The sequence below is a fragment of the Marinitoga sp. 1137 genome (assembly GCF_001941525.1).
Taxonomy (GTDB): Bacteria; Thermotogota; Thermotogae; order Petrotogales; family Petrotogaceae; genus Marinitoga; species Marinitoga piezophila.
The window spans coordinates 1,094,370-1,325,055 of the sequence record NZ_CP009471.1 but is presented as its reverse complement, the minus strand read 5'-3'; the positions used below and the strand labels follow the sequence as shown (position 1 = coordinate 1,325,055).

The 230,686-nt window shown below is 29.0% G+C and carries 192 protein-coding genes, 1 tRNA gene and 2 riboswitches (2 of these 195 only partly in view); of the genes, 105 read left to right on the top strand and 88 right to left on the bottom strand.

The genetic code is table 11. The features are described 5' to 3' along the window. The 42 genes from LN42_RS06365 to LN42_RS06165 all read left to right on the top strand — a co-directional run. Window positions 1-1,124, top strand: the 3' portion of a protein-coding gene (locus LN42_RS06365) for a SpoIIE family protein phosphatase (protein ID WP_075780565.1). 31 nt of this gene lie to the left of the window's left edge; 1,124 of the gene's 1,155 nt are visible here — the last part of the coding sequence; its start codon lies beyond the left edge, outside the window; the stop codon is at window positions 1,122-1,124. A 15-nt stretch (window positions 1,125-1,139) separates the two neighbouring features. Next, a complete protein-coding gene (locus tag LN42_RS06360; RefSeq protein WP_075780564.1) occupies window positions 1,140-1,388 on the top strand; it encodes a DUF4351 domain-containing protein in 249 nt (82 codons plus the stop codon). A 471-nt stretch (window positions 1,389-1,859) separates the two neighbouring features. After that, window positions 1,860-3,320 (top strand): glutamate--tRNA ligase, encoded by a 1,461-nt coding sequence (gene gltX, locus LN42_RS06355; RefSeq protein WP_075780563.1) that lies wholly within the window; start codon window positions 1,860-1,862, stop codon window positions 3,318-3,320. A gap of 5 nt (window positions 3,321-3,325) precedes the next feature. Continuing rightward, a complete protein-coding gene (cysS, locus tag LN42_RS06350) occupies window positions 3,326-4,717 on the top strand; it encodes a cysteine--tRNA ligase (RefSeq protein WP_075780812.1) in 1,392 nt (463 codons plus the stop codon). A 250-nt stretch (window positions 4,718-4,967) separates the two neighbouring features. Further along, window positions 4,968-6,290: a sugar transferase gene (locus LN42_RS06345; RefSeq protein WP_075780562.1), complete on the top strand. Its 1,323-nt coding sequence runs from the start codon at window positions 4,968-4,970 to the stop codon at window positions 6,288-6,290. After that, the gene (locus tag LN42_RS06340) at window positions 6,290-7,366 is read left to right on the top strand and encodes a glycosyltransferase family 4 protein (RefSeq protein WP_075780561.1); all 1,077 of its coding nucleotides are present in this window, start codon (window positions 6,290-6,292) and stop codon (window positions 7,364-7,366) included. Before LN42_RS06345 ends, LN42_RS06340 begins: the two co-directional genes overlap by 1 nt. Window positions 7,367-7,392: 26 nt before the next feature. Beyond that, complete coding sequence (locus LN42_RS06335; RefSeq protein WP_075780560.1) at window positions 7,393-8,415, top strand: GHMP kinase; 1,023 nt, start codon at window positions 7,393-7,395, stop codon at window positions 8,413-8,415. Window positions 8,416-8,424: 9 nt separating this feature from the next. Continuing rightward, complete coding sequence (gmhA, locus tag LN42_RS06330) at window positions 8,425-9,009, top strand: D-sedoheptulose 7-phosphate isomerase (protein ID WP_075780559.1); 585 nt, start codon at window positions 8,425-8,427, stop codon at window positions 9,007-9,009. Further along, entirely contained in the window at window positions 9,009-10,187 is a 1,179-nt protein-coding gene (locus tag LN42_RS06325) for an HAD-IIIA family hydrolase (protein ID WP_075780558.1), read from the top strand. Before gmhA ends, LN42_RS06325 begins: the two co-directional genes overlap by 1 nt. Window positions 10,188-10,206: 19 nt before the next feature. Next, a complete protein-coding gene (locus LN42_RS06320) occupies window positions 10,207-11,382 on the top strand; it encodes a glycosyltransferase (RefSeq protein WP_156865404.1) in 1,176 nt (391 codons plus the stop codon). A gap of 45 nt (window positions 11,383-11,427) precedes the next feature. After that, window positions 11,428-12,786, top strand: coding sequence for a hypothetical protein (locus tag LN42_RS06315; RefSeq protein WP_075780556.1), 1,359 nt, complete (start codon window positions 11,428-11,430; stop codon window positions 12,784-12,786). A 330-nt stretch (window positions 12,787-13,116) separates the two neighbouring features. Then, on the top strand, window positions 13,117-14,289 hold the full coding sequence (locus LN42_RS06310) for a hypothetical protein (RefSeq protein ID WP_075780555.1): 1,173 nt from the start codon (window positions 13,117-13,119) through the stop codon (window positions 14,287-14,289). A 250-nt stretch (window positions 14,290-14,539) separates the two neighbouring features. Continuing rightward, window positions 14,540-15,520: a glycosyltransferase gene (locus tag LN42_RS06305; RefSeq protein WP_232223931.1), complete on the top strand. Its 981-nt coding sequence runs from the start codon at window positions 14,540-14,542 to the stop codon at window positions 15,518-15,520. Between the two features lie 46 nt (window positions 15,521-15,566). Then, window positions 15,567-16,868 carry a UDP-glucose/GDP-mannose dehydrogenase family protein gene (locus LN42_RS06300; protein ID WP_075780553.1) on the top strand — a complete coding sequence of 434 codons (1,302 nt, stop codon included), beginning with the start codon at window positions 15,567-15,569 and terminating at the stop codon, window positions 16,866-16,868. A 25-nt stretch (window positions 16,869-16,893) separates the two neighbouring features. Continuing rightward, window positions 16,894-17,769, top strand: a complete 876-nt coding sequence (locus tag LN42_RS06295) for a glycosyltransferase (RefSeq protein WP_075780552.1) — start codon at window positions 16,894-16,896, stop codon at window positions 17,767-17,769. Continuing rightward, window positions 17,766-18,641 (top strand): glucose-1-phosphate thymidylyltransferase RfbA, encoded by an 876-nt coding sequence (rfbA, locus tag LN42_RS06290; protein WP_075780551.1) that lies wholly within the window; start codon window positions 17,766-17,768, stop codon window positions 18,639-18,641. Before LN42_RS06295 ends, rfbA begins: the two co-directional genes overlap by 4 nt. Then, on the top strand, window positions 18,638-19,210 hold the full coding sequence (rfbC, locus tag LN42_RS06285) for a dTDP-4-dehydrorhamnose 3,5-epimerase (RefSeq protein ID WP_075780550.1): 573 nt from the start codon (window positions 18,638-18,640) through the stop codon (window positions 19,208-19,210). The genes rfbA and rfbC overlap by 4 nt, the downstream gene beginning before the upstream one ends. Before the next feature lie 8 nt (window positions 19,211-19,218). Then, a complete protein-coding gene (rfbD, locus tag LN42_RS06280; protein ID WP_075780549.1) occupies window positions 19,219-20,076 on the top strand; it encodes a dTDP-4-dehydrorhamnose reductase in 858 nt (285 codons plus the stop codon). A gap of 2 nt (window positions 20,077-20,078) precedes the next feature. Then, window positions 20,079-21,143 carry a dTDP-glucose 4,6-dehydratase gene (rfbB, locus tag LN42_RS06275; RefSeq protein WP_075780548.1) on the top strand — a complete coding sequence of 355 codons (1,065 nt, stop codon included), beginning with the start codon at window positions 20,079-20,081 and terminating at the stop codon, window positions 21,141-21,143. Next, window positions 21,143-22,150 carry a hypothetical protein gene (locus LN42_RS06270; RefSeq protein WP_075780547.1) on the top strand — a complete coding sequence of 336 codons (1,008 nt, stop codon included), beginning with the start codon at window positions 21,143-21,145 and terminating at the stop codon, window positions 22,148-22,150. The genes rfbB and LN42_RS06270 overlap by 1 nt, the downstream gene beginning before the upstream one ends. Continuing rightward, a complete protein-coding gene (glf, locus tag LN42_RS06265; RefSeq protein ID WP_075780546.1) occupies window positions 22,147-23,253 on the top strand; it encodes a UDP-galactopyranose mutase in 1,107 nt (368 codons plus the stop codon). The genes LN42_RS06270 and glf overlap by 4 nt, the downstream gene beginning before the upstream one ends. Next, complete coding sequence (locus tag LN42_RS06260; protein ID WP_075780545.1) at window positions 23,254-24,693, top strand: flippase; 1,440 nt, start codon at window positions 23,254-23,256, stop codon at window positions 24,691-24,693. Window positions 24,694-25,242: 549 nt separating this feature from the next. Continuing rightward, complete coding sequence (locus LN42_RS06255) at window positions 25,243-28,461, top strand: P-loop NTPase fold protein (protein WP_075780544.1); 3,219 nt, start codon at window positions 25,243-25,245, stop codon at window positions 28,459-28,461. A 141-nt stretch (window positions 28,462-28,602) separates the two neighbouring features. Beyond that, on the top strand, window positions 28,603-29,643 hold the full coding sequence (locus tag LN42_RS06250) for a hypothetical protein (protein ID WP_075780543.1): 1,041 nt from the start codon (window positions 28,603-28,605) through the stop codon (window positions 29,641-29,643). Between the two features lie 125 nt (window positions 29,644-29,768). Beyond that, window positions 29,769-30,332, top strand: a complete 564-nt coding sequence (locus LN42_RS06245; protein ID WP_075780542.1) for an ImmA/IrrE family metallo-endopeptidase — start codon at window positions 29,769-29,771, stop codon at window positions 30,330-30,332. 4 nt (window positions 30,333-30,336) lie between these two features. Further along, window positions 30,337-31,737 carry a hypothetical protein gene (locus LN42_RS06240; RefSeq protein ID WP_075780541.1) on the top strand — a complete coding sequence of 467 codons (1,401 nt, stop codon included), beginning with the start codon at window positions 30,337-30,339 and terminating at the stop codon, window positions 31,735-31,737. Between the two features lie 471 nt (window positions 31,738-32,208). Next, the gene (locus LN42_RS06235) at window positions 32,209-33,438 is read left to right on the top strand and encodes an SIR2 family protein (protein ID WP_075780540.1); all 1,230 of its coding nucleotides are present in this window, start codon (window positions 32,209-32,211) and stop codon (window positions 33,436-33,438) included. Further along, window positions 33,431-35,173 carry an ATP-binding protein gene (locus tag LN42_RS06230; RefSeq protein ID WP_075780539.1) on the top strand — a complete coding sequence of 581 codons (1,743 nt, stop codon included), beginning with the start codon at window positions 33,431-33,433 and terminating at the stop codon, window positions 35,171-35,173. Before LN42_RS06235 ends, LN42_RS06230 begins: the two co-directional genes overlap by 8 nt. Window positions 35,174-35,564: 391 nt before the next feature. After that, window positions 35,565-37,037 carry a VPA1262 family N-terminal domain-containing protein gene (locus tag LN42_RS06225; RefSeq protein WP_075780538.1) on the top strand — a complete coding sequence of 491 codons (1,473 nt, stop codon included), beginning with the start codon at window positions 35,565-35,567 and terminating at the stop codon, window positions 37,035-37,037. A gap of 2 nt (window positions 37,038-37,039) precedes the next feature. Further along, window positions 37,040-37,570, top strand: a complete 531-nt coding sequence (locus LN42_RS06220; protein ID WP_075780537.1) for a hypothetical protein — start codon at window positions 37,040-37,042, stop codon at window positions 37,568-37,570. A gap of 1 nt (window position 37,571) precedes the next feature. After that, entirely contained in the window at window positions 37,572-38,798 is a 1,227-nt protein-coding gene (locus LN42_RS06215) for a hypothetical protein (protein ID WP_075780536.1), read from the top strand. Between the two features lie 280 nt (window positions 38,799-39,078). Continuing rightward, entirely contained in the window at window positions 39,079-41,787 is a 2,709-nt protein-coding gene (locus LN42_RS06210) for an ATP-dependent RecD-like DNA helicase (RefSeq protein ID WP_075780535.1), read from the top strand. Between the two features lie 399 nt (window positions 41,788-42,186). Further along, window positions 42,187-42,354 (top strand): hypothetical protein, encoded by a 168-nt coding sequence (locus LN42_RS10965; RefSeq protein ID WP_156865402.1) that lies wholly within the window; start codon window positions 42,187-42,189, stop codon window positions 42,352-42,354. Continuing rightward, window positions 42,347-44,515, top strand: a complete 2,169-nt coding sequence (locus LN42_RS06200; protein ID WP_075780533.1) for a hypothetical protein — start codon at window positions 42,347-42,349, stop codon at window positions 44,513-44,515. Before LN42_RS10965 ends, LN42_RS06200 begins: the two co-directional genes overlap by 8 nt. Before the next feature lie 213 nt (window positions 44,516-44,728). Then, complete coding sequence (locus LN42_RS06195) at window positions 44,729-46,252, top strand: AAA-like domain-containing protein (protein ID WP_075780532.1); 1,524 nt, start codon at window positions 44,729-44,731, stop codon at window positions 46,250-46,252. A 444-nt stretch (window positions 46,253-46,696) separates the two neighbouring features. Next, window positions 46,697-46,768 carry an SEC-C metal-binding domain-containing protein gene (locus tag LN42_RS11225; protein WP_148265197.1) on the top strand — a complete coding sequence of 24 codons (72 nt, stop codon included), beginning with the start codon at window positions 46,697-46,699 and terminating at the stop codon, window positions 46,766-46,768. Between the two features lie 31 nt (window positions 46,769-46,799). Beyond that, window positions 46,800-48,131: a hypothetical protein gene (locus tag LN42_RS06190; RefSeq protein WP_014296648.1), complete on the top strand. Its 1,332-nt coding sequence runs from the start codon at window positions 46,800-46,802 to the stop codon at window positions 48,129-48,131. Window positions 48,132-48,242: 111 nt separating this feature from the next. Next, the gene (locus LN42_RS06185) at window positions 48,243-49,784 is read left to right on the top strand and encodes an ATP-binding protein (protein WP_014296647.1); all 1,542 of its coding nucleotides are present in this window, start codon (window positions 48,243-48,245) and stop codon (window positions 49,782-49,784) included. Window positions 49,785-50,367: 583 nt separating this feature from the next. Next, window positions 50,368-51,609 (top strand): ATP/GTP-binding protein, encoded by a 1,242-nt coding sequence (locus LN42_RS06180; protein ID WP_075780531.1) that lies wholly within the window; start codon window positions 50,368-50,370, stop codon window positions 51,607-51,609. After that, window positions 51,606-52,205, top strand: coding sequence for an RloB family protein (locus tag LN42_RS06175; RefSeq protein ID WP_075780530.1), 600 nt, complete (start codon window positions 51,606-51,608; stop codon window positions 52,203-52,205). The genes LN42_RS06180 and LN42_RS06175 overlap by 4 nt, the downstream gene beginning before the upstream one ends. A gap of 259 nt (window positions 52,206-52,464) precedes the next feature. Beyond that, window positions 52,465-52,908 (top strand): type II toxin-antitoxin system antitoxin SocA domain-containing protein, encoded by a 444-nt coding sequence (locus tag LN42_RS06170; RefSeq protein WP_014296644.1) that lies wholly within the window; start codon window positions 52,465-52,467, stop codon window positions 52,906-52,908. Between the two features lie 277 nt (window positions 52,909-53,185). Continuing rightward, window positions 53,186-54,721, top strand: a complete 1,536-nt coding sequence (locus LN42_RS06165; protein WP_075780529.1) for an ATP-binding protein — start codon at window positions 53,186-53,188, stop codon at window positions 54,719-54,721. A gap of 177 nt (window positions 54,722-54,898) precedes the next feature. Here the strand turns inward: LN42_RS06165 and LN42_RS06160 are convergent, their stop codons facing one another. Then, on the bottom strand, window positions 54,899-56,239 hold the full coding sequence (locus LN42_RS06160; RefSeq protein WP_014296642.1) for an FAD-dependent oxidoreductase: 1,341 nt from the start codon (window positions 56,237-56,239) through the stop codon (window positions 54,899-54,901). 180 nt (window positions 56,240-56,419) lie between these two features. Next, window positions 56,420-57,631 carry an MFS transporter gene (locus LN42_RS06155; protein ID WP_014296641.1) on the bottom strand — a complete coding sequence of 404 codons (1,212 nt, stop codon included), beginning with the start codon at window positions 57,629-57,631 and terminating at the stop codon, window positions 56,420-56,422. 216 nt (window positions 57,632-57,847) lie between these two features. On the opposite strand from LN42_RS06155, the gene smc reads away from it, so the two are divergent. After that, entirely contained in the window at window positions 57,848-61,387 is a 3,540-nt protein-coding gene (gene smc / locus LN42_RS06150; RefSeq protein WP_075780528.1) for a chromosome segregation protein SMC, read from the top strand. Between the two features lie 27 nt (window positions 61,388-61,414). On the opposite strand, the gene LN42_RS11055 is transcribed toward smc, so the two are convergent. From LN42_RS11055 to LN42_RS06130, 5 genes are all read right to left on the bottom strand, one after another. Next, the gene (locus LN42_RS11055; RefSeq protein ID WP_175421234.1) at window positions 61,415-61,585 is read right to left on the bottom strand and encodes a hypothetical protein; all 171 of its coding nucleotides are present in this window, start codon (window positions 61,583-61,585) and stop codon (window positions 61,415-61,417) included. Window positions 61,586-61,707: 122 nt separating this feature from the next. Beyond that, the gene (locus LN42_RS06145; RefSeq protein ID WP_075780527.1) at window positions 61,708-63,882 is read right to left on the bottom strand and encodes a TIM-barrel domain-containing protein; all 2,175 of its coding nucleotides are present in this window, start codon (window positions 63,880-63,882) and stop codon (window positions 61,708-61,710) included. A 63-nt stretch (window positions 63,883-63,945) separates the two neighbouring features. Next, complete coding sequence (locus LN42_RS06140) at window positions 63,946-64,746, bottom strand: RMD1 family protein (protein ID WP_014296636.1); 801 nt, start codon at window positions 64,744-64,746, stop codon at window positions 63,946-63,948. A 1-nt stretch (window position 64,747) separates the two neighbouring features. Next, on the bottom strand, window positions 64,748-66,034 hold the full coding sequence (locus LN42_RS06135; RefSeq protein ID WP_075780526.1) for a DUF5693 family protein: 1,287 nt from the start codon (window positions 66,032-66,034) through the stop codon (window positions 64,748-64,750). A 4-nt stretch (window positions 66,035-66,038) separates the two neighbouring features. Further along, complete coding sequence (locus LN42_RS06130) at window positions 66,039-66,926, bottom strand: RluA family pseudouridine synthase (RefSeq protein ID WP_075780525.1); 888 nt, start codon at window positions 66,924-66,926, stop codon at window positions 66,039-66,041. 63 nt (window positions 66,927-66,989) lie between these two features. Here LN42_RS06130 and LN42_RS06125 point away from each other — a divergent pair, with 63 nt between their 5' ends. Continuing rightward, complete coding sequence (locus LN42_RS06125; protein ID WP_041638529.1) at window positions 66,990-67,709, top strand: hypothetical protein; 720 nt, start codon at window positions 66,990-66,992, stop codon at window positions 67,707-67,709. Window positions 67,710-67,759: 50 nt separating this feature from the next. Here the strand turns inward: LN42_RS06125 and LN42_RS06120 are convergent, their stop codons facing one another. Further along, entirely contained in the window at window positions 67,760-68,134 is a 375-nt protein-coding gene (locus LN42_RS06120; RefSeq protein ID WP_014296632.1) for a Rid family detoxifying hydrolase, read from the bottom strand. 174 nt (window positions 68,135-68,308) lie between these two features. Here LN42_RS06120 and LN42_RS06115 point away from each other — a divergent pair, with 174 nt between their 5' ends. Further along, window positions 68,309-69,481: an MFS transporter gene (locus tag LN42_RS06115; protein ID WP_075780524.1), complete on the top strand. Its 1,173-nt coding sequence runs from the start codon at window positions 68,309-68,311 to the stop codon at window positions 69,479-69,481. Window positions 69,482-69,525: 44 nt separating this feature from the next. Here the strand turns inward: LN42_RS06115 and LN42_RS06110 are convergent, their stop codons facing one another. From LN42_RS06110 to thrC, 6 genes are read right to left on the bottom strand one after another with little or no spacing between them, the layout of a single operon-like run. Further along, the gene (locus LN42_RS06110; RefSeq protein ID WP_075780523.1) at window positions 69,526-71,826 is read right to left on the bottom strand and encodes a xanthine dehydrogenase family protein molybdopterin-binding subunit; all 2,301 of its coding nucleotides are present in this window, start codon (window positions 71,824-71,826) and stop codon (window positions 69,526-69,528) included. Then, window positions 71,823-72,281 (bottom strand): (2Fe-2S)-binding protein, encoded by a 459-nt coding sequence (locus LN42_RS06105; RefSeq protein WP_075780522.1) that lies wholly within the window; start codon window positions 72,279-72,281, stop codon window positions 71,823-71,825. The genes LN42_RS06110 and LN42_RS06105 overlap by 4 nt, the downstream gene beginning before the upstream one ends. Continuing rightward, window positions 72,278-73,069: a xanthine dehydrogenase family protein subunit M gene (locus LN42_RS06100; protein ID WP_075780521.1), complete on the bottom strand. Its 792-nt coding sequence runs from the start codon at window positions 73,067-73,069 to the stop codon at window positions 72,278-72,280. The genes LN42_RS06105 and LN42_RS06100 overlap by 4 nt, the downstream gene beginning before the upstream one ends. 27 nt (window positions 73,070-73,096) lie before the next feature. Then, window positions 73,097-73,933, bottom strand: coding sequence for a xanthine dehydrogenase family protein subunit M (locus LN42_RS06095; RefSeq protein ID WP_075780520.1), 837 nt, complete (start codon window positions 73,931-73,933; stop codon window positions 73,097-73,099). After that, a complete protein-coding gene (locus LN42_RS06090) occupies window positions 73,930-74,397 on the bottom strand; it encodes a (2Fe-2S)-binding protein (protein ID WP_014296627.1) in 468 nt (155 codons plus the stop codon). The genes LN42_RS06095 and LN42_RS06090 overlap by 4 nt, the downstream gene beginning before the upstream one ends. After that, window positions 74,381-75,613, bottom strand: coding sequence for a threonine synthase (gene thrC, locus LN42_RS06085; RefSeq protein ID WP_075780519.1), 1,233 nt, complete (start codon window positions 75,611-75,613; stop codon window positions 74,381-74,383). Before thrC ends, LN42_RS06090 begins: the two co-directional genes overlap by 17 nt. An 827-nt stretch (window positions 75,614-76,440) precedes the next feature. Here thrC and LN42_RS06080 point away from each other — a divergent pair. Next, a complete protein-coding gene (locus LN42_RS06080) occupies window positions 76,441-78,351 on the top strand; it encodes a molybdopterin biosynthesis protein (RefSeq protein ID WP_075780518.1) in 1,911 nt (636 codons plus the stop codon). Window positions 78,352-78,354: 3 nt separating this feature from the next. Here LN42_RS06080 and LN42_RS06075 read toward each other — a convergent pair whose 3' ends face one another. Together LN42_RS06075 and LN42_RS06070 are read right to left on the bottom strand one after the other, a co-directional pair. Beyond that, entirely contained in the window at window positions 78,355-78,636 is a 282-nt protein-coding gene (locus LN42_RS06075; protein WP_075780517.1) for a MoaD family protein, read from the bottom strand. After that, entirely contained in the window at window positions 78,633-80,432 is a 1,800-nt protein-coding gene (locus tag LN42_RS06070) for an aldehyde ferredoxin oxidoreductase family protein (protein WP_014296623.1), read from the bottom strand. Before LN42_RS06070 ends, LN42_RS06075 begins: the two co-directional genes overlap by 4 nt. A 9-nt stretch (window positions 80,433-80,441) precedes the next feature. Further along, a riboswitch (molybdenum cofactor riboswitch) is annotated at window positions 80,442-80,564 on the bottom strand. A 273-nt stretch (window positions 80,565-80,837) separates the two neighbouring features. On the opposite strand from LN42_RS06070, the gene LN42_RS06065 reads away from it, so the two are divergent. Further along, window positions 80,838-82,496, top strand: a complete 1,659-nt coding sequence (locus LN42_RS06065; RefSeq protein ID WP_075780516.1) for a methyl-accepting chemotaxis protein — start codon at window positions 80,838-80,840, stop codon at window positions 82,494-82,496. Window positions 82,497-82,541: 45 nt separating this feature from the next. On the opposite strand, the gene LN42_RS06060 is transcribed toward LN42_RS06065, so the two are convergent. Then, the gene (locus tag LN42_RS06060) at window positions 82,542-83,291 is read right to left on the bottom strand and encodes a DapH/DapD/GlmU-related protein (RefSeq protein WP_075780515.1); all 750 of its coding nucleotides are present in this window, start codon (window positions 83,289-83,291) and stop codon (window positions 82,542-82,544) included. 171 nt (window positions 83,292-83,462) lie between these two features. Here LN42_RS06060 and murD point away from each other — a divergent pair, with 171 nt between their 5' ends. The 4 genes from murD to murC are packed head-to-tail and all read left to right on the top strand — an operon-like array spanning window position 83,463 to window position 88,318. Beyond that, window positions 83,463-84,761 (top strand): UDP-N-acetylmuramoyl-L-alanine--D-glutamate ligase, encoded by a 1,299-nt coding sequence (gene murD, locus LN42_RS06055; RefSeq protein ID WP_075780514.1) that lies wholly within the window; start codon window positions 83,463-83,465, stop codon window positions 84,759-84,761. A 4-nt stretch (window positions 84,762-84,765) separates the two neighbouring features. Beyond that, window positions 84,766-85,932, top strand: a complete 1,167-nt coding sequence (locus LN42_RS06050; protein ID WP_014296619.1) for an FtsW/RodA/SpoVE family cell cycle protein — start codon at window positions 84,766-84,768, stop codon at window positions 85,930-85,932. Next, window positions 85,922-86,959, top strand: a complete 1,038-nt coding sequence (locus tag LN42_RS06045; protein ID WP_014296618.1) for a glycosyltransferase — start codon at window positions 85,922-85,924, stop codon at window positions 86,957-86,959. Before LN42_RS06050 ends, LN42_RS06045 begins: the two co-directional genes overlap by 11 nt. A 12-nt stretch (window positions 86,960-86,971) precedes the next feature. After that, window positions 86,972-88,318 (top strand): UDP-N-acetylmuramate--L-alanine ligase, encoded by a 1,347-nt coding sequence (murC, locus tag LN42_RS06040; RefSeq protein WP_014296617.1) that lies wholly within the window; start codon window positions 86,972-86,974, stop codon window positions 88,316-88,318. Between the two features lie 39 nt (window positions 88,319-88,357). Here murC and LN42_RS06035 read toward each other — a convergent pair whose 3' ends face one another. Both LN42_RS06035 and LN42_RS06030 read right to left on the bottom strand, forming a co-directional pair. Continuing rightward, window positions 88,358-89,155: a hypothetical protein gene (locus tag LN42_RS06035; RefSeq protein WP_014296616.1), complete on the bottom strand. Its 798-nt coding sequence runs from the start codon at window positions 89,153-89,155 to the stop codon at window positions 88,358-88,360. A gap of 19 nt (window positions 89,156-89,174) precedes the next feature. Next, a complete protein-coding gene (locus LN42_RS06030) occupies window positions 89,175-90,992 on the bottom strand; it encodes a heme NO-binding domain-containing protein (protein WP_014296615.1) in 1,818 nt (605 codons plus the stop codon). Window positions 90,993-91,102: 110 nt separating this feature from the next. Between LN42_RS06030 and LN42_RS06025 the strand changes: the two genes are divergently transcribed. After that, window positions 91,103-91,178, top strand: a tRNA-Pro gene (locus tag LN42_RS06025). A 31-nt stretch (window positions 91,179-91,209) separates the two neighbouring features. Here LN42_RS06025 and LN42_RS06020 read toward each other — a convergent pair. The 6 genes from LN42_RS06020 to LN42_RS05990 form a co-directional block, all read right to left on the bottom strand. Then, entirely contained in the window at window positions 91,210-91,701 is a 492-nt protein-coding gene (locus LN42_RS06020; protein ID WP_014296614.1) for an adenosine-specific kinase, read from the bottom strand. Next, window positions 91,698-93,905 (bottom strand): HD domain-containing phosphohydrolase, encoded by a 2,208-nt coding sequence (locus LN42_RS10865; protein WP_083635663.1) that lies wholly within the window; start codon window positions 93,903-93,905, stop codon window positions 91,698-91,700. Before LN42_RS10865 ends, LN42_RS06020 begins: the two co-directional genes overlap by 4 nt. Window positions 93,906-94,022: 117 nt before the next feature. Next, window positions 94,023-94,664, bottom strand: a complete 642-nt coding sequence (locus LN42_RS06005) for a peroxiredoxin (protein ID WP_014296612.1) — start codon at window positions 94,662-94,664, stop codon at window positions 94,023-94,025. Between the two features lie 151 nt (window positions 94,665-94,815). After that, window positions 94,816-95,679, bottom strand: coding sequence for an L-serine ammonia-lyase, iron-sulfur-dependent, subunit alpha (gene sdaAA, locus LN42_RS06000; RefSeq protein ID WP_014296611.1), 864 nt, complete (start codon window positions 95,677-95,679; stop codon window positions 94,816-94,818). After that, complete coding sequence (gene sdaAB, locus LN42_RS05995) at window positions 95,676-96,326, bottom strand: L-serine ammonia-lyase, iron-sulfur-dependent subunit beta (RefSeq protein WP_014296610.1); 651 nt, start codon at window positions 96,324-96,326, stop codon at window positions 95,676-95,678. Before sdaAB ends, sdaAA begins: the two co-directional genes overlap by 4 nt. An 88-nt stretch (window positions 96,327-96,414) precedes the next feature. After that, window positions 96,415-97,110, bottom strand: a complete 696-nt coding sequence (locus tag LN42_RS05990; protein ID WP_075780513.1) for a zinc metallopeptidase — start codon at window positions 97,108-97,110, stop codon at window positions 96,415-96,417. Window positions 97,111-97,249: 139 nt separating this feature from the next. On the opposite strand from LN42_RS05990, the gene LN42_RS05985 reads away from it, so the two are divergent. From LN42_RS05985 to LN42_RS05960, 6 genes are all read left to right on the top strand, one after another. Beyond that, on the top strand, window positions 97,250-98,023 hold the full coding sequence (locus LN42_RS05985; RefSeq protein WP_014296608.1) for a ZIP family metal transporter: 774 nt from the start codon (window positions 97,250-97,252) through the stop codon (window positions 98,021-98,023). A gap of 15 nt (window positions 98,024-98,038) precedes the next feature. Continuing rightward, window positions 98,039-98,878, top strand: a complete 840-nt coding sequence (locus tag LN42_RS05980) for an EamA family transporter (RefSeq protein WP_075780512.1) — start codon at window positions 98,039-98,041, stop codon at window positions 98,876-98,878. Window positions 98,879-99,444: 566 nt separating this feature from the next. After that, window positions 99,445-100,614: an ATP-binding protein gene (locus LN42_RS05970; RefSeq protein WP_075780510.1), complete on the top strand. Its 1,170-nt coding sequence runs from the start codon at window positions 99,445-99,447 to the stop codon at window positions 100,612-100,614. A gap of 44 nt (window positions 100,615-100,658) precedes the next feature. After that, a complete protein-coding gene (locus LN42_RS05965; protein WP_083635662.1) occupies window positions 100,659-101,447 on the top strand; it encodes a patatin-like phospholipase family protein in 789 nt (262 codons plus the stop codon). 125 nt (window positions 101,448-101,572) lie between these two features. Continuing rightward, window positions 101,573-101,749 carry a hypothetical protein gene (locus tag LN42_RS11050; RefSeq protein ID WP_014296604.1) on the top strand — a complete coding sequence of 59 codons (177 nt, stop codon included), beginning with the start codon at window positions 101,573-101,575 and terminating at the stop codon, window positions 101,747-101,749. 116 nt (window positions 101,750-101,865) lie between these two features. Then, window positions 101,866-102,657 carry an energy-coupling factor transporter transmembrane protein EcfT gene (locus LN42_RS05960; protein ID WP_075780509.1) on the top strand — a complete coding sequence of 264 codons (792 nt, stop codon included), beginning with the start codon at window positions 101,866-101,868 and terminating at the stop codon, window positions 102,655-102,657. Between the two features lie 55 nt (window positions 102,658-102,712). Here the strand turns inward: LN42_RS05960 and LN42_RS05955 are convergent, their stop codons facing one another. The 9 genes from LN42_RS05955 to LN42_RS05915 all read right to left on the bottom strand — a co-directional run bounded on the left by LN42_RS05955 (window position 102,713) and on the right by LN42_RS05915 (window position 116,734). Continuing rightward, window positions 102,713-105,709 (bottom strand): glycoside hydrolase family 38 C-terminal domain-containing protein, encoded by a 2,997-nt coding sequence (locus tag LN42_RS05955; protein WP_075780508.1) that lies wholly within the window; start codon window positions 105,707-105,709, stop codon window positions 102,713-102,715. Then, window positions 105,702-106,727, bottom strand: a complete 1,026-nt coding sequence (locus LN42_RS05950; RefSeq protein ID WP_075780507.1) for a GntR family transcriptional regulator — start codon at window positions 106,725-106,727, stop codon at window positions 105,702-105,704. The genes LN42_RS05955 and LN42_RS05950 overlap by 8 nt, the downstream gene beginning before the upstream one ends. A 16-nt stretch (window positions 106,728-106,743) precedes the next feature. Further along, entirely contained in the window at window positions 106,744-107,682 is a 939-nt protein-coding gene (locus LN42_RS05945) for a glycoside hydrolase family 130 protein (protein ID WP_083635661.1), read from the bottom strand. Between the two features lie 17 nt (window positions 107,683-107,699). After that, window positions 107,700-108,527, bottom strand: a complete 828-nt coding sequence (locus tag LN42_RS05940; protein ID WP_075780505.1) for a carbohydrate ABC transporter permease — start codon at window positions 108,525-108,527, stop codon at window positions 107,700-107,702. Window positions 108,528-108,536: 9 nt separating this feature from the next. Next, on the bottom strand, window positions 108,537-109,415 hold the full coding sequence (locus tag LN42_RS05935) for a carbohydrate ABC transporter permease (protein ID WP_075780504.1): 879 nt from the start codon (window positions 109,413-109,415) through the stop codon (window positions 108,537-108,539). A 44-nt stretch (window positions 109,416-109,459) separates the two neighbouring features. Then, window positions 109,460-112,120, bottom strand: coding sequence for a discoidin domain-containing protein (locus LN42_RS05930; RefSeq protein WP_075780503.1), 2,661 nt, complete (start codon window positions 112,118-112,120; stop codon window positions 109,460-109,462). A gap of 11 nt (window positions 112,121-112,131) precedes the next feature. Then, on the bottom strand, window positions 112,132-113,388 hold the full coding sequence (locus LN42_RS05925) for an ABC transporter substrate-binding protein (RefSeq protein ID WP_075780502.1): 1,257 nt from the start codon (window positions 113,386-113,388) through the stop codon (window positions 112,132-112,134). Between the two features lie 207 nt (window positions 113,389-113,595). Then, window positions 113,596-115,281, bottom strand: coding sequence for a Na+/H+ antiporter NhaC family protein (locus LN42_RS05920; protein ID WP_014296602.1), 1,686 nt, complete (start codon window positions 115,279-115,281; stop codon window positions 113,596-113,598). Between the two features lie 361 nt (window positions 115,282-115,642). Next, the gene (locus LN42_RS05915) at window positions 115,643-116,734 is read right to left on the bottom strand and encodes a 4Fe-4S binding protein (RefSeq protein WP_075780501.1); all 1,092 of its coding nucleotides are present in this window, start codon (window positions 116,732-116,734) and stop codon (window positions 115,643-115,645) included. A 162-nt stretch (window positions 116,735-116,896) separates the two neighbouring features. On the opposite strand from LN42_RS05915, the gene LN42_RS05910 reads away from it, so the two are divergent. The 12 genes from LN42_RS05910 to LN42_RS05855 all read left to right on the top strand — a co-directional run bounded on the left by LN42_RS05910 (window position 116,897) and on the right by LN42_RS05855 (window position 129,171). Continuing rightward, entirely contained in the window at window positions 116,897-117,133 is a 237-nt protein-coding gene (locus LN42_RS05910; RefSeq protein ID WP_014296600.1) for a helix-turn-helix transcriptional regulator, read from the top strand. 1 nt (window position 117,134) lies between these two features. Next, window positions 117,135-117,782, top strand: a complete 648-nt coding sequence (locus LN42_RS05905) for a hypothetical protein (protein WP_014296599.1) — start codon at window positions 117,135-117,137, stop codon at window positions 117,780-117,782. Window position 117,783: 1 nt separating this feature from the next. After that, complete coding sequence (locus LN42_RS05900) at window positions 117,784-118,260, top strand: hypothetical protein (RefSeq protein ID WP_075780500.1); 477 nt, start codon at window positions 117,784-117,786, stop codon at window positions 118,258-118,260. Between the two features lie 70 nt (window positions 118,261-118,330). Continuing rightward, window positions 118,331-118,861: a folate family ECF transporter S component gene (locus LN42_RS05895; RefSeq protein WP_014296597.1), complete on the top strand. Its 531-nt coding sequence runs from the start codon at window positions 118,331-118,333 to the stop codon at window positions 118,859-118,861. A 98-nt stretch (window positions 118,862-118,959) separates the two neighbouring features. Continuing rightward, window positions 118,960-119,997 carry a DUF362 domain-containing protein gene (locus tag LN42_RS05890; protein WP_075780499.1) on the top strand — a complete coding sequence of 346 codons (1,038 nt, stop codon included), beginning with the start codon at window positions 118,960-118,962 and terminating at the stop codon, window positions 119,995-119,997. Window positions 119,998-120,176: 179 nt separating this feature from the next. Next, window positions 120,177-121,514, top strand: coding sequence for an FAD-dependent oxidoreductase (locus tag LN42_RS05885; RefSeq protein ID WP_014296595.1), 1,338 nt, complete (start codon window positions 120,177-120,179; stop codon window positions 121,512-121,514). A gap of 110 nt (window positions 121,515-121,624) precedes the next feature. Beyond that, window positions 121,625-122,800, top strand: coding sequence for a PLP-dependent cysteine synthase family protein (locus LN42_RS05880; protein WP_075780498.1), 1,176 nt, complete (start codon window positions 121,625-121,627; stop codon window positions 122,798-122,800). A 73-nt stretch (window positions 122,801-122,873) separates the two neighbouring features. Then, window positions 122,874-124,469 carry an NAD(P)/FAD-dependent oxidoreductase gene (locus LN42_RS05875; RefSeq protein WP_014296593.1) on the top strand — a complete coding sequence of 532 codons (1,596 nt, stop codon included), beginning with the start codon at window positions 122,874-122,876 and terminating at the stop codon, window positions 124,467-124,469. A 25-nt stretch (window positions 124,470-124,494) separates the two neighbouring features. Further along, the gene (locus tag LN42_RS05870; RefSeq protein ID WP_014296592.1) at window positions 124,495-125,817 is read left to right on the top strand and encodes an NYN domain-containing protein; all 1,323 of its coding nucleotides are present in this window, start codon (window positions 124,495-124,497) and stop codon (window positions 125,815-125,817) included. 243 nt (window positions 125,818-126,060) lie between these two features. Continuing rightward, on the top strand, window positions 126,061-127,374 hold the full coding sequence (locus tag LN42_RS05865; RefSeq protein WP_014296591.1) for an ABC transporter substrate-binding protein: 1,314 nt from the start codon (window positions 126,061-126,063) through the stop codon (window positions 127,372-127,374). Between the two features lie 65 nt (window positions 127,375-127,439). Further along, window positions 127,440-128,315 (top strand): carbohydrate ABC transporter permease, encoded by an 876-nt coding sequence (locus LN42_RS05860; RefSeq protein WP_014296590.1) that lies wholly within the window; start codon window positions 127,440-127,442, stop codon window positions 128,313-128,315. A gap of 10 nt (window positions 128,316-128,325) precedes the next feature. Further along, window positions 128,326-129,171, top strand: coding sequence for a carbohydrate ABC transporter permease (locus LN42_RS05855; RefSeq protein ID WP_014296589.1), 846 nt, complete (start codon window positions 128,326-128,328; stop codon window positions 129,169-129,171). Window positions 129,172-129,213: 42 nt separating this feature from the next. On the opposite strand, the gene LN42_RS05850 is transcribed toward LN42_RS05855, so the two are convergent. After that, window positions 129,214-130,035 carry an ATP-dependent Clp protease proteolytic subunit gene (locus tag LN42_RS05850; protein WP_014296588.1) on the bottom strand — a complete coding sequence of 274 codons (822 nt, stop codon included), beginning with the start codon at window positions 130,033-130,035 and terminating at the stop codon, window positions 129,214-129,216. 170 nt (window positions 130,036-130,205) lie between these two features. On the opposite strand from LN42_RS05850, the gene LN42_RS05845 reads away from it, so the two are divergent. The 8 genes from LN42_RS05845 (at window position 130,206) to LN42_RS05810 (ending at window position 136,186) form a co-directional block, all read left to right on the top strand. Beyond that, window positions 130,206-130,664 carry a methylated-DNA--[protein]-cysteine S-methyltransferase gene (locus LN42_RS05845; protein WP_014296587.1) on the top strand — a complete coding sequence of 153 codons (459 nt, stop codon included), beginning with the start codon at window positions 130,206-130,208 and terminating at the stop codon, window positions 130,662-130,664. Window positions 130,665-130,731: 67 nt separating this feature from the next. Next, window positions 130,732-132,027 carry a nicotinate phosphoribosyltransferase gene (locus LN42_RS05840; RefSeq protein WP_075780497.1) on the top strand — a complete coding sequence of 432 codons (1,296 nt, stop codon included), beginning with the start codon at window positions 130,732-130,734 and terminating at the stop codon, window positions 132,025-132,027. Window positions 132,028-132,067: 40 nt separating this feature from the next. Further along, window positions 132,068-132,943 (top strand): pyridoxal 5'-phosphate synthase lyase subunit PdxS, encoded by an 876-nt coding sequence (gene pdxS, locus LN42_RS05835; RefSeq protein ID WP_014296585.1) that lies wholly within the window; start codon window positions 132,068-132,070, stop codon window positions 132,941-132,943. A gap of 1 nt (window position 132,944) precedes the next feature. Beyond that, complete coding sequence (pdxT, locus tag LN42_RS05830; RefSeq protein ID WP_014296584.1) at window positions 132,945-133,517, top strand: pyridoxal 5'-phosphate synthase glutaminase subunit PdxT; 573 nt, start codon at window positions 132,945-132,947, stop codon at window positions 133,515-133,517. 18 nt (window positions 133,518-133,535) lie between these two features. Then, the gene (locus tag LN42_RS05825) at window positions 133,536-134,156 is read left to right on the top strand and encodes a hypothetical protein (RefSeq protein ID WP_014296583.1); all 621 of its coding nucleotides are present in this window, start codon (window positions 133,536-133,538) and stop codon (window positions 134,154-134,156) included. Next, window positions 134,157-134,810, top strand: coding sequence for a metallophosphoesterase family protein (locus LN42_RS05820; RefSeq protein ID WP_014296582.1), 654 nt, complete (start codon window positions 134,157-134,159; stop codon window positions 134,808-134,810). 29 nt (window positions 134,811-134,839) lie between these two features. Beyond that, window positions 134,840-135,169: a DUF1292 domain-containing protein gene (locus tag LN42_RS05815; protein WP_014296581.1), complete on the top strand. Its 330-nt coding sequence runs from the start codon at window positions 134,840-134,842 to the stop codon at window positions 135,167-135,169. 21 nt (window positions 135,170-135,190) lie between these two features. Then, window positions 135,191-136,186 (top strand): bifunctional 5,10-methylenetetrahydrofolate dehydrogenase/5,10-methenyltetrahydrofolate cyclohydrolase, encoded by a 996-nt coding sequence (locus tag LN42_RS05810; protein WP_075780496.1) that lies wholly within the window; start codon window positions 135,191-135,193, stop codon window positions 136,184-136,186. Between the two features lie 38 nt (window positions 136,187-136,224). Here LN42_RS05810 and rpsT read toward each other — a convergent pair whose 3' ends face one another. From rpsT to LN42_RS05710, 20 genes are all read right to left on the bottom strand, one after another. Then, window positions 136,225-136,503 carry a 30S ribosomal protein S20 gene (rpsT, locus tag LN42_RS05805; RefSeq protein WP_014296579.1) on the bottom strand — a complete coding sequence of 93 codons (279 nt, stop codon included), beginning with the start codon at window positions 136,501-136,503 and terminating at the stop codon, window positions 136,225-136,227. Between the two features lie 33 nt (window positions 136,504-136,536). Continuing rightward, window positions 136,537-137,733 carry a methionine adenosyltransferase gene (gene metK, locus LN42_RS05800; protein ID WP_014296578.1) on the bottom strand — a complete coding sequence of 399 codons (1,197 nt, stop codon included), beginning with the start codon at window positions 137,731-137,733 and terminating at the stop codon, window positions 136,537-136,539. A 114-nt stretch (window positions 137,734-137,847) separates the two neighbouring features. Beyond that, window positions 137,848-138,840 (bottom strand): M23 family metallopeptidase, encoded by a 993-nt coding sequence (locus tag LN42_RS05795; RefSeq protein WP_014296577.1) that lies wholly within the window; start codon window positions 138,838-138,840, stop codon window positions 137,848-137,850. After that, a complete protein-coding gene (gene hflX / locus LN42_RS05790; RefSeq protein ID WP_014296576.1) occupies window positions 138,837-140,048 on the bottom strand; it encodes a GTPase HflX in 1,212 nt (403 codons plus the stop codon). Before hflX ends, LN42_RS05795 begins: the two co-directional genes overlap by 4 nt. After that, complete coding sequence (gene hfq, locus LN42_RS05785; protein ID WP_014296575.1) at window positions 140,038-140,298, bottom strand: RNA chaperone Hfq; 261 nt, start codon at window positions 140,296-140,298, stop codon at window positions 140,038-140,040. Before hfq ends, hflX begins: the two co-directional genes overlap by 11 nt. 47 nt (window positions 140,299-140,345) lie before the next feature. Then, the gene (gene miaA, locus LN42_RS05780; RefSeq protein ID WP_014296574.1) at window positions 140,346-141,254 is read right to left on the bottom strand and encodes a tRNA (adenosine(37)-N6)-dimethylallyltransferase MiaA; all 909 of its coding nucleotides are present in this window, start codon (window positions 141,252-141,254) and stop codon (window positions 140,346-140,348) included. Next, a complete protein-coding gene (locus LN42_RS05775; protein WP_014296573.1) occupies window positions 141,251-142,012 on the bottom strand; it encodes a class I SAM-dependent methyltransferase in 762 nt (253 codons plus the stop codon). Before LN42_RS05775 ends, miaA begins: the two co-directional genes overlap by 4 nt. Next, window positions 141,939-142,286, bottom strand: coding sequence for a hypothetical protein (locus tag LN42_RS05770; protein ID WP_041638518.1), 348 nt, complete (start codon window positions 142,284-142,286; stop codon window positions 141,939-141,941). Before LN42_RS05770 ends, LN42_RS05775 begins: the two co-directional genes overlap by 74 nt. Before the next feature lie 2 nt (window positions 142,287-142,288). Then, window positions 142,289-144,514 (bottom strand): carbohydrate ABC transporter permease, encoded by a 2,226-nt coding sequence (locus LN42_RS05765; protein ID WP_014296572.1) that lies wholly within the window; start codon window positions 144,512-144,514, stop codon window positions 142,289-142,291. A gap of 18 nt (window positions 144,515-144,532) precedes the next feature. Further along, entirely contained in the window at window positions 144,533-145,834 is a 1,302-nt protein-coding gene (locus LN42_RS05760) for a carbohydrate ABC transporter permease (protein ID WP_050899179.1), read from the bottom strand. A gap of 88 nt (window positions 145,835-145,922) precedes the next feature. Beyond that, the gene (gene fliI / locus LN42_RS05755) at window positions 145,923-147,245 is read right to left on the bottom strand and encodes a flagellar protein export ATPase FliI (RefSeq protein WP_014296570.1); all 1,323 of its coding nucleotides are present in this window, start codon (window positions 147,243-147,245) and stop codon (window positions 145,923-145,925) included. Then, window positions 147,232-147,915: a hypothetical protein gene (locus LN42_RS05750; protein WP_075780495.1), complete on the bottom strand. Its 684-nt coding sequence runs from the start codon at window positions 147,913-147,915 to the stop codon at window positions 147,232-147,234. The genes fliI and LN42_RS05750 overlap by 14 nt, the downstream gene beginning before the upstream one ends. Beyond that, window positions 147,908-148,918, bottom strand: a complete 1,011-nt coding sequence (gene fliG, locus LN42_RS05745; protein ID WP_014296568.1) for a flagellar motor switch protein FliG — start codon at window positions 148,916-148,918, stop codon at window positions 147,908-147,910. Before fliG ends, LN42_RS05750 begins: the two co-directional genes overlap by 8 nt. An 11-nt stretch (window positions 148,919-148,929) precedes the next feature. Beyond that, a complete protein-coding gene (fliF, locus tag LN42_RS05740) occupies window positions 148,930-150,480 on the bottom strand; it encodes a flagellar basal-body MS-ring/collar protein FliF (RefSeq protein WP_075780494.1) in 1,551 nt (516 codons plus the stop codon). 9 nt (window positions 150,481-150,489) lie between these two features. Further along, window positions 150,490-151,491 carry a lytic transglycosylase domain-containing protein gene (locus LN42_RS05735; RefSeq protein WP_171814210.1) on the bottom strand — a complete coding sequence of 334 codons (1,002 nt, stop codon included), beginning with the start codon at window positions 151,489-151,491 and terminating at the stop codon, window positions 150,490-150,492. A 1-nt stretch (window position 151,492) separates the two neighbouring features. Beyond that, window positions 151,493-152,326 carry a purine-nucleoside phosphorylase gene (locus LN42_RS05730; protein WP_075780493.1) on the bottom strand — a complete coding sequence of 278 codons (834 nt, stop codon included), beginning with the start codon at window positions 152,324-152,326 and terminating at the stop codon, window positions 151,493-151,495. Between the two features lie 54 nt (window positions 152,327-152,380). Further along, window positions 152,381-152,911 carry a hypoxanthine phosphoribosyltransferase gene (gene hpt, locus LN42_RS05725; protein WP_014296564.1) on the bottom strand — a complete coding sequence of 177 codons (531 nt, stop codon included), beginning with the start codon at window positions 152,909-152,911 and terminating at the stop codon, window positions 152,381-152,383. Next, the gene (locus LN42_RS05720; protein WP_255370596.1) at window positions 152,908-153,636 is read right to left on the bottom strand and encodes a biotin--[acetyl-CoA-carboxylase] ligase; all 729 of its coding nucleotides are present in this window, start codon (window positions 153,634-153,636) and stop codon (window positions 152,908-152,910) included. The genes hpt and LN42_RS05720 overlap by 4 nt, the downstream gene beginning before the upstream one ends. Window positions 153,637-153,647: 11 nt before the next feature. Beyond that, a complete protein-coding gene (panB, locus tag LN42_RS05715; RefSeq protein ID WP_075780492.1) occupies window positions 153,648-154,463 on the bottom strand; it encodes a 3-methyl-2-oxobutanoate hydroxymethyltransferase in 816 nt (271 codons plus the stop codon). Between the two features lies 1 nt (window position 154,464). Continuing rightward, entirely contained in the window at window positions 154,465-155,190 is a 726-nt protein-coding gene (locus tag LN42_RS05710) for a DUF2520 domain-containing protein (protein WP_075780491.1), read from the bottom strand. Window positions 155,191-155,355: 165 nt separating this feature from the next. On the opposite strand from LN42_RS05710, the gene LN42_RS05705 reads away from it, so the two are divergent. From LN42_RS05705 to LN42_RS05685, 5 genes are read left to right on the top strand one after another with little or no spacing between them, the layout of a single operon-like run. After that, on the top strand, window positions 155,356-156,066 hold the full coding sequence (locus LN42_RS05705; protein WP_014296560.1) for an ABC transporter substrate-binding protein: 711 nt from the start codon (window positions 155,356-155,358) through the stop codon (window positions 156,064-156,066). Then, window positions 156,056-158,140 (top strand): HD domain-containing phosphohydrolase, encoded by a 2,085-nt coding sequence (locus LN42_RS05700; RefSeq protein ID WP_075780490.1) that lies wholly within the window; start codon window positions 156,056-156,058, stop codon window positions 158,138-158,140. Before LN42_RS05705 ends, LN42_RS05700 begins: the two co-directional genes overlap by 11 nt. Next, window positions 158,127-159,284: an FtsW/RodA/SpoVE family cell cycle protein gene (locus tag LN42_RS05695; protein ID WP_014296558.1), complete on the top strand. Its 1,158-nt coding sequence runs from the start codon at window positions 158,127-158,129 to the stop codon at window positions 159,282-159,284. The genes LN42_RS05700 and LN42_RS05695 overlap by 14 nt, the downstream gene beginning before the upstream one ends. Before the next feature lies 1 nt (window position 159,285). Then, on the top strand, window positions 159,286-159,750 hold the full coding sequence (locus LN42_RS05690) for a 23S rRNA (pseudouridine(1915)-N(3))-methyltransferase RlmH (RefSeq protein WP_075780489.1): 465 nt from the start codon (window positions 159,286-159,288) through the stop codon (window positions 159,748-159,750). 12 nt (window positions 159,751-159,762) lie between these two features. Beyond that, a complete protein-coding gene (locus tag LN42_RS05685; RefSeq protein ID WP_014296556.1) occupies window positions 159,763-160,086 on the top strand; it encodes a hypothetical protein in 324 nt (107 codons plus the stop codon). A gap of 36 nt (window positions 160,087-160,122) precedes the next feature. On the opposite strand, the gene LN42_RS05680 is transcribed toward LN42_RS05685, so the two are convergent. From LN42_RS05680 to LN42_RS05670, 3 genes are all read right to left on the bottom strand, one after another. Continuing rightward, entirely contained in the window at window positions 160,123-161,274 is a 1,152-nt protein-coding gene (locus LN42_RS05680; RefSeq protein ID WP_014296555.1) for a membrane protein, read from the bottom strand. A 76-nt stretch (window positions 161,275-161,350) separates the two neighbouring features. Further along, window positions 161,351-162,187 (bottom strand): CoA-binding protein, encoded by an 837-nt coding sequence (locus LN42_RS05675; protein ID WP_075780488.1) that lies wholly within the window; start codon window positions 162,185-162,187, stop codon window positions 161,351-161,353. Further along, window positions 162,184-163,206, bottom strand: coding sequence for an ATP-grasp domain-containing protein (locus LN42_RS05670; RefSeq protein ID WP_075780487.1), 1,023 nt, complete (start codon window positions 163,204-163,206; stop codon window positions 162,184-162,186). Before LN42_RS05670 ends, LN42_RS05675 begins: the two co-directional genes overlap by 4 nt. Window positions 163,207-163,258: 52 nt before the next feature. Next, window positions 163,259-163,437: riboswitch (cobalamin riboswitch) on the bottom strand. 234 nt (window positions 163,438-163,671) lie between these two features. Here LN42_RS05670 and LN42_RS05665 point away from each other — a divergent pair. Then, window positions 163,672-164,244, top strand: coding sequence for a hypothetical protein (locus LN42_RS05665; RefSeq protein ID WP_075780486.1), 573 nt, complete (start codon window positions 163,672-163,674; stop codon window positions 164,242-164,244). Window positions 164,245-164,406: 162 nt separating this feature from the next. On the opposite strand, the gene LN42_RS05660 is transcribed toward LN42_RS05665, so the two are convergent. The 10 genes from LN42_RS05660 to LN42_RS05615 form a co-directional block, all read right to left on the bottom strand. Further along, window positions 164,407-166,077 carry a peptidylprolyl isomerase gene (locus LN42_RS05660; protein WP_014296551.1) on the bottom strand — a complete coding sequence of 557 codons (1,671 nt, stop codon included), beginning with the start codon at window positions 166,075-166,077 and terminating at the stop codon, window positions 164,407-164,409. Window positions 166,078-166,090: 13 nt separating this feature from the next. Beyond that, window positions 166,091-166,807, bottom strand: coding sequence for a 2-phosphosulfolactate phosphatase (locus LN42_RS05655; protein ID WP_075780485.1), 717 nt, complete (start codon window positions 166,805-166,807; stop codon window positions 166,091-166,093). After that, on the bottom strand, window positions 166,804-167,445 hold the full coding sequence (locus tag LN42_RS05650) for a histidine phosphatase family protein (protein ID WP_014296549.1): 642 nt from the start codon (window positions 167,443-167,445) through the stop codon (window positions 166,804-166,806). Before LN42_RS05650 ends, LN42_RS05655 begins: the two co-directional genes overlap by 4 nt. 25 nt (window positions 167,446-167,470) lie before the next feature. Further along, complete coding sequence (locus LN42_RS05645; protein WP_014296548.1) at window positions 167,471-168,565, bottom strand: iron-containing alcohol dehydrogenase family protein; 1,095 nt, start codon at window positions 168,563-168,565, stop codon at window positions 167,471-167,473. A gap of 106 nt (window positions 168,566-168,671) precedes the next feature. Further along, window positions 168,672-169,685, bottom strand: coding sequence for an elongator complex protein 3 (locus tag LN42_RS05640; RefSeq protein WP_075780484.1), 1,014 nt, complete (start codon window positions 169,683-169,685; stop codon window positions 168,672-168,674). A gap of 60 nt (window positions 169,686-169,745) precedes the next feature. Beyond that, window positions 169,746-170,645 (bottom strand): D-alanine--D-alanine ligase, encoded by a 900-nt coding sequence (locus LN42_RS05635; protein WP_075780483.1) that lies wholly within the window; start codon window positions 170,643-170,645, stop codon window positions 169,746-169,748. Next, a complete protein-coding gene (topA, locus tag LN42_RS05630; RefSeq protein WP_014296545.1) occupies window positions 170,635-172,878 on the bottom strand; it encodes a type I DNA topoisomerase in 2,244 nt (747 codons plus the stop codon). The genes LN42_RS05635 and topA overlap by 11 nt, the downstream gene beginning before the upstream one ends. Further along, window positions 172,879-173,919: a 3'-5' exoribonuclease YhaM family protein gene (locus LN42_RS05625; RefSeq protein ID WP_083635659.1), complete on the bottom strand. Its 1,041-nt coding sequence runs from the start codon at window positions 173,917-173,919 to the stop codon at window positions 172,879-172,881. 10 nt (window positions 173,920-173,929) lie between these two features. After that, window positions 173,930-175,030 (bottom strand): alanine racemase, encoded by a 1,101-nt coding sequence (gene alr / locus LN42_RS05620; RefSeq protein WP_075780482.1) that lies wholly within the window; start codon window positions 175,028-175,030, stop codon window positions 173,930-173,932. A 64-nt stretch (window positions 175,031-175,094) separates the two neighbouring features. Then, window positions 175,095-175,712, bottom strand: coding sequence for a YigZ family protein (locus tag LN42_RS05615; RefSeq protein ID WP_083635658.1), 618 nt, complete (start codon window positions 175,710-175,712; stop codon window positions 175,095-175,097). Between the two features lie 116 nt (window positions 175,713-175,828). On the opposite strand from LN42_RS05615, the gene LN42_RS05610 reads away from it, so the two are divergent. Further along, window positions 175,829-176,326 carry a tellurite resistance protein TehB gene (locus LN42_RS05610; protein WP_014296541.1) on the top strand — a complete coding sequence of 166 codons (498 nt, stop codon included), beginning with the start codon at window positions 175,829-175,831 and terminating at the stop codon, window positions 176,324-176,326. Window positions 176,327-176,358: 32 nt separating this feature from the next. Here the strand turns inward: LN42_RS05610 and LN42_RS05605 are convergent, their stop codons facing one another. Further along, a complete protein-coding gene (locus LN42_RS05605) occupies window positions 176,359-177,015 on the bottom strand; it encodes an HAD family phosphatase (protein WP_014296540.1) in 657 nt (218 codons plus the stop codon). Window positions 177,016-177,246: 231 nt separating this feature from the next. On the opposite strand from LN42_RS05605, the gene LN42_RS05600 reads away from it, so the two are divergent. The 5 genes from LN42_RS05600 (at window position 177,247) to LN42_RS10860 (ending at window position 186,771) form a co-directional block, all read left to right on the top strand. Beyond that, window positions 177,247-179,364: a hypothetical protein gene (locus LN42_RS05600; protein ID WP_075780481.1), complete on the top strand. Its 2,118-nt coding sequence runs from the start codon at window positions 177,247-177,249 to the stop codon at window positions 179,362-179,364. A gap of 54 nt (window positions 179,365-179,418) precedes the next feature. Continuing rightward, a complete protein-coding gene (locus LN42_RS05595; protein ID WP_014296538.1) occupies window positions 179,419-182,097 on the top strand; it encodes a hypothetical protein in 2,679 nt (892 codons plus the stop codon). Continuing rightward, window positions 182,094-183,104 carry a mannose-1-phosphate guanylyltransferase gene (locus LN42_RS05590; RefSeq protein ID WP_014296537.1) on the top strand — a complete coding sequence of 337 codons (1,011 nt, stop codon included), beginning with the start codon at window positions 182,094-182,096 and terminating at the stop codon, window positions 183,102-183,104. Before LN42_RS05595 ends, LN42_RS05590 begins: the two co-directional genes overlap by 4 nt. A gap of 77 nt (window positions 183,105-183,181) precedes the next feature. Further along, on the top strand, window positions 183,182-184,831 hold the full coding sequence (locus LN42_RS05585; RefSeq protein WP_014296536.1) for a methyl-accepting chemotaxis protein: 1,650 nt from the start codon (window positions 183,182-183,184) through the stop codon (window positions 184,829-184,831). A gap of 29 nt (window positions 184,832-184,860) precedes the next feature. Beyond that, window positions 184,861-186,771 (top strand): HD domain-containing phosphohydrolase, encoded by a 1,911-nt coding sequence (locus tag LN42_RS10860; protein ID WP_083635657.1) that lies wholly within the window; start codon window positions 184,861-184,863, stop codon window positions 186,769-186,771. Here LN42_RS10860 and LN42_RS05570 read toward each other — a convergent pair whose 3' ends face one another. Both LN42_RS05570 and LN42_RS05565 read right to left on the bottom strand, forming a co-directional pair. Then, window positions 186,772-187,701 carry a tyrosine-type recombinase/integrase gene (locus LN42_RS05570; RefSeq protein ID WP_014296534.1) on the bottom strand — a complete coding sequence of 310 codons (930 nt, stop codon included), beginning with the start codon at window positions 187,699-187,701 and terminating at the stop codon, window positions 186,772-186,774. It lies immediately after the preceding gene. Further along, on the bottom strand, window positions 187,689-190,067 hold the full coding sequence (locus tag LN42_RS05565; protein ID WP_075780480.1) for a Lon protease family protein: 2,379 nt from the start codon (window positions 190,065-190,067) through the stop codon (window positions 187,689-187,691). The genes LN42_RS05570 and LN42_RS05565 overlap by 13 nt, the downstream gene beginning before the upstream one ends. Window positions 190,068-190,281: 214 nt before the next feature. Between LN42_RS05565 and LN42_RS05560 the strand changes: the two genes are divergently transcribed. From LN42_RS05560 to LN42_RS05530, 7 genes are all read left to right on the top strand, one after another. Next, complete coding sequence (locus LN42_RS05560) at window positions 190,282-191,967, top strand: ABC transporter substrate-binding protein (protein WP_075780479.1); 1,686 nt, start codon at window positions 190,282-190,284, stop codon at window positions 191,965-191,967. Between the two features lie 67 nt (window positions 191,968-192,034). Next, window positions 192,035-193,024 (top strand): ABC transporter permease, encoded by a 990-nt coding sequence (locus LN42_RS05555; protein WP_075780478.1) that lies wholly within the window; start codon window positions 192,035-192,037, stop codon window positions 193,022-193,024. 1 nt (window position 193,025) lies between these two features. Continuing rightward, window positions 193,026-193,889 carry an ABC transporter permease gene (locus tag LN42_RS05550; RefSeq protein ID WP_014296530.1) on the top strand — a complete coding sequence of 288 codons (864 nt, stop codon included), beginning with the start codon at window positions 193,026-193,028 and terminating at the stop codon, window positions 193,887-193,889. 5 nt (window positions 193,890-193,894) lie between these two features. Next, entirely contained in the window at window positions 193,895-194,881 is a 987-nt protein-coding gene (locus LN42_RS05545; protein ID WP_014296529.1) for an ABC transporter ATP-binding protein, read from the top strand. Then, a complete protein-coding gene (locus LN42_RS05540) occupies window positions 194,874-195,788 on the top strand; it encodes an ABC transporter ATP-binding protein (RefSeq protein WP_014296528.1) in 915 nt (304 codons plus the stop codon). Before LN42_RS05545 ends, LN42_RS05540 begins: the two co-directional genes overlap by 8 nt. Window positions 195,789-195,803: 15 nt before the next feature. Beyond that, window positions 195,804-197,276 (top strand): beta-galactosidase BgaS, encoded by a 1,473-nt coding sequence (gene bgaS, locus LN42_RS05535; RefSeq protein WP_075780477.1) that lies wholly within the window; start codon window positions 195,804-195,806, stop codon window positions 197,274-197,276. An 18-nt stretch (window positions 197,277-197,294) separates the two neighbouring features. Next, window positions 197,295-198,281, top strand: coding sequence for a LacI family DNA-binding transcriptional regulator (locus tag LN42_RS05530; RefSeq protein ID WP_075780476.1), 987 nt, complete (start codon window positions 197,295-197,297; stop codon window positions 198,279-198,281). Window positions 198,282-198,313: 32 nt separating this feature from the next. Here the strand turns inward: LN42_RS05530 and LN42_RS05525 are convergent, their stop codons facing one another. The 7 genes from LN42_RS05525 to LN42_RS05495 all read right to left on the bottom strand — a co-directional run bounded on the left by LN42_RS05525 (window position 198,314) and on the right by LN42_RS05495 (window position 208,659). Then, a complete protein-coding gene (locus LN42_RS05525; RefSeq protein ID WP_083635655.1) occupies window positions 198,314-198,955 on the bottom strand; it encodes an HAD family hydrolase in 642 nt (213 codons plus the stop codon). 47 nt (window positions 198,956-199,002) lie between these two features. Beyond that, window positions 199,003-200,268 carry an AAA family ATPase gene (locus tag LN42_RS05520; protein WP_075780474.1) on the bottom strand — a complete coding sequence of 422 codons (1,266 nt, stop codon included), beginning with the start codon at window positions 200,266-200,268 and terminating at the stop codon, window positions 199,003-199,005. A gap of 278 nt (window positions 200,269-200,546) precedes the next feature. Next, complete coding sequence (locus LN42_RS05515; RefSeq protein WP_075780473.1) at window positions 200,547-201,851, bottom strand: UDP-glucose/GDP-mannose dehydrogenase family protein; 1,305 nt, start codon at window positions 201,849-201,851, stop codon at window positions 200,547-200,549. A gap of 35 nt (window positions 201,852-201,886) precedes the next feature. Further along, window positions 201,887-203,752, bottom strand: a complete 1,866-nt coding sequence (gene asnB, locus LN42_RS05510; RefSeq protein WP_075780472.1) for an asparagine synthase (glutamine-hydrolyzing) — start codon at window positions 203,750-203,752, stop codon at window positions 201,887-201,889. A 30-nt stretch (window positions 203,753-203,782) separates the two neighbouring features. Next, on the bottom strand, window positions 203,783-204,889 hold the full coding sequence (locus LN42_RS05505; protein WP_075780471.1) for a DUF354 domain-containing protein: 1,107 nt from the start codon (window positions 204,887-204,889) through the stop codon (window positions 203,783-203,785). 20 nt (window positions 204,890-204,909) lie between these two features. After that, complete coding sequence (locus LN42_RS05500) at window positions 204,910-205,890, bottom strand: radical SAM protein (protein ID WP_075780470.1); 981 nt, start codon at window positions 205,888-205,890, stop codon at window positions 204,910-204,912. A 30-nt stretch (window positions 205,891-205,920) separates the two neighbouring features. Continuing rightward, entirely contained in the window at window positions 205,921-208,659 is a 2,739-nt protein-coding gene (locus LN42_RS05495; RefSeq protein WP_075780469.1) for a glycosyltransferase, read from the bottom strand. A gap of 131 nt (window positions 208,660-208,790) precedes the next feature. On the opposite strand from LN42_RS05495, the gene nth reads away from it, so the two are divergent. The 3 genes from nth (at window position 208,791) to LN42_RS05480 (ending at window position 212,202) form a co-directional block, all read left to right on the top strand. After that, complete coding sequence (gene nth / locus LN42_RS05490) at window positions 208,791-209,423, top strand: endonuclease III (RefSeq protein WP_075780468.1); 633 nt, start codon at window positions 208,791-208,793, stop codon at window positions 209,421-209,423. 74 nt (window positions 209,424-209,497) lie between these two features. After that, window positions 209,498-210,889 (top strand): TldD/PmbA family protein, encoded by a 1,392-nt coding sequence (locus LN42_RS05485; protein ID WP_217671661.1) that lies wholly within the window; start codon window positions 209,498-209,500, stop codon window positions 210,887-210,889. Next, window positions 210,886-212,202, top strand: a complete 1,317-nt coding sequence (locus tag LN42_RS05480; RefSeq protein ID WP_075780467.1) for a TldD/PmbA family protein — start codon at window positions 210,886-210,888, stop codon at window positions 212,200-212,202. The genes LN42_RS05485 and LN42_RS05480 overlap by 4 nt, the downstream gene beginning before the upstream one ends. A 51-nt stretch (window positions 212,203-212,253) precedes the next feature. Here LN42_RS05480 and LN42_RS05475 read toward each other — a convergent pair whose 3' ends face one another. From LN42_RS05475 to LN42_RS05435, 9 genes are all read right to left on the bottom strand, one after another. Further along, window positions 212,254-212,931, bottom strand: coding sequence for a hypothetical protein (locus LN42_RS05475; RefSeq protein WP_075780466.1), 678 nt, complete (start codon window positions 212,929-212,931; stop codon window positions 212,254-212,256). Between the two features lie 23 nt (window positions 212,932-212,954). After that, the gene (locus LN42_RS05470; RefSeq protein WP_014296516.1) at window positions 212,955-213,815 is read right to left on the bottom strand and encodes a DegV family protein; all 861 of its coding nucleotides are present in this window, start codon (window positions 213,813-213,815) and stop codon (window positions 212,955-212,957) included. A 4-nt stretch (window positions 213,816-213,819) separates the two neighbouring features. Further along, the gene (locus LN42_RS05465; RefSeq protein ID WP_014296515.1) at window positions 213,820-214,818 is read right to left on the bottom strand and encodes a LacI family DNA-binding transcriptional regulator; all 999 of its coding nucleotides are present in this window, start codon (window positions 214,816-214,818) and stop codon (window positions 213,820-213,822) included. A 23-nt stretch (window positions 214,819-214,841) separates the two neighbouring features. Beyond that, the gene (gene bgaS, locus LN42_RS05460; protein WP_075780465.1) at window positions 214,842-216,290 is read right to left on the bottom strand and encodes a beta-galactosidase BgaS; all 1,449 of its coding nucleotides are present in this window, start codon (window positions 216,288-216,290) and stop codon (window positions 214,842-214,844) included. 11 nt (window positions 216,291-216,301) lie between these two features. Beyond that, window positions 216,302-217,246 (bottom strand): ABC transporter ATP-binding protein, encoded by a 945-nt coding sequence (locus LN42_RS05455; RefSeq protein WP_014296513.1) that lies wholly within the window; start codon window positions 217,244-217,246, stop codon window positions 216,302-216,304. Beyond that, a complete protein-coding gene (locus LN42_RS05450) occupies window positions 217,239-218,207 on the bottom strand; it encodes an ABC transporter ATP-binding protein (protein ID WP_014296512.1) in 969 nt (322 codons plus the stop codon). Before LN42_RS05450 ends, LN42_RS05455 begins: the two co-directional genes overlap by 8 nt. A 9-nt stretch (window positions 218,208-218,216) precedes the next feature. Beyond that, on the bottom strand, window positions 218,217-219,074 hold the full coding sequence (locus tag LN42_RS05445) for an ABC transporter permease (RefSeq protein WP_014296511.1): 858 nt from the start codon (window positions 219,072-219,074) through the stop codon (window positions 218,217-218,219). Window positions 219,075-219,078: 4 nt separating this feature from the next. After that, a complete protein-coding gene (locus LN42_RS05440) occupies window positions 219,079-220,068 on the bottom strand; it encodes an ABC transporter permease (RefSeq protein WP_014296510.1) in 990 nt (329 codons plus the stop codon). A gap of 105 nt (window positions 220,069-220,173) precedes the next feature. After that, complete coding sequence (locus tag LN42_RS05435; protein WP_075780464.1) at window positions 220,174-221,850, bottom strand: ABC transporter substrate-binding protein; 1,677 nt, start codon at window positions 221,848-221,850, stop codon at window positions 220,174-220,176. A gap of 219 nt (window positions 221,851-222,069) precedes the next feature. Between LN42_RS05435 and LN42_RS05430 the strand changes: the two genes are divergently transcribed. Both LN42_RS05430 and LN42_RS05425 read left to right on the top strand, forming a co-directional pair. Continuing rightward, window positions 222,070-223,590, top strand: coding sequence for an AAA-like domain-containing protein (locus tag LN42_RS05430; RefSeq protein ID WP_075780463.1), 1,521 nt, complete (start codon window positions 222,070-222,072; stop codon window positions 223,588-223,590). A 29-nt stretch (window positions 223,591-223,619) separates the two neighbouring features. Continuing rightward, the gene (locus LN42_RS05425; protein WP_075780462.1) at window positions 223,620-226,136 is read left to right on the top strand and encodes a hypothetical protein; all 2,517 of its coding nucleotides are present in this window, start codon (window positions 223,620-223,622) and stop codon (window positions 226,134-226,136) included. Window positions 226,137-226,460: 324 nt separating this feature from the next. Here the strand turns inward: LN42_RS05425 and LN42_RS05420 are convergent, their stop codons facing one another. Beyond that, window positions 226,461-227,537 (bottom strand): hypothetical protein, encoded by a 1,077-nt coding sequence (locus tag LN42_RS05420; protein WP_014296507.1) that lies wholly within the window; start codon window positions 227,535-227,537, stop codon window positions 226,461-226,463. A gap of 264 nt (window positions 227,538-227,801) precedes the next feature. Between LN42_RS05420 and LN42_RS05415 the strand changes: the two genes are divergently transcribed. The 3 genes in view from LN42_RS05415 to LN42_RS05405 are tightly spaced (at most 30 nt apart) and all read left to right on the top strand, a layout consistent with a single transcriptional unit that may run on beyond the window. Continuing rightward, window positions 227,802-228,902: an ROK family transcriptional regulator gene (locus LN42_RS05415; protein ID WP_014296506.1), complete on the top strand. Its 1,101-nt coding sequence runs from the start codon at window positions 227,802-227,804 to the stop codon at window positions 228,900-228,902. A 2-nt stretch (window positions 228,903-228,904) separates the two neighbouring features. Next, window positions 228,905-230,320: a glycoside hydrolase family 3 protein gene (locus tag LN42_RS05410; RefSeq protein ID WP_075780461.1), complete on the top strand. Its 1,416-nt coding sequence runs from the start codon at window positions 228,905-228,907 to the stop codon at window positions 230,318-230,320. A 30-nt stretch (window positions 230,321-230,350) separates the two neighbouring features. Continuing rightward, a protein-coding gene (locus LN42_RS05405) for an extracellular solute-binding protein (protein WP_014296504.1) crosses the window boundary here: on the top strand, window positions 230,351-230,686 show its 5' end (the start). It continues 873 nt past the right edge of the window; the window shows 336 of its 1,209 coding nt (coding positions 1-336); the start codon lies at window positions 230,351-230,353; its stop codon lies beyond the right edge, outside the window.

The following is a 230,686-nucleotide window of genomic DNA, read 5'->3' as shown; positions in this document are numbered from 1 at the left end:
AGGATCATGTATATTTCTTAAAACAAATATTCACAGAAAAAAGAAACATAATAAAAAAATTAAAATTCGATGAACCGTTTAAAATATACAAAGCTTCAACTGGTATCGAAGGAATAAAAATGGCTCAGTTACATGAGCCAGATGTTGTTATTTTAGAACAAAAATTAAAGGGAATGTCAGGACTTGAAATATGTAAAGCATTTAAAGCTTTAAAAGGACTTGAAAAAATCCCAATAATATTTCACACAGCAATACAGGATCCAGAACAAAAAGAAAAAGCATTTCAAATGGGGGCATCAGATTATCTGGAAAAACCTGTTCAACCATATGAATTACTAATGAAAATAAAAAGACACATAGAACTATATCATCTGCAATTAGAATTGCAAAGAACCTTTGAAATTCACGAAAAAGACCTGAACCTGGCAAGAAATCTACAAAAACGATTATTACCAACACCTGCACAATACAAAAACATAAAATTCGATTATCTATATATCCCATCCCATAGCACATCAGGTGACATGGCGGGAATAATCCCATTATCAGATAATGAAAACTTCGTATATATATACGACATCTCAGGCCACGGACTAACCTCATCATTACTATCAATAATAGTAAAAGAAGAACTTGAAAAAATAGTAGTAGAAAAAAAAGAAAAAAATCTAAAAAAAGTAATATTAGCCTTAGAAAAATCAGTAACAAATTACTTTGGTGACGATATGTATTTCACAGGCATATTTGCAATATTATCAAAAGAAAAAATCCAATATGCCAACTTTGCACATAGAGAAATAATATTTATAACAAACAATGAAATAACAACAGACGAATTCACCAACTTCCCATTGGGAATTGGACTGGTTACATCGCCAGAACAGATAACATTAAAAGAACAAAAAATCACTCCAGACACAAAAATAGCATTATACACAGACGGGCTGGTGGAATTCAGCGAAAAATTCACAACAGAAAAACTATACAAAATAATAACCCAAAACCTAAAAACACCGGAACAAATAATACCGGAAATAGAAAACGCAATAAAAACCAACCTCACTCCCCCCCGCCCCCCAGACGACATCACATTTCTAATACTATCCTGGAAACAATCCAGCTGAAAAGAGGTGCGCCTAATGTTTGAAAGATTTGCAAAAGCCTTAGATGAAAACATGAGAGAAAATTACGAAAAAGGGTTGTACGAAGGAGAAAAAAAAGTATTAAAAAATTTATTACTAAAAAAATTTGGAAAAAAAATAACGCCATATATAGATAAAATAGATAGTCTCAACATAGAAACAATAGAATACATAACAGAAAACATATTTGGAATTAATTACGAAGAAACAGTGGAAATATTAAACAGAAAGAAAAAAGAAAAATAATATGAGCGAAAACTAAGAATTTCCCGCAGCAGGGATTACAGGATAGTTGGAAAAAATAAAAGTGAGTGAAGGCTCGAAAAGTGTCCGAGGTAAAGTTACAAACGATTGAAAAAATAAGATTTGAAATTAAGAATAAAAAACACGAGTAAAAAGGTGAATGAAGGCTTGAAATTTCCCGAACGGAGATATTGCGTGAGCCGTAAAAATCACATGGATGTGATTTTTAGCGAAGCAGCGCAGGAGGCGATGTCTGAGCGGCGGCGGCAAGCAATATTGGAGTGAGGAATAAGAAATTTCACCCGCCTGAATGAACCTTTTTAGGAGTGTTTTTTACGAAGCAAAAACTTTTATTTTTTCCAATCATCCACCACCACTTTTATTCCCTTTTATCACTCAGCAGAGGAATATCTTCAGAATATTCCTCTGCTGAGTGATAAAGCAATAACAAACAACAATAAGGAGGTAACTACAATGAGTGTTAGAGTAAGATTCGCCCCAAGCCCCACAGGCTTCCTCCACGTAGGTGGAGCAAGAACAGCATTATACAACTACCTATACGCCAAAAAACACAATGGTGTATTCGTATTAAGAATAGAAGACACAGACGTGGAACGTTCCACAAAAGAATCAGAAAATCAGCTCATCGAAGCATTAACATGGTTAGGATTAGACTGGGACGAAGGCCCAGACGTAAAAGGTGAATACGGACCTTACAGACAAAGCGAAAGAACACACATCTACAAACAAATGGCAGAACAATTAATCAACGAAGGAAAAGCATATTACTCCTACGTATATCCAGAAGAAATGGAAGAAATCAAAGAAAAACTCGCAAAAGAAGGAAAACCACCACACTACTCATATGAACTCTTAGAACCATATAACACAGAAGAAAGAAAAAAAGAATTTCAAGAAAAAGGATTAAAACCAGTAGTATTCTTCAAAATGCCAAGAAAACCATTCTCAATAAACGACTTAATCAAAGGACCAGTAACCTTTGGCGAAGGAGCAATTGGTGACTTCATTATAATGAGAAGCAACGGTTTACCAACATACAACTTCGCAGTTGTAGTAGATGACATCACAATGGAAATAACACACGTAATCAGAGGAGACGATCACCTCTCAAACACATTAAGACAGGTAGCATTATACGAAGCATTCAACGCACCAATGCCACAATTTGCCCACGTATCAATGATACTTGGACCTGATGGCAAAAAACTCTCAAAAAGACACGGTGCAACATCGGTAGAAGAATTCAGAAACAAGGGTTACTTACCAGAAGCATTGGTAAACTACCTTGCATTACTTGGCTGGTCACATCCAGACGGAAAAGAAATAATCCCATTAAAAGAAATGATAGAAACATTTGACTTAAACAGAGTAAACTCAAGCCCTGCAATATTCGACAACGAAAAACTCAAATGGATGAATGGTGTTTACATTAGAGAAGCAAATCTCGACAGAATAGTAAAACTCTCAAAACCATTTATCCTCGAAGCAGGATTGCTTACAGAAGAACAATTTGAAAACAACAAAAAATGGGTAACAGAAGCAGTAGATATAGTAAGGGAATCAGTTGACGACCTATCACAGGTTCCAGAAAAACTCGAAATCTTCCTCAAAGAATTTGAGCTCGACGAAGCAGATGAAGAACTCAAAGAATTCTTAGAAGCAAAAGGCGTAAAAGAAACAATAAAAATAATACACGAAAAAATACTCAACGATCCAGACTGGAAAGTTGAAACAATACTCAAAAACATAAAAGAAGCAATGAAAGAAGCAAAACCAGCAAAAAAACCATTCTATATGTCATTAAGAAAAATACTCACAAACTCCTTTGAAGGACCAGACCTTGTAAAAACAATACACTTAATTGGAAGAACAAGAGTCCTTCAAAGATTGGAAAGAGTGGTGGCACAATGGTAAAAAAAATAAAAATCTTTGACACATTAAAAGGCGAATTAGTTGATTTTGAACCTATAGAAAAAAATCATGTAAGAATGTATGTCTGTGGTCCAACAATATACAATCTTATCCACATTGGTAACGCAAGACCAATGATTGTATTCGATGCATTCAGAAGATTCCTCGAATACATTGGATACAAAGTAACAATGGTACAAAACTTCACAGACATAGACGACAAAATCATCAACAAAGCAAATGAAGAAGGCGTTCCTTTTAAAGAAATAGCAGAAAGATATATAGTAGAATACTGGAAAGATTCATACAATCTCAGAATCAGAGCAGCAAACTTCCATCCAAAAACATCAAATTACGTTGATGAAATAATAGAATTCATTCAGGATTTAATAGACAAAGGCTTTGCATACGAATCAGACGGAGATGTATATTTCAACGTATCAAAATTCGAAAAATACGGCGAACTCTCACACAGAAACCCAGAAGATATGATTGCAGGATCAAGAATAGAAATCTCAGACAAAAAGCAAAATCCTCTGGATTTCACTCTCTGGAAAAAAGCAAAAGAAGGAGAACCATATTGGGAAAGCCCATGGGGAAAAGGAAGACCAGGATGGCACATTGAATGTTCAGTAATGTCAAACTGCCTCCTTGGAGAATCATTTGACATTCATGCTGGAGGAAACGATTTAATCTTCCCACATCACGAAAATGAAAAAGCACAATCAGAAGCAAGACACGGAAAAACATTTGCAAAATACTGGATGCACAACGGAATGATAAAATTCTCAGGCGAAAAAATGTCAAAATCTATTGGAAACATCTGGTTAGTAAGAGAACTTGTAAAAGCATATGATCCAGATACCATAAAAACATTTATACTCTCAAAACATTACAGAACACCATTAGACTTCACAGAAGAAGGATTAAACGCTCAGAAGAAATCAACAAAAAGAGTAAACGAAGCATTAAAAGCTGTAGAAGAAAAATACGAAGGCAATGTTCCATATATTCCAAAATCAGAATACATGAAAGAAAAAATAAATGAATTCATTGATTACCTCTCAACAGATTTCAACACACCAAAAGCAATAGCTTTAATCTTTGAAATAACCAACGAACTCAACAAAGCATTAACAGAAAACAACGAACAAAAAATCCTTGAAAACTATCATCTAATCAGAAACGAATTTGGTCCAGTACTTGGAATCTTTGAACTTCCAACAAAAGAAGAAAAATCAGCAAAAGCAGAAGAATTAATAAACGTCTTAATAGATGTAAGAAACATGCTCAGAAAAGAAAAAAACTTCCAGCTCAGCGATTATATCAGAGATACACTCAAAAACATTGGCATTACACTAAAAGACACACCAAATGGCACAACATTCACAATCGATTAAAATTAATCTATCACCTGATATATTAATAAGATATTAAAAAACAAAGAAAACCTTCTTCCAACTATTGAAAACTCAATAAATTAATGATAAAATAAAACACGGAGCAAAAAACTCCGTGTTTTATTTTAATATCCTCGTAAATCTTCACAAAGTCACCTTTGTGAATTTTTCTTTTACTGACTACTGAATATTCACTCAAATAAAAAAATATGATATAATATAAATAGACCTGAGTAAAGGTGGTTAATTCATGAGAAAATTACCTAAAATCATAGATATAATAATCATATTCGCAATAAATTTGCTATTGTTCAAATACAACTGGTATATATCTTCATTAATATCAATATCTCTCTTTCTTGGTTTCTATGCATTTAGAACCTACGATCTTGATACAATGAACTCACTCAATGAATCAGTTATAAGAATATTTGCAGGATTTATGCTGGGTTCTATAATCCTTCTTATGTTCTATCCTCTAATAGAAAAAGACATAAGCAGATACACATTTATCCATAATATGGCAATAGCTATAATAATCTTTCCTTTAATACATAAAACAGAATACAAACTTTTTGAAAAACATGCTCAGCCAAAAAGATATCTTGTTATCGGAAGAAAAAACGAAATAGGCCACATCTTAGACGAAATTCAACAAAAAACATTAAACAAATTACAGTTTGTAGATTATATAAATCCATCACCAATAAGACTTGAAGAATTGGTAAAAGATGGATTCTCAGAAAAAGAAAAAAACAGAATAAACAAAATAATAAACTTCACCTATAAACAAAACACATCAAAATACGATGCAATTCTCGTAACCGACCCAAAACTCGAAGAAATAGTGAAAGATAAATTAGAAGAATACAAAACTCTTGGAATTCCTATAGAACATTTGCCAAACATAGCAGAAAAATATTTGAAAAGAATTCCTTTGGAAGTGATAGAAAAGTTCAAAGAATATTATTCTATAATCTTTGAAAACGATCATGAATCGCCAGCTAAAAGAATCTTGGATATTATCGGTTCATCAATAGCTTTAATCATTTTTTCACCGTTCATGTTGTTGACTACAATATTAATATATCTAGAAGATGGGAAACCTATAGTTTTTAAACAGGAAAGAGTTGGAAAAAATGAACAACCGTTTACAATGCATAAATTTAGAAGTATGAAAAACGTAAAAACAGATGGTCCTAAATTTGCAGATGATGAGAAAGATAGAATATTAAAAGTAGGAAAAATAATAAGACCAATAAGAATTGATGAAACATTGCAATTCTTAAATATCTTAAAAGGTGATATGTCAATAGTCGGCCCAAGACCAGAACAAATCCCTTTTGTAAAACAATTTAACAAACAAATTCCTTATTATTATGCAAGACATAAAGTAAAACCAGGTCTCACAGGTTGGGCACAGATAATGTATAAATACGCTTCAACAGAAGAGGAAATTAGAAAAAAACTTAGTTATGATCTTTATTACGTAAAAAACAGATCAACACTTTTCGATTTAAGAATAATACTTCAAACAATTGAGACAGTATTATGGAAGAGGGGAGCTATGTAGTGAAGAAAATATGTATTATAAGTTTTTCAACAAAATATGGATTGCAAAAATATATGTATTCTTTATATGATGTCTTAAAATCAAATTCAAAAAATGTAAGTTTATTTACTTTCGGGAGTTCCGATATATCTTTTAAAAGAGTTTTAGATAAAAATAATTTAATTTTTGAAACTCCTGATACACCTGGATTTGAATTTAAAACTTTTAATATTATTGAAATAAAAAAAATTCTTTCTCAGTTAAAAAAAATAAAATGTGAATATATATATTTTTACTCTTCTCATGTTTGGAATATTCCTATTATCATGAAATTTAAGGGGAAAATTAAAATTTTGCATTCTATACATGATCCTTTTCCTCATGAAAATGAGAAAAATACTAGAAATGTTAGTTTTTATAATAAATTTATTTCTAAAAATGTTGATTATGTTATATTGCATAATGAAAAATTTAAAGATAAATTTTCTAAAAAGTATAATATAGACAAATCAAAAGTTCTTGTTTTAAAATTATGGCATGAATGGTTGCCATATAAAAGAGTTAAAAGTACAAATAAAGTTCTTTTTTTTGGGAGAATTCAGCCTTACAAAGGTATAGAGAAAGTTATAAAACTTGCAGAATTAAATCCTAATATAATTTTTAATATTGTTGGAAAAGTCTCTGAAGAAATGGAGTTCATAAAAAAACATATAAAAGAATGCAAAAATATAAATTTAATTGATAAATATGTCGATGAAGATGAAATGCATCAATTTTTTTATGAAAGTGAGATAGTTATTTTACCATATAATTCAGCAACGCAATCAGGAGTACTTTTAGAAGCATATAGACATTCGAGACCTATAATAGCTTTTGATGTTGGAGCTTTATCAGAACAGATGCCAGAACATTTAAAAAGTGAATTTCTTATAAAAAAAGATGATTTGAACGATTTTAATCGGGTTTTAAATAAATATTTGAAAAAAAATTTAGAAGAAAAAAATAAAATCTGTAAAGAATTTTATAATTATGGTTTTAGTAATTTTTCTGCTGAGAAAATAGGAGAGAAGTTTTTGGCTATGTACAGCAATATATAATTACAAAAATGAAGGGAGAATTAATAATGCAAATCCGATCCCGAGTACCATTAAGAATAAGTTTTGGTGGGGGTGGAACAGATGTTTCACCATATTGTGATAAATATGGAGGATATGTAATTAATACCACAATAAATAGATATGCAACAGTAACCTTAAAACCAACTGAAAATAAAGATATAATCATAAAAAGTATTGATTATGATAAAACAATAAAATTTGATATAGACCAATTTTTAGCATATGATGGTCAATTGGATTTAATAAAAGGTGTAATCAATTATATGAAAGAAAATTATAACATAAATCAAGGATTTGAATTATATATTCAAAATGATGCACCTCCAGGTTCTGGATTAGGATCATCATCAGCAATATGTGTTGCATTAATAGGCGCATTTCAAAAATGGTTGAATTTGCCATTAACTCCATATGATATAGCAGAATTAGCCTTTAAAATAGAAAGAATAGATTTAAAAATAAAAGGTGGAAGACAGGATCAATATGCAGCGGCATTTGGTGGATTTAATTTCATGGAATTTTATGATTCAAAAACAATAGTAAATCCATTAAAATTAAGAGAAGAAATAATAAATGAATTAAATCATAGTTTAGTAATTGCATATGTAGGTGGAAGTCATAATTCATCAGAAATACTCGAAAAACAAATAAAAAATGTAAAAAATAAAAATGAAAAATCAGTTGAAGCAATGCATGAAATAAAAGAAATAGCTGTTGAAATGAAAAATGCTTTGGTAATAGGAAAATTAGGTAAATTTGGATTATTAATGGACAAAGCATGGAATTATAAAAAGCAAATGGCAGATGGAATAACAAATGAAAAAATTGACAGAATATATGAAGAAGCAAAAAAATCCGGAGCATTAGGCGGAAAAATATCTGGAGCAGGCGGAGGAGGATTTATGTTCTTCTTTGCAGATATAGATAAAAGATATGAAGTAATAAAAGCATTAAAAAATGAAGGAGCAGAAATAATAAACTATACCTTTGAAGATAAAGGGTTACACACCTGGAAAGTAGAAAGGTAGGAAATAAAAATGGAAAATCTAATAAAAGAAAGAATCAAACAATCAGTAGAAATAAAAAATAAAATATTGGAAAATGAAAAATTATTAAAAAAAATAGAATCAGCAAGTAAAATAATAATAGATGCAATAAAAAAAGGAAACAAAGTAATTTTTTGCGGAAATGGCGGAAGTGCAGCAGATGCTCAGCATTTAGCAGCAGAATTAATGGGGAAATTTTATCTAAATAGAAAACCAATGCCAGCGATATCTTTAACAGTTAATACTTCAGTATTAACCGCAATCGGAAATGATTTTGGATATGATGAAGTATTTGTTAGACAGTTAGAGGGGATTGCAAAAAATGGTGATATAATAGTTGGAATAAGCACAAGTGGAAATTCAAAAAATATAATAAAAGCATTTAAATATGCAAAAGAAAATAATATAAAAATAATAGCCTTTACAGGAGAAACTGGTGGAAAAATAAAAGAATATGCAGATATACTAATAAATATTCCATCAAATGATACACCAAGAATACAAGAATCACATATAACAATAGGTCATATAATCTGTGAAATAGTAGAAAAAGAAATATTCGGAGAGGAAAAATAATGATAAAACAAGCTGTGATATTAGCTGGAGGATTAGGAACAAGATTAAAAAGTGTTGTAAGAGATATTCCTAAACCAATGGCATTAATTGGAGATAAACCTTTTTTAGAACATCAAGTAAACATATTAAAAGAAAATGGATTTGAGAAAGTATTATTACTAACAGGATATAAAAGTGAAATAATAGAAGATTATTTCAAAGATGGAAAAGAATTTGGAATAAAAATAGAATATTCAAAGGAACAAGAACCTTTAGGAACAGGTGGAGCGGTATTTAATGCGTGGAAAAAATTAGATGAAAAATTTATTTTATTAAATGGTGATACATTTTTCGATATACAATATGAAATTGTATTTGACTTCATAAATGAAAAAAAAGCAAATGCATTAATAGTTTTGAGATTTAGTGAAGATATATCAAGATATGGATTTGTTGAAATAGATGAAAACTATAAAATAACGAAGTTTATTGAAAAAGGTAAATTACCAGAAAATAGAATAGATGGATATATAAATGGAGGAATATATTATTTCAAAAAAGATATTTTAAAGAAATATTATGAACAATATAAAAATCAGAAAATCTCAATAGAAACCGATATATTTCCAAAATTAATAGAAGAAAATAAATTGTATGGATTACCAACAGGTGGAAAATTTATAGATATAGGAATACCAGAAGATTATCAAAAAGCACAAAAAATAATTCCAGAATGGATAAAAAAAGAAAGAAAACCAGGATTATTTATAGATAGAGATGGAACAATTATAGAGGATTCGGGATATGTTCACGGAACAAATCTAAAATTTATAGACAAAACATTTGACATAATAAAAAAAGCAAAAGAAGAAGGAAAATACGTAATAATAATAACAAATCAAGCTGGTATAGCTAAAGGAAAATTTACAGAAGAAGAATCAATAAAAACAACAGAATATATAATAGAATATTACAGAAAAAAAGGGATAACAATAGATAATTATTATTATTGTCCATATCATCCAGAAGGAACTATAGAAAAATACAAAAAATATTCATTAGCAAGAAAACCCAATTCTGGAATGATATTAAAAGCTTGTGAAGATTATAGGATTGATTTAAAGAATTCTATGATGGTTGGGGATAATGAGAAAGTTGATAATATAAAAATATATAATTTAACTTTTGTATTATTTTGAAGAGGTGAAAAATACAATAATGCGAAAAAATATGGTTATAGTATCAGATTATAAATATTACAGATATAAAGATGACTATTATTCAGAAATACCTTGGGACATTGATTTCTTTAGTCTATATTCTAAAAAAATTAATAAAATTTATTTATTAGGAAAGACAATAGAAGTAGATGAAATAGATGAAAATAAATTTAGAATTAATAATAAATATTATGAAGTTATTCCATCTGGAAATTATTCAAATTTCGTTGAGTTTTTGTTTTATTTAGGTAAAATCAATAAAATTTTAAAAAAACATAAATCAAAAATAGATTTATATTTTTTTAAGATGTTTTATCTAAATTCTATTTATGTTTATTTTATGAATAAAGTTTTCTATAAAAAAAAATTTGTTGTACAATTAGTTGGTGATTCTGAGGAAGCTTTTTATAAAAGAGAAGATATAGTTAAAAATAAGAGTTTAAAAAGATTTTTTGGTTATATTATTCGTAAAATAAATTCAAAACTTCTTAATGATGCCGATATTGCTTCAACAGTATCGTATGATTTGAAAATGAAATATATCCCTCAACGTAATGATATTGTAATATCAAACGAATCGTGGTTAAAAGAATGGATGTATTATAAAAAAGAAATTTCAGATGAATTTGAACCTAAAAATTTATTATTTGTAGGTAGATTAGTTAGCTCGAAAGGAATTAAAGAATTAATTAAAGTTTTTAAAAATTTGATATATGAAGGTTATGACTTACATCTAGACATTGTTGGAGATGGTCCATTAAAAAACGAATTGATGGAATATTCTGTTAAAAATAATCTAAATAAAAAAATAAAATTTTATGGTTGGATTAAGTTGGGGAGTAAAGAGCTTTTTGAGATCTATAGAAAAAATGATATACTGTGCTTACCTTCGTATGCTGAAGGATTACCTTTAGTATTGTTAGAAGGTATGGCTAATAGCAATGCCATAATCGCTTCAAATGTAAATGGAATACCAGAAATTGTTAAAAATGGTAAAAATGGTTTATTAATAAATGCTGGAAATGAAACACAACTAAAAAACGCAATTTTAAGTTTAATTAAAAACCCAGATATGTATCAAAATTTCATAAAAAATGGATATGAAACAGCTTTAAAAAATTCTTTTTTAAATCAAAGAGGAAAATTAGCTAAAGCAATTATAGAAAAAATATGAAAAGGTATAGATGTTTTAAAAAATATTTATTTTATGGAGGATGTTATGAAAAAATTTTTGGTTTTTTTATTTGTATTTTATTCAATTATGGTATTGTCTGCAAAATTTAATTTTGGAATAGATTTAGAATTTAATAATATAAAAGAATATCAAAAAGTTATATTTGAATTTGTTCATGATTATGAAGGTTTTAATTTTATAATAGAATTAAATGCTTTGAATGATGGAAAATATAAACCTTCGCAGCCAGATGTATATTATAAAGGTTTTTATTTTTATATGAAAAATGGTGGAGTATTAATTAATAAAAACAATTATGAGATTTCTTTTGGAAGATTACAACATTCGGATATTGTAGATTCACCATATTCTCTTTTTATTTCTTCTAAGAAGAATAGCGCTATTATTTTGGATTTTGAGTATGAAGATAAAAGTTTTTTTTATGAATCGAGATATATAGAATTGAATAGAGAATCAACTATAGGTTATCCTGATAGAGGAGCAAATTTTAAAAATTATGGTATTAAAATTGGAAATTTTAGATTAGGTTATGAAGAATCTATTGTATATGTGGGAACTTCTTTTGATATAGAATATTTTGTTAATCCAATACCAAATTTTTTTATTCAATATATAAATATATCTTCTGGAAAACCCTGGACTCATGGATATAATGCTAACAGTATACTTGGTTTTATGGTGGATTATTTAGACAAGAATAAATATTTGTATGGTCAAATCCTTGTTGATGATATAAATACAAATAGGATATTTGCACCTAATAGTTATCAAAATCCTGATAAAATTGCTTGGAGTTTAGGTGGAAAGATAAGTACTAAGTTTGGAAAGTTAGGTATTTATAATGCTGGTGCAACAAAATATACATTTGAACCATATGGAAATGAAAATACAAATACAAAATATGGTTATACTTATTATCCGGATGTTATATATAAATATGGTGGAGAAAAAACAATTCCTTTAGAAGAAAATTATATAGGTTATATAAATGGTGAAAATAATTTATCTTTTATGATTACTTATGAAAATATAATTAATAATATTAATCTGAAAAGTAATTTTGAATATAGTATTTCTGGAAGCAAATCTCCTGCAAATCCATGGCATGAATTACTTAATTGGGATGAGCTTGGGAAAAAGAGTGGAACAAAATTTTTAGATGGTGAAAGATTGGAACACAAATGTACGTTTAATCTTTTTGCCGATTATGAATTTTTAGGTATAAAATTTATGAATGAATTAACTTTAAAATATACGAAAAATAAACTTAAATTAGTTTCTCCAGAAAATTTAGTTGAATATAATGAGATAAAATATTTTGTTCCATCAGATAATTCTGAGATATCTTGGAATTTATTATTAGGATTTGAAGTTAGTTTTTAAAGTTATATTATCATATAAATTCGATTGAGAAAATGGATTTAATCACAAAAAGATAGTACTAAAAAGTTAACAAACATAATGTCACTTTTAAAAGTGAATAATTATAGACTTTTCGAAGAAATAAAAATCTTTAGATATATAAAATCATTCTATGTCGAAAAAATAAATAAACCAATAAAAGTGTTAGAAAAGAGTAGCAATATTCGGAAGACTACTTTTAGTTAAATTCAAACTGTCTTCTACTGATTTGAGGTAAGGGCAACTAATTTTTGGTGGGAAATAAAAATATGAAAATTGAAAATAATATAATAATATATGGAGAGAATGAATATGAAAATAAAAAAAATAATTATATGGATTATATATATTTTTATTATGGTTAATACACCATTATTAAAAATTATGCATTTAGGAAAGATTGCGTTTTCAAGTACTTTTCTTATTCAGTGGATACTTATCATATCTTTATTTGATCTATATTATATATTACCATTATTTTTCTTATTAATTGTACCTGATTTTTCATATTATTCATATAATCTTATCGCTGTAATTCTTTCTATAAACTTATTTAATATCGGATTAAGAAAGGGATTAAATATCATTCCGGAAAAATTATTATATTTTAACAAATATTTTTTTTTAATAACGATTTTATTAGGGTTTAGTCAATGGTTTTTAAGAGATATTTGGAATAATATAATTCCATTCCAAATAATTCCATATTTTCGTGGTTCAGCGTTTCAAATAGAACCATCATTTCTAGCTTTCCCGTTGTTAATTTATATATCATTCCAATTAGTTTTATTTGAAAAAAACAAAAAAAATAAACTGATTTATGAAACAATTATAGTAAGTATGTTAACAATAATTATGACAAAAAGTATAAGTGTTTTTTTAATATCAATATTCAGTTTTTCTCTTATAAAAAAGTTATCATTAAAACAATTTTTTATAATAATGTTTTTTATTGTTATTGTTTTTATAATTTTAACAATTAATTTTTATCCTAGGTTAGAAAAAATATTTGATATATTTCCAAATTTAAAGTCTTATAAATTTATAGAAATTTTACTTCTAATTTCTAAGTATACAAATTCTTGGAGAAATGTTCCTGATATAATAATTTTTTCCAATGCTAAATATTTTTTATTTCCAGGAAGTCCATATAATATAAGATATAAAATATCAGTATTAGGGGAAGAATATGGATATGGTTGGTTAGAAGCAACATTTAATATTTTTTCGAGTGCGATAATAATTTTTGGATTTTTGGGAATAATGTATATTTTTTTCTTTTTAATTTTGATGAATTATCGAATTTTTGATAAAATCATAATAAATAATAGATTATTTTTTATTATATATGGTATTTTAATTGTAACTTTTTACATTCCAAAAGGAGCTGTTTTTTCATGGTTTTTATTAGGAGGGATATTTAAAACTAATAGGTTAAAAAATTTTTCTAATGAAAAAATAAAATTGATCATAAAAAATGTATGACGAAAAATTAAGAAAGAAATACTATAATAAATTGTATTTGACTACAAGAATAAAAACGGAAAAAGAAGATGAAGCTCTAAAATTGCTAGGAAAAAGTAACATTGTTTAGAATGTTATTTTTTAGTTAAAATTAGGCTGTCCCCTACTTTGGGGTAAGTGCAATATTTAGTTTTTTCATAATAGCAGAGGGTGTTTTATCTAAGATTTTTTTATTTTAAATTAATAAAAATTATGGTGGTGAAAGTTGAAAATGAAAAGTAATGTTGATATAAGTGTTGTTACATGTGTTTATAATGAAAAAGAAAAACATTTACGCGAGGCCATAGAATCGATTTTAAATCAAACATATAAAAATTTTGAATTTATTATTATACTGGATAATCCAGATAATGAAGTTTTAAAAAATATAATTAATGAATATAAAAGTATGGATAATAGAATAATTTTTTTAATCAATGAAAAAAATATAGGTGCAGCTGAAAGTGCTAATAAAGGATTGAAAATAGCAAAAGGAAAATATATTGCCCGAATGGATGGAGATGATGTTTCCTTTCCTAAACGTTTAGAGAAACAAAAAGAATTTTTAGATAAAAATCCTGAATGTATTCTTGTATCAGGACTTACTGTTACAATTGATGAAAATAGTAATATATTATCATATCAAAAAAGGTATTTTAATACAAAAATTATATCAAAAGTTTTACCTTATAATAATCCAATTACACATTCTACTATTATGTTTCGAAAAGAGGCTGTTGATATTTTAAATGGATATCGGAATTTTGAAGCTTCATTAGATTATGATTTTTATTTAAGATTTTTAAGTAATAATTTAAAAATATGCGTATTACCTGAATATTTAGTAAAATACAGAGTTCGTAAAAATGGAATTAGTGAAACTAAAGCATATAAACAAACGGCATTTTCTTTCTATATAAGAGAATTATATAAAGAAAGAATAAAAAATAATAATGTTGATAGTTTTAGTGAAGAAGATATGAAAAAATATAAAGAAAAAATGAAATTAGATAATAAAATTATTGTTAATAAGCTAAATAAAAAAATTATGCTATATAGATTATATTTAAAGAAGGGTAAAATTTTCCGACTAATTTATTTAGTATTAACAGATAAATTTATTTTAAAAAAAGCTTTTAATACATTAAGATTTGCATTCTTTTATGTTATATATTCAGAAGGAGTTAAAAATAAAAATGCTGGAGAGAAGTAAGTTAAGAATTAATAAATTTAATTATTAAGGATGGTGATTTCAAAAAATGTCAAGAAAAATTACAGTAATAGGAACAGGATATGTAGGATTAGTAGTAGCGGTAGGATTGGCTGATTTTGGTAATCATGTAATAGGTGTTGACATAGATGAAAATAAAATAGAAAATCTAAAAAAAGGAATAAGTCCAATATATGAACCAGGAATAGAAGAATATCTAACAAGAAATCTAAACAGTGGAAGATTAAAATTTTCAACAGAAATAGATAAAGCAATACAGGAATCAGAAGTAATATTCATTGGTGTAGGAACTCCACCAAAAGAAAATGGAGAAGCTGATTTAAGCTATGTATTTGATGTAGCAGAAACAATAGCGAATAATTTGAATGATTATAAAGTAGTAGTAGTAAAATCAACAGTACCAGTAGGAACAAACAGAAAAATAAAAGAATTCATAAAAGAGAAATCAGGAACAGATAATTTTGATGTGGTAAGCAATCCTGAGTTTTTAAGAGAAGGAAAAGCAGTATATGATTTCTTTCATCCTGATAGAGTAGTAATAGGATATGAAAGTGAAAAATCAAAAGAAATAATGGAAGATATATATAGAAGTTTATACTTAATACAAACACCATTTGTATGGTGTAACTTAGAAACAGCAGAAATGATAAAATATGCATCAAATGCATTTCTTGCAACAAAAATAACATTTATAAACCAAATAGCAAATCTATGTGAAGCAGTAGGAGCAGATGTGCACAAAGTAGCAAAAGCAATGGGAATGGATGGAAGAATAAGTCCGAAATTCTTACATCCTGGACCAGGATATGGAGGAAGTTGTTTCCCAAAAGATACAAAAGCATTAGTGGAAATAGGAAGAAAAAATAATGTAGATATGAGCTTAGTAAAAGAAGTAATAAATGCAAATGAAAAACAAAAAGAAAGAATGGTAGAAAAATTGGAAAAATATATGGATTTAAAAGATAAAAAGATAGGAATATTAGGTTTAGCTTTCAAAGCAGAAACAGATGACATAAGAGAATCACCAGCAATAACAATAATAAACAAACTAATAGAAAAAGGAGCAAAAGTAATAGCTCATGATCCAAAAGCAATAGAAAATGCAAAAAAAATATTTGGAGACAAAATAGACTATGTAGATAACGAATACAAAGCAATGAACGATGCAGATGCATTAATGATAATAACCGAATGGAATGAATACAGAAACCTTGATTTAGAAATGGTAAAAAAACTAATGAAAGGAAACATAATCTTAGACACAAGAAATGTATTGGACAGAAAAAAGATAAAAGAAATGGGATTTGTTTATGAAGGAGTTGGGAGATAAAAATTGTTAATACGGAGGCTTTTGAATGGGAAAAAATTTTAAATTTTCATTTTTAATCTTACATTATCAAACAATAGAGGATACTATTGAGTGTGTGGAGTCAATTTTTAACAATATTGAATATGATAATTATAATATTGTTATTGTAGATAATGGATCTCCAAATAAAAGTGGGATTGAATTAAAACAAAAATATAAAAATAATAAAAAAATAATGGTTTTAATTAATGAAAAAAATTTAGGTTTTGCTAAGGGAAATAATATAGGATTTAAATATATTAAAAATAATGAAAATAGTGATTTTATTGTTATGATAAATAATGATACAATCATAAAACAAAAAGACTTTTTAAATAAAGTAATCTCAGTATATAAAAATGAAAGGTTTCATGTTTTAGGACCAAAAATAATATCATTGGTAGATAATAAGAATCAGAATCCCCAAAATGTATTATATAAAAACAAAAGCGATGTAATTAAAGCAATTAAGAAGTTTAAAATCTTATATTTTCTTAATTTAATTTTATTAGATAATTTTATTAGATTAGTTTATAAAAATTTTTTAAAAAAAAGTTTAAATAAAGAGAAAAAATTTTTGGGTGAAAAAAAAGATCAAAAGTTGCATGGAAGTTGCTTAATTTTCTCAAAAGATTATATTGAAAAATATGATGGACTTTACGATAAAACATTTATGTATGCAGAAGAAGATATATTATATTTTATAACCAAAAGAGATAATTTAAAGATGATTTATAATCCAGAAATAGTTATTTATCATAAAGAGGATTCTGCAACTAATTCAATTTTGAAAAAAGATTATCTAAAAAGAAGATTTATATATAAAAATCATATAAAATCATTAAAAGAATTATTGAAATTAATGGAGGAAGCTGAAAAATGAAATCAATAATCCTATCAGGCGGAAGTGGAACAAGATTATATCCAATAACAAAAGCTGTTAGTAAACAGCTTTTACCAGTATATGATAAACCAATGATATACTATCCATTATCAACAGTAATGCTTGCTGGAATAAGAGAAATATTGATAATAACAAACCCTGAGTATATTGAATTATATAAAAGATTATTTGGTGATGGATCACAACTAGGATTAAGAATTGAATACAAAATCCAGGAAAAACCAAGAGGATTGGCAGATGCATTTCTTGTAGGTGAAGAATTCATTGACGGCGATAAATGTATGCTAACGCTTGGAGATAATATATTCTATGGCCAGGGATTTAGCGCAATGCTAAAAAGAGCAGGTTCATTAGAAAAAGGAGCGGTAATCTTTGGATATTATGTAAAAGATCCAAGAAGTTATGGAGTAGTGGAATTTGATGAAAATGGAAAAGTAATAAGTTTAGAAGAAAAGCCTGAGAAACCAAAAAGCAATTATGCAATACCAGGATTATATTTCTATGATGAAAGAGTAGTAGAATTTGCAAAACAATTAAAACCATCAAAAAGAGGAGAATTAGAAATAACAGATTTAAATAGAATGTATTTAGAATTAGGAGAGCTACAAGTAGAATTATTTGGTCGTGGATTCGCATGGCTTGATATGGGAACATATAATGGCTTACTTGAAGCATCAAACTTCGTAGAAACCATTCAAAACAGGCAAGGATTTTATGTTGGATGTGTTGAAGAAATTGCATATAGAATGGGATATATCGATAGAGAACAATTATACAGACTCGGAAAAAAATTAGAAAAAACAGAATATGGAAGATACTTAATGGAAATAGCAGATGGAGTGAGAGAATGAGCAAATTCAAAAAAATAGAAACAGGAATAGAAGGATTATATATAATAGAACCTACTGTATTTGGTGATCATAGAGGTTGGTTCATGGAAAGCTATTCATATGAAGAATTCAAAAAAATAGGAATAGATATAGTTTTTGTTCAGGATAATCACTCATACACAGCAAACAAAGGAACAATAAGAGGAATCCATTTTCAAAACAATCCAAAAGCACAGACAAAATTAATAAGATGTACAAAAGGAAAAATATTAGATGTAGTAGTGGACTTAAGAAAAAACTCACCAACATACAAAAAATGGATAGCAATAGAATTAACAGAAGAAAACAAAAAAATGTTATTAATACCAAAAGGATTTGGACATGGATTTCTAACATTAACAGATAATGTAGAAGTACAATACAAAGTAGATGAATATTATTCAAAAGAACACGATAGAAGTATAATATACAATGATCAGGAAATAAATATAAACTGGGAATTAGAAAAATATGAAATAACAGAACCAATACTATCAGAAAAAGACAAAAATGCACCAACATTAAAAGATAGCGATATAAACTTTGAATAGGTGATAAAATGAAAATATTAATAACCGGAGCCAATGGACAACTAGGACAGGAATTTCAAAAACTATTTGAAAAAGAAAATATAGAATATATGCCAACTGACCATAATGAATTAGATATAACAAATCTAAAAAAAATAAGAGAATATGTAAAAAATAAAAAAGGAATAACCCATATAATAAACTGTGCAGCATATAATCTCGTAGATAAAGCGGAAGAAGATTGGAAAACTGCATACAATGTGAATGGATTAGCAGTAAGAAATCTATCAATAGTAGCAAATGAAATAAATGCAGAAATAATACATTACTCAACAGATTATGTATTTGATGGAAAAAAAACAAAACCATATACAATATATGATACTCCTAATCCTTTAAACAAATATGGTGAAAGTAAAGTATTAGGAGAAAGATTTATACAAGATATAGCAAATAAATATTATCTAATAAGAGTAAGCTGGGTATTTGGAATAGGAAATAATAACTTTGCAAAAAAAGTAATACAATGGTCAAGACAAAGTGAAATATTAAAAATAGCAGATGATGAAATAAGCGCACCAACATATGCGGTTGATTTAGCCTATGCAACATATAAGCTAATAAAAGAAAAAGCATATGGGCTATATCATATTACAAATGGAAAAGCATCAAGATATGAATGGGCAGAATATATATTAAAACAAATAAACTGGAATGGAAAACTAGAAAGAGCAAGTAAAAATGATTTTAATTTACCAGCAAAAAGACCTGGATATTCAGTACTTGATAACTATGGACTAAAAGAAACAATAAACCATGAAATGCCAGAATGGCAAAATGCAACAGACAGATTTTTAAAAGAATTAAAAGAAACGGGGGAAATATAACAATGAATATATTAGTAACAGGAGTAGCAGGATTCATAGGAAGCAATTTTGTATATTACTATCTTGAAAAATACAAAGACAGAAAAATAATAGGATTAGATAAACTAACATATGCAGGAAACTTAGAAAACCTTGAAAAACTAACCCCGGAACAAAAAGAAAGGTTTATATTCATAAAAGGGGATATAAATAACACAGAACTATTAGAATACATATTTGAAACATATAAAATAGAAGGAATAATAAACTTTGCAGCAGAAAGTCATGTAGACAGATCAATACATGATCCACAAATATTCTTAAAAACAAACGTACTTGGAACCCAAACACTATTAAACGTAGCAAAAAAATACTGGCAAAAAGATACACAAAAATTCAAAGAAGGAGTAAAATTCCTACAGGTATCGACAGATGAAGTATATGGATCATTGGGACCAACGGGATACTTCACAGAAAAAACACCATTAGATCCGCACAGTCCATACTCAGCAAGCAAAGCATCAGCTGATCTAATAGTAAAAGCATACCATGACACATACAAAATGCCAATAAACATAACAAGATGTTCAAACAACTATGGACCATATCAATTTCCAGAAAAACTAATACCGTTAATGATAAACAATGCATTAAATCATAAAGAATTACCAGTATATGGAGATGGAAAACAAATAAGGGATTGGTTATATGTAACAGACCATTGTAGAGCAATAGATCTAGTATTTGAAAAAGGAAAAAACGGAGAAGTATACAACATAGGTGGTCATAATGAAAAAGAAAACATATACATAGTAAAAAAAATAATAGAAATACTCAGAGAAAAAACAGGAGATAAGCAAATAAATGAAAAGCTCATAACGCATGTAAAAGACAGACTTGGACATGATAGAAGATATGGAATAGACCCAACAAAAATAAAAGAAGAATTAGGATGGGAACCAGAAATAATGTTTGATGAAGGAATAGAAAAAACAATAGAATGGTATTTAAACAACAAAGAATGGATGGAAAGAGTTATTTCTGGTGAATATTTGGAGTTTTATAAAAGAAATTATGGAGGGATATAATGAATTTTAAAATTAATAAAAATACTAAAATTTATGTTGCATGTCCGGCAAATGTTGCTACTGGTGGACCAGAATTATTACATCAATTAGTTCATAAAATGAATTTATTTGGAATAAATGCAAAAATGTTTTATTACCCAAATAATATAGAGAATCCTGTACATAAATTTTACAAAAAATACAATAATGCATTTGTTAGAGAAATAGAAGATGATGAAAATAATATTCTTATAGTTCCTGAAGTAAAAACTGATTTAATTTATAAATATAATAAAATTAAAAAAATTATATGGTGGTTAAGTGTAGATAACTTTACAGGTTATCCCAAAAATGTTAAAAAAACTATTAAAATAATATTGAAAAAAATTACAAAACCTAAAAGTTTTTATAATTTTGAAGATTTACCAAATTTGTATCATCTTGTTCAGTCATACTATGCAAAAAACTACCTATTAAAAAAAGGAATAAAAAAAGAAAAAATCGACTATCTTTCGGATTATCTTAATCCTCTTTTTATCGAAAAACAATTAAAAAACAAGAATAAATTACAAAAAGAAAATATCGTTGTTTATAATCCGAAAAAAGGTTATCAATTTACCAAAAAAATTATAAAAAATGCTCCTGATATAAAATTTGTTCCTATCATCAATATGACACCAGAAGAAGTTGCGGATTTATTGTTAAAAGCTAAAGTTTATATAGATTTCGGAAATCATCCTGGTAAAGATAGAATTCCTAGAGAAGCTGCTATATCAAATTGTTGTGTTATAGTTGGAAAAAGAGGTTCAGCTCAATTTAAAGAAGATGTCCCTATAGATGATGAATATAAATTCGATGTAAAAAGTAAAAATATATCAAATATAATTAACAAAATAAGGTATTTATTAGATAATTATGATTATGAAATAAAAAAATTTGAAAATTATAGGAATTTCATATTAGCTGAAGAGAAGAATTTTGAGCAAGATATAAAAAGAATTTTTGTTTCAGAGGAGCTGGAAAAATGAAATATGAAATAATAATAGTAGGAGCAGGATTGGCTGGAGCAACAGCAGCAAGATTATTAGCTGAAAAAGGCAAAAAAGTATTAGTAATAGAACAACATAAACATATAGCTGGACATTGTCATGATTATAAAAATGAGCATGGAATTACTGTACATACATACGGACCACACATCTTCCATACAAAAAATAAAAAAGTATGGAACTTTGTAAATAGATTTACAGAATTCCATTATTATCAACATAAAGTATTAAGTTACGCTGAAGGAAAGTTAATACCTTTTCCAATAAATAGAGATACGTTAAAAGAAGTATTTGGAATAGAAATAGGAACACATGAAGTAAAGGAATTTTTAGAAAAAGAAGTAAAAAAATCTAAATTTAATAATCCTCCTAAAAACTTTAGAGATGCGGTTGTATCACAGGTTGGAGAAAGGTTATATGAAATGTTCTTTAAAAATTATACAATAAAGCAATGGGAAAGAGATCCGGAAGAATTATCTGCCGAAATAGCAAAAAGAATACCTGTAAGGGAAAATAGAGATGACAGGTATTTTTCCGATCAATATCAGGGAATACCAAAACATGGATACACAAAAATGGTAGAAAACATGTTAGATCATGAAAATATATCCTTACTATTAGGAGCAGATTATTTTGAGGTAAATGATTTATTTGAGTCTGAATTAACAATATATACAGGAGAACTTGATAGATTTTTTGATTACAAATATGGAAAATTAGAATACAGATCGCTTGAATTGGAATTTAAAACATTTGATAAAGAATATTATCAGCCAGTTGCAACAGTAAATTATCCAAATGATTATGACTGGACAAGAATAACAGAATTTAAACATTTCTTAGATGAAAAATCTAATAAAACAACCGTATGTTTTGAATATCCAAAGGCAGAAGGGGAACCATATTACGTAGTAATGACAGAGGATAATATGGAAAAAAGAAAAAAATATATGGAAGAGGTAGAAAAATTAGAAAAAACAGGAAAATACATATTTGTTGGAAGACTTGCTGAATATAAATACTATAATATGGATCAGGTTATTGAAAAAAGTATTGAAAGAGTAGAGGAGTATTTAAAATAAATGAGTGTTGCAAAAAATTATGTTTATAATACTTTACTTCAAATTTCAAATATTTTAATTCCGTTTATAACAATTCCATATATAACAAGAGTTTTAGATCCTCAAGGAATAGGGATTGTTGCTTATACAAATTCAATAGTTCAATATTTTATATTATTAGCAACATTAGGAATGACATTATATGGCAATAGAACAATTGCATATGTAAGAAATGATAAGAAAGTATTAAATAAAACTTTTTGGGAATTGTTCTTTTTAAAATTATTCACCTCTATTATTTCTATCTTTGTATATGTATTTTTTGTTTTTACTATAAATAGTGATTATAAAATAGTATATTATATTCAATTAATAAATTTAATAGCTGTTGTTTTCGATATTTCATATTTTTTCATGGGAATAGAAGATTTTAAAAAAACTTCTATTCGAAGTATAACAATAAAAATTATTTCTACAATTTTAATTTTTATTATTATTAAGAAACCTGAGGATTATGTTTATTATGCTTTGATTTCTGCATCTGGAAATTTTGTAGGACAATTTATATTATGGAAGTATCTACCTGAATATATAAAATTAGAAAAGGTTTCTAAAGAAAAAATTTTGTATCATCTAAGAAATACAATAAAATTATTTATACCAATGATTGCAATTCAAATATATACAGTTTTAGATAAAACAATGATAGGAATACTTGCAAATGAATCCGAAGTAGCGTTTTATGATATGTCGCAAAGATTGGTAAAAATGACTTTAGCTTTAGTAACTTCAATTGGAATAGTTATGTTACCTAAAATTTCTAATTTAATTAGTTTGAACGATAATGCAAAAATTACATATTATGCAAGAAAAGTTTTTGATTATATAACTTATGCATCTGTTTTTATAATGCTAATGATGATTATTACAATGCCAACATTTGTTCCAATTTTTTTTGGAAGAGATTTTATTAAGGTAAAAGATATTATTATGATTATAAGTCCTATAATCTTATTTATAAGTTGGAGTAACTTTTTTGGAATTCAATTAATGGTTCCAATGAAATTAGAAAAATATTTAACTTTATCAGTTACCATTGGAGCAATAGTGAATTTTAGCTTAAATTACTTTTTAATACCAAAATATCAATCAATTGGAGCAGCAATTTCAACAATAATAGCAGAATTTTTGGTTACACTTGTTCAAATAGTTATAATAAGAAAATATATTAAAATATCTGAAATAACAAAAGGAATTTGGAAACATTTTATTAGTGGTATATTAGTTTATGGTATTCTTTATCAAGTGACGAAATTAAATATAGAATCGTTAGAAAAAATTATAATAGAAGTATTTTTAGGATTAATTTTATATTTAACATTTGAATTTATTTTAAAATCAGAGATAAATTCTTTAGTTGTTTCAAAAATGATTAGTTTTATGAAGATAAAAAAGAATTAATGATTTTCACTAAAAAATAGTTATCTAAAAATTTCGTAATGTTCTCAGTAGCTGAAAGAACCTCTAGAGTTTTAATCTTTGGAACTTTAGGAATTATTGTTATAGTTGATCTCTATAAAAAACTCAACCATAATTTAAAATAAAACCAATTGTTACATCAATTCTCCCACAGCTTCCGCTGTGGGGTTATCTGGAATTAATTTGTGAAAATATTCTTTAGCTATTAGAATTTTCATAATCAGAAGTTGTAGTCATTTCTTTAAAGTCCCTATCCTAATCCACCAACCCACTATAATCTCCTAAACCTCTACATACTTTATCTCGTTCCACAAAATCCTCATGTAATTTTCCAATCAATATTTGTGAATAATTTCTTTATTTTAATATATCATTGATTAATTAATTCCCTGCAACTAAAAAATTAAATTTTAAATTTAAGTAAATTTTTTATTGAATTTGGTGGTAGAATTGTAATGTTGCTAATATTGAATAAAATAAAAAATATTAAAATAGAATTTAAAAAAAATACAGAACTGGAGGAATGGTAAAATGGAGGATGACAAAATAAAATATATACCAGATAAAGAAATTAATCTTGAAAATAGAGATTTGCTTGGTACTAAAATTTATGTTGATATTTTATCAGAAATAATAGAAACTGCAGATACTCCATTTACAATCGGCCTTTTTGGAAGTTGGGGTGTTGGAAAATCTTCGATAATAAAAACGTTACAAGAAAAATTTGAAAAAGATAAAAATTCTGAAATTTCTATTTTTATTTATGATGCATGGAAATATTCAAACGATTCATTTAGAAGAACTTTTTTGCTTGAATTGAAAGAATACTTTCAATTGGAATCTACTGAAAAATTTGATAGTTTTTATGAAGATAAACATGAAGATATCGATCATAAATTAGAGATAAAAAAGAATTCTTGGTTATGGTGGTTAGCTTTTTCTCCTTTATTATTAATTTTAATATGGTTTTTTCCGACGACTACGGATTTAAAGATAACTACTTCTATTATTTCTTTAATTATAACAATGTTATCAATTTTATTAAAAGAAACTTTTGTCCAATATAAAATAACTATTTCAAAACCAAAGTTATTTGCTCCTGAACAATTTGAAGCTGTTTTTGATGAAATAATAGATAAATTAATTGACAATCGAAGAAATTGGTATGAGTGGATAAAAGGTATTTTAAACAAAGATAAAAAGAAAATATCTAAAATAGTTATTGTTATTGATAATATAGATAGATGCCATAAAGATTTGACGTTTGAATTATTATTAACTATAAAAAATTTTCTTGAAAAAAAAGGTGTTATTTTTATAATTCCAATTGATGATAAAGAATTAAAAAAACATATTCAAAAACAAGGTCATGATCCAAATGAATTTTTAAGGAAGATATTTAATACTACAATTCCTATAAAAGAAATATCTGAAGGAGATTTGTTTGATTTTGCTAAAAAATTAAATGGTGATTATGAATTAAATTTTCCTATTGAGGTTATATCAATAATAGCTCAACAGTTTTCAAAAAATCCCAGAAAAATTATTCATATCTTTAATATATTACAAACTGAAATTTGCTTAGCAAAATATCAGGAAGAAAACAAACATATCCCACAAGGAACTATAATAAGCAATGAAAACTTGCCGTTTCTTACAAAATTACTAATTATAAGAGAAGAATGGCCTGATTTATATGAAGTTATAAAAAACAATTCATATTTATTAATGGATTTAATGTCTGAAGTAAAGAAGAAGAATGAAAACTTTTATTTAGATAAATGCAAGTTGAATGAACAGCAAATAAATTTTTTAAGAAGGACGAATCATATAAAACCTACTCACAGTAATTTTGAATTATTTTTTGTTAATAAGGATCAATTTAAAGATGTTCCTGATAAAATTATTACTTTGGTAGAGTCTAATGGTTTAAATGGAATGAAAGAATTGATGAAGAACAAAGAGATAACTTTTGATAAGTTAATTGAATTTATAGATTATAGATTTGAATTAGGAATAAAGAGAGGAGAAATAAACACAACAATTATTAATTTGGTTGCTCTTATAATTAATATGGCTTTAGATAATGAAATTAAAGAAAATATCAGAGATTATTTATACAGTAAAAGCACATTTTTAGGTAATTTTAAAGATTTTATCAAAGAGATTAGTGTAAAAAATTGTCGAAATATTTTTTCACTTATTGAAGTAGAATCTGTATTGATATTTATAAAAGAAAATGAAGAGTTATCACATGGTTTATTAGATTCTATAATAAAAATAATAAATGAAGAGACTGATAGTAAAGAATTAATACAGGATTTTGTTAAAATTTTCAAAGAGGATTCTCAAAAATTAAAAACTATATCTACTAAGTTTTCGAATTTAGTGGCATCTGATAATGAGTTTTTAAAAGAAATGATTTTACTGTTAACCAATAATGATATTGCCATCAAAAGTTTAATTACCAGTGATTTGGTTGATAAGTTTATTGAACAAGTAACCAATAGTATAAATGATGATAATTCTATATCGAAATTAAAGTTGATTATTGAGTATAATTCAATTAATGGTTTATCAAATGATCAGATGACAAAATTGATCCAGAAATTAATTCAATTTATTAATAGTACAAATGATTTTGCTCAATTGGCATTCTGGTTAGAGAAATTGAATAAATTTATTCCGTATATTAAAAATATGAATTTGATAAATAATACAGTTGTTTCCTCTTTATCAACTAAGCAAAATTTGTTATGGCAACACTACAGCTCTCAATGGAAAAATAAACTATATCAGGATACGCTGTATAATTTTCTACTAACATTAAAAGAATTGTATTATATTATTAATGATAATAATAAGAAAAATCAATTGATTGCATGGTTAAATCAATATTATAGTAAAAATGAGTTGCCAGATTTGATAAAATTTATTAATAATTTGTTTTATGAAATGGTTGAAAAATCTAGCGTTTATAATTGGCATTTTTCACAATATGTTATAAATAGATTTGGTCAAATTGAAGATTGGGAAATCAAGGAAGATATTGCAAAAATTATAAATTTGATGCTTCATAAAACAGAAAAAATAAATAACCGGTTTAATGGACTTAATAAAAATCAAATTCAGACCATATTTAAGCTTTATATTAATACTATAAAAAATAATAATAGAGAGGAAATAATAAAATGGATAGTTGAATCTGTTGAAAAAAATAGTGCATTAGTAGAACTATTTGAAGAAGTTAACGCTTCTTTGATAAATAGTGAAAATTTGATTATAATTACAAAGATTTTAAAGGAATTAAATAATAAAAACCTTGCATCAAATATTATTGCTAAAATTGTATTGAATATTGATTGCGAGGAGGCCTATAATGCTTTTGAATATTTGTCTAATGAAGAAAAGGATATATTTGAAGAGGCTATTTATCAAATTATAAAAAATATAGAAAATAGTCAAGAGTATTTTAAATGTTTAATAGAAAAAATTTCTAATTACGAATTTTTGAATAAAGATATATATGATTTAATAGCAGAAAGAATTAAACCTTTGTTGGTAAGCAGTAATGCGGAAGATATATTGTTCGCATTTAAAGTCTTGGATAGTTTAAAAATCGATAAAATCACTAAAACAAAATTAGAAGCTATAAAAGTTTTAATTCAGGATATAGATGAGAAAAAGTTTCAAGGAGATGAAGCAGGTTTAATTAAAAAAGTTAAAAATAATTTGATTTATTTAGAATGAAGAAAGTAAGAGTGGTTGTATATGTCAAGAATTTAGCCCTTTTAATATAAAGAAAAAAAGTGGAAAATCTTATAAGATAGTTTTAAAAAAAATAGTTTGTTTTTGAAAAAATTATGACATTATTATATAAGGAGGAGTTTTATGCCAATATTTATTCCTATCATATTTGCCGGTATGGCAGTAGTCTCAGGGAGAATAGGTTATACTTCAATAAAAAAAGGCTATAAAAATAATAATAAAGCGAAGAAAATTAAAGAACAAGCAGAAAATATTTTAGAAAAAATTAATGGAGAGATAGAAAGAGAAAGAAATAAAGTTCAAAAAATTATAGAATCATTTGGTCATAAAAAGATAGAAATACTTTCTACCTCAGTAAATGAATTTATAATAAATTTTGAAAAAATAGAAGGTATTGATTTAGATAATATAAATAATATGAAAGAATTTGATATATCAAATGATTATTTTAATTCTCTAAAGAAAGAGTTTGAAGAATTAAAAATAGCTTCATTTAAAGCTAAAGATATAGCTGTAAATGGAATAATATCAATTGCTGGAGGTACATTATCTTCTTATGGATTATATAGTCTTGTTATGAGTGGTTTAGGAGGACTTGCTACTGCATCAACTGGAACTGCAATAGGAACTTTATCAGGTGCTGCTGCAACAAATGCAACGCTAGCATGGTTTGGAGGAGGTTCTTTAGCTAGTGGAGGTTTTGGAATGATAGGTGGAATGACTATTTTAGGTGGTTTAGGAACAGGAGTAGCTCTTGGAATCTGTGGAGTAGTAGTTGAGAAAAAAAGTGAAAAAACATTAAATGAAGCTGAAAAAAAATATAGAAAAGTAGAAGAATTTAAATTACAATCTAAAGAAATAATAAGAACGTTAAATAATATATATACTAAAACAAATCAAATTATTGAATTATTAGAAAAATTAAATTCTTATTTTATAAAATATATTAATAGTATGAAAGATATTCTTAATAAGAAAGGTGCAATTTGGAGTAATTATGATTTATCAGAACAAAATGATATATATGTATGTATTCAATTGGCGCATATTATAAAATCAATTTTAGATATTAATTTGTTAAAAGAAAATGGTGAATTAAATGAATCTATTGAAGAAATTATCAAAAATGGAAATGAATATTTAAAATTTATGAATAATATATAAATAATACGCCGTTTTTGTTTTGCATAATATAAAAAACAAAATATATTGTTTTTAAAAGCCCAACTTTTGGAAAAAATAATGTATGTGATAAAATAAGAGTAGAAAAAGTTTCTGGAGGGATAATTATGGAAGCTGGAGTTTATACGAAAGAAGAAATACGTAATTTTGCCAGGAAATTAAGAAAACTTTTAAAATTTAAAAATCCAGCAACAATAAATAAATTAGAAAATATTGTAAAAACATTAGGCGGAGAAATAATTTTTAGTGATGAGGATCTGGAAAATTATGCTGAGGCAAAAATTGTAAAAATTGATGATGAAGAAAAAAAATTCAGAATAATTGTAACAGATAAAGACTTTCTTCCAAAGGAAAGAAAGGTTTTTTCTATAGCACATGAATTAGGACATTTGTTTTTGCATATGGGTTATATTATTAATGAAGAAAAATGGAATAATATAAACGATTTTTTTGATTTTTATTATAGACGAGATAAAAATTATATAGAGTATGAAGCAAATGAATTTGCTGGAGAGTTTTTAATGCCGGAAGATGAATTTAAAAAAATTGCGTATGAAAATTTTGATGAAGATGAAAATGCATTTTATATTGAACCTATAGCTAATTATTTTGGAGTTTCTAAGAAAGCAGTTATAACTAGAGGCAAATTTTTAGGTTTATTTGAATGGTGAGAGTATGATTCATAATATAGAAGACCTATTAGAAGAAGTTAAAAAAGCAGCTCCTAAAAAAAATGAAGCTAAAAATATTGAAAAAAAAGATTCGATGGAAAAAGTTTATATGTTTATATCATATGATATGGTTAATTCGGTAGCATATAAAACAAGACATAAGAATTGGATTAATCAGATATGGAATTATTATACACAGTTAAATGATTTAATAAAGGCTAAAATTACTATGGCTAAAATATGGAAGACATTAGGCGATGAAATAATATTTTTTGTTCCAGTGTATAGTAAAGATGAAATAGAAAAATATACAAAATATGCATATGAGATATTAATTGAACAGAATGATGAGATGAGAAAAAAACTGAAATTAAGTTTTAAATCTACTGTATGGCTAGCAAGTGTATGTGAACAATCATTTGATGAAGAATTAAAAAATGAAAAATGCAATAACATTATTTTTGATAAATATGAGGAAGGAGACAAAAATGAAGTTTTAAGACCATATAATTTTGAAAAATCTGTGGATTTTATAGGCGAAGATATAGATATAGGGTTTAGAATTTCCAAGTTTTCTCGTAAGAGAAGAATGATAGTTGATGCTAATATTTCTTATTTTTTATCAGATGACAAAAGTAGTAATTTATATTTAATAGATTATAAAAAGATAAAAGGTGTTTGGAATGAAAGATACTATCCAATTATATGGTATTATGAAGAGGATTTTAAAAATAAAACTTTAAAAGAGTCTCTTTATTATGATGAACATTTTTTTTGCGAATTCTCAAATAAGATAAAAAAAGGTGAAGTAGTGAAAATTGATGAAAAAGAACAGATTGAGAAAATTTTAGAAGATGCCGATAAAATGGAAACTATAAAAAGAATAGAAGAATATTTTAAGAGAAATACAAAAAAAAGGGGAGATACTGTTCCAGGGAAAAGAAGTGAAATTGCCGAAGTTCATTGTGTGGCATTATGCTTAAAAAAGAATGATAATAGAATAGAAGCTTTTGTAGTAAAACGCTCTAAAGATAGATATAGATTTCCTAAAAAATGGGAATTTGGATGTGCTCAACTTAAAGGAAACGAAACATTTGAAGAAAGATTAGAAGAGGAATATAATAAAAGATTTGGATTAAAAATAAAAGTTTTAGAACCAATAAATTCTTATTTTTTCAAAGATAGAAATGGAAGAAAAATTCCAGGAATAATTTTTCTAGCAGAAATAAAAGATTCTAATAAAATTGATATAGATAAGGAAAAGTATGAAGAATATAGATTCATTTCAAAAGATGAGATAAATACGATTGATAACTGGATTGGCGAAGAAAATGAAAGTGTCAAAAATTTGGAAAAAGCATTTTGTATATTTGAAAAAATGGTGTCTGGTAAAGCTGAGAATTAAATGAAATATAGTATTCCCACAGTTTAATCTGTGGGGTTATCTGAAATCGGTTTGTGAAAATATTCTTTATCTATTAGAGTTTTCATAATCAGAAGTTGTAGCCATTTCTTTAAAGTCCCTCTCCTAATTCACCAATCCACTATAATCTCCTAAATCTCTACATACTTTATCTCATTCCACAAAATCTTCATGTAAATTTCTAATCAATATTTGTGAATTATTTCTTTAATTTAATATATCATTGATTAATTAATTCCCTGCAACTAAAAAATTAATTTTTAAATTTAGGTAAATTTTTTATTGAATTTGGTGGTAGAATTTATATGTATGAAAAATTTGTTTTGTGGAGACTAAATTAGCTTTAATTTGTGAATATTATAGGAGTGATTTTATGGGAAAGAAATTGCTTTTTTAAGTAAGGAAAAGAAAATCGAAGCTGAATCTGATAATAATATTTTAGATTTGTTTAGTGTGTTTAATGAAGAGAGGTTTCTAAAAAATGATAATAGGAAGTCTTTAAAATTATTTATAGATGATAATAAGATTGATTTATTGGAGGATAATATAAAAGGAATAAAGAAGGATTTAGAAACTTTGGTAAATAATGATTTTATTTATCAGTATGATGAAAATGTAGTAGTTTTAACAGGTGCCGGTAGTTCAATAATTGAATTAAGTGAAAAATCTGGAAAAACTATGAGGCAAATTGTTAATGCTTTAAATAAAAAAGAGGAAAGTAAAAAGGCCTTAGATTATTTAAAGAATATTGTAAAATATAAAAATAAAGATAATGATAAAGATGATGATAATGATAATGATAATGAAAATGAAAATGATAATGATAATGATAATATTAATCTTGAAGACTTGTTGAGCAAGGCAAAGATGTATGATGAATTAGGAATTGAAGATAATATTGGTGATAGTATCAAAAAGATAGAGGATAAAATAAGGGAATATTACACTTTGAAATACGATAAAGAATATTTTAAACATGGGGAGTTCCTCAGTAAATTTTTAAAAAGAAAAAATAATGATGAGAGATTGAAAATATTTACAACAAATTATGATACTCTTTTTGAACAAGCAGCATCTGATGAAAGAATAGTTGTTATTGATGGTTTTTCCTTTACAAATCCTTCAAAATTTGATGGTAGATATTTTGATTATGATATTGTTGAGAGACAATATGGTAGTTTTTCTGGTGAAAATTCATATATAGACAATGTAATTCATTTATATAAACTTCATGGTTCTATAGATTGGGTTGTTGAAAATAATGAAGTTGTGAAAAAATATAATGTAAATAATGATGAAAGAGACTTTGAGTATCTTATGATATATCCTGCAAGCACAAAATTTAAGCAAACATATGAAACACCATATTTTGAATTATTTTCAAGGTTTATATCTGAATTAAAAAAGAAGAACACTATTTTAATTATAATTGGTTTTAGTTTTGCGGATGAGCATTTGAAAACTATAGTAGAAAATGCGTTGAAAACCAATAGAAGTCTTAGGATTTTATATGTAGATGTTAATCTTGAAAATGAAAATATAAAATTTTTGAAAGATGCAGCTCAAAGTGTTGGAAATGTTATGTTGTTGAGTTCAACATTTTCAGATTTTGTTACTTTTATTAAGGATAAAAAAATTTATGGTAATAGTTATATTGGATATAAAGGTGATGTAAATGAGTGATTTTTATACGTCATTTTTTGATAGAAATTTGTTGATAGGTTATATTTCAAAGGTAAATATAAATTATATTATTTTAAATACACCATATGTGCAACAATTGACTAAATATTATTATAATGGTGAGGATTTTCATGGAGGATTATTAAATTCTTATGTTGTAATAGAAGGAGATAAATATGGTTTTTTAGGGCAAATATTTGAGATTGAGTTTTTAGAAAAGGAAAGAAAAAATATTACAGATAAAAATTTAGAAAATGTTGAAGGTGATTTTAATCCAAAAGTTAAAGTAAATATACTGTTTTCTTTTGATTATCTTGATTTAGAATTGAAAAAAACTATTTCAGATTTTCCTAATGTTGGAGCGAGAGTTTATCTTGCAAGTAAGAGTGTTTTAAAAGAACTTTTTAAAATACAGCAAAAAAATGAAAAATATGAATTTGCAAATTTTGTAAGTAATAATTTTTTAAAAATTGATGATTTAGGAGGGATTTTTTCGAGACATTGTGCTATTGTTGGAACTACCGGAAGTGGAAAAAGTTGGACTGCCGCAAAATTGATAGAATCATTGTTAAAAATGGAAGATAAAAAAATTATAATTCTTGATCCAACAGGTGAATATGCTGATGCATTTAAAGGTGAAGAATTTGCTTCTATATTTAAAATAGGGGAAGATTCTTATATAGATCCTCAAAATATGAAATTAGAAGATTTATATTTAATTTTAAATCCATCAGAAGGAGCTCAGATTCCAAAATTAAATGAAGCAATTAAGTCTTTAAAACTTGTTCAAGAAGTAAAGAAAAATAAAGAAGAGTATGAAAAATTTAAAGACTTTATTAAAGATGAAAACATAAAAAAGGAGGGCAATTCTCCTGAAGCATTTAACGAAATATATATGAAATTTTATGGTGAAATAATAAAAAATGATCTTAAAAATGTTGATTTACAAAAATTACCTTTACAAATTGAAAATGAGTGTGTTGTATCATATATGAATAGTAATAAAGAAAAATGGAAAAAAGATGAAAAAACCTTTGGATATTGTATTTCAATGATTGCACGATTAAATAATTTTCTAACAAGTGAATTTTATAATAGTATATTTAAATCAGATTCTAAAAAGAAACAAAATATAATATCAGTTATTGAAAATTTTATAAAAGAAAATAAAGAGAATGATATTCCCAATGATGAGGATAATAATAATTCACATAATAAAAGGTTGTTAATTTTAAATTTGGAAGATATAGTGTCAGAATATAATATGAAAGAAATAGTTGTTGAATTAATGGGAAGAAAAATTCTTGAAATGGCAAGAAATAATATTGTTAAAAATTCTAAAAATTCATTGATAGTGTTTCTTGATGAAGCGCATAATTTTTTAAATAAAAATGGCGATAATGAATTAAAAAAATATAAACGTAGTTCTTTTGAGTATATTGCTAAGGAAACTCGAAAGAAAAGAGTATTTTTATGTATTATTACACAAAGACCAGGAGATATTCCTGAGGGAATTTTAAGTCAATTTGGGACATTTATTATTCATAATTTAACTAATTCAAATGATCTAGAAAAATTAAAGTATGTTCTGCCAAAAGATAATAATGTTATAAATATAGTACCAAAACTTGGAAGTGGTGAGGCTATTTTAAGCAGTGTGAATTTTAATTATCCACCTATAAATATAAAAATTTTGGAACCAAAATATAAACCTAATTCAAAGACAGAATTTTAAGCTAAATATATTGAAAATAAATCATTAAAAATTCTGGAAATTATAAAAAATGTGAAGGAAGGTCTATTAATGATAAATTACCTGAAATATGGAAGATTTGGAAAAATGATTGAAAATGTATAAAAATAATTACTTACTATTGTAATGTGCAGAAATATAAAACTCCACAATAAAAACTGTGGGGTTATCTGAAATTGATTTGTGAAAATCACCGCTATCAATTAATATAGCATTGTTATATTAATAACGGTTAATTTTTGGTAACAGATATTTATTTTATTGAATGATATATTGGATTATGATATCATAAAGATGAGTTAATATTTGTTGCTAACTTGTGAAAGAAAAAAGATGAACTCTATAAAATTTATGTGCAAAGGAGTTGATAAACGTGATTTTTAAAGATTTAAGTAAAGGAGTAATTAAGCAAGAGTTTGTTTTAAAACAAAATGAAGATGATAAAATACATGTATTAACTATTTATCACAATTTAAAGAATTTTGATTATTATCAGGAAATGAGTAAAAGAAATATAAGTAAAGAAATAAATGTTGCAAAAGATTTAACTTTAATATTTACTGAAAAATATATATCTCGACAAGAAATTGAAGAAGAAAAGAATTCGATAAAAGTTTCAAAATTAAGAGTAGAAGGTTTTCTAGGAGATCAAATGACATTTAGCAAAAATCCATATATAAATAAAAGTACTTATTTCATGGAAATTTTAAAAATGAACAAAGATGAAATTTTTGATTTGATTCCAGAAAATAGTGAAGTTTTTAATGAAATTTGTAAATGGGTTTATGAACTATCAGGATTTAATTTAAAAGATAATCCATATTCCATAGGTAATGTTTTATTTTTTGAAGCAACGGGGGTAGAAGTTGATTTGGAAAGAGTTAAAAATAATCCCCAAAATATAAAACTTAGTATTAGATATAATTTAAATGAAATAGAAAAAATGACGGCAGTATTGACATTTAGATTTCATAAAGTTATTGTGGCTACTAAAAAACTTGAAATTACCGAACCTGGTAAATATCCTATAAAAATACCTGCATCTTATAATTTATGGAATAGTCTGGATGTTGAAGTATATAATCAAAACGATGAATTAGTTTATTTATACAATAATGCTCATTTTATTATGGAAATATCATTAAAAGTGGGAATAACAAATTCTCAGAAAGAAGAGTATGTAAAAACATTGGATAAAAATATTCTATTGAAAGATATTTTTTATGAAAATTTTGAAATTGCAGATAAAAGCGAATATATAAAGAACCTAAAATTATTAAATAAATATTATAATGATGAAAGATATTTTTTAAAAAGTTTAGAAAATAACTATGAGATTATTTTTTCTACCCCGAATGAGCAAAGAAAAATTTTTGAACATTTTCAAAGAATTTTTGAGAATGAAAACTTTGACAGGATATGGATATTTGATCCATATTTTGATTTAGATGAATTTAAAGATACTATGAAAGATTTTATAACTCTTATTAATCAAAATCTTCATACACAAAAGATTATAATATTTGAAAATAAGAAAAAGTATGAACAAAATGATTTGAATTCAAAAATAAAAAAGTGGAAAGAAGAATTAAGACAAAAATATAATACAACCATTGATTTTGTATGTTCAAATAAACATTTTCATGATAGATTTATTTTTTTGACTATAAATAAAAATGGAGAAGAAATTGTAAAAAGTGGTTTTTTGCTCGGAAGTTCTATTAACTCTATAGGGAAAAATTTTTCCACTATAGTAGAATTATCCGTACCAAAATCTCAGGAGATTTTTAAAATTTTATATAATGAGATTTATGTAAAATCAATTGCTGAGCAAAATGAGGTGTGAATATGTTTAAAAATATATATACATATAATGATTTTTTAAATTTTTTAAACAATGAATTTAAAAATAGTATTTCATATCCAAAATATAAATATAAATTTATAATTATTGATAATTATTTATTTGATAACAATGATAAAATCAATAAACGTACAGATAAAATAAAAAAATTTATAAATATTACAAAAAATTTCTTTTTTTATGTAGAGTATATATTTTTTAGTAGCCAATGTGATAATAATAAAGAGATAGCAAATTTTTTAACCCAAAAAGCAAATAAGAAAATTAATTTTTATCCCTTATATAGTGATATTGCGGAAAAAATGAATGTTCATGATAGGTATTGGTTATTATGGGTTGCTGAAGATATTAAAAATTATGATTCATTATGGCATATAGGAACTTCTATGACAGGTTTATTTAAAAAGAAAAATTATAGTACATTTGCTGTTTATCAAATAGGTTTAGATGAAATAGATGAAATTTCTTCTCTTATTTCATCGCTAAAAAATATTTATAATTGGGAGGAAGATTGATATGAAGGAAAAAGAGTTTTATAGAGAAAAACTTGATGAAATTGTATTATCAATAAATTCTGGTGATTATATAGATATAAACTTAATTGATGAACTTTTTGATGGGAAAGATATTAAAGAGAATTTTCAGATTGTTAAGACTATTATGACTGATTATGGAAGCAATGAATATTTGAAAAAAAAGAAAATATTTCCATCTTTTTTGTTGTTTGCTTTGTTATCTTATAAATTAATTATAGAGGATAATATGCAATTAATTATTTTAGAATTGGAAAAAGATGAAAATGATAAAATAAAAAAATATTGGGATTTATCTTTAAATGGGGCAAAAATATTTTTAAAAAGTAAATATAGTAATTTTTATTATGATGGAACTTTAAATATTGGAAAAATAAATTTTTTTGATTGGATGTATATGTTTAAAGATTCTTTAGTGTTTGATTTTCCTTATAACTTAAAGATTTTTTTACCTTACTTCGAAATTGTTTATCAAATGGATAAAAGCAAATTTAAAGAAATAATTTTTGAAGATGAAAACAATTTATTTTTTGCATATTTTCTATTTGAAGAGAATGAAAAATTATTTAAAGCTATAGGAGATAATATTGATTTTTCAAGTATAGAAGACGAGATGAAATTAAAATTAATTCTTTTTAAAATATATGAATCAAAAGGTGTAAATAAGTTATATACGTATATAGAGGATATAAAAGATAATAAAATATGTTTTGAAATTATTTCTCAAATTATATTATCTAAAAATATAAACATAGCTGAAAAGAAAGATTTAATAGAAAAATTAGATAATGAAGTTGAAAATATAGTTGATTGGACCCTTGAATATTATAAAGAAAAAGAATTTATAGGAACTGATTATTTACAACTGGCAATTACTTCATATAGTATTGCTAAAGAAACAAATAAAATAAAATTTTTGAGTTTAATGTTAGAGTTTTTAGAAAACGTTATAAAAGATAGAGATGGATATTATAATTGGGAAGGTAGAAAAGAAGAAATAAAAAAAGCTTTTGAGTTTATAAAAAACGAGTATCAAGATTATTTTGAAGATAATATAAGAGAAGAATTTTTAAAATTTTTAGAAGATGAAAAAAAGGAATTATTTATAACTGATTTTGATAAGAATATCAGACATATGAAATATCTTAAGGATACAAAGAGGAGTGTTATAATAAATAATATGATTTCTTTTATAAAGGACTTAAAATAAGAATTTTTGAATGTTACATAAATATAAATTTTGATGTGAGGTTTTAATATGATAAAAAAGGTTAAATCAATTAAAAATTTTGGTATTTTTAGAGATTTTGAATGAGATAATAATGTAAGGGATAAGGAAGGGAAAATTTTAACTTTAAAAAAAATCAATATTATATATGGTAGAAATTATTCAGGAAAGACCACAGCTTGAAATTTTGTTTTTTAGTTAAACTTGGGGTTGTCATTATTTTTGGAGAAGTGCATATTCTATAAACAAGAGGAGATAAGTTATGAATGAAAAAATTAAAAATATAGATAAAGCTATTTTAGATATTGATAAAGTAATTTCTAAAAATATTAGTAAGTTTGATGATAGTGATAGAGGTTTATTATCTCAAAATATATTGGCACATCTCAGAAATTTGGTTGAATATATTTTTTTAAAAATATATAGTAAGGGTAATGACATTGAAATAAATTATGATAATATTCAAAAAGCAAAAAAATATATTAAAGGAAAAAGTTCTTATAATTTTTTAAATAAGTTTTATAAATTATTAAAAATTTCTGTTTCACACTATACTCTTGATGAAGATAGTTCTGAAAGATTGATGCTTAAATATTACGAATATCTTCTTAAAATTAAATCTTTTTTAAAAGAAAAATATAATCTTGATGTTTTTATTAATATAGATAAATTTCCAATCGATTTGGATAGCACAACACAAGAATATTATGAAAAAATTGTTGAACAAATAGAAAAACCTTTAAAAGGAAAGCTACAAAATGACAGATATTATATTCAAAAAATAAAACCTTTTTTTGTAGATAATAAAGTTTATTACGAAGTAACTTTTACAAGATCTCATGATCGTGTTAGCAAATTTGATAGAGTTATTGCTTTTACAAAACATGAAATTTCTCCAAATTACGCTATTAAACTTTTTATTAGAAATTCTACGATAAAAATATTGAATAAAACGATGCCTATTAGTATTATTGAAGATTGGGAAGTATCAATAAGGCCTTGTGAATTGAACAATTTTGCTAAAATATTTGATTTTAAAATTAATATACAAAGTAGTCATCAGGAGTATAAAAGGTTAATGGCTTTTTTGACAAATTCAGGATTATCTTTAGATGAATTTATACAATTAGAAGATAGCTATTACAATGAGATAAAGTATAATATAATTAAAGATATAAAATCTCAATTTTTTGATGTATTAGATCAATGCAGATATTTAGTAAAAAATAATAATCCTGGAGAAAATGTAATAAAATATCTACTGTATAAAATGAATAATAAAGTTATAAAACAACAATATTATCATAAAAATTTTAATAAACATTTATCAAATTTAAAACTTAAATATGGGTGTATTCCTTTTGATCAAATTCCTTTTTCGACATCTCTAATAAACCATAATCCAAAATTTTATGATTTGTTAAATTGTTTAAATGTTGAAAATAGAGAAGACGAATTATTCGCTAGATATATTAAGAACAATACTGAAATTGAAGGGATTTTATTTACACCACAAGAAGAAATAAAGAATTTCGAAAATATAGATCAACTTATAAAAGCATACAATAGTAAACTTTATTATAGACATGAAAATCGTAGTTTGAATAAATACAAGGATTTCATTTATATAAAAGGATATAGAGATGATACAATTGAAATCATAAAATTATTAAAAGCTTTAGCTTTTTCGGGAATAAAGAATTATTCAAAATCTGTACATGATTGGTTGCAAAATTCAGGGTATCAAATAGATTGCAATGATAAAAAAGAAATATTAATAAATATGTTTGAAAAATCTAAAGTAGCTATGATTTATGGTTCTGCTGGCACTGGCAAATCAACTATGATTAATCATATTTCAAATTTTTTTAATAATAGTAAAAAACTTTATTTAGCTAATACTAATCCAGCAATTGATAATTTAAAAAGAAAAGTAAATGCTCAAAATTGCAAATTTATGACAATTACAAAATTTTTATCCTCAAAAAATTCAAACGTAAATTTTGATTTGTTATTTATAGATGAAAGTAGTACAGTTAGTAACGATGATATGTTAAACGTTTTAAGGAAAGCTTCTTTTAAACTTATAGTTTTAGTAGGAGATGTTTTTCAGATAGAGTCTATACGATTTGGCAATTGGTTTAATATTTCAAGAGAATTTTTGCCAAAAAATGTACTTTTTGAGTTGACAAAACCATATCGTACTACTAATAATGATTTATTAGAGTTATGGAATAAAGTAAGAAATTTAGATGATGACATTTCAGAGCATTTGGCGAAAAAAAACTATACAACCAAATTAGACGAATCTATTTTTAAAAAACACGAAGAAGATGAAATTATTCTTTGTTTAAATTATGATGGATTATATGGAATTAATAATATTAATAGATTTTTACAAGCTAATAATCCTAATACTGCTGTATATTGGGGAGAACTTGTTTATAAAGTTAATGATCCTATCTTGTTTAATGATACTAAAAGATTTGGTCCTTCGATTTATAATAATCTTAAAGGTAAAATAGTTTTTATTGAGAAAAAAGATGATTATATACAATTTGATATTCAAATTGATAAGGTATTAAATGAAACAGATATAATGGACTATAATGATATAGAACTTATCGAAGATGATGCTAATGGAAAGTCAACTATTAGATTTAAGGTAAATAAATATAGAAGTACTGATGAAGATGATGAATCTACGGACACAATAGTACCTTTTCAAATTGCTTATGCTGTTTCTATACATAAAGCACAGGGGCTTGAATATGATTCGGTTAAAATTGTTATTACGGATGAAGTAGAAGAAAGAATTACCCATAACATTTTTTATACGGCCATAACAAGGGCAAAAAAACAGTTAAAAATATACTGGTCTCCTGAAACAGAAAATAAAATATTGAGTAGATTAAAAAAAATAGATAATAAAAGAGATGCTTATTTATTAAAGAATGTTATAAATGAATAAGAAAATATCAATTTAATCCCTTATTGATAAAATAAATGTTTGTAGAATTCAGAATGTGATATGGCTGATTAAAAAAATTGTGTCTTCCAAAATTACTTGATATTTGCAGAAAAAATTTGAAAGATATTGAAGATATAGAATCATTTTACTATAAGAAAAAGAAGATAAACCATTGGAATTGTTGGAAAAAATAACGCAGCTTGAAATTTTGAAATATTACTTAGTGTAATTGCAAGTATGGTTGGATTTATTGTTCCGATATTTTTATTACTGATTGAAAAATTTTTGAATTTTCCTTTTTCTATTTTTAAATTGTTTGAAAAACAAATAAAACATTTTATAGGCTTTGTAACTTACTATTATGTCATGTCGATAATATTGGTTTTGTTGGATTTGAAAATGATAATTTTTTTAACTTACTTAATAGGTATATTCTTTATTTTAAATTTGGGATATGCAATATATGTAATTATAAAAGTTTTAATAGTACAAGAGAATATTGCTAAAGCTGTATTAGTTAATTATAAAAATTATATTTTAAGCAATGAGAGTGATGAAGATGAATGAGTATATAAATACCAATGAATTTGTAAGATATATGAGTTTATTAAACGAAAAAGGTGAAATTGAAATTTTGGAGAATTTAATAGAACAAATTTTTGAATTTTTTATAGATGAAATTGAAAACAAAAAAGTTAAGAAAGAAATGATTAATTTTGTTGAAGAAGTTTTGCGAATAATAGATCCGGAAAGTAGAATATTTTATAATATATTTTTTAACAATTTTTATGTTTTTTTAGATAGAATATTAAGTATAAATTTTGATTATACCATAGAATTAATTAGCATATTTAATAATAAAGAAAATGGTAAAATTATTGAACTTTATAAATTTAAAATGATAAAATATGGATTATTAATTGTAGAAAAAAAGGCTGATAAATTATCTCAAGATCACCAAAGAAGTTTTCTGCGATTAGTTGAATATATTGTAATCAATAACATAAAAAAATCCGAAAACAAAAAGATTAATTATATAGATTTTAAAGAAATTTATTCTGATTTTAAAAATTATAACAACCCAATAAGTGTAATATTTATTTTAGAAATATTAAAGGAATTAAATGAATTTTTAATTAATAATGAGGATTATACTATAACGTTTTATGAAAATCAAGAAAAGTTTATAGTTAAATTTTTTCAAATATTTAAATCATTAAATGATAAAAATATATATTATGAAATAATAAACAGATATCTTGCATATGTATTTGATTTTATAATTAATTTATATAAATATAAGAAAGACGAAGAAATTTTTTTTGAATATATTTTAGATGATGAAAATGAATTTAATTTATTTATAAAAATATATGAATTGTTTTCAGAATCAAAATTTAATTTTATAGATATAATTTATATAAAAAAAAGAATTTTTTTAATGATGGCAAAATTTTTAGAGTATATTATTAAAGATAAAGAAACTTCTATTGAGACAAAAAAGGAAATTATAGAAATTATAGTAAACTTTATATCTAAAATGTTTGAAAGAAAATATGATGATATATATCTTATGGAAACTTTTTTTGATTCTATAGAAGAAAATAGCAGTTTTTTTGATAATATAATAGAATTAAAAAAAATAGAGAAAAAAACTATAATAAATGCAAAAATTTATTTTGAAACTTCATATGATTATAGATTAGAATTGTTATTGTTGTTTATATATAAATCTAAATCATTAAACCTTTATTTGTTTAAAGATAAAATTATTGAATATTTTAAAGAAAAAAAATATGAATATGATTTTTTTAAAAAACATTTAGAACACTTAAAGGAAAATCTTTTTAAATTTAAAATTTTAGATGAAATTGAGAGAGAAAATTTTGAAATATTTTTGAAAGATTTCAGTGAAATAATCGATATATTAGAAACATATAAAAAATATAATTTAGAAGAAAAAATAAGCAAAGATGAAACAATTGATATATCAGAAGTAGATAATAAAGCTCATGCATTAAAAGAAGAAATAAGTAAGAAAGAAATATGGCAACTACTAGAAAATAAATTTAGTGAAGATAAAAAAGAATATTTAATCGGATTAAGAGAAAATTTTGTAATGTCAAATATGATGAGAAAGTTCGAAATTTCTGAAAAGAAATATCCTATTCTATTTCAAGTATATTCAGATAAAACATATTATGATTTTTTAGATTTTAGGAATATAAATTTTAGTTTGTCTAAAAGAGTAATTGAAGAATTTTATACCAAAACAAATATTGAAAAAATTGATTTTTGTTTTAAAAATAAAGAAAAAGATTATTTTGAAACGAAAAAGCAAATGTTAGAAAATTATAATTTTATAATTGGAAACGAATCTCTTTTTATGCTTTTAAAAATGAAAATAAATTTAGAAGATGAAAAAATTAATTTTTATAAAATTAATCTTGGAAAAAATTTGATTTTGACTAAAAAAGGTAATATAGTTTTTTCTTTTGATTATAGGATAATTTTTGAAAAAATAAAAAAGGAAGATATTAATGAGATTGATAAATTGAAACATGATTATAGTATGTTATTAGAGCAATATAGTCAAAATGAAGAAATGGTCATAGAAAAAATAAATGAAAAATATTTTAAAGCTGTTTTGGTATTAAAAGGTAATATTTATTATAATAATATTTCTGATATTAAAGTATTAGAATTTAAAAGTGATTGTGATATGTAAATAGTAAAATAGGAATGAAAAAAAGAGGGAAAATAGAAACTATATGATCACCGTGGATCCTTCTAACAAAGATTAGAATGTGGTCCACGGTATATATTTATATAATTCATTTTTCAAACCACCAGGGGTCAAATTTTTGCCCTGGTTTTTTGTTGGAAATGAAGGGAAACCATAATTGAATTGTGATATAATTCAATTGTGGAGGTGGAAATAATGAGAACGTTTTGTACATCGGGACCTGTTGATAAGAAAACATGCTATTATGTGGAAAGACCGGATATAATGGAAGAAGCGCTTGATCATATAGAAAACTGGAGATACTTTACAGTATCTGCACCAAGACAGAGTGGAAAAACCACATTATTAAGAGATATTGTAGAAAAAATAAAAGATAAGTATTTAACAATATTTATCTCATTTGAAAGTTATGAAGATAAAGATAAAGAGGATTTTCTTGAAACGTTAGTAATGGATATCAATCGCTCAAATAAAAAAATATATGGAAAAAAAATGGAATTGATAATACCTCAAAAGATTGATAAAATAAGAAACTTAATAGAAGAACTTAATGAAAAAAGCGGAAAAGAAATAGTGTTGATGATAGATGAATTTGAAAAGTTAGATGAGAAAATAATGAATGAATTTTTGCATGTAATAAGAAGTATGTATCACGATAAAGAAATATATGGATTGAGGAGTGTAGTACTTATTAGCGTAAGCTATTTAAGCGGGATATTAGAAGATAACGCAAGTCCATTTAACATAGCAGAACATATGGAAGTACCATACTTTACAAAAGAACAGGTATATGATTTATTAAGCCAACATGAAAAAGAAACAGGGCAAATATTCGATGAAAAAGTAAAAGAATTAATATGGCATAACGCAGCAGGGCAACCTGGACTAACCAATGGTCTTGCATATGATTTAGTTACTAAAAAAGCTCCTGGTGAAAAGATTATAACAGTGGAGCATTTTGAAAAGACACTTGAAGATTATATGTATGTCTATATTGATAAAAATATAGCCAATATATTGCATAAAGCAGAAAAAGAAAAGGAATTAATAATGAAAATACTATTTGAGCCTGGAAAAGTAAAATTTTCAATATACGATAAAAGAATAAATTTTCTATATCAACACGGAGTAATAGATAATTGTGGAGGTAAATGCTGTGTAAGAGTACCATTATACTACAAAGCGTTATATACAAGATTTATGCCGGAAATAAACGGAGAAAAAAACTATATGGCAACAATAAATGATACAATAAAGCCATACATAAAAAAAGACGGAAGTCTTGATTTAAATAAATTATTGGAAAGATATACAGAATATATCAAATTAAGAGGAGCGATAATGTTTAAAGGAAGGAATTATTATGAAGGAGTATATCAATATAACTTAGACCAATTCTTAAGCTTATATGTAGAGGCGGCAGAAGGAAAGGTATATCCAGAAACACAGGTAGGAGGAGGAAGGATAGACCTCTTAATAAATCTGAATAATAGGGAATATCTAATAGAAATAAAAACAAACCTAACAGGAAATGAATATGAAAAATCGAAAAAGCAATTAGTGGAATATTTAAAAAGAAGTGGATTAAAAGAAGGCTGGCTTGTGATATATTCGGATGCAATAGAAGATTTCAAACATGAAATAGAAGAAATAGAAGGAATAAAAATCAATGTGTGGTTTATAAAAACGAACTTTGAAAGCCCATCGAAAGTGAAATAAATAAAAAATAGAAATTATTATAACAATTGTTTTCTACAAAAAACTCAAACATAATTTAAAATAAAACCAATTGCCCATCAATTCACCCACAGCTTCTGCTGTGGGGTTATCTAGAATTAATTTTGTGAAAATGTTCTTTAGTCATTAGAATTTTCATAATCAGAAGTTGTAGCCATTTCTTTAAAGTCCCTCTCCTAATTCACCAATCCACTATAATCTCCTAAATCTCTACATACTTTATCTCATTCCACAAAATCTTCATGTAAATTTCTAATCAATATTTGTGAATTATTTCTTTAATATTTTTAATATATCATTGATTAATTAATTCCTTGCAACTAAAAAATTAAATTTTAAATTTAAGTAAAATTTTCATTGAATTTGGTGGTGGAATTTATAGGATGGAAATTTTGAAATAATAGGGGAATTAAGAGTGAGTAAAAAATTAATAGAAATGGTCATTGCTCTTGTGAAAGTAGAAAGAAATATAAAAAGTGTCATGGAATGTATGAATAAGTAGAATTATAAATTTTTAGAAGGTGTTAGAATGCAAGAAATTATAGAACACAGTATTTTTCTGGAAATAATTTTAATGTGGATACTCCCTGTAATTATAGTTGAATTTTCTTTTATACGAGATAAATATGAATATTTGAACTCATATTTAACCAAAGATTTTAAAAAATTGGGGAGAGAAATATTATTTGTAGAAATTGTTAATAATATAGTATTTAGAGCAATTATAGCAATTATTATAGCCTTTTTTAGCTTGTATATTTTAGAATTGAATATAATAAAGAATTTTAATTGGGAGATTTTTAAAGGATTTATTGTCAGCTTTGTTGTAGGATCGTTTACTTTAATAGCTCTTTTTATGTCTTTTTTTGAGTATAAAAAAGAATATTCTAGTAAATTAAAAATCAAGATACTATTAGATTTAGGAATATATGTATGGTTATCTTTATTATTAATTGTATTTCTTTCAATGGAATTTTCTAAATTAAATTTTTTTGTAATATCTTTTGTTTTGGTAGAAATAGTAATTATAGCGCTTTCAATAGTTGTAGATGTATATGCTTTTCCAGAACTTTATATATATTATAATATATTAAATTATATAGATAGGGAAAAAAATAAGTATGAAAAGGGACAAATATATAAATTAAACGATAATTTTATTACAGAAGTTATTTTAAGAGAAGATTATATGTATTTTCCTTTAATTACATTTATTATGGAGAAATACTGGAATTCATGGAAAATCTTAAGTAAAAATCTTCAATTTATTACAAATAAATTTGATGCAATTAGGGTTTTTGAATTCATAAAGTTATATACGGAGTATTTATTAAATGTATATAAAGAAATTAAAATTATACATGTTTGGCAATTTGAATTTATAAAGTCATATTTATTGTATTTAATATCTTATGATTTCAAAGATAAAGAAATAAAAGAAGTTCTATATATACGAATTTTGGATTTTTTTGGATATAAACTTTCAAGTGAGAAGATATTAAAAGAAAAGATACTGTATCCTATTTTAGAAGAAATAATTGTAGCTAAATTATCAGATAACCAGAGATATGAGTGTTTTGTAAAATTTATAATTGAAAAGGAAAAAGATACAGTTTGGTCAGATGCTGTAAGTAAAAATATTGAATTGAAAATATATAGATTTTTGTATAAATATGCTTATGGGTTTGAGGTAAAAAAAGAAATAAAATCAGTACTAGATGAATATTCTTCATCATATGCAAAAGGAAAAATTAAAGGTGTCTTAGAAAGACTCAAAGAAAAAACATATTTAAATGATACAAAATTACAAAGAAAAATAGATGTTTTTATAGATGAAATTATGCAAGAATTAGATAAATGAGATAATATAAATGGAACCACCAGGGTCAAATTTTTGCCCTGGTTTTTTTGTTGGAAATGAAGGGAAACCATAATTGAATTGTGATATAATTCAATTGTGGAGGTGGAAGTGATGAAAAAACTGCCGGTAGGGATAGCGGATTATAAGGAAATAATAGAAGAAAATTATATATATGTGGATAAAACCAAATATTTATATGATTTAATAAATAGTGGAAAATTTTATTTTATGTCAAGGCCTAGGAGATTCGGAAAAAGTTTAACAGTATCAACATTTTATTACTTATTCAAAGGAGAGAAGGAATTATTTAAGGGAACATATATATATGACAAATGGGATTTTAAGGAATATCCAATAATAAAACTGGATATGTCTGATAATACGCTTACAACATATGAAGAGTTTATAGAATCATTAAATAAAATGATAGAGGATATATATGAAGATTATGAAATACCAAAGATAGAAAATAATTTACCAACGAAATTTGGAAATTTAATAAGGGTATTAAATAAAAAATATGAAGAAAAAGTGGTAATCTTAATAGATGAATATGAATCACCAATATTAGAGCATATAAACGATAAGAAAAAAGCTGAAAAGTTTAGAGGATTTTTAAGGGAATTCTATAAAAAGATAAAAACAAAGGATGCATATGTAAAATTTGTATTCATAACCGGAATAACAAAATTCACAAAAACAGGAGTATTCTCAGCATTAAATAATTTAAGCGATATATCTTTAAACAGGAAATATGGACAGATGTTTGGATATACGCAGGAAGAATTGGAATATTATTTCAAAGATTACATAAAAGAATTATCAGAAGAAATGGGAATAACAGAAAAAGAATTGCTTGAAGAAATGAAGAGATATTATAATGGTTTTTCATTTGACGGAGAACATACAGTATATAATCCATATTCAATATTGAGATTTTTTTCAGAAAAAGAATTCCAAAACTTCTGGTTTGAAAGTGGCTCACCGAGTTTTTTGTATGAGTATATAAAAGGCAAAAAGATAGAATATGAGGATTTAGTAAAAACACCAGTAAGTGCAGAAGATTTCTCAACAAGAGAAATAGAAGATGCAAAAGCAAATATCTTCTTTACGCAGGCAGGATATTTAACCTTTAAGGGAATAAAAAAATATGGATTAAAGAAAAAATATATACTGGACTATCCAAATTTTGAAGTAAAAAACAGTTTTTCAACACTAATATTAGAAGCCAATTATGGATTTAATGATGAAGAAATAAACAGGGTAAGTGAGATATATTTAAAAATAGAAGAAAATGACATAAAAGGATTAATAGAAGAAATAAAAAAGATAATAAGCGCTGTTCCGTATAATCTACACAAAAAAGAAGAAAAATATTATCACTCATTGATATTTACAATAATAGCCTCAGCAGGAATAGATGTAAAAGCAGAAGAATTGACAAATTTAGGAAGAAGCGATTTAGTAATAGACTTTGAAGACAGAATATATTTATTTGAAATAAAACTGGATCAAAGTGCAGAAGAAGCATTAAAGCAGATAAAAGAAATGAAGTATTATGAAAAGTATGCAGGAAAAGAAATATATCTCATAGGAATGAATATAAATTCTGAAAAGAGGAATATTGAGAATTATATAATTGAGAAGTTGTAAAAAAAAATAGAAGTTATCATCGCAATCAATCTCTACCAAAAACTCAAACATAATTTGAATTAAAACCAATTGCCCCATCAATCCTCCCACAGCTTCTGCTGTGGGGTTATTTGAAATCAAAATTGTGAAAATATTCTTTAGTCATTAGAATTTTCATAATTAGAAGTTGTAGTTATTTAAAGTCCCTCTCCTAATCTACCAACCCATTATAATCTCCTAAATCTCTACATACTCTTTTTCAGCCTGCAATGTATATTGTATACTAAAAGCAAGACAAAGATGAAATTGAAAAATGGTCCATAAAGGGGAAATAAAAATGTACAAAAAAAAATTCAATTTTAATGGTTATAAAAAATAATTTTTGAAAGTGATGGAATAATCTATAATAAACCAGCAGAGCCAAAAATTGACTCTGCTGGTTTTGTTATAATTGGTGAGGTTGTTTTAGAGTATAAAGTGTACATGATATATATTTTAGATATCTAAATTGAATAAAAATTTCAAATTTGACTTTTAAAATTATATAATGTATAATTTTAATATAATGAATTGTTATAAATTCCATTTTGTGAGGTGTTGTAATATGTTAATAGATTTTAGTTTTTATAATTTTAAATCATTTGCAGAAAGAACAGAATTTTCAATGGTAGCAGATGATAAAGAAGCAAAGAGTTATTTTAATGCTGAAAAATTTAAACTTTTAAAAACAGCTGCAATATATGGACCAAATGCAGGAGGAAAAAGTAATTTATTTAAAGCCTTTAAATTTTATATATATCTTATTTTAAATTCTGCGAATTTTGGATTTGAAATTCCAGATGAGAAATTTAAATTGAATAAAAAATATATAGATGAACCTATGATTTTTGAAGGAAGGTTTATAATAGATAAAATTTATTATAGATATGGGTTTTCTATAAAAGATAGAAAGATTGAAAGCGAATGGCTTTATTATAGGCCAAAAGGTCGTGAAGCCAGGATTTTTGAAAGAGATTGGCAAGAATTTAAACGAGGGAAGTTTTCAGAAGGAAAAGGTGTTGAGGAAAAGACGAAAGCAAATACTCTTTTTCTTTCGTCTTTATCTCAATGGAATAGCAAAACTGCAATTAAAATAGTAGAATTTTTTCAAAAAATTAATTTTATTTCCACAGATTTTCCAGTTGTAATTACGTTAGATTTAATGGAAAAAGGAGTTGTTAATAAAGACGAAATTTTGAATATGTTGAAAAATGCAGATATGGGAATAAATGATTTTAGAAATGAGAGAATAGAAATAAGAACAGATGAAAAAGTTGCTTTAACCCCACAAAACATGGGGATTATATCTGTAAATAATGAAAAATTATATTCAAATAAGCTTATAACATATCATCCAGTTTTTGATGAAAAAAATAATTATATAGAAAATATTGAATTTGACTTTTTAAAAGAAGAATCTGATGGAACAAAAAAATATTTTGGAATTTTAGGTCCTGTATTAGCAACATTAAAAAATGGCTCTATTTTGTTTATAGATGAACTTGATACTAGAATTCATCCATTGTTGCTAAGGACAATAATAGAACTTTTTAATTCAGAAAAAAATGAAAAGAACGCACAATTAATTTTTACGACGCATAATACACTTATTTTAAATCCAGAGTTATTTAGTAGAGATCAAATTTGGTTTGTAAGTAAAGATAAATATGGAAAATCAGAATTATACTCACTTCTTGAAATAAAAGGAGTAAGAAAAAATGCTAATTTTGAAAAAGACTATTTAAAGGGAAAATATGGAGCAATCCCATATTTAAAAAAGATATTAAAAGGGTTTGATTTAAAATGAGTAGGAAGGGATATTTTAAAAATAAAGGTAAAAGAAAAAAGGATATAAGAGAAATATTACCTTCAATACTGATAGTTTGTGAAGGAGAAAAAACCGAAAAACTTTATTTTGAAGCATTTGAAGTTCCAAATGCACATGTTAGAGTAGAAGGCGAAGGAAGAGGAGCAAATGTTTTGCTAGAAGCAGCAAGAAAATACTTAAAAAATGATGAATATGATCAAATTTGGTTAGTATTTGATAAAGATGAAGTAAAAGATCAGGATTTTAATAATGCTATAAACAAAATTGAAAGTAAGGGGTATAACGCTATTTATTCTAATCCGTGTTTTGAATTATGGTATTTGTTGCACTTTAGTTTTCAGCAATCAACTTTAAGTAAGGAAGAGTGCTTAAAAAAATTAAAATCTAGAATTCCTAAATATGAAAAAAATATTGAAGATATGTATGAAAGATTAAAAGATAAAATAGAGGTTGCTATAAAAAATGCAAAAAAATTGGAAGAACAAAAGAAAGATATAAATAGTTATTCTAAAAAAAATCCATATACAAATGTTTATAAGTTAGTAGAAGAATTAAGAAAATATGAAAGAAAATAAAATTATATGATCTGTATATTGTATACTAAAAGTAAACCAAAGATGAAATTGAACTTTTGTGTTTGTAAAATATTCTAAAAATGAGAAGTGGAATATTGAAAAAGATTTTTATAAATGGATACGATTTAACTACCGAAATGGAATTCAGAGAATTAATAAAGAAATAGTATAAAAAGTGATTATAGAAGTAGATATAAGTATTTCTATTTATTTTTATATGGTATAATAAAAGTGAAGAATTAAGTGAGAGGGTGATTATATGCAAAAAATAGAAAATAAAAATTATGCAATTATACTTGAAGTTTTAAATGAGGCAAAGACTTTAACAAAGACTAAATTAGTAAAAATCCTTTTTTTGATAGATTTATACTATAATAAGATGAGAGGAAAAAAATTAAGTACTTTAGATTATACGTTATATTTTTATGGCCCATATCCAGCGGAAATAGAAAAAATATTAGGATATCTTAAAGCTTTTGATTATATAAATTTTGAAGAAAGGTTGAGTTATGAAGGAAAACGATATTATCTTATTTCTATTTCAAAAGAATTTAAAGAGAATAAATTATTAACAGATGAAGAAAAAGCGTTTATAAAAAATGTAGTTAATAGATATTCCAGAAAAGATTTAGATGAAATATTAAAAGAAGTATATGCAATGGACAAAGTAAAAAATGGGAAATTTGGAGAGGTTATAATGTAAAATTTGGGGTGGGGTTTGTGATAGAAATAGGTGAATGGAAAAAGATTATAAAAAACATCGAACTTTTTTTTGAAGAGTAATAAATTATTAGTAAAAATAGAAACTATATGATCACCGTGGATCCTTCTAAGAGAGATTAGAATGTGGTCCACGGTATATATTTTTATATAATTCATTTTTCAAACCACCAGGGTCAAATTTTTGCCCTGGTTTTTTTGTTGGAAAGGAGGGGGTCGTAATTGAATTGTGATATAATTCAATTGTGGAGGTGGGAGTGATGAAAAAACTGCCGGTAGGGATAGCGGATTATAAGGAAATAATAGAAGAAAATTATATATATGTGGATAAAACAAAGTATTTATATGATTTAATAAATAGTGGAAAATTTTATTTTATGTCTAGGCCACGAAGATTTGGGAAGAGTTTAACAGTATCAACATTTTATTACTTATTCAAAGGAGAGAAGGAATTATTTAAGGATACATATATATATGACAAATGGGATTTTAAGGAATATCCAATAATAAGATTAAATCTATTAAAGGCGAAATCAGAAAATACAGAAAAACTCAAAGAAAGTTTAACAAAGATAATAATACAAGAAGGAAAAAGGAACGGAATAAATATAGAAGAAACAGACTATGCGTTTGCATTCGATGAATTAATAATGAAGCTATCAGAAAAAGGAAAAGTAGTAATATTAGTTGATGAATACGAAAAACCAATATTGGACAATATAAATAAAAAAGAAAAAGCGGAAAGCAATAGAGAAATATTGAGAGATTTTTATACAACAATAAAAGCGAATGATGAACATATAAGATTTGTCTTCATAACCGGAATAACAAAATTTACCAAAACAGGAGTATTCTCAGCATTAAACAATTTAAACGATATATCATTAGATACAGCATATTCACAAATGTTTGGATATACCCAGGAAGAGTTAGAATATTATTTTAAAGAACATATAGAAAAAACGGCAAAAAAGTTTGGAATAACAAAAAAAGAATTATTAGAGGAAATGAAAAGATATTATAATGGATTCTCATTTGATGGAGAACATACAGTATATAATCCATATTCAATATTGAGATTTTTTTCAGAAAAAGAATTCCAAAACTTCTGGTTTGAAAGTGGCTCACCGAGTTTTTTGTATGAGTATATAAAAGGCAAAAAGATAGAATATGAGGATTTAGTAAAAACACCAGTAAGTGCAGAAGATTTCTCAACAAGAGAAATAGAAGATGCAAAAGCAAATATCTTCTTTACGCAGGCAGGATATTTAACCTTTAAGGGAATAAAAAAATATGGATTAAAGAAAAAATATATACTGGACTATCCAAATTTTGAAGTAAAAAACAGTTTTTCAACACTAATATTAGAAGCCAATTATGGATTTAATGATGAAGAAATAAACAGGGTAAGTGAGATATATTTAAAAATAGAAGAAAATGACATAAAAGGATTAATAGAAGAAATAAAAAAGATAATAAGCGCTGTTCCGTATAATCTACACAAAAAAGAAGAAAAATATTATCACTCATTGATATTTACAATAATAGCCTCAGCAGGAATAGATGTAAAAGCAGAAGAATTGACAAACTTAGGAAGAAGTGATTTAGTAATAGATTTTGACGACAGGATATATTTATTTGAGATAAAACTGGATCAAAGTAGCGACGAAGCATTAAAACAAATAAAAGAAATGAAATACTATGAAAAATACAGCGGAAAAGAAATATATCTCATAGGAATGAATATAAATTCAGAAAAAAGGAATATTGAGGAATATATAATTGAGAAGTTATAAAAAAATACCATGGATCCTTCTAAGAAAGATTAGAATGTGGTCCACGGTATATATTTTTATATAATTCATTTTTCAAACCACCAGGGTCAAATTTTTGCCCTGGTTTTTTGTTGAGGATGAAAAGGAAGTTACAATAATAAATACAGCCCCTTTAAGGGGCTGTATTTATTATTGTATTTACATTTGTGAAAAAGCCTGTTCTGCTGCTACTGAGAGTGGATATACAGTTGGAGCTGCTGTTAATAATGGGTGTGTACCTATTTGCATTGTCATAATGTCCTGAACAGTAACTTCTTTTTGAATTGCTAAACTGATAATATTTATCATTTCACCTATACTCTTTCCGCCAGCCATTTGAGCTCCTAATAATAATCCACTTTCTTTTGAGAATATTAATTTTAATACGATTTTTGAAGCATCTGCAAATTTACCAGGATGTCTGTCCATAACTTCCGCTTTTCCTACAACTATATCGAAACCTTCCTGTTTTGCAACTGCTTCTGTAATTCCTGCTGCAGCAAATGCTTTGCCTCCAATTACTGTTGAATATGCGTTTAATGAGCCTTTGTTTGTTCTTAATACTCTTAATTTGTAAAGGTTGGATGCTGCAATTCTTGCATCAAAAACAGCTGCTGATGCGAGCATAAGTCTTGATGGTTTTCCTGTGAAGTAATCTTTGTGTTGTACACAGTCTCCTGCTGCGTAAATGTCAGCTACTGATGTTCTCATGTAATCATCTGTTTCAATGTATCCAAGATCTGTAATTTTTAAACCCATTTTCTTTCCAATTTCAACATTTGGCTTATAACCTGTAGCGAGTATTACAACATCTGCAGGTATTTCTTCTCCACCATCAAGAACAACCTTTTCAACTTTTCCGTTTCCTGCGATTTCTTTTACTTTTGAATTCAATAATACTTTTACATTATCGCTTTCAATTTCTTCACGGGCAATTTCTCCAAAATCTTTGTCAAATGATGCTGGTAATAAATAATCTCTTGCTTCTATTAATGTAACGTTTTTACCGGCTTTTTTGATTTCATCTGCAACTTCAACACCGATAAATCCACCGCCGATAATTACCACATTTTTAGCATCTTTGAGTTTTTCGTGAACTGTTTCGAGATAAAAGTGATCCTTTGGAATTGTTAGTACATTTTCAAGTTCATTTCCAGGAATTGGAGCTCTAAATGGAGTTGAACCTGTTGCGATAATTAATTTTTCATATTCAAATGTTTTTCCGCTTTTTGTTGATATTGTTTTCTTTTCTGCATCACCGTCTATAACTTCATCAATTAATAAATCAATTCCCATAGCTTTGAATTTTTCTTCAATTCCCATATAGTCTTTTTCTACACCACCAAGTGTGTGAAAGATATATGGTATTCCACATGGAACTAATTCTTTGTCTAATTTTTTGATAACAAGTACCTTTTTGTCTTTGTAGATTTTTTTTGAAGTCATTGCTGCAACGAGTCCAGCTGCACTTCCACCAATAACAATAATGTCGTATTTCATAATATCCCTCCTAAAAAAGTTATAATTTTCACTTTATTTTTGGTATTTTTATCCTTTACATTATTAATTATATCACAAATCATATATCTATTGAAAAAATATATATGTATTTTCTTTTAAATTTAGATTAAAAGAGAATTAGAGAATTAGAAAATTAAAAAATTAGAACATTAGAAAGTTCTAATGTTCTAATTTCATCTGATTTAAGAAATATAAGCTTGAGTATATCATTATAGCTACAAAGATGAATACGTTAATAAAACCAACGTGTTTTATAATTGCGCCAATTATTAATGGGAGTAATGCTGTTACAAAGTTTAAAGCTCCTGAGATTCCAACGTATAATGCTCTGTTATGATGATCGCTGATTTCTATTAAAACACCTTCAAATGTCATTTGACGGGCACTTATTGCAATTCCCGTTAGCAGGAATAATGTTGAGTATAATAATGGTGATGTTTTGCTTAATATTAATGCAAGTATTGGGATTAAACCTCCAATTGCTATACAGTATTTCAATATTTTTTTGTAGCCTTTTTTATGTAATAATGGTCCCCAGACGAAACTTGATAAAACTATTCCTATCATTTGTAATAACAGGAAGTTTCCAACCATTTTGTCTGAAAGGGTAAATGTGTTTTTGGCAAGTAATACATAAAATGGTATTATTATTAAACCAAAACCTGTTAAATTGCTAAAGATAACGTAATTTAGGAGATTTTTATCCCTTGAAAGTATTGTAGGAATATTTTTTATTATTTCCATGAAAGAAGGGAATTCCCTTTTTACTTCAAATTTTTCTTCTTTGATTAGCCAGAATCCAAGTGAGGCTATGAACAGTGAAAATGAAGCTATGAGAAACATGTTTGAGTAATTGTGTGGATATTCGAATTTATTTAATATATACTTTGCTAAGAATGCGCTTAATAGTGCAAAGGAACTTCTGGATATTTGCCTGAAGCTCATGAATTTTCTTTGCAAGTCCTTTGGTATAGATTTTCCAAGTAAATCGGTGTAACTTACACCTGCAAATACACCGCTAAATGAGAATATAGAAATTATAATAATAATCAGGGTTAACAGTGTTTTTTCTGATAATGGAGAGATTAATAATAAACCTATTGCTAATAATGAAAAGATTCTAAGGTATATTCCTGTTAATAGATATGGTTTTTTTAGAGGTTTTGAAACGAGAAACCCTGCAAAGAATAATTGTGCTAAGAGTGGAATTCCAACAGAGATTGCTGTGACAAGACCGAGCAGGAATTCACCGCCTCCTGCTTGAAGGATTAATGAGGAGACTACGGTGTTTACTTCGATGAATGAGCTTGCTATTGCGAGGAATATTGCGTGCCAGATGAATGCGTAGAAGTTTCGTTTGACGTTTTGCATATAGATACCTCCGATATATAGTCTTTTTATATTATTATATCAAAAAAAGTTCGAAAAGAAAACTAAGTTGGGAATTTTCAAGGATCAGCAATTGAGTCGCATGAACGAACCTTTTTATGAATGTTTTCTTGATTTTTGATTTAATTTTTATTTGTTATTATTGCACAAAATTTTTATGATATAATAGTTTTAGTAATAAGTTAGGGGGCGAAGTGGTTGAAGTTACTTGAGTTGAGGATAAAAGGGTTTAAGAGTTTTGTAAAAAATACAACATTAAATCTTGATGCAAATATTGTTAGTATTGTTGGACCAAATGGTTCAGGAAAATCGAATATTGTGGATGCCATAAGATGGCTATTGGGCGAACAATCCTCAAAGCAAATGCGTATAGAGGAGAAGTTTGATGTTATTTTTAGTGGGACTGAAAAGTTGCCTCCTGCCAAAAAGGCTGAGGTGTTTATAAAGATAGAGGATGATGAGGGAAGGATAAGAACTCTTGGTAAGATTCTTTCTGCTGATGGGAAGATACAATATAAGATTGATAATAGAAATGCCCGATTGAAGGATTTAATTGAGGTAATGGGTGGTGCAGGTGTTGGTAAGTCCTTTTATTCTATTATTGGTCAGGATCAGGTTAAGGAATTAATAGCAGCTCCTTCTGAATTGTTAAGAGCGCTTATTGAGGATGCTGCTGGAATAAAGGTTTATCTTGATAAAAAGGAAATAGCTTTGAGAATGCTTGAACAGACAAAGGAGAATCTTGAAAGATTAAACGATATATTGTATGAGGTTGAGAAAAGGGTTAGATCATTGTCAAACAGAGCATCGAGAGCTAAGAAATATGTTGAGTATAATAAGGAATTAAAGGAAATAGGGGTTAAGTATTTTGGTGCCAAGAATATAAAGATAAGCGAGAAAATACAGGAGATTGAGAATAAGATTCTTGAGAATAAGTCAGAGGTTAAGGAATTGCTTGCTAAGAGTTTTGAGGTTGAGAGGTTATACAGGGAATTAAAGGCGGAGATAGAAGAGAAGGATGAAAAGCTTTCTGCATATGGAGAAAAACTGGAAAACTTCAAACAACGTCTTGATTCATATGAAAAGATGAAAACACATCTTGAGGATGAATTGAAACAATTAAATTCAGCCATTGTTGAAAATAGCTGGGAAAAGACGAAGTTTGAAGAGGATTATGCCAGAAATAAAAAGAGATTTGAAGAAATTAGGAATTTAATAGAAAAATATGAAAATGAATTGAGTAAATTAAATGAAGAGATTACAGAGGTTGAAAATGAAAAGAAAGAGATAGAGGCTTCTATTTCTGAAGAGATGAATAAGCTAACTTCTTTGAAAGAGAAATTAAAGCGATTAATTGAAGAAAGAAAAGAATATGAAAAAACTAAAAATGAGTTAATAAGCGAGCAGGGGAGTAAGGATGAGCGATTGAAGTTTTTGAAGACTGAAAAGGAAAATTATGCAAAGAAGATAGAGGAATTAGAGGAAAAATTAAAAGTTCTTGAAAAGGATCTTGAGCATTATTCTAAAAAAGAAAAGGAATTAATGGATCAGATTGAAGAAAAGAAAAGTGAAACAGAAGAGCTGCATAGGAGCGTTTCGGAAACATATGAATATCTTCAAAAGTTAAGACGTGAAGAGGATTTAACAAAAAGAAAGATAGAGAATTTAAAACTGCAGATTTCGGATTATGAAGGGTTTTCATATGCAATAAAAAAACTGTTTGAGGCGTTTCATAATGATGAAAATATTGTGGATGTGGTTTTGAATTTAATAGAGGTACCTGAAGAGTTGGAAACGGCTATTACCACAATTGCAGGTTTTAGACTTCAAAATGTGGTTATAAAACGCTCTTCACAGGTGTCTTCATATATAAAATATTTAAAAGCAGAAAGAGCTGGAAGAGTTACATTTTTGCCTCTTGATTTGATTAATTCAAATTTAAGAAGGGTAAAAGAGCTGGAATATGAACCAGGATTTTATGGCTATGCGGTAGATCTGGTAAGTTATGATCCAGAATATGAAAAGGTTATAAAATATGTGTTTGGTAATTCAATAATTGTTGATAGGCTTGAAACAGCACTGGAAATTAAAAATCGAATGAAGAATGTGTCGCTTACAATTGCAACTGTTTCTGGAGAGATAATAAACACATCTGGTGCAATTACAGGTGGTGCTTCAAAAAACAATAATCAAACACTTCTTCTTTCAAGAAAGAGAGAATTAGCTGAGCTTGAAGAGTCATTGAAGGAAATAGAAGAAGAAATTTCTTTAAATGAAAAAAATTTGGAAAAGGTGGAATATAATTATAAGCGTTCAACTGTGGAGCTTAAAAAATTGGAAGAGAAGTTAAATGAGATAAGATATAATCATTTAAATGGAAAGAATTCATATAAGGATTTTAAAAAGGAATATTCCAATGCAAAACATGGGTATGAAGAGGTGTTGAGCAGAATAGATACATTTGAAGATAGGATAAATGAAATAGAGGAAGAATTGAAGGAACTGGAAATAAAAATAAACGATAATGTTGATTTGCAAAAGAAAATAGAAATTGAAATAGAGGAAATAGAAAAGAGCAATAAGACAATAGATAATGAGCTCAGGAAGAAGATTGCAAGATTGGATGAATTGAATTTGCATAAGAATTCTGTATTGTCAAAGATTTCAGAATATGAAAAGGAAAGAAATGAAGTAAAGAATAATTTGAGAAGCATAGAAAATCATCTTGAATCACTTGAGAATAAGTTTAAGCAGTTAAAGAATGAGATGGAACAAAAAAGCAAAGAGTTAGAAGATTATGAAGAGGAAATTAAAAGAATTAATGAGGAAATGAATGAGGCATTTCAAATGCTTAAAAAGAGTAGAGAAGGTAAGAAAGAGAAGTTTGAGGAATTGGAACAATATGAAAAGCTTAGAAATGAAATAAAGGATAAGATAGATGATTTGAAGAATGCTGCGCATGAGCTGGATTTAGAGAAACAAAATCTTATTCATGAAAAGGACTTTTTATTTGAAAAGGCAAAGAATATGGGAATTGATACAGAAGAATTTGTTTTTGAAAATTTAAACGATATGGAAATTATGGCACTTGAAAGGCGTATTGAGGATATTAAAAAGGCTTTAAAACATATTGGAAGTGTTGATCTTGCTGTTTTAGATGAATATGAAATGGTGAAAAAGGATCTTGATGATAGATATAAGCAAAAAGAGGATATTTTAAAGTCTATTAAGACATTACAGGAAGGTATTGATAAGATAGATCAGGAAGCAGAGGAGAAATATTTAAAGACATTTAATTTTGTAAATGAAAAGTTTGGTGAGTTTATTAAAGAATTATTTGTTGGCGGCGATGGATTGTTGAAGATGTTTGGTGAAGGAAAGGCTTTTGAAAAAGGTGTGGAAATTTCCGTTAAAAAGCCAGGAAGGAATTTCCAGAAATTGCAATTGTTTTCTGGTGGAGAGAAAGCTTTGATAACTTCAGCTTTCCTTTTTGCACTTATGAATGTGAATCCTAGCCCATTTTATGTGCTTGATGAAATTGATGCGCCGCTTGATGATATAAATGCAGGAAAACTGGCGAAGTTAATAAGGAAACATGCTGATAAGACACAGTTTTTGGTTATTACACATAATAAATTGATGATGGAAATTGCCGATATTTTCCATGGAATTACTATGAGAGATGGCGTTACTCATGTTGTTCCAGTAGACTTTAAATTTATGGAGAATCTTAACTAAAAAAATTCCCCCATCCGGGGGAATTTTTTATGTAAAAAGTAATTTTAATTTTTCTACACCCTCTTTCTCTTTTTCAGGTGAGACTAAATTTTTATCAATTTTTATAGGTTTAGAAGTTTTTTCTAATATTTTAATAAAACTTTCTACTTCCTTTTTGCTTTTTAATATAAAATCTTTATTAAAGGATGATGTTGCCATATTATTCACCTCGCTTCACAAATGAAACCTTATATTAATTATACAGTAAATACAAATATTTTTCAAGCTATTTAGAATGTTCAACTCTAAAAAAAGTTCAAATATTTAATTATGGTAGCAAACTATAAAGAAAGAGTAAAAACTACTTTCTCATTATTTTCATTATAAATCTCAAATTTTATTCTTTTTAAGGAAGTTTCGAATTTTTCACTTTCATCTTTTTCAACTTCAAAGTCATATCCATTTTTATTCTTGATTACAGTAATCTTTATTTTTGCATAATTGCCTTCTTTAAATGCAAAGCTTTCTCCATCATCTTCAAAATAGATGAATTCCGCTTTGTCAGTTACAAAACCTATAACGATAATTTCTTCCGTTGCTTTTTCATCAACATAATTTAATTTTTCTTCGTTTAATACGATTAATGAATTTTCTTTTATAAACACAGGTATTTCATTTAATCCCGCTTTTATGTAATGTGTTCCTGGGTTTAAAACTTCTACATTTCTTTCTTTAAAATCAGAAAGTTTCCAGTATAACCATTTATTTTCAGGTAAATATACAAAACGACCTTTTGCATTAGGCTGTATTATTGGTGCAGCCATTAAGGATTTTCCAACCATGAATTGATCTTCTATTTCAAAGGAAGTTTCATCGTCGTTATAATGCAAGAATAGAGGTGAAATAAAAGGTGTTAATTCTTCAATTGAATTGAAGAATTCAGAATAAAGATATGGGATTAAGGCATATCTAAACTCTATGATTTTTTTCATTATATTTTCAATATTTTCGTCAAAAGCCCATGGTTCCTGGTGACGGGTTCCAAGAGCTGAGTGATTTCTGTATAATGGTGAGAAAACTCCAAGTTGCATCCATCTAATAACTAATTCCGGTGACGCATTGCTGCCAAATCCGCCTATATCAGCGCCGGTATAGAAGAATCCTGCCATGTTTAATGAGAGGAGCATTCTTATATTTACGAGCATATGTTCCCACCAGGACATATTATCGCCCATCCATATGGTGGCTATTCTATGATGTCCGGCATAGCTGCTTCTTGATAATAATAAATATCTTTTATCTGGAATAAGTTCATTAAATCCTTCAACTGTAGCTTTTGCCATATAATAACCATATAGATTATGTAATTCTTCATTTGAGAATTTTCCATAAGGGGTATTATGATAGAATTCGCTGTAATATTCCCTTTTGTTTGAAAGAGCGTTTATTCCGTCTTTTATTCCAAAGAACTCCAGACCTATTTCTTTGTTTAGCATTTCATTTATTTCTTTAAGATATTTTTTTAAAGCGTCTGGAACGAAGAAAATTGATGGTTCATTCATATCATTCCAGAATGAGTATATTCCAAGATCTGTGAATAATTTATATTTTCTTCCCCACCATTTTCTAACTTCTGGATTTAAAAAGTCTGGAAAATGTGTGAATCCAGGCCATACTGTTGCTACAAAGTCTTTTCCATCTTTGTCTTTACAAAAATATCCTTTTTCTTTTCCTTCTTCATAGACGTCATATCCTTTTTCGATTTTTACACCTGGGTCAACTATGGGAACGAGTTTAAATCCTTTTTCTTTCATTTCTTTCATAAATTTATCGAAGTCTGGAAATTTGTTTTCATCGATGGTAAAGACTTTAAAGTCTTTCATATAATCAATATCCATATATATTGCATCACATGGAATTTCTTTTTTTCTAAAGTTTTCAGCGACTTCTTTTATTGTTTTAGCATCAGGGTAACTCCATCGGCATTGTTGATATCCAAAAGCCCATTTTGGAGGAATATATGGTGTTCCCGTTAGCTTTAAATATTCTTTGATAATTTCAATATTGTTTTGTGAGTTGAATATGTATAAATCAAAATTGTTTGATGGGATTGTGATTTCCATTATGTCGTGTTTTGTAAATCCTATGTCAAATATTATTTCTGATGGATAATCAATAAAGAGTCCAAATTTGTTGTTGACTATTAAGAAAGGGTGAGAACCATATAATGACTCTTTTTCCGGTGTGTGTAAAGGGTCATCTGTTGCATATAGTTTATAGCGTTTTCCCCTTTTGTTTAATCCTCCAAGTGTTTGTCCTAAACCGTATATACGGTCTTCTTCATTGAGCTGGAATTTTAATGTGAAAATTGTGTCGTTTTTTTCAAAAGAAAAGAAGGGGAGTTGTTCTGTTTCGGTGAAATTAAGCGATTTTTTGTCGAGTGTTACAGCGTCTGTTTCAAATGGTGTTCCGAATCTATATAATGTTGTAAAATTTAAAAGATTGGCTTTTAGCATTTTTGTTCTCCTTTCAATGATGGTTTTTATTGTTGATTGAGAAAAATAAATGCTTGGATTTTATTAGATGTGCAAGAATGCCATGACGATTTCCAGGACAATTAGGACAACAATGAGAAATTCGAGAAAATTGGCTCTTGAGCCTTCGCTTATTTCGTTTAATACAGTGTAAGTTTCCAGTGCATAATCTAATTTATGCGAAAGGTTTTTATATCTTCTTTTTAACTCAAAAAATCTTGCAAGTGATTCATATAATTCGTCGTATAGATTCCATTCCCAGGTAATGGACGGTTTATCAAGAATCATAATATCAGATATTATTTCATGTCTTGTTTTTACAAGATTTAATGTTTTTCCTATTACAATATTCCTTATTATTGGCAAAAATGCTTTGAATTTTTTGTATCTATATATAGTTTTTTCTATTTCATCTTCAAGCTCGTCCGAAAGTTGTTCATATCGTTCTAATGCCACACTTTGGGATATGGTCAATGATATTAATGAAAGAACTTCCTGAGTAATGAATTCTTCTTTTATGAATAATGTTTCTATGTTGTAGTCAATATAAAAGTTTCCCTTTATATTATTATCGATTTTTATGATTAATTCATCTTCTAAAACCGTTTTATATTCTTCTTCTATTAATTTTTCCAGATAGACTATAAAATCCTTTATTTCCTTGTCGGTGAAATCAAAAAATACAAAGGTTCCAAATTGATAAACATGTACGTTTTTTTGATTATAGTTTAATATTAATGGCATTTCCCATTTTGTGATGACTGGCAATTGCAATTTTGCAGCTATAAGTGCAATGTCTATATTTTTTCCAGCATCAATAGCCTTTATTCTTATTTCATTTCCCATTTTATTCACCCCGATTATATATTAGTTTATACACGATAATTCTAAGTAAAACTATAATAATTCCTGCAATAACAAAAGCATTTATTGTTCTCAATACACCAAGGTATAGCGGTGTTTGAAAGTGTAAAAAGGTGTCTATTATTGAGACAAATACTATAGATTGCCCTATATTCCAGAATATTTTAAAGAATTCTGTTGGTGGTTTTGTGAAGATGAAAGTGTATCCCAGTAATTCTTTAAATCTCGGTCTGGCAATTAGATATTTTTCAAGCAAATCCCTTATTTTTCTTTCTGTCATTGTGGAAATGCCAAAATTTCCGCTTCTGAGGATATAATAGATAAATACTATCCCAAGGATTATTGAAGAGAGAATTATGTCTTTTTTCTTTAATTTAAAGTTTTTTATCTGGACTATAAATAGTATAAATGGAAGGGTAATGAGTAATAATTTAATACCTCTAATAACAGAAATTTTATAGATGTATAAATAACTGTATCCTGAAGAGTAGATTAATATACCAATTAGTATATTAAACAAAACAGCTTTTATATATGCTTTGTCTTTTTCAAAATGATTTTTCCATTTTATCCATGAAATAAAGGAAAAAAATATCGCTGCAAATACATACGACCAGGGGTTAAAGTAAAAATATAATATAGCATATATTATTGAAAACAACGGTATATATATTGCTCCAAAAGCTAAAAGAACTGCAGCTGAGATAATATCAAAGTATTCAGGAATATTTTCCAATGGCAATATATAATCTTTATGATTTTTCATTCTTTTTTCTATGGCATTTATTATTTCAGATCTGTTTTTATGTTCTGGAATATAGAAAAGGTTTATTCTTCTTTCATTAAACGCTCTCCAATACCGTTGAACAACCTGTTCTGTATCGTATTTATCCATTTCCTTTGGTTTTATATAATGAGCATATCTTATTTTTTTTAATTCGTCATCTGAAAGATAGATTTTATATCTGTCAAAGATGAAGCCGAAGTCTGAAAACTCGGCAACTATTATATTATTGAATCTATGGACTATATTTTTAAAGTCATCCAAAGTTATATTGGTGGAATTTTCGCTTATTAGGATATAATCCTGATATTTGTAATATTCCACAACCTTTTCCCCAATCTTTATTGATTGGGTTTTTAATCTGGAGTTATCAATGATATGATATCCTCTGGATAAGAATTTATAATCATTATATGAGATATAGATAAAGCTAAAAACTGCATAGAATATGGTTATATAGAATATAAGCGTTTTAAGATTTTTCAAAAGCTTATCGCTCCAATCTGTTTAAAACCTTTTTTAAATCGTCAGTTAGTTCCGCCATTAATGTATAACGTTTGTTTTTGTAATCAAATTCAAGGTAATATGAGTGCAGGAAGTATCTTTTTAGTCCTACAAATCTTTTTAATATCTTATTTTTTTCAAAATCACCATATATATTATCACCTGCAACAGGCGAGCCGATATTTGCAAATTGCCTTCTTATTTGATGTTTTCTTCCTGTTTTTAATTCAATGTCAACAAGGGATAACGGTATGTTTTTTATTCTGTATGTATTTAAGACATCATAATATAATACAGCTTTTTTATCGTCAAGTATGTCCTCTAATTTATTTTTTTCTCCTTTTAATTTTCCTAAAACTAATGCCTGATATTTCTTCAATATATTTCTTCCTCTGATTATTTCTGTTAATTCTCGTGCAATTTGTTTGTTTTTAGCTATTACAAGAACGCCAGATGTATGTTTGTCAAGTCTATGAACAAGATGTGGTTCAAATTCGCCATTTGCATAATGTAAAACACCTTCTATTATTGTAACCTTTTCTTCTCCTGTTCCAGGATGCACTGAAACTCCATTTGGTTTGTTTATTGCAAGGATATTTTTATCTTCAAATATTATTTCCAGGTCTAAAGGTCTTGGCAATATGCTTTTTTCCTTTTTTCTTTCTTCAAGAGGACCGTTATATCTAATTTCAACTTTGTCACCTATATTCAAAACGAAATCCTGTTTTTTTACCCTTTTTCCGTTTACATATACAAAACCTTTTCTGAGTAATTTGTATATAAACCCGAGTTTTAGATTTTCATAGTTATTTCTTAAGAATTTATCCAATCTTTTATAATAATTTCCTTCTTTTACAATTATAGATTTTTGCATATTTTACTCTCCTTTTTGGTATAATATATATTAAGTTATAAAATTATAAATGGGGTGATGATTTTGTATAAAGAAATACTTTCTACGTTATATACATTTCTTGGAAAAAATATAGTAGAAGAAGAAAAAAAGGTAAAGAGCGAGATTTTTGATAAATTAACAACAAAAGATGATTTTTATGAGATTCTTGAATATTTAAAGAGCGAAACCTTTCCTGAGGAAGTGGAAAGAAAATTCCTCTCATTATTTATTATATCATTATTTGAGCGATTAAGAATAGCAGCTGATATGGAAAATGAAGTTTTAATATATGGAAATGAGAAAATTAACATGAAAAACTTAAATCTTGATAAGAGTATTGTGGAGATAGAACCGTTTTTGTATGAGATGATAGAATTGATAGAATATGAAAATTTACCAACAGAAATATTATTTGGGATTTTGTCAAATGACCTTGCAATACGGATTAAATATTTTAAGGAATTGATAAAAGGGTCAAAGGTTATGGAAGAGAAATGGTCAGAGAATGAATTAAAAGGTCTTGTGAATTCGTTGACTGATTCTACCAGAGAATTTTTAAGATATATGGTTAAAGTTGGAAGTTCTTCGAAAGATGAGATTATAAAAGAGTTAAACTTGAAGGATTCGCGTTCCATTTCTGCATTTACGAGCGCTATTTCGAGAAATTCGCCTCATAATAAGGAGAAGATTATATATGGTGAGAAAGGAAAGATATATTTAAACGGAAAGTATAGGGAAATATTAAACAAAATACTTGCATAATAAAATACCCGGAATTAATTGAAATTCCGGGTATTTATTTTAATTAAAAATTATGCTTCAGCAATAGCTTCTATTTCTATATCTGCGCCCTTTGGTAATGCTGCAACCTGTATAGCTGCTCTTGCTGGTTTATGGCCGTTGAAGAAGTCGCCATAAGCTTTATTAAATTCATCGAATTTTGAAAGGTCTGTCATAAATACATTAACCTTCACAATTTTATTTACACTGCTTCCAGCGCTTTCGAGAATGTTTTTGATATTGTTTAAAATTGTTGTTGTTGCTTTTGCAATATCGCCTTTTATAAATTCTCCTGTTTCAACGTCTACAGGAAGCTGTCCTGAAACGAAGATGAAACCATTGCTTTTTACTGCTATTGAATATGGTCCTACTGCTTTTGGTGCATTTTCTGGATTTAATAATTCCATTTTAATTCCCCCTTCTAAGAAAAATTTTTCACGCTTTTATTATAACATATATTCTTAGTAAAGCAAACTATAATTTTTAGGAAGATTTTAATTTCGGTTTAACATTAAGAGGGATTTTTTGTAGTATACTATAATAAACTTTGTTAGTTTTACGAATTAATTTGGAGGTATAAGATGAAAAAGCTATTGTTTTATACAGTTTTAACAGGACTTGCTGAATCTATATATAGGGTAGTTTTTAATCTTTTTTTAAGGGATATTGGTTATACCAATTCATTTATAAGCCATATTACTTCACTTGAAATGATTGGTTCAGCAATTCTTGGATTGTTCATAGGAATTGCCGGAGATAAATTTGGAAAAAAGATTATGTTGTTAATTTCCTCATTGGTATTTACAACAATTTTATTATTCAGAGTATTTCATCCCTCTGAAAATATATTATTGCTTACGGCCTTTTTAAATGGTGGCTTTTTAACTTCAAGGATGATTTTATTAAATTCATTAATAGTTGATATTACCACACATGAAAACAGAGGGAAGTATTTTGGATATAATTTTGGTCTTGTAATGGGAAGTGGTCTTGTTGGTAATTTAATTGGCGGAACAATGGGCGAGTTTTTAGGGCTTGGAAATGCGTTAGTTTTTACAGCGATGCTTCATCTTTCTTCAAATATATTTTTGATTTTTATTCATGAAAGCGAACACAGACAGACTTTGCGTTTAAAGGATTTATTTAATTTAAAGGATTTTGATAAGTTGCAATATCATATAGTAAAGATACATTTAATAAGAACCTTTTTAATAGGATTTGGTGCGGGATTATTTGTGAATTTTGGGAATATTATATTTAAGGACCTGTTTAATTTACAACCTACTATGATAGGAGCAGCTCTTGCTTTTGCGCAGTTTGGCGCAGCGGTAGGATCGATATTTTCATCGAAAATATCGAGAAAAATCGGTGCTTATCAATTTTCGCTTATTATGAATATCCTTGTTATACCGTTGATTATCTCCTTTGCTTTTGTTAGGGATCCTTATGCATTTACGGTATTATATGCTTTGAGGTTTTCGTTTATGAATATGACTAATCCGGTATCGACCACTATTGTAATGAGTTATATTCCACAAAAAAAGGTTACTACTATTAGCAGTATAAGAAATTTTTTGAATTTTATTTCACGTTCTCTTGCAGCTGTTGTTTTTGGATTTATAACTTCATTGAGTAATGGATATACATATCTATTTCTTGTGAGTTCGGTGTTTTATATAATTTCTCTTTATTTCTTAATAGAATTATTTAGACCTATAAAAAAGGATAAAATATTCTTGAATTTGTATAAATAATAAAATCCCCTTTCGAAAAAGCGAAAGGGGATTTTTTAAATAAATTATTTCTTTTCTTTTAATGCTTTTAATACTTTTTCTGGTGTAATTGGCAGATCTTTTATTCTTACACCAACTGCATTATACACAGCGTTTGCAATTGCTGCTGGAGGTGTGTCAATTCCGATTTCACCTACACTTTTTGCACCATAAGGTCCTGTTGGTTCATAACTATCCACAAGTTCCACATCTAAGTTTTTAATGTCCGGTCTTGAAGGAATTTTGTAATTCATAAGATTGTTTGTTAACAATCTTCCGTTTTTATCGTAAATAACCTCTTCATACATTGCCATTCCAATTCCCTGTGCAAGACCGCCTTCTACCTGGACCTTGGCGAGGTTTGGATTTATTGGTGTCCCACAATCCACAACAGCTACATAATTTAGCAGATCTACTTTACCTGTTTCTGTATCAACTTCAACTTCTGCAAAACCAGCCATAAATGGTGGTGGAGACTCTTCACCAACATAAGAGGCAGTTACGCTTAATTGTTTTTGGTTTTCGTTGTAATATAGTATTTCAGCAAGTTTTTTAAGGCTTATTTTTTTATCTTTTGTTTTTATTTCTTTACCGTCAAATTCAACATCTTCTTCAGGTACTTCAAAATATTCTGCACCGGCTTTTATGATTTCATTTTTCATTTTTTCTGCTGCAAGTCTTACGGCATTACCTGAAACATATGTTGTACTTGATGCGTATGCACCTGTGTCAAATGGTGTGGTATCTGTATCTGATGAATATGGTATTATCATTTCAGTTGGAACATTTAATGCTTCTGCTGCTATTTGAGATAATATTGTGTCACTACCTGTTCCTATATCTGTTGCACCTATAAGCAAATTAAATGAACCATCATCATTTAATTTTAATGTGGCGGCTGCCATATCTATTTTTGCAATTCCTGATCCCTGCATGGCTATTGCCATACCCACACCTTTTACTTTTGTGCCCTTCTTTTCTGCTTTGAATTTTTCTTCCCAGTTGATTTTCTTTACGCCTTTTTCTATACATTCATCTAATTTACAGCTATTAACAATCATTTCAACGCCTTCGCGGCCTTCACCCATTATTTTGAATATAGGTGATGTTTCGCCTTCGCGAATCATATTTATTTCTCTTAATTTTACAGGATCCATGCCTAATTTTTCTGCAAGCATATCCATGGCAGATTCTATTGCAAAGTTTGCCTGTATAGCGCCATATCCCCTGTATGCACCTGCTGGTGGATGGTTTGTGTAAACTACATCTCCACCAAATCTTACAGCTTTTACTTTATTATACATAGGCAATACTTTTGAACCTGCAACCATAAATGTGGTTAATGCATGTTCACCATATGCACCTGTGTCTGAAAGTCCCCTTACGTCTATTACTCTTATTTTTCCATCTTTATCTGCACCGATAGTTACGTCAAATCTCATAGGATGTCTTGTATATGTTGATTCAAATACTTCTTTTCTTGTATAATAAACCTTTGCAGGTTTTCCGGTTTTTAAGGTAACCAATGCTGCATATGGTTCGCCGTGTATTCCCTGTTTTCCACCAAAACCGCCACCTACACGGGGTTTTATTACTCTAATTTTGCTAATTTCCATGCCTAATGCTCTTGCTAAGATTCTTCTGACGTGGAATGGGACCTGCGTTGAAGAAACAACTACAAGTCTTCCCTGCATATCAAGATATGTATATGCTGCATGTGGTTCCATCATTACATGTGCCTGTGCTTGTGTGTAGAATCTTTCTTTTACTACAATTTCCGATTTTTCAATTTCTTCTTCCACATCGCCCACACTCATTTCGTATGAGGCTGCAATATTATTTTTTGGATCAGAACTAATAAATCCTTCGCTTTTATAATCTGCTTCAGGGTGTATTATACTTTTTGACCCCTTGCTTTTTTCAAAATCCAACACAGGTTCAAGCACTTCATATTCAACTTTTATTAATTTTAAAGCTTTTTCTGCAGTTATTTCATCTCTTGCTGCTACAACTGCAACTTCATCGCCAACATATCTTACATATTCGTCAAGCACAAATTTGTCATATGGTGAAGGTTCAGGATATCCCTGACCTGCACGGGTAATGATATTTCTTGGAACGTTTTTATATGTTAATACACATTCAACGCCGTCCATTTTTTCTGCTTCTGACGTATCTATGTTTTTAATTTTTGCAAATGCATGAGGGCTTCTAAGAATTTTTACTATTAAAGCGTCTTTTGGCGCTAAATCATCTGTATATACAGGTTTTCCACTAACAAGTCCATAACCGTCTATTTTTTTGATAGTTCTTTTTACTTCTTTCATGCTTTCACCTCAAAAAATTGTTTTATTGCTCTCATTTGACTTGCGTATCCTGTACATCTACATAAGTTTCCAACAAGGTATTCTTTCATTTCCTCTTCTGTTGGATTTTTTAATTCTTTTTTCATTGCATATACGCTTAAAATTAATCCAGGGCTACAGAAACCACATTGATCAGCTCCCTGGGCAAGTAATGCCTCTGTAAATTTCTTGTATTCCGGATCATCTTTTAGCCCTTCTACTGTGGTAATTTCATGTCTGTCAGCAGATGCTGCGAGTACAGAACAGGAAAGGACAGGTTTTCCGTCCATGAGTACTGTACATACGCCACATGTTCCTGTGTCACAACCTTTTTTGACACTCATATAATTAAGTCTTCTTAATACATCGAGAAGAAACTCAGAAGGGTTTATTTCAACTTCATGTTTTGTATTATTAACTGTTAAGGTTATTTTCATTTTATTACCTCCTCTAAAGCCCTTCTAACAAGTACTGGCGCAATCATTTCTCTGTATTCCTTTGAACCTTTTATATTTGAACCATATTCAACTTCTGAAGCGGCTTTTTCTGATATTTCCTGTAATTTTTCTTCTATATTTTCAAGTGTTTTGAGTTCTTCCATTGTTTTCCTGGTTAATCTTGCAACGCCAGGTCTGGCACCTATAGCAATTTTAATGTCATTGTCCAATTTAGATGCAGCAGCATTTAATATTGAAAAATCATAGAATGAATTTCTCATATTCTGGAATGATAATTTTCTTCCGTTGTTTTTTATTATCAATTCAACCATAATGTCTTTTCTGATTTTTTCTTCGAGGAATTTTTCAAGTGGCATTCTGCCGTTTTTATGCAATACAATATCTGTATCTAAAACAAGTAATACTGTAAGCAAATCAGAGAATCCAAGTTTTGGAAATACCGTTCCACCAAGAGTGGCAATGTTTCTCAATTGAACGGACCAGATGTATTTCATAATTTCGGCTAATTTTCCGTCAAAAGCGTTTTTTATTATTTCGCTTTTTTCTATTTCGCCAAGAGGTGTAGCGCTTCCAATTTTTATTTCGCCATTTTCTTCTTTTATATAATTTACACCTGCATCTTGCAAATCAATGGCAAACTCTATCTTTCTCGAAGATAATCGCATAAAGGCACCGCTTCCTATTATTTCGGCACCGTCCACTGAAACCAATTTTTCATAGGCTTCTTCGATACTTTTTGGTCTGATATAATCCTTAATCTCAATCACCCTTATCACCCTTCCCTTGAAATAAGTTTATTTTATTAATTCATAATATGCTTTTATAAGCAGATTTTTTACCATTTTTTTTCTGTATTCCGCTGTAGCTCTAACATCGGTTATAGGGTTTATTACTTTCATATATTCTTCGCCCATTTCTTCAAATAATTCTTTTGATACTTTTTTGCCTTTCATTTTTTCTTCTATTTCTTCAAATCTTTCAACTATTGGTCCAACAGAGCCATATGCAACTTTTATATCTTCTATTTTTCCATCATTATCTGTTTTTAAAAGAACGCCTATGCTGATAATGGATATGTTCATTGCATTTCTTTTTCCAACTTTTTCATAGTAGTATTTGTATCCTTCCATTTCCTTTAATTCTATTGAATATATAAACTCATCGTTTTTAAGTTTTATTTTTCCCGGACCGGTAACAAAATGGGATATTTTCATAATTTTGTTTGAAGGTTTAATTTCCACATTTCCATCAAAGAGGTACATGCTTAATAGGAAATCGCCTGCTGGTGAAGCGTTTGCTATATTGCCTATTGGTGTAGCTCTGTTTCTAATTTGTGGAGAACCTATTTTTTTGATTATTTCCACTATCATAGGGAATCGTTTGTTGAATTCTTCATTTTTTATTAATTCATCATATGTTGTGTTTATAGGAATTCTTACTCTTCCATTATAGAATTTTACTTCTTCCTTCTCGAGACCTTTGGTGTCTATAATTACTTCTGGATTAAATATTTCTGCTCGCATTTTTACCATTAAATCTGTTCCGCCTGATAAAAGTCTGGCATCGTTTTCAGATTTTATTTTTGAAATTTCCTCTATTGTTTTTGGTTTGAAGTATTTTATGTTTTTCATCTGGACTCACCTCGTTTCTCTGCAGCGAGTTTTACCGCTTCTATTATCTTGGTGTATCCTGTGCATCTACATAGATTACCTTCAAGAGCTTCTTTTATTTCTTCTTCTTTTGGTGAAGGATTGTTATCAAGCAATACTTTTGTGGACATTATGAATCCAGGAGTACAGAATCCACATTGTATAGCTCCCTTTTCAATATATGATTCCTGAATTATGGTGTCGCCCTTTTCATTTAACCCTTCAAGGGTCCATACTTCCTGACCATCGAGTTCAACTGCTAAAACCATACAGGAATTGACGTTTTTGCCATTTAAGATAATTGTACATGCACCACATTCCCCTTCGCCGCAACCTTCTTTTACGGAGGTCATTCTCATATCATCTCTCAAAAAATCAAGAGCCCTTTTATGTTCAGCAACATCGTATTCAACATCTTTACCGTTTAACTTAAATTTTATTTTCATATTCCTTAATCACCTCTCTAACAGCATTTAAGTCTGGTTTTACTTTTTTTAGATTTACAAAGCTTTCTATTGCTTTTACATCTTTTAATCCGTTTCCTGTTACTACAATTGCAACAGTTGAATCTTTTCCAATTTTTTCTGAAATCCTTTTCAGACCAGCGTATGAAGTAGCTCCGGCGGGTTCGGCAAATATACCGGTCTTTGTTGATAATTCATATATAGCATTTAATATTTCTTCATCACTTACACTTACGAAATATCCGCCACTTGCTTTTACGTATTTGCAGGCTTTTACTACATCGCGCGGTTTTCCAACGCTTATGCTATCTGCAATTGTATGTGTTTCTATGTCGTCAGGCATAAATGGTTCACCTTTATCAAATACTCTTTTTATTGCAGCGGCACCTTCAGCCTGAACACCAATAATTCTTGGGATTTTATCTATTAATCCAAGTTTATAGAAATCGTAAAATCCTTTGTAGAATGAACTGATAACTGTACCATCGCCAACGCTTACAAGTACGTAATCTGGAACATCCCAATTGCTTTGAACAGCTATTTCAAGAGCTCCGGTTTTTTTGCCTTCAAGTAAATATGGATTAATTGCCGAGTTTCTGCAATACCATCCGTTTTCTTCACCAATTTTTAGTGAAATATCAAATGCTTCATCATATGTACCGTCTATTGGGATAACGTTTGCACCGTATATGAAAAGTTGTGATATTTTTGCAATTGGTGCTGAAGCGGGTAAAAATATATATGTTTTTAATTTTGTTGGTGCTGATAATCCTGCTAAAGAACTGGCTGCATTACCTGTTGAAGCACAATATATTGTTTCATATCCTTTTTCATATGCCTTGGCTATAGCTAAGGCTGATGCTCTATCTTTGTAAGATGCAGTTGGATTTGTTCCGTCGTATTTTATAAAAAGATTTTTAATTCCTAATTCTTCAGCGAGTTTTTTATGTTCGTAATACGGTGTTCCGCCAACATGCAAAGGCGTTTTGTAAGCTTTGTCGCTTATTGGTAAAATTTTCTCAAACTGCCATATATTATCGAATTTCCCAAACTCTTCCTTTTTAACCTTTATTTCATCATAATCATATATTACTTCAAGTGTTCCTAACCTATCTCCGCAAACTGGACATGTATATTCAACTTCATCAGGTTCATATACTTTTCCACAACTTATACAACGAAGTTTATACTTGTTCATTTCTCAACCTCCTGTTTTTTTCTCTTTTCAACTATATTAAATTTTACATTATTTTATAGTTTAATTAAATGTTGCTTAAAGGTTGTGGTAATTAATTAGTGTCAATAAAAGGTGATTATTGTTTTATAATTCTTTTATTCTTAAAAGTCTATGATATCTAACAATTAAAAACGCTTAAACATTGATTGTTAATTTCAAAAGAAGAAAAATAAAAGTTCATTCATACGACTTGAGAGCTGATCTTAGAAAGTTTTATGAAAAATAGAAATAATAATAATCGCTCAAACGGTAGAAAATTCTAATCCTCAAAAATTCTCGTTCCCGCCGGTCGCTACAGACTCACGTCCATGTTCGTCCTTTTTGTTGTAGATTGAAAAAATAAAAGTTCATTCATACGACTTGAGCACTAATCCTCAAAAACTGCTCATATTCGCGGGGTCGCTTAGATTCTGCATCCCTGCAGAAGCTGCGCTCAAAAAAACATCCTGTTTTTTTGACCCTCTCCATTCGCAGTTTTTTTCGGGTGCTCTGCGAGTATTCATTCACTTTTATTTTTTCAATCATTTGTAATTTTACCTTGGACACTCTGCGAGTATTCATTCACTTTTATTTTTTCAATCGTTTGTAATTTTACCTTGGACACTCTGCGAGCCTTCACTCGCTTTTATTTTTTCCAACTATCCTGTAATCCCCGCTGCGGGAAATTCTTAGTTTTCATTTACATCATTTTTCTTTTTTCAACTATATTGATATCTGCTGAAGGAAATTCCTAATTTTTTTTATTGTGATATAATTTTATTAACACATAAAAAATAGGGGGGATAGTTTTGAAAAGGAGATTTTATTTGAATAAGATGGATATTGAAGCGGGTGTTGAACTCTTTTTTAGTAAGCTGGAAGAGTATTTTAGGAATGATGAAAAAGAAGTTATCGATGTAAGGGAAAGCTTTGGCAGAGTTACTGCTGAGCCAATTTTTGCCAATGAGAATGTTCCGTCTTATAATAGCAGTGCTATGGATGGTGTGGCAGTTATCAGCAAACATACATATGGTGCAACAGAAAGCAGTCCAAAGATTCTGGAATTAAAGAAGGATTTTGAATATATAAATACTGGTTATCCTATTAATAAGCCATATGATGCAGTAATTATGATAGAGAATATAGAGATTATCGATGATACGAAGATTAAAATTAGAAATAGCGTTTTTCCCTATAAGGATGTTCGAAAGGTTGGAGAGGATATATGTAAAGGCGAAATGTTATTTCCAAGATATCATACACTTACAGAAAATGATATATCCTTTTTATTGATGGCTGGTGTATTTAAAATTCCTGTTTTAAGAGAATTAAGTGTGTTGTTAATTCCAACAGGAAATGAAATTGTTAAACCAGAAGAGAAAACGGAAGAATTCCAAATTCCAGAAACCAATTCTGCTATGATTAAGAATTTTATTGAGAAATACAATGCAAATGTTGATGTGCATAGTATATTGCCAGATGATCTGGAAGTTTTGAAAAAAACAATAGAAGAGAATATAGAAAAATATGATCTAATTCTTTTAAATGCTGGTTCTTCAGCTGGTTCAAAGGATTTTACCTTTCATGCGGTAAATGAGCTGGGTAAGGTTATTGTTCATGGATTGAATATAAAACCGGGAAAACCTGCTATTTTAGGTATTGTTAAGGATAAACCTGTTATTGGGTTGCCGGGATTTCCTGTTTCGTGCAATATAATACTTGAGGATATAGTGAAACCTTTGATATTGAATAAAACAAAGGAAGAAGTATATTATGACAATGAAATTATTGAAGGTGTATCTGGAAAGAGAATTCATTCTTCCATTACAGAAAAGGAATATTTAAGGGTTGGTGTTGGTAAGGTTGAAGATAGATATGTAGCTATTCCTTTAAAGAGAGGTGCCGCTAATATTTCAGCAGTATCGAAACAGGATGGTGTTGTGTATATAGAAAAGGGTATAGAGGTATTGGAAGATGGCGAAGAGATAAATATACATCTTAAGCGTTCTAAAGAAATAGTGGATAATAATATTCTTGTTATTGGAAGTCATGATTTGTTGATAGATTTACTTGCTGATTATATAAAGAGATATGATAAGAATATAAATATTGTTTCTGCTAATGTTGGAAGTATTGGTGGAATAATGGCTATAGCAAAAGGGTATGCTCATATGGCTGGAATGCACCTTCTTGATCCTGAAAGTGGTGAGTATAATATCAGTTATATTGAAGAGTATATTGATGAATATACATTGATGAATCTTTCGTATAGGGAACAGGGATTTATTGTTCAAAAAGGAAATCCTAAAGGTATAAAGACTTTTTCAGATCTTACAAAGGACGGAGTTAGATATATTAACAGGCAAAAAACTGCGGGAACAAGGATTTTATTGGATTATCATCTTGAGAAGGAAGGAATTTCTCCGGATAGGATTCATGGTTATTCTGATGAAGAGTATTCACATGTTAATCTTGCATTGAAAATAAAAAAAGATATGGCAGATGTGGGTCTTGGAATAAAAGCAGCTGCCAATATTTATGATCTTGATTTTGTGCCAGTGGCACATGAGAGATATGATCTTTTAATACATCCTTCTTTTATAGATGATCCGAGATTTAAGTTGATTCAGGAAATAATAGGTTCTGAGGAGTTTAAAAGAGATGCAGAGAAGCTGGGTGGATATCTCTTAAAAGATACAGGGAATTTTATAAAGGAATAAAAATTACCCCCCACCTGCTGGTGGAAAAATTGAAATAACGCCTTCTTCGATTTTTGTATCTAAACCATTTAGATGTAATATGTTTTTTCCGTTTATTAATATCATTGTTCCTTTTCTAATACCATTTTCATCGATAAGGTATTCTCGCACCTTTTCATCGTTGAAATGTTTTACAAGTATGTCTATTAATTCATTTACAGTTGTATTTTCATCTACATCTAAAGATAATGAAGCTACCCTGAGATGTAATCTCAGGGTAGCGAAAAATTTTATTTCAACCTTCATAGAATTCCTAACTCCTTGAGTTTTTCTTCTGTAGGAATACCTTCTTTGCTCCATCCTCTTACTTCGTAATATTTTGGAAGCAATTGATCAAGATGAACAACCTGACCTTTGTTTGGACCTTCTTTTACAGGTTCTTCGAGCAATCTCTTTGGAAGTGTATCCTGTGAAGGATCGATTCCTGCTTCTAAATTGAATTTTCTTTCAAGATTCCATATTCTTTCGCCAATTTTTAATATTTCTTCTGTTGATTTATTCCATCCCAATGCAGCGTTTATTAAATCAGCATAATCGTCAGCACCTAATGCGAATGAGGTGAATAAACATAATCCTCCAGCATCTATAACTGCTGTTAAATCCTGGAATGCTTTAACCCATTCTGCTTTTCCTTCAAGTGCTTGTGGATCTATTTTTTCAGGAGCACCGAGAATTTCAGGAGAAATCATATAACCTCTAACGTGACATCCGCCTCTGTTACTTGTTGCGTATTCAAGACCATGTCCCTGAGCACCCCTTGGATCGTATGCAGGAATTTCCTGTTTTTTAACAACCATGGCAAATTCAGGATGTCCATAACTTTCTGCAAATCTATAAGAACCTTCTGCTAATTTGTCGCCAATTCCTTCTCTTAATCCAATTTGTTTTGTATAGAATACTACAGCTTCTGAACTTCCAAATTTCAATTCAGGACCATTTCCTAATTCTTCTTTCTTTACAATGCCCTTTTCATACATTTCCATTGCACATGCAATTGTTGAACCTGCTGAAATTGTGTCTAAACCATATTTATTACATAGATGGTTTGCTTCAACTATAGCAATTAAGTCTGAAACGCCACAATCTGGCCCAAATGCCCAACCAGTTTCATATTCTGGACCTTCTGTTTCAATGCCGTTAGGAAGTGTTACTCTTCTTCCACAGGCTATAGGACAGCCAAAACATGGCATATTTTTAACGAGATATCCTTTTTCAACAAGCGCTTCGCCGGAAACTTCATCTGTAAATTCAAATACTGAATCCTGGAAGTTTCTTGTTGGATATAATCCGTTTTGATTAATAATATTATCGAGAACCTTGGTTCCCAGTTTAGGCAAACCTTCACCGGTAATTCCATTTTCTCTTAATTTTTTGATTTTTTCTTTTACAACTTCCATGAATTTTGCTGGATCTTTTACCTCAGGTCTCTTTGTTCCCCTTACAACGATACCTTTGAAGTTTTTACTCCCCATTACTGCACCAACACCGGTTCTACCTGCAGCTCTATGTTTATCGTTCATAATAGCTGCAAATTTTACCAATTTTTCTCCTGCTGGTCCAATACATGCAACTCTTGCTCTTGGATCTCCAATTTCTTCCATCATTATATCAGTGGTTTCAAATACGTCTTTTCCCCAGAGATGAGAAGCATCTTTAAGTTCTACATGATCATCTTTAATCATAAGGTATACAGGTTTTTCTGCTTTTCCTTCAATAATAATCATGTCATAACCTGCAAATTTCAATTCTGCACCAAAATAACCACCTGAGTTACTTGAAGCTATGGTGCCTGTCAACGGACCTTTAGTTACTACCATATATCTTCCACCTGTTGGTGCGGCAGTTCCTGTTAAAGGACCTGTTGCAAAGAATAATTTGTTTTCAGGTGAGAAGGGATCCACTTGAGGGCCTACTTCGTCGTAGAACATCTTTGTTGCAAGGCCTCTTCCACCAAGATAGAGCTCATAATCCTCTGGCAGTTTCTCAACCTTTACGCTTTTTTCGGTAAGATTTACTCTTAATACTTTTCCGTTAAATGACACTTTTACCCCCCCTTTAGAATTTTCCTTCCTTTCCAAACACGGGAGGCATAACCGTTTCCAGCTATACCCATTGGCCTTTTTCCATGACGCAGCTTGCGTTTTAGGAGAAAAGGCTCGGAAGGGGTATTTTGTCTATATATGTTCTATATATATTTTACCACATTATTTCTGAATTTTGTCAATTAATTTTTATTTTATTATTTATATACTATACTGAAATTATTTTCAATCTTTACTTTTTCTTAAAAATATTGTATAATTTTATAAATAATGGATTTTTATTATGATTATAATCTTCATATATATAATTAAAAATATTGTTGATTTTTTGTTGGGAGATGGTATAATATATGCGATAAAGATTTTAAATTTAATATAATTTTAAATATTCAGGGAGGAGAAAATATGAAAAAGAGCAGCTTATATGTTAAACTCGGAGTACCTATAGTTCTATTTATTCTGTTATCATTGTTTACTTACTTTTCAACGAGAACGATTACGAAAGCCCAGGCTTATGATGGACTTGTAATTAATCTTGCTGGAAGGCAGAGGATGCTTACACAAAGAATGACCAAAGAAGCATTGGCTTATCATATTTTGAAGGACGAAGCTTTGAATAAGAGTTTGGATAATACTATAAAGGTGTTTGATACAACGCTTAATGCTTTAAAAGACGGAGGAAAAGCCCCATTTGATCTTGCCTGGCAAAAAATGGTTGATGTTCCTGAAGCTCCTCCTACAGTAAAAAAGCAATTGGAAAAGGTAAAGTCAATGTGGGATGAATTTTATAAGCATATTGAAGATTTTAGAACCACACATAGTGAAGAATCAATGAAGTATATTGTAGAACACAATGTTCCACTCTTGGTTGAAATGAATACTGCAGTTACATTATTCCAGAAGGAATCTGAAAAAAAGGTTCTTTTAATGAGAAGGATTCAATTTATAATTTTTGTAATTAATTTATTAATAGGTATTTATGCATTCTATATGCTTAAAAAGTCATTGTCACCATTAAAAGAACTTGAAAAGATTGCAGAAGGTGATTTAACAGTATCTGCTAAGATTCATTCAGATGATGAAATAGGGGTTATTGCCAAAAAGATGTATGCTCTTGTTGGTGAAAAATTAAGACCAACATTTGAATTTATAAAGAAATCAATGGAAGGAATTAAGATATCAGCGGATAATGTTTCTTCAAGTGCTCAGGAATCAAATGCAATTATTGAAGAATTCAAAGCTTCATTTGATATGATGGCAGAAGAAGCTGAGATAATGAGAAGAGAAACAGATAATACCAATGATGCAATTGCTGAAATTTCACGTTCTACAGATGAAGTTGCAAATGCAGCAATTGAACTGGCTGATGTTGCAGGTGTTCTTGAAACAGCTACAAATACAAGTAAAGAGGTAATGAAATCACTTGAAGAAGCTGTAAATGCTGCAACAGAAGAAACAATGAAAACAATAAATGAAATTAAAGAACTTGAAAATTACGCAAGTAATATAACAGAAGTTATTGAACAGGTTTCTAATATTGCAGAACAGACAAACTTATTGGCATTAAATGCGGCAATTGAAGCTGCAAGAGCAGGAGAAGCAGGAAAAGGTTTTGCTGTTGTTGCTGATGAAATTAGAAAGCTTGCAGAAGAAACAAGAAAAGCTACAGATGAAATTGCTGGTATATTGGGGTCAATTAAGGCTAATGTTGACAAGTCTACAAAGCAAATATATACAGTAAAAGAAACAGTTGAAAAGGTTACTGAAAATTCAAAGGTATTAACTGGAGAATTGGATAATATTTTAAGTCAAACTGCTATAGTTTCTGAACGTTCACAATCATTGGCAGCATCAGCAGAAGAACAGAATGCTTCTTCACAGACAATTGCAGAATCTTTCTCAAATGTAAATGATTCATTGAACAGATACTTTGAAAATGTTCAGAATATGAAGGAATCAAGCAATGAAATTCAGAATATGGCAGATAATCTTGCAGAAATCGCAGAGGATTTACAGATGAGTGTAGACCTTTTAAATAATGCACTTGCTGAATTTAAATTTTAAATAATTATAATTAAAAAGGCTGTTCATTTGAACAGCCTTTTTTGATTATTCATTATAATAACTTTGATTTTCTAATAATTGTTCTTCAGGAACGTCTTTATATACTTTAGCAGGACTTCCAAGAACAATTTTTTTAGAAGGAACATCTTTTGTAACTACTGAACCTGCTGCTACAAGGGCATCTTCACCAATTGTAATTCCTGGTAATATTGTTGAGTTTGCACCGATTCTTGCACCTTTTTTCAATGTAGCTCCTTTAAAGTATTTTTTTCTTTCTTCGGTTCTACCGAGGAAGTTGTCGTTTGTAAAGGTTACTTCTGGAGCCACAAAACAATAATCTTCTATAGTTGATAATGCTGTTATATAAGCGTTTGTCTCTATTTTTACTCGTTTTCCTATTTTTGTTTGGTTTTCGACTGCAACGCCCCTTCCTATAATGGTATATTCACCGATTTCAACATCTTCTCTAATACTTGCAAGATCACCTACAAAAACAAAATTGGATAATTTTGCCCCTCTGTATATCACACAATTTGCACCAATAGTTACATATTCTCCAAGTTCAAGTGGAGGTAGTTCTTTTTCTACGGTTACAGCTGACGCAGAGGCTTTAAATGGCTTTTTTCCAAGAACTGTATTGTCTGCTATTACACATCCTTTTTTTATTATTGTGTCCTTTTTTATAACTACGTTATTACCTATTATAGCTCCTTCTTCTATGACGACATTTTCTTCAATTTCTATATTATGACCGAGTTTTACAGTATCGTGTATCTTTGCATATTCTGATATCATTTTTTCACCTCGCGATTTTTTTATTCACTGAGTGAATTATAGCATGGTATTTGTTGCAGTGTCAAGTGGATATAGAGAAATATATTTTTCTAATTTCAAAAAAAATTAATATATTAATATCCTTTTTAATGTATAATATTTAATTGACTTATATTTATCGGAGGGATTGAAATGAGGATATGCCTTGTAGGATACGGTGTTAGCAATAAAGCGTTGCTTGAAAATATATTATTAAAAGAGAACTATGAAGTTTTTGTTAGTAATAATAAGCCTTTGAAAAAAGAAGATAAGTATTTATTAGATTTACATAATATACAGTATGAAGAAGAGCATGGGAAGTTACTAAGAAATTGCGATCTTGCTATTTTAAGCCCTGGTGTAAAACCCGATAGCGAAGTTGTGAAGGTTTTAAAAACCTCAAATATTAAAATATCTACTGAAATAGAGTTTGCATGGAATTACATAAAGAAACATAATCCTGAGGCTGTTTTTGTGGGAATTACAGGAACAAATGGAAAGTCAACAACAACTCAGTTAACCGGTCATATTCTTAGCAGTACATATAATACATTTGTTTGTGGGAATATAGGGACACCGTTAAGTTCAGCACCGCTGGATAAAGAAATTTATGTTGTAGAGGTTTCAAGCTTTCAGCTTTTCTGGGGTTCAACCTTTACTCCAGAGATATCTGTTTTGCTAAATCTTATGCCTGATCATTTAAACTGGCATTCTTCTTTGGAAGAGTACTATAATACAAAAATCAATATGGTAAAGCGAACGGTTATGGGTAATGGAATGGCATTTGTAAATGCCAATTTAAGAGGTTATTTTGATAATTTACAAAGAATTGTTCTATTTGGGGAAAATGGTAATATTGTATGGAAAAATAACATGATAGAAGCAGGGAATATTGTAATTAATATAAACAATTTAAGTTTGCAATTTGAGCTATATCAGGAAGATGTTATGGCTGCTGTTGGAGTTGCGTTGAACCTGGATATTTCAAAGAATATTATAGAAGAGTTTATTTCAACTTTTAAGACACTTGAACATAGACTGGAATTTATAGAAGAGTATAACGGAATTAGATTTTTTAATGATTCAAAAGCGACAAATGCACATGCAGCATATTCTGCATATAAGTCATTTAGAAATAAAGGTTATATTGCTATGCTTTCTGGTATTCCAAAAAATGAGGATATGACTATGTTATTAGAAGAATTACAACAGTATGCAAAGAAAACAATAGTTTTTGGAAAGATGGTTGATGAGATTAAAAAGTATGAATTTTTTAATAATTATATTATTACAGATACTTTTGAAAAGGCTTTTGAACTTGCTCTGGAATGGTCAGAAAGAGGTGATAGCATAATTTTATCCCCTGCAGGGGCAAGTTTTGACCTTTTTGAGAATTATAAGGAACGTGGGAGAGTTTTCAAAGAGGCTGTAAAGAGTTTAAAATGGAGATGATAATGTGAAAATAAATGTATTAAAAAGCAGGGCTTTGTTGTTTATATTATATATTGGAATGGCATTAATATTGGGAACGTTTTTTGTATATAGTTCTTTAAATGCAATGGAATACACTTTTTCATCTGCACAGATAGATAGAATGTTTCAAAAACATGTTATGACAATAGGTATTTCTGCTGTGTTAGGAATATTTGCATTTCTGTTTTCCAGTTTTGTTACCAGAGGAAAACATCTAATGAATGCGTTGTTTTTGTTTTTTGTTGCATTACTGGTTCTTGCATTAACTCAAACTCCAATTAATGGAACTCGAAGATGGATAACTATTGCAGGTTTTCAGCTTCAACCGTCAGAATTTATGAAATTATATTTGCCTTTATATCTTTCATGGTATTTTTATAAGATAAAAGAGAAGAAGAATACATTTTTATATGGAATTGTTATTCCAATGGCTATAACCATATTAACTGTGGGTTTAATTTTTCTTGAACCTGATTTAAGTACGTCATTATTGATATTCTTTCTTGCTTTATTAACTATTTATATAAATGGAGTTAGAAATATACATTTTTATTTAACTATATTTTTGCTTTTGGTTATAGGGGTTTTGATTTTTTTAAATACTGATATTTTACATGGATATCAGCAGGAGCGTATAGAAAAGTTTAAGAATAAAGAGGAAAATTATCAGTTACAACAATCTCTTGATGCAATTAGCAATGGTGGTTTTTTTGGTTCAGGAACATTTATTGGAGAGGAAAAATATACCGTGCCATATTCTTATAGTGATTTTATTATTGCTGTTATTGGCGAAGAGTGGGGAAAATTTGGAATTATTATGATAATAACCCTTTATTTCTTAATTTCAAGGGAATTGATTTTAATGTCATATCATATAAAGAATCAGGCTGCAAAGAGTTTTATGGTTGTTTTTGCATTCTGGATATTTATTCAGAGTTTTGTAAATGTTGGTGTTTCAGTTGGTTTGTTGCCAACTACTGGAATAACCTTGCCGCTTATGAGCTATGGTAATTCTTCATTGTTGATTACTATTGTTTCCATTGGATATATTATGGGAATGGTTTTTTATGAAATTATTAGAAATAATCCTGAAAAACAGAATGAAACACAAACTAATCTTGAAAAGGTGGAAAAAATAGATGAAGTATAGAGTTGTCTTCTCTGGTGGCGGTACTGGTGGTCATTATTATCCGGCATTATCTTTAATAAATGAATTCAAAAAGATTGTTGATTTAGATTTAACATATTTTACTATATATAATAGACTTGATTATTATAAAGTTCCAGAAGATTTGCCAGAGGCTAATATGATACCTTTAAAGGTTTATGGGTTAAAAAGGCCTTTATATTCCTTAAAAAATATTTATGTATTAAGCAATACTTTTATTAATTATCTTAAAGTTAAAAGATATTTGAAGAGAATAAGACCACATTTTGTTGTTTTAACTGGAGGGTATGTTACAGTTCCAGTTGGGATGGCAGCTAAAGATTTGAATATTCCCATTTTTTTACTTGAACAGAATAGTATAATGGGGATTGCTAATAAAGTTTTAAGTAAGTATGCGTCAAAGATATTTTTATCTTATGAAAAGACTATAGGGAATAAATACCCTGAGAAAAGTATATATAGCGGAAATCCTATTCGAATTCCAGAAAATGTTGATAGAAAAAGACTTTTGGAAAACCTGGGTTTTAATCCGGAAGAAAAGTTTGGAGTTGTTTTTGGTGGAAGTTTGGGGTCTGAATTTATTGACAATATGATGATTAAGGTTTATAATGAAATAAAGGATATAAATTTCCTACATGTTTCAAAAAATATTAAAGAAAAATTTTCAAATGTGAGAATTTTTGAATATGTAGATAAATTGCATGAATACTTAGCTATAAGTGATTTTGTCATATGTAGAGGAGGAGCAACTTCATTATCAGAGATTGATTTTTTTGAATTATCTGCTATAATTATACCCTGGGGGCAGTCTGCAGAGAATCAGCAATATTTAAATGCGAAAAACCTTGAAAATCTCAAAAATGATATCCATGTTTTTAAAGAGGATGAGGTTGAACTTGATAAAATAAAAAATATAATACGTTTATTTAAAAAAAGAAATGATTATACAATAAATAAGGAAAACCCCGGTTCAATTATAGCTAAAAAAATTTTGAATGAAATTCAATAGGAGGAACCTGAAATGAAATACTTCTTTTCTGGAATTGGCGGTATAGGGATGAGTTCATTAGCTCTTTATACAAAATATAAGGGTTATGATGTAGCTGGTTCCAATAATGCAAATAGCGAAAGGACACAATATTTAAAGAATAAAGATATAGATATTTCTATAGGACATTCTGAAGAAAATGTAAAAGATGCAGATTTAGTAATAAAAAGTACCGCTATAAAATCTGATAACCCTGAAATTTTATATGCGCAAAAAAATAATATAACTATTCTAAATAGAATGGAATATTTGAATTATATATTAAAAACCAATTATAGTATTGGTATTACTGGAACTGATGGAAAGACAACAACTACTGCGATGATTTCCCATATTTTAAAGGAATCTGGATGTAATCCTACGGTATTTCTTGGTGGAATACATGATAATCTTGAAGATGGAAATTTTAGAATGGGAACAGGTCCTATTATCAGTGAAGTTGACGAAAGCGATGGTTTTATAAGAAATACCATTACAGATGTTTCTATAATTACCAATCTCAGACCTGATCATCTTGAACATTATAATAATTCATTTGAAAATCTTATTGATTCTATATATACCCACGCTTCACATGCAAAGGACTTTGTATTATTAAATGGCGATGATTCCATTTTGAATGTTTTTAATGATAATTTAGTGGTATCTTTTGGTTCGGACGATAAATCTGATTATTATTTCTTTAATAGACAACCACATGGGTATTATCAAACATTTGAGGTTAATTATAAAAATAAATATGTTGGAATGATAAAAATAAATCTTCCAGGAATACATTATGCATATGATGCAATAGCTGCAGTTGCATATGCCTTAGAACATGGAATTTCATTTGAAAAGATTCAAAAGGCGCTTGAAACATTTAATTCAGTAAATAGAAGGTTTAATGTATTATTTAAAAATAGCCATATATTTGTAGTTGATGATTATGCACATACACCAGAAGAGGTTGAATATACTATAAAAGCGGCAAAGGAGTATTTTCCAGATTTTCCAATAATAGCTATTTTTCAGCCCCATAGATATACAAGATTATTCAGGAATTATAAGAAATTCAGTCAGGTTCTTGAAAATGCGGATAAAGTTTTTGTATATAGGATTTATTCAGCTTTTGAAGATCCTATTGATGGTGTAGATGAAAGGAAAATGGCGAAGTTAATAACTGACTCTGAATTTGTAGATTCTGAAAATGAAATGATTGATAGGATACTTGATATTGAAAACGGTGTATTTTTATTCCTGGGTGCAGGGGATATTACCAACGTTGCAAAAAAGATAAGCAAAATATTTGAAAAAAAATATGAAAACGCAGTGTCATAAATAAAAAGAGGATTCCAATTCAGGAATCCTCTTTTTATGTTATATAGCATTTTCTTCAAAGAAAAACTGTGTAATTCTTTTTATTGTTTCAAGAATTTCTGTTTCTTCCTTTTCAAAAGGTGTGTCTCTTGAAATTACATAAATATATTTTAATTCTCCATGTTTTAAATATGGTAAAAGGCATTTTATGTTGAATACATCATAATATAGTTTTTGTTCTTCGGTGAAATTAAAGGTATAGTATCCGTCACCTTTTTCGAGATTCATACCTTCAAAGAGTTCTAATTCATCAGGAACAGTTAATTTTCCAACTTTTTTTATTAATTGTTTTTCTGGACTATATACAGCAACTGTAGAGAAGAACATTTCAGAAAGACTTCCAAGTATAGCTTCAACAAAATCCTCTTCCTTTATTTGTTTTGAAAGGTATTTAATTAGATTTTCAAGACCTGCCAGCTGATAGGATAATCTATCAATAATTGTTTCAAGTCTATACTTTTCGTATAGTTCAGCTTCTTTTTCAAATAGCATCATAAGAATTCTTAATATAGCCTTATCTTCAAATTGTCCGTCAAATAGTACATATGTGTTAAATGGGAATTTATGCATGTTTACATCTTCTAATTTTATCAATAGTTCTTCTAATGAATCATATGCTAGCTTTTCTGGTGCAAAACCTTTTGCGTCAAGAATTATCCATTTGTCTCTTTCTGCTCTTACAATAACAACCTTTTCGCTTTTTGATTCATCCTTTAATAAATCGCCAAGAAGATTATAGAATGATGGTGTTCCTAAATAAATTGCTAATTGATAAATTAAATTTTTGTTGTATTCCATATAATTTCCCCCTTAATTCCTATATATTAATACCTTCAAAGTTGTCATAAAGTATCTTTATGTAACCGCCGATTTTATCAACTTCTTCAAGTATCTCTTTGGTATTAAATAAGAAGTTTTGTATAGATGCGCTGATTTCCTGTGCTGTGGCTGCACTTTCTTCTGAAATAGCCAATAAACTTTCTATATTTTGAGTGGTATTTTCCAGTTTTTCTTCTTCCTGTTTTAAACGTGTAATGAGAACGGAAATTTCTTCGGCAATTTGAGATATCTCTTCACTTGCTGCTTTATTTTCATCAGAATTTTTCTTTAACTGTTCTGATTGTGATTTCATTTCTTCAAACTCACTTGTGAGTTTTGTCGTTAAATCGTTAATACCATTTGAAACTGAACCGAGGAATTCGGATATATTATTTGCGGATTTTTTAGATTCTTCTGCAAGTTTTCTAATTTCATCTGCAACAACTGCAAAGCCTTTTCCAGCTTCTCCTGCCCTTGCAGCCTCTATAGCAGCGTTTAACGCCAGTAAGTTTGTTTGTTCTGCAATATTCATAACTGTTGCTGCAATTTCTTTGATTTGTTCTGCTTCATTTTGAAGTGTATCGCCTAAATCAACAAGCTCTTTAAATCTTTTGCTCATTTCAAAAATACCTATGGAAGATTCTTCAACGTTTTTAGCTGAGTCCATAATAGAATTTACTGCTTCATTTAATGAACCAACCATATCGCTTTCTTTTACAACTATTTCTGATAATGTGTCAACGTTTGAATTAATAGCTTCTGAAACATATTCTGTATCAGAACTAATTTGGACGGATGTATCTGCTACCTGTTGTGCAAGGTCACGCATGGTATCTATTAAATCTTTTAGATTTTGTGCTGAGTTAGTAACGTTATCTACAGAGCCTTCGATTTCCTGCACATCACCGGTAACACCAAGTAAAATTTTTCTGAGTTCATCGGTTAATTCATAAAATTCATCGGTAATTTCTGATATTTCTTTTGCACCTTTTACAACAACAGGATAATCGAAATTCCTTTTTTTGTAATTTTCAAATATGTCTTTTATAATCTTTCTTCCTTTTTTATAATCAAAGACCCCTATATAGGAAAGTGCTCCTAAAATAACTGCTGTTACAATACCGGCTATAATATCGTTGCTTATAAACTTAAAAGAAAGATAAGAAACAATAAATGCAAATAATGGTATTAGTATTACAAATAAATTTTCAAATGTTTTTATTAATCCTAAAGAGATAGTGTTAAAAATAGACATTTTTTCAATTCGAACATAAGGTTTTTCACCTGTGATTTTCACCTTTAAAACATTCATACCATCTTCCTGTTTTTCTTCGATTTTTTCAACTTCAACTCGTTCGTTGAAATATTCTGAGACGCCATCGATTAAACCAAGAAAATATGGTTGAAAGTTTCTTCTGGATTTATATGTAAGATATGCACTATTTTCTTTTATTGGTTCAAATATAATTCTTGGTGGGACAAGACCTTTAAGCCTTCGTGTAAGTAATAAATGAACTGTGTCCATGGCTGCTAAAAAAGATAAAGCATTTGGTTTTTTAAAGAATAAAGGATACCATTTTGAGAATGTTTGTATATTGGCCTTTCCGGTTCTTTTCATCATTTCAAATCGACTAATGCCGGCAGAGTCTGCAATTTCCCTGATGATTTTTTCCAGTAAGTTTTCATCAAAATCTTCAAGCGGGGATCCTTTTTCATTGATATTAACATTATTTCTTTCGAGAATTTTTTTTACAGTATCTTCTCCAAAAAGCTTTTCCCATGTTTCAATCCATGTGAAAACCAACAATCTTTTCATGACTTTTCCTCCATTCATATTTATCTTTTTAAATTCACTTTCTCTTAATAATTATATCACATTTTTTGCTTTTTATGATATAATTTATATGCTAAAATTTTATTATAGTTCGGGGCGTAGCGCAGATGGTAGCGTGTCAAATTCGGGATTTGAAGGTCGCCGGTTCGACTCCGGTCGCCCCGACCAGATTAAATATAAAAGGTGAAGCCTTAAGGCCTCACCTTTTATATTTTGTTATATTTCTTAAGAATTCCCATCTTTTTTTCTTGTCTTCTTCTCCTTCAACTCCCAGAGGAGGCTGACCATCTACAACACCTATTACTCCTCTTCCTGAATTTGTTTCAGCAACTAATACCTGTAAAGGGTTAGCTGTTGCTGCAAAGATATTTACTATTTCCTGAACCTGTTTTAATCCAGGAAGTATGTTTATAGGATATCCATCTCTTAATACTATAATGAAAAAGTGTCCAGCGCCAACCTTTTTAGCGTTTTCAATGGCAACATTGATTAATTCTTCATCGTTGCCGTCAAATCTAATTAATCTTGGACCGCTTGCTTCATTAAAAGCAATACCAAATTTCATTCCCGGGTTTGTTGTTACTATTTTTTCATAAATATCTTCAACGGTTTTTATAAAATGAGATTGCCCAACAATAACATTACAATCTTCTGGAAATTTAATATCAACTGCTTCAATATTAATGCTCAAACCTCTTCACCTCCGCTGTTATTTATTTCATCCCATAATTTTTCTATTTCCTTTTCATTTTCGATAAATACTTTTAATACTTCTTTATGAAAGTCAGTTGGATTGGTTCTATTATCACCTTGAGTAATTATCTTCATAACTTCTTTATGTGAAAATGCACGTTTATATGGTCTTTTGGCACGAAGGGCATCATATACATCTACAACCTTTACTATTGCGGCTTCTATAGGAATCTCCTCACATTTTAATCCATATGGATATCCGCTTCCGTCGCAATTTTCATGATGATAAAGAGCTATATTAAGTGCAAATTTAAATTGTTTATCATCATCTAAAAGTTTTTTGGCATAAATGGTGTGTTTTTTCATTTCTTCAAATTCTTCGTCAGTTAATTTTCCTTCTTTATTTAATATTTCATGTGGAACGTATATTTTACCAATATCGTGTAAAGGAGCATACTTTTCAAATAATTCAACGGTTTTATCGTCAAAGCCCATTTTTTTAGCAATAAATGCGGAAATTTTACCAACTCTAAATATATGTTTTCCGGTAACGTCGTCATGCCCTTCTGCGATAGAAGCAAGTTTTTGAGCAAATTTAAAGTAAATTTTTTCGATTTTTTCAATTTCAAATTTTTGCTCTATAAATATTTTTGATAATACAATAAATGCTGTAAATATTTCTCTGCTTTCTGCTGAAAATCTGATCTTTTCTTCTTCAGGGATTTCTACGGAAATCATTAATTTACAACATTCAAGATTGCCTATATATGTCATAGCTTCTTTAAATGGTTTGGTAGCTTCTTTTAATTTTTTAAATTCTTCTTCGTTTAATATTTTTTTGTTATATTCAAACATTTCATTATATCTTATAATATTTACTTTTTCCTCAAAATGCAAATCAATAGAATTTTCGAGATTTAATTCATTTAATTTTTCAATATCATGCCCAACTGCAGCAATATATTTCCATTTATTTCCCTGTAAAATAGAGATGCTTCCATATTTTGCTTCTTTTATTTGAGATATTAATATTTCCAGAGTTGATTCAAAGAACTCTTCAATTGTTAAATCTTTCTTATCCAGTGAAATAATTATATCGATAAATTTAAAGAAGAATCTATTTACATCCTGTGTAACCTTATAAATTCGTTTAAGTTGGTCATTTAATAGATTCATATTTGTAGTTGTTGCTATAATTGTGCTGGAAAGTGTTCTAAAAGAAACGATTATATCATTAATTTCCTGTATATCTGTTTTTGGTAGTCTAAAACCACCAAATTTTTTCTTATTAATATCTTTAACAAATCCCTGCATTGTATTTGAAAGTGATTCTAAAGGTATAACAATATTTTTCTTTAAATGCTTCTGGATAAAATAAGAACCAATTAGTACAAAAGAAAGGAAAACTATAAAATACGCAACAGATTTTATTAAAGCATTTTTAATGATTGCAACGTTATCAAATACATATATTACAAAAAGTCTGTTTTTAATATTTGTATAGTACATTTTTTTTCCATTTGAATTTATTATTTTTGTATCATCTGGAAGTGTTTTAAAATCTATATCGAATTTAAGTTTTTTATCAACGTTATTAAATATTACATCTCCAGTTGTATTTATAATATAAAGATTTTCATCTTTGTATAGATCAAATTTTTGAAGAATTTTCTTCATTTTTTCAGAAGTCATATCAAGAGATATAATGCCTAAAAAATTGTTATTATCATCATAAATAGCTTTTGAGAGAGTTACAACCATTTTTGTTTTTTCAGGATCTTCAAAGGAGGTTGTGAGAGAAAAACCTTCTTTTAAAGCTGTCTGATACCATTTTGTTTTTTTAAAATCAAAATTTTCTGGTATTTTAATCTGTGGAGCCACTGTGAGATTACCTTTGTTATCTACAAAATATATTAATCGTAAATCTGGTGAATTAATTATATACGTTCCATTTAAAATGGTTTTTATATCAGAAGCTCCTTCTTTTATATTTTCGGCAAGATTGTCAATGATGGTCATCTTGCTTTCTAAAACAAGTTCTATTACACCTTTTAAATTGTTTATCTTTGTTTCTATCACTGTTGTTTTGAAGGATATATCTTTGTTATATGTATTAATTGATAAATACAAAGCTATTAATAAAAAAGGTATTAAATAGTATATGGTTACAAGTTTTATAAAGGATCTTTCAAGTGTTTTCATTATATCCACCTCGTAATTTTTCTTTATTTAATTATAACACAAAAAAAGGCTTCCTGTTACAGGAAGCCCAATGTTTCATTCTATTTAGGGGATGAATTACTGTAAAACGCTATTTGATTAATCTTCAAGTTTCTTATAAACAAACCACCAATCGTATCCTTCGTAATTCTTCAATCTTTCTTCAGCTGTTTTTACATCAGCTGCTGGTGGAATAATAACTTTATCGCCTATTAATTCATTTTCTGGCCAATTTGCTGGCATTGCTGCTTTTGATTTATCTGAAATTTGTAAAGCTTTAACTGCTCTAATAATTTCGTCAAGATTTCTTCCTAATTCTGGTGGATAATAAATAATTGCTCTTACAATTCCGTTAGGATCAACAATGAAAACAGCTCTTACTGTGTGACTACCTACAGCATGAATTAATCCTAACTGTTCAGCTACAATTCCTCTGTCGTCTGCAATAACAGGATATTTAATTTCAACACCTAATTTTTCTTTAATCCAGTTAATCCAGCTAATGTGTGAGAATACCTGGTCAATACTTAATCCTATTAATTCTGTGTTTAATTTTTTGAATTCATCATATCTTTTTTGAAAACCTACAAATTCTGTTGTACATACTGGTGTGAAATCTGCAGGGTGACTGAATAATACAAACCATTTGCCTTTAAATGCTTCAGGTAATTTCATTACTCCGTGTGTTGTAACAACTTCTAATTCTGGAAACTTTTCTCCTATTAATGGTATATTTGCCATTTTAAACACCTCCGTGTTAGTTTTTTAATTTTGTAATGATTACATTTTTATTATACATTTATTTTTTAGATTTGTCAATGATTTCAGGTAAAAAAAAGAATACATCTAAGTAACTTAAAAATTACATAGATGTATTCATTGGTTTAAATAACTATTTCCAATTTTTCTTTATTTCAAGAACTAATTTTTGTGCAGTTGGTGTTGCGGCAATTCCGCCATTTCCTGTTTCTCTTAAATCTTCATGCATCATCTTTCCTACCTTATACATTGCATCGACAACTTCATCAAATGGAATAACGCTTTCAATACCTGCTAATGCCATTTCTGCAGCAACAATAGCGACATTTGTAGCAGAGCCATTTCTTTTTACACATGGCACTTCAACAAATCCACCTACTGGATCACAAACAAGTCCCATTAATGATTTTAGAGCTAATGCTGCTGCATTGCCGCACTTTTCTGCATCTTTTGAAAAGTAATAAGTCAAAGCTGCTGATGCCATAGCTGCAGCGGTTCCAATTTCGGCCTGACAGCCACCGGCAGCACCGGAAATAGTGGCTTTTTTAGCGATGATACTGCCAATAGCTCCGGCAACTATAAAAGAGGATAACAGTTCATCCTCTGTGGCATTATAAACCTTTTTTAATGCATATAATGAGGCGGGAACTACACCACATGCACCAGCTGTTGGACAGGCTACAATTCTTCCCATTGCTGCATTATTTTCTGCTGTGGAAATTGCCGTAATAGTTGCGACATAATTAAATTCGCTTAGCATCTTTGGCGTGTGATTTAACAGTTTTGGAGCATTTTCACCTGTTAATCCCGTTAAACTTTCGTGTTTTTTACCATAATTCTTTTCTGCTTCTGTAATCATCACCTGAACTATTTTTCTCATGTTATTTTTTAAATCAACAGGATCAATTCCAGTTTCAACCATTTCTTCTGTGAGAACAATTTCATCAAAAGGGATATTTGTTTCTTTCCACATTTCAAGTATTTGTTTAAATGTCATTCCTTATCACTTCCAATATAAAAGTATCTTAAAACACAATCGAGATTATTTAGTTTTTCAAGGTTTGAAGGAATTTCATCTAATTCCAGAATGGTTAAAGCCTTTCCTTCTATAATATTTGTTCGTTTTAAGTATAAATTAGCTATATTTACTTCCAGCACGCCCAAAATATTTTCAAGAGCTCCTTTTTTATCTTTATTTACAATGATTAATGTATTATAATCTCCTGTTAATTCACATTCAACGCCATTAATTTTTGTGATTAAAATTGCACCACCACCAATTGAGGCACCCTGGACTTCATTTACCTTTCCTTCTTTTTCCATTCTTATTAAAACGGTATTTGGATGAACATCTCCAAGGTCTGTTTTTACGAAAGAATAATTAAGATTTTCTTTTTTAGCGAGATTATAAGCATCTTTGATTCTGTAATCATATTCTCTTAATCCTAAAATTCCTGCGATTAAAGCTCTGTCTGTACCATGTCCTAAATATGTCTGGGCAAATGACCCGTGAAGATAAAAAATAACCTTATCTGGTTTTTCACCAAATAATTTGTGAGCAAATCTTGCTATTTTTAATGCACCAAGTGTATGTGAGCTGGAAGGGCCAACCATTACAGGTCCAACTACGTCAAGCATTCCCATGCTATCACCTCGATTAATAATATATAATAATTATATCATAAAAAATACCGCCATTTTTAAATGGCGGTATTTTTATTCTAATTTTATTTTAATCTCTATCTCCCATTAAACCTGCGAGCATTAGCATTCTTAATAATTGCAAAATTGCCATTGCTGCTGAAGCAACATATGTCATAGCTGCTGCACCAAGAACCTTTTTTACGTGAACAACTTCAGATGTTGGCATTCCCATCATAGGTAAAATCTTTATTGCTCTTGCACTTGCATTGAACTCTACAGGTAATGTAATTATTGTAAACAATACAGCAAATGAAAATAAACTTATACCAGTTTGAACTAATGCAGGACTTGAAAATAAAAATCCAATTATAAATATAATCCATGATAAGTTAGAACCAATAGAGGCAAATGGAACAGAATAATTTCTTAATACTAAAGGTAAATAATTTTCCTGATGTTGTATTGCGTGACCAACTTCGTGGGCTACAACTCCCAATGCTGCAACAGAACGACTTGAATATGTTGCAGAAGATAATCTTAGAACCTTGTTTCTTGGATCATAATGATCGGTTAAAAATCCAGAAACAGCTTCAACACGAACATCATATAATCCAAGGTTGTTTAACATTCTCGTTGCAAATTCAGCGCCAGTTTCTCCTGTTGAAGATATTACTCTCGAATATTTTGAAAAAGTACTTTGAACAGCCATTTGAGCTATAATAGATAAAATTAGTCCTGGCAATAAAATTATAAAAGTAGGATCAAGCCAAAATGGATAGAACATCTATAAACCACCTCCGTTATTTTTTCCAGATAATTTAGACATAAAAATCGCTAATATGTTCAATATATTATATCATAATATTTCTGTTGATAAAAATAATATTTTAGTATATAATAAAAATGAAAAGAGAGGTGAGAAAATGGAATTAACAGGATTTCAAGTCTGGAGTTATGGTACAATTGCAAGTTTAATTGCGGGAGCGGCAACTTCTCTGGGAGCATTGCCAATATTTTTTATGAAAAAAACGCTAACAGAAAAGCAGCTGGACATGGCTTTGGGGTTTGCTGCTGGTGTTATGCTTGCAGCTACTATGTTTTCCTTGATTGTTCCGGCTATAGAGTTTGGAGGTATTACAATAACAGTAATTGGAATTATTATAGGTGCAATAATTCTTGAATTAATGGATACATATGCTCCACATGAACACTTTTTAAAAGGTCATGAAGGTCCAAATCTTGCTGTGGTAAAAAAGGTATGGTTATTTGTAATTGCTATTACATTACATAATTTTCCGGAAGGAATGGCTGTTGGTGTGAGTTTTGGTGGTGGAACCACAGAGATGATAAAAAATGGTATTGTAGTTGCAACAGCCATTGGAATTCAGAATATTCCCGAAGGAACAGCAACAGCTGTTTCGTTTATAAAAGCAGGCTATACTAAGAAACAGGCATTCTGGTATTCAGCTTTTTCTGGCTTTGTAGAACCAATAGGTGGAATAATTGGAGCAACATTTATTGTTTTAATGAAACCAGCTTTACCGTTCTTTTTGGCATTGGCTGCAGGAGCTATGCTTTATGTTATTAGCGATGAAATTATTCCTGAAACACATGCTCACAATAATGAAAGAGCTGCAACCTTTTCTCTTATATTTGGATTTCTTGTAATGATGATTTTAGATAATGCTTTAGGATAAGAAAAGGAGATAAATATGGTGTATTTATGGACTGCAATAAGGATTATATTATTGGGATATGAGAGAATAGCAGGAAAGCAGATAACAACAGATGATGATGCGCTCATTTCTTCATGGGCGTTTTTCTTTTTTTCATTTTTATCCTTTTTTCCGTTTTTTTATAAATTAACAATAGATTCTATAATTGCTGCGCTGATAAGTGGAAGTATTTATGCAATTTCTTTTTATTTATACGTTTATGCATTGGCTAATGAGGACGCTTCTGTTATAGCGCCACTTTATAATATGAACGTTATTTTTTTAATAATTACAACATTTATATTTTTAGGAGAGCCAATAACTATTCAAAAGATTTTTGGAAGCTTATTTATGCTCTATGGTGTTTCTTATTTAAAAAAGGATGTAAATATGAAGGAATCCTATAAAAATCTGCTAAAGAGTAAAGGCGCTGTTGCCATGTTGATTTCTTCCATGCTTATGGCAATTGGAAGGACTTTTGATGGTTATTTTGCAAAAGGTATAGATTCTATGAGTTATTCTATAAGCATATATTTAATTGTTAGCACGTATTTTTTAATTTTTACATTGATAAAGTTTAAATCAATAAAACCGCATATTTCTATTGTGAAAAGAAAGATATTTCCACTTATAAACGGCGGAATTTCTAATGCATATTCTTATGTGGCATTGTTGAATATGTTTAGATATATTGATATAAGTATTGCAGAACCTGTTTCTATGTTGTCGGCGTTGGTTACAGCGATAATGGCGAGGTTTGTTTTTGGGGAGAGGATTGCTATTAGAATTGTTGGAACGGTATTTTTGATATTGGGAGCATTTATAATTTACCTTTGAAGTTTCTTTGTGTTGGAAAAAATAAAAGCTCTTTCATGCGACTTGAGTGCTAATCTTCGAAAATTGCTCGTTCTCAGGGGTCGTTGCAGACTCACATCCATGTTCGTCTTTTTTGTTGTTGATTGAGAAAAATAAAAACTCCCTCAAACGACTTGGTTGCTGATCCTCGAAAATCACTCATTCCCGGCTGTCGCTTAGCTTCTGCATCCCTGCAGAAGCTGCGCTCAAAAAAACATCCTGTTTTTTTGACAGCCTCCATTCGTGATTTTCTCGGGCAACCTGCGAGTTTTCGTTCGTTTTTATTTTTCTCAATCATAATTGTTTCTCTTCGGGAATTTTCAAGCCTTCTCTCATATTATTATTTCTATTTTTTATATCTAATTTAAAATAAAAAAGAACTTTAATTTTTTTTCAATGATTTATAGTTTCGCTTCGTATCAAAACAGAACGATTTATTATAAAAATCGTTCTATATTAATACGATAAATAAAAATAATATCAAAAATAGTATTAAAATAATACGAATTGTGATATAATAAGTATTGAAGGAGAACGGAGGTGAGGAAATGGAAATAGAAGATGTTATTGAACAGCTTGAATTGAAAAAAGAAAGGCTTTTAAATGCATTGCCTGAAAAAAAAAGGTTGTATTTTCAAAAAATAGAAAAATATGATGATACAAGAGGGATGTTATTATATGGGCCGCGTGGTGTTGGAAAGACAACATATTTGCTTATGAAGGCTGCGGAAAATAATTTTTTTTATCTATCTGGTGATGATCCGAAAGTAGCGGCTATTCCATTGTTTGATCTTGGAGAAAAGGTTTTTCTGCAGGGATATAATGGAATAATAATAGATGAAGTGCATTATTTAAATAAATGGAGTATACATATAAAGGCATTGTATGATTCGTATCCTGATAAGAAAATATGGATAAGCGATAGTAGTTCTATTATTCTTAGAACAGGAATAGCTGACCTTTCAAGGAGATTTGTAAAGGTTAGAATACCGTTATTATCTTTTAGGGAGTATATACATTTTTTAACAAATAAAGAGATTATGGAGATTGAAAATCCATTTAATATTGAAAAAGACAGATTTATGAATCAAATAAGAGATATGGATATTTTAAAATTGTTTAAGGATTATGCTTCTTCTGGAACACGTCCGTTTTTTCTCGAAAATAATTATGTTGAAAAAATGGAAAATATTCTTGAAAAGACATTATATAGCGATATTCCTTTTTTCTTAAATACTATAAAAGAAAATCATTTAAAATTAATGAAAGCGATAATAGGATATTTAATATATTCTAAAATTCCTACAATAAATGTGGAAAGAATGGGAAAAGAATGGCAATTAAGCAAAAATAAACTGTATGAGTTGTTAAATGTGATGGAAGAGGCCGAATTAATAAATATAGTATTAAAGGAAAAGGATTTTAAAATAAATTCAAAAGGAGAAAAGATATTTCTGGCTGATCCTTCGTATTATTATATATATAATGGCGAAATTGGTAATTTCAGAGAAGCATTTACTGTTTTTGCTTTAAAAGAAAAAGGAAAAATATTTTCATCAAAGAATGAGCAGGACGGAGATTTTGTGTGGAATGGAATAAAAATAGAGGTTGGTGGGAAAAATAAAAAGATTAAAAATTCGGATTTTGTTATTCGTGATGATATAGATTTGCCATTAAAGAATAAGATACCTTTATGGTTATTGGGATTTTTATGGTAATTTTAGAATATTATAATAAAAATATCTTTTGAAAGCGAGGTGAAATTATTAAAAAGATAATATTATTTATTTTTGTAATTATAGGGATAATATCATACTCAAAAACCCTTCTTGTTTTAGGCGGTGGTGGTGCTGCTGGAGCGTATGAAATAGGTGTTTTAAGATATATTGTCGAAAAAAATATTAAAATAGATGGTGTATATGGCGTATCAGCTGGTGCTTTAAATGGAGCAGGATTTGTAATGGGAAGATTAGATGAAATAGAGGAACTATGGACTTCTATGAAAAAAGAGGATATATTTGATTTTGATCCATTTAACCATGCGCCAAATCTTAAACCATTTATTCTGGATCCAACACCGTTATATACATTTTTAAAGGGATATATATCAGAAGAAGAAATTCTCAAATCCCCTATAGACTATGGGATTTTAACCTTTAACCTTGATAAATTTAAGGTTGTTTTTTTAAAAAAAGAGGATATGAAAGAGCATATGGTGGATTATATCTTTGCAAGTGCAAGTTATCCGCTATTTGGAGCAATTGAAATTGATGGTAAAAAATATACAGATGGAGGCGTTTTTTCAAACGTATATCCGGCATTATTAGCAGAAAAATATGGATATGATAGAATGATAGCTGTATTTCCTGTTATTAATAGTCCGGCAGATTTGGTTTTTAAAATAATGCTTGATATGAAAAAATCTGAGAATATGGTTATTATAACACCTTCAGGAAATGTTCCCTCACCTATGAATTTTTCTCCTGAAGATGCAAAAAGATTGATAAAAATGGGATATATGGACGCAAAAAGAAATTTAAAAAATTGGTGAAATATTTTTGTTTTGATATATTAATTGATTTGTAATTTTTTGAAAATTATGTTATAATGAATATGGGGAGTAAATTAGTAAGTGATAAAAGAATTTTTTCACAACTAAAAACAGGGGGGACTTATATGGGTGAATTAGAAAAGTTACTTGAAAGAAAGAAATTTTTAGAATCAGAAAAAGAAGCTATTAAAAAGTATATGGGGCCTCATGAACATGATGAAAACCTTGATAAAAAATGGGAAGAAATCAACAAAGAATTAGAAGAAATTGAAAAGAAGATTGAAGAGTTAAAAAAGGCATGAGTTGAACTCATGCCTTTATTTTTTTCCTTTATAGAATCTTAACAAAAAATACTTCAAAGGATAAAATAAAATAGTAAAATAGAATGTAGTAAATGTTATAACAGGTGGTGTAAATAATGTTTTCTGAAAATATAGCTATAGGACGTTATGTGGAAAAAGAATCTTTGATGCATAGTCTTGATCCACGTTCAAAATTAATAGGTTTGTTTTTTCTTGCAGGATTTGCTTTTACCATAAATAGTTTTTATGATGTTGCAATAATGTCTTTTTATACCTTTCTTTTGATGTTACTATCTCGAATAGGTCTTAAAATGTATGGTAAATCCTTAAAATCAATGTGGATGCTTATTGTTTTTGCTTTTGTTATTCAACTTTTTAATTATGAAGGTAATGTGATTTATCAATTGTGGTTTATAAAAATTACAGATGTTGGTTTATCAAATGCGGCTATTATTACATTTAGATTATTTTTTGCCATAATGCTATCTTCTGTTTTGACCCTTACCACTTCTCCAACATCGCTGGCAAATGCAATGGAAGATGTTTTAATCTGGTTCAGGGTAAAAAAATCATTTGCACATGAATTATCCATGGTTATGACTATAGCAATTAGATTTATTCCGGTAATGGCAAGTGAAGCTGAAAGGATTTTTAAAGCTCAAATGAGCAGAGGTGCAGATTTTGATTCAAGGAAGTTTTCTGGAAGATTAAAAGGTATGGTGGCAATTATAATTCCATTGCTTGTATCTGCACTGAGAAGAGCTGATGAGTTGAGTATAGCTATGGAATCGAGATGTTATAATGGATGGGAAGGAAGAACACGATATAAACAGTTTAACTGGAAGTTTAAAGATACACTTTTTACATTATCATATATAACAATAGGAATTTTGGTAATTATTTTATAATTTTATAAAAATAGCCTCCTTTAAGTTTTAAAAGGAGGCTTAAATATTATTAATTTTAAGTGGTTAATATAAGCGTATAAATCTTAAATGGTTTATATATTAAAGGGAGGACTCCATTTTTAATTTTTAATTCTTTCTTTTTTTCTTCTAAAATATTTGCAAGATATACCTTTTTTATATTATGTGGAAAATAGAGTTCTGTTTTTCCCGACGAACCCATTACTTCTGCCAATCTTAAAACAAAAGTGTTTATATCTATTTTCTTTAAAGCATAAATTTTAAAGTTGCTATTTTTAATTTTTATAAAATTGTTATAAGATAAAGATCCTTTTATTTTTTTTAGAGGTTTATTAAAATTTTCAGATAATATTATAGTACTTTTTATATCATTAGATGGATATATTCCATATGAAAACTCATGTATTCCTTCATCAGCATAAAAATCAGGATAAGTTCCTGATTTTATGAGCGAAATACCAATTTCATTATTTTTTGCAGAATAACCATATTTTCCATTATTTATTATTGAAACTCCATTATCTATTTGCGAAATATTTATCCATCGTTGTGCCATAAATTCAAATCGAGCCTTTTCAAATTTTGTATTTTTATGTGTTGGACGTGTAATATAGCCATTGTCTATATCACATGTTAAATATCTGCTCAATATATTTGTTTGGAAAATAGCTTTTAATAATGTTCTTCGGTGATGCCAGTGTATTTTATTTTTTATTTCTATGAAATTTATATGTTTCCAGTGAATATAATATTGGATTATCTCTGTATTTTCAATTCTATATAATACTTTTATTACTTTTCTTATAGGACCATCTTCGATATTTTCAATTTTTTCTGCGTTTAATTTTATAGCTGATTTATGATAATTTGGATCTATATCCCAGTTTTCCCAATAGTAAGGAATGTCTTTGTACATATAAAGTATATTACCTTTTTCATTAAAAAGGTATTTTTCATTACTTTTATTATAAATATTTATTGTTCCATCATCAAAAATATCAATTCTTAAGGTTGTCTCGAAAAAAGTTTTATAACTTTCAATTTTTTGATTTTTTTCAACAGATAATTTTATTGAAGATAATGGATCAATTTTTTCATTAATATAATAGAGATATTTTCCATCAAAAGTTTTCTGTACAATATAATCTTTATTTTTAATCTTATATAGATTATCATCTTCAAACAGGATATATTGAGAAAATGAAGAAGGATTAAATATATAAATATCATTTTCCGAAGAAGTGTTTTTAAAGATATTATTTTTTATAGTTTCTAATGTTTCCAGTATATAGGAAAAATCATTTTCGGATTTTTTGTATACTTCATTTATTGCTGAACCGGGAAGTATATCGTGAAATTCGTTATAAAGGTGTATTTTCCAGAGATTATCTATCTCTTTCTGAAAATCATTATTTGTTAATGCATTGAAAATTTCTGTTTCTCTCAGTTTATCTTCACTTTTTTTATGAAGGATTTTTGTTCTTGATTGTGAAGTAAGAGTTCCTCTGTGAAGTTCGAGATATAATTCATCATCCCAGGTTTCCAGATTTTCAATATTTAAATTTTTTACAAATTCTTCGATCTTACTGTATGCAATTTCAGGAATTCCTGGAACGTCGTTTAATGCATAGTAGTTTTCACACATTTCTTCTGTTGGACCACCACCTCCATCACCATAACCAAAGGATAATAATATTGTATTATTTTTATCTTTTTCTCTAAAGTTTTTCCAGGTATTTATAATGGATTTAGCTGAAATCTTTCCATTATAACCTTCTTCCATATTTTTAAAATTGTAATATATAACTTCACTTCCATCAATCCCTCGCCATTTGCATAAATCATAAGGGAAGTTATTTGATTCATTCCAGTTTAATTTGGTTGTTATGAAATAATCTATACCGGCTTCTTTAAGAATTTGAGGTAAGGTCCATGAAAAACCAAATACATCTGGAAGCCAGCATACAGAGCTTTTTTTACCAAATTCAAGTTCAAAAAATTTTTGACCATAATAAAATTGTCTTATTAAAGATTCTACCGAAGGAATCATACAGTCTGATTCAACCCACATTCCTCCTATGGGTTCCCATTTATCTTTTTTTATAAGTTTTTTTATTTCATTATATAGTGAAGAATTCATTTCTTTTATATCTTTATACATAACTGCTGAAGATTGAGTGTAAATAAATTCTGGATATTTTTTTGCAAGGGTTACAGCGTTTGAGAAGGTTCTTAATATTTTTCTTTTTGTTTCTTCTATAGGCCATAACCATGCGTAATCAATATGTGCATGACCAATAAGGTTTACTTTTCCATTTTTGGGGAAATACAGTGATTTTATAGAATCTTTAAATTTTTTAAACTTATCCAGGAATTCATTTTTTAAGTTTGTATTATCCTTGGTACCAGTAAATGGAATAATTTCAGGTGGTTCCCATATATTCTTTATTTCATCAATAATGGCTTTATTGTCGTAAAGAGATTTTAGATATAATTGTGTATCACGAGGTACGTATATTGAAGACAAAAAATTATCTGTTAAATCTATTAATTTTTTAGCCAGATAGAAATCATCGGTTTCTTCAGCTATTTGAATTATGTTAAATACATATAATAAAGCTTTTTTAAAATTAATATCGTATTTTATAAGAAAAGATTCGTTGAATTCACTTGTTTCTTTTGTTCCAAATAGTCCCCGAGGAACTGTTTCTATTTTTATTTTATGTTTTTTTCCATCGGCAAACGGAGTCAGATCTATTTCTCTATGATATGGATTTATTTCTCCATGTGGTTTATTATCTATTAAAACAAGTGACTCCCCACCACACCATACCCGTAGATAGAAATTTTTTTCTGATATAGAAAAAAAATTTTCAAACGAGGCTATATTTCCTTTCCAGGTATAGGGAATTGTTATTTCTATATCATTATTTTTCCAACCTATATATTCTTTTCTTTCTATAATGCAATAAGGATAAAATTCAGAAAGTAATCGCTTTAAATGGCTTATTTCTTTATCTTTATCTCTATACATCTTCCGCCTCCTTGCAACCACAGGAATTTCTAATAATAAGTTCTGATTTTATTCTATGTATTTTATCTGTTTTTTCTCCTTTTATAAGATTTATTATAACTGATGCTGCCGTTTCGCCAATTAATATTAAATCTTGTTTTACAGTTGTAAGTTTTGGTGAAAGAATATGAGCAACATAATCATCATCATAACCTACAACCTTTATATCTTCAGGAATTTTAATTCCAAGTTTTAGAAGTGTCGAAATTCCACGTACAGCCATCATATCATTGCAGAAAAAAATAGTATCTGTATATTTTATATATTTTTTTAGTTGGGAGTAATCTCCATCTATTGAATGTAGTTTGAGAATTTCTGGTTCAAAGTTTAAACCTGCAGAAAGCCCCTTAAACCTTTCATTTACACTTGATATATACATATCTTCACTTATTACATATAATGCATTTTGAGTATTATGTATTTTTTTCATATGTTCACCTAATTTTTTCGCACCTGAATAATTATCATTTAAAATTACAGGAATATTATATCCGGTGTCAATATTTCTATCAACGAATACAACCGGGAAACCTTCTTTTAATAAATCTTTCAATATTTCATTCGCTAATGTTGTTGTAGCTGGTTCTATTATTAATCCATCAATATTCATAGAAAGTAATTGTTTTAATGCCTCACGTTCTTTTTCAAGAGTCGTAGGTCTTTCAATTACAAAACATTTGCTTCCAATTTTTGAGCAAAATTTTATAATACCATATATAATACTGGTATTTTGAACTACAATACCTATTTTTTTTCTTGAAACAATATTTATTTCTGTTACAAATGTCCCAACACCAGAAATTTTAGTTATTATTCCTTTTTTTTCCAGCTCACTTAGGGCTTTTCTAACTGTCATTCGTGTTGTGTTAAATTCTTCAGCTAGTTCATTTTCAGAGGGGATTTTATCTCCAGGGAGATATTTTCCTTTTAAAATAAGTGTTTCAAGGTAATTTGATATTTTCAAATAAAGTGGTATCATACTAAAAACTCCTCCATTAGTTTTCGAATTTTAACCAGTCGATTATTTCATTTATATATCCAAATGCCAAACAGATTACAGTATCAGCTGCTCCGTAATATATAGCGATTTTATTGTTATCTGTTAATGACGCAACAGGAAATACAACATTTGGTACATCTCCTATTAATTCATATTCCATTTGGGGTGAAAGTAAATATTTTTTTGAACGTTTTATTACTTTCCATGGTTTATAAAGATCTAAAAGCGCAACACCAAAACTATAAACATATCCATTGCAGGATAATAATACCCCATGATAAAATAATAACCAGCCTTCTTCTGTTTTTATTGGTACAGGTCCGGCGCCTATTTTCAATGATTGCCAGGGAGAATATCCGGATGACATTACATGTCTGTGTTTTCCCCAATGAATCATATCTGGACTTTCACTATAAAATATATCGCCGAAAGGTGTGTGTCCTGTATCAGATGGACGACTTAACATACAGTATTTTCCATTAATTTTTTCTGGGAATAATACACCATTTCTATTATATGGTAAAAAAGCATTTTCTATCTGAAAAAAATTTTTAAAATCATATGTATAACCAATACCAATTGTAGGACCATGATATCCATTACACCATGTAATCCAGTATCTGTCCTCTATATATGTAATTCTTGGATCATATTTATATTCACTTTTAATTTCATTATTTTCACATTTAAATATTATAGGAAAATCTTCTATTTTCCAATTTATCCCATCTTTACTATAGCCACATCGAATGTTCATGTTACGTTCAGTATCATCAACTCTAAAAACTCCTGCAAAACCATCTTTATATTTAATTACTGCGCTATTAAAAATACTATTTGAATTTTTTGCATCATGTCTTTTAATTATTGGATTTTTTGAATATCTCCACATAACAGAGTTACAATTTTTAGGACGTTCTTCCCAGGGTATCACTATTTTCACCTTCTTTTTTAAGATTTCATACCACTTAGTTTTATTCCTTCGATTAAATATTTTTGAGCGAGGAAAAAGAAAATTAAAGTAGGTATAAATGTTAAAGTTGCAGCTGCCATTGATTGATTCCAGTAACTTCCATATCTGCTCATAAACATTGGCATACCAAGAGCTAATGGAAATTTATCTTCACTTGTAATGTATATTAAAGGTCCCATATAATTATTCCAGCTACCAGTAAAAGTAAAAAGGGCTATTAATGCCAATACAGGTTTTGAAAGTGGGAGCATTATACTGAAAAATATTCTAAAGTCCCCTGCACCATCTATTTTGGCAGCTTCAATGATTTCATTTGGAATAGTATTAAAAAACTGTCGTATTAAAAAAACATTCATGGCTCCTCCACCAAGAAATGCAGGTACTATTAACGGATAAAATGTATCAAGCCAACCCAGATGTTTATAAATTAAAAAAACAGGAATCATTGTTACAGCTCCCGGTAGCATTACTGTACTCATCATAACTGCAAAAAAGAAACTACGTCCTTTCCAATTAATTTTTGAAAAACCATATGCAACAAATGGTGCAGTAAATACAACTCCTATAATATTACCTAATGTTATTAAAATACTATTTTTAAGATAGAGAAAAAATGGGAATTTTTCTATTGCTTTTATATAGTTTGACCATTCTATTTTTTGAGGAAAAATTCTTGGAGGAAATAAAAGTAATTCATTGTCAGGTTTAAGTGAGGTTCCTATCATCCATAAAAATGGTAAAATGTAAATAAATGAAATTAGAATTAATAATAATCTGCGTATAAGATATAATTTTTTTATTTTCATGACAATCACCTACTTTCCAAAGTAAAATACCCATCGTTTGGATGTAATAAAATAAATAATTGTTAATATAAGTGTTAATCCAAAAAGAATCCATGCAAGTGCAGAAGCATATCCCATATTTGTATATGTAAAGGCATGTTTATATATGTATATAGAAAGTGAAAGACTTGCATTTGCCGGCCCTCCACCTGTTAATAACATAGGCAAATCAAATATCTGAAGGGCGCCTATTGTGGATGTAATTAAATAATATAATATAGTAGGAGTTATTAAGGGTAGTGTTATTTTTCTAAACATTGTAAAACTTCCAGCACCATCAATTTTGGCGGATTCATAGAGTTCTTTGGGTATATCTTTTAATGCAGCTGAAAATATTAACATAGCACTTCCAACGCCCCATTGCGCGGCAATTATTATTGTAGGTTTTACCCATTTTTCACTACTTAACCATAAAGGACCTTCAATTCCTATTAAATCAAGAAGATTATTTACAAGTCCAAGATATGGTTGAAAAAACCAGGTTACAACTGCTGAAAAGGCAAATGCCGGAACAATAGATGGCATATAAATGGCCGCTCTGTAAAATGAAACCTCTTTTAAAGGTTTATTTAAAAGAAATGCCATCCCCAAGGCAACGATTAACCCCAGTGGTACTAATCCTATAGCATAAACTAAAGTATTTTTCAAACATTTCCAGAATATGGGATCTTTCATAATATTTATATAATTTTCAAAACCTATCCATTTCATATCTGTTGTTATACTAAAGCGTGTAAATGAATAAAAGAAAGAGGCTACAAAGGGAATTAAAGTAAAAACGATAAAACCTATTAACCATGGCGAAATAAATACAATCCCTTTAAGTAGTTCTTTTTTGGATTTTTTCATTTATAACCTCCTGAATATCCCCATGCAAATGCATGGGGATTTTTTTAAAATGATTCAAGACCATATACTTCAACTTCATAAATCCTTGCTGCTCTATCTCCTGTTTGAGTTGGAGTCTCAACAAGAAGTCTAAAATATCTTGTTTTAACAGGAGCAAATGCATGTTCTGAAATTCCTTTTATATTATTTCGAACAATTACAATATCTTTCCAATTTTTACCATCATCACTTATTTGCAATCTGAAATTCTTTGTATTCCAATCTGCGGTTTCATGACCACTTTCAGCGTGTTTTATAATGACTTTGTTTATAATGACTTCTTTTTCAAAGTCAATTACCAACCAATGAGGTAATTCGCCTACAGCACACCATTTACTATTATTTTCTACAGTTCCGTCGACAGCCATGGAAGGTTTTTCAGCAGGAACATTAGAACTTGCATATGTTTTTTTATTTAAAGCAAGATTTTTTATATCATTTGCCTTTTTTGTAACCACTATTAACGGGTTATATATTTTTACATCTTCACCTTCTGAATTAATAGCAACGAGAATTGCTGGATAAATTCCTTCTTTTTCATATTTTACTATAGGATTAAATTCGTGTGAAACAGAAGGTGTTGCACCTGGAAGGATCCATACAACCCTTTCTGTAACTTCTGAAGATTTGTTTTTAAAGGATACTTTTCCACCAGGAAATATTATTGTATTATCAACTTCAAATTCAGCTTTTGGTTTTGGATATGCTGGCCATTTAAAGGTAATTATACTTTTTTGACCTCGTGTTCCATAAAAAGTTATAGGAATAATTTCTAATGCGGTTATATTTTCTTTTCCGTAACGCTGTATATATGAAATATAAGTATATGGATTATATGTAACCCAGACGAATTCATGTTTTCCATCAGGCAATCTTCTATATATTTCATAATATTGAACATTTTCTATAGGTTCCCAATGTAATTTAAGAGTAGCATATAAACCATCTTTAAAGGTTATATCATCAATTATAATATTTTTAACCTTTGAAATAGTTGTTTTCTTTTCCGGAATAATTCCGATCATTCCAAGGTTAATTGTGTAAGAAGTATCTTTTTGACCAGTAATTAATAATGAGATATATTTTATATTTTTTCCTTTTTCAAGATTATAAGAGGTAACTTTCCAATCTTTATTAAGAATTAAAGGATATATTTTTTCCTTTCCACTTTTATACGTAAGCTTTATTCCTATGCTTACATCTCCTACTCCTTTAATTGCACTTTTTAAAACAGTAGAATAATTAATATTAAGATTAGTTAAATAAAGAGTAATTAAACTTTTTTCATTTTTCTTTAAATTGCCGGTAAACTTTAAAGATGAACCCCCGTAATATGCGGTAGAATAATCTATTGTGATTCTGGGTATTTTTCCTTCAACTTTCCATCTGTATGTTGGAAAAATATCCATCATACTTCTATTATTCCAATCAAATGGTGAAACTTTTGTACCATTTAAATAAAAACCATGACCATGTCCTGCATTAAAATAGGTTATAAAAGGTAATTGAGTAATAGGAGATTTTTCTATCACAAATTTTGCAGGAGATTGCCATTTATATTGTTCATAATCTTTATACCATTCTATTTCTTTAAATTTCTCTTTATTGTTAAATTGTAAAACTGGATGATCAGCAAGCCATAACATCTCTTCATTATTCCAGAATTTATTTATGTCCTTTGTGGAATAATATGCCCAACTAGGACAGTATAAACCCAATGAAACCTTTAACTTTCCATTATTATCAATAATTCTTGGCCAATTAGCGTATGTATAATATCCTTTAGCCTGTAAATCCATGCCAACATAAATATCATCTTTTTTCAGATTATATTTTTTCATTGTATTTAATGTGTTGGAAATTGTATTTTCTTTGCTTAATGATTGCCATCTAAAATCTATAAATATTGCATCTGAAATTTTTTTGTTATTGTTTTTTATAAATACAATATTTTTTTGATTTAATTCACCCTGCCAATTTATTTCTCCTGTATTATTCATAGCATCATACCATATGATTTTCATCCACGGAGCTTTTTCTTTTATATATTTTAAAAATCGTATCATTTTTTTTGCGTGTTCTTCATGACAACCTGCGGTTTCCTGATTAATAAACCACCCATCAAAACCATAATATTGAGTTATTTCTATTAATTTATCAGCTATTATGAATCTGTTATCTTTTTCCTTTAATAATTGGTCAACCCAATTTCGACGACCACCATATTTATTTGGAGGGAAGAATATAGTTCCGAGAATAGGAACCCCATTTTTATGAGCCACATCTATTATGTCTGCTGATGGTGGAACAATAATGCCTTCTCCTGCAGAACCAGCCCATGCAACCATGTAGTCTACATATTGCCACATTGAAAATGGATAAGTTTTAAATGAATTATTACTTCCCTGTGAGGGCATACCGCTGGTAGATGGATTTAATATTGATAGAGCCATTATTTTAATTTCTTTTGATGCATGTTTTGTTAAAGGTTCTCCATAAACTCTTTTTGCAAGAGGTATATGCGAAACATTATATACGGCATCTGGATCGTTTTGTGGTGACCAATCCACTATATCATTAGGATACCAATAAGATGATTCTGGTATATCAGCAAAAATATAAGAAATTAAGAGAAAAATAGATAATATAGTAATAATTTTTTTCATTTATTTCCCCCCTATTTTTCCATTATAAGATCATATTCTTTTTGAACTTCATTTTGAGCATCTAATAAGGCCTGTTCCACGCTTTTTCTTCCGGTGAGTATATAATCTCTTGCTTCTACAAGTTTATCCCACAATAATGCACCAACAGGAAGAGGTGGTCTTGTTTTGGCGTTTTTTAAGAGTTCTACAAAAACTTTTTGAGAGGGATCTTTCTCTAAGAATTTATTTATTGCGGGTTTATATGTTGGTAAGTGAAGTGTATCTACAGCATACTGAATCTGTCCTTTAGTTGCTATGAAATATGCAAGTTTTGCAGCAGCTTCTTTATGCTTAGCACCTCGTGGAATTGCCAAACTCCATCCTCCGGCCCAGGTTACCGGTTTTCCACTTTTTGTAGGGATACCACCGATTTTATATTTGAAATCTTTTGGAGCAAATAACCTTAATCCTGAGATAGTCCAATTTCCATCAACAACCATGGCTAATTTTCCAGCGGTAAAAGGGTTTAAATCACCTATTTGTAAAGAACCAAAAGCATTTAAGGCTTCATAACCAAATCTATCTGCCCATTCTTTTTGCCATTTGTACGCTTCTATTACTCCAGGATCTGTAGCAAATATAAATTTTTCAGTTTTTTTATCGAAAATTTTTCCTTCAAATGCAAATATCCACGTGTAAGGCCATCCCTGAGCATACCATGGAATAAATCCAACAGTTATATATTTTCCCCTTCTCCCTTCCACTGTTAATCTATCAGCAATATCTATCATATCGTATATGTTATTTGGTGGATCATCAAATCCAGCTTTTTTAAGTAATTCTTCATTATATAATAATATTCTTACATCAGTATCAAATGGAAGAGCCCACATTTTATTTTTAAACATACATTCTTCAATAGCAAAATCATAAAAATCTTTTTTCATTTTTTCAATGTTAATTCCTGCTTTTTTAAGATAATCTTCCATAGGTTCTAAAACATTTTTTGCAGCTCTTTGCGATACAGTAAATCTATCAATATATACAAGATCAGGTCCTGTACCGGCTGCAACAGCAGTTAGTAATTTTGTAGAATCCGTTTCGGCAGCAGGAACAATAACAACTTTTACCTTAATATCAGGATTTTCTTTTTCAAAATCCTTTATAATTTTGTCCATACTACTTTTATCAGGATCACGTGCCATACCATGCCAGAATACTACTTCAGTTTTTGCATAAAGTAATACAAATGTTAATAAAATCACGAGTAAAAAGAAAAATCTCTTCATTAACACACCCCCTATAAAATGAATTTTTACATATTAATTTTAATATATTTATAGATTTTTTAAAAATCCGGTTATATCTGAATGCGGCTGATTATACCTGTATATACAGGTATATATAAGAAAAAATAAAAAAATTGCAATTAAAAAAATAAAAAAAGAAGGGTTCTCCATTTGGAGAACCCTTTATTATTAATATTATTAATATTATTAAGCTTTAAGGTCTTTAGGATCTGTACTCTTACCGTAGAATTTAAGGATAGCCCAGATACCGGCAACACCAAGGATTAATGAAAGCCATACAGGCATTCCAAGTCCAACTGGTATGTATCCAACTACTGCTGCAAGACCTGCTGCTGTTAATGCATATGGTAACTGTGTTTTAACGTGATCTATATGGTCAGCTGATGATGCCATTGATGACATAATTGTTGTATCTGAAATAGGTGAACAGTGGTCTCCAAATGTTGAACCTGTTAATACAGCACCAAGTGTTGCATATACTAATGTTGAAGGTTCTCCGCCTGTATATGCTGCTGCAAGAGGTACTGCTAAAGGTAACATAATAGCCATTGTTCCCCAAGATGTTCCTGTTGCAAATGCAACTATTGCAGAAATTACAAATACCAATACTGGAATTGTCCATGATGGTAATGAGCTTGAAATTACCTGAACTAAGTATTCAGCTGTTCCTAAGTCAGAAGCTATTGATCCAATTGACCATGCGAGTATAAGGATTATTGTTGTTATTACCAATGATTTTGCTCCTTCTACCCATGCTTCTAAAGCTTCTTTTAATGTCATTATATTTTGAGAAATAGCCATTACTACTGCAACGATACTTGCTAATGCAGAAGCCCAGATTAATGCAGCTGATGCGTCAGCATTACCAAATGCATCCCTTATTCCATCCCATGTAAATGGTTGTTCTAATCCTCCACCTGAATACCATAATCCGATAAATGCAAAAATAACAAGTGTTAAAATAGGTACTAAAGCATTGGAAACTCTTAAAGGAATGTTTTTGCTTTCAAGATCTTTTTCAAAATCTGTTGAAAGCATTGGTTCTGCTCCGTCTGCCAATACTTTTCCTGTTAATCTTGCTCTTTTTTCTGCTTCATACATTGGTCCAAAATCTCTCATCATTGCACCAACCATGAATACCATTACAAGAGCAAATATACCATACATTCTGTAAGGAATTGATTGGAAGAATACTGAATATGGATTAACTTCTACGCCTAATGATTTAAATGCGTCTCCTATTAATCCCAATTCATAACCTATCCATGTTGATATTGCAGCCATTGTTGCTACTGGTGCTGCTGTTGAGTCAACAATATATGATAATTTTTCCCTTGAAACTCTTAATTTATCTGTTAAAGGTCTCATTGTAGGTCCAACTATCAATGTATTTGCATAATCATCAAAGAATACTACAACACCCATTAATGCTGTTGCAAGCTGTGCACTTCTTGCTGTTTGAGCTTTTTTAGCAAGTGCATTTGCTATAGCTCTTGTTCCGCCCATTTTTGCTATAACGCCAACCATACCACCAATTGTAAGTGTAAATACAATAATACCTGCATGCCAGCTGTCTGCTAATGCATTTACAGGATACTCAAATGTTTTTGTATAACTTTCTATGAGTTTCATAAAGAATCCTGAGTTAGATGTTGCAAAAACACTAATAAGAGCTCCCGAAAATACTCCCAACAATAATGATAAAATAACTTCTTTTGTCACAAATGCCAAAACAATGGCTAATAGAGGTGGAATAATTGACCAGAAACCATAATTTACAGCTTCTGCATCTCCCCCTGCTGCAAAGGCCATGGTAGCTAACATTATAAATGCTGCCATGATAAATAACGCTACCAACCGTCTTTTCCTCATAACTCTACCTCCCCTTAATAGATTTTTAATTATTATAACACATTTTAGACATTATTGTCAAAATTCTTTAATCTATATTACACATTATTATTATTAATAAATGAAAGATATTTGACTATAATTGTATTTTATTTTTTCTGCTAAGTAATAAATGCTTGCATTCCTTGATTTACTGCTATTTTTAATAATATTAATATTATGGTGAATCATCTTTCGGTTTATTAGCTAATTCTAGAAACAAGTCTAATAAAGTGAAATATTTCTTTATAAGTTATTTTTAGTGAATTGTTACTCAATTGTTACTTATATAATCAATAAAAATGGCAAGAATAAAAAATTCTTGCCATTTTTTGACTTTAAATTATATTACTCCGCTAATAGCCTTTACAGGACATCTGCTCTGACACAGGCTACAGCCAAAACATTTGCTTTCATCGACTATTACCTGTTTATTTTCTTTATCAACAGTAATTGCCCAATATGGACATACCATTTCACATAATTTACAGAAAGTACATTTGTTAAGATCAATTTGTGGATATTTTGGTTCAAAAACAACCTCTTTCTTTTTTAATCCAACTTTTTTAACTTCTTCAATAGAGGAAAAACCAAATTTTTCTAGAGCTTTTGGAAGTTGATCTACTATGGTTTTATATAATTGTTTTCCTCTGATTAATGCTGCAGATAGCATTTGAACAGCATCAGCACCGGCTAATAAATATTCTAATACGTCATCTGCTGAAGCCACACCGCCAACACCAATAACAGTAATTTCAGGAACTGCTTCTTTTATTGTATTTACCAGGGCAAGGCCAAGATTTTTAATTACCGGTCCTGAAATCCATACCTGTCCTTTATCATTACCTATTAAATTTGTTCTGTTTTTCAAATCAATAAGCATTGTGGGACCTAATGAATTTATTGCTACCACACCTGTTCCGCCATTTTTAAGAACCATTTTTGCAAATTCTACAGGATCAGGAATATGTGGGCTCATTTTCATAAATATAGGTTTATCTGTATGTTTTCTTATGGTTCTCACAGTTTCAGCTATTGTATCAAGATTCTTTCCAACATAATGTGTTGAAATTTCAAATGCATCTGCAAATTTATCGAGTTGAGGTATTAATACTTCCATATCTTCTTTGGTGTATCCTGCACTTACTATTAAAGGTAAATCCAATTCTTTTTTTAGATTTGGCAGGATTTCATTTATCCATTTTTCTGGTGGTAATTCTGACCATAGTTCTGCATTAACAATATAATTGTTTGTTCCATAAATACAGGGTCTTGGAACTTCTGCAGCTTTTGTTGAAATCGTTTTCGTAACCATTCCGCCAACACCAAGTCTTGCAAGATATAACATCTTTTCATCATCGCCAACTAAAGGTCCTGAAGCTGGCATTAAAGGATTTTTAAGTTTTATTCCGGCAAATTCTGTACTTAAATCCATAACTTCCCCCCCTTGAGTATTGTAGACTATCATTATTATATCATAAATTTAACCATATCTTTATAGTATGGTTGCACAAAATTTATCTTTTTATCATATATAATGTCAAGTATACTTGACATTATATCAAAAATATTATACAATAATAATGGGAGGGATTATATGAAAAATAAATTAAAGGTTTATAGAGCAATGTATGATTTAAGTCAGGAAAAACTTGCAAATCTTGTAGGAGTGTCAAGACAGACAATTAATTATATAGAAAAAGGTAAATATACGCCTTCAGTTGTACTCGCATTAAAACTTTCAAAGGTGTTTGAATGCTCTGTTGAAGACATTTTTTTCCTGGAAGAAGATGAATTGAAGGAAGTAATTTCAATTTCAAAGGGGAGTGAATAATATGAAGAGTTTATTCTTTAACAAATATTTTTATCTTTTTGAGCTTTTATTTATATATGCTGTTCTTTTAGCTACTGGTGAAAATAGAGTTTATGGTTTATTTTTAATTTTAGCTGTTGTTATTGAAATATACAAGGATATTTTTTCGAAAGAAATTGACGAAATGGAAAGATATTTGCGGTTTAAAATTTCAAATGTAGTTTTGTATTCAACAGTTGTATTTTCAATAATTCTTTATTCTTTTAATATAAAAATGCTTTCCGTTTATAATGTGCTGCTTTTTTATATGGCGTTTCCATTGGTTCTGAAGAGTATGCTATATGCAGGATATATTTTTGAAAGAGAAACTGTAATTAAACGTGTTGGGTATTCATTGAGTTTGTTGTTGCTGATTTTTACTATTTTATCTGAAGGATTTTCATTTGCGGGGTTAATAGAGGCGATGCCATGGATTTACTTAATAATTTCAACGTTTGTAGCAACTCGATACAGAAAAATAGGAAGTTTTATGTTTTTTGTTGCATTTGTTGTTGTAAGCTATTATTTCATCAGAGGAAGTATTAATGATATGAAAATAGTCGTTTATTCATTTATTGGTATTCCTTTATTGTTTTTATCTCTTCAATCATTAAGAAAGGAGGGTGATTAAAATGAAAAGAATGTTATTAATAACCTTTTTGGTCTTCAATCTTGTAATATTTGCAGGAAGTTTTTCTTACTCGTTGGGAATAGAGTTATCCGGGGCGATATTGCCATTTGTGGGAGTTAGTTATAATAATGAATCATATAATGTTGGTGCAACTCTGGGATTTGTTTTTGGTCCAGATGAAAAAAATCCTGAACAATTAGATTATATTTTTGCTCCTACAATAGAAGCAGGATATTCTTTGCCATATAATTTTACTATTGAGGCTAATTTAAAAGCATTAGTGGTTGTTCCATATCATTTTGAACAGTTGTATTTAATGGGAGGAGGAATAAAGTATAAAATTCCAATTAATAATCAATCATTTAATCTGGGTGTGTATGGTGAATTTATACTTCCTTTAAGTGCTGGAAAACGTGCATGGGAAAAAGGAATGGGAATTATACCGGTGCCTTTTATTAAAAGTGAATATGAATTTTAGAGAAAAGTATTGAAAAAAGTTTCAAATTTTGATATAATCACTCTGAAATTTAATTTTGGGAGGGAATAAAGTGACAAAAACCAAGAAAATGATTTTAAGCGCTTTATTCATTGTTTTAAGTATTATTTTAACAAGATTATTATCCTTTAGATTCAGTCTATTTGGTGTTGAAAGTATCAGAATTGGGTTTGGAACATTGCCAATATTCCTCTCAGCATTGATTCTTGGACCATGGTATGGTTTTATGGTAGGGGCTCTGGCTGATTTCTTTGGATATTGGATAAACCCAATGGGACCATTTATGCCACATTTCACTCTTACTTCTGGATTGCATGGGTTATTGCCTGGTCTTGTGTTCTGGTATGTATTTAAGAAAGAAACAAATTTCTGGAGTTTTGCATTTTCATATTTAGCAGGCGCTTTGGTTGGAGTTACATTAACACCGTATTTTATACATACTCTTTTTGGTGTTCCATATGGAGTTTTGATGCCTCCAAGAATAGTTTCGCTTTCAATTAAGTTTTTCTTATATCCAGCAATTATGGTAATTTTGTATAAACGAATACCTCAACTTGAAAAATTAACACATCCAAGTATATAAAATAAATCCAATCCCCGGAGTTGTCAATTTAACTCCGGGGATTTTGTTATTAAGAATATGATATAATATTTATATATTAAAAAAAGGAGAAAAGGCTTATGGATGTCTATTTAAAGCAATGTACCGATTATACAAATGCTGAAGAAGTTTTGCTTCCATTGTTGGAAAAATATAAAGACTTATTTTCAAAGAATGACAGAGTTCTTGTTAAACCAAATATGTTGTCTCCTAATCATGTTGGAAGCGGTATTACAACTAATCCGAAAATTGTAGAAATTGTTTTAAAGTTTTTATTATCTCTTGGAACAAAGCCTTTTGTTGGTGATAGCCCTGCTACAGGAAATGCAATATCTGTTGCAAAAGCTAATGGCGTCTACGAAATTTGCAAAGAACTTGATATTCCTATTGTAGAATTAGATGATCCTGTGGAGGTAGATGGAGAAAATTTCAGGGGATTTAAGGTTTCGAGAAAGGTTTTAGAGGCAGATAAAATAGTAAATATTGCTAAATTAAAGACACACGTTCAAATGATAATGACATTAGCAGTAAAAAATACATTTGGCTGTATTGTTGGCAAGGAAAAGTCTGCATGGCATTTCAGGGCAAAAACAAATACCAATTTTGCCAATGTTTTAATAGATATACATAATATAGTTAATCCTACATTAAATATAATAGATGGTATAGAAGGAATGGAAGGTAACGGACCGGCAAATGGTAAAAAGAAGAAATTTAATGTGATAGGCATTTCAGAAAATGCTTATGCACTTGATCATGCGATTATAAAATCATTAGGGATAAAAGAAAAATATGTTTATATTATAAAAGAAGCTGCAAGAAGAAAATTAATACCTGACTATAACCTTATATCTAATTGGAATGCGCCAGGAATAAAACTTCCTCTTACAACACCTATTTTTGAAACTGTAACCAATATAACAAGAGTTTTTGAAAGAGTTCCAAAAATCAATAAAGATAAATGTGTTGAATGTAAAATTTGTGAAAGCAGATGCCCTGCTGAGGCTATAAATATTGATAACGATAAGTATATAGATTATTCAAAGTGTATAAGATGTTATGTTTGTCATGAAGTATGCCCTCAAGATGCAATAAAATTAGTTAGAAAAATATTTTAAGATTTTTAGTCTTAGCCAGCTTTTGCTGGCTATTTTTTTAACAATTTATTTATAATAAAATTGTAAAAAAATTTTAATTGTATTGAGTATAAAATGTGATATCATAAATATGATAAAAAATGTCGGTATTAACTTGAAAGGTATAAAGTTCAAAAAATCACAATAAGGAGATGATTTGTATGAAAATTGTTATTATTGGGTGTACTCACGCAGGAACTGCAGCAGCAATAAATTCGGCAAAGTTGTATAAAGATGCAGAAATTACAATATATGAAAGAAATGATAATGTTTCATTTTTATCTTGTGGAATTGCATTGCATGTAGAAGGAGTAGTAAAAGATCCAAAAGGGCTATTTTATTCTTCGCCAGAAGAATTAGAAAATATTGGAGTTACTACAAAAATGAAACATTCGGTAGAGAAAGTAGATATAAAAAATAAAAAGTTAATTGTAAAAGATTTGAAAACTGGAAAAGAATTTGAAGATAATTATGATAAATTAATAATTACAACAGGTTCATGGCCTATTATACCGAATATTGAAGGTATTAATTTGGAAAATATATTATTATCTAAAAATTATTATCACGCACAAAATATTATAAATAAAATGAGAAATGTAAAAAAAATAGTAGTAGTTGGTGCTGGATATATAGGAATAGAACTTGTAGAAGCCTTTAGAAAAAATGGAAAAGATGTAGTTTTAATAGATGTAGAAGATAGGATTTTAAGTAAATATTTAGATAAAGAATTTACTGATATTGCAGAAAAATCCTTAAAAGAACATGGCATAAAACTCGCATTAGGTGAAAAGGTTATAAAATTTGAAGGTGAAGATAATAAAGTAAAAAAGGTTATAACTACTAAAAATGAGTATGAAACAGATCTTGTTATATTATCAATAGGATTTAAGCCAAGTACAGAACTATTTTCAAATCAATTGAAAATGCTGGAAAATGGAGCTATTATAGTAAATGAATATATGGAAACAAGTGAAACAGATGTTTTTGCTGCAGGAGATTGTTGTGCGGTTTATTATAATCCTACTAAAGAATATAGATATATTCCACTTGCAACAAATGCAATTAGAATGGGAACTATAGCCGCTCATAATTTAAAAGAAAAACGATTAAAACATTTAGGAACGCAAGGTACATCAGGAATAAAAATATATGAAAATAATATTGCTTCTACAGGTTTAACTGAATTTGCAGCAAAAATTCAGGGAATAAATGTTGATTCTATAACCATAACAGAAAATAATAGACCAGAATTTATGCCGTCATATGAAAATTTAAAACTCAAGGTTGTTTTTGAAAAAGATGATGGAAAAATATTAGGTGCTCAAATAATTTCTAAAGCAAATTTAACTCAAGCAATTAACACAATGTCTGTAATTATACAAAATAATATGAAAATGAATGAATTGGCTTTTATAGACTTTTTTTTCCAACCACATTATGGAAAACCTTGGAATTTTCTAAATGTTGCCGGGTTAGAATACATAAACAAAATGTAAATATTATATAAATATAAATAATTAAATATTGACATTTTTAATCCAATTTGATATACTAAGGAAAAAATATTGCCAATATAAAAAAGAAAATATTCACAAGAGGTGATTATATGAAAAAGAATAAGGAAATATACAATGAAATATTGGAATTAATGGGTGAAACACCTGTTATTCGTTTGAAGAATATAGAAGAGTATTTTAATGTAAAAAATGAATTATATGCAAAAGTGGAGTATTTTAATCCTGGAGGTAGCATAAAGGATAGAGTTGGAGCATATATGCTTCAAATGGCTGAAAAAGAAAATTTAATAACAACTGATACAGTTATTATTGAACCAACATCTGGAAATACAGGAATAGGGCTAGCTTTATATGCTGTAAAAAAAGGAAATTCTGTAATATTCATAATGCCCCAAAAAATAAGCATGGAAAAGGAATTATTGCTAAGAGCATATGGAGCATATATAATAAGAGTCCCAGGTAATGTTTCCCCATTTTCTGTAATGTCGCAATATAAAATCGCTGAAATTATTAGAAATATAATCTGGGAAAAGAGAAAGCCTTTATCAAAATCAGAAATAGAAGGAATAGTAAGCTATATCCAGATTTTAATAAATCAAAATAATGAAAAAGAATTAAAAAAGATTTTTGAAAAGGCTGTAGATCCAAACAATTATGCGTTTATCCCCAATCAATATTTTAATAAAAATAATCCAAAAGCTCATTATAGAACAACTGCACCAGAATTATGGAAACAATTTAATGGAGAGCTTGACTATATTTTTGCTGGATTGGGTACAGGCGGAACAATTTCTGGAATTGGTAAATATTTTAAAGAAAGAAAGGATATAAAATTAATAGGAGTAGATCCAGAGGGGTCAATATATCATCACGTAAAAGCTGGTCTTACAGTTGAGGAAGCATTGAAACATTCTCATTCATATTTAGTTGAAGGAATAGGAAAAAATATTATCCCAAAAACCATAAATTTAGACATTATAGATGATATAGTTGTGATTAATGATCAGGAAGCATTTTCAATGGCGAGATTTTTATCAAAAAGAGAAGGGATATTGGTCGGTGGCTCTTCTGGGGCAGCATTATTTGGAATGATAAAGTATTTAAAAGAAAATAATATAAAGAATAAAAAAGCTGTTGTAATTTTTCCTGATAGTGGAAGAAGCTATTTAACAAAATTTTTTAATGATGAATGGATGAAAGATAATAACTTGGAAGTTAATGATGAAATAATTTTGAGAAAGTTATTTGATGAGTGCAAGATATAATAAGCGGCCTGCAAAGGTCGTTTTATTTTATGATATAATACATTTGAAGATTATAGAAGGAGATTAAAAAATTATGTTGAGAATAAATAATATAAAATTACCTATTGATCATCAAGATGAAGATATAAAAAAAGAAATTGCAAAAAAGTTGAATATTTCATCAAAAGAAATTCAAGAAGTTAGAATTATAAAACGCTCTATTGATGCGCGTAAAAAGAATGATATGATTTATTTTGTGTATAATGTGGATTTTAAAGTGGAAGATGAAGATAAATTAAAAAATAATTCCCTTGTTATGATATCTCCAGAGAAAGAGTATATATTACCAGCTCAGGGAGAGGAACTTTTGACTACGAGACCGATAATAATAGGCTCCGGACCTTCCGGGTTATTTGCTGGATTAATACTTGCCGAAGCAGGGTTTGAGCCTATAATATTGGAAAGAGGAAAGGCGGTTGAAGAAAGAAAAAAAGACGTAAATCTTTTCTGGAAAAAGGGTGTTTTAAATATAGAAAGTAATGTTCAATTTGGTGAAGGTGGAGCTGGAACATTTTCTGATGGCAAGTTAAATACGCTTATAAAGGATAAGAATAATAGAATTAGGAAGATGCTTGAAGAATTTGTAAAGGCCGGTGCTCCAGAAGAGATACTATATGTCAACAAACCGCATATTGGTACTGATAAACTGGAAATAGCTGTGAAGAATATAAGAAAAAAAATAATTTCTCTTGGTGGGAGTGTTTTATTTGAAAGCAAGGTTACCGATATTATTATCAAAAATGGAAAGGTAAAAGGTGTTGTTGTAAACGGTAATGAAAAAATATATTCTGATGTAATAATTTTAGCTATTGGTCACAGTGCAAGAGATACTTTTGAATTGTTATTCAACAAAGGAATAACAATCAAACAAAAACCATTTTCTATTGGTGTAAGGATTGAACATTTAAAGGAATTAATTGATAAAAGTCAGTATGGTAAATTTTATAATCATCCGAGATTAAAGGCTGCAGATTATAAGCTTTCTCATAGGGCGAAAAATGGAAGAGCTGTCTATACTTTTTGTATGTGTCCGGGGGGATATGTTGTTGCATCGGCTTCAGAAGAGAATATGGTTGTTACAAATGGAATGAGTGAATTTGCAAGAGATAATGTCAATTCTAACAGTGCTATATTAGTAAGTGTCGAACCTTCAGATTATCCTTCAAATCATCCATTAGCAGGTGTTGAATTTCAAAGGAATTTTGAAAAAAAAGCATATGCCATTTCTAATTCTTATTATGCACCTGTTCAATTATTTGGTGATTTTTTAAGAAACAAAAAATCTGTAAAATTTAAAGCAGTTAAGCCTTCATATAAGCCGGGAACGATATTTTATGATATTAATAATATATATCCAGAATATATTACCGACGCTTTAAAAGAAGGTATTTTAGCAATGGGAAAAAAACTAAGAGGGTTTTCTTCATATGATTCATTGTTGACAGGTGTTGAAACAAGAAGTTCATCTCCTGTAAGAATTGAAAGAAATGAAAATTATGAAAGTATTTCAACTGAAGGGTTATATCCTATAGGAGAAGGTGCCGGATATGCAGGAGGAATTACATCTTCTGCAGTAGATGGCATTCGAGTTGCAGAAAGTATTATAAAAAGATATAAAAAGGGATGGTGATAATATCAAAAGCATATTTATTTTTATGGACTATCAAAATCAACCGGTTGATCCGGAGTTGATTATTGAAAAAATAAAGGAATTGGGGAAAATTGTTGGGGGAAAGGCTTATGCACATTGGTCAAAATATCCCGCAACAATGTTTTCATTTTCAAGACATGGTATTGAATTAATAGAAATGCCAGAAGACGGTTTTGAAAATAAAAAAGGCAATGATATAAAACTTGCAATAGATGCAATTGAAACAATGTTTTCTTTGCCTCATATTGATATGTTTGTTCTGGTAACGGGAGATGCTGATTTTGTTCCACTTGTAAAAAAACTTCGAATATATGGAAAAGAGGTTATTGTTGTAAGTAGAAGTAAAAATACTTCAAAAGAAATGGAATTATCTGCAGATATGTTTATTCCTTATGAGGATATAGTAAAATCTGAAAAGATTGAGGATAAGGATTCTATTGAAGATATTGTTGAAGAGGTTATAAGGATTATTGAAGAACATAATTATGAAGATGTAAATGAGCATATTATAAAAAGAATAGTAACCGGTATGAAGATCGATTATAGGGATTTTGGGTTTTTATCTTTTAGCGATTTTGTTGATAATTTAATAAAAAAGGTTCGTGATGAATTTTATTCTAATAATGGTGAATATAGCGAATATGAAGAAAATTATATGCGATATATAGAACGGTTTCTTGCTACCAGTGTTATGCCATTGAGATTGGATGATCTTGTAAAAAAAGCACAGGAAAAGAATCCGTGGATTACCAAAAATTCAAAATATTCATTAAAGGAATTAATTCAAAAAATGATAGAGGAAAAGAGATTATGGAAGAATTCTCGTGGATATATAATAGTTCCTATTCCAAGAAGATGGGAAATAAAACATGAAAAGATACTTCCTTATCCTGAGCACAGGGATAAGTTTGTTGAATTTGTGTATAACTTGTTTAAAGCTGGAAAAGCAAATTCTATAATTGAAGCTATACATACTGCAAAAAAGGAATTAAATCTTACCAATAAAGTAGTTGGTTCATTTGGTATAGCATTAAAGTTTTCCGGTAAATTTCTTGGTAAAGATGGAAGTGACTATGTAAGTATGAAAACACCTGTGTATCTAAATGCTGATTATGAAGATTTTAAAACAGCTGTTGAAGCTTTCTATTTAAAAAGCATATTAAAAGAGGAAGATATTCATGAAAAAAATCTTCCAATAGCTTCAAAGTACATATACAATACAGAAAATACCAAAAGATTAAATGAGATAATAGAACATCTAATGGATTTGCAGGAGGTATTTTATATAAAACCATATTATAAGTATTATAAAAATTTAAATAAATAATACCGATGTATTTTCTCAATTTATAATAAAAGACATTAAAACGCAAAGAGTGCGAAAAACAGTATTAATTTTCATTTTTTCTTTTTCACATAACATTTGATTCTTTTAAAAAAAAGTAGTATAATAAAGATACGGTAAAAAAACTTTAACACAAATTAATATTTCTTAATATTTCTTTTTATTCGTTTATTGTATATATGATATTTTCTATTAAGAAATCATCTTATCAAGGGGGGAAAGTATATGAAAAAACTGGCAGTATTATTGGTTGTTATTTTAAGTGTTTCTATGTTTGCACAGGTTACTATCGAATTCTGGCATGCTATGAGTGGGTGGAGAATTGAATTATTACAGGACATGGCAAACGATTTCATGAAAACTCATCCAGATATCAAGGTTAATGTACAATACACAGGTTCATATCTTGATACTTTCAACAAAACAATTGCAGCTGTAAAAGCAGGAAAAGCTCCACATATTGTACAAATATACGATATTGGAACACAGGCAATGATTGATGGTGGAATCGCTATTCCAATTGGTGATTTAATAGAACAAGATCCAACTATAGATAAAGGAGCATTTTTAGAACAGGTAGCTAATTACTATACAGTTAATGGAAAATTATATTCAATGCCATTTAACTCATCAACAGCTATTTTATTCTATAATAAAACAATGTTCAAGGAAGTTGGATTAGATCCTGATAAACCACCAAGAACATATGATGAATTAATAGAATATGCAAGAAAATTACAGAAGAAAGATGCAAATGGTAAGGTTATTAGATACGGTTTAACATGGCCAACACATTCATGGTTCTTTGAACAATTAATGGCTGTACAGAATGCTCCATTAGTAAATAATGGAAATGGTAGAGCAGGAGTAAGACCTACACAGGCAGTTTTCAATAGTCAAGCTGGTAAAAACATATTCAATTTATTCAAAAAGATGACAGACGAAGGTTTATTATTAAATACAAAAAGAGAAGACTGGAATGGCGCAAGTCAGATTTTCTTAGCTAAAAAGGCTGGTATGTTATTATACTCAACATCAGATGTTAAATTCTTTGATGAATCAGCAAAAGAAAATGGTTTTGAAGTTGGAACTGCATTCTTACCAAAACCAGATGAATCAGTACAGGGTGGATCAGTTATAGGTGGAGGATCATTATGGATTCTTAAGAATCATCCAAAAGAAGAAATTGATGCAGCTTGGGAATTTGTAAAATGGATGACAGAACCAGCACAGCAGATTAGATGGCACCTTGAAACAGGATACTTCCCAGTTAGAAAAGATGCTATAGAACAATTATTGTTCAGCGGATTCTATTCAGAACATCCAAATTACTTAACAGCTATAATGGAATTACTCTTATCAAAACAGACAGTTAATACAAATGGAGCAGTTATGGGTGTATTCCCAAAAACAAGAGAAGTTATCGAAACAGAATATGAAAATGTAATTAATGGAAAGAAATCTGTAGAACAAGCTCTTAATGATGCCGCAAGACAGGTTACATTAGAATTGAAGAGATACAACAGACTTTATAAATAATTTTTAAGTTATAATTATACCAGGGCGGTTTTCCGCCCTTTTTTTAAAGAAGGAGGAATCTTCATATGTCGTGGAAAAGTAAATTAACTCCATATTTATTACTTGTACCAACCTTTGTTATAATTATTTTATTTATTTATTGGCCAGCAACATATTCTTTTAAATTAAGTTTTTATCAGGAATCTTTTTTTGGAAATCGAAGTATTTTTGTTGGTCTGGAAAATTATACAGAGTTATTTACAGATCCTGCGTATTATAAGGCTCTGTTGACTTCTGCGATTTATTCGTTTTCCACTGTTTTTTTAACGATGTTTTTAGCATTTTTAATTTCACAATTATTAGTTCAAAATATTCCTGGAACACGATTTTTTAGGTTATTTATCTTTGCCCCGTATGCAATCTCTCCAGCAATTGCTGGTATATTATGGTCATTTTTATTAACTCCAACTGTTGGATATTTAAACTATATATTTATGAAGTTTTTTGGTATAGATACAGATTGGCTTACAACTACGCCGTATGCATTTATTGCTGTAATGCTTGCAACAATATGGAAGATGTTACCTTTTGATTTGATTTTTTATATAGCTGGACTACAATCGATTCCTGATTCTTTGTTGGAATCTTCTATGATAGATGGTGCAAATCTCTGGCAACGTATGTGGAAGATAAAATTTCCATTGTTATCACCTATAAGTTTTTATTTGTTTATAATGAATTTTACAACAACTATGTTTACTTCATTTGGTATTATTGATATTATGACAAAGGGTGGACCTTCAGGAACTACAACAACTTTGATATATAAATTATACTTAGATGCATTTACCTATACAAATAATGGTTCTGCCGCAGCTCAATCTGTTATAATGTTTGCTATTATGGGAGTTATCACAGTAATCTATTTCAAAGGCGTCGAAAAATCCGTCCACTATCAGTGAGGTGATCTTAATGGCTTCAAGTATTTCAAGGAGAAAAAAAGTTAATTTAATTTTATCTGAAATAATATTAATACTTATTTCATTAATAGTTATGGCTCCAATATTATTGGCATTTAGTATGAGTTTTATGACTTATACAGAGGTTTATACATTTCCACCTAAATTATTTCCAAGTACATTTCATTGGCAGAATTATGCAGAGGCTTTAAAATTAGTTGATTTAGGAAGGATGCTTATTAATTCGTCAATTATAGCATTCTTTATTACATTTGGTAAATTGATTACAGGAACGCTTGCAGGTTATGCCTTTGCGAACTTTCAATTTAGAGGAAAGAATTTGTCATTTATGTTATTATTCATAACCTTATTTTTGCCGGCAGAAACAGTTATGATTTTGCCATTATTCCTTATAATGAAGCAATTTGGCTGGATCAATACATATTATGCGCTTATTATACCTTTTACTGCAAGTGCCACAAATGCATTTTTAATGAGACAGCATTTTATGACAATACCAAAAGAATTAAGCGATGCTGCTAAGATAGATGGCGCAACGTCAATGCAATATTTCTGGAAGATTTTATTGCCATTATCCAAATCGATGCTTGGCGGTGCAGCGTTAATCAACTTTGTTTATGCATGGAATCTCTATTTGTGGCCATTGATAGTAACAATGGATGATAAAATGAAGACAGTTCAAATTGGTATAAAGATGTTAATTAGTTCTGATGCTGCTAACAACTGGGGAATAATAATGGCTGGTACAATGATAGCACTTGTTCCAACACTGATTATATTCTTTGCCATCCAGAACCTATTTGTTAAGAGTCTTGTTAGTTCAGGGCTTAAAGGATAAAAAAACCGGGTCTTTAAAAAGTCCCGGTTTTTATTATTTTATTTATTTTTTGTCGGTAAATGACACGAATTCAACAGTTCCTCTTTGTCTTACAGGTTGTGTATATAAATCCATTAACATATAAACTTCATCTGGAACATCTGTTTCTACATTTAATCCCAATTCTTTTGCTTCTTCAACTGTTATTGGGTAATCATGAGTCCATCTTCCTTCTGTTAAGGTTTCTGATAATTTTTTAGCTTTTTCTTCTCCGAATCTGTCCTTTAATAATTCATATATAAATTTCTGAACCTGATGAATGGATTTTTTTGCAACGTCTGCAAGTATTAATGTTTGATCATCGACTTTATCCACACCCTTTTGTTCAACTGCTCTAACGATACTTGGAGCGGGATTTTGGCCTAATTGTGGATCAACAGGACCTAAAACGGCATGGGGATCCATTATTATTTTGTCTGCTGACAATGAGATTAATGTTCCGCCGCTCATTGCATAATGAGGAACAATTACCCGTGTTTCTGCTGGATGATCGTGTAAAGCCTTGGCAATTTGTGTAGCAGCTAATACAAGGCCTCCAGGTGTGTGTATAATTAAATCTATAGGCTTATCTTTAGGTGCTTTTCTTATAGCTCTTAATATTTCTTCGCTATCTTCTATATTAATGAATTTATAGAATGGCATTCCTAAAAATCCCATACTTTCCTGTCTGTGTATAAGAGTAATAACTGTTGAATTCCTCTTTTTAGATAACGAGGACAAAAGACCTTTCCTTGAAGCAATTAACTGTGCAAATTTAAACTGTGGCCCGAGTAAAATATAGAACATAAATATGAGCCACAATAAAGAACCTAAACCTGTTGTCACTTATACCACCTCCTATGAAAAATTTTTCATTGTTATTAATAATAATGTTTTTTAATCTTTTTTAAATCTATTATACCATAATCAGGTATATTTAATTAATTTAAGTATATGAATATTTCATTTTTTCTGGTATACTACATTTGTGAAATATTATTTACGGGGTTATTATTATGGAGATTTTTGTAATTACAACCGAAGCTGGAAGTATTAAAGGATTTGTGAAAAATAATAAGATTATAGAAATAAAATTTTATAATGATTATCTTGAAGAATATTATGATAATCATACGGCTTTGTTTTATAAAACTATAAAAAAGTATTTTAAAGGATACGATGTTCTTGATGAATTGCCTTATGAAAAGTATTTTAAAACTGTTTTTGAGGAAAGAGTAATGAAGACTTTAAAAAATAAAGTATTATTTGGACATGTTGTATCTTATGGAGAGCTAGCAGTTATGGCAGGGTATCCGCGCGCAGCAAGAGCTGTTGGAACTGTTATGGCACATAATAATCTTCCATTGATATTTCCGTGTCATAGGGTTATTAAAAGCGATGGAAGGATTGGAAATTTTGGACCCGGGCAACACTGGAAAGAGTTTTTGTTAAAAATTGAAAAATATATTGTGTAACAAACTTTAACCTTTATAAAACATTCAAGAATAAATTGGAATATATAATATCTTTGAGGTGATAATAATGTCAAAACGCTTACATCCAAAAGTTTTTAAAGTCCCTATTGACAGGATTAGAATGGGTTATTATTCGGATAAGTATTTTACAAGATATGTTGAGGTGTTAAAAAAAGACAATAAGCATGTTAACGTGCTTTATCAGTATTTTCCCAGAAAGGATTGTGTTGTTGTAGGAATTGATGAAGCACTTGCTATTTTAAGATTTGGAACTGGTTATTATAGGGATGAAGAAAAAGCTAATGAATTGTTTAACAGTATTTTAGAATTGGAGAAAGCTTTACAAAATGCAGCTCATAAGATGGATAAAGAGGAATTGCTTGAAATAACGTCAAAAAAATGGGATTTAAGGATGATGTTAAATGATTTATGGGTTGATAAATGGAATGAAATAGAAGTTAAAGCACTATTTGATGGTGACGAAGCAAAGGATATGGAACCGGTTTTGACTATTGAAGGAGATCCGTCATATTTTGGATATCTTGAAACAATTTTATTGGGAGTATTGGCAAGGGCTACCTCAACTGCCACTGCTGTTAAAAAGGTTGTAGATGTTGCCAATGGAAAGCCTATATTATTTTTTAGTGCAAGATTTGACCATTTCTGGGTACAGGCAACCGATGGTTATGCGGCGTTAAAAGCAGGTGCTTTTGGTGTATCAACAGACGCTAATGCAGATTATTGGGGAATAGAATCATTGGGTACAATTCCGCACGCATTAATTGCTTCATATGATGGTGATACAACAGCAGCTGCAATAGCCTTTGATAAACATATTGAAGGAAATGTAAATAGAATAGTTCTTGTAGATTGGGATAATGATGTAATTGGAACGACGATGAAGCTTGTATCAAGGTTTTATGAATATGTAACAGGTGAAAAATTTATTCCAGGTAAAACAGATCCTTCTGTTATAATAGGACCGGGAAAAAACAAAATATGGGGTGTGCGTTTTGATACATCTGGAAGTTTAAGGGATAAGAGCGTTATTCCAAAGGACAAATCTTCTCTTGGGGTTAATCCTGAGCTCGTATGGCGTGCAAGACAGGTTTTTGATGAAAATGGTTTAAAGGATTTAAAGATTTTAGTTTCAGGCGGTTTTGATGCTGAGAAAATAAAATTATTTGAAACTTTAGATGTACCCGTTGATAGCTATGGTGTGGGTTCAAAATTGTTAAAAGAAAAGATAGATTTTACTGCAGATATTGTTGAAGTAAATGGAAAACATTGTGCCAAGGTGGGAAGAAAAAAAGGAGATTTATCAAGATTATCAGTGGTTTCAAAAAAATATTGGGAAGAATAAATTAAAATATAAAATTAAATTATTAAAGGAGGATTATAAAATGGAAAAAGGTACATGGGTTGTTAAAAAGGGTTTTGCTGAAATGTTCAAAAATGGAGTTATAATGGATGTTACAACTGCAGAACAGGCAAAGATTGCTGAAGAAGCTGGTGCAGTTGCAGTTATGGCTCTTGAAAGAGTTCCAGCAGATATTAGAAAAGCTGGTGGAGTTGCAAGAATGGCAAGTATTTCAAAGATAAAAGAAATCATGGAAGCAGTTTCTATTCCTGTAATGGCAAAGGTTAGAATTGGACATATTGCTGAAGCAAGAGTGTTGGAAGCTTTAGGTGTTGATTTTATAGATGAATCAGAAGTTTTAACTCCTGCTGATGATAAATATCATATAAATAAACACGATTACAAAGTTCCTTTTGTTTGTGGTGCAAGAAACCTTGGTGAAGCATTAAGAAGAATTGCAGAAGGTGCTGCAATGATTAGAACAAAAGGTGAAGCTGGAACAGGTAATATTGTTGAAGCAGTAAAACACATGAGACAGGTTATGGATGAAATAAGATTAGTTCAAAATATGCCAGAAGAAGAATTGGTAACATATGCAAAACAGATAGGAGCTCCTGTAGATTTAGTTGCAGAAGTTAAAAAATTAGGAAGATTACCTGTAGTTAACTTTGCAGCTGGTGGAGTAGCAACACCTGCTGATGCAGCATTAATGATGATGCTCGGTTCAGATGGTGTATTTGTTGGTTCAGGTATTTTCAAATCAAAAGATCCAAAGAGAATGGCAAAGGCTATAGTTGAAGCTGTATTGCATTATGACGATCCAGAAAAATTAGTAAAGATCAGTGAAGACGTTGGAGAAGCTATGGAAGGATTGGAAATTGATAAATTAGATGTACACTTACAGGAAAGAGGATGGTAATGTGAAAATAGGTGTATTGGCAGTTCAGGGAGATATCCGTGAACATGCAAATATGATTGAAAAGATAGGTCATACACCTATAAGAGTTAAGTCAATAGAAAAATTAAATGAAGTAGAAGGGCTTATTATTCCTGGCGGTGAAAGTACCACTATCACAAAGTTACTCAAGAAAACAGGATTATGGGATGAAATTATAAAGAAAGCAAAAGAAGGATTTCCTATTTTTGGCACATGCGCCGGGATGATAGTGCTTTCAAATGGAATAAAAAAGTATGAAAAACAGGATACAATGAAGCTTATTGATATAATTGTTGAAAGAAATGCTTACGGAAGACAGGTATTTTCATTTGAAGAAATATTAAAATTTAGAGGTAATGATATAAAGGTAACATTTATAAGAGCACCAAAAATTGTTGAATACGGTGAAAATGTTGAAAAATTAATAGAATATAAAGATGCACCTGTACTTGTAAGGCAAAATAATATCTTAGCAGCTTCATTTCACCCTGAAATAGAAGATGATCCATCTGTTCATGAATACTTTGTGGAAGAGATGGTTAAAAAGTCAAAATAAAAGAAGGTGAATTGTTTAATGATTCCATTAAATGGATTTCTTGCACATTTTATTGCAGATCATGCATTTACAAATGTATATTCTGATACATTAAAGGATAAAAATAAATTAATGACCCATATATTGTGGAGTTTCTTTGTAATATTGACATTTACATTTGAATCCTTAAAAAGCGTTGCGGGAATAATAGCATTTTTTGTGCTTGTATCTTATCATGTAGGTGTAGATATTTACAGATCAAAGAAAGGGACTGATTTTAAGAAAGAATTAGCATATTTAGCCGGGGCTTTTTTGATAAATGTAGTATTTTTTGAAGTATATATACATTCCTATATATCAAAGGAGTTTGTGTATTATTTAATAGGGATGATGTTTGCAACGAGTTTTGGCTCTTTTATTGAAAGGACATTTAATATAATAGATCCACAAATGAAGGATACAGCAGGTGCTTCAGAACGATTGGCTATATATATATTCTTAAGTAAATTTAAAGCGGAACTTGTACTGGTATCGATTTTTGCAGGACTTTTATATCGTTTTTTCTTTGTAAAAGAAAAATCAAAGGAATGGATTTTTTCTCCAATTTATGGTGTTATAGTATCTTCGATATGGATATTATTTATGAATGTGGTGTTATAAATGATATGGGCAATATCTGATATTCATGGAATGTATGATAATTTGATAAAGGTTTTAAATCAAATACCGGAAAATGATAAAATAATATTTCTTGGAGATTATGTGGATCGAGGGCCTGGTTCAAGACAGGTCCTTGATCTTTTATTTAAATTAAAAAATAGAGCGGTGTTTTTAAAAGGAAATCATGAAGATATGATGCTTGATTATTTTGAAAATACGGGTAAATATAAAGAGGGTGCATGGTTTAGAAATGGTGCCCAGGCAACACTTGATAGTTTTAATAATGATATTGAAGAAAAATATCTTGATTTTATTAGAAATTTAAAGCTTTATCATATTGAAAAAATTGGAACTCAAAAATATTTGTTTGTACATGGAGGTATTAGACCAGGAATTTCTCTTTCTGATCAAGCGGAGCGTGATTTGTTGTGGATAAGAGATGATTTTTATATGAGTGATCAGCCTTATGAAGATTACATTGTTATACATGGTCATACACCAACAAAATATATTACCGGTGAATACGAGGTATATTTTAGAAAGTTAGATGATAAAATTCTCAGCATAGATATAGATACCGGTTGTGTATATGGCGGTAAGTTATCGGCTCTTGGTATATCAAATGATAATAAGTATGATATAATATCAATATAGAGGTATTTTATTTATCGGAGGGATAAAAAATGGAAAGATTAGAATTTTTCACAATTACAGGCGAAGACGGAAATGAATATAATTTTATGTTTTTGGAAGAATTAAAGATTAATAATCAAAGGTATTGGATTTGTTATGAAGCTTTTAAGGAAGAAGATAGTGAAGATATAGTGTTAGGAGATACAGTTGCATTTAAGGTAAATTCAGAAAAGGGTGAATTGTTCTTAGATGCTGTTGAAGATGATGAAGAACTTGAATTGGTTGAAGAAGAATGGAAAAAGGTAATGGAAGATGTCGATATTGATGAAAATGAAGAATTTTTTTTGATAGAGGATGACGATTCAAAAGATAATAATTAATTATAAACAGGTGAAAGAATGATGGAAAATGCGGCGAAACTATTTGATATAAAGTTTATTCTGGATCGTTTTGATAAGCCTATTTTTAATAAAAATCTTGAATTGTTAGAGAAGAATAATATACATCCAAAATTGGTATGTATTCTAACTTCTGATGATCCTGGAAGTGTTTCTTATTCCAGGGGTATTAAGGGTATATGTAAAAGATATAATATAGAATTTGAAAGCGTTGTGGTACACAGCAGAGAAGAGCTGGAAGAAAAGATAGAATACTATAATAAAGATGTTCAAACACATGGTATTATTGTTATGTACCCTACACCCTTTGAGGTTAAAGATACGCATTTTATGAATATGATTTCCCCTGAAAAGGATATAGAAGGGCTGCATCATTCATATATGGGATATCTTGTTCAACATGAAGGTTATGAAGATCCAAAGCATTTAAGAAAATTAGTAATACCACCAACAGCAAAAGGAATATTATATGTATTAAAACGATATAGATTAATATTTGAGAATATAAAAAGAAAAACAGGAAATTATCCAGATAATTTTGATAGAAATCCATTTTCTTTAGAAGGCAAAAAAATAGTTGTAATTAATGATTCACTTGCTGTTGGAAGATCCCTGGCTTTAATGTTGTTAAATGAAAATGCCAGTGTAAGGGTTTGTCAGAAATATACAGATTATGAGGATATTTTAAAGTTTGTTTCTATTTCAGATATAATAGTTTCTGCAGTTCCATCGTCAAAATTTATTATTCCAACAGAAAAGGTGCCTCAAAATTCTATAGTATTTGATATTTCTTTTGAAGGAAATTTTGAGTATCCTTCTATATTTGATAAAGTATATAAGATTTCACCTAAATGGAATCTTGTTAAAAAAGGAAATCGTATTAATGATATGACATTGCACAGGCTTATTTCAAATATGTTTTATCTTGTAAATAGGAAACTTCCAGATACTGATTTATTGGAATTAAGAAAATTTGAAGATAATATACTTAGTCTATAATAAATAAAAATGGTTCGGCTTTTGCCGAACCATTTTTATTATTGCACTTCGCCAAGAAGTTCTTTTACTTTTCTGTGGATTCTTGCTTTCTTTCTTGCAGCGTTATTCTTGTGAATAACACCTTTTTTAGCTGCTTTATCAATTACAGAAAATGCATTGTTTAATAATTCTAATACTTCTTCTCTTTCTTTTTTAGCTTCTACTGCTGCTAATACTTTTTTAATTGAGTTTTTAACTCTTGTTTTGTATGATTTGTTTCTTAATCTTCTTTTTGCTGTTTGTCTAACTCTTTTTTTAGCTGATTTTACGTTTGGCACTTTGATTTTCCTCCTTTTATATTATTTTATTAATTATAATCCAAATGCAGCTTTTAATTCATTAACCTTATCTGTTCTTTCCCATGGGAATTCAACATCTGTTCTTCCAAAATGTCCATATGCTGCTGTTTTTCTGTAAATAGGTTTTAATAGGTCTAAGTTTTTAATTATTGCACCAGGTCTGAAATCAAACATTGTTGTTACTACTTCATATAATTTTTCTTCGTCAACCTTTGCTGTACCTTTTGTATCAATTAATATTGATACTGGTTCAGCTACACCAATAGCATATCCTAATTGAATCATTACTTCATCGGCTAATCCAGCAGCTACTATGTTCTTAGCAACGTAACGTGCCATGTAGTGTGCTGATCTGTCAACCTTTGTTGGATCCTTTCCGCTGAATGCTCCTCCACCGTGTGGAACCCAACCGCCGTATGTATCAACTATAATTTTTCTTCCTGTTAATCCTGTATCAGCGTGTGGTCCTCCAAGAACAAATCTTCCTGTTGGATTTACCAATATTTTTGTATTCTTTGTTAATAAATGTTCTGGAATTATTGGTTTAATTACGTGTTCAATTAAAGCTTCTCTAATTTCTTCAATTGTTACGTCTGGTTCGTGTTGAGTGGAAATTAATACTGTTTCAACTTCTATTGGTTTATTGTTTTCATCATATTCAACAGTAACCTGTGTTTTTCCATCAGGTCTTAAGAATTTTAATGTGCCATTTTTTCTAACTTCTGCAAGTCTGTATGCTAATTTGTGAGCAAGAACTATTGGTAAAGGCATCATTTCAGGTGTTTCATTTGTTGCGTAACCAAACATAATACCCTGGTCACCAGCGCCAAGCTTTTCGTAAGGATCCTCTTCTTTGATTTTTCCTTCTTTTACTTCTAAAGCTTTATCAACACCCATTGCAATATCAGGTGATTGTTCGTCTATTGACACTAAAACTGCTGAAGTTTCTCCATCAAAACCAAATTTTGCTCTTGTATATCCAATGTCTAATATTGTCTGTCTTACGATTTTTGGTATATCTACATAAGCTTTTGTTGAAATTTCTCCAGCTATTACAGCAACACCTGTTGTCACCAATGTTTCAACTGCAACCCTTGAGAATGGGTCTTTTTCCAATAAAGCATCTAAGATTGCGTCGGAAATTTGGTCTGCTACTTTATCTGGATGTCCTTCTGTTACACTTTCGCTTGTGAAAAGTCTTTTTTTCAATTCTCTTCCTCCTTTATGAAAATTTATTAATATCCGAATTATTATTATACCAAAAATATGAATCAATAGGCGTATAAAAAATTAACGTTAAAATAAAATCTATTGTATTTTGAGTTACATTTCTTTTACCAGTATTAATTTATATACCTTTATACTTCCCCAGATATCTTCAAGTATTAGTTCTGCAGGATTTTTATCTTTTAAAGTAAAGGCTATTTCATTCCATCTATTTACCTTTATTGGTGTAATAAATGATGAAGAATATAATTTAATCCAATACGTAAATAAATTTGAACCATAACCATAAATAGCATTTGGTGAATACATTTCGTCTTCTCTTATTGCATCGAATTCTATTTCATATACTAATTCATCATTAACCCTTAATGAAATCTTTCTTGGAATTATTGTTGTATTATCACCAACTTTTTCTGAAACTTTTACTTCGAGTTTTGGTAAAGTGGTAAATGGAACTTCAGTTACCTGATCATCTAATAATTTATATGTTCTATTATTTGATCTAATTTCAAATGCCTGTAATTTTCTTGGTCTCATTTCAACATAATCAACAAATTCAAGTGCATCTCTTACTATTTCTATTTCATTATTTCCCGATTTTTTAACTTCTCTAATTTCAAAGTGAACATGTGGAACTTCAGCTTCACCACTTTTTCCAGAATATCCAATTTCTTCACCTTTTGATACCCTTATTTCATCATCAGGAAATTTTATTTCTGCAAATGTATTTCCGAATTCGCTTACCACAGAATTTGCGATTTCTGCCATTAGTCCTTTGAAAGAATTTAAATGAGCGTATACGCTTATTAAATCATAGTCTGGATGATATATAAATATAGTATTTCCATAAACCTTATGATTTACCCATAATTTGCACACATATCCATCAGCTGCGGCATTTACAGGATAACCAATTCTTGAAAAAGATGAAAAATCTATTCCCAGATGGAAATGTGGTTTATCTCCAGTATCTCTATATTCTCCAAATGAAGATGTAAGATATGAATCCTTAACCGGCGGTAAAAACCTTTGAGAAAATACCGTTAAAACACTTAATAAAATTACGGTAAATACTAAAAATTTTTTCATAAAGCACCTCCATTGCGCGCATATATCTTTAATTTTATATCTGTATTATTGAATGCAATTTCCTCTATACCAATTTTACCACGTTTTTTAAACCAATTTTGAACATTTTTATATTCTTCTTCAATTTCAAAAGTTTTTATTATCTCTTCTTCAATTAATTTATCCTGTATAGCTTTTTTTAAATTTTCAATGTTCTCGCCGGTTTTACATGAAATGAAAATAGCGTTTTTATATATGTTTTTTAAAATTGAAAGTTGTTCATCATTAATTTTATCTATTTTATTAAAAACCAGTATACGTGGAATATCTAAAGCTTTAATATTCTCTAAAACATCATATGCGGTACTTATTCTTTCTTCAATATTTTGAGATGAAATATCTACGAGATGTATGATTAGATCGGAATATTTTATTTCTTCCAGCGTGGATTTAAATGCTTCTATTAATTCATGAGGAAGATTTCTAATAAATCCTACCGTGTCAGATAATATAACAAAGAGTCCAGAAGGAAGCATTACTCTCCTGGACTTTGGAGACAGAGTTGAAAACATTTTTTCAGAAATTTTTATCTTGTTTTCATGGCTTAATTCTTTTAATAAAGTTGATTTTCCAGCACTTGCGTATCCCACAATGGAAACTTTTATTATGTCTTTTTTGTTTTTTCTTGTAAGTTCTCTTTGGGATTTAATCTTTTTTAGTTTATTTTGAATTTTAGATATTTCATTTTTTATGGTTCTTTTTTTGTATTCTTTTTCCTGTTCACCTGGACCTCTTGTTCCAATACCCCCGCCGGTTCTGGACATTTCGCTTCCAAGACCATATATCCTTGGAAGTATGTGCTTGAGAGTAGCAAGTTTTATTTGTAACTTGCTTTCCTGAGTTTCGGCATGCTCCGAAAAAATCTTTAATATTACATCTGTTCTATCGTATACTTCAATATTAAGCTCTTTTGAAATATGAATATATTGTCTCGGAGATAATTCAGAATTTATAACGAGCACTTCTGCATCAACAAACGCAATAAGTTCTTTCAAATCTTCAAACTTTCCTTTTCCAATAAAAGTGAGAGGGTCTGGTTTATTTAAATTTTGATGTATGTATTCAACGATTTCTATATTTATATTTTTGGATAATTCTATTATCTCCTCAACATCTTCTCTTAAGTTTTTGCTGTTTATGAGAACTAATACACCTTTCTTAATTCTCATTACCTCCTGATTGATTTTCCTGATGTTGCTGCTGGAAAAGCTTTACGTATTTCATAGGAACAATCATTTTTACTGCATGTTTATAAACTAATGATTGTTGTCCTTTTTTCTCTAAAAGAATGGTGAAATTATCAAATGATTTTATGTATCCTGATGTCTGAAATCCACCTTCAAAATAGATTTTACATTCAATTTTATTTGTTCTCAATAAATTTAAAAAACGTTCTTGCAAATTAAATTTTTCTGCCATGGTCATACCCCCCTTAAATAATATTGAAAAAAGTAATATAAGTTTTTTTATTCATTAAAGCCATTCTTAATGATTTTTTTGATTTTTTCAACAGGATTTTTTTCTTCTGAAAGATTTATCCATATAGCGTTTTTATATCCTCTAAAATAAATAATCTGGCGTCGTGCATACCTTCTTGTATTTCTTTTTATTAAATGTATCATTTTATCATAATCAACTTTTCCCTCAATATATTCTAATACTTCTTTATATCCAATAGTATTCATTGAATTTAAGTTTTTGTTATAACCCATTCTTAATAGATTTTTTACTTCGTCAATTAAACCCATTTCTATCATTTTTTCAACACGTGTATTTATCCTTTCATGTAATTCTTTTCTATCTCTGTCTAAAATTATAATTTGAAATTCGTAAGGATTTTCTGTTTTCTGGCTTTTTATTAAGTCTGACATTCTTTTGCCGGAAAGTATATATATTTCCAACGCTCTAATGCTTCTTTTTAAATCATTGGGATGTATTCTTACATAACTTTCTGGATCCACATCTTTTAATATTTCTCTTATTATACCATGCTGAGAATATTCTAATTTTTTTAAATAGCTTCTTAAACTTAAAGAAGATGGTGCTTCAAAAAAACCTCGTGATACTGCATCAAAATATAATCCAGTTCCGCCTGAAATTATAGGAATCTTTCCTTTATTAAGGACTTCTTTTATTTTTTTTAATGCATCTACTCTATACATGTATGCATTATAATGTTCATCAGGTGAAACGAAATCAATTAAGTGATGTGGAATTTTTTCTCTTTCTTCTGGTGTTGGCTTTGCTGTACCTATATTCATATATTTATAAATTTGCCTTGAATCACAAGAAATAACCTCGAACTTTTCGCCGAGGTTAGTGAGTATATTTGTTTTTCCAACTGCAGTAGGACCTAATATTGCCGTTAGTTTCATTTTAAGTATATCACTCCATAATATACCCCTGAATTTTTGCTTCCATCTACTTTATCAAATTTATATTTATCCCATATAGAATCTTTAATGTGGGCTTTTATTACTACCTTATCTTTTGCTACTCGTTTCATTTCCTCAATATCTTCAATTTCAAGTGGGTCATATACTGCGAATTTTCTTAAAGGATTTAGAGCTGATGATTCAAAAACAGGATTTTCAAACATTGGATCACAATAAATTATATCATAACTTTTATCTTTTTGTTTTTTTAAGAATGATTTATAATTTGCGTGTATTATTTCTATTCTTTTTGAAGCCTCTTTTATCCATTTTATTTTAAAAGGATAATATGGCATACTTTCTTTTACAACAAGATATATAGGGAAAGATCCTTCTACACCTATTAATTTTCCATCTGTTAATTGAGAAGCTATTAATAATGCTTCACTACCAAGACCAAAGGTTAAATCCAGAACTGTTTCATTACCTTTTAATTCAAGATTATTTAATAAATAATCCTTTTTGTCGGCAACATAATTTTTCATTCTTATTTTTACAATAGAAGGATGAAAGAAAAATTCAAAATCACCTTTTTTTAATTTTAAAGTGAGGTTCTTTTCAACTACAAAGTATATATCTTTTGCTTTTAAATGCCTTCTGTTTTTATATACTCCATTATATTGTTCAGCGAGTTGCTTCGCCCGTTGTATTTGTTCCTTCGATGGTTTGTGGGATGTTGTTATAATTAATTTTTCCATTTTCAAGGGTCACACCTTTCTTTTCAAGGAATTCTTTTATCATATCCCTTTCTTTTTCAAGCTCTTTCAATTGTTCCTTTAGATTTTCGAATTCCGATTGAGTTTTTTTGTATTCCTCGGTTAAACTGGAATACACTATAAACATTCTTACCATTTGAATACTAAAATAAAGTATAACAAATATTACAGCTATGTATATTATTATAAAGCCTATATTTAATTTCTTTTTTTCTTTTTTCTTTTTTCCAACAACAAACTTTTTTCGTTGAGCCATAATTATCCCTTTAATCCGGAACGTGCAATTCCTGCAACAAAGTATTTTTGCATGAATATAAATAGTATAATAATTGGTATTACTGAGAATGTAGATGCAGCCATTAACAGGTTATACATGGTACCAGATTCTGTGGTAAATGTTTGCAATCCTACAGCCAATGTTCTCATTTCAGGTGACTTTGTAACTATTAATACCCATAAGAATGCATTCCAGCTACCAACAAATTTTAACAATGCACCTGTTATAATTGCAGGTTTACTTAATGGAACCATTACAGTCCATAAGAATCTCCAGCTACTGCTTCCATCAATTTTTGCAGCGTCCCATAAATCATTTGGTATGGTTAAGAATTGTTGTCTTAAAAGGAATATAGCAAATACGCTTACTATCCATGGAATTATCAGCGCATAGTATGTATCAAGCCATCTAAATTTACTTATTGTGATAAAGTTAGGAACGAGCATTACTTCTCCTGGAACCATCATAGTTGCAAGGAAGAGCGTGAATAATGCATTTTTACCCCAGAATTCCAGTTTGGCAAATGCAAAAGCTGCCATTGCTGCAATTAAGATTTCAAATATTGTAGTAGTAGTTGCCATAAATACAGTATTTATATAGTATTTTGAAAATGGTGCAGCATGCCATGCATCAACATAATTCTGGAAGACATTTGCAAATACCTGTGAAGGTGTAAATTTAGCTTTCATAGTAGGATTATCTTCAAGGAACCATATTGCATAAGTATCCTTAAAGTATATTTCTATATTTGAGTAATTTCTGTAATATACTTTTTCAACATTTTCCGGTTTTTGAATTAATTTTACTTCTGAGATAGAATCAGAATACAATTTATTAAATGTTTCAAGAATATTGTTGTAATCTTTTCTCATTTTTGCGAGTTTTATGAGGTCTTCAGCTTTAAAGTTTTGATTTTTTACAAATTCTTTATCAAAAGGATTTAAATATTGTTCAACATTATCAGGTTGAAGTTTATCAATGTATTTTGTAAGATTTCTTATGACCATTAAAGTTCTTGAAAGGTCTTCAGATTTTATTTTTAATATATTTAATGTATGTTCATTGAATTTATGTTCAAGTGCAAGAACAAATTCATCTTTTATTTCAAATATATCATCATTTTCATTTAAAGCTTTTTTAAATTCTTCAGGAATATTGGAATTATGAAAAGCTTTTAAGAAGTTTTCTTTCATATCTTCTTTAGTTGGGACGTTAAATTGGATTATATTAATCTTTGCTGCTTTTTTCTGAATATCAGAGTAATTCTTTTCAAAGAATACTTTAAATTCCAGAGAATTTTTACTGTTAATTATTGAGGAATAAATATTTTTTTCAAGAAGCCTATTCACCCTTCTTAAATACATGTCATTAAATGAAACAAATTTACTTTCGAGATTTGTTAAAAGGGCTAAAACCTTATTTATTTCATTATCACTTACAATTCCTGTTCCTTTGGACATTTCAACAACTACTGATGAAACATTTGATAATTCTGTTTTTAGAGAAAAAAGATACTCTTTTAATTCTTCTTTTTTTCTTGCTTTTTCTTCTTTGACCACTGAGGAATCTGTGCTTTTCACTTTTAAATATGGAAGTCTATCTAAGGATACCTTTGTAAATTTATCTATATAATTTATGGAATCTTTTATTTCTTTGTCTAAATATTTTAATAATTGAGATTTTTTAAATAATCCATTTGCTGTTGAATATAAGCTAAAATAGAATTTTTCAAAGGATTCAGGGCTATTATCCAATGTGTTGATTTCTGCAGAAAGATCAGGAACTAATGGATAATTAGCATTATACTCTTTTATTTTTTCTACTAAACTATTAAGTTCCTGATTATCAGCATAATCAAGTTTAGAAAAAGTTAAGGTTATTAACCCTCTTCTTACAGGGTCATCTTCGATAATTAATAATTTTTTATATGGATTATATGTATCTTCACTTTGTGCTGCTCTGAATTCTGCGAGACTGAGTCCGCTTTTAGAACTTCCAGAAGATGAGGTTCCTTTTACATTAACCATAATTTCTGATTTGAAGTTTTTAGATGTCCACCTTGGTGGCCATTGAGCAATTTCACTGCTGCTTTTAAATGATGTAACAACCATCCATGCAAATGGCATTGCCATTATTATTGCTCCACCTATAATTAAAAGATAAACTATTGTAATTCCCATTGTATTAAAGAATTTATTCCATGACATTTTTAAAGGCCTCCTTTATTATGAATCGTAATGTACACGTTTTTTACCGGCAACAAATTGTATAAATGTAAATATGAGTATTATACCAAATAATACATATGCCGCAGCACTTGCCTGACCCATACGCTGTTCGCCATAGAACTTTTCAAATACATAATAAACTACGGTTAAACCACTATTGTTATATGGTCCAGGAAGCCCTGAATACAATACGAATATTTCAGAGAAGACCTTAAATGCACCAATCATTGAAACTATTAGTATAAAGAATGTTGTTGGCGATAATAAAGGCCATGTTATATGAACAAATTTCTGCCATGAGCTTGCACCATCAACTTCTGCTGCTTCATAATAACTTTTATCGATATTCTGTAATCCAGCGAGGAAGATTATTGAATAATATCCAACAAGTTTCCAGATTGAGATTATAGCAATTGTTGGTATTGTCCATTTTTCATCTTTTAACCATAAAATCTTTTCCACACCAAAGAATGAAAGGATATAATTCAAAAGCCCGTTATCGTTAAATATCCATTGCCATACAAGAGATACAGCAACAACACTGGTAACAAAAGGAATAAAGTATATTGTTCTAAATACAACCTTTCCTTTTACTTCCTGATAGAATAACATGGCTATTACCAATGAAAGGAATATTGTTATTGGCATTGACAATAAAACGTAATAGCTTGTATTCCATATAGCTTTAAGAAAATCCGCTTCTTCTTTTGCCATACTAAGATAAGTAACAATTTCTGGTATATGAATTAATTTGATTCCTGCAACATATACTGTAATCAATATAATCATTCTTAATAATAATTTATCAGGAGTTCCTTCTATTTTTTTCATAGCAGCGATGGCTGTATAGGAAAAGGCTAACCATAAAAATATTATCCATTGAAGTTGATAAGATATAACATTCCATAAAATAAAGGTTATAGCACTTATAACAGCATTTAAAATAATAATATTTTTCACTTTTTTATCTGAAATCCTTTTCAAATCAAGCAATACTGTTAAGAAATATATTGTAGCAAATATGAGGAAAAATGTTCCTAAAAAAGCCACGTTAAAAGTCATTGAAACTGGGTGTTTTAATTTAAATAATTGAATGTAATTATCAAAGCCTATAAATTGTGGATTAGCCTGATTTTTAAAATCCCATTTAAAGAAACTCAAAACAAATGAATAAATAATAGGCCAGAATACAAAGATTGATAAAACAATCATTGAAGGTAAAAGATAAAGGTATGCAGTTATACTTTCTCTGGTTCTTCTCCAGGCATGTGGAGATAAGAAGTATTTAGAAACTTTCATAATCACGAATAATACTACAGCTATACTGACGCCAATTACGGGAATAAGAATCTCAGCTGGCATAAAACTTCCTCCTATCTCTATTTAATTATTTTAATTTTTTTGCTAAGTCAATAAGTTGATTTACAATTTGATTGAAATCTGGATTTTCATTTGTTCTTTGTCTGAGAAACTGATTTATATTATCTATTTCCCTTTTTGCTATATCTATCTTAGGGTTTGTTCCTTCTTTATAAGCACCAACCTCTATTAAATCCTTTGCATCATTATATGTTGCCATTATGTCTCTTACCCTATACGCAGCTTCAAGATGTTCTTCTTTTGCAACGGTAGACATTAACCTACTAATACTTGCAAGTACATCTATAGCCGGATAATGCGAAGATTCAGCCAATCGTCTTGAAAGAAGGATATGACCGTCAACAATACCTCTAACTGTATCTGAAATGGGTTCATTAAAATCATCACCTTCAACAAGTACAGTATATATTGCTGTAATACTTCCTTTATCAGAATTACCCGCTCTCTCTAAAATTTTTGGTAATTCAGCAAATACACTTGGTGTATATCCGCGTGTTGCTGGTGGTTCACCTATGGACAATCCTATTTCCCTTTGTGCCATAGCCCAACGGGTAAGTGAGTCAACCATAAGCATTACATTATATCCCTGATCTCTAAAATATTCAGCAATTGTTGTAGCGCTTAATAGAGCCTTTGTTCTCATTAAGGCTGGTTGATCTGAAGTTGAAACAACAACTACCGAACGTTTTAAACCTTCTTCGCCAAGATCGCGCTCTATAAACTCTCTTACTTCACGACCTCGTTCACCGATTAAAGAAATAACGTTTATATCAGCAGAGGTATTTCTTGCTATCATACCAAGTAATGTACTCTTTCCAACACCACTTCCAGCAAATATACCAATCCTTTGCCCTTTGCCAAGTGTAATTAAACCATCTATAGCTCTAATTCCAACAGGAAGAGGTTCCTCTATTTTATTTCTTATTAAAGGATTTGGTGGTGGTGAGTAAATGGAACGATATTTTTCTGCATATAGAGGTTTACCATCCATAGGCCTTCCCAATCCATCAAGAACACGACCAAGAAGATTATTAGAAACGCCAATGGACACCTTTCTATTTAATTTTTTTACTCTGGCACCAACATATAATCCGTGAACATCTTCAAATGGCATGAGCAAAACCTTGTTTCCAACGAAACCAACAACTTCACATAGAGCAGTACTTCCATCTTTTAAGGTTATAGAACACAAATCTCCCAGAGAAACATCAGGTCCTCTGGATTCTATAACCACACCGGTTATTCTATCCACTATTCCTTCAAGGGAAAATATATCCAGTTCGTTTAAACGTTGATTTATGTTTTCCAGTATATCGTTATGAGTTTTCATTTAATTCTTCCTCTATAATTTTACTTACAGTTTTTATTAATTCGTTCCTGTTAATTACAACTTTACCCATATTTGTATGTACTGCTATTGAAAAATCTGGCAGAGTAATATCTTCTATTATCTCAACCTTTTCGACTTTTTCTATTTTTTCTATTAATTCTGGATAGTCTTTTAAAATATTTGAACTTACATGTATTTTTATAAATTCCATTTCTATGTAATATTCCAGTATTTTATTTAAAGCATTTTCAACCCATTTTGGAGTAGAAAATATTTCAATATCAAGAAATTTATGAACCAGAGATTTCAAAATATTAAACATCAGTATCCTTGCATTATATATTTCTAAGTTGAGAGAATTGTTAAATCCTTCTAACATTTTGTTTAACTCAGTAGAATATTGCTCTATTAAAGCATTTATTTCTTCCTGGGCTTTTTGTTGCCCTTCTTTTCGTCCTTTTTCAACTTCTTCAGCATAAGCAAGGTGAGCATCATTTATGATGCTCTCCGCTTCCTGTTTTGCATTTTCAATTATTTCGCTTGCTTTTTTTTCGGCGTCTTCTATTATTCTTCTGGCAATTTCTTCTGCGCTTTCTTTTTCGTGTTCTAATTCCTCTTCCGGTGGTTCAAATATTACATATTGACCCTTTATTATGCGTTTATTATACAATTAATTCTTCTCCTCCTCCACCGGCAATTATGATTTCTCCAGATTCCTCGAGTTTTCTTATAATTGCAACAATTCTTTGCTGTGCTTCATCAACATCTTTTAATCTTACAGGACCCATAAATTCCAATTCTTCTTCTATCATCTGACGAGCTCTTTGTGACATATTTCCAAGTAATTTATCTTTGAGTTCTTCTGATGCACCTTTAAGTGAAAGAGTAAGATCACGGGTATCAACTTCTCTGAGTATTCTCTGAATAGTTCTGTCATCGAGTTTAAGTATATCTTCAAATACGAACATTTTCTTTCTGATTTCTTCTGAAAGTTTTGGATCTGTTTCGGATAATCTGTCAAATATGTTTTTGGATACAGTTCTGTCGATATTATTCATAATTTCAGCTGTTGTTTCTATTCCGCCAACCTGACTGAATGGTTGAGCGGCAAATGAAGATAATCTGTCTTTCATACGGGACTCCACCTCCTTAACAACATCAGGAGTTGCCCTATCCATAATAGAAATTCTTTTAATAACATCAACCTGTAAGTCTTCCGGTAATCCTGCAATAACCTGAGCAGCAGCTCCTGGTGGAAGATAACATAATACCAATGCTACTGTTTGAGGATGTTCATTTTGCAATACATTGGTAATTTGTGCAATATCGATTCTCTTTAAGAAATCGAAAGGTTTAACCTGTAAGTTTGTAACAAGGTTTTCTATAATTTTGATAGCCTGTTCAGGACCAAATGCTTCTTCAAGCAATTTCTTGGCGTAGTCTACACCGCCTTCTTTTATGAACTCTTTTACTTTCATCAGTTCGAAGAATTCTGACATTACAGCGTCTTTTTCTTCATCTGATATTTTTCCGAGGTTTGCAACCTCTAAAGTTAGCATTTCAACCTCTTCTTCATTTAATTCTTTTAATAATTTTGAAGCTCTGTCAGGTCCCATTAAAACTATCAAAATAGCTGCTTTCCTTAAGCCATTTACATCTTGTTTGGCAGCCATAAAATCACCTCTTATTGATTAATCCAGTATTTTACAATTTCTACAACATCATCGAGACTTTGATCAACGATTTTTGCAAGTTTTTCAAATGATTTTTGTTCTTCGGTAAGTTCCACTTCTTCCGGTTCAATTTCTTCAATAATTCTTGTTGCTGCTTCTTCAAGCTTTTTCTTTCTTTCAAGAATGGTTTTCCTTGCTTTCTGTTTCTTTCTAACATTGATTATTGCTATTACAAATAATGCAATAAATATCATGAATATTATAGAAGCAACCATGATAATGGTAAGTGTTTTTGCTCTTTTTGACTGTTCAACCATTTTCTGGTATTCTGCTTCTAAATCTTTATTAAATTTGGTAAATAAAACAGTAATATTAGAAGGAGTTGCTCCTGTTGCTGTTGAAATGGCTGTTTTTATTTGAGCTATTGTTGTTTCGTTTTTTGGAATAGGAGATTTGTCCTCGTCTATAAATATAGTAATAGATTTATTGGCAATTTCACCATTTTTGTCTTCGGTAACCTTTTTATATATTTCATTAAAATCGTAATTTATTATACTTTTTGAATTTTTATATGTATCGGCTCCCTGATTATCAGGCGTTTGTGTTGTATATGGAGGGACATTTGAATCAACGCCTGGAACATTTGATGTTCCAGAATAGGAGGTTTTTTCCTCCGTTTCTTTTTGCTCACTAACAACTATACCTGAAGTTTTATTTACAGGTTGAACATTTCGTGCTTCCTGTTCTATTTTTTGCCAGTTTAAATCTACTTCTGGCAATACAACAATTGCGCCCATTCCAAACACTACCTGAAGCTTGTCTTCTATTTTTTGTGTATAATACTCTTCTATTTTTCTCTTTAAATCAAACTTTGTAGCTGCATCTGCTATATTTCCTTCAGCTAAAACCTGCGCGCTGAGATTATGAGAATAATTGTCTACAACCTTTACATCTTTTGGATCAAGATTTTGAACAGCTCCTGCAACAAATTCCATAATAGCTCTTACCTGATTTGAATCTATAGATGCACCTGGTTCAAGAAATAATAAAACAGAAGCTTTTGGTTTAGATTGTTCTGCAGGTGTATAATATGTCCTTGCAGGCATTACAATATGAACTCTTGCATATTGTATTCCTTTCATTGTGGAAATTGAACGTGCAAGCTCTCCTTCTATTGCTATTTGATAATTTACCTGTTTATCATAACTTGTAGCGCCGAAACTCTGTTTTTGAAGCAATTCATATCCTGTAACCTGATTTCCAAGAACACCACCTAAAGCTAATTTCATCCATAATTCGTATTTATTGTATTTTTCTGGAACCATTATAGAACCGCCAGCACCAACTTTATATGGGATATTCATTTCCTCAAGTTTTGAAATGATTTTTCCACCCTGTTGTTCGTCAACACCACTTATTAAGACCTGATAATTAGGTCTTAAGTTTAATATTATGAAAAATATTATTATTATTAAAAAAACTGCGGCTAATATAGATAGCAATATCTTTTGATTTGTAGGGAAATTATCCCAATAATCCTTTATCTTTTCTAAAAAGTTCATAAAGCCACCTCATAAACTCATAAATATACCTATTCTATAGGAGGAATTAAATAAAATTCCAAGTTTTATGTCGTATATGGATATACCTGTTATAAAAAGAAAATCTTTATCTATATAAAATTTCATCCACATATTGTTTTTAAAATCATATGACATATAAATTTGTTTTAAAATTTTATTATTATTGTTAAATGATACTACATTTTGAGCCCATGGATAGCCAATTCTTGCAATTGTATCCATGTTTAAATTATAATCTGAAAATGCACCTATTGAGAAATTTGTTTTTGGAAAGTAAAAACCACCAAATTTAACTTCAAGATTATTGAATTCAAATTTATTTTCAGTTGTAACTTCGAAATGTTGGTTTGAATAAAATTCCCAATTTTTGTATGCAAAACCTTCATTTGCAATTAGATTCATATAATTTTTTTTCACATTTCCGCTAATGCTTATTAAATAAGGTGAATAGACAGAAGTGTTTTTATATTTTTTTTGTGCTTTTTTTACTTTATTATAATAATAGCTTCCCGCTGAATTTATGCCATTTTTCAATACTGACGTTGGTCCCTGATAATATCCTGCAATTTGCTTTTTTTCAGTACCAAGAGTTTTGTTTAGATAATCATGATATAAAGAGGCTGTTGTTATATTATCAATAGGGTTAAATAGATTATGAGCGCCAAAATCTTCAGCTACTATAGGTTTTAGTTGTAAAAGCCCTATTGCATGACTTGAAGAAATTGCATGCGTATAATAGTTTGATTCAACATACATCTGACCGCCTATTAATGTTTTATCCTGTGTCCATACATATCTTAGTAATTCATTGGAATCCATATAAGAATATTTTCCAATATATGTATATTCAAATGTCAAAAACATGGAGTCGGTATACAACTCCATGTGTAATCCTGGTTTATAGAATATTTTATTATATATGTCTGTTTTTTCTGAAAAACCAGATATAGTAATTAATATAGTAAAGAGGAAAAGTATAACCCTTTTCACCTTATAATTCACCCAATAATTCTAAAATTATATTGGCAATTTTTTCTCCAGTTTTATTAGCGATTTCAATTACTTCTTCGGCTGTTACAGGTTTTAATTCATCTGGAACTGCTTTGTCTGTTACTGCAGAGAAACCTAAAACTCTTATTCCAGCGTGATTAGCAACAATAACTTCTGGAACTGTTGACATTCCAACTAAGTCTGCACCAAAATTTCTCATCATTTTTAATTCAGCAGGTGTTTCAAATGTTGGTCCTGTGATTCCAAGATATACGCCTGTATAAACAGGAATTCCCAATTTTTTAGCAACGCTGATAGCTTTTTCTGTTAATTCTTTATCGTAAGCTTCACTCATATCAGGGAATCTTGGTCCCCATTCATCATAATTTGGACCTATTAATGGATTATCTCCAAAGAAGTTAATTTGATCTGTAATGATACATGGGTTTCCAACTTCAAAATTTGGATTCATTCCACCAGCAGCATTTGTCACAATAAGAATTTTAATACCCAATTCCTGCATTACTCTAATAGGGAATGTTACTTCTTTCATTGTATAACCTTCATAATAATGGAATCTTCCATTCATTAACATCACATTTTTTCCAGAAATTTTTCCAAACATTAATGAACCTTTGTGTCCAGGTGCTGTTGATACAGGGAAATTTGGAATTTCTGAGTAGCTTATTTCAAGGGCATCTTCAAGTTTATTTGCGATTCCATGAAGCCCTGAACCTAAAACAATTGCCACTTCAGGTTTTTCAGATACTTTACTTTTTATATATTCAGCTGCTTCTTTTACGTTTTTTACATATGCTTCAATGTCAAAATTCATATAAAACACCTCCAAAATATAATATATTTATTTTTCATTTATTATTATATCACATTATTCTACATATCCAATAAATGGCAGGTTTCTGTATTTTTCATCATAGTCAAGACCATAACCTATTACGAAGTAATTATCTATATAGAATCCAGGGAAGTCTACTTTTATACCGTGATCATGAGCATTTTTTATAAGAAGGGATGTTAATTTTAAAGAAGCAGGTTCCTCTTTTAATATTTCGGACATTAAAAATTTTATGGTATTTCCTGTATCGACTATATCTTCAATGAGCAGAACGTGTTTTCCTTTTAAGCTATAATTTAACCAGCTGTTTACTGTGATTTTTCCTGTTGATTGTGTTCCGCCGTGATAACTGGATATGCTTACAAACTGATATACCATATCATGTTCAATGTTTTTTACAAGATCAGCAAAAAAATGAACAGAACCTTTTAAAGCACAAACAGCAACTATTTCTTCATCTATATCCTTATAATATTCTGTAATTTCTTTACCAAGTTCTTTTGCTTTGTTTAAAATCTGTTCTTCTGTTAATAATACCTTTAAATTTTCAGGGGATATATTCATACCACACGCTCCTTTCTTAATGAGACCTCACCAGCATATACCTTTTCTATACCACTTTCAAATTCAACTTCAAGATAATCACCATGTATTGAAATAATTTTACCACGTTTTTCTTCATTTTGGAATATTATTTTTATAAAATCTCCATTTCGAATGTTAAGTTTTTTTATCCATTGTTTTGTGAAAGCGGATATTTTATCTCTTTTAAAATATTTTAAATAATATTTATAATATGCATGGGAATTAATTTGCTTTAGAAGTTTCTCAAGATGTAGTTTTTTGTTTTTTTCTTCAATATAACTTGTGGCTATATCTTTTAATTCTTCAGGAATTTTATTATTTACATTTAATCCAACGCCAACTATTATAGCTGAAGGTGTTACACCAGTGAATACAGCTTCGCCAAGAATACCACATATTTTTTTCTCATTTACAAGCAAATCATTTGGCCATTTTATTACTGTTTCTAATTTATATTTATCTTTTAAAATATCGTGTATGGCTAAACTGTATAATCGAACATAGTGCCAGGGATTATAGGGTCTTATATTTGTTGGTTTAAATAATACGGAGAACCATAATCCTCCTCTATCTGCAATCCACTGCCTTTTCATTCTTCCATATCCGCCTGTTTGTTTGTCAGCCCATACTACTGTTTCAGATGGCAAATCCTTCCAATGTTCTTTTAAAAAAATGTTTGTTGAGTTAATAGTATCAAAATGTATAATTTTATCTCCTATAATTTTTGGTCACTGCCTTCCTCTATAGGTTTATATGCATGTTTAGCTTCTGGAAATTTTCCATTTTTTACTTCTGATGAATAATTTTCAATAGCTTCTTTAAATAGTTCGAAACCATTTAAGTATTTTTTTAAAAATTTAGGTTCAAATTCGTTGTTTAAACCCAATAAATCATGCCATACCAGAACCTGACCATCACAAAATCTTCCAGAACCTATACCTATTGTGGGTATTGCCAATTCTTCTGAGATTTTTTTTGCCACAGGTTCTGTAACCATTTCCAACACAATTGAAAATGCTCCAGCATCTTCTAAAGCTTTTGCACTGTTTAATAAAACTTCTTCTTCAGTTTGAGTTTTGCCTTTTGAAGTTATACCTATTTGTTTATATGATTGTGGAGTAAAACCTATATGACCCATTACCGGTATCCCGAAATCCACCATTTTTTTTATTAATGGCACAACATTTAATCCACCTTCGAGTTTTATAGCATCAGCACCAGCTTTTAGTAATAAACCAGCATTTTTAATAGCTTCGCTATCGGAAACCTGATAGCTTAAAAATGGCATGTCTCCTATAATAAATGTGTTAGGAGCACCTTTTTTTACAGCTTTGACAAAGATTATCATTTCTTCCATGCCTATTTTTATAGTATCATTATTTCCAAGCATTACATTTGAAGCTGAATCACCAACAAGTATCATATCGACATTTGCAGCTTCAGCGATTTTGGCGGAGAAATAATCATATGCAGTAATCATTACTATTTTCTCCTGCTTTTTTTTCATTTTTAGAAATTTTCTTATACTCATTTCAAGTTTCCTCCTTTATCCTGTATAGCGTATCTATAAAAAAATCATAAATATTTTCATCGTTAAAATAGCTTTTGAATATTTTTTTTTCTTTTTGAATGGTTTTAATATCATTTCTTGCAACAGGGCCAGTTAAAGCTTCTTTTAAACCTACTTTTTTTATATTATTTAATGAATAGATTGCAAGGTCTATTAAATGCTCTATGTTGTTAAGATTCATATCTTTATATAAATCCATGGATAATTTCGCCAGAGCATATGAAAAATTTGAAAGTATAACAGCTGCAAGATGATATTGGATTTTTTTGTTTTGGGGAATAATGATATATTTTCCTTTTAAGTCTGTAACTAATTTTTTTGCATATTCCAGTCCCTTTTCATTGCCTTCAATTCCCCAGACTATATTTTGTATTTCTTCACATTTTTTTTCTGAGTTAAATGGAAAGTTAGGGTGCATGGAAAAATGTGGCACAGATTGTATAAAAGAAGAGTCCAATACTCCACTACAATGACCAATTGCGAGAACATTTTCGAGGTTATTATTTTTTAATTTATTCCATATTTTTTCAATAATATCATCGGGTGTTGTAATTATTATAATGCCATCAAATCTGTAATTTGATATATCAATATTCTTCCCTATTAATATTATATCAGAATATTTTTTTATTAAGCAATTATATAAAGTTTTTCCCACTTTTCCAGGTCCAATTATATAAATTTTCATGTATAAAAAACCTCCGCAAAGTTAAATATATTTAGTATAACGAATATTTCATAATGCATATTTTTTATGATATAATATTTATACGGGATTTATTTTGGATTTGCTGTTTATGATGATATAATCTAAATTTACTTATATTATAACATAAATTGAAAGGGAGTTATTATGAAGAGCAAGTTATTTATAATCTTTTTTTTGATAGTAGCTGTGCAATTTTATGCAGTGTTAAAGGTTGGGATTTCACTTACAGAGCCATATGCATATATGGAAGAAGTAGAAGATGGGTATATTTTAAAAGGAATTGATGTAGAAATTGTAAAAATGATATCTCAAGAGCTGCATGAAAATGTAGAAATTTATATTTTTTCGTTTCCATATCTGGTCGACAATGCGCTAAATGAAGGAAATGTGGATATGATAATAGGCGGAATACATATTACTCCCGAAAGACGAAAAAAATATTATTTTTCAATACCGTATTTAACTACAGGGTTGGTTTTAATAAAATTAAAAGATAATAAGAAAAAAATAACAAGTTTTGATAATATAGCTATTGGCGCAAAAAAAGATTCAACGGGGTATAAAAAAACGCTTGAATTAATTAATAGCGGCAAAATAGTACATTTACATGTATATTCTTCAAATGAAGAGTGTCTTGAAGGGGTTTTAGATGGAAATGTAGATGCTGCTTTCTTTGATCTGGTAAATGCTTTATATTTTTCAAAAAAATATCCTGTAGAAATTGTTGGAGAGCCATTTGAAAAATCAGATGTTGGTATTGCAACAAAAGATAAGATTTTACTGGAAAAGATAAATTATATAATTTTGAAGAATAAACAGAAAATAAATATTATACTGAAAAAATATGGAAAATAATAAAATAAAATTAGAACAATGGTTTAGAAGAAACACAAGAAAAAAGTTAATAGCTGCAACCACTGCCATATATTTAATAATGGCAATCTTTTTTGCTTTAAATACATATTTTTATATGAACAATGAAGTTGAAATCCAGTACAATAGGATATTAAAGATTATTGATACTCAAAAGAAGAGAATTATTACGAATATGGAAGTTATTGCAAATGTTTATTCTTTATCTGTTGATGCTGAAAAGATCCTAAAAAATGTTGTTAATAGCAACTCTGTTATCTCATGTATAGGAGACTATAAGCCGTCGTTAAAAACATTTACCTTTGTATATCCAGAAAAAGCCGGGTTTCAACAATTTGATATTGATAAACATATAGATGAATTGAAAAAAACAGAGTTTAAAGTTATTGTTGACAATGAAAATATATGTTATTTATTTCCGTACTTTTATGATTTTTACGGAGAAAGTCGTTTTTTCGAAGGGATTTTAGTTGTTAAATTAGATGTCAAAGCGGTAATTGATGAATTAAAGGTTTTTCTTGCAAAAAATGAGAAAATTTCTTTGACTAAAGAAAATAAGCCGTTTGCAATTTTTAAAACATTTGAACTTTATGGAAGAAAGGTTTATTTAATAATAGATTATAGTAAATATATATATAACTTCTTTTTAGTAACATTATTAAGTATGATTGTTGTTGTATTAATATCAATAATTATGAGAAAATTGGAAATAAAGCATTTAAATAATCAGATTATCAGGCCTATTAAATCATTGACAGAACATATGAGAAATGAATTACTGGAAGAGTTTGATCAGAATTTTGAAATAGAAGAATTTGAATCTCTGAAAAATTCATTTAATTCACTGATTAAACGAATTTATGCGCATAAATTGGAATTAGAAGGTTATTTGCAGGAAACTACGGCAATGAATGAAGAATTAAGTGATTTAAATAAGCGATTAGAGACGTATTTTGAAAAATTAGAAGAGTTAATAACGGTAATTGCCCGTCTTAGCCTTTCCGATATGGATGAAAAGGTCTTTTTTGACAAATTACTTGAAAGTGCTATAAAAATAGTTCCTGAAGCCGATTATGGAAGTATTTTTCTGTTTAATAAAGATAAAAATATATGGAAGATTATCAGTGCAATTGGGCATGATGAAAAACGGCTGAAACATGTTGTGTTTGATAATAAAACATTTATATATGCGAAACAGGTATCTGTTGTTGAAAATATTGTTGAAAAAAATAAAGGATTGCTTGATGATACAAAACTTCAGGAATTAGCCGATGCAACAAAACCAATTTCAAAATCGTTATTAGCGCCTTTAAAGATAAACAATTATGTTATTGGGCAAATTGCTCTGGATATAAGTGTAAAAAATGGCAGAAAGACTTTTTCAAATGAATCTATGAGACTTGTAGAGGCTCTTTCGCATCTTGCTTCTGCATTTGTTAGATTAAAGCAAATTTCAAAAGAAGAAGGAAGGTTCCATAAAAATGTTGTATTAACTCTTGTAAAAGCTCTTGAGTATTATGATAAATATACAAAAGGTCATTCAGAAAGAGTTGCATATTATGCAACAGAATTTGCAGAATATCTTAAACTGGATAAAGATATGATAAGAAAGGTTTATTGGTCCAGTTTATTGCATGATATAGGAAAATTCTTTATTCCCCAAACAGTTTTAAATAAGGAGACAAGATTAACAGATGAAGAATATGAAATAGTAAAAACACATTCCACTAAAAGTTATGAATTGCTTAAACAAAGTGGTTATATGGATGAATATGCAATTATTGCAAAGTATCATCATGAAAGATGGGATGGCAGAGGATATCCAGAAGGATTAAAAGGCGAAGAAATACCATTTATTTCAAGAATAATATCTCTTGCTGATAGTTTTGATGCAATGACAACAGACAGACCTTACAAAAAGGCACTTTCATTTGAAGAAAGCATAAAGGAAATTGAAAAAAATGCCGGAACACAATTTGATCCTGATTTAGCAATGAAATTTGTAGCTTTCTTAAAAGAAGAAAGTTGGAGGAAAAATTACAATGATAAGAAATAATCCTTTGTCAGGAATTTATACAGAACCTTTTGAAAGAATGAGAAAATTTGAGTATATAATTCCTTTAATATATTTTTTACTTTTGATAATAGGAGTTTTTGCAGTAAGAACAGCTACATATGGAGAGTATATAGAAGATAATTATTATAAACAAATAATATTTTCAACGTTAGGAATAATAGTATTTTTTACCGCATATTTTTTAAAAGAAAGTTTTTTAAAAAGAATTATCGGCTATTTATATTCTTTTACTATTTTTCTTTTAATATATGTTTTGGTATTTGAACGAGCACGCTATGGTGCAAGACGATGGATAAGAGTTGGTCCTGTTGGAATACAGCCCTCTCATTTGTTTTTGATCTTTACACTTATTATTTTTGCAAAATACCTTGCAGAAAAAAACAAAAAAGCATATTATATATTATCTCTAACAACGTTGTTAGGGCTTGGATTAATCTTTAAACAGCCGGATCTGGGTATGACGTTATTTACATTTGGTTTATGGTTTATGTTAACCTATGTTTCTGGTGAACATGAAAAAACATGGAAAACTTCAATGTTTTTAATGTTATTTTCCTCACCTTTTGCCTTTTATTTTATGAAAGATTATCAAAAAGCCAGAATTATAGGTTTTTTATTTCCTGAAAAAAATGCCGCTGGAGTTGCATATAATACTTTACAGGCAATGAGAGCAATAGGTTCTGGTGGTTTTTTTGGAAAAGGATATTTAAATGGTTTTATGAATCTTTCTGATTTTGTACCGGAAGACCATAATGATTTTATTATTTCTGTAATAGGTGAAGAATTTGGATTTTTGGGAATAACTGTAATCATATTGCTTTATGGAATATTAATTTATAGAATGTATATTTATGCACAAAAAACTTCCAGAAGATTCTGGAAATACATATATTTTGGAACAAGTTTGATTATATTTTTTCATGTCTTTGAAAATATAGGGATGAATTTGGGAATAATGCCGGTTACAGGAGTTCCGTTGCCTTTGATTTCATATGGAGGGAGTCAGATAATTATTTTTTCATTTTTGCTGGGTTTGGTAACTAAAGGTATTGCAACAACAGAATCATATGCAGAAGAAAATTATATAGATGATGAAACGAATTTTAAAGGAGAAATGAATTAATATGATAAAGGTTTATGTTATTGGAAAACCAAAGACGAAATTTATAAAAACAGGTCTTGAACAATATTTGAAATGGACTTCTAAATATGATAGAGTGGAATTAATTACTTTACCATTATCAGATGATTTAAATAAAATATCAGCAGAAGAGTATAAAAGAAAGGACATGGAGAGGATTTTAAAATATTTTACAGGAGATGTTTTCAGGGTTGTTCTTGATGAAAGAGGAAAGGAATTATCCTCAATAGATTTTGCAAAAAAAATAGATACATGGAGAATAGGTAAAAAAAACATATCTTTTTTTATTGGAGGACCGTTGGGACATCATGAATATATAAGAAACAATGCAGATTTTTTGCTTTCTATGTCTAAGATGACCTTTACGCATGAAATGATACTGCTATTTTTACTGGAACAAATATATAGAGCATTTAAAATAAATAATAACGAAAAATACCATTATTAAGAAGGTGAAAGTGTGCATCAGAGAATATTTAAGAGAATGAAAACATATGAAGATGTATATAAATTTTTAAGTTCTATGGATAATATATCTGAAAATGCATTAATTCCAGTGAGAAAGGTATTAGATGAAGAAAGCAATGAGGAATTTATTTTATTCGAGGAAAATGATAAAATAAATTATATAAAATTCTATCATATGGGAAGTTGCGAATTATGTTTTGAAAAATACTCTTCAGAGGATATTTCAAAGAAAGAATTATGGGCTGAAAATCCACCTACTTTTATGGACAAAGAATTAAAATTGGAGATAATATTTGAAGTTTCAAGTAAAAAATAACCCTGAAAATCAAATTTCAGGGTTATTTTTTATGTGTTAATTTAATAAAGAAAAAATCTTTGTAAATATTACCATTCCCAGTAATGCAAATGGATATGTTGCCCCATATCCAGAAGCAACCTCTTCAGATTCATTTGCATCAATTGCTGCACCAAGTCCCGGAGTACTTGTCATTCCTCCACAAATGGCGCCAGATAAAATTATCCAGTTAAGTTTAAAAATATATCTTCCTATAATATAACCTATTAGAATAGAAAAAAGAGCAATAATTAGTGCGAAAAACATTAAAATAAGCGTTTTTTCGTTAAGATTGTTAAAGGTGTTATATCCAGATTTCAATCCAACAGATGACAAAAACATAAGCAATCCTAATTCTTGAATACTTTTTAAGATTTTTTTGTTCATTTTAAAATTAATAGGTCCAACTTTACCTAATGAACCTAAAAATAAAGCCGAAATCAATATTCCACCGGTCATGCCAAGTGAAAATTGTATAATTCCAAGATTGATATTTATCTTGCCTAATAGAATACCTACAATTATTACAAAAGAAAATGCCATGAAGTCAAAATTGTTAATTTTATCTTCTTCAAAAGTTATTTCAGATGCCAGTTTTTCTTTTTCTTTTGAAATATCTATTTTAAATATTACAGGAATTAAGTACATAGAAAGAATTACCGCAAGAACACCAGGGATATATCCAACAGAATATCCAAAGGTTATTTCATCCTGGAAATCAGGAACAGTTTCAAGTGCTGTTGCAAGTCCTGGGGAACTGGTAAGGGCACCAGAATATACTCCAATAAAATTATAAATATTATATCCTGATATTTTTCCAAAAAAATAGGATAGAATGAAACCAGAAAGAGTTATAACAAATGCCATGGCTATAAATCTACTTCCAAATTTTTTTATGATAAATTTAATATCTCTGGAAGCTATTAATCCAACAGCTGAAATAAATAAAATCAAAGAAAAAAGAAAAAATTGGTGAAATGAAGCCTTTAATAATTGGATTGAAGAAAGATTATTATCTTTTAAAAGGAGGGTGGTAGCCAACCACCCCAAAAATAATCCGCTAAAAAGGGTTCCCGAACTCCCTAATTTAAATCTACCTATTTTAAACTTACCTATAAAGATACCTAAAAAAATTGATGAAAATAAAAGAAAATATGGATTTGAAAGCAACTTCTTCAACTCCTTTGTTATAATAATATAGTTATTTATATCATATCAAAATTTATTATCTTTATATTTACTTTTCTTATAAAAGATCTGGTATATTTTTAACCACATTTATTCCCATTTCAAGAAGTTGCTTTTCTTTATATTCAATACTACCTTCATAACCTTCTACAATAGCTCCGGCATGTCCCATTCTTTTTCCTTTTGGAGCTGTTCTTCCAGCAAAAAATACCTTTATATTCCCTTTATAACCTTTTTTAAGAGCATTTTTGATACCTGTAACTTCATCATTCCCCCCAACTTCACCTATTATAACAGCCTCTTTTATATTATTTTCAATTAAATAGTCAAAAGCTTCTTCAACAGATGTTCCGATAATTGGATCACCACCCAGACCAATTCCGATTTTTATGCCTTTTGAATATAAAGAAAGATAATTTGATATTTCATACATTAAAGTTCCGCTTCTTGATATTACAGCAATTTCTCCAGGCTTAAAAGCTTTTTCAGGCATAATCCCGATTTTTGAAATTCCAGGTAATATTACGCCAGGACAATTAGGTCCTATTACCCTTACATTATTATCCTTTGCAATATGATATACATCCAGCATATCCTGTTGAGGAATATGTTCTGTGATAATTATAATTTTTTTTATGCCAGCATTAATAGCTTCAAAAATAGCATCTTTTGCAAATGGAGCAGGTACAAATACAACAGATGTATCTGCATTATATTTTTCTACAGCATCTTTCATATTGGTTAATACAGGAATATTATATAAATCCTTTATTTTATTGTTTTTTGAAACACCACATACAATATTTGTTCCATAATCGAGCATCTTCTTTGTATGCAATTGTCCAGATTTTCCGGTAATACCCTGGACACAAACTCTTTCATTTCCGTAAATCATTTATACTCACCCACTTTCACTGCATCAAGAATCATGGAATACATATCTTCATAATAATTTAAATTGTGTTTTTTTAGAATTTCCTTTGCTTCGTTTTCATTTGTTCCCGTTAATCTTATAAATAATTGTATATCAGGATTTTCCTTATTAAATTCAACGAGTCCTCTGGCTATTTCATCGCATTTTGTAATTCCACCAAAAATATTTAGAATTACTTTTTTTATTCCAGAATTCTTTAATAAATTTAAAGCTTCAAGAGTAATATCCTTTTCAGCTCCTCCACCAAGATCAAGAAAATCTGCTGGTTCTCCACCATGTAATTTAACAGCATCCATTGTAGCCATAACTATTCCTGCGCCACAGCCGATAATTCCAATATCTCCTTTAAGTTTTACAAAGTGAAAAGGATACTTTTCATCAACAAATTCCTCTGCCCAGGTTTGTCTGAATATAGCGTTATCATCAAGATGCATTACAGCATCAAGAGCGATTATTTCTCCTCCTTCTGATTCGATTAATGGATTTATTTCAAGAAGGGTTAAATCCTTTTCTCTAAATAATTTTCTTAAATTAGGCAATATTTTCTGGATTTTTTCCGGAATTACTTCATGAAATTTTTCAAAATTTGTTTTTATAATTGAATCTTTGTTTTCTTCTATATCAATACCACCACTTTCGGAAAATAGTATACTTATTTCTTTTTCTTCTCTATTAAGTAGTAGAGATATATAGTATTCTTTTTTTATGGGAATCATTTCTTCAGCGAGAACCCCATAAGTTTTTTCGCCTTTTATTTCTTTTTTTAGCAGATATTTTGCTTTTTCAGAAAATTCTTCTTCTGTATGTGCAAATAATACACCGCCTGCTTTCATTCTTCCGCCCACTAACACCTGAGACTTTAATACTGCAGGCAGGAATGTTACTTTAATGTCTTTTTCAGAAGTAATTAGATACGATTGAGGCACTTTTATTCCATAATCTTGCAAAAAACCCTTACCAATAAATTCATGTACTTTCACTTAAATCCCTCCTATAAAATAAAAATTCCATCCTAATCTCCCGCGAGATCAGGATCGCTCTGGAATTAAAGGCAGGTCTCCCGACTTCCGGATCATCCTACTCCCAACGCCTTCCCAGGACAATTCCCAGTGGCCTTTTGTTGGTTTCGTACCCGGTTACGGTGGCGGGGCCGTGATGGATTCTCACCATCTTCCCTTTTAAGATTTCTCACCTTTAATTCCGGAGGTATTTACTTTTTTAATTTTCTATATGATTCTACCATATTAGATCTTTACATACAAACCTGAAAAGATAGTATATATTTTCTAATTTTGTAGAATTATGCCTGATAAAATTTTAAAATCTAATTAAAACTAAGAATTTTTATTTTTTTTTAATATCTTTTAAAACTTGAATCAATAATGGAATTATAGTAGAATTATAATTTAAGGATATTAAATACAAATTTTCAGGGAGGTGTTTATATGAAAAAGGTAACTCTTATACTTGTTTTATTAAGCATTGCTTTTCTTTTTGTAGGGTGTGTAAAACCAATTCAAAAAGAGGATTCTGAAATTTTTCAGAGTTATTTAAATGATTGGAAGAACATAACAGAGGAATCTTCGATGACCTTAATAGAAAAGTATTTCTACAATGTTGATGTTTCTTCTGAAGATTGGAAATGGGCAATTGAAGAGATTACCATGTGGGTTCCGATTTATGATTGGGAAAGCAAAAAAGTGACAGGTAAAGTGGAAAATATTGAAATTACAAATGAAAAAGAAGAAGCACCATCAGATGAATTGAAGAAAGTCTGTCCTGATGTATCAAAGGTTATAACAGCAGATCTTTCATTTGATCTTACAAAAGCAGGGACAACAACCTCTAAGCATTATAACTTAACCCGAAGTGCTTATTACATAAAAGACAGATGGTATGTAGGGATAGTATACAATAGAACAAATCCTGATTTTCCAGATCATAAAGATGTTGTAGTATATCCAGACTGGTATGTATGGATGTATTGGGAAAAATTTTTAGGAGAAGAAAGTGAATAATAAAAAAACAAAAGCCCCGACAATCGGGGCTTTTACGAAACCATATATGTATATGGAATCGGGGGATGGGGATTTCAAAATTATTATATCTTAGATATATTAATTAACAGTTACAAGAAACTGATAAATTTAAATCTTTTTTTACATTTTGAGAAAATATTTTCATTGCATCATGTTTTTTAAAGTTGTTTTTATTTCTTCTATAATCTTTTCTGACTGAGACTTTATTTCCGGGTTATCTGTTTTTTCCACAATTCCTTCAAAAGCTTTTAAAAGCTTTTCAAGCTCTGGTTGAATTACATCTTTTGGTTGTGATTGAATATATTGCTTGATATAGTTGTAATATGAATAATTATAATCAAATGCAATTTCGGGATCTTCTGGATTAAGCTGATATAATTCTACAAGTGTATTCATATCTTTGTTTTTCATATAAATTTCTTTTAAAATAATGAAATTTCTGTTATTGAGTTCTCTGGAATAATCTTCTTTTTCTTTTATATCTTCTTTTAATTCTGTATTTGTTTTGTTTATTAAGTAAGGATACATTATTTTTATGTAGTATAAATTTTCAAGGTTTGTTTTTAGCTGATCTTTTTCTTTCTTTTCAGGTGAGTCCTTTAATTTAGAGATTTCCTCTTCTATTTTATTTAATTCTTCGTCTAAAGCTTTTTCATCAAGGTTTTTGTATTTGTTATCGAGAACTAATAAGGATTTTTCAAGTTCTATAATTTCAGGGATTTGTTCTTTTATTTTTTTTGCTAAAGTAACATAACTGAGTTTCCATTCTTCTGGTACATCCTGATCTGTTTTTATTGCGTCGAATAATTTTTTTTCTATATCCATTAAATCGTCAATTGTTTTAGCTTTTTGGATTCTATCCTCATAGATTAGAGGTTTATAAACTATCGCAAAATCAAATTGTTTTGAATAGTCCATATACCATTTGTATAATTTCTCGTTTTTTAAGTCGGATTTAATTTTTTCCACAATTTCTGAATTGTTTTCCATATCTTCTGGAGAATTATAAATCTTTTTATCTTTAACCTTTATTAAATGATAACCATAATCTGTTTTTACAGGTCCTACAATACTACCGATTTTCGCATTCCAGGCTGCTAAGAAATAAGGTTCAACAACCTGTTTTTTTGTAACCCAGTTAATTTCTCCGCCGTTAACAGCAGAATTTTTATCAATAGAGTACTTTTTTGCAGCATCTTCAAATGAAATCTTACCGCTTTTTATTTCGTTTAATATTTTATTTGCGGTAGCTTCATCTGTAACGAGAATATGTTGTGTAAGTACTTTATCATTATCTTCTTTTAATTTTTCAAAGTTTTTTTCTATATATTCATTAACTTCATTTTCTGTAACTGTTCCTATTTTTGAGTCAATATATTTATAGTAATATGAAGCTAATAAATTGTTTTTTATATAATCTTTGAAACTATCTTCAGAGCCAAAGTAAGAAATAATCTGTTTTTTTGTATCTTCATTTGATAAGTATTGTGAAGCGAGTTCTTCAACTTTCCTGTCTATTTCTTCCATATTGGGTTTATAATTGTTTTCGTTTGCGTAGTATTCAAGAATTTTATAACTTAAAGCTGTTTTTATTGTAGAAACCATGTAAAAAGGTTCTTTCATAGGATCAAATTGCTGACCGTTTTGTTGCATTTGTTGAAGGGAATTTAAATATTCAATTTTAAAAGCCTTTTCTGTAAGATAATAATTACTTAAAATCTTTCCGTCTTTCATTAAATAACCAACAATTTCTTCAGAAAAACCTGCTAATACAAATACTACTAATGACAATAAAACTAATACCTTTTTCATTGGACACCTCCGACTAAATTTCTATTTTTGGCTTAAACTCATTTGTTTTTGCCTTTGAGATAGGAACTACATTTAGCAATCCTTCATTAAAGCTCATTTTCAGGTCTTTTTCAAGGCCAAGTTTTTTGAGTTTTTGAGCATGTAAAGAATACTGGAATATTCTGGTATGTGGAATATTAGCCATATTTAATGCTATATATGCTTCATCGTTGAAATAGCATATATCCTGTTTTGATAATATAGATAAAAATCTACCTGCTGTAAATACATCTTCAAGAGAAACATATCCATCTGTTCCAGAACATACAATTCCAATATCATCAATTTTTTTACTTAAAACATATTGAATAGCTGATTTAAGATTAATTAAAGACAATGAAATGGTAATTCCCATATCGTTTGCTTTTAAAAAAGCTTTTGAGCCATTTGTAGTACATAAAATAACCTTTTTATCCTTTACCTGATTAGCATTTCTTAAAATTTCTGTTGGAGAATTTGAAAAGTCAAAGCCTGTAATTTTTAATCCGCCTCTTTCTCCAACTAATACTACATTATTATCCATATTTTTTATTTGTATTGCTGTATCAGGATCATCGGTTATTGAAACGCTTTCTGCTCCAACAGAAATAAGAGTGGCCATTGTAGTTGATGCTCTTAAAGTATCAACTACAAAATAATATTTATGATTTTCCAATTTTACATCTGGTAGAAAATAAGCATATAATCTCATATTTCTTCCTCCACTGTTTTTGGATGTATAATTCTTTCAATATCAAGATGCCATGTTTCGTTGAGATTTATTAATCTATATCTATTATTTTCAAATTCTATAGTTGTTACTGACGCATTATCGAGCATAAAATTTCTATGCTGGTTTAAAGGAAGATTTAATACCCAACAAATTAAGCTTCTGATCAGAAGTGCATGTGAAACAATTACAACATTTTCATTATAGGTATTATTAACAATTTCTTTTAAGGCTTTTACTCCTCTTGCCTGAACTTCTGCCATAGATTCAACGCCCTTAATATATGCCCACGGATCATTTCCCCATAATTTAAATTCTTCCGGGAAATTTTCTTTTACTTCATCAATATGATATCCATTCCACAATTCAACGTGAGCTTCTTTTAAACCTTCATGAATTATAGGTTTTTTATTTATATTTTTAGATATTTCAAGAGCAGTATTATAAGCTCGAGATAAAGGTGAAGCATAAACCTTTGAATATTTCTCGCGTTTAAATCTTTTTCCAAGGTTTCTTGCCTGTTCTTTGCCTATATCGTTTAATTCTATATCCACAGTGCCCTGCCATTTTCTTTTTAGATTCCAATCTGTCATTCCATGCCTTATAAGAAATATTTTCAAAATTTATCACTCCAATATTATTTTATCACATTTCCAATATTTTATTATACATATCTTTAATCTTGTTGTAATTATATTCACCCGGTGTGTTTTTTACATGTGATGAATTTAAAACTTCATTTATAAATAAATCAAGTTCATCGTCTTTATATTCAAATTTAAAGTTATAAATACCAAGTTCTTTTAAGAAGGTTGTGAACTCATCAATTGAACCAAATATATCTTCAATTATTTTTACTTTTTCCGGTTCTGCTTTTTTTACTTCTTCAAGTACAAATGGAAGGAATATAGCTGTAGCCTGTCCATGCCTTATTCCTTTGTGAATGGTAATTCTATATCCAAGAGAATGTGGTAATATTGTTCCAGTTTGGGCTATAACTATTCCAGCTAATGTTGAAGCTAAAGCCAGTTTTTCTCTATATTCAACGTTTTCAAGATCATTTAATACTTTTGGAAGATATTCTTTTATTAATGAGATAGATTCTTTTGCAAGGATATCAGACATAAATGTAGCCTTTTTTGAAAGAACACCTTCAATGGAATGTGAAAGCGCATCAACAGCAGTGGTAAGAGTTAACTCCCTGCTCATTTTTGTCATGTATTTAGGATCTAAGTAAGAAACATCAGGGAATATTAGAACATCTTTAAAACCGGATTTTCTTCCGTTTGGTTTTGTTAAAACAGCGTATTCTGTAACTTCGCTTCCCGTTCCTGCAGTTGTTGGAACTGTTATAATTGGTACTGAAACTTCATATTTTGAAGAATCAAATAAATCATCTGGTGTTAACTCTGGATTCGCAATTAAGACAGAAATAGCCTTACCTGCATCCATAGGGCTTCCACCGCCTATGGCAATAACAAAATCACAATTTTCCTTTATACCGAGTTCTTTTCCTTTTATAACCATATCATATGTGGGATTTTCACCTATTTCATCATAATGCACATATGGGATTTTAAATTCATTAAGAACAGAAATCACATCATCAAGTGCTCCTGTAAGTTTTGCAGAATGTTTTCCTGTAACAATAAGAGCCTTTTCTCCTAAAATCATTTCATCTTTATGTTTAGAAATAATATCTTTTCCGTAATACAATTTTGTAGGCATATGGTATAGCATCTCAATCACCCCTTTTTTAAAATCTTCTTATCTATTATTATAATAAAAAAAAGAGGAAATAGCAAATTGCAATTTTAAAATAGAAAAATTGAAATTATCTTTTTTACTATAAGATGAAATTTTGATTTAATAAGATTTTTAGAATATCAGCATATTTAAGTTCAATATTGTTTAATAAAAATTTACTGCCATTATGAAATTCTATATTGCTGTGTTCCAAAAGCTCTTTATTGCTCTTTTTAAAGCCAATAAAATTTGCTTTATATTGCATAGGAACAATCAATTTATCTTTAGCAAAAGTTTCAATAATATCTCGAGCTATTTTACTTCTTACAAGATCACCAAAAGAATCATGATAAGGACCAGCTACAACATTTTCTCTTTCTTTACCGTATAAACATATACCAAGTCTTATTACCTTTTTATCATTAGCTTCTATAATTTCTGTCATTTTAGCTACTTTTTCAACAGCCTCATCAAGCGTTTCTGGAGTATATTCCTTGTTTTTATACATTTTTTCAAGTGTTGAATTTTTTAAAATAACTGTTGGATGTATCCTCACACTTTTAGCACCTATAAATGTTGCAATTACTGCAGAATTTAAGTCTTTATAATAAGAGCTTTTTGGCAAACCTGTCATTAAATGAATGCCATAGTCAAAGTCATATTTTTCCAATAATTCAATTGCATTCCAGACGTCATTTAAATCGTGTGGCCTGTTTGCTGCTTTTATTATATCTTCATAAAATGATTGAATACCAATTTCTATAAAATTAATTGTATAATTTTTTAGAACATTCATTTTTTTCTCTGTAATTTCTTCTGGTGATGTGGAAAATCTAATGCCATATGCCAAGCCATTTTTAATTTTTTCTTCTGCCCAGTTAAGGTAAAATTTCATTAATTCTATGTCCATTCCTGTAAATGTTGCTCCATAAAAGGCTATATAAGGATTTACGTTTTCAGGGAAATATTCAATATATCTATTGAATATATCATTTAAATTATTTTCATCAGGTTTTTTTCTTATTCCTGTTGCAGAATATTCATTGCAAAATACACATATTTTTTTACAACCCGCGTGTGGTATAAAAACAGGAATTATATATTCTCTTGACATTAAAATCACCTCTGTACGATTATATTAAATATATTAAAATCGGGCTAAAAGCCCGATTGTTTAATCTTTTAAATGATTTTTTATTAGTATATCCACCAATTCTTCAAAAGAAAGGCCATATGCTGCTGCTGATTGAGGTAAATCGCTTAATTCAGTCATTCCAGGAATTGTATTTATTTCCAGAATATAATATTTATCATTTTTTATTATTGCATCAATTCTACAAAAATCCCGTATATTCATCATTAAAAAAAGCTTTTTAAAATCTTTTATAATCTTTTCTTCTAAATCTTTTTCGAGTTTTGCAGGCACTTCAAAATCAGTATATCCTTCTGTATATTTTGCTTCATAATCATAAAATTCATTTTTAGGTTTTATTTCAAGAATAGGTAGAACTAAGGTTTCATCATTTTTCTGAATGATACTTACAGAGATTTCACGACCTTTTATATATTCCTGTATTATTATTTCGCCAAAATTTTGGAGTTCTTCTTTAAGAAATTTATTATATTCATCTAAATTATGGCATATATGAATCCCCAAGCTAGAGCCGCTTTTCCTTGGTTTAATAATTAAAGGAAAATCTAAAGGCGGTTCTATATATTTGTCTGTTAAAAAGGATTTTGGAACAGAGAAATCTTTTTTTATACTTTGAATAAACGCCCATTTATCAAAGGTCTTTTCAGAAGTATTGGAATCTGATCCAATATATTCAATTCCAAGTTTTTCAAGTTTTCTCTGTAAAGTTCCATCTTCACCTTCATAGCCATGAACAATGTTAAAAACCAGATCTGCAATTTTATATTCATTAACAAACCTTTCCCAATCTGTTTTTAAATCATACTTACATAAGCTATAGCCATTTTTTACAATGGCCATAGCTATATTTTTTGCACTTCTTATTGAAACTTCACGTTCATTTGAATTACCGCCATAAATAAGGGCTATTTTATAGTTCATTTATCTCACTTTCTTTAAAGTATTTCTTTTCTTCTGGACAATAGAGCATTTCTTCTCTGTTTTTTCTTTTATAGAATAAAGGTCCGTTACATGAAGGACATCTATAATCGGAAGGTTCATCCCAGAACATTTCACCACATTCTGAACATTTATAATATACTTTCCCCTTTTTGCTTTTCATTTTATGAACGGTACCGCCACATTTTGGACATTTACCTCTTGCCGGTAATGGTTCAGTATATTTGCATTCTGGATAATTTGAACAGGCTATAAACTTTCCAAATCTTCCGCTTTTTATTACCAATTCACCGCCACATTTTGGACATTGTCTGCCTATTCCTTCCTCTTTTCCTTTTTCTGTTTTTAAAAATGATTCATCTAAATATACCTTTTTATCAATGGTAACACCTAAGGCGCCTTTTTGAATGCCTTTGTTTTCACCGCATTTTGGACATTTTAAGTATAATCCGTAACGTCCAAATTGGAGCTGCATCTTTTCACCGCATTTTTCACATGAAATATCTGTATTATATGTAAAGTCCATAGAACGCTCTTTTAATTTTTTATCTGTATCATTAAGGAATTTTTCAAATTCTGCATAAAATTCCTTTAAAAGGGTTTTCCAATCCATTTCTCCAGATTCAACTTTATCCAGGTTCTCTTCCATATGGGCGGTAAATTTAACGTCAACAATTTCCGGAAAGTTCATTTCGAGTATATCTGAAACTACAAATCCAACAAGTGTTGGTATTAATGAATTTTTTTCTTTTATTACATATTTTCTATTTAATAATGTAGTGATTATAGTTGCATATGTAGAAGGCCTTCCAATTCCCTTGCTTTCCATTTCTTTTACCAATGAAGCTTCTGTATATCTTGAAGGTGGCTTGGTTTCATCTCTTTCTGCCTTTAATTCAATATTTTCTAATATACCCTTTTCCGGTATTTCATATTCTTTTTCAGTTGTGCTTGAACTCCAGAATTTTTCAAATCCATCAAATATTCTTTTTCTTCCAACAGCTTCAAATTCATATTTTTTATTGTTATCGCTTATTGTATATGTTTTTTCAATATATTTTGAAGGAGCTGATTGTGAAGCCATAAACCTATTCCAGATTAATGTATATAATTTTAAAGCATCGCCAGAGATAAGTTCTTTTGCTTTTTTAGGATCCATAAATACATCTGTTGGTCTTATAGCTTCGTGAGCATCCTGAATCTTTTTCTTTGACTTTTTAACCTTAAAATGACCTGTATACTCTTTTCCAAAATTTGATTCGAGATATTCGTGAGCTTTTTTCATAGCGTCTTCTGAGATTCTTGTTGAATCTGTTCTCATATATGTGATAAAGGCAATAGGGCCTTCTTTTGTTTCAATACCTTCGTATAGTTTTTGAGCTATTTGCATTGTTTTTTGTGATGACCAGCCATATTTTGAAATTGCGCTTTGTTGTAATGTACTGGTTATAAATGGTTGAGGGGGATTTTTCTTTGTTTCCTTTTCTGTAACCGCAGTAACAGAGTAAATAGCGTTTTCCAGTTCTTTGAATATTTCTTCTTTTTTCTTTTCTGAAATACTTTCTTTTTTAAATTTTTTTCCATCTATTTTTACCAGTGGTATATCCTGTTCCATATACTTTAAAAATATCTTATAAAATTCTTTTGGTTTAAACTTAAATATCTGTCTTTCTCTGTCAACAAGTATCTTTAAAGCGGCAGATTGTACTCTACCGGCACTGGTATTATAATCCTTTAAAATTCTCCATAAAATAGGACTTATTTTATAACCAACTATCCTATCAAGAATTCTCCTTGCTAATTGAGCACCAACTTTATTTTTATCTATTTTTCTTGGTGATTTTATGGCTTCCTGAATGGTGTTTTTGGTAATTTCTGAAAAGATTATTCTATTTTCTTCATTTTCATCAAGTCCGAGTAAATAACTCAAATGCCAGGCAATAGCTTCTCCTTCTCTATCCATATCAGGTGCAAGATAGACTGTTTTACCTTTTGCTATTTTTTTAAGATCCTCTACAACCTTTTCTTTACCAGGCATGAGTTCAAATTCCGGTTCGAAATCCTTTTCAATATCAACACCAAATTTTTTCTGTGGCAAATCTCTAATATGTCCTTTGGATGCCACTACTTTGTATTCTGAGCCAAGATATTTTTCTATTGTTTTTGCTTTGGCTGGTGATTCCACTATTACTATTTTTTTTGCAGTTTTAGGCATTTATTTGTCCTCCATTTTTGTTATTTTTATCTTTCGGCCAAGATTTTTGTTATAATCTGTCCAATCTTTGTTATTGGATTCTTCAATATGATTTCTAACCTGCTCTACTTTAGAACTTAAATTATCAGCAAAATGTAATATAAATGCTTCTATTGTTTTGGGAACTATTGGACTACCCCATTCGAGTTCTCCATGATGTGAAACAATCATATGTAGTATCTGTTCAAGTTTTTCAGAAGGCATATTGTTAACTTTTTTTGCAGCTTCTATAACCATATTTGTTCCCAGTGCAATATGTCCTATTAACTCGCCTTCATCTGTTTTCTCTATACCAGCAGGGGTTATTTTGTATTCTCTTATTTTTCCAATATCATGTAATAACGCTCCTGCAATAAGAATGTCCTTCTGGACAATATCTATATAATTTTCAGAGATTGAAATACATAATTTTGCGACATCTACTGTGTGTTCAAGTAATCCGTGTTTATACGCATGATGAACGCTAATAGCTGCAGGTGAATCAAAAAATTGCTTAATGAATTTTTTATCCTTGATAAACATATATGTCAGCAGGTTTTTGATATCTATATCCTTAATGGAATCAATAATTGCATATAATTCATTTTTTAGGTATTCCACATCTTTAGAGCTGCTCTTGATAAACTTTTCAGGGTCTATTTCGTCTTCTTTTAAGATTTTTATTTCACTGTCTTTATCAACATTTAATTGCAATCTACTATCAAATACAACTATTTTACCTCTTAATCTGATAATGTCTCCAATATTTATTTTTTCATTGTTTTTTGAGGCATTGAACCAATCAATAGCTCTTAATGTTCCTGTTTTATCTCCCAGAGTAAAAAGCAAAAATTCCTTTCCATCCTTTGTTGTTTGAAGGCGTTTGCTTAAAACCTTTCCTTCAACATCTTTTACATCATTAACCTTTAAATCTGAAATATATGAAGTGTTTATAATATCGTCTGATAATTGCCCTTTTTCTTTTAACATATCTCCTAAACTTATACCGCCAGTGTTTTTCATATTTTTCCTCCTAGTCTATATATACCCTTGGTACTCTCCAGGTTATTTTTGAAGTAATATCGTAATTTATAGTTTCAGCTAAGTTTCCCAGCTCTTCAGCTGTGATTTTGTTTCCGTTTTGTTCTCCTATTAAAATAACTTCATCGCCAAGGTTTATATTTTCTACATTTGTTGTTTCTACAACAAATTGATCCATACAGACTCTCCCTATTATATTACATTTTTTTCCATGAATCAATACATATCCCTTGTTTGAAAGTTGCCTAAAATATCCGTCAGCATATCCAACAGGTATTGTGGCTATTGGTATATCCTGTTTTGTAAAATATGTTCTGCCATAACTTACACTTTCTCCAGCTTTTAAAACACCTCTTTTTGCAACAACACTTTTCCAGGATAATACAGGTTTTAATCCCTCCTCTTTTTCTATATCTGAAGGTTGTAATCCGTATGTTGCAATTCCTGGTCTTACATAGTCATGTGCAAATTCCGGAAAGAATAGAGCTGCGGCTGAATTACATATATGTTTTATTGGCAATTCTATTCCATTATCTTCAATATAATCTACAGCGGAAATAAAATTATAATATTGTTCTTTTACAAATTCATCAAGCGCATCTGCTGTTGCAAAATGGGAATAAATCCCCTTTATATTCAAATCATATTTTTTAATTTGTTTAATGAGAAAGTCTATTTCTTCTCTTTTAAAACCCATTCTGTTCATGCCTGTATTTATATTTATATGAAAATCAATTTTTTTAATATCGCTTCCAAAATATTCAATAAGTCCATTGAGTTGTTCAATGGAGCCAAGTGTATAGATGAAATTTTCCATATTTTCTTTTATATATTCAGGTTTAACATAATTGAATACAAGTGTTGGTATATTAACACCACTTTTTCTAATTTCTATTCCTTCTCCTAAAAAGGCTACAGCTATCATATCAACTCCTCTTTTAACCAATGCCTTTGCAAGAGGAATAGCCCCGTGTCCGTAAGCGTTAGCTTTTAATACCGGTATTGCTTTTGTTCCAGCTTTTTTTTCAATTAAATCTATGTTGTACAAATAATTGGAAATATTAATCTCTGTGTATGTGCCTCTATCAAACATAATATTCCCCCAATCTTATATATATATTTTGTATAATATGAATTGCCTTTCAAATTGAATTATATCATACTTCTTTACCAACTTCTTCTATTCTTAAATAATTGATTTCACCTTTTTGGGATAATATAGAAACAATATCTTTTTCATATTCTTCTTCAATGGCTATTTCAAAAGATACTTTATCTGTAAATGTATTATTTATTATTTTCCAGCCATTTAATCTTTTTAATAATCTTTCTATTTCTGCGTATTTAGAATAATCAGTGATTACGTTATATATTTTCAAATCTATATATTTTGCTATTTTTGATTCAACTATAACCTTTTCAGCAGTTTCAGAATATGCATCTATTAATCCACGAACTCCTAATTTTACTCCACCAAAATATCTGGTCACAACAATAGCAACATTTGAAAGGTTAAATTTTTCTATTTTTCCAAATATTGGTTTTCCTGCTGTTCCAGATGGTTCTCCATCATCGGAATAATTGAATTTATTTTCAGAAATTTTGTATGCCCAGCAATTGTGTGTGGCATTTTTATATTTTGAAGATATTTCTTTTATAAATGCTTTTGCTTCTTCTTCGGAATTAACTTTTTTAATATTTCCAATAAATTCAGAACGTTTTATTTTAATGGATACTTCAACAGGTTTTAATATTGAATAGTAAATTTCAATCACCTCGCTATAAAAATTCGATTTTATTATATCATAAACCTATTATTAATTTTATAAAAAATTAAAAAAAGAGTGTTATAATCAAAACGTAGAAAATTCAGGAGATATGAGGTGTTATTATGGCAGAATGTAAAAATTATCATGAAGCAGCAATAGAAGGTGCAAAAGATGGAATATTTCATGGAGATCATATTCATCCTACAGTGATGTTATGGACATCATTAAATGAAGAAACAACTAAAAAGGTTATTGAGAAGGTTGGAGAATATGATTATGATTATGCAGAAGATTTAAAGGAAATGCTTGAAGATTATGATATTAATGCAATGGATGTTCCAATCCCATTTCCGTTTTCATTTGAAAGTGATCTGGAATTTGATAATGCTGTGAAATTATTGAAAGATATAGCAGAAATTACAGATGCAAACGCATATTCATTCATCGTTGAGGCAATGAGTGAAGAAGATGAAGAAGATACTTTACCTTCTGTATTTACAGAATGTAAAGAAGGGAAAATTTACTTTACTTTATTTGACTGGGAATATAAAAGAATAGAAGATGAGGAATTTGAAAGTACAGACGAAGATATTCAGGGATTTAGATTGAATATCTGGTAAAAAAATCGGGCAATAAAAATGCCCGATTTTTTTTATTTATATATAATTCTCCAACCTCGTTTTTTAGCAATCCATTTTAATCTAAGATCAGGATTAACACATATAGGATTTCCCACTGTTTCCAAAAGCGGTAAATCGGAAATGGAATCACTGTAGAAATATGCATCTTTAATATCAAAGCCGTTTTTTTCGCATAATTTTTTAGCTTCTATAACCTTATTTTTTTCATACATATATGTTCCTATTTCTCCGGTAATAATACCATTTTCAACAATAGTTTTTGTACAGATCATATCGTCAAATTTCAAATATTCTGCAAAAGGTGCCACAAGAGAGTCTGGTGAAGCAGAAATTAAAGAAAGATAAGCGCCATTTGATCTATGAAATTCTATTTCTTCTTTTATGCTTTCTCTTATGTGATATTTGCCATCTTCTTCAAACCATTGTCTTGCGAAACTAAAAGCTTCTTCGGCATTTTGTCCTTTATATTTCATAGCCATTTCCTTAACCATTGTTTCCATATCTTTTATTTCAATTCCCATTTTATAGAATATAGTATAAATTCCCATTTTATAGTATTTCCATAATGGGAATTTTCCATGCTTTATTTCATATTTATAATATAGTTTTGGACTGTAAGTATCAAGAATGGTTTTATCGAGATCAAAAAAAGCTACATACTTCTTCATATACGCCTCCTGAATGAAAATATTATAGTAGTATTATATCATAAAAAAAAACATATAACAATCGCTTTTTTGTAAAAAAAGACACCTTCATTTAACTTTAAATTAATATATCAAGTGATAAATTATTCGTATTTTATATAAAATTTGAAAAAAATTTGTTCGAATTGTAATATTATGATATAATTTAGACGATATTATTTCTGACATAAAAATATTCAAGGAGGGACCTGTATGAAGAAGATTTTTGTTTTAGCATTGCTTATGTTAAGTGTGTTGGTTTTAGCTGTGAATTCACCAAAACAACCACTTTTGTTTTTTAATATTGATGATTCAATAAAAGATTATCAAAATTTTGTAAGAGATGCTTTAAAAACGGTTATATACGAAAATATAGATTCTGAAACTAATTTTAAAATGCTTGATTCAAGATTTTCATATAATTTTTATCCTGAAGATGCCGTTAGAGAAGTTGAAGTTGCAGTGGTAGCAGCAAGAATTTTTGGCGTTGAAGATGAAATTTTAAAGGATTTTCCATTATCCTCTCCAACCTTTGAAGATGTAAAATCAAAATTGGAGAAATTATATGTTAATGATGGATACGATTTTTCAAGAGATTTTGGATATATGGAATATATGAATAATTATTTTATAAAAAAGCTTGGAGTACCATTATTTGATTCTATAAACCCATTAAATACTATAACAAAGTTGGATATGATAAAATATTTTGTTAAGATATTTACGTTAAAAGCCCTTGAAAATAATTGGAGCTTTGGTCCGTATATTCCCATGACTTCATCTAAAAATCTCGTGACATCCGCAGAAGAGTTAAATAGAAGATTAAGTGTATATACAGGAATACAATCACCGGCTGAAGCAGGATATTTAACAGTTTTTGAAAAATACTTCTTAACAAATGATAAAGGAAAAATAGTTCCTTTAATAAAATATTTTGATCAAACAACTAAGATAGATGCATATACCCTTGTTTCAAGAGCATATTTTTATACAATGGTTTCATATTTATTTACACAGGCTCCAGTTAAAATACCGGATAATGCAAAAATACCTGTAAGAACGTATAATAACATGATTTCTTATCTTCCTAAAAAATCATTAGAAGGGGAATATGCATTATTTGAACCATTAAAACCAAATAGCGGAAAAATTAAAATACTTGAGCCATATAATCTTTCAAATGATATAATAAAGTTTAATATAGATAATGGCAATGAAATAATTACATTGGATAATTCAAAGATTTATTTGCATAAAAAATTCTATGTTGAAAATATTGCAGAAAATACATATGTAAGCAAAAGGCTAAAATGGGATAAGAAAGAAATATTTGATGGAAAAGACTTTGCGCTAAGATATAAGTCTCTTGCTACTGTTGATAATAATAGTAAAAAATTTGAGTTTTCAAGTTTTGGTACAATTGAAAAAAATGGAAATGAAATATGGATTAAAAATATCTCTCATGTTTTTAAACCAACCAGAAAAAATGAAAAGCTTCCTGTGACTTTAAAATTGACAAATAAATTTAAAATTGCCAATCCAGATTCCTTCAAAATTAAATGGTATACAGTAAATGTTGATACAATAGAAATGATGAAAAAATTGGCAGAATATGGGTTTGAAGGTATTCCTGAAAAATATAAAGTATTGTTCAAAGAGGTTAATGCTTCAAAGGTTCCAGCTGGAATAGGTGTAATGTTTAATACAGAAGTTGATTATATTTATAGAAATAAAGTAATTAAAAATGATTATATAAATGGAAATATAGCATATTACTTTACTAAAGATAGATTAAACGTTAAACGCGATTATGCAACATTTAAATCACTTAAAGACTTTCTTGAATACTATCAATATGGTTATGAAAAGGTTGATTATACAGAAAATACAGATTTTCTGGATTATTGGAATGAAGTGAAAGATAAATTAAATGATATGAAAATTTCCGATAAAGCCTATTTTGTTCCAGATGCAAGAATAACTCTTGACATTGTAGAAGAAAAATTTATCCAAAGACCTGAAGATATGAATATTTTCTTCTGGACATTTTATGGTGGAAAGTTAGTTTCGTTTGAACCGGCAACACATAGATTATTTACCCAGAAATTTGTAGAACCATTTAAATATGCAGATGATGCAATTGTATATGTTAAATATAAAGACGGAACAATTAAAAGCGGAAAGATAAATGGCAAGGGTAAAGACTTATTCTTAAATGATTCAAAAGAATATTTAAGAGACTTATTGTTATGGTTCCAGGTTTCTGTAAAGAAGGATAAAAAAGGTGAAAAACAACTTGAAATTGTATATATAATTGCCGAAGAAATATAACTTTTAAATTTAAATTAAAGGAGCTTCGGCTCCTTTTTTTCCTGGAGGTAAAATATGAAAAAAACTATCATTATAGTTTTTTTGGTATTAATTTTAATAATAGGGCTTTTATTTAAGCCTTCAAAAGTTATTATATCCCTTGAATTTCCTGGATTTATTAATGTGGAAGATTTAAAGGTAAAAGTTAATGATAAATATTTAACTTCGTCAAAGAAGATGGAGATGAATTTATTGCCAGGAAAGTATAATGGGGAGATATATTTTAAGGGAAAGATTATTAAAAATTTTTATATAGAAATTCCTTATTTTAACTTCAAGCGTATTGAAAAAAATATTGTATTACCGAAATCGGATTTTCATATAGAATTATATCGAAGCGATGTTGACAGATTATCCCTGGAATTTTCATATAAATATTATCAACCGGATTTCTGGAAGATTTCATTTGATAATAAGGAATATACAACTACATTATCAAATTTTTCATTATATATTTCACCATATGCAAGTGGAATATTGAATGCTGAGGCGATTTTTTCAGGGAATTCAGCATATTCCAAAAATTTTAAGATTTCTGCGCCAATTTCAAAGATAATTTCTCATGAAATAAATATCGATAATTTTACAATAGTTTCATTTAATCTTGAATATAATGAATTAAAACCTATTAAATTTGAAATATACAAAAATGGAGATTTTTTTGAAACTATTGAAAATACAACATTTAAAGATATTACTACATCTAAAAGTATAAAATATACAATAATTCCTGTATTTTCTGGTGGATATAAAGGTGAGCAATATAATATAGTAAAGCCCGAATTACCAGAAATAAATAATTATATAAATACAAAAAAATTATCTTTTGATTTTCCGTATAAGAAAATATATATAAATGGCAAGGAATTTTCGCCAGATTTATTGAAGGAAGGGAAAAATAAACTAAAAATAGAGCTTTTAGAAAATGTATTCTGGATGGTAGAGGTTTATGTCGATACTGTACCTCCGAAAATTTCAGATTATAAGATAAAGTATGCAAATAATATATATGAACTTAATCTTGTAACTAATGAAGATGCTCATTATATGTTGTTTACAGATGAAAGTACATATACATTTAACACAAATAATTTTGAATTTGAAACAGAATCAACAGTTGCAACACTAATAGCTATAGATAAATTTAATAATAAATCAAAACCATTAAGTATTAATCTGGATTTGTACCCGGAATATAAGGTTATAGATGAAAATAATTTTATCCAGATAAAGGTTGAAAAAATTGGAATATCAGAAAATCCAAAATTAGTGATAAAGGATAATGAGAATAATATAATCTCTCTTTTTAATTTAAATAAAATAAGCAATATAACCTTTTCTAATTTTTCTCCTGAAAAAGAATATCATTTTGTTGTATATATAGATAAACAACATCAAAAAACAATATATTCAAAAACAATTCCACCATCAACGCCTATAATAAAATCAATAAAAAATATTGGAATAGGACAATTTGAAATAACTCTTAAAAATTATTCAAAAGATAATAATTATAAAATAATTACTCAAAACAATATATATACCGGAAAATTTGAAGGATATAAATATATTGTAAATATATCACCTCAAGAATTAACTAATTCTGCGACAATGATTATATGGAGGGAATTTAAAAACATCAAAACAAAAGAAATTTCTATAAAATTAAAAGATAAGTTTATGTATCACAAAAAAATATATACAACCGTTCCACAAACACTTTTAGAAAGTCAATCTCCATATATATTTAGAAATGATATTGAATTAAATAATACAATAATAGATGGCATTGTAAAAATATATTTATTTCCAGATAAAAAAGTCACTATAAAAAATCTTAATTTCAAAACCATAAAAAGTAAGGTGATATTTAACGCATTATCCAGTAAATTTGAAGGAGTGATACTGAAAAGCTCAGAATTAAAAAATGTAGATATATATAATGCAAATATTGGTATTTTTCCAACAACAGATAAATTTGAATTATATAATATTTCAATAAAAAATTGTATTACAGGAATATATTCAAAAGGTCTTTCAACAGGGTTATTATATAATATATTAATTTCAGAAAATAAAAAGGGTCTTGATATAATTAACACAAAAATAGAATTTAAAAATTCGCTGCTTTTTGATAATGAAGTTGGTTTTAATATATACAATTCAAATGTATATCTTTATAACTTATCTATTGCTGATTCCAAAAAAGCAGATATAGAAATTCATGATTCTCAATTATTGATTAAGTTTACAGATTTTATTAATAGCAAATATGCAATAAAATCATTTAATTCAAATATAAGTATTATACAATCTATGTTTAAGGATAATTTTAAATCAATAAAATCATATAAAGATATGAAAATCTCTGTGATAAATACAGATTTTATAAACAATATAGTTTCATTGGACATATATAAAACGCCTTTAAATATTGAAAATTCAGAATTTAGAAATTCAAAAAGAGCAGTTTTTGTATTTGACAATACATTAGAAGAAAAATTCTTCATATTAAATTCAACATTTTTGCAAAATGAATATGATATATATATTGAAGGGATAAATAATATATATTTAAAAAATACAGAAATAAAAAATGTATTTGATGGGAATAAAGAAAAAAGTTGGATAGATGAAAGAGGAAAAATATTCCAGAGGGGAAAAGTAATAATGGAGAAGGAGGCAAATCAGTGAAAGCAATAATTCTTGCAGGTGGTTCAGGAGAAAGATTCTGGCCATTAAGTACGTCTAAAAAACCAAAGCAATTTTTAAAAATATTTTCTGAAAAATCCTTAATTAGAGAAACATTTGAAAGATTACAATTTAAATTATCCCCAGAAGATATATTTGTTGTAACAGGTGAAAAGTATAAAGAACAGACAATAAAAGAATTACCTGAAATTCCAGAAAAAAATGTTATACTTGAACCAATTGCTAAAAATACAGCACCAGCATGTTTTTTAGGAACACTTGTTGCAGATGAAAATGAAGTTGTTTTTATACTTCCAGCAGATCATTATATTCCGGATAAAGAAAAGTTCTGGAAAACAGTGGGTTTAGCAGTGAAAGCAGCTGAAGAATATAATGGTCTAATAACCCTTGGAATAATGCCAACAAGACCAGAAACAGGATACGGATATATAGAGTCAGGAGAATTGCTGGAAGATAAAGTAATGAAGGTTTCATCTTTTAAAGAAAAACCTGATTTCAATACAGCTGTAGAATATCTCAAAAAAGGAAATTATTTCTGGAATAGTGGAATGTTTATCTGGAAGAAGAGTGTGTTTATAAAAGAAATGGAGTTGAACCATCACAAAACCTTTGAAGTCTTAAAGGATGTAAATCCGTATAATATAGATGAGATAAAAGAAAAATATCCGAAACTTGAAAAGATAAGTATAGATTATGCTCTAATGGAAAAATCAAAAAATGTATATACAGTAAAAGCAGAATTTGAATGGTCAGATGTGGGGAATTGGGTTTCAGTTCGTGAAATGGAAGGATATTCAGATAATAAGGATAATGTATATCTTGTAAATAGCAAAAATGTATTTGTAAAATCCAATAAAAATGTAGGTATTGTAGGTCTGGAAAATATAATAGTAATTGATACAGAAAATGGTTTGTTAATATCTAAAGAAACTGAAATAAATAAAATTAGAGATATAGTAAAACAGCTTAAAGAAAAGGACAGGTTTTAATCCTGTCCTTTTTATAACTAAAAGTATGATATAATATAAATATAAAATGTATATATGCTCAAAGGAGGGGATGAATTATGAAGTTGCGTTCAAAAATATGGTTACTGGTATTAATATTGTTATTCTCTCAATTTGTATTATTTATGGTGAGCAATTATTCATTTTCAGTAATTGATAGTAACGAAAAGAATCTTGCAGAAAATTATGTAAAGTCAATGAAGGAAATCGGGCATTATTCTACACAGTTTATGGAAGTAAGAAAATTACTTGCAGAATATCTGGCGTTTAATGACGAAACAGCTTTTAATACAGCTAAAAAAGAAATAAATTCATTAATTTCGCAATTAAAAAACATTAAAACAGATTCAACATTAAAGGAAAGTTTATTAAAAGAACTAAATGAATATGCATCATTTTTGAATTCTATTAATTCTAAAGAAGAATTACTTTCAAGAATTTCTGAATTTAAAGAGATTGGTAATAAAGTAATTGAAAGCTTTTCCAATTTTCAAAAAGCTATAGAAAGTGATGTAGATAAGATAACATCAGAGAATGCTAACTCTCTTAGCAAAGCCAAGCAAATAGGAATAACTTTAGTTGTATTGTCTTTGATTTTTGGAGCAGGATTGGCATTCATTATAATACAATCAATATTGACACCATTGAAAATATTAATGAATTATGCCGAAAAATTATCCAGAAAGGATTATACAGTTGAAATTCCAAAAATTAAAGATAAAGGTGAATTTGGAAGATTAATTGAAATATTTAGATCTATGCATGATCAATTGAAAAAAGACATGATACAGTTAAAACAGGAAAGTACATCACTTACAGAATCAATGAAAGAGATAGTAAATGCTATGAATTTATCAAGTGAAGCATTGCAGGAAATCACAATTGCTGTAAATAATATAGCTACAGAGATGGAAAATTCTACAGCGTCAATTCAGGAAACAACAGCTTCAGTTGAAGAAATTTCTTCTGCTACTAAGTTAATTGCAGATAGTGCCACAGAAGCAGCAAAATTTGGTCATGTATCAACAGAACGCGCAGAAAATGCGGGAAAAACTGTTAAACAAGCTATAGATAAAATGGCTGAAATAACAGAGATATCTAAAGAAATTGATAAAGTAGTAAGAGAATTTAATGACAGCGCTACGATGATTAATGATTTTGTAGACACCGTTTCAAATATTGCAGAACAAACAAATCTTCTTGCATTAAATGCCGCAATTGAAGCTGCAAGAGCTGGAGAAGCAGGAAAGGGTTTTGCAGTTGTTGCTGATGAAATTAGAGTATTGGCAGAAGAAAGTAGAAAGGCTGCAGATGAAATAAAAGAGGTTGTAAATGGAATAATCAATGTTTCAAATGATGCGTTAGATGTTTCAAAAACTGTAAATGAAAAGGTTGCAGAAGGTTCTCAATTATCAAATGAAGCAGGAGAAAATCTAAAAGAGATATTAAGTGCTATAAAAGAAATAACAGAAAAACTTGAAGGTATTGCAGCAGGTGTTCAGGAACAAACAGCTGCTGTTGATGAAATAGCTACAGCAATGACAGAATTGTCAGAAATGACAACAAATATAAATGCTTCTACTCAGGAAATAAATGCCTCAATTGAAGAACAAATGGCAAACATAGAAAATGTTACCTCAGAAGCAAATAGTATGACAAAGCTTGCTGATAGGTTAATGGACATAGTGAATCAATTTAAATTGAATTGATAAAATTACAATGAATTGGATGGTGAAGAATGAAGAGGCTTTTATTGTATATATTCCTATTAATAAATCTAATATCTTTTGGATTAACCATAGGGATTTATCATAATCCGCCAAAAATAATAGATAAAGAAACGGGGATATTTCCAGAGCTAATTGATTATATCCTTACTCAAAATAATGTTAAACATAATTATGAAATGGATACGTTTTCAAATCTTTTAAAAAAATTGAATAATGGTGAAATAGATGCTATAGCCTGTATTGCCTATTCGGCAGAACGGGCTAAGCATTTTTATTTTAATAAGGAATCCTTTATTTCGGATTGGGCTGTAGTTTATACAAATCATAATTCTAATATACATAATATGTTTGATTTAAAAAATAAAAAAATAGGCGTTTTAAAAGGTGATATCTTTTACGAAGATAAAGAAAAGGGATTAAAAGAGTTGCTTAAAAATTTTGATATAGATGTATCATATGTTGAATTTAATACATATGAGGATATTTTTAAGGCGTTATCAAAATCTCAGATAGATGCCGGAGTGGTTAACAGAGCTTTTGGATTAACAAATGCGGAAAAATACAATCTTTCGCCAACAGATATAATATTTTTCCCTGTAAAGGTAATGATAGCTTTTAGAAAGGATTATCCGGAAAAAGAATATATAGCCAATCTCATTGATACAGAATTAAAAAAATTAAAAGAAGATACAGATTCTAAATATTATGAAGTAATAAATAAATATCTATATGTGCAAGATGAACCGGTTGTTCCAAGATGGCTAAAAATATTTATTTTATTTTCAATGTTGATTATAGTATTTTTAATAATAAACCATTTAGTTCTTTTAAAACTGGTAGAAAGACGTACAATGTTACTGAGGAAGTTAAATCTTGAATTACAGAAAAAAAATGAAGAATTACAATCATTAAATGAGGAGATCTCATCGCAAAACGAAGAGCTGGAAGAACTTTATCTTCATAACGAAAAGCTACAAAACTCTTTAAAATTAATTATCAAAGCTATATCAGATCTTGGAAGAGAAGAATATACATCGGAGGATAATTATCTCAAAGAACTTTTTAAGATACTCGATTTTGTTTTTCCAGGAATAGTCCATGGAAGAATATTAAAAATAGAAAATGATGAAGAAAAAACAATATTTGAAAAAGGATTACAGATAAACAATATTAACAAAAATGAAGTTTATTCGTTGGATATACCAATTAATTTAAATATCAATCTTTCATATATAATAACCCTTTATTTCAAAAAAGATGAAATTAATACAGAAAGTCTCGATGAGTTAATAGAATCATTTAAAATTCTTGCAACTACATTCTTTAAGATAAAAAATGAAGCTGATATTGAAGAAAGATTTAGAGAAGATATTATTAAATCTCTTATTTCTTTCCTTGAATTGCATGATGAATATACGAAAAACCATTCAAAAAACGTAGCAGAATTATCCAAAAAAATTGCAGAAAAAATGGGATTTGGGAAACCGTTTATAAAAAAGATTTATTGGGCAGGATTGCTGCATGATATTGGGAAACTTTTAATACCTATTGAAATATTAAATAAAAAATCCCGATTAACAGAAGAAGAGTATGAATATATAAAGAAACATCCAGAATATGGATATAACGCTTTAATAAAATCAGAAAGCCTTAGCGAAATTGCAATAGCAATTAGACATCATCATGAAAGATGGGATGGTAAGGGATATCCTGATGGATTAAAGGGTGAAGCAATACCAATAATGTCTCAGATAATATCTGTTGCAGATGCATGGGATGCCATGCGTTCAAGGAGATCATATAGGAATCCTATTGATGCTGAAATTGCAATAAAAGAAATCGAAGAAAATGCAGGAAAACAGTTCTCACCAGAAATAGTAAAGGTATTTATACAATTATGGAAAGAAGGAGAAATTTAATTATTCAAAATCTATCATTTCATCTGCATCAAGAGCTACAGATGTAGCTTCGTGATAATAGATTTGTGTAGTAGAAATATTTTTATGACCGGCGATTTGTCTTGCTGCTTCTATTCCATAGTTAAGAGCAACCTTTGTAATAACAGTATGTCTAAAGGAATGGGCAGAAAGTTTTTTGTTTCCTCTAAATTCCTTTAAGCCCAATTCATCAAAATATCCATCTATAATCAGTTGTATAGCTCTTTCTGTAAGAGCTTTACCAAAGGAGTTTCTTGATAATGAAATAAAAAGAGGGTCAGAAGGTCTATACTTCTTGACCTTCTTTCTTTCTTTTAAATAGTCATTTATACTTTCATATACTTCCTTATGCAATGCAATAACAGAGTCTCTGCTAACGTGTCCTTTGGATTTATAATGCAATAACACTTTATTATTTCTCTTAACCATATCTTTAATTCGAATTTGCGTAAGAGAATAAACCCTCAACCCTGTGTATGCCATCATTTTTATAATAGCCATATCGCGTTTTCCTTTAAGCGTTGACGTATCTATAGCATCAAAGATTTCTCGTATCTCTTCATCGGTTAAGATATCCTTTTGATGCCCAAAAGGTCTTTTAGCCCCTTTTACATTTTTAGCAATATTTTTATATAACCCTTTATCTTCGAGAAATGCAAAAAAACGGCGTATACCAGAAAGATACAAATTTACAGTATAAGGACTTTTTTCCCTTAATAAATAAGCCTTCCAGGACTTTACAGTCCTGGGTGTAGGCTTTGGAATATTGTGTTTTCTCAAATAATCCAGAAAATATTTTATTGATTTTGTATATTGCTTTTTTGTATCCTCGGTAACATCATCGAGTTCTTCTAGGAATTCAAGCAATATCTCGTCAAATTTATTTATTTCCTTTCTCTCTATTTCCCCCATAGCCAGAACCTCTTCTTATGTGATTTTTCATCTTCTATCTTTCTCAATTCCTTTATCCTTTTTATAATATGCCAATTAAATGAATTTTCCTCAAATTCACCATTTTCATTTAATTTTCCTGCGGTATATTCTGTCATTATTTCAATAGCTTCATCAACATTTTTTACTGCATATATTCTAAATTTACCCTTTTTAATATCTTCTTCTATTTCATTGTTTAAAACAAGATTTTTAATATTTTGATGAGGAATAATAACCCCTTCATTACCTTTTAAACCCTTTAGTTTACAGGTGTAATAAAATCCTTCCACCTTTTCTATTATTCCACCTACAGGTTGTATATTCCCATGTTGGTCTATGGAACCTGTTACTGCAATATACTGTTTCAACGGGATTTTGGAAATCGCTGAAAGTAAAACGAGTATTTCAGCAAGTGATGCACTATCTCCTTCGAGCATGGAATATGTCTGTTCAAAACTAATAGAACCAGAAAACACCATATGTTCATCAAGATTATATTTAGAATAAAAATAATTTTCTATAATAAAAGTTGATTTTCTATGTATCTTACCACTTAAATCTGCATCTCTATGAATATCAATAACACCTACCTGTTTTGCAGAAGAAACATTACCTGTAATCTTTACAGGAACACCAAAAGAATACGTATCAAAATCAACAACAGTTAATCCATTTATTTGACCAATCTTTTCACCTTCTGTATCAATAATAAGCTGTCCATCTTTTATTGAATCGAAAATCTTGTCTCTATACAATGAAAACATATTTTCATGTTTTTGTATAGCTTTAATTACTGCATTTCTATCAACATACGGAATTGTATCGCTATATCTATCAGAAATATAATTTGCTTCAAGTATAATATTCTTTAAAACACCAAACTTTGCGGAAAATCTATCGTTTCTTTCATTTATCCTGCATGAATATTTTAGTAATTCTTCAACAGCGCCTTTTGTAAAATCCTTTAATTCATGTTGCTTCACAATATTTTTTACAAAACCTGCAAAATATTCTGCATTTTCTTTATTTAATTCGATTTCTGTGTCAAATGCAACCTTTACATTAAAAAGTTTCTTGAAATCTGGATCATACTGGTATAACACTTCATACATCCATTCTTCTCCAACGAGAATAACTTTTACATTAAGAGGAATAGGATCTGGTTCTAAAGTATGAACAACACTTAATCCCATTTTACCTTCAAGATTTTCTATTTTTATTTCATTATTCATCAAAGCATTTTTTAAAGCTTCCCAAACGTATGGACTTCTCATTACCTTTTCTGCATCTAAAATAAGATAACCTCCATTTGCCTTATGTAATAATCCAGGTTTTATCATTGTAAAATCCGTCTTTAACATTCCCATATGAGAAAAATACTCTATTTTTCCAATTAAAGAAGAATATGCTGGATCATTGGCTTCAATTACGGGAGCCCCTTTAATTGATGAATTATCTATTATGACATTTACTGAATATTTTTTCTTATAATAATTTGTTATAGACTCATCGCTTGATAAAATATCTTGAAAATTCTCTGCAATATCGTTTTTTATCTCATTAAGGAATTCTATAACATCCGAGTTTGTTGAGTATTCATTAATGAGATCTTCAAAAATACCTGAAATGGTAAATAATGCCCAATACTTTTCCAGATTCCTTAATTGTTCCCTATATTTCTTATCGTATTCGGTAATCTTAATCATAGCTTTTTCCATTAATTGCCTTAATATAGGTGTCTTTTCCTCAAAACTATTTCTTACATCTTCTGGAAGTTTGTCATATTCTTCGTCTGTAACTTCTTTCCCATCATAAACAGGTATAGTCATGGCTCCATTAGTTGTAAATTGTAGTTTAAATCCTAACTTTTCAACCTCTTTTTTCAAGTCATCCCATACACTTTTTCTTGCTTTCAAATATTCATCCTCAAGTTGGGTTCTTTTTTCAGAAAAATCCTCACCTTCTATTCCCTTTTTTAGAGCTTCGAAGGATATTTCTATGGTCTCTTTAAGTATCTTTTTAAAGATTATGGCCTCACCAGATTTAAGAGAAATAGCCTTTGGTTTCATAGGATCTTTAAAATTATATACATATATATAATCATTTGGTGTTTTCTTATTCAAGGAATATTTTGTAAGCACATTTCTTGCAAATGTTCTTCTTCCCGTATTTACAGGACCTGTAATAAATATATTATGCGTTTTTTCCTCTATTTCAATTCCAAGAACCATTGAATCATATGCTCTTTTTTGTCCAATATATTCTGTAATTGATTGGATATTTTCTGTATTTTCAAAGTTTAATTGAGGCATCTTAATTTTGAAATCATCATACTTTAATAACATTTTCACACCCCCATCACAGTATATATTAATTATATCATACATTGCAATGTTAAAAACTTGAATGTTTTTTTAAAAACATCTAAACTCATAAGATTTTTTTTAATATTTCCATTTAATCGCTCATGAAACAAAATGTGAAACAAGATGTATATTTTTCATGAAACAGGTTTCATGATATAGTAACATTACGACAATCTAAAAGGGGGTATTATCTATGAAGAACTGGCTTAAAAGAATGGGTATTATTGCAATTCTTCTGGTATTTGCAGTAAGTATGTTTGGTGAAACATTTAAAAGAGAAGAAACATTCTTCTTTGGTGGAGGATTATGGAGCGCACCTTCAAACTGGAATCCTTTAGTTCCATGGGCAGCTGTTCCAGGAACAATTGGTGGAATTTACGAAACATTATTCAATTATGATCCTATAAGCAATGAACTTGTTCCATGGTTAGCAGAAAAAGGATATTGGAAAAACGATAATCAGTATTATGTAAAGTTAAGAGAAAACATAAAATGGACAGATGGTGAAGCATTGACAGCTGATGATGTTGTATTTACATTTGAAATCACAAAAAAGAATAAAGGAATTCCATATGCATCAATCTGGAATTGGTTAGATAAGGTTGAAAAACTTAGCGATTACGAAGTATTATTTACATTTTCAGAACCAAGATATCATGAATGGGATTATCAGTTATATCAGATTGCAATAATCCCAGAACATATATGGAGTAAATATCCTGTTGATAGTTTAATGTCATTGGCAAATGAAAATCCTATTGGTTCAGGTATGTATATGGCAGAAAGTCATACAGATGACAGAATGATTTTTGTCAGAAACGATAATTGGTGGGGTAAAGATGTATTTGGACTTCCTGCACCAAAGAGATTGGTTGAATTGAAGATATTCTCAAATAATGTTGCTCTTGGTATGCTAATGAAAGGCGAACTTGATGTAAGTAATTTCTTCTTACCAGGTATTCCATCCATAAAAAGAATATATGGAATAAAAACATGGTTTAAAGATGCTCCTTATATGTTATCAGACAACACAGCATTATTATTCTTAAATACAAAGAAAAAGCCTATGGACGATCCAAAATTCAGGAAAGCTCTTGCTTATTCAATTAATGTAGCTCCTATAATTAGAAGAGTTTTTGAATATCAGGTTGAACCTGCAAATCCAGTTGGATTTTTACCTGTTGATTCATGGATGAAGTATTATGATAAAGATGTTGTTGAAAAATATGGATTTAAATACAGTCCTGCAGAAGCTAAAAAATTACTCGATGAAGCAGGATACAAAGATATAGATGGTGATGGTTTCAGAGAAATGCCAAACGGAGATAAAATCAGTTTAACAATTATAGTTCCTTTTGGTTGGACAGACTGGATGGAATCTATAAAATTAATTGCAGCTGATTTTGAAAAGATTGGAATAAAGACAGAACCAAAATTTCCTGATTACAGTAAATATGCAGAAGATATGTATTCAGATGGATTCGATATATTATTAAACAACTTTGGAAGTAATGTAACATCAACACCATGGACATATTTCAACTGGTTATTTGAATCTCAGCAGATAAAGAACGAAAAAGCCTATGGTGGAAACTGGGGAAGATATGAAAATGAAAAATTATTTAGTTTAGTAGCAGAATTTAACAAAACAAAGGATCTTGAAAAAGGCAAAAAAATTGCATCTGAAATAGAGAAAATAATGCTTGAAGAAATGCCAGTAATTCCTGTTTGGTATAACGGTATGTGGTTCCAGGCAAGTGAAAAATACTGGACAAATTATCCAGATGAAAATCAACCATATGCATGGCCATCATTATGGAGTGGAAGATGGCAAATAGGCGGAAGCATGATGATATTAAAACTTAAACCTGCAAAATAAAATTCTATACTATGCTCCAACTCTTTAATGGAGTTGGGGCATAATATTAAAATCAGGAGGAAATATAATGTGGAAATATTTAAGAAAAAAGGTTTTCATATATTTAATAACATTCTTTGTTGCTGTTTCCATAGATTGGGCTATTCCAAGGTTTATGCCTGGTGACCCTATATCCCTATTAATGTCAAGATTTGCTGGATTGCCTGAAGCAACAGAAAGACTAAATACATATTTTACAAAAGCATTTGGGTTAGATCAACCATTATGGAAGCAATATATAAATTTCTGGGTTGCATTATTTAAGGGTGATCTGGGTATTAGCGTTTTTCTTTATCCAAGAAAAGTAATGGATATAATACAGGGATCTATTATATATGACTTCTTTTTATTAGTTCCTGCCATAGTTTTAAGCTGGATAGCAGGTAATAAACTTGGTGCTCTGGCAGCTATTAATAAAAAGACTGACAATAGTATAATCCCTATATTCTTTTTTCTTACATCATCACCATATTTTTGGATGGCAATGTTAATGGCATGGTTTTTGGGATTTGTAGTACCAATATTTCCATTATCAGGAGCATATAGTTATACAATGACACCAAGCTTTTCATCTGAATTTATTCTTGATTTCTTATATCATCTTGCATTGCCGTTTTTATCGTTGTTTCTTGTTATGCTAGGCGGTTGGGCTATTGGTATGAGAAATATGATTATATATGAAATGGGATCAAATTATTCAAAATATATGGAAGCATTAGGCGCTTCCGATAAATTAATAAGAAAATATGCATACAGAAATGCAATACTCCCTCAGGTTACAGGGTTGGCGTTGCAACTTGGAACGATTATTCTGGGATCATTAACAACAGAAGCGGTTTTTTCATACCCAGGATTAGGATTTTTATTATTGCAGGCTATACAAAATCAGGATTATTTCCTTATTCAAGGTTGTTTCTTATTTATAGTCATAATGGTATTATTAGGAAACTTTATAGTTGATTTAATATATGTATTTATAGATCCAAGAATAAGGTTTTCATATACCGAGGAGGTTTGATATGACATTAAAAGAAAAAATTAAGAATAATGACTACTTATATTTTATGCTTAGAAATAAAAAGGTTTTATTTGGTTTTTTTGTATTTTTATTTTTTCTTCTGTTGGGGTTAGTAGGCCCTCATTTGTCAAAATATGGACCTTTAGAATATGCAGGTCCTGGATATATGCCACCAGGTAAGGAATATTGGCTTGGTACAGATATTTTTGGTCATGATGTATATACACAATTGGTATATGGTTTAAGGAGCTCATATTTTGTTGGATTTTTTGGTGGAACACTTGCTACAATAATTGGATTATTTGTTGGATTTCTTTCGGGCTATAAAGGTAAATGGGTAGATGAATTACTTATGATGCTTACAAATGTAATGCTTGTAATTCCGACACTTGCAATATTAATAATAATTTCTTCATACCTTTCATTTAGAGGAATGGTGTTTGAAAGTATCATTATTGGTATTACAAATTGGCCATGGACAGCAAGAGCCATAAGATCACTTACTATGTCAATAAAAAACAAGGAATTTGTCAATCTATCAAGAATTTCTTCATTACCAACAGGGAAAATCATAATTGAAGATATTGCCTCAAATATGTTTTCATATATATTTATGGTATTTATACTTCAATTTGCTGGCGCAGTATTATCAGCAGTTACATTAGACTTTATAGGTCTTGGACCGACAAAAGGCATTTCACTTGGTTTAATGATGCAAATTGCCAGAGATTGGAATGCAGTTCAACTTGGAATGTGGTGGTGGGCTATTATTCCAGGGCTTGTAATTACATTACTCGTATCGTCACTATACTTTATAAACACGGGATTAGATGAAGTATTTAATCCAAAATTACGGGAGATGTGATAATAATGGAAAAAGTACTTGAAGTAAATAATCTTAAAATATACTATAAAACCTTAAAAGGTTATGTAAAGGCTATAGATAATGTAAGTTTTTATATAAAATCCGGTGAAATTCTTGGAATAGCTGGTGAATCTGGGTGTGGAAAAAGTACGTTGGGGAATGGGTTAATTCTTTTAAAACCGCCTATGAACTATATTTCTGGTGAAGCAAAATTAAATGGGATAAATCTCATGACTTTATCAAAAAAAGAAATGAGAAGGATAAGGTTTAAAGATATTTCTATAATTCCACAATATGCAATGGATGCATTTAGCCCTACTAAGAAAATAAAAAAATTTATTTCAGATCTTGTAAAAGAACATGGGATTAATCCAGATAATAAATTTTTTGAAAAGGTGAAAGAGAGACTTAGACTTGTTAATCTGGATGAAAGTGTATTAAACAAATATTCTGTTGAGTTATCAGGTGGAATGAAACAAAGAATGATAATGGTTATATCAACATTACTTGATCCAGATCTTTTAATAGCAGATGAAGTAACATCAGCATTAGATGTAAGTTCCCAGAGATATGTCTGTGATATGCTTGTTAAATTTCGAGATTTGGGAATAATAAAATCTATGATATTTATTACACACGATGTTGCTGTGCTAAATCAAATTGCAGATAGAATAATGATTATGTATGCAGGGCAGGTTGCAGAAATTGGGGACACAGAAACAATATTACATAATCCAAAACATCCATATACACAAGCACTGGTAAATTCCATACCAAAAAGCAATATAAGATATAAGGAAAAGAAATTAACCAGTATAGAAGGGACACCACCAAATCTTTTAAATATCGGTGAAGGTTGTAGGTTTAGATTTAGATGTCCATATGCAACAGAAATATGTAAAACAAAAACGCCTAAAATAGAGGAATTATCTTCAGATCATCAAATAGCTTGCTGGAACTGGAAAAAAATTGAAGGTGAAAACAATGAATGAAATAATAATGAAAATAGAAAATCTTACGAAAGAATTTGATCTTGATTTTTTTTCAAAAAAGAGATTTAAAGCTGTAAACAATGTTTCTTTTGAAATAAATAAAGGTGAAATTATATCCCTTATTGGTGAAAGTGGAAGCGGAAAAACCACTGTTGGAAAGATGATTCTCAGATTATTAAAACCAACATCTGGAAAGATATTATTTGAAAATAAAGATATATGGGATTTAAAAAAGAATGAAGTGAAGGAATATTATAGAAATGTTCAGGCTATATTTCAAGATCCATTTTCATCATTTAATACTTTATTTAAAATAAATAGAGTATTTAATATGATATTTGATAACTTTTTTCCAGAGGAGAAAAACAGAAAGGAAAAAATAGAAAAGGTTATCTCACAAGTAGGAATGAATCCAACAAATATCCTTGGCAAATATCCGCATCAATTGAGCGGTGGTCAATTGCAAAGATTGTTAATAGCCAGGGCTTTGTTGATGAATGTAAAGGTGCTTGTTGCCGATGAATTAATCAGTATGCTCGATGCTTCAACAAGAATAGATGTACTTAATCTTCTTGCTGAAATTAGCGAAAAAACAGGTATGTCAATAATATTTATAACTCATGATCTTTCGCTTGGATATTATCTCAGTGATACAACATTAATAATGTACAAAGGCGAAATTGTGGAAAAAGGGGATACGGTAGAAGTATATAACAATCCTCAACATCCGTATACAAAAATGCTTCTTAATTCTGTTCCAGAAATAGACAGGAAATGGGATAAAAATGAAAAGTTTATACCGGAAACAATAATAAAAGAAATAGAATTGTATTATCAGGCAAACAAAGAAAAATCAACTATATATGAAGCTATTAGCAAAAATCATTATGTTAAAGTGAAAAAATAACCTGGAGGTGCAATTATGCTAAAATTCAATGAAGATTTTCTTTTTGGAATATCAATGTCAGGTTTTCAATTTGAAATGGGTGGAAAAACAGGAATCGATGAAAATAGCGATTGGTATGAATGGGTACACGATAAGAGAATAATTTCAGCTGGACTTGTAAGCGGTGATTTTCCTGAGAATGGTCCTAATTATTGGGAATTATATAAGAATGATCATAATTTAATGAAAGAATTAGGTGTAAAAATAGTAAGAGTGGGTATTGAGTGGTCAAGAATATTTCCAGATTCAACAGAAAGCATTCGAGTTAATGTGAATGAATATAATAACGATATTATTGATATTGAGATTACAGAAGATGCGCTTAAACAATTAAGAAATATTGCGAACTTGGAAAACCTCGAACATTATAAAGAAATGATACGCGATTTAAAAGATAGAGGCATAAAAGTAATGGTAAATCTTAACCATTTTACATTGCCACTTTGGATTCATGACCCGGTAAAGGTGAATCTTGAACATAACGGTCCTCTTGGCTGGGTAGAAAAACGCTCTGTTGTTGAATTTACAAAATACGCCGCGTTTATAGCCTCCGAACTTGATGATTATGTAGATTTTTGGTCTACTATGAATGAACCGCAAATAGTATCTTCATTAGGCTATACCCAGCCAAAGGCCGGATTCCCCCCTGCAATTATTAATGAAGAATTTTACAAAAAAAGCCAGAAACACCAGGCTGAAGCACATTGTAGGGCATATGACGCTATAAAAAGAATTAGCAACAAACCAGTGGGATTTATTTATTCATTCTCATGGGCTGATCCAGAAACAGAGAACGATAAAGAAGCAGCAGAAAAAGCCATGTATTTTTCTAATTTTCAATATACAGATATGATATTTAAGGGAATGGTGGATTTTAATATAAACAATAATCATGTATATAGAAAAGATATGGATGGGAAAACAGATTTTCTTGGAATTAATTATTATACAAGAATTGTGGTAAGAAAAGAAGGAAAATATGGCTGGAATGTTGTTCCAGGTTATGGATATGCATGTGTCCCTGGAAGTATAGCAAAATCAGGAAGACCTGTTTCAGATATGGGATGGGAGATATATCCTGAAGGTCTTGAGAAAATAATTCTGAAATTAAATGAACGTTATAATTCTCCTGAAATATTTATTACAGAAAATGGAATTGGAGAAAGTACAGGAAGATATATACCATATTATCTTGTTTCTCATCTTAATAGCGTGTATAATGCTATTAAAAAGGGTGCAAATGTAAGAGGATATATGTATTGGTCTTTTATGGATAATTATGAATGGCCACATGGGTTTTCAAAAAGATTTGGTCTTGTGCATGTTGATTTTGAAAGAAAAAAGAGGACAATAAAACCGGGATTTCTTGTATATCAGAAAATAATTCAGGAAAATGGAATTCCAGATTATATGGAGAATTATGTAAAATATCCGTATAAATTATTGTGATAAAAAAGAGGTGATAATATGGCAACTTTGAGGGAAATTTCAAAGAAAATAGGTATTTCAATTGCTACAATTTCCCGTGTCTTAAATGGAGCTGATAATGTTTCTGAAGAAACACGAAAAAAAGTGCTTAAAGCACTTAAAGAATATGATTATCAACCACCTCAAGTTGCCAAAAGAAAGTTGCATCATCTTATTGGAATTCTCGTTCCAACATTATGGGGAAATCATTATAATCTAATTGCAGAAGGAATAGAAACTGAATTAACGGCAAATGGTTATGATAGCTTTCTTAGTTCAACTTCTCAATTAATAAATAAAGAAAAGGAAATCCTTGAACAGTTTTTTTCAAGGAGAGTAGATGGAATAATAATTTGTACAACTAAAAATGATGATGAACATATAGAAAAGTTAATAAAGACAGCTATTCCTGTTGTAGCCGTTGATAGAAAAGATTCAAATATAAAAGTGGATTCCGTTGGAATTGATAATTATCAATCTGCTTATAATGGAATAAAATATTTGTATAAAATGGGTCATAGGAAGATACTATTTGTTCAGGCGAGTAGAAATACATATTCAACATATGAAAGAGAACAGGCTGTAAAAGATTTTGCAAAACGGAAAAACTTAGAGTTAACAGTTTTAGAAGGTAACTTTGAATTTGAAGGGGGATATTATCCTATAAAAGAGTATCTTGAAAAACATGGGAAAAACTTTACGGCAATATTCTTTTCCAATGATCAAAATGCGTTAGGTGGAATGAGAGCATTATATGAGAGTGGTTTAAGTATTCCTGATGATGTTTCTGTAATAGGATTTGATGATGACAGATACTCTAAATTTCTCTATCCGCCTTTAACAACGATTAAGCAACCAAGATTTGAAATGGGTGAAATGGCAGCAAAACTTATAATAGAACGGATTGAAGGAAAAGGAAGTAAAGTGAAACGCAGAATAATACTTCCTACTGAATTAATAAAAAGAAGTTCGGTAAAACAAATATAGCTCTTTTGGATTCCCAAAAGAGCTATATTTGTTTATTTTAGATTAAGTAATTGAGAGAAATTATTTATTTTATAATCATATTTTTTAATTTCATTTTCATGGCCAAAGCCAAAACTTATCCATGCAAAATCCACATTGTTTTCCCATGCAGCCTTTGCGTCACTTAAAGTGTCTCCGATCATTAATCCTTCTTTTAAAGGAATATTTTCTTCTATTATGAGATTTTTTAAACGTTCTGATTTTGGAGGGATTTTACCATCTAAAGGCACTCCACAGATTTTTTTGAAAAATCTTGACATATTAAATTTTTCAAGAATTTGAGATGCAAAGATTTCTGGTTTTGATGTAACTATGTATATTATTCTATTTTTGGAATATAATTTTTCCAGTGTATCCATTACTTCAGGATATAAATCCAGCATAAAAACGCCTTCTTTTGCATATGTCATTCTAAAATCTTCTCGTACTTTCATTTTTAATTCTGTATTTTCTTCACCAAATAATATGTTCATTATTTCATCAAGTGTAGGACCTATTAATTTTTTTATTTTGTCTTCAGGCAAAGGCGTTAGATTATTAATTTTATAAGCCTTTTGTAGTGAGTATATAATTCCTCTTGATGTTTCAAACAAAGTTCCATCCATATCAAAAAATAGATATTTGTATTTCATCATTTCACTTCCTCAACAAACTTAGCTTCTTTTCCAACAAAGATTGAATTTCAATAATATTTTTCACTAAATTTTAAAAATACATTTTTCATTGAATGATTTGGTATTTTTAAATACGTTTTTATTCCCTCTTTTTCAAGAGTCAGGAATCCTTCATAAAACAACAATGATTTTATTTCTTTTGCATTCGGCATATAATCAGAATATATTTTTGTTGCAAGCTCGTTTATAAAAATTTCTTCTTTTTCACATATTTCCTTTAACTTATCTCCTATTATTCTTCTCAATCCATATTCTTTTAATGGAATATTAGATTTTTCTTTTTTATCATCCGAAAATATTGCAAATTCAAAAAGATTTTTAATTCTTTCATAATATTTTTCTGTATCATCATCAATTATTTTTTCTGGTATTTTTCCTTTAGATAAATACTCCTTAATAGAATAAAATATCATGTTTGGATGATATACTGTTTCAGTTGCATCCCAGCTGAATTTATATCCACCATAATATTCTTTTATTATTTTAAAAAGTTTTTCTGAATATATCTCATAATATTCAAGTAATTGAATTACTTCTTCTTTTGTAAATCCAAGCATTTTATTGAAGTTTATATCTGTAGTCTTATTCTTTGTAATATTGAATCCACTGGTTAATGAATCCAGCATTATTGGACTTACTCCTGTCATGAATATTCTTTCTATAATTGTCTTGGTTCCTTTTTTTATTTCTTCGTAGAATTTTCTTACAAATCCATGTTTCGTTACACTATTTCTAAACAAGTCAAGATTAAAACTCAATAATTCATTTGCAAAATGGTCATATTCATCTATTAATAAGTATATTGGTTTGTCTAATACTTCAATTGCATTGTTTAAGAATGCTCTTATTATATCTGCTGGTTCACTGAATTCCTTTTCTATTTTTATTTTTAAATTATATCTACTATTAAAATTCTCAAGATATACAATTACATTGTTTTTAAAGCTCTTTATTAATATATCCTTGTTTTCTGTTTGTATTCCTGAGAAATCCATATATAATATGTAATATTCATTTTTTAATGGTGTTGGATTTTCGCCGATATATAAATCTCCAAATAATTCTTCAAATTTGTTTTTATAATTAATATCATAATATTTTCCAAGTGTATCTAAAAACAATGTTTTTCCAAATTTTCTTGGTCTTAAAAATACTATATATGTTTCATCTAATTTTTCCAATTTTTCTATATATTCTGTTCTATCAACATAATAATAATTTTGTTTTCTTATTACCTCAAAATTTTGCTTTCCATATGGTATTTTCTTTTTCATTTACTTCACCTCTTGGTTGTATAAATCGGTTTAATAATTCTCTATATTGATTATATCATAACAGATTAATATAAAAAACTTCTGGAATTTAAAAGGATAATTCCAGAAGTTTTTTGCTGATATTATATGAAACTTTAAAAGTAAATTTTATATAAGTTTGAAAATCTTTATAAGTTTTCTTTTTCACGATTTATCATTTTCATAGTATCTTCTCCTATTAAAAAAATACAAAAGTATATTTGCAAAAGATATATTTAGCAAATATATCTTTGTATTTTTTATAATCTCCCAACTCCTTCATAAACAAACCCCATTTCTTTTATCTTTTTTCTGTCTAATACATTTCTTGTGTCTAAGATTATGTTTCCTTTCATTAGTTTTTTTATCATTTCTAAATCAAGATTTCTATATATATTCCATTCGGTTATTATCATTAATGCATCTGCATTATTCATTGCTTTGTATTCATTATCTACATATTCTATTTTATCTCCAAATATTTTTTTTGCATTTTCTATTGCTTTGGGATCATGAGCTATTACTTTTGCTCCTTTTTCTATTAGTTTGTTTATTATTGTTATTGCTGGTGATTCTCTCATGTCATCTGTTTCTGCTTTGAAGGCTAAGCCTAATACCCCTATTTTTTTATCTTTTAAGTCCATATATTTTTCTAATTTTTCTACCATTCTTTCTTTTTGTTTTTCATTTGCATTTATTACTTCTTTTACTAAGCTCATATCTACATTGTTTTTTCTTCCTATTTCCACTAATGCCTTTGTATCTTTTGGGAAACAACTTCCGCCATATCCTGGTCCAGGATGTAAGAATTTTGGACTTATTCTTCCATCCATTCCCATTGCTTTTGCTACTTTATGTACATCTGCTCCTACTGCTTCACAGAGATTTGCTATCTGGTTTATAAATGTTATTTTTGTTGCAAGAAATGCATTTGATGCATATTTTATCATTTCTGCTGTTTCTAAGTTACACCATACAAATGGTGTTTGTATTAGGTATAAGCTTCTATATATATCTTCCATTATTTCTTTTGCTTTTTCGCTTTCATATCCTATTACTACTCTATCTGGATGGAAGAAATCATATACTGCTTTTCCTTCCCTTAGGAATTCAGGATTACTTACTACATCAAAATTATCTTTTCCTGATTTTTCTTTTATGAATTCTTTTATTTTTCTGTTTGTTCCTACTGGTACTGTTGATTTGATTACCACTACTTTATAATCATTTAAATTCTTTGCTATTGTTTCTGCTACATTAAATACATAGCTTAAATCTGCTTCTCCATTTTCTTTCGGAGGTGTTCCTACACCAATGAATATTACTTCTGATTCTTGAATTGCTTTGCCTATTTCTGTTGAGAATTTTAATCTTCCACTGTTTAGATTTCTTGTTAAGTATTCTTCTATTCCTGGTTCATATATTGGACTTATTCCTTTTTTAAGGTTTTCTATTTTATTTTCATCTATGTCAACACCTATTATTTTATTTCCAAAATCAGCTAATCCTACCGCTGCTACTAATCCTACATATCCTGTTCCTACTACACAGATTTTTTTGGACATTTTTTGAAATCACCATCCCTGATAGTAATATTATCTTAAATATCTAATCTGCTTAAATTTAAAAATGACCATAATAATAATCTTTTATTTTCTCCTAGAAAGTGATTATTTATTGTTTGTATTATAAAATCCTTATTAAGTATATTGTAAAAACATAGATTTTTAGGATTATTTAGATATTTTAATAAGTAATCCTTTCCTTTTACACGATACCATGAAGCATCAGGAGAGCTAAAACCCTGCTTTTTTCTTTGTATTATTTCATTAGGAATAAATTGTTTCATTATATTTCTTAAGATATTTTTTCCAATATTTGTTTCGAAAAATTTTTCTTTCTTTTTTATTTCATTTTCATCTATTTTCTGATATTTATTAAAATTTTTTAGTTTGAATTTTAAAGGTATTTTCATTGCAAAGTCTACAAGATCATTATCTAAAAATGGGACACGTGTCTCTAAAGAATGTGCCATACTAATTTTATCTTCAACAATAAGTAATCCGTGTAAAAAGGTTTTTAGTTCAAAATATAGAGAAGCATTTATTAAATCTGTATTATTTTTCATTGGGAAATCATAATCATTGAAGATGGATTTAAAAGCTTCATATGCATTATATTTGGGAATCTTTTTTCTTATTTCTTCATTATATAAAAATTGTTTTTCTTCATCTTTTACCAATCTTTGCCAGTAATTGTAATATGCATTTATAAAATCTTCTTTATTATATTTTCCAAGAACATGGTAATATCTCCATGGATATCCCGCAAACAATTCATCGCCACCAGATCCACTTAAAACAACTTTAACAAATTTAGATGCCAATCTGGAAATATAAAAATTTGAATAAGACATTCCTAATATAGGATAATCTAAATGATATACTAAATCATCTATTACTTCATAAAGATCTCCTTCATGAAGAACTACTTCGTATTGTTCGGTTTTATAGGTATTTGAAATCATTTCAGCGTATAATCTTTCATCAAATCCAACTTCAAATCCGGCAACAGAGGTCATATCAAAACCACATGTAAATGTTTTTAAACGATTTAAACTCCTTGAAGCTATTGCAACGATAGATGCAGAATCCATTCCTCCACTAAGATACGCGCCTAAAGGTACGTCACTCATTAATTGCCTTTTTACTGCCTGGACAAAAAGTCTTTTTAACTCATTTGAAGCTTCTTTTTCAGAGAGCTTTTCATCTGTAGAATGTAAATTATAATCCCAATATTTATATTGTTTAAAATAAATTTCGTTTTTATCAGATTTGATAATAGCATAATGTCCCGGTTTTAATATTTTTATTCCTTGATATAAAGTTCTATCAGTAAAAATATTTTGAAAAGTGAGATATTCATCTAAAGCTAAATAGTCTATTTCTTTTTTTATGAAATTCCATTTAAATATAGCTTTTATTTCAGATGCGAAAATTAATTTAGAATTGTCTAATTTATAGTATAAAGGTTTTATTCCATATCGATCTCTAGCGATAAATAATTTTTTTTCTTTTTTATCAAAAATAGCAAAAGCAAACATGCCATTTAGCATATTCAATATTTTTTCCTGATATTCTATATAACCATTTAATATTACTTCAGTATCAGTATTAGAATTGAAAATATAACCTTTAGATTGTAATATACCTCTTAATTCAAGGAAATTATATATTTCACCATTAAAAGAGATTATATATCTTCCATCTGAAGATATCATGGGTTGATGACCGTGTGAGGATAAATCAATAATTGCTAAACGTCTATGCCCCATACCAAAATTTTCGTGTGTATAAATTCCAAAATCATCAGGACCACGGTGAGCAATAGAATCTATCATTCGTTTTATATCGTGAGAAGAAACAGAATTATTATTTGTGACTATAGCCCCTGCAATTCCGCACATATTTTCACCTTTCTGTTCAATTAAAAATTTTTATAGTTTTTCTATAAAGGCTAAAAAATCCTCTTCAAATTTTTTAATACTTTCATTTAAGTTTCCTTCCCATAATTTAGAAATATCTTTATTATGGAGTCTTATATTGTTCTCTAATATTTTTTTGATTAGTTTAAAAGATTCAGTTTTATTGTATATATTAGAAGCTCTATATGAAAGACCGTTTTCAACTAAATATTTTTCGTATAGAGTTAATACAGGTTTTACGGAAATTACAGGTGTTCCAAAATATATAGCTTCAATATTTATAGTTCCTCCGCCACCAATGAATAAATCAGCATTTGCAGCAATACTTATACTATCAACCAGATTTTCATTAATTATTTTAATATTTTCAATATTTTGATATAACTGTAATTTTTCTTTGTATCTTGGATGTATGATTATAAAAATATCGTCGTTATATTCTTTTAAAATATTTTCTATTAATTCTAAAATTAAAGACTTTTTGTGATTTATACTCATGTAATAATTTGCATTTAAAGGTTCTAAACGTGCATAAATTAGTTTTTTATTTAAATATTTTTCTGGAATGTTTAAAGAAGAAAAAAGCTCTTCTTTTTTTGAAGGAATATAATCTTTTAACCACAAAACAGGATCTAAAAAAGGATATTTATATATTTTCTCTTTTGATATACAATAATTTTCAGAAATATACCTTTCTGAAATACAGAAAGGTATATATATATAGTCTGATAAAGTTAAAGATAATTTTCCAGGAATTATAGCATCTGGTAGGTCAGAAAAATTTATTAAAGGTTTAGATAATCCATAAGCAACTCTGGAGATTGAAGGATCCATAAGAGTTATAAAAGCTTTTATATTTAAATTATTTTTATTTATATAATCCAAAATAACATTAATATTATCAGCATAAACCTTTAACTTGGATTCTAAAGAATCCTTTCCCCATTGTAATATTAAATCATAATTAAGACCTTTGTTTTCAAGTAAATTAATAGTTTCGCCATAATCTCTGGCGATTCTTATTATTTTATATCCTGCATTTTGTAATAAATAATCAAGAGATTTAAAAAAATGAACTCTTTTGGGAGTCATATAATCTAAAATTATATGTTTTTCCATAGAAATATCTCCTTTTAGAATCAATTAGGATTAAATTCAATCCCTTTATTTCCATCAATAGATGCTTTTATTGCACAAGAGAATGAACATGGCTGACAGCGTTTTTCTTTTATATATTTCAAAACTTCCTGAGCTTTTGGAGATTGATATAAGGCTCTTAAATCACCATTAAAGTCTCTTAAATTACCCATATACAATTCCTTTTTCCATAAAAGACATGGATAAACATTTCCATATGGATCTATATCAACACTTCTAAAGCCCATATAACAATCGTATGTGAATTTTTCACCTCTCCACCATTTCATTTGCCAGATATATCTCCATTTATAAGGACCTTTGTCATAATCAATCTTTCTTAATAGTTCATCGATTTTATTTATTTGATCTATTGAGAAAGAAAATTCATCTGTATCTTTTTCTTCATCTTTTCCAAATCTAACACTTACTCTTCCAAAATTAATATAAAGTCCAACACCTAATTTTTCAGAAAAATTCTTGGCCCATTCTATATATTCATAATTTTCAGGATAAACGGTAAATTGCATTCTTAATCTTTTTAAATCAAGTTTTTTTAATAAGGATATAGTTTTAACAGCATTTTCAAACATGCCTTTTCCTCTCAATTTGTCGTTTATTTCTTCAGGGCCATCAATGGAAACGTCTATTAAATAATTTTTTGTAATTTTTAATACATATTTTGAAATAGCATAATGATGCATTGGATACATTCCAGAAATTGGAGAATGTATTCTTATTGAAGGATGATATTTCACCAAAAGTTCTATTAAGGGAATATATTTTGGAGAAATATGAGGTTCCCCGCCAGTAATATGAGCCTGAATTAAATTTTTTAAAAGTGAATTGGAAACAATATTTTCTATAATATCCAAATCTAATTCATCATTATAATTTATTCTTTTTTTCCATAAACCACAATGAACACATTTACCATCACATTTTTCTGTTAAAGTCCATATAACATCATCAATCTTTATCATACACTCACTCCTTTTCAATATAATAGTATATTAATTATTTTTAATAACTTTATTTTGTAAAAAATTTATTAGGTTATTTACAAAAGCAGAAAAAGATAAATCTTCAGATTTGTATTTTCTGTATTTATCTAAATATTCAGGATTCTTGTGTATTTTATCAAAAAGATTTATCAAACCATTTATATCTGGATATTCTGGAAATATTTTTTCAGCATTATTATAATATAAACCTATAAGAGATAATGAGTTAGAGATAGGATTTGGGTTTTTAAAATCTTTATTATAAAATGAAAGAATTGGTAGGCCAATATAATAAGCTTCTGCTAAAGAACTTCCTCCACCTTGAGGGAAGGTATTTAAAAATATATCAACAGAATTTAAAAATCTATAAGCATCTGGAATATAATCTATTAAAAAAATTCTATTTTTATATTTTTTATAGAGTTGTTTTAATTCGAAATGGTTTAATTCATCTATAATATCATTTCCACATCCAATAGCTACAAACACATATTCTTTATAATTTTCTAAAATTTTAAATATAAAATTCCAGAAATCCTGATTTAAAAATTTAATCTTTTTTCCCAAAGATAATATAATTTTTTTCTCCGAAGAAATTTTGAATAAAGTTCTTATATTTTCTTTTTTGGAGTTAATTAATTCAGTATTAACCGGCCATATGAAATCAAATATATTTTTATTTTTATTATGGTATTTTAAATAATCCCAATTGACAACAAAAGCTAATTTTTCATCAAAAAAATTTTCAGGTTGTTGGTGAACAAATCTTCCAGCGGGAATATTTAAAGTTTTTACGAGTGGATATAATAATATGGAAAATGGTGAAAAATAAAATGACGTAAATATAACTATATCATAATCATTATTATTAATATGTTGAGAAAGTTCAATATATTTTTTATATAAAAGTTTTTCTTGAGGAATGAAATATGAAATATTATCTTTTTCTAAGGCTTCTATAGATTGATCATAATTTGAAAAATCCGATTTTCCAAAAACGCTCATTAGTTCATATTCAATGTTAAATTTTTTAAATTCTTTAGCGATTAAGTAATGCATTTTTATTGGAGATTGATGCAAGTCCAATCCATTAAGGATACATAAGATTTTTTTAAGTTTTGAAGTTTTTTTCTTCTTATAATTTAAATCAATTTTTTCTAAAAGCTGGAAGCCTTTATTATAAATTTTATTGTATACTTCATCTGGCATATTTGAAAATCTTTCATATGAAGGCATTTTATAATACATAAGATAATAATAATACATAATTTTTTTAAAAAAATTCATTTTAGAATGATGAAACCATTTTGATAAAAGTGCCATATAATCATCTTCAAGGTAAGAATTTTTGAGATTGTTAATCAATTCAAGTTCTTTATTATAGATTAAAACATTTTTTTTTATTAGTGAAATTTGATTTTTCAAAGATAGCTTTTCAACAAATCTTCTATATTCTTCAGGATTATAATCAGCATTTAAAATCAAATTTACTGCTTCATCAACTGTGTTAAATATTAAATTTTCTGGCCATTGTTTTTTACTGCCATAATAATTATGAATAACAGGTTTAAGACCTCTCGCCATTCCTTCCATAATATTATAAGGATGACCTTCATGAACACTTGTGGAGAGTAAGTAATTTTTATCTTCCCACCATTCATCCATATCATCAACCCAACCATAAAAAATGACGTTATTTTCAAGATTCATTTCTTTTACCATATGTTTTAAGTATATTTCATATCTCATATCCTGAAAATCGCCAGCAATATGAAGCTTATATCTATTATCTTTCTCAACTAATTTTTTTATAATTTGAAGCATCATAGGAGGATTTTTTTTATGAGAAATGTGTGCAACCCAGGCAATATTAAATCCTTTTTGGCGTTTTTTAAAGTTTATTGTTTCAATATCTATCCCATTTGGAATTATTTCAATATCTACCATGTTTTCAATATCAGGCATATACATTTTTATAATATCTCTAATATGTTCAGCGACCAGAATTAATTTGTCAATATTATTCCAGTTTATTTTTGTTGGGTAATAACTTAAAGCTTCATAACTGTGTAAACGCAATATTACTGGTTTAATCTGTGTTTGAGAATAATTGCTGCCGATTATAGCAACTTCATTAGCCCATTCAAACCAGATAATATCTCCCCAGTCAATAGCAGAATAGATTTCTTTATCTGTGGTTACAACAAATTTTCTTACCCAATAATTTTCTGATAAACCTTCTATAATTTCATTAATAAAATTATCCAGCCCTTTAGCACAGATAAAGGCTAATTTAGGCAGTTTCTTAGCATTGGTTATTTTATTTTTAAAAAAAGATATTCTTGCTTCAAAATATTTTGTCATTTCTTTAGGAGCAGCTTTAAAAGCATTTTCTAAATATGTAATAGCTTTATCAAAATCTCCTTCAAATAGCCAGACCTCAGCCAATATATCATTAATAGCCCAATCATCTGGATCTTTTTCAAAGTATTTTAAACCAAATTCTTTAATCCTGTTCCAATTTTTCTTTTTATAGTATATAGTGGTTAAATTAAAAAGAGCATCTAAGTTATCAGGATTCTTTCTTAAAAGTTCTTTTAAGGTAGAAATAGCTTTGTTAACTTTATTCAAATTTAAAAAAGCTAAAGCTGCGATTATGTATTCTTCTTCTGTTCTATCTTTTTTCGAATAAAATAGATTAATAACCTTTTCGAATTTTTTATTCTCAAATAATTGCCTTAGGTTCATTATAGCCCTCCTGAAAAGTTAAAACTTTTTATATTAAAAGTAACATTCTTTATCTATTATACCATAACTTTAATCGTCTAAAATCAGGATAGGATAAATATGATATAATAAATATCGAGGTGATAAAATAAATGAAAAAATCAAAATCGGAAATAAAAAAGATATTAAAAATACTATCAGAAACCTATCCCGAATCGAAAACAGCGTTGAAATATAGTAATAATTTCGAATTGTTAATTGCTGTAATGCTTTCAGCACAAACTACAGATAATCAGGTAAATAAAGTTACACCAGAGTTGTTTAAAAGGTTTAAAACACCGTATGATTTTGCTAAATTCAATCCTGAGGAGCTTGAGGAATACATTAAAGGTGTTGGATTATACAAAACAAAAAGCAAGAATATTATAAAAACATGTCAGATTTTGGTTGAAAAGTACAATGGAGAAATTCCACAAACGAGAGAAGAGTTAATGGAATTGCCGGGAGTTGGAAGGAAAACAGCAAATGTGATTTTAAGCGTAGCTTTTGGAAAAGATGCAATTGCGGTTGATACACATGTCTTTAGAGTTGCAAATAGAATTGGACTGGCAAATGCAAAGGATGTTAAAAAAACCGAAGAGGATTTAATGAAGGAAATTCCAAAGAATTTGTGGGGACAGGCGCATCACTGGTTAATTTATCATGGAAGAAATATTTGTAAGGCGAGGAATCCGAAGTGCGATATTTGTCCAATAAAAGAGTTATGTGATTATAATCAAAAATAAGAACCCATAATTCGCTTTGCGAATTATGGGTTCTTATGTTATAATGATATCATAACAAAATATTCGGGGGTGAAATGGTGTTAAGTAAAGAGCTTGTACAGGATATTATAGGAACCGTTCTCAAACACGGCGGAGATTTTGCCGAAGTATTTGTTGAGAAAAGATATACAAATAACTTTACTATGAAGAATGGAAGTCTTGAAAGTGCAACAACAGGGAATCGATTTGGAGTTGGGGTTAGAGGATTTTTAGGAACAAAGGCAGTATATGCATATACCAATGATCTTTCAAGAGAGTCATTATTAAGTGTAGCCAAAAGAGTTGGAGAAGCTCTTGGTGAAATAAAGGTAGAAGACCTTGTTTTAAATTTAAACAAAACAGAATATGAAAATAAACATCCTGTATTTTTGTATCCTGAAGATATTTCAAAAAGAAAAAAGGTTGCTGTAATGAAGAGAGCATATAATGCAGCAAAAAATTACTCAGACTTAATATCTCAGGTAGTTGTATATTATTGGGAATATGATCAAAATGTATTAATAGCAAACTCAGAAGGTGTTTTTGTTGAAGATAATAGGGTAAGAACAAGATTAATGATAAATGCTGTTGCAGAACATAATGGCGTTATGGAATCAGGATTTTATGGCCCTGGAGCAGGAATGGGATTTGAATTTTTTAATGTTATAGATGTAGAAGAAGCTGGAAAGGTAGCTGCGAGAACAGCTGCAAGAATGGTTAAGGCAGAACCAGCACCAGCTGGGAAATATCCTGTTGTTATTTCAAATGAATTTGGTGGTGTTATTTTCCATGAAGCTGTTGGACATGCTTTAGAGGCAACAGCTGTAGCAAAAGGCGCATCTGTATTTGCAGGTAAATTGGGAGAAAAGGTTGCAGCAGAATGCGTTTCTGCAGTTGATGATGGAACAATTCCAAATGCATGGGGTTCTTTAAATGTAGATGATGAAGGAACGCCAACACAGAGGAATGTATTAATTGAAAATGGTATTTTAAAAGGATATATGATAGATAAGCTTGGTGCAAGAAAAATGGGTATGAAATCCACTGGTAGCGCAAGAAGGCAGGATTATACATTTGCACCAACTTCAAGAATGACAAATACATTTATTTTGCCAGGTGATTATCACCCAGAAGAAATAATAGCAAATACAGAATATGGATTATATGCAAAAAGACTTGGTGGAGGTTCTGTAAATCCATCAACAGGCGAATTTAATTTTGCAGTTAATGAAGGATATTTAATAGAAAACGGTAAAATAACAAAACCAGTTAGAGGTGCAACTTTAATAGGAAAAGGTTATGAAATAATTCAAAAGATAGATATGGTTGGAAACGATATAAAACGTGGTCAGGGAATGTGTGGTTCCATTTCAGGAAGCATTCCTGCTGATGTAGGACAGCCAACAATAAGGGTTTCTGAAATTATCGTTGGGGGGCGAAATAAATGACATTCAATGAATTTAAAGATAAAGCATTTAAATTAGCAAAAGAAAAAGGTTTTGAAGCACAGATTTCATATAATGGAACATATGAATTTTCTTTAAGATTGGGCAATGGAGAATTGGATGAGTATAAAGATGCAAATAGCAATTCAATTTCTTTAACGGTATTAAAGGATGGAAAGATAGGAACAGCTTCAACAACGATATTTGATACTCCTGAAAAGTTAGTGGAAGAAGCAATTACAAATTATGAAATAATAGATTCAGAAGAAGAAAATCTTTTTTATGACGGTTCTGGGAAGTATCCTGAATTTGAATCATATTATGGTGAATTTGAAAAGTTAAGCGTAAAGGAAAAATTGGATAGATTATATAAAATGTCAGAAGCAGCAGGTAAAGATGAAAGAATTGTGATGGTTCCAATGGCAATGTTTGCTCACCAAACATCTGAAATTATTATTGCAAATACATTAGGATTGGAAAAGAGTTATAAAGGCGATGGCGGATATGCATATGCTTCAGTTGTGGCAAAAGACGAATCACCAAGATCAGGATTCTGGTTTGGAATTGCTCCAAAACCTGAAAAATTAGACCTTGAGGCAATTGGAAAAAGAGCAGCTGAAGAGGCTATAGCCAAAATAGGTTCAAAATCGGTGAAAAGCGGGAAATATAGAGTTATTATTAGAAGTGACGAATTTACCAGTTTATTGGCAACTATGCTTATTCCTATGATTTCAGCTGAAAACGCACAGAAAAATATGTCACCATTGAAGGAAAAACTTGGTGAAAAGATTGGAAGCGATATTGTAAATATTAAAGATATTCCATATTATGAAGGTTCTTTAAACAATGCTCCATTTGACAGTGAAGGCGTTCCTACACAGGAAAAAACAATACTTGAAAATGGTGTATTTAAAACATTTTTATATAACTTAAAAACAGCTAAAAAAGAGGGTAAGGAATCTACAGGTAATGCTCTTGGAAGGGGTATTGCACCTGTTAATATGTATTTTGAACCTGGAAAGAAGAATTTTGATGAACTTGTTGAAACTCTGGGAGATGGTATTATAATTACTTCTCTTGAAGGCTTACATTCAGGTGCAAATCCTATTTCCGGTGAATTTTCACTTGGAGCACAGGGATTAAAGGTAGAAAACGGTAAAATAGTAAGTGGTGTGGAACAGATTACAATTTCCGGTAATTTCCTTGATGTATTATCAAAGATTGAAGAAGCAGGAAACGATATGTGGATTTCATTTAGCAGTACAATAGCACCATCAGTAATTATTTCTGAAATTGATATAGCAGGTAATGCATAATATAATAAATAGCTAATAATAAAAGGTCCGGTTTTATCCGGACCTTTTTCTTTATTCCCAGTATATTTGACTTGTTATAATTATTTCTTTCCACGGACCATCTGGAACGTCTTTTTCATCAACAAATTGCCAGTCTATTTTATCAATGTCTTTTAAGTTAAGATAATCCCTTACAGCAGGTGAAACATCCAATCCTGCATAATTGTTTATGGTATTTTTAGGTTTTGAATTTCCAAAAACATATTCTTTATCGTCTTCATTAAATGGGCCAACATCTTCCCATTGTGCATAAGCGACTTTATCGCCTTTTATTATCTTTATCCATCTGTTTTTGCACATAGATTCCAGATTTCCCCATTTCTTTTCTTTGGCCCATGGAATAATTTCATATGCTTCTTTTTTTCTATTTCCGTTTTCATCGAAATCATTATATGGTAAAGCAAAATAGAATGGATTTTCTTTTGGGATAAATCCTGCAGGATAATAACCGTTTCTGTTATCTGGATCGTCTATGCCGCCATAATGTTCTGTCCATTTTTCGTCCCATGCGCTTGGAGTGTTGGTGATATAGCCATTTTCTTCGCTGGCATCTTCTCCAACCCAGAATATTGTAACGGTGATATCCTTATGTAATATATAGTTGTTTTGCATATCTTTTTCTCCTTTTTCGCAGGATATTAGAATTAAGATGATAATAATTATCAATAGGAAATAAAATCCTTTTTTCATCTGTATCACCTATGATAAAAATTTTATATCCTTAAAATTCCAATTCCAACAAGATCCGGTCCTGTATGAACAGCCAATGTTGCAGAAACATCCCACATAAAAACCTTTAAAGAATTTTCAAGTGCTCTCATTTTTGAAAATAACATGTTCTGCAAAGATACAGCCTTTTCTGATTTTCCTGTAATACTAACAACAGCATAAAAATCCCTCTCCCCAACGAATTTCAAGAATTCCTCATACATGGCATTAACAGCTCTTCTAATGTTTCTTACTTTAGCCACTGTATAATAGATTCCCTCTTCGTTAACAGAAATTATAGGCTTAACATCGAGAAAGTTTCCAATAGCAGCAGAAACCTTTCCTATCCTTCCTCCTCTTGCAAGGTATTTTAATGTTGGGATAACATAAAATACGGTAGCGTTATTAATGTCTTTTTTCACTTTTTCCAGTATTTCATCATATGAAAAACCATGTTCTATATATTCTAAAGCTCTATATACTATAATACCTGAACCAATGGAAATATTTAGTGTATCGATATTTTCTATTCTTACATCTGGATATTTTTCCCTTAATTCCCTTGATACCATTGTAAATATATTATAAGAGCCGCTTAAACCATGTGAAATGTTAAATGTAAGAATTTTTTTATAACCTTCATTAATCATATTTTCCATAGTTTCTTTAATTTTTTCTGGTTTTGGCAGTGATGTTTTAACATCTTCATCTAAATGTTCGAAGAGAAATTCTTCACTAAATGTCCCGTCTTCATATTCTTCACCATTTATAAATGTTCGTAAAGGAAGAATTCTTACATTATGTTTTTCAGCTATATCTTTTGGAAGGTCACAACCTGAATCAATAACAACACCTATTTTTTCCATATAATCACCTCTCAATATTTTTTACAGATTCCCTTTCAACTATTTCAAGGGACATCATCATTTTTCTAACAACGCTATTTCTTTTTTCGGGATTTAGCCTATCAATTAACAATCTTGCAGCCATTTTTCCCATTTCTTTTCTTGGCTGCTTTACTGTTGTTAATGGTGGAATGCTAAATTGTGCCATATAACCATCATCAAATCCCATTACTGAAACATCATCGGGTACTTTAATTCCTTCATCGTATAATACCTTTAATGTTTCAAGAGCAATTAAATCGTCTGATGTGAATATTGCTGTAAAATCAACACCGTTTTTTCTTATATATTCTTTTAGTTTTTTATAAGTTGTTCCTGTTGTAAAGCTTGATTCAAGAACATTTACTCTTCCACCTGATTTTTCTATTTGATATTTGAAGCCGTCTCTTCTATATCTAATTGAGTATAAATCAATATCTCCGGTAATGTGTAAGAATTTTTTATGTCCTTTTGACAGTAAATATTTTGCAACCATTTTTCCACCAAGATAATTGTCTATGTTTACAGAGTCAAACCTGAAATCAGTATTTTCTCTGTCTACAGTAACCACTGGAATGGCTATATCGAGTAATCTTCTTAATTTTTCATCATCTTCTTCTGATGTGCAGACTATTACTCCATATACCCTTCTTGTAAAAAAGTATTCAATTGCAACCTCTTCTTCGAGAATACGACCATTAAATGTGGCAATTATAGAACCATAACCATTTTTTCTTAATGTTTCTGTAGCTCCTTCTATAATTTCACTATAATGATATGCAAAAAGATCCGGCACGAGGATCCCTATAATCTTGAGATCCTGTGCCAGTGGAATTGTGGAAGTTTTATAACCAAGCTTTTTAACAGCTTTTAATACCTGTTCTTTTGTTTTTTTATTAACCTTACCTGTTCCATTTAATACTCTGGATACCGTTGCAATGGAAACATTGGCTTCTCTTGCAACATCTTTTATGGTTATTTTCAAGGCAAAACGCCTCCTAACTTAAATCATTTCATATAGAAAACACTGTCAATTAAATGCTTTGTAGTTTTATTTTTTATAATATCTGCATATACCAATAAACTTGGTCTTGGTGTTCGTTTTTTAGTTTCATAATCAACCTTCATAAGTCCAAATCTCTTTGAGAATCCTTCAGCCCATTCGAAATTATCTATTAATGACCAGTGAAGATATCCTTCTATTTTTATTCCTTCTTCAGCGGCTTTTTCAATTTGATTTAAATGAGATAATACAAAGAAAGGTCTTACCCTATCTTCTGAATCCGCTGTTCCATTTTCCGTAACTATCATTCTTAAATTATATCTTTCATTGAGGAATTTTAAAACCTCGTATATTCCTTCTGGATATATTTCCCAGCCCATTTCGCTTGTTGGAAATCCGGCTTTTGATTTTGAATATGGTTCGCAATCGTAGCCATAGCCGCTTAATACAGTCCATCCTTCTTCTGAGTTTTCATCTTTTGCAATAACAGCTCTTGTATAATAGTTGACACCTATAAAGTCGATTTTGTTCTTCATATCTTCCCTTATTTCACCGTCTACATTTCCATATGTAATCATGTCCATAAACCAGAAGTTATAGAAATCAAGAGCTTTTGCCACACAGTCTCCAGCTTCATCACTTTCTGGATAAACAGGTGTAAATGAGTATACAAGTCCCATAGGTTTATCTGTGTATTTTTTTATAACGTCATATGCTCTTGCATGTGCCTGAGCCTGATTTATCATGCTTAATTTATATGCTTTTTCATCTGGATATGCTGGTGGGAATCCTGATTTTACCAGAAGATATCCAAGAGAGGAGACAATTTGTGGTTCATTCATGCTGCTCCATTCATCTACAAATTCATCAAAGTGTTTTACACAGAAACCTGCAAACTTAGCAAGTTCTGTTACAGATAATGTTGATACCCACCCCTGTTCCTTAACATTCCATAAACCTTTTCTTTGAACTTTTATAGGATCATGAAGCCATACAGGTAAACTGAAATGGGTTAAATCCAGTATAACATGAATTCCTTTATTTTTCAAATCCTTTAATATCTTTTTATAATGTTCAACGGCTTCCATATTAGCAACTTTTTCTAATTCAGAAATTGTTTCTTCTGTAACCTCTACATTATATATTTTATCACCATCGCGCTCAATCTTTGCAAATATATTTTCTGTGCTTTCAGGGAATATTCTTGACCATTCAACGCCAATTCTAATAGCATTCATTCCGTATTTCACCATATTTGAATGATCTTCTTCATATTGATTCCAGTAATTGGAGCCATTTTCAGCTCTATCTCCACTAACAATTCCCGCTATTATATTCATCTTATCTGTAGTCCATTTATACCAATCTGTTCTATCGTCTAAATCCTTTATTGAGCCCATTTCAAATTGCATTCCTGATAATGAAACACCAAATAAAAAATCATTTTTAAACATCTTATCACCTCTCAATTATTTTTGTTGGCAAATTTTATACAACTTACCTGATGATTTTTATTAACTGTATAGCTTTCCATATTATATGTTTTACATTTATCTGTTGCAAAAGGACATCTGTGTGCGAATTTACAACCTGTTTTCGGTGGTTCTTCACCTGTTTCTGTGCTTGTTTCTGAATCATCCCATTTTTTATCCAGAGTTGGTACTGAATCAAAAAGCATTTGTGTATATGGATGCAAAGGATTGGAAAATATTTCCTTTGTATCTCCCATTTCTACGATAGTTCCCCTATACATAATAAGCATCCAATCGCTTATGTAATATCCAAGGGATAAATCATGTGTAATAAATAAAATACTCATTTTATTTTTATATTTTAAATCTCCAAGAATATTTAAAACGTCAACCCTTGTTGATGCATCGAGCATACTGATAATCTCATCGGCAACGAGGAATTTGCTTTCAAGTATTAAAGCCCTTGCTATTAATAATCTTTGTAATTGTCCTCCAGATAATTGATGAGGATACTTTCCAATAATATGTTTTGGATTTAATCCCACATCTTTAAGTGATTTTTCAATTCTTCCAAGCCTTTCGCTTTTTGGAATTTCATTGTATAAGCTATTAAAGAGCATATCGAATATATTATCTATTTTATAAATGGGATTGAATGATGCAAATGGATCCTGAAAAACGCCCTGAACATTTCTATAATATTCAATGGGATTATAATCATATATATTTCTATCTTTATATAATATCTCGCCTTCAGTAGGTTTTACCAATTTTAATATTAACTTTCCAATTGTAGTTTTTCCGCTTCCTGATTCTCCTATAAGTGAAACAATTTTTCCATCTTCTATTTCAAATGTAGCATTATCCACCGCTTTTACATATTCTTTTTTTATAAATCCACTTGAAAAGGTTTTAGATAAATTTTTAATTTTAATCATTTAAATCATCTCCAGCATTCCAGCAATATATAGAATGATTTTCTCCAATTCTTTTTTCCTGAGGTACAGCCTTTCTACATTTATCAATTGCAACTGGACATCTATCTGCAAATCGGCATCCTGAAGGTGGATTCAATAACATTGGTGGATGTCCAGGAATGCTCTTAAGTCTTTGTTCTTCAAATTTTATATTCATCTTTGGTAATGAATCTATAAGTGCTTTTGTATATGGATGTTTTGGATTTTTTATTATTTCATCTGTGGGCCCTATTTCAGCGACATGCCCTGCGTATAGAATCATAATTCTGTTGGCAATTTGATATAATACTGAAATATCATGGGTTATAAACATTATTGATTTTACAATTCCCTCATGCATAAACTTTTCAAGCATTTGAATTACAAACTTTTGCGAGCTAACATCCAGAGCCGAGGTTACTTCATCTGCAATTAAAATATCTGGATCGAGTAAAGTTGAAATAACCATAACCACTCTTTGTTTCATCCCACCGGATAACTCTACAGGATATCTGTTTAAAACACTTTTGTCAAGATTCACCATTTCAAGACGTTCTTCTACTTTTTTTGCATCATATTGATAACCATGTTCAGCAAGGAAATCCGTGATTATACGTTTAATCTTTTTTGTTGGTGATAGTGCATCTAAAGCATATTGAGGAATTATGGAAATCTTTTTATAGAGAATCTTATTCATATCCTTATCTGCCAGATTTGTTAATTCCATTCCCCGTAATTTTACACTGCCTCCGGCGTAATGCATTGGCTCATATGGGAATACAAAGAAATTAACAAGTGTGGATTTTCCACAACCTGATTCTCCAGCTATTCCCAAAACTTCACCTTCATGTAGATTAAATGAAACACCGTCTATAGCCTTAACTTCACCTTTTAATGTACTATAATAAACTTTTAGATTATTTACCTCTAATAATGGGTTCATCATACCACCTCACTGTTTCCTGAGACGAGGGTTAAATGCTTCGTCTAATCCTGTATTTACATAGAACAATGTTCCTACAAAGATTGTTATTACCAATCCTGGTGGAACAACCCACCACCACATTTTTAATTGAATAGCACTCCATAATACAGCCTGTTGAAGCATGGTTCCAAGTGAAACGCCCCTTGTTGGACCAAGACCTATAAAATCAAGTCCAATTGCCGATAATATTGCTCCTCCAAATTGAAGGATAAATACCATAAACACATAAGACATCATATTTGGTGCTATTTCCTTAAAAACTATTTTCATGGGTTTTACCGCTGTAATTTTAGCCAGCTGTACAAATTCCCTTGATTTTAATGAAAGTGTTTGTGATCTTACAGCACGGGCTGTCCACGGCCAGCTGGTTAAACCAATTATTATACTTTCTATTGTAACGCCTCTATATGGTAAATAAGCTGCAATTATAATCAGTAATGCCATAGTAGGAATTACCATCATGATATTTGTAATCATCATTAAGAATTCATCTGAAAATCCCCCTAAATAGCCGGATATAAATCCAATTATAAGTCCCACTATTGTAGCAATTCCACCGCCTATTATTCCAAGGTATAATGAACTTCTTAAACCATAGACAAGTTGTGAAAATATATCATGACCAAAGGTTGTTGTTCCAAGCCAGTTGGTGGAATTTGGCGGAGAATATGGCATGCTTGAGGTATCAAGCGGATCAAATTTTGCAATCATTGGTCCAATTATTGCAAGCAAAACAAAAAATATCAATACAATGCTCCCAAAAATTACACGTCTATTTGTAAAGGTATAATATAACCCTTCATGATTTTTCAACCATTCTTTCATTTCCTCACGCCCCTTCTACAAATGAAGCTTTTACACGTGGATCGATTAATACATAAACTATATCAACAATAAAATTAGCTATTAATACACCAAGAACTATAAATAAGAAACAACCCTGGATAAGGAAATAATCCTGATGTAAAATTGCCTGTAATAATAAATAACCAATTCCAGGATATGAAAAAACAACCTCTGTTGTTAAGGCTCCTGCAACTATTGTTCCCAATTGTAAAGCAAGACCTGTAATTTGTGGAAGCAAAGCATTTTTGTATGCATAATTTAATCTCAAACGCTGAGATAATCCTAAACTTCTCATATATCTTGAGTAATTTGATTCAACTTCATAAATAATCATATTTCTCATACCTATAGCCCAACCGCCAAGCATTACCATAAATAATGATAAAAATGGCAATATCCAGTGTGAAAGAAAGTCAAGGATAAAATCTACAGACCATTCAGGATTTATTGAATAACTATAAGCACCTGAAATTGGAAATATAGGATTTACAACACCTAAAAACCAGGCTAAAATAATAGCAAACCAGAAGTATGGCATTGCTGTAAAAAAGTAAGAAAGAGGAATAATAACCTTTTCCACGAATTTATTCTTTATGGCATAAGCACCGAGTTTATTCCCAACAATCCAGCTTAATAATATTGATGGCAATAATAACATTAAATCATATGGAATAGCCTCTTTTATTACTTCCATAACAGGTTTTGGATAAAGATATAAACTTACGCCAAGATCACCGTGAAAGAAGGCTTTCCAGAAATCTATATATTGAGTTAAAAGCGGTTTGTTTAATCCAAATGCTTCAGTAAAGTAAGACATCATTAATTGTCTTGAACCTGGCATTGCTGCAAATCTGCCCATAAGCAATGCAACAGGATTACCTGGCATAAATCTGGGTATTGCCCAGTCAATTGTTATTGCTACAAAAAAGGTTAAAAAGTATATTGAAAACTTTTTCTTTAAATAACTATTCATTAATGGCACCTCCAAACGAAGTAAAAAAACAGGGTAATCAGGAAAGGCTGCCAGGTGGCCTGACAGCCGAAATATTGAGGACAAAGTATATGAAGAAACTTATAATTACTTAGCTTTTAAGTTTAATAAGATTTTTACTGCTCCAAACTGCCATTGTCCTGGCCAGCTACATGGATAACCATAAGGATTATTTTCATCTGGCCAATTTTCCCATGCATAAGTACTTGCCTGGAACCACAATCCGTTGTGCCATACAGGAATTGCTGGCATTTCTTTTAATAAAATTTCTTCTGCTTCTGAGAATAATTCCTTTAATTTTGCTTCTTCAGAGAAAGGTGTTTTGTTTATTTCTTTTATAAGTGAGAACAATTTTTCATTTTCATATCTTCCAAAGTTTCCATCCCACATTTCATCCATAATCAATGGATTTGCTACAAAATTTAATAATGTCCATGGTGAAACAGAACTTGTTGAACCGTAATCATTAATGAGCATATCAAAGTTTCCTGTTGACATATCTTCTTCATATTTACCCTGATCAGGGAATTTTGCTTCAGCTTTAATTCCAACCTTTCTTAAATCTTCAGCAATTGATTTTACTGATTCCATCCAGTCTGTCCAGCCATATGGAACAACTATTAATAAATCAATTGTGCTACCATCTGGCAAATCTCTCCAGCCATCACCGTTTCTATCTACATATCCTGCTTCATCCAATAATTTCTTTGCTGTTGCTGGTGAATAATTAAATCCATATTTTTCTAAAACCTTTTTGTCTTCGTATTTTTTCCATGCAGGTGTTGGCAAGAAACCAAGTGAATCTGCTGCAATAACCTGATTTTCATAAACTTTATTAACTATATTCTGCTTATCAATTGCATAAGCTACGGCTTTTCTGAATTGTGCATTGTCCATAGGTGGTTTCTTTGTGTTCATGAATAAATATGCTGTACTTGAAGATAACATATATGGAGATTCTTTATACCATGTTTTAATATTTTCATAAATTTTTGCAAGTCTTGGTATTCCAGGAAGGAAGAAGTTACTCCAATCAAGAGTTCCCTGTAATAACATACCAAGTGCAACGTTGTTACTTGAAATAACAATTTCAATTACCCTTTTTGGAACGGGTTTTCCAAATACTTCATTACCCCACCAATCGTCATTTCTAACAAAGATACATCTATCCTGACTCCAGCCTTCGACCTTATACATACCAGAACCAACAGGATATTCATTTGCACCTTCTATGATTTCATTTTTTGATTTGTTTTTCCATATGTGTTCTGGCAAAATAGGAATACTGTATAAATTTACTTCCCATGAATGATAAGATGGTTCTTTAAAAATGAATCTTACTTTATTGTTGCTTCCGAGCTCAATTCTGTCAAGACTTTCCCAGAGATTGTGATAATAAACATCTTCATATTTCTTACCAAGCTCAAATGTAAATTTCACATCCTGAGTTGTAAATTTTTTCCCATCGCTCCATTTTAAATTATCTCTTAATGTTATTTCATATGTGTTTTTATCTACCCATTTTCCATCTTTTACAAGCCATGGTTCCATTTGACCTGTAATTGGATCATAGTTGAAAAGTGTTTCATAAACTAACCCTATCGTCCCTGAGACTGAACCCCATGGAAGGAATGGATTCCAGTTACTTGGTGGTTCCCATAATCCTCCCCCAACGTACAAAGTTTCATTCCTTGCATATCTTGCACCAAAAAAAGTACTTACTAACAATACCAATATTCCCAAGGTTACCATAACTTTTTTCATAAGATTCCCCCCTTATAAAATTTCAACGTTTTCATTCTCTCATGAAAATATTTACATTCCAAACAAGAAAAAATGAAAAAATTTTCCATTTTATATAGAAAAAAGACAATAAAAAAACTTAAATGTGTTTCTTTGAAATTTTTAAAATATTTGTTTAAATTAGAATAAGCATATTGTGATATAATATTTATGCCTATTTACTGTGTGGAGGTGGAAATGATGAGGACGTTTTGTACATCAGGACCTGTTGATAAGAAAACATGTTATTATGTTGAAAGACCGGATATAATGGCAGAAGCGCTTAATCATATAGAAAATTGGAGATACTTTACAGTATCTGCACCAAGACAGAGTGGGAAAACCACGTTATTAAATGATATAGTTGAGAAGATAAAGGATAAATATATAACCATTTTTTTATCCTTTGAAGATTATAAAAATATGAAAACGGAAGAAGAGTTTATAGAAACCTTTTATGAAGAAATAATAGAAGAAGCAGAAAAATACAATATAACTCTTGAAACAAAATCTCAAAAAATAAGAATGATAAAAAATATATTTGAGGAGATATATAAAAAAACTGGAAAAGAAGTAGTATTAATGATAGATGAATTTGAAAAATTAAATAACGAAGAAATAATGAATACATTATTGCATGTAATAAGAAAAATATATCATAAAAAAGAGATGTACAAACTTCGAAGTGTAATATTAATCAGCGTAAGTTATTTAAGCGGAGTATTGGAAGACAATGCCAGTCCGTTTAATATAGCAGAACATATGGAAGTACCATACTTTACAAAAGAACAGGTATATGACTTACTCTCACAACATGAAAAAGAAACAGGGCAAATATTCGATGAAAAGGTAAAAGAATTAATATGGCATAACGCAGCAGGGCAACCTGGACTAACCAATGGTCTTGCATATGATTTAGTGGTAAAAAAAGCAAAAGGAGAAAAGATAATAACAGAAAAGCATTTTGAAAAAACATTATATGACTATATAAAAAAATACATAGACAAAAATATGGAAAATATAATATCAAAAGCACACGAAGAAAAAGAAATAGTAATGCAGATACTATTTGAACCAGAAAGCGTTGAATTTGATATAAGTGATGAAAGAATAAAATTTCTGTATTTACATGGAGTAATAGATGATTGTGAAGGGAAATGTTGTGTAAAAGTACCGTTATACTACAAAAAATTATATAATCATTTCAAACCAAAAATAAATGGAGAAAGAAAAAAAATATTAGAATATGAAGATAACCTGAAAAAATATATAGATAAAGACGGAAACTTAAAACTCAATGAGTTATTCAAAAGATATATAGAGTATATAAAAAGCAGAGGAGCTGTAATGTTCAAAGGCAGAAATTATTATGAAGGAGTATATCAATACAATTTGGATCAATTTTTAAGTACATACATGGGATTGCTTGATGGGAAAGTATATCCAGAAACACAAATAGGTGGAGGAAGAATAGATTTAATGGTAATGTATAAAGAAAAAGAATATCTAATAGAAGTAAAGGCAAATATAATAAAATACGAATATGAAATAGCAAAAAAACAATTAGTAGAATATTTAAAAAGAAGTGGTTTAAAAGAAGGCTGGCTTGTGATATATTCAGAAGCAATAGAAGATTTCAAACATGAAATAGAAGAAATAGATGGAGTAAAAATCAATGTGTGGTTTATAAAAACAAATTTTGAAAATCCATCGAAAATTTAGCATGTTATAAATTAGGAGAAGATATTTTTATGAAAAAAAAATATATATTATTATTAATTTTTATTTTTTCTATAACCATAGGTTTTTGTATTGAACTAGATAAAAAAAAAGTAAATTCGGTATATAAATATGCTAACAAAAATTATGCGAAATATACTACTAAAAATCTGGAATTTTACTTTGAAAAGAATACCAGTTTTGCTCCTTACATTATTGAAATCGCATCATATTATCAAAAAGAAATAGAAAATTTAGCAGAGATTTTTAAATCAAAGATGTTCAATAAAAAAATTCAGGTAATTTTGTTTGATACAAGAAAAGAAGTAATAGGATTATCTGATTATCAAATAGGTGGTTTTTGGAATAATAAAGTAATTTTTGGAACACCGGTTAATTTAAAACATGAAATTGTACATGCAATTGATTCATATCTTCTGAATGGCGGGAATTCCTTTTTTAAAGAAGGTTTTGCAAATTGGTTTAAATATATTAATGATGGTTTTGATTTAGGATCAAAATATCACTTTTATGCTAAATATATGATTAAATATTCTTCAGAATATAGAAATCTGACTTATGATGAGTTATATAAAAAAATATTTTTAAATTGGAAAAACGGATATACATTTGGTGCATCATTTATAGGTTTTTTTATTAAACATTATGGAATAGATAGATTTAAAAAATTTTATATAAACATACAAAAATGGAATAAAAAACAATTAAAAGATAATATAATGCCATATATGATTAGCTGGATACAATGGCTAGAATCTGAAAATAATAACTTTAATTACATGAAAGAATTTTTTACATATTATAACGAAAAAAATAATATAAATGTAAATTTGAAAAAATTTATAAAGATAAAAGACATATACTCAAATCGGTTTTATGTTGATTCAAATAATAGAATGGTATTAAATAAAAATACAAATGAGAACATATATTCATATACGGCAATATATGATTTAAAGGAGAAGAAATTAGAATTATTTAAAGGAAATTTTATAACAATTTCGAAAAATTATTTATTAACAGCAAATGGTTTAATAAGTTTAAATTTATATAATTTACAAAAAAAATCAGAATTATTTAAAATTGATAATAAACTGAGGAATATAAATATTGGTTTTATTTCTGAAAGTAGAAACAAATTGCTATTAATCACTGGAAAAGAAATAAAAGAATATAGTCTTGAAAACGGAGAATATATAAAAACTATAAATTATGACAAATATATATCTACAGTAAATGAAACAGATGGAAAAATTATACTTGGAACAACAGATGGGAATATAATAGTGGAAAGTAAAATTGTAAAAATATCAAATGAACCTATAAGAAAAATACTGGGAACAAATAAATATATAATAATCTTATCTGGTATTGATAAAGTAAGCGTACTAAACAAAAAAACATTAAAGGTAATAAAGAATTTTAGTGACAATAAATATATATATGACATATCAACAAACAAAAAAATAAATGCGTTATACGTATTATACGGAAAAGGGATAATTCAAAAAATAAATTTAAAAGATTTCAAAATTGAATATGAAAAAGATGCAGGATTTAATCCTGCAAAAAATAAGGTGATATTAACAGATGAATATTTTATAAAAAGCGATGAAGATTATATAACTTTCTATCTTTTAGAAGATAATGCGAAGATTCAAGGAAAAGATATTGTATATAAACATATGAATTTAGAAAAATACAAAACCTACGACGAAAATATAAAATATTACGATATTCAAAATGGTTATGAAATAATAGAAAATGAATATGCAGAACTAACAATAAAAAAAGAAGGGCAAATAATTTTAAAAAAAGAGCTAGAAGATTATCTATCGAAAATAAAAATAATAAAAGATAAATTATTTATTTCATGTGAAAATGGAACAATTGAATTATATAATTTAAAAACAGGAAATTTGTTATATAAAGATAAAAAAGTACAAAAAACAGCAGAATTTGATGGAGAGTATATATATTATGGAAATAGAGAATATGAAATAGTAAAATATGATTATAAAAATAAAAAAGAAGTGAAAAAATTCAAAGGGCATTTTGGGTTAATACAGGAAATATATCTTTCTTATAATAATAAGTATATAATATCGTATTATGGATTAAGTGGAAGCATAAACACAAAACCAGGAAATAGAATTTTAATCCATAACTGGCAAAAAGAACCATATATAAAATCAATAACGATCTTAAATCCAATAAAAAAGACTATCCCCATAAAAGATGAATATAAAATACTGGTAGAAGACATAAAATCGAATATATTTATATACAACATATTTACAGGTGATATAGAAAATATTATCATGCACCCATTTAAAGAAATCAAAACAATAAACATAAATAAAAATGAGTTAATAATAACAGATGGGAATAAAGTAATAATTTTTAATCTGAAAAATGGAAAAATAATAAAATCATTTATTACAGAACATATAATAAATAGTATAAAATATATATCAAAAGATAAAATAGCAATTATCAGTGATAATATGATGAGTATTTCAAAATAAAGTTGGAAAATATGATCTTGTATTTATTATAAACATGGTTATGTTTTTTTACTGTCCAATTTTTCTCCAGACTTAAAATTGTGGAAATGTATTAATGATTTAAATTTTGATAATGTCTGTATGGAAGAAATAAGTTTAGATGGGGAAATGAATTTAATTCCTGAAAAAATGATAAGATGGTTTGAGGTTGCAAATTGTTTTGATGACGAAAAATGTAAGAACTGTTCTCTATTTCCAGATTGTTATTGTATATGAAATGATGATAAAAATAACCCTTCCAGAATTTCTGGAAGGGTTATTTTAATTGATATTCGAAATATAATTTTACCTGGCAATTTTATAAAGACCATAATAAGTCAAAATATAGATATTGTCATTGATAATATTGAAATCAAGAGCACCGTCATTTAATTCAAGAAGATCCTCTATTTTGTTATTATTAATATCAAAAGTTAGTAGTTTTCCATTATATTTATTTTGAGAAAGAATGTAAATCTTATCATTTCTTATCTTCATTTTGTATTGATAAGCGGAATAATTTAAATTAATTGTCTTTTTTAATTTTCCATTTATGTTGAGAATAATTAAATCATTATAACTTGTAGTGAAAAATATTTCTTTATTATACACAATAATATTTGAATTTATATATGGCTTGAAATCTTTAAAGTTATTATAAACATCGAAAATATTGAATATGAAATTGGTATGATTGTTTCCAAGTTTTTTTGAATACAGTTTTTCATCAATAGCAAATATAACATTATTTTCATAGAAAGCAGGGAATCCGAAACTTAAATGTTCGTTTTTTATACTGGCACTTTCCATTAATTCATGAGAAAGTGCATTATTTTTATAAATAGCTTTATGAATTCCAAAATTATCTTTAATTGCCAAATATAAATTATCATCTATGATTTTGGAAGAGGTATTATACGGCAATTTGGATAAGAAATTTTTAGACAGAACATTTAATATAATTTGCCTTTTTTCCAGTCTTACTGAGTATATTAAATTATTCATAAGCATTAATAGAGTGCCATTATTTAATTTTGAAAACAAAATAGGTGGAGTTTTTAAATTAAATTTTTTCATAGTATAAAGCGTTCCATCAGCATTGAGAAATATTAATTTGTTATCCATTGTTGTAAATGCAATTTTGTTGTTTACAGGATATATCTGTAAAATTTGGTTCGTGGAATTATAAATCCATTCAATCTCGCTTTTCATGTTGATTTTTATAATTTCATTTTGAAGATTTCCAAGATATATATTATTAAAATCATCTACTATTATATTATGAAAGTTAGAAAATTTATCAAATTTATATATGTAGCCTTTTGCCAATAATACCTGAAAAGTTAGAACTATCAAAATAATAACAAAAAAAGTTTTTTTCATTTTTCCACTCCTTTCATTAATTTAAATTAAAGATGAAACTATATTTATTATAATAAAAAATATTAAAAAAAGTCAATGGTTCTTAAAAAAATCCATTTATTTTGAAATATTGGAAAAATGCTATTATTAATGTTATTTGAAATTTTTTTATAATTATGTTATATTTAAGTTGGTTGGTTGCATCAAGCAACTAACTAAAAATAAAACAACTAAAAAAGAATTGAAATTCGATTAGAAAATTATAAAATACATGGAGTGATTTAGATGATAAGAATTACCGATTCATTAATAAAAACATTGAATTTTATATGGAAAAAGGAAAAGACATATTTAATGGAAATTTCAAAAGAAACAGGTTTGGAAAAATCCACAGTTTCTCGTTCTTTGAATAAATTAAAAGATTTGAATTTAATAAAAAAGGTTGATGAATTATCTTCTACACCTCAAGGAGGAAGAAAAACAACTGTATTTCAATTTGCTTATTCAATAGGGCATATCCTTGGAATATCTGTTGAACAGGATGGTATTGAAGTTGCTTTGACTGATCTTGCAGGAAAGGTTATTTCTTCAAAAAGGATAAGCGTAATGATTAATGAAGAAAATATCATTTCTCAATTAAATAACGTTATTGAAAGTTACAGCGAACTGGATATATATGGCATTGGAATATCTCTTCCGGGTATTATTGATTCTAAAAATGGAAAGATTATATATTCCAAGGCTTTGAATATTAGAAACTTTAATCTTGTTTCAAAGATTGAGAGAAAGGATAATATCCCTGTTTATATTGAAAATGACAGTAATTGTGGGGCCTTATACTTTAATTTATGTAACAGGGAAAAATCGAAAAACATTTTATATTTTCATATTTCAATTCCATATTATGTTAACGACGGAACCGGTATAGGTGTTGGAATAATCATTAAAAACAGATTATATCATGGAAGTAATAATTATGCCGGTGAAGTTGAAATAAAAAAGGCCATGATTAATGATGAAAAGAGAATATCTTTTGAAGAGTTAAGAAACTATCCAATTGAAAAATTATTGGATAATTCCAGAGAATTTCTTGATTATTATTCAGAAAAGATTTCCAATTTTATCAGTGTATTTGATCCAGATACTGTATTAATAGGTGGAAATATCGTTTTGCTTGATAATGAATTTCTTGATGTGTTTATAAGTCAAATAAAAGAAAAAGTATTTATGTTTGAAAATAGAAATATTTATCTTAATCATACATCTTCTAAAGACTTTTTAACTTCGCGTGGAGCGGCTTCTTTGATATTACACAAGATGTTTTCCACTAAAAATGGTGCAGAAAAGTTCCTTGAAATATACTATAACATGAAAAAGAGGCGATAGGAATGAATTATGGGAAATTGTTCTTTTTAGGTTTTCCAGATGGATTGGATGACGAAGCAATTGAGATTATAAAAGAATATAAACCTGCTGGAGTAATATTATATCCAGGAAATATGAGAAGTATAGAAGAATTGCAGATTTCCATGGACAAATTATATTCACTTGATTTTCCGTTATTAATTACCTCCGACCATGAAGGCGGCCAGCTTGAGACAGTTCCGGGAATACTTTCTTCCCCTGGAAATTATTCTATTGGAAAGGTTAACGCCCCGGAATATGCATATGAGTATGGAAAATATTCCGGGGATAAATTAAAAGAATATGGTTTTAATATGGTTTTTTCTCCAGTTTTAGATGTTTTGCACAGAGATTCAAGTGCGGTTACTGGCTTTAGAATTTTTTCCGATGATCCGAGAAAGGTTGCAGAATTTGGTAAAGAATATATCAGGGGATTGTTAGATTCAGGTATTTTACCAACAGCAAAGCATTTTCCCGGTCATGGAAAGGCCATTCAGGATTCACATGAAGAAACTCCTGTAATCGATGATTTTTCATTTGAAGATGAAGATATTTTTCCATTTGAAGAAGCAATAAATACTGGAATTGAAATGATTATGACAGCCCATATTATCTATAAATCCCTGGACAAAGAGCTGGCTACAGTTTCAAAAAAAATATTGACGGATTTATTGCGTGAAAAGCTTAAATATAATGGTCTTGTAATTAGCGATGCCATTGAAATGAAAGCGTATTATAATAATTATTTTCCTGAAAAAGGCGTAAAGATGTTCTTTAATAATGGCGGAGATATCTTATTAATAGCAGAAGCAAGGGAAAACTTTAAACCTATATATAATGCCTTTATAAATGCAGTTGAGAATGGAGAAATTGATAAAAAACTTCTTAAAAACAAAATAGAAAAGATTGAGAAATTGCAAAAAAAGTATTATACATCGGAGTATAAGGGAAGTTTTTTGAATAAAATAGCAAGAAAGGCATTAAAGGTAAGTTTAAACGAGAAGTTTGAGTTAAAAAATCCTGCGATTTTTATTCCAAAACCAAAAAATCTCAGTCAGGCAGATACAACGGCAAATGACTTAAAGATTCTTGAAGAACTGGTAAAATTTGAATTTAAAGATGCAAATGTATATTCATATGATCCTGTTACAGGTGAAACGGAAGAAGAAAAATTTGAAGGTAATATTGCAATTTCTTTTGTGCTTGATTCATTTAGATTTTCAGAACAATTGCGATTGCAAAAAGGATTGAAGAGACAATTTAAAAAGGTTATTTATGTAATTATCAGAAATGATCAGGATGAAGAATTATATGAAAGCGATAATCATATAGTTACCTATTCAACGAAATTAATATCCATTTATCAGGCAATACGCGTAATTAAGGAACATCAAATATAAAATCACCAAATTTAAAGGGGAGGTATTTGTATGAAAAAGTTGTTTTTGGTATTGGTATTGAGTTTATTGGTAGTTTTCTCATTTGGTAAAACCAAGATAACATTCTGGGGGTTTATGCTTGATGATGAATCATCAGCAAAGATTCTTGGTCAATTTATGAAGGAAAATCCTGATATTGAAGTGGAGTATGTACAGTTATCATGGTCAAACGGTTTTGATAAAATTGTTACAGCTATTGCAGCAAATAATGCACCAGATGTTGTTGAACTTGGAAACACATGGGTTGCAAACTTTGCAAGTCAAAAAACTATTATGAATATGGACGATTATGCAGCAAAAGAAAAGGATCATTATTTTGGCTGGACT

What these genes read in the sequence shown, in the direction of transcription:
- LN42_RS06360 (WP_075780564.1), top strand. Translation starts at nt 1,140, where the DNA reads ATGTTTGAAAGATTTGCAAAAGCCTTAGATGAAAACATGAGAGAAAAT.
- gltX (WP_075780563.1), top strand. Translation starts at nt 1,860, where the DNA reads ATGAGTGTTAGAGTAAGATTCGCCCCAAGCCCCACAGGCTTCCTCCAC.
- LN42_RS06345 (WP_075780562.1), top strand. Translation starts at nt 4,968, where the DNA reads ATGAGAAAATTACCTAAAATCATAGATATAATAATCATATTCGCAATA.
- LN42_RS06335 (WP_075780560.1), top strand. Translation starts at nt 7,393, where the DNA reads ATGCAAATCCGATCCCGAGTACCATTAAGAATAAGTTTTGGTGGGGGT.
- gmhA (WP_075780559.1), top strand. Translation starts at nt 8,425, where the DNA reads ATGGAAAATCTAATAAAAGAAAGAATCAAACAATCAGTAGAAATAAAA.
- LN42_RS06325 (WP_075780558.1), top strand. Translation starts at nt 9,009, where the DNA reads ATGATAAAACAAGCTGTGATATTAGCTGGAGGATTAGGAACAAGATTA.
- LN42_RS06320 (WP_156865404.1), top strand. Translation starts at nt 10,207, where the DNA reads ATGCGAAAAAATATGGTTATAGTATCAGATTATAAATATTACAGATAT.
- LN42_RS06315 (WP_075780556.1), top strand. Translation starts at nt 11,428, where the DNA reads ATGAAAAAATTTTTGGTTTTTTTATTTGTATTTTATTCAATTATGGTA.
- LN42_RS06310 (WP_075780555.1), top strand. Translation starts at nt 13,117, where the DNA reads ATGAAAATAAAAAAAATAATTATATGGATTATATATATTTTTATTATG.
- LN42_RS06305 (WP_232223931.1), top strand. Translation starts at nt 14,540, where the DNA reads ATGAAAAGTAATGTTGATATAAGTGTTGTTACATGTGTTTATAATGAA.
- LN42_RS06300 (WP_075780553.1), top strand. Translation starts at nt 15,567, where the DNA reads ATGTCAAGAAAAATTACAGTAATAGGAACAGGATATGTAGGATTAGTA.
- LN42_RS06295 (WP_075780552.1), top strand. Translation starts at nt 16,894, where the DNA reads ATGGGAAAAAATTTTAAATTTTCATTTTTAATCTTACATTATCAAACA.
- rfbA (WP_075780551.1), top strand. Translation starts at nt 17,766, where the DNA reads ATGAAATCAATAATCCTATCAGGCGGAAGTGGAACAAGATTATATCCA.
- rfbC (WP_075780550.1), top strand. Translation starts at nt 18,638, where the DNA reads ATGAGCAAATTCAAAAAAATAGAAACAGGAATAGAAGGATTATATATA.
- rfbD (WP_075780549.1), top strand. Translation starts at nt 19,219, where the DNA reads ATGAAAATATTAATAACCGGAGCCAATGGACAACTAGGACAGGAATTT.
- rfbB (WP_075780548.1), top strand. Translation starts at nt 20,079, where the DNA reads ATGAATATATTAGTAACAGGAGTAGCAGGATTCATAGGAAGCAATTTT.
- LN42_RS06270 (WP_075780547.1), top strand. Translation starts at nt 21,143, where the DNA reads ATGAATTTTAAAATTAATAAAAATACTAAAATTTATGTTGCATGTCCG.
- glf (WP_075780546.1), top strand. Translation starts at nt 22,147, where the DNA reads ATGAAATATGAAATAATAATAGTAGGAGCAGGATTGGCTGGAGCAACA.
- LN42_RS06260 (WP_075780545.1), top strand. Translation starts at nt 23,254, where the DNA reads ATGAGTGTTGCAAAAAATTATGTTTATAATACTTTACTTCAAATTTCA.
- LN42_RS06255 (WP_075780544.1), top strand. Translation starts at nt 25,243, where the DNA reads ATGGAGGATGACAAAATAAAATATATACCAGATAAAGAAATTAATCTT.
- LN42_RS06250 (WP_075780543.1), top strand. Translation starts at nt 28,603, where the DNA reads ATGCCAATATTTATTCCTATCATATTTGCCGGTATGGCAGTAGTCTCA.
- LN42_RS06245 (WP_075780542.1), top strand. Translation starts at nt 29,769, where the DNA reads ATGGAAGCTGGAGTTTATACGAAAGAAGAAATACGTAATTTTGCCAGG.
- LN42_RS06240 (WP_075780541.1), top strand. Translation starts at nt 30,337, where the DNA reads ATGATTCATAATATAGAAGACCTATTAGAAGAAGTTAAAAAAGCAGCT.
- LN42_RS06230 (WP_075780539.1), top strand. Translation starts at nt 33,431, where the DNA reads ATGAGTGATTTTTATACGTCATTTTTTGATAGAAATTTGTTGATAGGT.
- LN42_RS06220 (WP_075780537.1), top strand. Translation starts at nt 37,040, where the DNA reads ATGTTTAAAAATATATATACATATAATGATTTTTTAAATTTTTTAAAC.
- LN42_RS06215 (WP_075780536.1), top strand. Translation starts at nt 37,572, where the DNA reads ATGAAGGAAAAAGAGTTTTATAGAGAAAAACTTGATGAAATTGTATTA.
- LN42_RS06210 (WP_075780535.1), top strand. Translation starts at nt 39,079, where the DNA reads ATGAATGAAAAAATTAAAAATATAGATAAAGCTATTTTAGATATTGAT.
- LN42_RS10965 (WP_156865402.1), top strand. Translation starts at nt 42,187, where the DNA reads ATGATAATTTTTTTAACTTACTTAATAGGTATATTCTTTATTTTAAAT.
- LN42_RS06200 (WP_075780533.1), top strand. Translation starts at nt 42,347, where the DNA reads ATGAATGAGTATATAAATACCAATGAATTTGTAAGATATATGAGTTTA.
- LN42_RS06195 (WP_075780532.1), top strand. Translation starts at nt 44,729, where the DNA reads ATGAGAACGTTTTGTACATCGGGACCTGTTGATAAGAAAACATGCTAT.
- LN42_RS06190 (WP_014296648.1), top strand. Translation starts at nt 46,800, where the DNA reads ATGCAAGAAATTATAGAACACAGTATTTTTCTGGAAATAATTTTAATG.
- LN42_RS06185 (WP_014296647.1), top strand. Translation starts at nt 48,243, where the DNA reads ATGAAAAAACTGCCGGTAGGGATAGCGGATTATAAGGAAATAATAGAA.
- LN42_RS06180 (WP_075780531.1), top strand. Translation starts at nt 50,368, where the DNA reads ATGTTAATAGATTTTAGTTTTTATAATTTTAAATCATTTGCAGAAAGA.
- LN42_RS06175 (WP_075780530.1), top strand. Translation starts at nt 51,606, where the DNA reads ATGAGTAGGAAGGGATATTTTAAAAATAAAGGTAAAAGAAAAAAGGAT.
- LN42_RS06170 (WP_014296644.1), top strand. Translation starts at nt 52,465, where the DNA reads ATGCAAAAAATAGAAAATAAAAATTATGCAATTATACTTGAAGTTTTA.
- LN42_RS06165 (WP_075780529.1), top strand. Translation starts at nt 53,186, where the DNA reads ATGAAAAAACTGCCGGTAGGGATAGCGGATTATAAGGAAATAATAGAA.
- LN42_RS06160 (WP_014296642.1), bottom strand. Translation starts at nt 56,239, where the DNA reads ATGAAATACGACATTATTGTTATTGGTGGAAGTGCAGCTGGACTCGTT.
- LN42_RS06155 (WP_014296641.1), bottom strand. Translation starts at nt 57,631, where the DNA reads ATGCAAAACGTCAAACGAAACTTCTACGCATTCATCTGGCACGCAATA.
- LN42_RS11055 (WP_175421234.1), bottom strand. Translation starts at nt 61,585, where the DNA reads ATGGCAACATCATCCTTTAATAAAGATTTTATATTAAAAAGCAAAAAG.
- LN42_RS06145 (WP_075780527.1), bottom strand. Translation starts at nt 63,882, where the DNA reads ATGCTAAAAGCCAATCTTTTAAATTTTACAACATTATATAGATTCGGA.
- LN42_RS06140 (WP_014296636.1), bottom strand. Translation starts at nt 64,746, where the DNA reads ATGGGAAATGAAATAAGAATAAAGGCTATTGATGCTGGAAAAAATATA.
- LN42_RS06130 (WP_075780525.1), bottom strand. Translation starts at nt 66,926, where the DNA reads ATGCAAAAATCTATAATTGTAAAAGAAGGAAATTATTATAAAAGATTG.
- LN42_RS06120 (WP_014296632.1), bottom strand. Translation starts at nt 68,134, where the DNA reads ATGGAATTATTAAATCCAGAAAATGCACCAAAAGCAGTAGGACCATAT.
- LN42_RS06115 (WP_075780524.1), top strand. Translation starts at nt 68,309, where the DNA reads ATGAAAAAGCTATTGTTTTATACAGTTTTAACAGGACTTGCTGAATCT.
- LN42_RS06110 (WP_075780523.1), bottom strand. Translation starts at nt 71,826, where the DNA reads ATGAAAGAAGTAAAAAGAACTATCAAAAAAATAGACGGTTATGGACTT.
- LN42_RS06105 (WP_075780522.1), bottom strand. Translation starts at nt 72,281, where the DNA reads ATGAAAATAACCTTAACAGTTAATAATACAAAACATGAAGTTGAAATA.
- LN42_RS06095 (WP_075780520.1), bottom strand. Translation starts at nt 73,933, where the DNA reads ATGAAAAACATAAAATACTTCAAACCAAAAACAATAGAGGAAATTTCA.
- LN42_RS06090 (WP_014296627.1), bottom strand. Translation starts at nt 74,397, where the DNA reads ATGAAAATAAAATTTAAGTTAAACGGTAAAGATGTTGAATACGATGTT.
- thrC (WP_075780519.1), bottom strand. Translation starts at nt 75,613, where the DNA reads ATGAACAAGTATAAACTTCGTTGTATAAGTTGTGGAAAAGTATATGAA.
- LN42_RS06075 (WP_075780517.1), bottom strand. Translation starts at nt 78,636, where the DNA reads ATGAAGGTTGAAATAAAATTTTTCGCTACCCTGAGATTACATCTCAGG.
- LN42_RS06065 (WP_075780516.1), top strand. Translation starts at nt 80,838, where the DNA reads ATGAAAAAGAGCAGCTTATATGTTAAACTCGGAGTACCTATAGTTCTA.
- LN42_RS06060 (WP_075780515.1), bottom strand. Translation starts at nt 83,291, where the DNA reads ATGATATCAGAATATGCAAAGATACACGATACTGTAAAACTCGGTCAT.
- murD (WP_075780514.1), top strand. Translation starts at nt 83,463, where the DNA reads ATGAGGATATGCCTTGTAGGATACGGTGTTAGCAATAAAGCGTTGCTT.
- LN42_RS06045 (WP_014296618.1), top strand. Translation starts at nt 85,922, where the DNA reads ATGAAGTATAGAGTTGTCTTCTCTGGTGGCGGTACTGGTGGTCATTAT.
- murC (WP_014296617.1), top strand. Translation starts at nt 86,972, where the DNA reads ATGAAATACTTCTTTTCTGGAATTGGCGGTATAGGGATGAGTTCATTA.
- LN42_RS06035 (WP_014296616.1), bottom strand. Translation starts at nt 89,155, where the DNA reads ATGGAATACAACAAAAATTTAATTTATCAATTAGCAATTTATTTAGGA.
- LN42_RS06030 (WP_014296615.1), bottom strand. Translation starts at nt 90,992, where the DNA reads ATGAAAAGATTGTTGGTTTTCACATGGATTGAAACATGGGAAAAGCTT.
- LN42_RS10865 (WP_083635663.1), bottom strand. Translation starts at nt 93,905, where the DNA reads ATGAAAACACTTGAAAGATCCTTTATAAAACTTGTAACCATATACTAT.
- LN42_RS06005 (WP_014296612.1), bottom strand. Translation starts at nt 94,664, where the DNA reads ATGGCAAATATACCATTAATAGGAGAAAAGTTTCCAGAATTAGAAGTT.
- sdaAA (WP_014296611.1), bottom strand. Translation starts at nt 95,679, where the DNA reads ATGACATTTAAACAAATACTTGAAATGTGGAAAGAAACAAATATCCCT.
- sdaAB (WP_014296610.1), bottom strand. Translation starts at nt 96,326, where the DNA reads ATGGGAATGCTTGACGTAGTTGGACCTGTAATGGTTGGCCCTTCCAGC.
- LN42_RS05990 (WP_075780513.1), bottom strand. Translation starts at nt 97,110, where the DNA reads ATGTTCTATCCATTTTGGCTTGATCCTACTTTTATAATTTTATTGCCA.
- LN42_RS05985 (WP_014296608.1), top strand. Translation starts at nt 97,250, where the DNA reads ATGGAATTAACAGGATTTCAAGTCTGGAGTTATGGTACAATTGCAAGT.
- LN42_RS05980 (WP_075780512.1), top strand. Translation starts at nt 98,039, where the DNA reads ATGGTGTATTTATGGACTGCAATAAGGATTATATTATTGGGATATGAG.
- LN42_RS05970 (WP_075780510.1), top strand. Translation starts at nt 99,445, where the DNA reads ATGGAAATAGAAGATGTTATTGAACAGCTTGAATTGAAAAAAGAAAGG.
- LN42_RS11050 (WP_014296604.1), top strand. Translation starts at nt 101,573, where the DNA reads ATGGGTGAATTAGAAAAGTTACTTGAAAGAAAGAAATTTTTAGAATCA.
- LN42_RS05960 (WP_075780509.1), top strand. Translation starts at nt 101,866, where the DNA reads ATGTTTTCTGAAAATATAGCTATAGGACGTTATGTGGAAAAAGAATCT.
- LN42_RS05955 (WP_075780508.1), bottom strand. Translation starts at nt 105,709, where the DNA reads ATGTATAGAGATAAAGATAAAGAAATAAGCCATTTAAAGCGATTACTT.
- LN42_RS05950 (WP_075780507.1), bottom strand. Translation starts at nt 106,727, where the DNA reads ATGATACCACTTTATTTGAAAATATCAAATTACCTTGAAACACTTATT.
- LN42_RS05940 (WP_075780505.1), bottom strand. Translation starts at nt 108,527, where the DNA reads ATGAAAATAAAAAAATTATATCTTATACGCAGATTATTATTAATTCTA.
- LN42_RS05935 (WP_075780504.1), bottom strand. Translation starts at nt 109,415, where the DNA reads ATGAAAAAATCCAAAAAAGAACTACTTAAAGGGATTGTATTTATTTCG.
- LN42_RS05930 (WP_075780503.1), bottom strand. Translation starts at nt 112,120, where the DNA reads ATGAAAAAAATTATTACTATATTATCTATTTTTCTCTTAATTTCTTAT.
- LN42_RS05925 (WP_075780502.1), bottom strand. Translation starts at nt 113,388, where the DNA reads ATGAAGAGATTTTTCTTTTTACTCGTGATTTTATTAACATTTGTATTA.
- LN42_RS05920 (WP_014296602.1), bottom strand. Translation starts at nt 115,281, where the DNA reads ATGAGGAAAAGACGGTTGGTAGCGTTATTTATCATGGCAGCATTTATA.
- LN42_RS05915 (WP_075780501.1), bottom strand. Translation starts at nt 116,734, where the DNA reads ATGGATTTAAGTACAGAATTTGCCGGAATAAAACTTAAAAATCCTTTA.
- LN42_RS05910 (WP_014296600.1), top strand. Translation starts at nt 116,897, where the DNA reads ATGAAAAATAAATTAAAGGTTTATAGAGCAATGTATGATTTAAGTCAG.
- LN42_RS05905 (WP_014296599.1), top strand. Translation starts at nt 117,135, where the DNA reads ATGAAGAGTTTATTCTTTAACAAATATTTTTATCTTTTTGAGCTTTTA.
- LN42_RS05900 (WP_075780500.1), top strand. Translation starts at nt 117,784, where the DNA reads ATGAAAAGAATGTTATTAATAACCTTTTTGGTCTTCAATCTTGTAATA.
- LN42_RS05890 (WP_075780499.1), top strand. Translation starts at nt 118,960, where the DNA reads ATGGATGTCTATTTAAAGCAATGTACCGATTATACAAATGCTGAAGAA.
- LN42_RS05885 (WP_014296595.1), top strand. Translation starts at nt 120,177, where the DNA reads ATGAAAATTGTTATTATTGGGTGTACTCACGCAGGAACTGCAGCAGCA.
- LN42_RS05880 (WP_075780498.1), top strand. Translation starts at nt 121,625, where the DNA reads ATGAAAAAGAATAAGGAAATATACAATGAAATATTGGAATTAATGGGT.
- LN42_RS05875 (WP_014296593.1), top strand. Translation starts at nt 122,874, where the DNA reads ATGTTGAGAATAAATAATATAAAATTACCTATTGATCATCAAGATGAA.
- LN42_RS05870 (WP_014296592.1), top strand. Translation starts at nt 124,495, where the DNA reads ATGGACTATCAAAATCAACCGGTTGATCCGGAGTTGATTATTGAAAAA.
- LN42_RS05865 (WP_014296591.1), top strand. Translation starts at nt 126,061, where the DNA reads ATGAAAAAACTGGCAGTATTATTGGTTGTTATTTTAAGTGTTTCTATG.
- LN42_RS05860 (WP_014296590.1), top strand. Translation starts at nt 127,440, where the DNA reads ATGTCGTGGAAAAGTAAATTAACTCCATATTTATTACTTGTACCAACC.
- LN42_RS05855 (WP_014296589.1), top strand. Translation starts at nt 128,326, where the DNA reads ATGGCTTCAAGTATTTCAAGGAGAAAAAAAGTTAATTTAATTTTATCT.
- LN42_RS05845 (WP_014296587.1), top strand. Translation starts at nt 130,206, where the DNA reads ATGGAGATTTTTGTAATTACAACCGAAGCTGGAAGTATTAAAGGATTT.
- LN42_RS05840 (WP_075780497.1), top strand. Translation starts at nt 130,732, where the DNA reads ATGTCAAAACGCTTACATCCAAAAGTTTTTAAAGTCCCTATTGACAGG.
- pdxS (WP_014296585.1), top strand. Translation starts at nt 132,068, where the DNA reads ATGGAAAAAGGTACATGGGTTGTTAAAAAGGGTTTTGCTGAAATGTTC.
- LN42_RS05825 (WP_014296583.1), top strand. Translation starts at nt 133,536, where the DNA reads ATGATTCCATTAAATGGATTTCTTGCACATTTTATTGCAGATCATGCA.
- LN42_RS05820 (WP_014296582.1), top strand. Translation starts at nt 134,157, where the DNA reads ATGATATGGGCAATATCTGATATTCATGGAATGTATGATAATTTGATA.
- LN42_RS05815 (WP_014296581.1), top strand. Translation starts at nt 134,840, where the DNA reads ATGGAAAGATTAGAATTTTTCACAATTACAGGCGAAGACGGAAATGAA.
- LN42_RS05810 (WP_075780496.1), top strand. Translation starts at nt 135,191, where the DNA reads ATGGAAAATGCGGCGAAACTATTTGATATAAAGTTTATTCTGGATCGT.
- LN42_RS05795 (WP_014296577.1), bottom strand. Translation starts at nt 138,840, where the DNA reads ATGAAAAAATTTTTAGTATTTACCGTAATTTTATTAAGTGTTTTAACG.
- hflX (WP_014296576.1), bottom strand. Translation starts at nt 140,048, where the DNA reads ATGAGAATTAAGAAAGGTGTATTAGTTCTCATAAACAGCAAAAACTTA.
- hfq (WP_014296575.1), bottom strand. Translation starts at nt 140,298, where the DNA reads ATGGCAGAAAAATTTAATTTGCAAGAACGTTTTTTAAATTTATTGAGA.
- miaA (WP_014296574.1), bottom strand. Translation starts at nt 141,254, where the DNA reads ATGAAACTAACGGCAATATTAGGTCCTACTGCAGTTGGAAAAACAAAT.
- LN42_RS05775 (WP_014296573.1), bottom strand. Translation starts at nt 142,012, where the DNA reads ATGGAAAAATTAATTATAACAACATCCCACAAACCATCGAAGGAACAA.
- LN42_RS05770 (WP_041638518.1), bottom strand. Translation starts at nt 142,286, where the DNA reads ATGGCTCAACGAAAAAAGTTTGTTGTTGGAAAAAAGAAAAAAGAAAAA.
- LN42_RS05765 (WP_014296572.1), bottom strand. Translation starts at nt 144,514, where the DNA reads ATGTCATGGAATAAATTCTTTAATACAATGGGAATTACAATAGTTTAT.
- LN42_RS05760 (WP_050899179.1), bottom strand. Translation starts at nt 145,834, where the DNA reads ATGAAAGTTTCTAAATACTTCTTATCTCCACATGCCTGGAGAAGAACC.
- fliI (WP_014296570.1), bottom strand. Translation starts at nt 147,245, where the DNA reads ATGAAAACTCATAACGATATACTGGAAAACATAAATCAACGTTTAAAC.
- fliG (WP_014296568.1), bottom strand. Translation starts at nt 148,918, where the DNA reads ATGGCTGCCAAACAAGATGTAAATGGCTTAAGGAAAGCAGCTATTTTG.
- fliF (WP_075780494.1), bottom strand. Translation starts at nt 150,480, where the DNA reads ATGAACTTTTTAGAAAAGATAAAGGATTATTGGGATAATTTCCCTACA.
- LN42_RS05730 (WP_075780493.1), bottom strand. Translation starts at nt 152,326, where the DNA reads ATGAATTTTGACATTGAAGCATATGTAAAAAACGTAAAAGAAGCAGCT.
- hpt (WP_014296564.1), bottom strand. Translation starts at nt 152,911, where the DNA reads ATGAATATATCCCCTGAAAATTTAAAGGTATTATTAACAGAAGAACAG.
- panB (WP_075780492.1), bottom strand. Translation starts at nt 154,463, where the DNA reads ATGAGTATAAGAAAATTTCTAAAAATGAAAAAAAAGCAGGAGAAAATA.
- LN42_RS05710 (WP_075780491.1), bottom strand. Translation starts at nt 155,190, where the DNA reads ATGAAAATTTATATAATTGGACCTGGAAAAGTGGGAAAAACTTTATAT.
- LN42_RS05705 (WP_014296560.1), top strand. Translation starts at nt 155,356, where the DNA reads ATGAAGAGCAAGTTATTTATAATCTTTTTTTTGATAGTAGCTGTGCAA.
- LN42_RS05700 (WP_075780490.1), top strand. Translation starts at nt 156,056, where the DNA reads ATGGAAAATAATAAAATAAAATTAGAACAATGGTTTAGAAGAAACACA.
- LN42_RS05695 (WP_014296558.1), top strand. Translation starts at nt 158,127, where the DNA reads ATGATAAGAAATAATCCTTTGTCAGGAATTTATACAGAACCTTTTGAA.
- LN42_RS05690 (WP_075780489.1), top strand. Translation starts at nt 159,286, where the DNA reads ATGATAAAGGTTTATGTTATTGGAAAACCAAAGACGAAATTTATAAAA.
- LN42_RS05675 (WP_075780488.1), bottom strand. Translation starts at nt 162,187, where the DNA reads ATGATTTACGGAAATGAAAGAGTTTGTGTCCAGGGTATTACCGGAAAA.
- LN42_RS05665 (WP_075780486.1), top strand. Translation starts at nt 163,672, where the DNA reads ATGAAAAAGGTAACTCTTATACTTGTTTTATTAAGCATTGCTTTTCTT.
- LN42_RS05660 (WP_014296551.1), bottom strand. Translation starts at nt 166,077, where the DNA reads ATGAAAAAGGTATTAGTTTTATTGTCATTAGTAGTATTTGTATTAGCA.
- LN42_RS05655 (WP_075780485.1), bottom strand. Translation starts at nt 166,807, where the DNA reads ATGAGATTATATGCTTATTTTCTACCAGATGTAAAATTGGAAAATCAT.
- LN42_RS05645 (WP_014296548.1), bottom strand. Translation starts at nt 168,565, where the DNA reads ATGCTATACCATATGCCTACAAAATTGTATTACGGAAAAGATATTATT.
- LN42_RS05640 (WP_075780484.1), bottom strand. Translation starts at nt 169,685, where the DNA reads ATGTCAAGAGAATATATAATTCCTGTTTTTATACCACACGCGGGTTGT.
- LN42_RS05635 (WP_075780483.1), bottom strand. Translation starts at nt 170,645, where the DNA reads ATGAACTATAAAATAGCCCTTATTTATGGCGGTAATTCAAATGAACGT.
- topA (WP_014296545.1), bottom strand. Translation starts at nt 172,878, where the DNA reads ATGCCTAAAACTGCAAAAAAAATAGTAATAGTGGAATCACCAGCCAAA.
- LN42_RS05625 (WP_083635659.1), bottom strand. Translation starts at nt 173,919, where the DNA reads ATGAAAAACACTGGCGGTATAAGTTTAGGAGATATGTTAAAAGAAAAA.
- alr (WP_075780482.1), bottom strand. Translation starts at nt 175,030, where the DNA reads ATGTTTGATAGAGGCACATACACAGAGATTAATATTTCCAATTATTTG.
- LN42_RS05610 (WP_014296541.1), top strand. Translation starts at nt 175,829, where the DNA reads ATGGCAGAATGTAAAAATTATCATGAAGCAGCAATAGAAGGTGCAAAA.
- LN42_RS05605 (WP_014296540.1), bottom strand. Translation starts at nt 177,015, where the DNA reads ATGAAGAAGTATGTAGCTTTTTTTGATCTCGATAAAACCATTCTTGAT.
- LN42_RS05600 (WP_075780481.1), top strand. Translation starts at nt 177,247, where the DNA reads ATGAAGAAGATTTTTGTTTTAGCATTGCTTATGTTAAGTGTGTTGGTT.
- LN42_RS05595 (WP_014296538.1), top strand. Translation starts at nt 179,419, where the DNA reads ATGAAAAAAACTATCATTATAGTTTTTTTGGTATTAATTTTAATAATA.
- LN42_RS05585 (WP_014296536.1), top strand. Translation starts at nt 183,182, where the DNA reads ATGAAGTTGCGTTCAAAAATATGGTTACTGGTATTAATATTGTTATTC.
- LN42_RS10860 (WP_083635657.1), top strand. Translation starts at nt 184,861, where the DNA reads ATGAAGAGGCTTTTATTGTATATATTCCTATTAATAAATCTAATATCT.
- LN42_RS05570 (WP_014296534.1), bottom strand. Translation starts at nt 187,701, where the DNA reads ATGGGGGAAATAGAGAGAAAGGAAATAAATAAATTTGACGAGATATTG.
- LN42_RS05565 (WP_075780480.1), bottom strand. Translation starts at nt 190,067, where the DNA reads ATGTTATTAAAGTATGATGATTTCAAAATTAAGATGCCTCAATTAAAC.
- LN42_RS05560 (WP_075780479.1), top strand. Translation starts at nt 190,282, where the DNA reads ATGAAGAACTGGCTTAAAAGAATGGGTATTATTGCAATTCTTCTGGTA.
- LN42_RS05555 (WP_075780478.1), top strand. Translation starts at nt 192,035, where the DNA reads ATGTGGAAATATTTAAGAAAAAAGGTTTTCATATATTTAATAACATTC.
- LN42_RS05550 (WP_014296530.1), top strand. Translation starts at nt 193,026, where the DNA reads ATGACATTAAAAGAAAAAATTAAGAATAATGACTACTTATATTTTATG.
- LN42_RS05545 (WP_014296529.1), top strand. Translation starts at nt 193,895, where the DNA reads ATGGAAAAAGTACTTGAAGTAAATAATCTTAAAATATACTATAAAACC.
- LN42_RS05540 (WP_014296528.1), top strand. Translation starts at nt 194,874, where the DNA reads ATGAATGAAATAATAATGAAAATAGAAAATCTTACGAAAGAATTTGAT.
- bgaS (WP_075780477.1), top strand. Translation starts at nt 195,804, where the DNA reads ATGCTAAAATTCAATGAAGATTTTCTTTTTGGAATATCAATGTCAGGT.
- LN42_RS05530 (WP_075780476.1), top strand. Translation starts at nt 197,295, where the DNA reads ATGGCAACTTTGAGGGAAATTTCAAAGAAAATAGGTATTTCAATTGCT.
- LN42_RS05525 (WP_083635655.1), bottom strand. Translation starts at nt 198,955, where the DNA reads ATGATGAAATACAAATATCTATTTTTTGATATGGATGGAACTTTGTTT.
- LN42_RS05520 (WP_075780474.1), bottom strand. Translation starts at nt 200,268, where the DNA reads ATGAAAAAGAAAATACCATATGGAAAGCAAAATTTTGAGGTAATAAGA.
- LN42_RS05515 (WP_075780473.1), bottom strand. Translation starts at nt 201,851, where the DNA reads ATGTCCAAAAAAATCTGTGTAGTAGGAACAGGATATGTAGGATTAGTA.
- asnB (WP_075780472.1), bottom strand. Translation starts at nt 203,752, where the DNA reads ATGTGCGGAATTGCAGGGGCTATAGTCACAAATAATAATTCTGTTTCT.
- LN42_RS05505 (WP_075780471.1), bottom strand. Translation starts at nt 204,889, where the DNA reads ATGGAAAAACATATAATTTTAGATTATATGACTCCCAAAAGAGTTCAT.
- LN42_RS05500 (WP_075780470.1), bottom strand. Translation starts at nt 205,890, where the DNA reads ATGATAAAGATTGATGATGTTATATGGACTTTAACAGAAAAATGTGAT.
- LN42_RS05495 (WP_075780469.1), bottom strand. Translation starts at nt 208,659, where the DNA reads ATGAACCTAAGGCAATTATTTGAGAATAAAAAATTCGAAAAGGTTATT.
- nth (WP_075780468.1), top strand. Translation starts at nt 208,791, where the DNA reads ATGAAAAAATCAAAATCGGAAATAAAAAAGATATTAAAAATACTATCA.
- LN42_RS05485 (WP_217671661.1), top strand. Translation starts at nt 209,498, where the DNA reads ATGGTGTTAAGTAAAGAGCTTGTACAGGATATTATAGGAACCGTTCTC.
- LN42_RS05480 (WP_075780467.1), top strand. Translation starts at nt 210,886, where the DNA reads ATGACATTCAATGAATTTAAAGATAAAGCATTTAAATTAGCAAAAGAA.
- LN42_RS05475 (WP_075780466.1), bottom strand. Translation starts at nt 212,931, where the DNA reads ATGAAAAAAGGATTTTATTTCCTATTGATAATTATTATCATCTTAATT.
- LN42_RS05470 (WP_014296516.1), bottom strand. Translation starts at nt 213,815, where the DNA reads ATGGAAAAAATAGGTGTTGTTATTGATTCAGGTTGTGACCTTCCAAAA.
- bgaS (WP_075780465.1), bottom strand. Translation starts at nt 216,290, where the DNA reads ATGTTTAAAAATGATTTTTTATTTGGTGTTTCATTATCAGGAATGCAA.
- LN42_RS05455 (WP_014296513.1), bottom strand. Translation starts at nt 217,246, where the DNA reads ATGATTAAAATTAAAAATTTATCTAAAACCTTTTCAAGTGGATTTATA.
- LN42_RS05450 (WP_014296512.1), bottom strand. Translation starts at nt 218,207, where the DNA reads ATGAACCCATTATTAGAGGTAAATAATCTAAAAGTTTATTATAGTACA.
- LN42_RS05445 (WP_014296511.1), bottom strand. Translation starts at nt 219,074, where the DNA reads ATGAAAGAATGGTTGAAAAATCATGAAGGGTTATATTATACCTTTACA.
- LN42_RS05440 (WP_014296510.1), bottom strand. Translation starts at nt 220,068, where the DNA reads ATGAATAGTTATTTAAAGAAAAAGTTTTCAATATACTTTTTAACCTTT.
- LN42_RS05435 (WP_075780464.1), bottom strand. Translation starts at nt 221,850, where the DNA reads ATGAAAAAAGTTATGGTAACCTTGGGAATATTGGTATTGTTAGTAAGT.
- LN42_RS05430 (WP_075780463.1), top strand. Translation starts at nt 222,070, where the DNA reads ATGAGGACGTTTTGTACATCAGGACCTGTTGATAAGAAAACATGTTAT.
- LN42_RS05425 (WP_075780462.1), top strand. Translation starts at nt 223,620, where the DNA reads ATGAAAAAAAAATATATATTATTATTAATTTTTATTTTTTCTATAACC.
- LN42_RS05420 (WP_014296507.1), bottom strand. Translation starts at nt 227,537, where the DNA reads ATGAAAAAAACTTTTTTTGTTATTATTTTGATAGTTCTAACTTTTCAG.
- LN42_RS05415 (WP_014296506.1), top strand. Translation starts at nt 227,802, where the DNA reads ATGATAAGAATTACCGATTCATTAATAAAAACATTGAATTTTATATGG.
- LN42_RS05410 (WP_075780461.1), top strand. Translation starts at nt 228,905, where the DNA reads ATGAATTATGGGAAATTGTTCTTTTTAGGTTTTCCAGATGGATTGGAT.